At 68.0% G+C, this 185,161-nt stretch carries 181 protein-coding genes, 1 tRNA gene and 5 pseudogenes; 73 read left to right on the top strand and 114 right to left on the bottom strand.

The genetic code is table 11. From position 1 onward, the window contains the following. A partial coding sequence (locus tag FNH24_RS31970; protein ID WP_217428246.1) for a hypothetical protein occupies positions 1-187 on the bottom strand: 187 nt, incomplete at its 3' end. 314 nt (positions 188-501) lie between these two features. Here FNH24_RS31970 and FNH24_RS31470 point away from each other — a divergent pair. Further along, positions 502-1,239, top strand: coding sequence for a hypothetical protein (locus FNH24_RS31470; protein ID WP_161606148.1), 738 nt, complete (start codon positions 502-504; stop codon positions 1,237-1,239). 14 nt (positions 1,240-1,253) lie between these two features. Here FNH24_RS31470 and FNH24_RS15320 read toward each other — a convergent pair whose 3' ends face one another. From FNH24_RS15320 to deoC, 20 genes are all read right to left on the bottom strand, one after another. Beyond that, entirely contained in the window at positions 1,254-2,015 is a 762-nt protein-coding gene (locus FNH24_RS15320) for a hypothetical protein (RefSeq protein WP_152363085.1), read from the bottom strand. Positions 2,016-2,043: 28 nt separating this feature from the next. Continuing rightward, positions 2,044-3,045, bottom strand: a complete 1,002-nt coding sequence (locus tag FNH24_RS15325) for a PASTA domain-containing protein (RefSeq protein WP_152363086.1) — start codon at positions 3,043-3,045, stop codon at positions 2,044-2,046. Positions 3,046-3,077: 32 nt separating this feature from the next. Then, positions 3,078-3,518, bottom strand: a complete 441-nt coding sequence (locus FNH24_RS15330) for a hypothetical protein (protein WP_152363087.1) — start codon at positions 3,516-3,518, stop codon at positions 3,078-3,080. Position 3,519: 1 nt separating this feature from the next. Then, positions 3,520-4,530 carry a Stk1 family PASTA domain-containing Ser/Thr kinase gene (locus FNH24_RS15335; RefSeq protein WP_152363088.1) on the bottom strand — a complete coding sequence of 337 codons (1,011 nt, stop codon included), beginning with the start codon at positions 4,528-4,530 and terminating at the stop codon, positions 3,520-3,522. Then, complete coding sequence (locus FNH24_RS15340) at positions 4,527-5,036, bottom strand: phage tail protein (RefSeq protein ID WP_152363089.1); 510 nt, start codon at positions 5,034-5,036, stop codon at positions 4,527-4,529. The genes FNH24_RS15335 and FNH24_RS15340 overlap by 4 nt, the downstream gene beginning before the upstream one ends. After that, positions 5,017-7,605 carry a baseplate J/gp47 family protein gene (locus tag FNH24_RS15345; RefSeq protein WP_152363090.1) on the bottom strand — a complete coding sequence of 863 codons (2,589 nt, stop codon included), beginning with the start codon at positions 7,603-7,605 and terminating at the stop codon, positions 5,017-5,019. The genes FNH24_RS15340 and FNH24_RS15345 overlap by 20 nt, the downstream gene beginning before the upstream one ends. Further along, on the bottom strand, positions 7,602-8,057 hold the full coding sequence (locus FNH24_RS15350) for a GPW/gp25 family protein (protein WP_152363091.1): 456 nt from the start codon (positions 8,055-8,057) through the stop codon (positions 7,602-7,604). The genes FNH24_RS15345 and FNH24_RS15350 overlap by 4 nt, the downstream gene beginning before the upstream one ends. Continuing rightward, positions 8,054-8,392 carry a hypothetical protein gene (locus FNH24_RS15355; RefSeq protein WP_152363092.1) on the bottom strand — a complete coding sequence of 113 codons (339 nt, stop codon included), beginning with the start codon at positions 8,390-8,392 and terminating at the stop codon, positions 8,054-8,056. Before FNH24_RS15355 ends, FNH24_RS15350 begins: the two co-directional genes overlap by 4 nt. Further along, positions 8,389-9,957: a phage baseplate assembly protein V gene (locus tag FNH24_RS15360; protein WP_152363093.1), complete on the bottom strand. Its 1,569-nt coding sequence runs from the start codon at positions 9,955-9,957 to the stop codon at positions 8,389-8,391. The genes FNH24_RS15355 and FNH24_RS15360 overlap by 4 nt, the downstream gene beginning before the upstream one ends. Next, positions 9,954-10,772 carry a CIS tube protein gene (locus FNH24_RS15365; RefSeq protein WP_217428247.1) on the bottom strand — a complete coding sequence of 273 codons (819 nt, stop codon included), beginning with the start codon at positions 10,770-10,772 and terminating at the stop codon, positions 9,954-9,956. Before FNH24_RS15365 ends, FNH24_RS15360 begins: the two co-directional genes overlap by 4 nt. Next, positions 10,772-11,356 carry a hypothetical protein gene (locus FNH24_RS15370; RefSeq protein WP_152363094.1) on the bottom strand — a complete coding sequence of 195 codons (585 nt, stop codon included), beginning with the start codon at positions 11,354-11,356 and terminating at the stop codon, positions 10,772-10,774. Before FNH24_RS15370 ends, FNH24_RS15365 begins: the two co-directional genes overlap by 1 nt. Before the next feature lie 550 nt (positions 11,357-11,906). Continuing rightward, positions 11,907-12,389: a phage tail protein gene (locus FNH24_RS15375; RefSeq protein WP_152363095.1), complete on the bottom strand. Its 483-nt coding sequence runs from the start codon at positions 12,387-12,389 to the stop codon at positions 11,907-11,909. 1 nt (position 12,390) lies between these two features. Then, positions 12,391-13,650, bottom strand: a complete 1,260-nt coding sequence (locus tag FNH24_RS15380; protein WP_152363096.1) for a phage tail sheath C-terminal domain-containing protein — start codon at positions 13,648-13,650, stop codon at positions 12,391-12,393. A gap of 4 nt (positions 13,651-13,654) precedes the next feature. Next, on the bottom strand, positions 13,655-14,377 hold the full coding sequence (locus tag FNH24_RS15385; RefSeq protein ID WP_152363097.1) for a carboxypeptidase-like regulatory domain-containing protein: 723 nt from the start codon (positions 14,375-14,377) through the stop codon (positions 13,655-13,657). Between the two features lie 16 nt (positions 14,378-14,393). Continuing rightward, complete coding sequence (locus tag FNH24_RS15390) at positions 14,394-14,642, bottom strand: holin (protein ID WP_152363098.1); 249 nt, start codon at positions 14,640-14,642, stop codon at positions 14,394-14,396. 2 nt (positions 14,643-14,644) lie between these two features. After that, positions 14,645-14,980, bottom strand: a complete 336-nt coding sequence (locus FNH24_RS15395) for a hypothetical protein (RefSeq protein WP_152363099.1) — start codon at positions 14,978-14,980, stop codon at positions 14,645-14,647. Positions 14,981-15,083: 103 nt separating this feature from the next. Further along, positions 15,084-17,945 (bottom strand): helix-turn-helix transcriptional regulator, encoded by a 2,862-nt coding sequence (locus tag FNH24_RS15400; RefSeq protein ID WP_152363100.1) that lies wholly within the window; start codon positions 17,943-17,945, stop codon positions 15,084-15,086. Between the two features lie 142 nt (positions 17,946-18,087). Further along, positions 18,088-18,990 carry an aldehyde dehydrogenase family protein gene (locus FNH24_RS15405; RefSeq protein ID WP_152363101.1) on the bottom strand — a complete coding sequence of 301 codons (903 nt, stop codon included), beginning with the start codon at positions 18,988-18,990 and terminating at the stop codon, positions 18,088-18,090. A 2-nt stretch (positions 18,991-18,992) separates the two neighbouring features. Continuing rightward, the gene (locus FNH24_RS15410) at positions 18,993-20,450 is read right to left on the bottom strand and encodes an aldehyde dehydrogenase family protein (protein WP_152363102.1); all 1,458 of its coding nucleotides are present in this window, start codon (positions 20,448-20,450) and stop codon (positions 18,993-18,995) included. A gap of 15 nt (positions 20,451-20,465) precedes the next feature. Then, positions 20,466-21,413, bottom strand: a complete 948-nt coding sequence (deoC, locus tag FNH24_RS15415) for a deoxyribose-phosphate aldolase (protein ID WP_152363103.1) — start codon at positions 21,411-21,413, stop codon at positions 20,466-20,468. A 169-nt stretch (positions 21,414-21,582) separates the two neighbouring features. Here deoC and FNH24_RS15420 point away from each other — a divergent pair, with 169 nt between their 5' ends. From FNH24_RS15420 to FNH24_RS15430, 3 genes are all read left to right on the top strand, one after another. Further along, entirely contained in the window at positions 21,583-22,620 is a 1,038-nt protein-coding gene (locus tag FNH24_RS15420) for a Gfo/Idh/MocA family protein (protein ID WP_152363104.1), read from the top strand. A gap of 62 nt (positions 22,621-22,682) precedes the next feature. Next, on the top strand, positions 22,683-22,880 hold the full coding sequence (locus tag FNH24_RS15425) for a type II toxin-antitoxin system VapB family antitoxin (protein ID WP_152363105.1): 198 nt from the start codon (positions 22,683-22,685) through the stop codon (positions 22,878-22,880). Then, complete coding sequence (locus FNH24_RS15430) at positions 22,877-23,248, top strand: type II toxin-antitoxin system VapC family toxin (RefSeq protein WP_152363106.1); 372 nt, start codon at positions 22,877-22,879, stop codon at positions 23,246-23,248. Before FNH24_RS15425 ends, FNH24_RS15430 begins: the two co-directional genes overlap by 4 nt. A gap of 66 nt (positions 23,249-23,314) precedes the next feature. Here the strand turns inward: FNH24_RS15430 and FNH24_RS15435 are convergent, their stop codons facing one another. After that, positions 23,315-24,814: an alpha/beta hydrolase gene (locus FNH24_RS15435; RefSeq protein WP_217428248.1), complete on the bottom strand. Its 1,500-nt coding sequence runs from the start codon at positions 24,812-24,814 to the stop codon at positions 23,315-23,317. A gap of 169 nt (positions 24,815-24,983) precedes the next feature. Between FNH24_RS15435 and FNH24_RS15440 the strand changes: the two genes are divergently transcribed. From FNH24_RS15440 to metX, 3 genes are all read left to right on the top strand, one after another. Next, positions 24,984-25,481, top strand: coding sequence for a DUF1203 domain-containing protein (locus tag FNH24_RS15440; RefSeq protein ID WP_152363107.1), 498 nt, complete (start codon positions 24,984-24,986; stop codon positions 25,479-25,481). Between the two features lie 64 nt (positions 25,482-25,545). Then, positions 25,546-26,862 carry a bifunctional o-acetylhomoserine/o-acetylserine sulfhydrylase gene (locus FNH24_RS15445; RefSeq protein WP_152363108.1) on the top strand — a complete coding sequence of 439 codons (1,317 nt, stop codon included), beginning with the start codon at positions 25,546-25,548 and terminating at the stop codon, positions 26,860-26,862. Then, positions 26,859-28,088 carry a homoserine O-acetyltransferase MetX gene (gene metX, locus FNH24_RS15450; protein WP_152363109.1) on the top strand — a complete coding sequence of 410 codons (1,230 nt, stop codon included), beginning with the start codon at positions 26,859-26,861 and terminating at the stop codon, positions 28,086-28,088. The genes FNH24_RS15445 and metX overlap by 4 nt, the downstream gene beginning before the upstream one ends. Positions 28,089-28,113: 25 nt before the next feature. On the opposite strand, the gene FNH24_RS15455 is transcribed toward metX, so the two are convergent. After that, on the bottom strand, positions 28,114-29,097 hold the full coding sequence (locus tag FNH24_RS15455; protein ID WP_152363110.1) for an aldo/keto reductase: 984 nt from the start codon (positions 29,095-29,097) through the stop codon (positions 28,114-28,116). A gap of 56 nt (positions 29,098-29,153) precedes the next feature. Further along, positions 29,154-29,624, bottom strand: a complete 471-nt coding sequence (locus FNH24_RS15460) for a MerR family transcriptional regulator (protein ID WP_152363111.1) — start codon at positions 29,622-29,624, stop codon at positions 29,154-29,156. Between the two features lie 73 nt (positions 29,625-29,697). Between FNH24_RS15460 and FNH24_RS15465 the strand changes: the two genes are divergently transcribed. Continuing rightward, the gene (locus FNH24_RS15465; RefSeq protein ID WP_152363112.1) at positions 29,698-29,937 is read left to right on the top strand and encodes an AbrB/MazE/SpoVT family DNA-binding domain-containing protein; all 240 of its coding nucleotides are present in this window, start codon (positions 29,698-29,700) and stop codon (positions 29,935-29,937) included. Beyond that, positions 29,937-30,362, top strand: a complete 426-nt coding sequence (locus tag FNH24_RS15470) for a PIN domain-containing protein (protein ID WP_152363113.1) — start codon at positions 29,937-29,939, stop codon at positions 30,360-30,362. The genes FNH24_RS15465 and FNH24_RS15470 overlap by 1 nt, the downstream gene beginning before the upstream one ends. 6 nt (positions 30,363-30,368) lie before the next feature. Here the strand turns inward: FNH24_RS15470 and FNH24_RS15475 are convergent, their stop codons facing one another. The 5 genes from FNH24_RS15475 to FNH24_RS15495 all read right to left on the bottom strand — a co-directional run bounded on the left by FNH24_RS15475 (position 30,369) and on the right by FNH24_RS15495 (position 37,781). After that, on the bottom strand, positions 30,369-31,544 hold the full coding sequence (locus FNH24_RS15475; RefSeq protein ID WP_152363114.1) for an acyl-CoA dehydrogenase family protein: 1,176 nt from the start codon (positions 31,542-31,544) through the stop codon (positions 30,369-30,371). Then, the gene (locus FNH24_RS15480) at positions 31,541-33,676 is read right to left on the bottom strand and encodes a transketolase C-terminal domain-containing protein (protein ID WP_246186914.1); all 2,136 of its coding nucleotides are present in this window, start codon (positions 33,674-33,676) and stop codon (positions 31,541-31,543) included. The genes FNH24_RS15475 and FNH24_RS15480 overlap by 4 nt, the downstream gene beginning before the upstream one ends. A gap of 182 nt (positions 33,677-33,858) precedes the next feature. Then, on the bottom strand, positions 33,859-35,421 hold the full coding sequence (locus tag FNH24_RS15485) for an aldehyde dehydrogenase family protein (protein WP_217428249.1): 1,563 nt from the start codon (positions 35,419-35,421) through the stop codon (positions 33,859-33,861). Beyond that, positions 35,418-36,848, bottom strand: a complete 1,431-nt coding sequence (lat, locus tag FNH24_RS15490; protein WP_152363116.1) for an L-lysine 6-transaminase — start codon at positions 36,846-36,848, stop codon at positions 35,418-35,420. Before lat ends, FNH24_RS15485 begins: the two co-directional genes overlap by 4 nt. 405 nt (positions 36,849-37,253) lie before the next feature. Next, positions 37,254-37,781, bottom strand: coding sequence for a MarR family winged helix-turn-helix transcriptional regulator (locus FNH24_RS15495; RefSeq protein WP_152363117.1), 528 nt, complete (start codon positions 37,779-37,781; stop codon positions 37,254-37,256). Positions 37,782-37,965: 184 nt separating this feature from the next. Here FNH24_RS15495 and FNH24_RS15500 point away from each other — a divergent pair, with 184 nt between their 5' ends. From FNH24_RS15500 to FNH24_RS15545, 10 genes are all read left to right on the top strand, one after another. Then, positions 37,966-39,210 carry a DegT/DnrJ/EryC1/StrS family aminotransferase gene (locus tag FNH24_RS15500; RefSeq protein WP_152363118.1) on the top strand — a complete coding sequence of 415 codons (1,245 nt, stop codon included), beginning with the start codon at positions 37,966-37,968 and terminating at the stop codon, positions 39,208-39,210. Positions 39,211-39,230: 20 nt separating this feature from the next. Further along, complete coding sequence (locus FNH24_RS15505) at positions 39,231-41,189, top strand: ABC transporter substrate-binding protein (RefSeq protein WP_152363119.1); 1,959 nt, start codon at positions 39,231-39,233, stop codon at positions 41,187-41,189. Between the two features lie 4 nt (positions 41,190-41,193). Beyond that, a complete protein-coding gene (locus tag FNH24_RS15510; protein WP_152363120.1) occupies positions 41,194-42,189 on the top strand; it encodes an ABC transporter permease in 996 nt (331 codons plus the stop codon). Then, positions 42,186-43,349 (top strand): ABC transporter permease, encoded by a 1,164-nt coding sequence (locus tag FNH24_RS15515; protein ID WP_152363121.1) that lies wholly within the window; start codon positions 42,186-42,188, stop codon positions 43,347-43,349. The genes FNH24_RS15510 and FNH24_RS15515 overlap by 4 nt, the downstream gene beginning before the upstream one ends. Further along, complete coding sequence (locus tag FNH24_RS15520) at positions 43,339-44,388, top strand: ABC transporter ATP-binding protein (RefSeq protein WP_152363122.1); 1,050 nt, start codon at positions 43,339-43,341, stop codon at positions 44,386-44,388. The genes FNH24_RS15515 and FNH24_RS15520 overlap by 11 nt, the downstream gene beginning before the upstream one ends. Further along, positions 44,385-45,404 carry an ABC transporter ATP-binding protein gene (locus tag FNH24_RS15525; protein ID WP_246186915.1) on the top strand — a complete coding sequence of 340 codons (1,020 nt, stop codon included), beginning with the start codon at positions 44,385-44,387 and terminating at the stop codon, positions 45,402-45,404. The genes FNH24_RS15520 and FNH24_RS15525 overlap by 4 nt, the downstream gene beginning before the upstream one ends. Before the next feature lie 9 nt (positions 45,405-45,413). Further along, positions 45,414-46,712 (top strand): neutral/alkaline non-lysosomal ceramidase N-terminal domain-containing protein, encoded by a 1,299-nt coding sequence (locus FNH24_RS15530; RefSeq protein ID WP_152363123.1) that lies wholly within the window; start codon positions 45,414-45,416, stop codon positions 46,710-46,712. Then, positions 46,709-47,788, top strand: coding sequence for a glycoside hydrolase family 172 protein (locus FNH24_RS15535; RefSeq protein WP_152363124.1), 1,080 nt, complete (start codon positions 46,709-46,711; stop codon positions 47,786-47,788). The genes FNH24_RS15530 and FNH24_RS15535 overlap by 4 nt, the downstream gene beginning before the upstream one ends. A 1,253-nt stretch (positions 47,789-49,041) precedes the next feature. Beyond that, positions 49,042-50,541, top strand: coding sequence for a DUF222 domain-containing protein (locus FNH24_RS15540; RefSeq protein ID WP_161606149.1), 1,500 nt, complete (start codon positions 49,042-49,044; stop codon positions 50,539-50,541). Between the two features lie 61 nt (positions 50,542-50,602). Continuing rightward, positions 50,603-51,556 carry an alpha/beta hydrolase gene (locus tag FNH24_RS15545; RefSeq protein WP_152363126.1) on the top strand — a complete coding sequence of 318 codons (954 nt, stop codon included), beginning with the start codon at positions 50,603-50,605 and terminating at the stop codon, positions 51,554-51,556. 79 nt (positions 51,557-51,635) lie between these two features. Here FNH24_RS15545 and FNH24_RS15550 read toward each other — a convergent pair whose 3' ends face one another. The 4 genes from FNH24_RS15550 to FNH24_RS15565 all read right to left on the bottom strand — a co-directional run bounded on the left by FNH24_RS15550 (position 51,636) and on the right by FNH24_RS15565 (position 54,559). Then, a complete protein-coding gene (locus FNH24_RS15550) occupies positions 51,636-51,824 on the bottom strand; it encodes a ferredoxin (protein WP_152363127.1) in 189 nt (62 codons plus the stop codon). Positions 51,825-51,831: 7 nt separating this feature from the next. After that, positions 51,832-53,058: a cytochrome P450 gene (locus FNH24_RS15555; protein ID WP_152363128.1), complete on the bottom strand. Its 1,227-nt coding sequence runs from the start codon at positions 53,056-53,058 to the stop codon at positions 51,832-51,834. Positions 53,059-53,174: 116 nt separating this feature from the next. After that, positions 53,175-53,717 carry an anthrone oxygenase family protein gene (locus FNH24_RS15560; protein ID WP_152363129.1) on the bottom strand — a complete coding sequence of 181 codons (543 nt, stop codon included), beginning with the start codon at positions 53,715-53,717 and terminating at the stop codon, positions 53,175-53,177. Then, complete coding sequence (locus FNH24_RS15565; RefSeq protein ID WP_152363130.1) at positions 53,714-54,559, bottom strand: NAD(P)H-binding protein; 846 nt, start codon at positions 54,557-54,559, stop codon at positions 53,714-53,716. The genes FNH24_RS15560 and FNH24_RS15565 overlap by 4 nt, the downstream gene beginning before the upstream one ends. An 85-nt stretch (positions 54,560-54,644) precedes the next feature. Between FNH24_RS15565 and FNH24_RS15570 the strand changes: the two genes are divergently transcribed. Continuing rightward, entirely contained in the window at positions 54,645-55,583 is a 939-nt protein-coding gene (locus FNH24_RS15570; protein WP_152363131.1) for an AraC family transcriptional regulator, read from the top strand. A gap of 76 nt (positions 55,584-55,659) precedes the next feature. On the opposite strand, the gene FNH24_RS15575 is transcribed toward FNH24_RS15570, so the two are convergent. The 4 genes from FNH24_RS15575 to FNH24_RS15590 are packed head-to-tail and all read right to left on the bottom strand — an operon-like array spanning position 55,660 to position 59,407. Beyond that, positions 55,660-57,327, bottom strand: a complete 1,668-nt coding sequence (locus FNH24_RS15575; protein WP_246186916.1) for a phospho-sugar mutase — start codon at positions 57,325-57,327, stop codon at positions 55,660-55,662. Further along, complete coding sequence (locus FNH24_RS15580) at positions 57,324-58,127, bottom strand: purine-nucleoside phosphorylase (RefSeq protein ID WP_152363132.1); 804 nt, start codon at positions 58,125-58,127, stop codon at positions 57,324-57,326. The genes FNH24_RS15575 and FNH24_RS15580 overlap by 4 nt, the downstream gene beginning before the upstream one ends. A 45-nt stretch (positions 58,128-58,172) precedes the next feature. Next, positions 58,173-58,985: a putative protein N(5)-glutamine methyltransferase gene (locus FNH24_RS15585; RefSeq protein ID WP_281351037.1), complete on the bottom strand. Its 813-nt coding sequence runs from the start codon at positions 58,983-58,985 to the stop codon at positions 58,173-58,175. Continuing rightward, entirely contained in the window at positions 58,970-59,407 is a 438-nt protein-coding gene (locus tag FNH24_RS15590; RefSeq protein WP_246186917.1) for a gamma-glutamylcyclotransferase family protein, read from the bottom strand. Before FNH24_RS15590 ends, FNH24_RS15585 begins: the two co-directional genes overlap by 16 nt. Before the next feature lie 65 nt (positions 59,408-59,472). On the opposite strand from FNH24_RS15590, the gene FNH24_RS15595 reads away from it, so the two are divergent. Together FNH24_RS15595 and FNH24_RS15600 are read left to right on the top strand one after the other, a co-directional pair. Further along, on the top strand, positions 59,473-60,879 hold the full coding sequence (locus FNH24_RS15595) for an NAD(P)H-quinone dehydrogenase (RefSeq protein ID WP_217428264.1): 1,407 nt from the start codon (positions 59,473-59,475) through the stop codon (positions 60,877-60,879). A gap of 49 nt (positions 60,880-60,928) precedes the next feature. Next, on the top strand, positions 60,929-61,768 hold the full coding sequence (locus FNH24_RS15600; protein ID WP_246186918.1) for an NAD-dependent protein deacetylase: 840 nt from the start codon (positions 60,929-60,931) through the stop codon (positions 61,766-61,768). On the opposite strand, the gene FNH24_RS15605 is transcribed toward FNH24_RS15600, so the two are convergent. The 8 genes from FNH24_RS15605 to FNH24_RS15640 all read right to left on the bottom strand — a co-directional run bounded on the left by FNH24_RS15605 (position 61,725) and on the right by FNH24_RS15640 (position 69,299). Beyond that, positions 61,725-62,504: a hypothetical protein gene (locus tag FNH24_RS15605; RefSeq protein WP_152363134.1), complete on the bottom strand. Its 780-nt coding sequence runs from the start codon at positions 62,502-62,504 to the stop codon at positions 61,725-61,727. The two genes, FNH24_RS15600 and FNH24_RS15605, sit on opposite strands and share 44 nt — an antisense overlap. Then, on the bottom strand, positions 62,501-63,742 hold the full coding sequence (locus FNH24_RS15610; protein ID WP_152363135.1) for an RNA polymerase sigma factor: 1,242 nt from the start codon (positions 63,740-63,742) through the stop codon (positions 62,501-62,503). The genes FNH24_RS15605 and FNH24_RS15610 overlap by 4 nt, the downstream gene beginning before the upstream one ends. Before the next feature lie 13 nt (positions 63,743-63,755). Continuing rightward, the gene (locus FNH24_RS15615) at positions 63,756-64,166 is read right to left on the bottom strand and encodes a YciI family protein (RefSeq protein WP_152363136.1); all 411 of its coding nucleotides are present in this window, start codon (positions 64,164-64,166) and stop codon (positions 63,756-63,758) included. 164 nt (positions 64,167-64,330) lie between these two features. Next, positions 64,331-65,146: a hypothetical protein gene (locus tag FNH24_RS15620; protein WP_152363137.1), complete on the bottom strand. Its 816-nt coding sequence runs from the start codon at positions 65,144-65,146 to the stop codon at positions 64,331-64,333. 124 nt (positions 65,147-65,270) lie between these two features. Next, on the bottom strand, positions 65,271-67,037 hold the full coding sequence (locus tag FNH24_RS15625; protein WP_217428250.1) for an acetyl/propionyl/methylcrotonyl-CoA carboxylase subunit alpha: 1,767 nt from the start codon (positions 67,035-67,037) through the stop codon (positions 65,271-65,273). A gap of 59 nt (positions 67,038-67,096) precedes the next feature. Then, the gene (locus tag FNH24_RS15630) at positions 67,097-67,966 is read right to left on the bottom strand and encodes a 5-oxoprolinase subunit C family protein (RefSeq protein ID WP_152363138.1); all 870 of its coding nucleotides are present in this window, start codon (positions 67,964-67,966) and stop codon (positions 67,097-67,099) included. Further along, entirely contained in the window at positions 67,963-68,577 is a 615-nt protein-coding gene (locus FNH24_RS15635) for a 5-oxoprolinase subunit B family protein (RefSeq protein ID WP_152363139.1), read from the bottom strand. Before FNH24_RS15635 ends, FNH24_RS15630 begins: the two co-directional genes overlap by 4 nt. Before the next feature lie 2 nt (positions 68,578-68,579). Further along, positions 68,580-69,299 carry a LamB/YcsF family protein gene (locus FNH24_RS15640; protein WP_152363140.1) on the bottom strand — a complete coding sequence of 240 codons (720 nt, stop codon included), beginning with the start codon at positions 69,297-69,299 and terminating at the stop codon, positions 68,580-68,582. Positions 69,300-69,731: 432 nt separating this feature from the next. On the opposite strand from FNH24_RS15640, the gene FNH24_RS15645 reads away from it, so the two are divergent. The 3 genes from FNH24_RS15645 (at position 69,732) to FNH24_RS15655 (ending at position 73,106) form a co-directional block, all read left to right on the top strand. Continuing rightward, a complete protein-coding gene (locus FNH24_RS15645) occupies positions 69,732-70,265 on the top strand; it encodes a DinB family protein (RefSeq protein WP_152363141.1) in 534 nt (177 codons plus the stop codon). Positions 70,266-70,368: 103 nt separating this feature from the next. Further along, positions 70,369-71,574: an acyl-CoA dehydrogenase family protein gene (locus tag FNH24_RS15650; protein ID WP_152363142.1), complete on the top strand. Its 1,206-nt coding sequence runs from the start codon at positions 70,369-70,371 to the stop codon at positions 71,572-71,574. Further along, positions 71,571-73,106 carry an acyl-CoA carboxylase subunit beta gene (locus FNH24_RS15655; RefSeq protein ID WP_152363143.1) on the top strand — a complete coding sequence of 512 codons (1,536 nt, stop codon included), beginning with the start codon at positions 71,571-71,573 and terminating at the stop codon, positions 73,104-73,106. The genes FNH24_RS15650 and FNH24_RS15655 overlap by 4 nt, the downstream gene beginning before the upstream one ends. Positions 73,107-73,173: 67 nt before the next feature. Here FNH24_RS15655 and FNH24_RS15660 read toward each other — a convergent pair whose 3' ends face one another. After that, complete coding sequence (locus FNH24_RS15660) at positions 73,174-75,162, bottom strand: ABC1 kinase family protein (RefSeq protein ID WP_217428251.1); 1,989 nt, start codon at positions 75,160-75,162, stop codon at positions 73,174-73,176. A 42-nt stretch (positions 75,163-75,204) separates the two neighbouring features. Between FNH24_RS15660 and FNH24_RS15665 the strand changes: the two genes are divergently transcribed. Continuing rightward, on the top strand, positions 75,205-75,867 hold the full coding sequence (locus FNH24_RS15665; protein WP_152363144.1) for an O-methyltransferase: 663 nt from the start codon (positions 75,205-75,207) through the stop codon (positions 75,865-75,867). A gap of 104 nt (positions 75,868-75,971) precedes the next feature. On the opposite strand, the gene FNH24_RS15670 is transcribed toward FNH24_RS15665, so the two are convergent. Further along, positions 75,972-77,417, bottom strand: a complete 1,446-nt coding sequence (locus tag FNH24_RS15670) for an FGGY family carbohydrate kinase (protein ID WP_161606150.1) — start codon at positions 77,415-77,417, stop codon at positions 75,972-75,974. A 133-nt stretch (positions 77,418-77,550) separates the two neighbouring features. On the opposite strand from FNH24_RS15670, the gene FNH24_RS15675 reads away from it, so the two are divergent. From FNH24_RS15675 to FNH24_RS15700, 6 genes are read left to right on the top strand one after another with little or no spacing between them, the layout of a single operon-like run. Then, a complete protein-coding gene (locus tag FNH24_RS15675; protein ID WP_152363146.1) occupies positions 77,551-78,444 on the top strand; it encodes a nucleoside hydrolase in 894 nt (297 codons plus the stop codon). 43 nt (positions 78,445-78,487) lie between these two features. Next, entirely contained in the window at positions 78,488-79,777 is a 1,290-nt protein-coding gene (locus tag FNH24_RS15680; protein WP_152363147.1) for an ABC transporter substrate-binding protein, read from the top strand. An 18-nt stretch (positions 79,778-79,795) separates the two neighbouring features. Then, positions 79,796-80,698, top strand: a complete 903-nt coding sequence (locus FNH24_RS15685; protein WP_152363148.1) for a carbohydrate ABC transporter permease — start codon at positions 79,796-79,798, stop codon at positions 80,696-80,698. Continuing rightward, on the top strand, positions 80,695-81,594 hold the full coding sequence (locus FNH24_RS15690) for a carbohydrate ABC transporter permease (protein WP_152363149.1): 900 nt from the start codon (positions 80,695-80,697) through the stop codon (positions 81,592-81,594). The genes FNH24_RS15685 and FNH24_RS15690 overlap by 4 nt, the downstream gene beginning before the upstream one ends. A 30-nt stretch (positions 81,595-81,624) precedes the next feature. Then, complete coding sequence (locus FNH24_RS15695; RefSeq protein WP_152363150.1) at positions 81,625-82,623, top strand: sugar phosphate isomerase/epimerase family protein; 999 nt, start codon at positions 81,625-81,627, stop codon at positions 82,621-82,623. A 6-nt stretch (positions 82,624-82,629) separates the two neighbouring features. Next, complete coding sequence (locus FNH24_RS15700; RefSeq protein WP_152363151.1) at positions 82,630-83,823, top strand: DUF1593 domain-containing protein; 1,194 nt, start codon at positions 82,630-82,632, stop codon at positions 83,821-83,823. A gap of 67 nt (positions 83,824-83,890) precedes the next feature. Here FNH24_RS15700 and FNH24_RS15705 read toward each other — a convergent pair whose 3' ends face one another. Beyond that, positions 83,891-84,508, bottom strand: a complete 618-nt coding sequence (locus tag FNH24_RS15705; RefSeq protein ID WP_152363152.1) for a hypothetical protein — start codon at positions 84,506-84,508, stop codon at positions 83,891-83,893. A 74-nt stretch (positions 84,509-84,582) separates the two neighbouring features. On the opposite strand from FNH24_RS15705, the gene FNH24_RS15710 reads away from it, so the two are divergent. The 3 genes from FNH24_RS15710 to FNH24_RS15720 all read left to right on the top strand — a co-directional run bounded on the left by FNH24_RS15710 (position 84,583) and on the right by FNH24_RS15720 (position 87,417). Next, positions 84,583-85,197: an ArsR/SmtB family transcription factor gene (locus FNH24_RS15710; protein WP_152363153.1), complete on the top strand. Its 615-nt coding sequence runs from the start codon at positions 84,583-84,585 to the stop codon at positions 85,195-85,197. Next, the gene (locus FNH24_RS15715) at positions 85,194-86,048 is read left to right on the top strand and encodes an SRPBCC family protein (RefSeq protein ID WP_152363154.1); all 855 of its coding nucleotides are present in this window, start codon (positions 85,194-85,196) and stop codon (positions 86,046-86,048) included. Before FNH24_RS15710 ends, FNH24_RS15715 begins: the two co-directional genes overlap by 4 nt. A gap of 94 nt (positions 86,049-86,142) precedes the next feature. Next, positions 86,143-87,417, top strand: a complete 1,275-nt coding sequence (locus FNH24_RS15720; protein WP_152363155.1) for an alkaline phosphatase family protein — start codon at positions 86,143-86,145, stop codon at positions 87,415-87,417. Positions 87,418-87,484: 67 nt separating this feature from the next. Here the strand turns inward: FNH24_RS15720 and FNH24_RS15725 are convergent, their stop codons facing one another. From FNH24_RS15725 to FNH24_RS15740, 4 genes are all read right to left on the bottom strand, one after another. Further along, positions 87,485-88,591, bottom strand: a complete 1,107-nt coding sequence (locus FNH24_RS15725; RefSeq protein ID WP_152363156.1) for an aminotransferase class V-fold PLP-dependent enzyme — start codon at positions 88,589-88,591, stop codon at positions 87,485-87,487. After that, positions 88,591-89,325 (bottom strand): PIG-L deacetylase family protein, encoded by a 735-nt coding sequence (locus FNH24_RS15730; RefSeq protein WP_152363157.1) that lies wholly within the window; start codon positions 89,323-89,325, stop codon positions 88,591-88,593. The genes FNH24_RS15725 and FNH24_RS15730 overlap by 1 nt, the downstream gene beginning before the upstream one ends. 46 nt (positions 89,326-89,371) lie before the next feature. After that, positions 89,372-90,685, bottom strand: coding sequence for a Gfo/Idh/MocA family oxidoreductase (locus tag FNH24_RS15735; protein WP_152363158.1), 1,314 nt, complete (start codon positions 90,683-90,685; stop codon positions 89,372-89,374). Between the two features lie 63 nt (positions 90,686-90,748). Next, on the bottom strand, positions 90,749-91,531 hold the full coding sequence (locus FNH24_RS15740; RefSeq protein ID WP_152363159.1) for a phytanoyl-CoA dioxygenase family protein: 783 nt from the start codon (positions 91,529-91,531) through the stop codon (positions 90,749-90,751). 67 nt (positions 91,532-91,598) lie between these two features. Between FNH24_RS15740 and FNH24_RS15745 the strand changes: the two genes are divergently transcribed. Next, a complete protein-coding gene (locus FNH24_RS15745) occupies positions 91,599-92,492 on the top strand; it encodes a helix-turn-helix transcriptional regulator (protein ID WP_152363160.1) in 894 nt (297 codons plus the stop codon). Between the two features lie 393 nt (positions 92,493-92,885). Here the strand turns inward: FNH24_RS15745 and FNH24_RS15750 are convergent, their stop codons facing one another. Then, positions 92,886-94,223 carry a hypothetical protein gene (locus FNH24_RS15750; protein WP_152363161.1) on the bottom strand — a complete coding sequence of 446 codons (1,338 nt, stop codon included), beginning with the start codon at positions 94,221-94,223 and terminating at the stop codon, positions 92,886-92,888. A gap of 81 nt (positions 94,224-94,304) precedes the next feature. Here FNH24_RS15750 and FNH24_RS15755 point away from each other — a divergent pair, with 81 nt between their 5' ends. After that, complete coding sequence (locus FNH24_RS15755) at positions 94,305-95,324, top strand: ABC transporter substrate-binding protein (RefSeq protein WP_152363162.1); 1,020 nt, start codon at positions 94,305-94,307, stop codon at positions 95,322-95,324. A gap of 83 nt (positions 95,325-95,407) precedes the next feature. Here FNH24_RS15755 and FNH24_RS15760 read toward each other — a convergent pair whose 3' ends face one another. From FNH24_RS15760 to FNH24_RS15775, 4 genes are read right to left on the bottom strand one after another with little or no spacing between them, the layout of a single operon-like run. Beyond that, positions 95,408-96,739 carry an ADP-ribosylglycohydrolase family protein gene (locus tag FNH24_RS15760; protein ID WP_217428252.1) on the bottom strand — a complete coding sequence of 444 codons (1,332 nt, stop codon included), beginning with the start codon at positions 96,737-96,739 and terminating at the stop codon, positions 95,408-95,410. Between the two features lie 45 nt (positions 96,740-96,784). Continuing rightward, positions 96,785-97,540, bottom strand: coding sequence for a decaprenylphospho-beta-D-erythro-pentofuranosid-2-ulose 2-reductase (dprE2, locus tag FNH24_RS15765; RefSeq protein WP_152363163.1), 756 nt, complete (start codon positions 97,538-97,540; stop codon positions 96,785-96,787). A 25-nt stretch (positions 97,541-97,565) separates the two neighbouring features. Further along, positions 97,566-98,927, bottom strand: coding sequence for a decaprenylphosphoryl-beta-D-ribose oxidase (gene dprE1 / locus FNH24_RS15770; RefSeq protein WP_152363164.1), 1,362 nt, complete (start codon positions 98,925-98,927; stop codon positions 97,566-97,568). After that, the gene (locus tag FNH24_RS15775) at positions 98,924-99,862 is read right to left on the bottom strand and encodes a decaprenyl-phosphate phosphoribosyltransferase (protein WP_152363165.1); all 939 of its coding nucleotides are present in this window, start codon (positions 99,860-99,862) and stop codon (positions 98,924-98,926) included. Before FNH24_RS15775 ends, dprE1 begins: the two co-directional genes overlap by 4 nt. 373 nt (positions 99,863-100,235) lie before the next feature. Here FNH24_RS15775 and FNH24_RS15780 point away from each other — a divergent pair, with 373 nt between their 5' ends. Continuing rightward, positions 100,236-101,672, top strand: coding sequence for an alkaline phosphatase D family protein (locus FNH24_RS15780; protein ID WP_246186919.1), 1,437 nt, complete (start codon positions 100,236-100,238; stop codon positions 101,670-101,672). 112 nt (positions 101,673-101,784) lie between these two features. Here the strand turns inward: FNH24_RS15780 and FNH24_RS15785 are convergent, their stop codons facing one another. Then, positions 101,785-102,609: an NAD(P)H-binding protein gene (locus FNH24_RS15785; protein ID WP_152363167.1), complete on the bottom strand. Its 825-nt coding sequence runs from the start codon at positions 102,607-102,609 to the stop codon at positions 101,785-101,787. A 313-nt stretch (positions 102,610-102,922) separates the two neighbouring features. On the opposite strand from FNH24_RS15785, the gene FNH24_RS15790 reads away from it, so the two are divergent. From FNH24_RS15790 to FNH24_RS15810, 5 genes are all read left to right on the top strand, one after another. Next, entirely contained in the window at positions 102,923-103,360 is a 438-nt protein-coding gene (locus FNH24_RS15790) for a hypothetical protein (protein WP_152363168.1), read from the top strand. A gap of 101 nt (positions 103,361-103,461) precedes the next feature. After that, positions 103,462-105,942, top strand: coding sequence for a hypothetical protein (locus tag FNH24_RS15795; RefSeq protein ID WP_152363169.1), 2,481 nt, complete (start codon positions 103,462-103,464; stop codon positions 105,940-105,942). A gap of 8 nt (positions 105,943-105,950) precedes the next feature. After that, the gene (locus FNH24_RS15800; protein WP_152363170.1) at positions 105,951-107,918 is read left to right on the top strand and encodes an FG-GAP-like repeat-containing protein; all 1,968 of its coding nucleotides are present in this window, start codon (positions 105,951-105,953) and stop codon (positions 107,916-107,918) included. Positions 107,919-107,956: 38 nt separating this feature from the next. After that, positions 107,957-108,751, top strand: a complete 795-nt coding sequence (locus FNH24_RS31475) for an alpha/beta fold hydrolase (protein WP_161606151.1) — start codon at positions 107,957-107,959, stop codon at positions 108,749-108,751. A gap of 122 nt (positions 108,752-108,873) precedes the next feature. Continuing rightward, positions 108,874-110,010 carry an alpha/beta hydrolase family protein gene (locus FNH24_RS15810; RefSeq protein ID WP_152363172.1) on the top strand — a complete coding sequence of 379 codons (1,137 nt, stop codon included), beginning with the start codon at positions 108,874-108,876 and terminating at the stop codon, positions 110,008-110,010. A gap of 14 nt (positions 110,011-110,024) precedes the next feature. Here FNH24_RS15810 and FNH24_RS15815 read toward each other — a convergent pair whose 3' ends face one another. From FNH24_RS15815 to FNH24_RS15835, 5 genes are all read right to left on the bottom strand, one after another. After that, on the bottom strand, positions 110,025-110,501 hold the full coding sequence (locus FNH24_RS15815) for a methylglyoxal synthase (RefSeq protein ID WP_152363173.1): 477 nt from the start codon (positions 110,499-110,501) through the stop codon (positions 110,025-110,027). A gap of 70 nt (positions 110,502-110,571) precedes the next feature. Further along, on the bottom strand, positions 110,572-111,183 hold the full coding sequence (locus FNH24_RS15820; RefSeq protein WP_217428253.1) for a Maf family protein: 612 nt from the start codon (positions 111,181-111,183) through the stop codon (positions 110,572-110,574). A gap of 92 nt (positions 111,184-111,275) precedes the next feature. Continuing rightward, positions 111,276-112,292 carry a type IV toxin-antitoxin system AbiEi family antitoxin domain-containing protein gene (locus FNH24_RS15825; protein WP_152363175.1) on the bottom strand — a complete coding sequence of 339 codons (1,017 nt, stop codon included), beginning with the start codon at positions 112,290-112,292 and terminating at the stop codon, positions 111,276-111,278. A gap of 60 nt (positions 112,293-112,352) precedes the next feature. Then, entirely contained in the window at positions 112,353-112,583 is a 231-nt protein-coding gene (locus FNH24_RS15830; RefSeq protein WP_425486895.1) for an acyl-CoA carboxylase epsilon subunit, read from the bottom strand. Next, positions 112,580-114,175 carry an acyl-CoA carboxylase subunit beta gene (locus FNH24_RS15835; RefSeq protein ID WP_152363176.1) on the bottom strand — a complete coding sequence of 532 codons (1,596 nt, stop codon included), beginning with the start codon at positions 114,173-114,175 and terminating at the stop codon, positions 112,580-112,582. The genes FNH24_RS15830 and FNH24_RS15835 overlap by 4 nt, the downstream gene beginning before the upstream one ends. A 180-nt stretch (positions 114,176-114,355) precedes the next feature. Here FNH24_RS15835 and FNH24_RS15840 point away from each other — a divergent pair, with 180 nt between their 5' ends. The 8 genes from FNH24_RS15840 (at position 114,356) to FNH24_RS15875 (ending at position 120,297) form a co-directional block, all read left to right on the top strand. After that, positions 114,356-115,165, top strand: coding sequence for a biotin--[acetyl-CoA-carboxylase] ligase (locus FNH24_RS15840; RefSeq protein ID WP_217428254.1), 810 nt, complete (start codon positions 114,356-114,358; stop codon positions 115,163-115,165). A gap of 55 nt (positions 115,166-115,220) precedes the next feature. Then, positions 115,221-115,745 carry a PH domain-containing protein gene (locus tag FNH24_RS15845; protein WP_152363178.1) on the top strand — a complete coding sequence of 175 codons (525 nt, stop codon included), beginning with the start codon at positions 115,221-115,223 and terminating at the stop codon, positions 115,743-115,745. Continuing rightward, on the top strand, positions 115,742-116,515 hold the full coding sequence (locus FNH24_RS15850; protein ID WP_152363179.1) for an enoyl-CoA hydratase/isomerase family protein: 774 nt from the start codon (positions 115,742-115,744) through the stop codon (positions 116,513-116,515). The genes FNH24_RS15845 and FNH24_RS15850 overlap by 4 nt, the downstream gene beginning before the upstream one ends. Continuing rightward, entirely contained in the window at positions 116,512-116,961 is a 450-nt protein-coding gene (locus FNH24_RS15855; protein ID WP_152363180.1) for a GtrA family protein, read from the top strand. Before FNH24_RS15850 ends, FNH24_RS15855 begins: the two co-directional genes overlap by 4 nt. Before the next feature lie 87 nt (positions 116,962-117,048). Continuing rightward, positions 117,049-118,215 carry a 5-(carboxyamino)imidazole ribonucleotide synthase gene (locus FNH24_RS15860; protein ID WP_281351036.1) on the top strand — a complete coding sequence of 389 codons (1,167 nt, stop codon included), beginning with the start codon at positions 117,049-117,051 and terminating at the stop codon, positions 118,213-118,215. Continuing rightward, on the top strand, positions 118,208-118,729 hold the full coding sequence (gene purE, locus FNH24_RS15865; protein ID WP_152363181.1) for a 5-(carboxyamino)imidazole ribonucleotide mutase: 522 nt from the start codon (positions 118,208-118,210) through the stop codon (positions 118,727-118,729). The genes FNH24_RS15860 and purE overlap by 8 nt, the downstream gene beginning before the upstream one ends. Next, positions 118,726-119,502: an SDR family oxidoreductase gene (locus tag FNH24_RS15870; RefSeq protein ID WP_246186920.1), complete on the top strand. Its 777-nt coding sequence runs from the start codon at positions 118,726-118,728 to the stop codon at positions 119,500-119,502. Before purE ends, FNH24_RS15870 begins: the two co-directional genes overlap by 4 nt. A gap of 9 nt (positions 119,503-119,511) precedes the next feature. Continuing rightward, the gene (locus tag FNH24_RS15875; protein WP_152363182.1) at positions 119,512-120,297 is read left to right on the top strand and encodes an EI24 domain-containing protein; all 786 of its coding nucleotides are present in this window, start codon (positions 119,512-119,514) and stop codon (positions 120,295-120,297) included. A gap of 62 nt (positions 120,298-120,359) precedes the next feature. Here the strand turns inward: FNH24_RS15875 and FNH24_RS15880 are convergent, their stop codons facing one another. Together FNH24_RS15880 and FNH24_RS15885 are read right to left on the bottom strand one after the other, a co-directional pair. After that, a complete protein-coding gene (locus FNH24_RS15880; RefSeq protein WP_152363183.1) occupies positions 120,360-120,809 on the bottom strand; it encodes a YdeI/OmpD-associated family protein in 450 nt (149 codons plus the stop codon). A 58-nt stretch (positions 120,810-120,867) separates the two neighbouring features. Further along, a complete protein-coding gene (locus tag FNH24_RS15885) occupies positions 120,868-121,533 on the bottom strand; it encodes a TMEM175 family protein (protein ID WP_152363184.1) in 666 nt (221 codons plus the stop codon). Between the two features lie 314 nt (positions 121,534-121,847). On the opposite strand from FNH24_RS15885, the gene FNH24_RS15890 reads away from it, so the two are divergent. The 7 genes from FNH24_RS15890 (at position 121,848) to FNH24_RS15915 (ending at position 125,732) form a co-directional block, all read left to right on the top strand. Further along, a complete protein-coding gene (locus FNH24_RS15890) occupies positions 121,848-123,086 on the top strand; it encodes a glutamate-5-semialdehyde dehydrogenase (protein WP_152363185.1) in 1,239 nt (412 codons plus the stop codon). A gap of 50 nt (positions 123,087-123,136) precedes the next feature. Then, on the top strand, positions 123,137-123,283 hold the full coding sequence (locus tag FNH24_RS31725) for a hypothetical protein (RefSeq protein WP_170304507.1): 147 nt from the start codon (positions 123,137-123,139) through the stop codon (positions 123,281-123,283). Positions 123,284-123,291: 8 nt separating this feature from the next. After that, entirely contained in the window at positions 123,292-123,966 is a 675-nt protein-coding gene (gene nadD / locus FNH24_RS15895; protein WP_246186921.1) for a nicotinate-nucleotide adenylyltransferase, read from the top strand. After that, positions 123,963-124,331 (top strand): ribosome silencing factor, encoded by a 369-nt coding sequence (gene rsfS, locus FNH24_RS15900; protein WP_152363186.1) that lies wholly within the window; start codon positions 123,963-123,965, stop codon positions 124,329-124,331. The genes nadD and rsfS overlap by 4 nt, the downstream gene beginning before the upstream one ends. Before the next feature lie 24 nt (positions 124,332-124,355). Further along, positions 124,356-125,009 carry a histidine phosphatase family protein gene (locus tag FNH24_RS15905; protein ID WP_152363187.1) on the top strand — a complete coding sequence of 218 codons (654 nt, stop codon included), beginning with the start codon at positions 124,356-124,358 and terminating at the stop codon, positions 125,007-125,009. Positions 125,010-125,091: 82 nt separating this feature from the next. Then, a tRNA-Ala gene (locus FNH24_RS15910) sits at positions 125,092-125,164 on the top strand. A gap of 37 nt (positions 125,165-125,201) precedes the next feature. After that, positions 125,202-125,732, top strand: coding sequence for a hypothetical protein (locus FNH24_RS15915; RefSeq protein ID WP_152363188.1), 531 nt, complete (start codon positions 125,202-125,204; stop codon positions 125,730-125,732). A gap of 192 nt (positions 125,733-125,924) precedes the next feature. Here the strand turns inward: FNH24_RS15915 and FNH24_RS32650 are convergent. From FNH24_RS32650 to FNH24_RS16030, 25 genes and pseudogenes are all read right to left on the bottom strand, one after another. After that, positions 125,925-126,839: pseudogene (locus tag FNH24_RS32650) on the bottom strand (recombinase family protein); the annotation flags it as partial. A 166-nt stretch (positions 126,840-127,005) separates the two neighbouring features. Beyond that, entirely contained in the window at positions 127,006-127,203 is a 198-nt protein-coding gene (locus FNH24_RS15925) for a hypothetical protein (protein ID WP_152363189.1), read from the bottom strand. Then, on the bottom strand, positions 127,203-127,802 hold the full coding sequence (locus FNH24_RS15930) for a hypothetical protein (RefSeq protein ID WP_152363190.1): 600 nt from the start codon (positions 127,800-127,802) through the stop codon (positions 127,203-127,205). Before FNH24_RS15930 ends, FNH24_RS15925 begins: the two co-directional genes overlap by 1 nt. A gap of 13 nt (positions 127,803-127,815) precedes the next feature. Beyond that, positions 127,816-128,286, bottom strand: a complete 471-nt coding sequence (locus tag FNH24_RS15935; protein ID WP_152363191.1) for a single-stranded DNA-binding protein — start codon at positions 128,284-128,286, stop codon at positions 127,816-127,818. A gap of 82 nt (positions 128,287-128,368) precedes the next feature. Further along, positions 128,369-130,153, bottom strand: coding sequence for a type IV secretory system conjugative DNA transfer family protein (locus FNH24_RS15940; RefSeq protein WP_246186923.1), 1,785 nt, complete (start codon positions 130,151-130,153; stop codon positions 128,369-128,371). After that, a complete protein-coding gene (locus tag FNH24_RS15945; protein WP_152363192.1) occupies positions 130,150-130,617 on the bottom strand; it encodes a hypothetical protein in 468 nt (155 codons plus the stop codon). The genes FNH24_RS15940 and FNH24_RS15945 overlap by 4 nt, the downstream gene beginning before the upstream one ends. Positions 130,618-130,809: 192 nt before the next feature. Next, positions 130,810-132,297, bottom strand: a complete 1,488-nt coding sequence (locus tag FNH24_RS15950; protein ID WP_152363193.1) for a TraC family protein — start codon at positions 132,295-132,297, stop codon at positions 130,810-130,812. Beyond that, on the bottom strand, positions 132,294-133,085 hold the full coding sequence (locus tag FNH24_RS15955; RefSeq protein WP_152363194.1) for a hypothetical protein: 792 nt from the start codon (positions 133,083-133,085) through the stop codon (positions 132,294-132,296). Before FNH24_RS15955 ends, FNH24_RS15950 begins: the two co-directional genes overlap by 4 nt. A 51-nt stretch (positions 133,086-133,136) precedes the next feature. Continuing rightward, entirely contained in the window at positions 133,137-134,603 is a 1,467-nt protein-coding gene (locus FNH24_RS15960; protein ID WP_152363252.1) for an SCO6880 family protein, read from the bottom strand. Between the two features lie 4 nt (positions 134,604-134,607). Then, positions 134,608-136,179, bottom strand: coding sequence for a conjugal transfer protein TrbL (locus tag FNH24_RS15965; protein WP_246186929.1), 1,572 nt, complete (start codon positions 136,177-136,179; stop codon positions 134,608-134,610). A 32-nt stretch (positions 136,180-136,211) separates the two neighbouring features. Then, positions 136,212-136,532 carry a DUF6112 family protein gene (locus tag FNH24_RS15970; protein WP_152363195.1) on the bottom strand — a complete coding sequence of 107 codons (321 nt, stop codon included), beginning with the start codon at positions 136,530-136,532 and terminating at the stop codon, positions 136,212-136,214. 86 nt (positions 136,533-136,618) lie between these two features. Further along, a complete protein-coding gene (locus FNH24_RS15975; protein WP_246186924.1) occupies positions 136,619-136,900 on the bottom strand; it encodes a DUF6112 family protein in 282 nt (93 codons plus the stop codon). A 144-nt stretch (positions 136,901-137,044) separates the two neighbouring features. Next, a complete protein-coding gene (locus FNH24_RS15980) occupies positions 137,045-138,121 on the bottom strand; it encodes a M23 family metallopeptidase (RefSeq protein WP_152363196.1) in 1,077 nt (358 codons plus the stop codon). 9 nt (positions 138,122-138,130) lie between these two features. Continuing rightward, the gene (locus FNH24_RS15985; RefSeq protein ID WP_246186925.1) at positions 138,131-138,631 is read right to left on the bottom strand and encodes a cell wall protein; all 501 of its coding nucleotides are present in this window, start codon (positions 138,629-138,631) and stop codon (positions 138,131-138,133) included. A gap of 214 nt (positions 138,632-138,845) precedes the next feature. After that, positions 138,846-139,940, bottom strand: coding sequence for a ParB N-terminal domain-containing protein (locus FNH24_RS15990; protein WP_152363198.1), 1,095 nt, complete (start codon positions 139,938-139,940; stop codon positions 138,846-138,848). After that, a complete protein-coding gene (locus FNH24_RS15995; RefSeq protein WP_246186926.1) occupies positions 139,937-140,677 on the bottom strand; it encodes a hypothetical protein in 741 nt (246 codons plus the stop codon). Before FNH24_RS15995 ends, FNH24_RS15990 begins: the two co-directional genes overlap by 4 nt. A gap of 661 nt (positions 140,678-141,338) precedes the next feature. Next, positions 141,339-142,082, bottom strand: a complete 744-nt coding sequence (locus FNH24_RS16000) for a DUF2637 domain-containing protein (protein ID WP_152363200.1) — start codon at positions 142,080-142,082, stop codon at positions 141,339-141,341. After that, a complete protein-coding gene (locus tag FNH24_RS16005; protein ID WP_152363201.1) occupies positions 142,079-143,002 on the bottom strand; it encodes a bifunctional DNA primase/polymerase in 924 nt (307 codons plus the stop codon). Before FNH24_RS16005 ends, FNH24_RS16000 begins: the two co-directional genes overlap by 4 nt. Positions 143,003-143,599: 597 nt before the next feature. Beyond that, entirely contained in the window at positions 143,600-143,776 is a 177-nt protein-coding gene (locus FNH24_RS31480; RefSeq protein ID WP_161606152.1) for a hypothetical protein, read from the bottom strand. Positions 143,777-143,926: 150 nt separating this feature from the next. Beyond that, complete coding sequence (locus FNH24_RS16010; RefSeq protein WP_152363202.1) at positions 143,927-144,073, bottom strand: Lsr2 dimerization domain-containing protein; 147 nt, start codon at positions 144,071-144,073, stop codon at positions 143,927-143,929. Positions 144,074-144,195: 122 nt separating this feature from the next. Next, positions 144,196-145,260: an ArdC-like ssDNA-binding domain-containing protein gene (locus tag FNH24_RS16015; RefSeq protein ID WP_152363203.1), complete on the bottom strand. Its 1,065-nt coding sequence runs from the start codon at positions 145,258-145,260 to the stop codon at positions 144,196-144,198. A 247-nt stretch (positions 145,261-145,507) separates the two neighbouring features. Next, positions 145,508-146,008: a hypothetical protein gene (locus tag FNH24_RS16020; protein WP_152363204.1), complete on the bottom strand. Its 501-nt coding sequence runs from the start codon at positions 146,006-146,008 to the stop codon at positions 145,508-145,510. 398 nt (positions 146,009-146,406) lie between these two features. Further along, positions 146,407-146,745, bottom strand: a complete 339-nt coding sequence (locus FNH24_RS32655) for a transposase (protein ID WP_217428256.1) — start codon at positions 146,743-146,745, stop codon at positions 146,407-146,409. Next, entirely contained in the window at positions 146,720-147,493 is a 774-nt protein-coding gene (locus FNH24_RS16025) for an IS110 family transposase (RefSeq protein WP_217428257.1), read from the bottom strand. Before FNH24_RS16025 ends, FNH24_RS32655 begins: the two co-directional genes overlap by 26 nt. A gap of 208 nt (positions 147,494-147,701) precedes the next feature. Continuing rightward, the gene (locus FNH24_RS16030) at positions 147,702-147,959 is read right to left on the bottom strand and encodes a hypothetical protein (RefSeq protein WP_152363205.1); all 258 of its coding nucleotides are present in this window, start codon (positions 147,957-147,959) and stop codon (positions 147,702-147,704) included. A 667-nt stretch (positions 147,960-148,626) separates the two neighbouring features. Between FNH24_RS16030 and FNH24_RS16035 the strand changes: the two genes are divergently transcribed. Next, positions 148,627-149,088 carry a hypothetical protein gene (locus FNH24_RS16035; protein WP_152363206.1) on the top strand — a complete coding sequence of 154 codons (462 nt, stop codon included), beginning with the start codon at positions 148,627-148,629 and terminating at the stop codon, positions 149,086-149,088. A gap of 1,069 nt (positions 149,089-150,157) precedes the next feature. On the opposite strand, the gene FNH24_RS16040 is transcribed toward FNH24_RS16035, so the two are convergent. Continuing rightward, positions 150,158-150,982, bottom strand: a complete 825-nt coding sequence (locus FNH24_RS16040) for a class I SAM-dependent methyltransferase (RefSeq protein WP_152363207.1) — start codon at positions 150,980-150,982, stop codon at positions 150,158-150,160. 223 nt (positions 150,983-151,205) lie between these two features. Between FNH24_RS16040 and FNH24_RS16045 the strand changes: the two genes are divergently transcribed. Then, on the top strand, positions 151,206-151,766 hold the full coding sequence (locus FNH24_RS16045) for an NUDIX hydrolase (RefSeq protein ID WP_152363208.1): 561 nt from the start codon (positions 151,206-151,208) through the stop codon (positions 151,764-151,766). A 50-nt stretch (positions 151,767-151,816) separates the two neighbouring features. On the opposite strand, the gene FNH24_RS16050 is transcribed toward FNH24_RS16045, so the two are convergent. From FNH24_RS16050 to FNH24_RS16110, 13 genes are all read right to left on the bottom strand, one after another. Next, complete coding sequence (locus tag FNH24_RS16050) at positions 151,817-152,449, bottom strand: mycothiol-dependent nitroreductase Rv2466c family protein (RefSeq protein WP_152363254.1); 633 nt, start codon at positions 152,447-152,449, stop codon at positions 151,817-151,819. Between the two features lie 40 nt (positions 152,450-152,489). After that, a complete protein-coding gene (locus FNH24_RS16055; RefSeq protein WP_152363209.1) occupies positions 152,490-153,152 on the bottom strand; it encodes a 3'-5' exonuclease in 663 nt (220 codons plus the stop codon). Between the two features lie 76 nt (positions 153,153-153,228). Next, positions 153,229-154,185 (bottom strand): phosphoribosylaminoimidazolesuccinocarboxamide synthase, encoded by a 957-nt coding sequence (locus FNH24_RS16060; protein WP_152363210.1) that lies wholly within the window; start codon positions 154,183-154,185, stop codon positions 153,229-153,231. Then, positions 154,185-154,880 carry an HAD family hydrolase gene (locus FNH24_RS32660; protein WP_152363211.1) on the bottom strand — a complete coding sequence of 232 codons (696 nt, stop codon included), beginning with the start codon at positions 154,878-154,880 and terminating at the stop codon, positions 154,185-154,187. The genes FNH24_RS16060 and FNH24_RS32660 overlap by 1 nt, the downstream gene beginning before the upstream one ends. After that, a complete protein-coding gene (locus FNH24_RS16070) occupies positions 154,877-155,650 on the bottom strand; it encodes a nucleoside/nucleotide kinase family protein (protein WP_152363212.1) in 774 nt (257 codons plus the stop codon). The genes FNH24_RS32660 and FNH24_RS16070 overlap by 4 nt, the downstream gene beginning before the upstream one ends. Beyond that, on the bottom strand, positions 155,647-156,765 hold the full coding sequence (locus FNH24_RS16075) for a DegT/DnrJ/EryC1/StrS family aminotransferase (RefSeq protein WP_217428258.1): 1,119 nt from the start codon (positions 156,763-156,765) through the stop codon (positions 155,647-155,649). Before FNH24_RS16075 ends, FNH24_RS16070 begins: the two co-directional genes overlap by 4 nt. Before the next feature lie 11 nt (positions 156,766-156,776). Beyond that, positions 156,777-157,811: a radical SAM protein gene (locus tag FNH24_RS16080; protein ID WP_152363214.1), complete on the bottom strand. Its 1,035-nt coding sequence runs from the start codon at positions 157,809-157,811 to the stop codon at positions 156,777-156,779. Continuing rightward, entirely contained in the window at positions 157,801-158,514 is a 714-nt protein-coding gene (locus FNH24_RS16085) for a thymidylate kinase (RefSeq protein WP_152363215.1), read from the bottom strand. Before FNH24_RS16085 ends, FNH24_RS16080 begins: the two co-directional genes overlap by 11 nt. 44 nt (positions 158,515-158,558) lie before the next feature. After that, positions 158,559-159,056: a phosphoribosyltransferase gene (locus tag FNH24_RS16090; protein WP_152363216.1), complete on the bottom strand. Its 498-nt coding sequence runs from the start codon at positions 159,054-159,056 to the stop codon at positions 158,559-158,561. Beyond that, positions 159,053-159,616 carry a GTP cyclohydrolase I gene (folE, locus tag FNH24_RS16095; protein ID WP_217428259.1) on the bottom strand — a complete coding sequence of 188 codons (564 nt, stop codon included), beginning with the start codon at positions 159,614-159,616 and terminating at the stop codon, positions 159,053-159,055. Before folE ends, FNH24_RS16090 begins: the two co-directional genes overlap by 4 nt. Positions 159,617-159,685: 69 nt before the next feature. After that, positions 159,686-160,390: a 7-carboxy-7-deazaguanine synthase QueE gene (locus FNH24_RS16100; RefSeq protein WP_152363218.1), complete on the bottom strand. Its 705-nt coding sequence runs from the start codon at positions 160,388-160,390 to the stop codon at positions 159,686-159,688. Then, positions 160,383-160,823 carry a 6-pyruvoyl trahydropterin synthase family protein gene (locus FNH24_RS16105; protein ID WP_217428260.1) on the bottom strand — a complete coding sequence of 147 codons (441 nt, stop codon included), beginning with the start codon at positions 160,821-160,823 and terminating at the stop codon, positions 160,383-160,385. Before FNH24_RS16105 ends, FNH24_RS16100 begins: the two co-directional genes overlap by 8 nt. A gap of 352 nt (positions 160,824-161,175) precedes the next feature. After that, the gene (locus FNH24_RS16110; protein ID WP_152363219.1) at positions 161,176-162,657 is read right to left on the bottom strand and encodes a nucleotidyltransferase family protein; all 1,482 of its coding nucleotides are present in this window, start codon (positions 162,655-162,657) and stop codon (positions 161,176-161,178) included. A 245-nt stretch (positions 162,658-162,902) separates the two neighbouring features. On the opposite strand from FNH24_RS16110, the gene FNH24_RS16115 reads away from it, so the two are divergent. Together FNH24_RS16115 and FNH24_RS16120 are read left to right on the top strand one after the other, a co-directional pair. After that, complete coding sequence (locus tag FNH24_RS16115; RefSeq protein ID WP_161606153.1) at positions 162,903-164,561, top strand: ABC transporter ATP-binding protein; 1,659 nt, start codon at positions 162,903-162,905, stop codon at positions 164,559-164,561. Beyond that, on the top strand, positions 164,558-166,288 hold the full coding sequence (locus FNH24_RS16120; protein WP_152363221.1) for an ATP-binding cassette domain-containing protein: 1,731 nt from the start codon (positions 164,558-164,560) through the stop codon (positions 166,286-166,288). Before FNH24_RS16115 ends, FNH24_RS16120 begins: the two co-directional genes overlap by 4 nt. 1,856 nt (positions 166,289-168,144) lie before the next feature. On the opposite strand, the gene FNH24_RS16125 is transcribed toward FNH24_RS16120, so the two are convergent. Next, complete coding sequence (locus FNH24_RS16125) at positions 168,145-168,720, bottom strand: dihydrofolate reductase family protein (protein WP_152363222.1); 576 nt, start codon at positions 168,718-168,720, stop codon at positions 168,145-168,147. A gap of 487 nt (positions 168,721-169,207) precedes the next feature. On the opposite strand from FNH24_RS16125, the pseudogene FNH24_RS32665 reads away from it, so the two are divergent. Continuing rightward, positions 169,208-169,699, top strand: a pseudogene (locus FNH24_RS32665) (inosine/xanthosine triphosphatase); the annotation flags it as partial. Between the two features lie 134 nt (positions 169,700-169,833). Here FNH24_RS32665 and FNH24_RS32670 read toward each other — a convergent pair. Beyond that, positions 169,834-169,974 (bottom strand): annotated as a pseudogene (locus FNH24_RS32670) (MmyB family transcriptional regulator); the annotation flags it as partial. Here FNH24_RS32670 and FNH24_RS31730 point away from each other — a divergent pair. Next, positions 169,966-170,253: a hypothetical protein gene (locus tag FNH24_RS31730; protein WP_170304506.1), complete on the top strand. Its 288-nt coding sequence runs from the start codon at positions 169,966-169,968 to the stop codon at positions 170,251-170,253. The pseudogene FNH24_RS32670 and the gene FNH24_RS31730 overlap by 9 nt on opposite strands. 252 nt (positions 170,254-170,505) lie before the next feature. Here the strand turns inward: FNH24_RS31730 and FNH24_RS16135 are convergent, their stop codons facing one another. Beyond that, positions 170,506-171,075, bottom strand: coding sequence for a dihydrofolate reductase family protein (locus FNH24_RS16135; RefSeq protein WP_152363224.1), 570 nt, complete (start codon positions 171,073-171,075; stop codon positions 170,506-170,508). Positions 171,076-171,248: 173 nt separating this feature from the next. On the opposite strand from FNH24_RS16135, the gene FNH24_RS16140 reads away from it, so the two are divergent. Then, positions 171,249-171,800, top strand: coding sequence for a GNAT family N-acetyltransferase (locus FNH24_RS16140; protein WP_152363256.1), 552 nt, complete (start codon positions 171,249-171,251; stop codon positions 171,798-171,800). A gap of 149 nt (positions 171,801-171,949) precedes the next feature. After that, entirely contained in the window at positions 171,950-172,498 is a 549-nt protein-coding gene (locus FNH24_RS16145) for a GNAT family N-acetyltransferase (RefSeq protein WP_152363225.1), read from the top strand. A 141-nt stretch (positions 172,499-172,639) separates the two neighbouring features. On the opposite strand, the gene FNH24_RS32675 is transcribed toward FNH24_RS16145, so the two are convergent. Beyond that, positions 172,640-173,149, bottom strand: a complete 510-nt coding sequence (locus tag FNH24_RS32675) for a MerR family transcriptional regulator (RefSeq protein WP_425486896.1) — start codon at positions 173,147-173,149, stop codon at positions 172,640-172,642. Here FNH24_RS32675 and FNH24_RS16155 point away from each other — a divergent pair. The 3 genes from FNH24_RS16155 to FNH24_RS16165 all read left to right on the top strand — a co-directional run bounded on the left by FNH24_RS16155 (position 173,109) and on the right by FNH24_RS16165 (position 174,955). Further along, positions 173,109-173,597: a DUF1772 domain-containing protein gene (locus FNH24_RS16155; RefSeq protein WP_152363226.1), complete on the top strand. Its 489-nt coding sequence runs from the start codon at positions 173,109-173,111 to the stop codon at positions 173,595-173,597. The genes FNH24_RS32675 and FNH24_RS16155 overlap by 41 nt on opposite strands. Positions 173,598-174,061: 464 nt before the next feature. Beyond that, positions 174,062-174,304, top strand: coding sequence for a hypothetical protein (locus FNH24_RS16160; RefSeq protein ID WP_152363227.1), 243 nt, complete (start codon positions 174,062-174,064; stop codon positions 174,302-174,304). 222 nt (positions 174,305-174,526) lie between these two features. Continuing rightward, positions 174,527-174,955: a YybH family protein gene (locus FNH24_RS16165; RefSeq protein WP_152363228.1), complete on the top strand. Its 429-nt coding sequence runs from the start codon at positions 174,527-174,529 to the stop codon at positions 174,953-174,955. 235 nt (positions 174,956-175,190) lie between these two features. On the opposite strand, the gene FNH24_RS16170 is transcribed toward FNH24_RS16165, so the two are convergent. The 5 genes from FNH24_RS16170 to FNH24_RS16190 all read right to left on the bottom strand — a co-directional run bounded on the left by FNH24_RS16170 (position 175,191) and on the right by FNH24_RS16190 (position 182,608). Next, positions 175,191-176,060 (bottom strand): TIGR03619 family F420-dependent LLM class oxidoreductase, encoded by an 870-nt coding sequence (locus FNH24_RS16170; protein ID WP_152363229.1) that lies wholly within the window; start codon positions 176,058-176,060, stop codon positions 175,191-175,193. Between the two features lie 503 nt (positions 176,061-176,563). Beyond that, positions 176,564-177,385 (bottom strand): helix-turn-helix domain-containing protein, encoded by an 822-nt coding sequence (locus FNH24_RS16175; RefSeq protein WP_152363230.1) that lies wholly within the window; start codon positions 177,383-177,385, stop codon positions 176,564-176,566. A gap of 170 nt (positions 177,386-177,555) precedes the next feature. Next, positions 177,556-178,800, bottom strand: a complete 1,245-nt coding sequence (locus FNH24_RS16180; protein WP_152363231.1) for an MFS transporter — start codon at positions 178,798-178,800, stop codon at positions 177,556-177,558. A 192-nt stretch (positions 178,801-178,992) separates the two neighbouring features. After that, the gene (gene leuS, locus FNH24_RS16185; RefSeq protein WP_152363232.1) at positions 178,993-181,488 is read right to left on the bottom strand and encodes a leucine--tRNA ligase; all 2,496 of its coding nucleotides are present in this window, start codon (positions 181,486-181,488) and stop codon (positions 178,993-178,995) included. A 190-nt stretch (positions 181,489-181,678) separates the two neighbouring features. Next, positions 181,679-182,608 (bottom strand): LysR family transcriptional regulator, encoded by a 930-nt coding sequence (locus FNH24_RS16190; RefSeq protein ID WP_152363233.1) that lies wholly within the window; start codon positions 182,606-182,608, stop codon positions 181,679-181,681. Positions 182,609-182,677: 69 nt separating this feature from the next. On the opposite strand from FNH24_RS16190, the gene FNH24_RS16195 reads away from it, so the two are divergent. From FNH24_RS16195 to FNH24_RS16205, 3 genes and pseudogenes are all read left to right on the top strand, one after another. After that, positions 182,678-182,914 carry a hypothetical protein gene (locus FNH24_RS16195; protein ID WP_152363234.1) on the top strand — a complete coding sequence of 79 codons (237 nt, stop codon included), beginning with the start codon at positions 182,678-182,680 and terminating at the stop codon, positions 182,912-182,914. 653 nt (positions 182,915-183,567) lie between these two features. Further along, positions 183,568-183,952 (top strand): annotated as a pseudogene (locus tag FNH24_RS16200) (IS5 family transposase); the annotation flags it as partial. 3 nt (positions 183,953-183,955) lie between these two features. After that, a complete protein-coding gene (locus FNH24_RS16205; RefSeq protein ID WP_161606156.1) occupies positions 183,956-184,630 on the top strand; it encodes an IS5 family transposase in 675 nt (224 codons plus the stop codon). A gap of 18 nt (positions 184,631-184,648) precedes the next feature. Here FNH24_RS16205 and FNH24_RS32680 read toward each other — a convergent pair. After that, positions 184,649-184,756, bottom strand: a pseudogene (locus FNH24_RS32680) (IS982 family transposase); the annotation flags it as partial. Positions 184,757-184,805: 49 nt separating this feature from the next. Between FNH24_RS32680 and FNH24_RS16210 the strand changes: the two are divergent. Then, the coding region (locus tag FNH24_RS16210) for a transposase (RefSeq protein WP_161606157.1) at positions 184,806-185,161 on the top strand (356 nt) is incomplete at its 3' end.

Raw genomic sequence — 185,161 nt, forward strand, 5'->3', positions numbered from 1 at the left:
AATGAACCGATCCCGCGTCCCCACCGGAAACAACTTCACCATCGCCAACAACTCCGCTCTCGACACGAATGTTGTCTCGACCGTATGAATTTGCCCGACGATCGAGGTCGAAAAGGTCACACTCGATGAACCCGAAGCACCCCAGCGGCCCAAACAGCTCCGGGCCGCCCCGAACGCCGAACGGCACCGCCGAATCCTGGCGATCCTGACTCGAAGTCCACGCACACGATCACTCCGACCGGCACCCGGCCGCGATCCGCCACCGACCGCGAACCCCGCCCGTCCTTGCTGCGTCTTTCCCGGCCGCCAGGCCGAAACCCGGGAGAACGGCGCGGACTGGCTTGCCCCTTCGACGGGCTCAGGACGACGCTTCGACAGGCTCAGGGAACGGAACGAGCTCGGCTCAGGGAACGGAACGAGCTCGGCTCGGGAACGGAACGAATCCGTGGCTGGGGACGTCGGGCGCCGCGGGGACGGAGAATGGGGTAGGAGGTGGTGGGCGTGGTGCGGTCGGAGGTCGAGCAGGCTCGCGAGCCGGCGGACGAGACCGGCGAGTGGCTCGAGCTCGGGCGGCGGCCGCCCCGGCTGCGGGACTGGCGGTGGCTGCGGCCCGCGGTGATCACGATGATGGCGGCCGTCATCGTTGCCGTGATCGCGGCCGGCGCGATCGTGGTCCGGCCGATCTGGACCGCCGAGCAGGCGTCGCTGACCCAGGACCAGGTCCGGGCCGCCCTGGAACGGCTGGAGCTGGAGAACCGCCGGCTGCGCTCGATGGTGGCCGCTCCCGAGACGAGCAGTGGTGCCGACGCGTGCGGCGCGCTGCGCGGGTTGGTGGACGTCGACGGACCGGGCGGGCTGCCGGGGGTGGAGGTGACCGGGCGGGTGCCGGGCGACACGGCTCGGGTGACGGTGTCGGCGGTGCTGTTCGCGTCGCCGGCGGCCGCGGCGGAGCTGTTCGCCCAGATCGAGGAGGCCCTGCGCAACCCGCTCTGCCTGGAATCCTGGGAGCTCGGCCGGCTCGCCGTGGACCCGGGACCGCACCCGAACCGCCGGCTCGGCTACCTGATCGGGATGCCGGTCGGCGGGACCGGGGCCGGCGACACCTGGTGGTATCGGGCCCGGGTGCTGCGCTTCGGCAACACGATCAGCTACGTGTCGCTGTTCGGTCCGACCGGGGCGGCCGACGTCACCACCGGGCTGACCGACGCCCTCGATCGCACGTACGCCGAGCTGGCCTGATCATGTCGTCGTGATCAGCCGCGGCGGGCCGCCGAACTCACGGTGGCCCGGATCGCCTTGACCACCGCCGGAATGGAGCCGATCAGCAGGATCAGGCCCCAGATGATCGCGATGATCCCGAACAGGACGGCGGCCAGGTCGTCGACGATGCTGACCAGGATGATCGGCACCAGGCCGTGCAGGAAGGCCAGGATCACGTTGCAGAGCAGTGAGGTGAGGATGATCAGGACCAGCCCCTTGTTCTGCAGGAACCGCTGTTGGGCCAGCACCAGCAGCACCGCGAAGACGATCTTCAGGAACATCAACAGCGACAGCAGCACCGCCGCGTCCCCGCGCGGGAAGAAGCCCCACAGGGCGAGATAGGCGATCGTGCCGAACGGGGTCGCGACCAGCAGCGCCAGCATGATCAGCAGCTCGATCAGCGCGATGATCGCGAAGGTGAACGCGACGATGATCAACACGATCGAGCCGATCAGCGTGACGATGCCCTGCAGCCGGCCGTGCAGCCGGTCCGGCAACAGCAGCCCGGCGCCCATCAGCAACACGGTGTAGAGCATGATCACGTCGACCAGGGCCAGATAGCCGATGCCCCGTCCCGGCGGTTCGTCGATGCTCGACGCGTCCGACGGCGCGGCCGGCAGCCCGTCGATCGCCAGCAACAGGCTCGAGCCCGCCGAGTCCCCGCCGAGGATCAGCGCGGAGCCGAGCTCCACCAGGATGATCAGAGCGGCCGCGACGATGGCCAGGATGAAGAACGGCAGCCGCAAGGTGTCCATCGACCCGGCCTCCTTCCACGGTCCGCGATCACTTGAACTTCTGGACGACGCGATAGGTGAAGTAGTCCGAGGTCGGGCCCGGATCCTTGAAGTCGTCCAGCGCGGTGATCTGCCACCGGACCCAGCCACTGCTGCCCTTGCGGGCCCGGCCGATCGTGCCGGGGGCGGTCGTGCCGGCGACGTTGGCGGTCGAGCCGAGCTCGTAGTGGCACGGCGGATTCTGGACCGGGCTGCAGACCTGGACCTCCCGGCGCACGGTGTAGAACGCGGCGTCCGGCACTGCGGCCCACTGCAGGGTCGGCGCCTTCGGTCCGATCAGCTGGGCCCCGTTCGCCGGCGCGGTCAGTTGCGGTGCGGCGAGCACCACCCCGATCTCGACGTCGACCGCACTGCCCGGTGGCACCGGAGCACCCTCGGGCACCGCCTGCTGGATCACGGTTCGGTCGGCGCCCGGCCGGTGCCGGCGAAGGGCCGTGCCGAGTTGCAGCCCGACTCCGGCCAGCGCTGCCCGCGCCTCCTCCTCGGACAGTCCGGCAAGGCCGGGCACCGCCACCGGTTCCGGCTCGCGCGGGCGCAGGACCAGCCAGCCCACCACGCCGAGCACGATGACGAGCAGCGCGGCCACGGCCAGCAGCCACCACGGTTTCGGCTTGTCGATCTTGACCGCGGTCACCTCGCCGGAGACCCGGCCGCTGAGCCGAGAGCTCTCCTCCGGTGCGGTGTCGGCGGAATAGACCCGGCCCTGGATCCAGAACGGACCGGCCGGTTCCTCGACCGGCACCGAGACCTTGATCAGCAGCGTCGCCGACTGCCCGCCCGGCACCCGCCGCTGCGGTTCGTCGACCGTGAACCACGGCTTCTTCGCGCCGTCGCCGGGCACGATCTCGAACACGGCCCGGTCCTCCACCGGCCCGGAATTGGTGATCGTGAAGGTGAGCTCACCGGTGCTCGGTCCCGGCTGCTCCGCGGTCCCGGACCGGACCAGCTCGACCCGTTCGGCAGCGGCCCTGATCACCCATGCGGTTGTCATCGTCTCTCCTCACCCTCATCCGGCTGCAACACTCACGGGAACCGGACGATGCAGTTGCCGGCGGCCTCGCAATCGAGTTCGATCTCGCCGCCGCGCTCGTCGACGGCGATCGAGATCTCCTGGCCCGGATCCAGCTCGGCCTCGATCGTGAAGTCGTCGACCCGCGGCGCCGGGGCCTCGAGCTCGATCGGTTGATCGGGGCGCAGCCGGAGCAGTCGCAGGCCCTGCGTGCTCGGCGCCACCCACAGCGTGCAGGCGCCGGCGAAGACGAGTTGATCACCCTGGAAGCAGTCGGTGATCAACTCGGAGCGCTCGACCATGGCCGGCGCGGTGACCAGGTCTCGGAAGCGTGCAGCCGCGTCACCGGCCGACCCGGTGCCCGTGCCGGTACGCCCGGGCAGCACGACCGCCACGACGAAGGCGAGGATCAGCAGCACCAGCACGGCGACGGCGACCTTCTGACCGGTGCTCATCTCAGAACTTCAGGATCCAGTATTCGAAGGGACCCGAGCTCGGCCCCGGGTCCTTGAAGTCGTCCAGGGCCGTGATCTGCCACCGCACCAGCCCGGTCGCCTGGGCGATCCCGCGGATCGGCGGTAGTTGCTCGCCGACTGGATCCCACGACGTCGCCGGTCCGACCTGGTTGGCGTTGGTGATCACCTGGAAGAAGCAGGTCGAGTTGATGCCGCCGGTGCAGATCTCCCGCTCTCGACGGATGTTGTAGCCGGCCGCGTCCAGCACCGCCTGCCACTGCAGGACCGGCGCCTTGGCGTCCTTCGGGAATTCCTGGTGGTCCTGCGGGGTCTGCAGCGCCGGCGCGGTCAGCCGGATGGTGATCACCACGTCGACCGGCGAGCCCGACGCGGCTTCCGCTCCTTCGCCGACCGACTGTTCGATCACCGTACGCTCACTGCCGGCCTGATGTCGTCGCTGCACCAGGCCGAGGGTCAGTCCGGAGTCGAGCAGCTTCTGCCGGGCCTGCTCCTCGGTCAGCCCGGTCAGCGCCGGGACGGGGCGATTGCCCGGTCGCAACACCAGCCAGCCCACCACCCCGAGCACGATCACGACCAGCGCGGCCACGGCCAGCAGCCACCACGGTTTCGACTTCTTGATCTTGGTCGGGGCGATCTCGCCGGTGACCCGGCCGCTGACCCGGGAGCTCTCCTCCGGCGCGGTGTCGGCGGAATAGACCCGGCCCTGCACCCAGAACGGTCCGGCGGGTTCGCCGGCAGGGATCGAGACCTTGATCAGAAACGTCACCGACTGACCACCCGGCACCAGTCGCTGCGGCTCGTCCACCGTGAACCACGGTCGCTTCGCGCCGTCGCCGGGGACGATCTCGAACACCACCCGATCTTCGACCGGACCGGGATTGGTGACGGTGAACGTGAGCTCGCCGATGCTCGGGCCCGGCTGCTCGGCGGTCCCGGATGCGGTCAGGCCGAGTCGCTCGGCCCCGGCCGCCACCACCCATTCGGTTGTCATCGTGGCTGCTCCTCACCTGCCAGGCGGATCTCGTACGTCGTCGGTGCCGGCTTCTCGTGCTCGACGATCCGTCGGATCAGCTCAAGATCACCGACGGCGGCCGGTGGCACGGTGATCACGAAGTGGAACCGCGGCTGCTGCGGCTCGTCGATGCCGAACCCGGTGACCCCGGTCGCCACCTCGAGGAACCGGCGCAGCCCCCACCGGGTGCCGCGCCACTGCGCCAACAGCGGACCCTCGGCGACCAGGTTGCGCAGCCGCCCGGGAGCGACGGCGGCGCCGGCGGCCGGCCGAAGATGATCAAGGGCCACCCAGCCGGCCAGGAAGGCGACCAACCGGTCGGTCGTCCGATACGGCGCGAACAGCTCGTCGACGATCTCCAGCAGCGCGTCGTCGGGCTCGAGCATGCCCTCCATCACCTCGAGCAGCGTGGCCAGCACGCTGCCCGGCGTCACCGCCCTTTGGTACGCCGCCGGCAGCAGCCGCTCAATGATCTTTCGTTGCACGGCTCACCTCGATCCGGTGCTCGCCCGACACCAGCAGCCAGGTGTCCGGCACCGTGACCGCGTCCCGGGTCTCCCGGTTGGCCGAGGGCAGCCAGCGATCGGCCTCGACGCTGCGATAGATCCCGCGCGGGCTGCCGACGATCACCGGATCATCCGGACCGGCGGCGGCGATCGTCTCCACCGCCTCGAATCGCGGCCGGTCCCGCAGCGGCAGCCCGCAGTTGACCTCGGGCGCGTCCCAGACCGGCTGGGGCGCGGCGGTGTCCAGCCGGAGCACGCCGCCGCTCTGGGTCGCGGCGAACGCCGACGCACCGACGAAGGCCAGCGACCAGCAGGTGCCGCCGCCCCACCCGCTCGCCAGCTGCTCCCAGCGCACGTTGCTCTCGAACAACCGGGCCCGGAAGCAGCCCGACCCGGGCCGGCTCAGATCGGCCTCGCCGCTGCCGGCCCAGAGCACCGTCGCCGGTCCGTCGAACTGCACGTCGAGGGTGCGTACGTCGACGCCGTCCAACCCGATCTTGCCGAAGCTGCCGGCCCGGCCGCCCTGGGTCGACAGATAGACGCCGAACTGGGCCTGCGCGGCGGCCGCGACGCCGACCACGCCGTGCTCGGAGACGAAGGCCCGGACGCCGTAGAAGCCGCGGTCCGGGTCGGCCGGATCGACGATCACCTGCAACGGCACGGCCCCGCGCATCAGGGCCAGCTCGTACAGTCCGACGTCGGTCGCCAGCAGCAACGCGGCCGCGCCGCCGCGGTCGATCCAGGCCAGGTCGGAGATCCCGGCCTGCAGCTCGGCTACCTTGAGCCAGGTCTCGCCGAGGTCGGTGGAGAGGTGCACGCCGGACGCGGCGCCGTCGGCCCGCCGGGTGATCACGGCGACCCAGCCCGGATGGGCGGTCATGCCGGGGCGGACCGGAGCGGGGGCGGGCTCGACCCGCCGGGTCTCCTCGCCGGGGAACCGGCCGGCCGGCTCCCAGCCGACGCCGCCGTTGGTGGAGCGGAACAGCACCTCGCCACAGGCCGCGAACCAGGTGTTGCCCTGGTTCGGGTCGGCCGCCACCGCCCGTACCCGCTGGTCCGGGGCCTCCTCGACGACGAACCGGACGTCCTCGACATAACGCACGCCCGGCTCTGCCTGCTCGAGCAGGCGATAGACGTTGGACGCCCGCAGCGGCTCGCCGAACGGCCAGCCGGTCGGGTTCAACGGGGTCGGCAGCGGGCTGAGGATCTGCCGAAGTCGATCATGGATCCGGTTCCGGACCGCATCCAGATCCTCCTCGGACCGGACGATCACCCGGGCCTCGATCGACACCGCCTTGTAGCGTGCCCAGGACGCCAGACAACTGGTGCCGAGGGCCCGGCGGTCGTTCAGGTCCCGCTCGGTCCGCGCCCGCGCGTCGGGCACCTGATGATCAACCAGCACCTGCAGCGGCAGCCGCCAACCGGGCCGGGCCTCGGCGCCGACGTGCGGGACCAGCACGACCTCGACCTCACCGGCCTCGGCGAACGACCAGTGGCTGGCCCGGGTGAACGCCTTGGCCCGGGCGATCGAACCCGAGCCCGCGGTCGCGCACAGCTCGAAGTCACGCGCGGTGACCGCGCGGCGCAGCGAATAGAACTCGTGCGGGCCGCGAGCCATCACCGACTCGATCGGCTCCAGCTCCCGGCCGCCGCGGGCGGGTTGCGAGTTGCTCACCCGGACGCCCGGGACGGGGTCGCGCAGGTTGGTCACCCGGCCGGCCGCGACGTTGCCCGCGGCCCCACCTCCGGTGCGATACCAGAGCCGGATCCCTTTGCCGGTGGGCGGAACGGCGGCCAGCGTGATCATCGGCTGGCCGTTCCGCGGCCGCAGGTCGAGGGCCGGGGCGAACGTGATCGCGCCGGTGCTCCGGTCGAGCAGATAGGCCCGCGCGTCCGGTCCGACCTCGGCGAAGCTGGTCACGTGCTGCCAGATCTCGTACGTCTTCCCGCCGAACTCACGAGCCGTGGCGCCCTCGGCCAGGCTGTCCCGGTCGACCTCGACGCCGAGCAGATGATCAACCGGCTCCGCGGTGGTGATCATCGGGACCGTGCCGGCCTGCAGCCGTTGCTCCGGCTGGCCGGTGCCGATCCCGATCAACTCGCCGTCGATCGGCTGGAAGTGGTGCGCGCGGACGATGACCTCGTCAGCCCCGGCCGGCAGCACCGCCGACTCGGCGGTGACGAACACCGCCGGCTCCGGATCGGTGCCGCGGGCGACCGCGACCCGAGTGCCGGCCGGGATCGGCACCGGCTCGATCGAGGCTCCGGGCGTCACCCGGCTGAAGGTCAGGTCGACCCAGGCCGCCGACGGTGGGTGCCGGCTGGCGCCGAGCAGGTTGAGGAAGGCCACGTACGCCTTCTCCGGCAGCCGGTTGATCCGATAGATCATGATCTCGGTCAGGTGCGCGAAGACCTCGACCAGGACCATCCCGGGATCGTGCGGCGACAGATCGGTCCAGGCCGGCGTCGATTGTTGGATCCGCCGGCGGGCCTCGGCGACGAGGTCGAGGAACCGGCGATCATCGAGGTCGGGCACCGGGAGGCTCATCCGATCACCCCGGCAGCGTCCGGCGCCGTCCGGTCGAGGCGCTCGTCGAGGTCCAGCGGGAAGTTGATCTCCGCCGTCGCCAGGCTGGCCCGGACCCGGTAGATCAGCCGGATGTCCAGCCGGCTGGCAAGCTCCGGATTGGCCTCGGCGTCGAGCTCGACGATCTCCACCCGTGGCTCCCAGCGTTCGATCGCCTGCTGGACGTAGTGCATGGCCAGCCCGGCGTTGGTCCGGTCGTTCGGGGCGAACATCAGCCGGTGCAGGTGCGAGCCGTACTGCGGCCGCATCAGCCGCTCGCCCGGGGTGGTGCAGAGCAGCAGCAGGATCGCCTGCCGGATCGACTCGTCGCCGTCGATCATGGACACCCCGCCGGTCGCGGTCAGCGTGAGCCCGGTCGCGTCGCTGTCCCAGCCGACGCCGACGAACCGAAAGGCGCGATTGCGGCTCGTCATCGGTCGACCTCCACGAAGTGCTGGCCCGGATCGCGCACCTGGTAGTGCACGGTTCCCGGGACGGTGCCGTCGGTCAGCCCGTCCAGGTGCGACAGCACCATCCGATGGTTGTCGATCATGACCCAGGTGCTGTAGCCCTGCTTGACCGCGAGGGTCTTGGCGCAGGGCTTCATGGTCGGCCCGAAGTTGGGGCAGGCGATGATCTTGCGGCCCTCCGGATCGTGGTCGACCAAGATCGGTACGGTCTCGATCGTCACCCACCGCTGACTGGGCTCGTTGGTGATCCGGCCGTCGTGGCCGCATCTGATCATCGCCTCCGCGGTCACGGCCTTCATAGCTGACCACCTCCGGAACCGGACGGCTGGTGGGCGTCGGAGACGTCGACGGCCTGCTGGAACTCGACCGCTTTGGCCCGCAACGTGAGGGTCCGGCCGGGAGCTTCGATCACCAGGTCGGCGGCCTCGGCGTGCACCCGGACCAGCTCGGGGCTGAGGTCGACGAAGCTGCCGGTCCGGTCGGCGATCCGGAGCTGTCGGGCGGCGTCGTCGAGGATGATCGACAAGCCTTCGGGCGTCCGCAGCGACCAGCGCCGGACCGCGCCGTCGACGACGCCGGAATCGGGTGGTCGCACCGTCCCGTACAGCCCGCCGAGCACGACGCCGGCCGCCGGCTCGCCGTGCGGCAACGCCACCAGCACGGTGTCGTCGACGCCGGGCAACGCGACGATGCCCTTGTCCGGCCCGGCCGCCGGGCACACCACGCCGAACCAGCCGGCGTCGAGATTTCCGTGCCCGGGCAGGGAGATCCGGACCCGGCCGGTCTCGTCGGGGTCGTCGACGTCGGTCACCAGGCCGAGCGTCAGGGTGCTGCCCACCTCGTCCGGCGGGGGCGGCGGCGGCTGGCTGGAGAACGAGGTGAGATAGCCGGTGGCGTCGACGGTGTGCACGGTCTCGCAGAGGACGTAGTCGCCGCACAGCTGGGCACTGAGCCCGTCGACCTCGATCACCGCGCCTGCCCGCAACCGGGGGTCGCCCTCGGCCACCCCGCTGATGATCAACGCGCCACCGGCCGCGCGGTCGATCATGGACTGCGCCGCCTCGGTCAGGTCGTCCGGGCTGCGCCCCGGTTGATCAACCAGGTAGCGCCGGCCGTCGACCCCGACGTCGCTCAGCCGGGGTTCGTAGCCGGTGAGCCGCCCGATCCGCGCACCGGCGGCCGATTCCTCGAGGCTCGCCGCCTGCTGCGGGTGCCAGCCGAACGCGGTAACCCGATCACAGAGCCGATCGAGGTTGGCCTCGACCCGGGCTTCGAGCAGGGTCTTGCCCAGCGCCAGCGGCACGCTGTCGCCGAACCCGGCCAGGGTGATCAGCCGCAGGTCGGTGCCGTCCAGGGCCAGGTAGCGGCCGCTGCGATGGGCCAGTCCGGCCAGCAGGTCAAGATCATTCTGGCGGTGCTGGACGACCCGGTCCTGCACCGGCCCGGGATCGTCGGCGACCACCGCCAGCCCAAGATCAGCGGTCAACGCCGTCGCCAACTCAGCCACCGTGACCGACTCGAACACCCGGAGCTGCTGGCGCTTGCGGAGCCGGTGCAGCCGGTCGTACGCCCGGATCCGGAGCATCGCCTCGCCGTCCGGGCCGTGCTCGAGCTCCAGGCAGGTCACCTCGCCGTCGAACAGGGCTCCCGGGCCACCGACCAGCCGGACCTCCAACGCCGACCCGATCGGGAACTCGTCGAGCTCGGCCGCCGGCCCGCCGGCGGTGACGAAGCAGAGCTCGCACTGGGTCGGCTGGGACAACCGGTGAGCGACCCGGACCGAGGCCAGCCGGCTGCCCAGCTCGGACCGCACCGGGCCGCCGCCGACCGTCAGGTCGACCCTCGCGATCGCGCCGGTGATCATGGTTGAGTTCCTCCGCCCGGCGCCGGCTGCTGCGACCCGATGATCGGCGGCGCCGGGGTCTCCGTCGCCTGCCCGCCGGCCGGCTGGGCGCCGCCGGTCAGCGGCGGGATCGCCAGCACCGTGCCGGCGGCGACCTCGAGCGGGTTGGCGATGTCGTTGTAGTCGGCCAGCAACCGCCACTGAAACGGACTGCCCAGCCCGTCGCAGGCGAGTTGATCAAGTCGGACGCCCGCGTACCCGCCCTCGCTGCTGCCGTCGCCGATCGCCGGCACCGCGCCGCCGCCGAGCGCCGGGTTGGTCGTCGGCCCGGCCTTGGCCAGCTCGGCCTCGAACGATTCCTGAGCCGCCGCGGCCGACTCCGCCACCCGGGCCAGCTTCATCCGCAGCCAGGATCGCTGCGGAGTGCCGAACGGGTCGAACACGTCGAACCGTTCGGCCACCGCGATGATCACGCCCGGCACGTTCCAGGTCTTGCCCCAGACCAGCCGGACCAGCGGCGGTCGGACCGAGCCGGCCTCCTCGGCCGAGTTCTCGGCCAGCATCCAGAGCCGCCGGGTCAGCGTCCGCACGTCGGTCGGCCGGACCTTGCCCTCCTCGACGAAGTCGACGTCGAAGAGCAGATCGAGCACCAGGGTGGTCCGGCCGCCGCCGGTGAACTGCAGCGGGTCGTCGGCCAGCCCGGTGCCGACCAGCCGACCGCTGGCCGTGCCCCGTGGCCGGACCCCGGCCAGCCGGCTGACCTCGAACGACTCCGGATTCAGCAGACAGTCGATCCGTTCCCCGGTCTCGTCCACCAGGAAGGCCACCTTCTCCATCAGGCACCCCGCTGCTCGGCGTCGAGCCGGCGGATCCGCTCCGCCGAGTGTTGCGGTCGCGGCGCCTGCCAGAGCACCGCGTCGTCCGGCAACTCCGGCCAGGGAGCGGTCGCCGCTCCCAGGTCGGCTGCCGAGGCGTCGGTCGGCTGCCGTACCGCCGACCGGGCGTGGCCGGCGGGCCCGAACTCCGCGGCCGGGCGGGCCGGTGATTCGGTCGACGCGACCGGGCGGCCGGTGATGATCACGGGACGGTCGGCCGGTAGCGGCGGCCAACGATCGTCGTCGGGCCGGGTCTGCTGCGGCGGCGCCGATCCCCACCGTCGGGACGCCGAAGCCCGCTCGGAGCGCCGGCCATGATCATCCGACCGGTCATGATCAGCTGACCTCGGCCGGTCATGATCATCGGGACGGCTCGGTGACTCGAACGGACCCGGATGGAGCCGTGGTCCCGGGTCGAGGACCGAGCTGGTTCGCCGGACCGGGTCGCCGACCGGTCGAGCGGGGCGGGGGAGTGCCGTCGCCGGACGTACCGCAGACAGCGGCGGGCCGACCCGGCGGACGACGCTGCCCAGGACCTCTCGCACCGTCGGCAGGACCGTCGACCCGCGCCGTCGCGGGCCGCCAGCGGACGACGCTGCGTCCGACGGATCCGGCCACCCCATGGGCCGGTCCCGTTTCCCCCCTGGCGGCCGCGACGGCGCCGCCCCCGACACCGGTACGTCCTGATCCTGCTGTTGCCGATCAATCGCTGGGGTGATCGCGGCCCGGCCCGCGTCGGAGCCCGCCACTCCCGGATCGGCCGGCCAGGTTTCGTCCCCCGAGCTTGATGAACGTTCCTGACGCTTTATGAAGGTTGCAACGTTCATGAAGCGACGGTTCCTCACGTTAACGCGAAAAACCGACGGGTCCCCGGCCGTCGGGGGGCGGCCGAGGTCGAGGCCCGGCCACTGGCCGCCGCGGCGGCGGACGAACTCCAGCCAGTGCTCCGGCGGACCCTCGCGGGGTTCGGGCACCGGCTCTTCGGACAGGTTCGCGGCGGCGCGCTGGACCGCGCCGGCGAGCGACCGCAACCGCCGCGCCAGCCAGGTCGTGAGCCGTCGCGCCGTGATCCGTCGGAGGGGCCCGCCGCCGAGTTCAGCCGGCCGGCGTCGCGCTGCCACTCGGCCCCACCCGTTCGATGCCTTCATGGGCCAGCACCAGGCACTCGATGGCGAGCTCGCGGCTCATCGCGTCCAGGTCCGGGCCGAACCAGGCCTCGGGCCACGCGTTGGCCAGGTTCCAGCGGAGCACCTCGGTGGTGCCGCTCGGATCGAGCATCACGATCGACGGGTTGCGCCGGTTGACCCGGCCGATCGACAGCCACTGCCACAGCTCGGTCGAGTCGGTCAGCCCGTACAACAGCTTCACCGGGGGATAGGTCACCCGGCCCGGGATGGCGCGGACGACGGTGTTCGTGCCCGCTTCCCGGTACGAGATCCGCTCGATCTGGACGCCGAGGCCGCGGACCTCGGTGAAGTGACCCTCGGTGACGCCGTTGATCAACAACTTGAAGTTGTACGCCCGGTAGGGATCCACCGAGACGCCCGGCTGGCTGGCGGGAGCTGCGGGCTCGGACATGTCAGCCCTCCATCCTTTCGGTCTGGGTGCCAGCCATCGACTGGCTGATCTTGAACACCACGAACTCGGCCGGCTTGACCGGCGCGACGCCGATCAGCACCACGACCTCGCCGGCATCGCGGACCTCGGGCGGGTTGGTCTCCTCGTCGCACTTGACGAAGAACGCCTGCCGCGCGGTCCGGCCGAACAACGCGCCGTCGCGCCAGACCCGGGTCAGGAAGTTGCTGATCTCGCGGTTGATCGAGCCCCAGAGGAAGGCGTCGTTCGGTTCGAAGACGATCCAGCGGGTGCCCTCGGCGATCGACTCCTTGAGCATGTTCATCAGCCGGCGGACGTTGAGGTAGCGGGATTCGCTGGCCTCGGCGGCCAAGGTGCGCGCGCCCCAGACCCGGATGCCGGTCTCGGGGAAGAAGCGGATGCAGTTCACCCCGGCCGGGTTGAGCACCTCCTGCTCCTGCCGGGTGACCCGGTAGGCAAGATCAACAACGCCGCCGGCGATCGGCTGGTTGGCCGGCGCCTTGTGCACGCCGCGCTCGGTGTCGGTCCTGGCCCAGACGCCGGCCAGGTGCCCGGACGGCGGGGTGTCGACCACCTCGCCACTGAGTGGGTCGTACGCCCGCAGCCAGGGAAAGTAGAGGGCGCCGTAGTCGGACTGCCGCGGCCGGCCGCCGTCCAGCGGAGCCGGTGTCTCGGCCTCGGCCGGCTCGGCCTCCGCACCCGCTTCCCGTTCGGCCGCCGCCCCACCGCCGCGCCGACCGCCACCGCCCGCGGTCGGGGTGGCGACCTTGATCAACGCGTCGACGTCGTGCTGGCCGGCCGGCGGATCGAGGATCGCCATCCGGTCGCCGAGCCGTTCGCAGTGTCCGAGCAGCGCCTCCCAGGACGCCGGGTCGGCCTGGGCCGGCGCCGCGACGATCGAGATGTCGTCGATGGCGTCCAGCAGATCGATGCCGGAGCGACGCCTTCCGCCGCCGGCGATCGGATTGCCGGGGCCGACGTTGACCACGTAGCAGCGGCCGCCGCCGTTGGCGAAGAAGCCGTAGACCGACAGGGCCAGCGGGGTGCTGGCGAGGTCCTCCTGGCCGGCGAAGATGCGCAGGAAGTCGGACCAGTTGTTGACCGCGACGGCCTCGTTGAGCCTGGCTCCGCCGTCGGGCGCGACGCCCAGGAAGGCGGCGGTGCTGGTGCCCACGGCGCCGATCGGGCGGGCGCCGCCCGGCACCTCCTCGACGTAGATTCCGGGAGCTCGGTAGTTCGGCATCTTCTCAGACCTCCTCGAGGTCGAAGCGAATGATGGGGTGGTCGGTGCCCCGGGAGTCGACCTCGGTCTCGTACCGCCGGCCCTTGCCGCTGATCCGGAGCCGGATCCGGTCCTGGGCCGGCACGTTGCTGATGCCGAACTCGCCTCGGCTGTTGGTGTGGGCGTACGCGCCGGTCGTGGTCACCTCGACCCGAAGATCGGCCATCGGCACGTCCTCGGGGCCGATGATCGTGCCGCGCAGGGCCCGGATCGCGGTGTCCTCGATCCGTAGCGGCCGCCGGACCAGCGCCGGCTCCGGCACGATGCGGGCGACCTGCGCGGCGACGTCGAAGATCAGGACCGGCCGTGGCGCGAGGCCGATGGCGGTCCAGAGGTCGGCGGGCAAAGGATCGAGCCGCACCTCGGGCGCGCCCGGCTGAACGGCGGCGATCAACACCCGGTCGAGCAGCCGAGCGGCCGGCTGATCCGGGCCCACGGCGAGCACCAGGTGCCGCACCCGGAACCGGAACGGCGGCCGGACTCCGACCGGTCGGGCCTCGGGTTCCGGCAGCAGTCCGATCGGCCAGGCGAACAGGGCCGGCTCCGGTTGTTCCGGGGTCGGCCCGGTCGGCCTGGTCGGCTGGACCAGCGATCCGGTGACGGTCGAGAGCCAGCCGATCAGCTCGGCGCTCGCGCTTTCGACCGGACCCGGTGCCGCCGCGGGCGCGGTGAGTTGATCAAGGTCCACGACCGGTCCCGTCCGGTCAGCGGGCCGGGGCGCCGGCGCGCGGCTTCAGGTCTTCCGGGCCCCAGGACGGCGCCTGGCGGGTGGCCCCGCCGACGATCGAGGTCAGCACCGAGATGACGGCGGCCATCAGGGCGGCGAGCAGCCCACCGACGAAGTCGACGTCGAGCAGCTTGGCGCCGCCGGCGCCGAGGATGGCGAGCAGGGCCTGGGCGAACGTCTTGATGGCGCGTTCGGCCGTGGCCTTCCAGAATTGGGCGGTGAACATGTCTACGGTCCTTTCGATCCGTCTGGCCGATCGGCATCGACCCTGAATGCCGTCACGATCCGTTCGTACGAGATCGCCGCCCTGGCGAAGACCCGTTGGACGGATTCGATGGCCCCGCATTCGACGACGTAGAAACAGGTCTCGTCGGCCGGAAGAGCAATGCAGAGCCGCACCCACACCCGTTCCTGCTCGGACTGCAACGCCTGCGCGGCATCACTCAGCTGAGCCAGAACGGAGGAGACCACCGAAGGACTCGTCAGGGGGACGTAGCTCTCGACGAGAAACAGCTCGCGCCGCGTCTCGACGGGATCCCCAGACGCCTCCACGATGGCTTCCACGTCCGAACGCTACGTACGCCGGCACCGTGCGGCAGCCGGGAACGACCCTCGAGTTGCCGGCCCCTACCCCCACCGTCGCCCGCGCCCGGCCCTCTGATCTTGATCACTCGTGATCTTGAACAACGCCGGACCGGGCCGGTGTTCCGTTCCGCGTCGCCGCGTGGTGGCGCTGGTCGGGAAACCGGAACGTCGCGAGGCCGTGCCGGGACTGGATGCCGAGCTTGCGATAGACCCGGCTGAGGGTGGCCTCGACGGTCTTCGGGCTGATGAAGATCGACGCAGCGACCTCGCGGTTCGACAGGCCGGCGGCGACCAGTTTCGCGATCCGTTCCTCCGTCGGGGTCAGCTCGCCGACCGAGCCGCGGCGCAGGCCGAGCCGGCCCAACTCGTCGCTGGCCTTGGCGATCCACAGCGGCGCGCCGAGCTCGGCGAAGATCTTGAGGGCGGCCAGCAGCGCCTGCCGCGCGGCCAGCTTCTCCTTCCGGCGGCGCAGCAGCCGACCGTTGATCAACAGCGTCCGGGCCCGGTCGAACGGCAGCGGTACGTCCTCGTGGGCCAGCAACGCCGCGGCCAGGGCCTCGGCCGCTCCGTCGAGATCACCGGTGGCCAGCCGGAGCAGGCCCCGGCACCGGGCGGTGATCGCCACCAGCCAGGGGTACGGGGCGATCTCGGCGCGCTGCTCCAGCCGGGCCAGCAGCCGACCGGCCCGGGCGAGGTCGCCGCGGGCGATCACCACCTCACAGTGATCACCGTGGAACGCGTGCCGGGCCGGCTCGGCGACGCCCATCTGCTCGATCAGCGCGTCGGCCGAGCTGTAGTAGTCGTCGGCGTGTTCAAGATCATCCCGGGAGAACTCGATGAAGCCGAGCAGGCCCAGCTGCATGGCGGAGACCCAGGGGTCCGCCATCGTGCTGGCGAGCTCGAGCGCCTCGGTGGCGGCCTGTTGGGCGGATTCGAGCTCGCCCAGGTGGGCCTCGACCAGGCCCCTGGCGTACAAGGCGAATCCGCGCCACCGCCACTGCCCGGCCTGGTCCAGGATCTCGATCGACTGCAGCGCCTGCTCCTCGGCCCGGGTCCAGTGGCCGAGCCGGCAATCGAGTTCGGCACTGTGCATCAGCGTGGTGGCCACGGCCGCCTCGTCGCCGACCGATCGGAACAGCTCGTCACTGGCCGCGTAGGCCGCCAGCGCCACCGGCGGATCGATCAGCTTGACGATGCCCCGCCAGGCCATCCCGGCCCAGGCCGCGGTCCAGGACCGCCCGTTCGGTGGGATCAGGTCGTGCAGGCTGTCGACCCGGGCCCGGTCGATCCCGAGCCCGTTGTAGAAGCGGTAGTACTCGGCCATCAGATTCACGCAGGCATAGAGTTCCGGATCGTCGGTCGCGTCCGCCTCGCGCAGCAGGGCCCGGGTCGCCTCGATCGTCCGCAACTGCGCCCGGACGTCGTGCGTGGCGTACCAGGCGGTGCAGAGGCCGGCGATGATCCGCATCGTCCGGTCCTCACCGGCATCAGCCGACGCCTCCGTACAGAGGTCCACCGCTTCGCGCGGGTTGCCCTGATAGAAGATCACCTCGGCCAGCTCCACCAGCACTCGGGCCCGGTCCGGTCCGGGCGGCAGGCCGCGGGAGCCGGCCTCGAGCAGCGTCCGGGCTCGGGTCGCGTCCCCGGCGTGGAACAGGCAGCTGCCGGCCGCCGCCAGCCGCCGGAACCGGATCGCGGGCTGCTCGTCCGGCGTCCGCAGCGCGGCCAGTTCCCAGAACTGGGCCGCGGAGCCGGGAGCGCCGCGGCCGTGGGCCGACGTGGCCGCCGCCTCGAGCGCCGCGGCGACGTCGGTCTCTCGGCCCAGGGTCGCCCAGGCCAGGTGCCAGGCACGCTGCTCGACGTCGTCGATCACCGTGGCCAGCCGCTGATGCAGCCGGCGTCGGTGGCTGCTGGACAGGCCGGTCCGGATCGCCGAGGCCAGCAGCGGATGGGTGAACCGGACCCGACCCTCGGTCACCTCGACGATGCCGGCCTCCTCGGCCAGTGCGAAACCTTCGAGTTCCTCCGGCGTGATCAACACGGCCCGGATCACCTCGATCGTCGGCTGCACCATCGTCGCCACGGTGGCCAGCGCCGATCGGGCCGGCGGCGGTAGCGCCTCGATCCGGTGCACCACGAGTTCGCTGAGATTCTCCGGGATCGGCAGTTGATCACCGGGCAGCAGCGGCCGTCCCGACCGGGCCAGGGCGCCGGCGATCTCCAAGGCGTAGAAGGGATTTCCCTCGCAGGCCCGTTCGATGTCGTGCAGGGTGGGCCGGGTCAGGGCCAGTCCGGTCCGGACCCGGACCAGGTTGTGCAGCGCGCCGAGACTCAGGCCGCCGAGGCCGATCCGGACGAACCGGTCCGGCGGCAAGGCCCGGTTGAGACCCCAGGGCACGACGACGCCATGATCATCGCGCAGCGCGGCGAGCACGCCGACCGGCTCGTCGGACAACCGCCGTACCACGTGCTCGACCACCGCCGCGGTCGGTTGGTCGAGCCACTGCGCGTCGTCGATCGCGATCATGATCGGCGTCTCCCGCGCGATCGCCCGGATCAGCTCCAGCACCCCGACCCGGACGGCCCGGTGATCGGGCACCAGCTCGTCGCCGTCGGCCCGGAGCAGCGCCACCTCGAGGGCAGAGCGCTGCGCGGCGGGCAACGCGGCCAGGGCCTGATCGGGCAGTCGATCGAGCAGATCACCCAATCCCATGAAGGAAAACATCGCCTCGGACTGGGTCGGCCGGCAGATCAACAACCGATAGCCCGAGGCTTCCGCGGCGGCGACCGCCTCGCTCCACACCGTGGTCTTGCCGATGCCGGCCGAACCGTGGATGACGCAGGCGATCGGGCCGTCCGGGATGGCGCTGACGGCGGCCGCGGCAGCCGCGAGTTCGCGCTCCCGGCCCACCACCGGCGTTGCCGCCAAACCCCGACGCCCCATGGCCCCCACCACAACCTGCAGCACTCGTCAACGCCACCGGACACCGATGTCCGGTCTGCAAGGGAAACGAGCCGAGCCTGCGCCTCGATTGTCCTCGCGGGCGAGGCGGCTTGTCCAGACTCCTTCCGGCGCGGGCGCCGGATCAGTAGGCGGACCCGGTGGTCAGGGCGACCGCGCCGGTCGGATGCCAGACGGTCTTGGTCTCCAGGAACGCGCGCATCCGGGCCGTTCCCGGCGGCGCGGCGAAATCCGGCGTGCCGGAGGGCACGTAGACCCGCTTCAGCGTCTGGGCCGCGGCCCGCTCCAGCTCGATCCGGAGATCATGATCATCCGGATGGTCGACGATGCCGGTCAGGTCCAGGCCGTTGACGTCGGCGTGGGCAGCCAGGTGCGTCCCCAGCTCGGCCGCCCGACCGGTGAGGATGTTGATCACGCCGCCCGGCAGATCCGAGGTCGCCAGCACCTCGGCGAACGCGATCGCCACGCACGGATCCGGCTCGGCGGCGACCACCACGGCCGTGTTGCCGCCGGCGATCACCGGCGCGACCACCGACACCAGCCCGAGCAGCGGGGCGTCGTGCGGAGCGAAGATCACGACCACCCCGGTCGGCTCCGGCGCCGAGTAGGAGAAGAACGGACCGGAGACCGGATTGGAGCTGCCGAAGGCTGCGGCCAGCTTGTCGGTCCAGCCGGCGTAGTGCACCAACCGGTCGACCGAGGTCTCCACCTCCGCGGCCGTCACCCGGTTGGTGACACCCCGGCTGGTCATGATCAACTTCGCGAACTCGCGGCTGCGGCCCTCCAGCATCTCGGCCGCGCGATAGATCACCTGACCGCGGTTGTACGGAGTCGCCCCGGCCCAGGGTCCGACCGCCTTGCGAGCCGCGACCACCGCGTCCCGGGCGTCCTTGCGGGACGCGAGTGCCGCGTTGGCCATGAACCCTCCATCGGAGTCGGTCGCGGTGTAGGTGCGACCGGACTCCGACCGCGGGAACTTGCCCCCGATGAACAGCTTGTACGTCTTGGGAATCGCCAGGTGGGCCATGATCACTTCCCGCCGGTCAGAGGTTCGTCGTCCGTGCTCAGGTACGCGGCCATGCCCGACGGGCCACCTTCCCGGCCGAAGCCCGACTCCTTGTAGCCGCCGAAGCTCGCCGCCGGGTCGAACCGGTTGAACGTGTTGTCCCAGATCACCCCGGCCTGCAGCGCCGCCGCCATCCCCATCGCCCGGGAACCCTTCTCGGTCCAGATGCCGGCCGAGAGTCCGTACGGGGTGTTGTTGGCCTTGGTGATCGCCTCGTCCGGAGTGCGGAAGGTCACCGTGGTCAGCACCGGGCCGAAGATCTCCTCCCGGCTGATCCGCATCGACTGGGTCGCTTCGGTGAAGATCGTCGGCGTCACGTAGTAACCCTTGGCCGGGATCGGGCAGGAGGAGCGCCAGATGTCGGCCCCCTCGGCGATCCCGGCCTCGGTCAGCTCGTTGATCTTGTTCAGCTGCATGATCGAATTGATCGCGCCGACGTCGGTGTTCTTGTCCAGCGGGTGGCCGACCCGCAGCGTCTCCACCCGGGCCTTCAGCCGCTCGATGAACTCCTCGGCGATCGACTCCTGGACCAGCAGCCGGGAGCCGGCGCAGCACACCTGGCCCTGGTTGAAGAAGATGCCGTTGACGATGCCCTCGATCGCCTGGTCCTGGGCGGCGTCCTCGAAGACGATGTTGGCGCCCTTGCCGCCGAGCTCCAGGGTCAGCTTGCGGCCGGTGCCGGCCAGTTCGGTCGCGATCCGCCGGCCGACCGCGGTCGAGCCGGTGAACGCGACCTTGTCGATCCCCGGGTGGTTGACCAGCGCCGAGCCGATGCCGCCGGCGCCGGTGATGATGTTGACCACGCCGGGCGGCAGGTCGGCGTCGGCGATGATCTCGGCCAGCACCAGGATCGACAGCGGTGTGGTCTCGGCCGGCTTGATCACCACCGTGTTGCCGGCCGCCAGTGCCGGCGCGATCTTCCAGGCCGCCATCAGCAGCGGGAAGTTCCAGGGGATAACCTGACCGGCGACACCCAGTGGACGCGGGTCCGGGCCGAGCCCGAGATGCTGCAGCTTGTCGGCCCAGCCGGCGTGGTAGAAGAAGTGCTGGGCCGCGGTCGGCACGTCGAAGTCGCGCGATTCCTTGATCGGCTTGCCGTTGTCCAGCGACTCGACCACGGCCAGTTCGCGGGCCCGCTCGGCGATGCCACGGGCGATCCGGAACAGATACTTGCCCCGTTCCGCGCCGTCCATCCGGGACCAGACCCGGTCGTAGGCCTTGCGGGCCGCCCTGACCGCGGTGTCAAGATCATCCGTGGTGACGGTCGAGTAGCTGGTCAGCGGCTCGCCCTCGGCCGGGTTGATCGTCTTCACGTCGTCGCCGCCGCCCTCGACGAACGCGCCGTCGATGAACGGCAGATAGCGCTCCTTGATGGCCGCTATGCTCGGCGACTCCGGCGCCGGTGCGTACTCCCAGTCCATGCTGCTCAGACTCCCTCAGTCGACCGTGACGTAGTTCTGGCCCCAGTAATGTCCTTCGAGCTGGGTCCGGCGTTGCATGATCAGATCGTTCAGCAGTGATGAGGCGCCGAACCGGAACCAGTGCGGGCTCAGCCACTCCGGCCCGGCCACTTCCTTCACCGCGACCAGATAACGGATCGCGTCCTTGGCGTTGCGGATCCCACCCGCCGGCTTGACCGCCCGCTGCTCGCCGGTCAGGTCGCGCCAGTCGCGGACCGCCTGCAGCATCACGTGGGTGACCGGCAGCGTCGCGGCGGGGGAGATCTTGCCGGTCGACGTCTTGATGAAGTCGGCCCCGGCCAGCAGCGCCAGCCAGGATGCGCGCCGGACGTTGTCGTACGTCGCCAGCTCGCCGGTTTCCAAGATCACCTTCAGCCGGGCCGAGCCGCAGGCCTCCTTGATCGCCTGGATCTGCTCGAACACGATGCCGTGCCGGCCGGCCAGGAACGCGCCGCGGTCGATCACCATGTCGATCTCGTCGGCGCCCGCGGCGACGGCGATCCGGGTGTCGGTCAGCTTGACCTCGAGGCTGGACCGGCCGGACGGGAACGCGGTCGCGACGCTGGCCACCTTGACCCCGGAGCCGGCCAGCTCGGCCACGGCCGTCTCGACCAGGTCGGGGTAGACGCAGATCGCGGCCGCGTGCGGGGTTTCCGGCCGCTCCGGATCGGGCAGGATCGCCTTGCGGCACAGGTTGCGCACCTTGCCCAAGGTGTCGTTGCCCTCCAGCGTGGTCAGGTCGACCATCGAGATCGCCAGTTCCAGCGCGGCGAGCTTCGACGCCTTCTTGATCGACCGGGTGGCCAGATTGGCCGCCCGCAGCTCCAGCCCCACCGGGTCCACCGCGGGCAGCCCCAGCAGGAACCGCCGCAGCGAGCTCTCGTCGGTCGCCGCGTCGGCGAGGAAATCCCGGGTCGGACTCATGACCCGATCCTATGACGAGAGTTTCTGAGGAGGAGTGACCGGAATCCAGCAACGGTTGGCGAGAGCGGCCGGGTTCGGACCGAATCGGAGAACCGTCGCCGGATTCCGGTCATCACTGCCTCGAGACCCACTGTGGAAAGCGAATTCCAAACCCGGAAGACTGAGCCCCATGACCTCCTCGACCTCCGCGCCCACGCCGATCCGATTCGCCGCGATCGGACTCGATCACGGACACGTCCTCGGCCAGATCGCCGGCCTGATCAAGGCCGGCGCCGAGTTCGTCGGGATGGCCACCGACGACTGGTCCTCGCCGGTGGCCAACCAGGCGCGCGAGCGCTGGCCCGACGTGCCCGGCCGGCCGGCGCGGGAACTGCTCGACGACGAGTCGATCGCGGTGATCACCACCGCGGGCATCCCGGACCAGCGCGGTCCGTTGGCGGTCGAGGCGATGCGGCAGGGCAAGGACGTGGTGGTCGACAAGCCGGGCTGCGTCACCCTCGCCCAGTTGGACGAGATCCGGACCGCGGTGGCCGAGACCGGCCGGTTCTGGTCGGTCGGCTTCTCCGAGCGGTTCGGGGTGCGCGCGGTCACCCGGGCCGGCTCGCTGGTCCGGGCCGGGCGCATCGGTCAGGTCGTGCAGACGATCGGCCTCGGCCCGCATCGGCACGGCAGCAATCGCCCCGACTGGTTCTATTCCGAGCAGCGCTACGGCGGGATCATCGCCGACATCGCCTCGCACCAGATCGATCAGTTCCTCTGGTTCACCGGCTCGACCAGGGCCGAGGTGGTGGCCAGCTCGGTCGCCAACTACGCCAACCCGGAGCAGCCCGGACTGCAGGACTTCGGGGATCTGTTGCTGCGCAGCGACACCGCGCAGGGTTACATCCGCTGCGACTGGTACACCCCGGACGGCCTGCCGACCTGGGGTGACGGCCGGTTGATCATCCTCGGCACCGAGGGCTACCTGGAGTTGCGCAAGTACGTCGACCTCGCCGGCCGTGAGGGCGGCAACCACCTGTTCTGCGTCGACGGGTCCGAGACCAGTTACATCGACTGCTCCGACGTCGAGCTGACCTACTACGACGACCTGCTGCACGACGTCCGGACCCGGGAAGAGACCTCCTGCCCGCAGGAGCACACCTTCGAGACCATGCGACTCGCCCTGGTCGCCCAGGAGCAGGCCGTGCGCCGCGGCGCCGCCCGCTGAGTCATCCGCAGGTGGCATCATGGATAGCATCAAGTGATGCACATCATGATGAGGGGTGACCGATGCGCACGACGGTGACGATCGATGACGACCTGTTGGCCAGGGCGGCCGAACTGACCGGCGTCGAGGAGCGCTCGGCCCTGCTCCGCGAAGGGCTGCGAGCTCTGATCCGGATCGAGAGTGGCCGTCGGCTGGCCGCGCTCGGAGGCTCGGACCCTGATGCCGCCGCCGCACCGAGACGGCGCGGACGCGCCGAATGATCCTGGTCGACACCTCGGTCTGGATCGACCATCTTCATGCGGTCGAATCGGAGTTGGTCGGCCTGCTCGAAACCGACCGGGCCGGCTGCCATCCGTTGGTGATCGAGGAGCTTGCGCTGGGCTCGATCAAGCACCGGGTGACGGTCCTCGACCTGCTGGCCAGCTTGGTGCGCTTTCCAACCCTGACCCACGACGAAGTGCTCGCTCTGGTCGGTGGTCGGCAGCTCTGGGGTCGTGGTCTCAGCGCCGTCGACGCGCACCTGCTCGGATCAGTGGCCCTGGTCGGCGGCGCCCGGCTGTGGACTCGGGACAAGCGGCTCGGCTCGGCCGCCCGCGATCTCGGTGTCGCGCTGTTCAGCGAGAGCTGAGTTGAAGCGACGACAAGCCGGTCAGTTTGGCCGCGACTACCCGGCCAAACTGACCGGCATCTTTCGTCAGGACGCTCGGCAGTACGTGTCGCGCCGGGGCATGGTGCCGTCGACCAGGTAGTCGGTGGTGGCGGCCAGGGCGCACGGGTTGTGGCCGGAGAGGCCGTAGACGCCGTGCCCGCTGCCGTCGACGCTGACCAGGCGGGCCCGGTCGCCGAGCTTGTCCCGCAGCAGCTCCGCGTTGGCGGGCGGGGTGACCGGGTCGCGCAGGTTCTGCAGCAGCAGCACGTTGCGCTCACCGTCGTCGCTGATCTTGACCGGCCCGGCCGCGTCGTGTGACCAGAAGGCGCAGGGGCTGATGTTGGCCGCGGCCGCGCCGAACAGGGGATGGCGCCGGCGATCCTCGGCGACGGCGCGCTGATAGGTCGCGACGTCCTCCGGCCACTCGACGTCGTTGCAGGTGACCGCGAGGAAGACGGTCAGCGCGTTGTCGGTCGGCGACAGGTCGGCCGGCTTGGCCGACGGTGCCGCCTTCCGCTCCGCTTCCGTTCCGTTCAACAGCTCGCCCAGCGCCTGCCACTGCTGTGCCAGCACCGGGTACTGCTGCTGGCCGTACAGCGATCCGAACGTCGCCATCCGGAACAGGGCGCCGCTCATCCCGGCCACCGGCGTCTCGTCCAGTTGTTCGGCGAGCTCGAAGTAGGTCTTGCGGACCTGATCCGGCGTGCGGCCGAGGCCGTAGCTACCGTCCCGCTTCGCCGCCCACTTGGCGAAGTCGGGGAAGGTCTGTTCCATCCCCAGCGCGAACCGGCGCAGGGTGGGGCGGTCCAGGTGGGAGTCGGCGAGATTGCTGTCCAGGACGATCCGGGCGGCGCGCTCGGGGAACAGCGAGACGTACGCGGAGCCGAGGGCGGTGCCGTAGGAGAAGCCGAGGAAGTTGGTCTTCTCCTCGCCGAGCGCGGCCCGGATCTGATCCAGGTCACGGGCCGTGTTGGCCGTGGTCAGGTGCTTCAGGCGGCCGTCGCGGTCGTTCTTCGCGCACCGCTCGGCCACCTCCTTGGCGATCTTCGCCTGCGCGGCCACCGCCGCCTTGTCCGGCGCATACGGCGGGACGTTCATGAAGTAGGCGTCGTCGGGGGTGAAGCCGCAGCTGACCGGTGCGGAGTGCCCGACGCCGCGGGTGTCCATCCCGATCAGGTCGTAGCTGTCCAGCACGCTGGCCGGGATGCCGCGGGAGGCCAGCAGGGTGGACAGGGTCAGCCCGGAGCCGCCCGGGCCGCCGGGGTTGAGCATCAGCACGCCGCGCCGCTTGGCCGGGTTCTCGCTGGCCAGCCGGGAGATCATGATCTCGATCTTGGTGCCGTCCGGATCGCCGTAGTCCAACGGCACCGGCACCTTGGCACAGGTCAGCCGGTACGGGAGGGCGCCGGTCACGACCTCCGCGGGGCAGTCGCCCCATTCGAGCCCGGTGGCGGCTCCGGACCCCTGGTCATCGGCCGCGGCGGGTCCGGCGAGCGCCGATCCCAACAGCCCGATCGTGATCATCGCCACCACTGCGAAGATCATCCCGCGCCGTCCTGCCGCCGGTCGGCGGGTTGGCTGACGTGTTGGCATCGTCACTCCCTCAGTAGCTCGATCGCGTCTGGCCGACCAGCCCACACCGTGCCCTCGGGGCACAGTCAAATCGCCGCCCGATCACACCTCACGTTCTGCCGCGCGCCAACGTCTTCCCGGCATGGACATCTTCGCGAGCGACACCACCGACACCCCGTTGTTCCGGCTGCACCCGATCCCGCCGGAGGTGATCACGTCGGCCCGCACCACCGGCGTCGACGTCGCCGGTCATCCGATCGTCCGGCAGACCGCCGCCGGCCGGGAGCCGCTGCGCTGCTGTCTGCGCAACGCCCAAGCCGGCGAGGAGCTGATCTTGTTCGGCTATCGCCCGGTGCTGCCGGTGAGCCCCTATCTGGAGACCGGAGCCGTGTTCACCCACGCCGAGCCGTGCGCCGGACCGCCGGCCTCGGGGTCGTATCCGAGCGATTGGATCGGCCGTCCCCAGGTGCTGCGCGCGTACGACGAGCGCGGCTGGATCCATCCGGCGTCGACGCACCACGACGGCAGCGATCCGGCCGCCGCGATCGCCGCCGTGCTGGCCCAGCCGGGCGTGGTCCAGCTGCACCTGCGCAACGTCGCCTACGGCTGTTTGAACGCGGTGGCCACCCCGGTCGACTGAGTTCCCGATATTCCAGAGTGTGATACTTGGGTTTATCGGGTTCGCGGGGCCGTACGGTCTCCGCATGAGCGACAACTGGTCCTTCGAAACCCGGCAGATCCACGCCGGACAACAGCCGGATCCGACCACCGGCGCGCGGGCGCTGCCCATCTATCAGACGACGTCCTACGTCTTCAAGGACACCGAACATGCGGCGAACCTGTTCGCGCTGAGCGAGTTCGGCAACATCTACACCCGGATCATGAACCCGACCCAGGACGTGGTCGAGCAGCGGCTGGCCTCGCTCGAGGGCGGCGTCGGCGCGCTGCTCACCGCGTCCGGTCAGTCGGCCGAACTGCTGGCGCTGCTCAACCTGGCCGAGGCCGGTTCGCACCTCGTCGCCTCGCCGAGCCTCTATGGCGGCACCTACAACCTGCTGCACTACACCTTCCCCAAGCTCGGCATCGAGGTCAGCTTCGTCGAGGATCCGGATGATCTTCAGTCCTGGCGCTCCGCGGTCCGCGACAACACCAAGGCCTTCTTCGCCGAGACGATCTCCAACCCCAAGCAGGATCTGCTCGACATCGAGGCGGTGGCCGGCCTGGCCCATGAGATCGGCGTGCCGCTGGTGGTCGACAACACCGTCGCGACGCCGTACCTGATCCGGCCGTTCGAGTGGGGCGCCGACATCGTCGTGCACTCCACCACCAAGTATCTCGGCGGTCACGGCACCCAGATCGGCGGCGTGATCATCGACAGCGGCCGGTTCGACTACGCGGCGGACCCGGCGCGGTTCCCGCAGTTCAACCAGCCGGACCCGAGCTACCACGGCCTGACCTACGCCCGTGATCTTGGGGTCGGCTCCCAGCTCGGCGCCAACCTGGCGTTCATCCTCAAGGCCCGGGTGCAACTGCTGCGTGATCTTGGTCCGGCCGCGTCTCCGTTCAACGCGTTCCTGCTGGCGCAGGGCCTGGAGACGCTCAGCCTGCGGATCGAGCGGCACGTCAGCAATGCCCAGCAGGTGGCCGAGTGGCTGCAGCAGCGCGATGAGGTGGAGAGCGTCGCCTACGCCGGGCTGCCGAGCAGCACGTGGCACGGCTTGGCGCAGAAGTACGCGCCGCGTGGGCCGGGCGCGGTGCTCGCGTTCGAGATCGCCGGCGGGCTGGAGGCGGGCAAGCGATTCGTCAACGCGCTCGAGCTGCACAGCCACGTGGCCAACATCGGCGACGTCCGATCGCTGGTGATCCATCCGGCCTCGACGACGCACAGCCAGCTGACGCCGGAGGAGCAGGCGACCACGGGGGTCACGCCGGGTCTGGTCCGGCTGGCCGTCGGGCTGGAGCATCTCGACGACATCCTGGCCGACCTGGAGACCGGCTTCCGCGCCGCGAAGGGCGCGTGACCGCCGCCGATCCGGCGTCTCCCGCGAGCCCCGGATCTCGGGGACCTGCGGGGTGGGCGACGCCGGGTCGGCGCCGGCCGGGATGGTGGCGGGCGGGGGACCCGGTCGGTCGGCGCCGGTTCACCGGGATCGGTGATCTCGGACTGGAGTCGGGCGCGGTGCTGCCCGACGTGATCATCGGGTACGAGAGCTTCGGCACCCTGACGCCGGCCCGGGACAACGCGGTGTTGATCTTGCACGCGCTGACCGGGGACAGTCACGTCTCGGGGCCGGCCGGGCCGGGTCATCGGACCGCGGGCTGGTGGGACGGCCTGGTCGGGCCGGGACGGCCGATCGACACCGACCGCTGGTGTGTGCTGGTGCCGAATCTGTTGGGCGGCTGCCAGGGCAGCACCGGACCGTCGTCGCCCGATCCGGACGGCCGGGCCTGGGGCAGCCGGTTTCCGCGGCTGACCGTCCGTGATCAGGTCGCGGCGGAGCTGGCCTGGGCCGCGGCGATCGGGATCGACCGGTGGGCCCTGGTGATCGGCGGATCCGCGGGCGGGATGCGGGCCCTGGAGTGGGCGGTGACCCGGTCAGCGGCCGTCGAGCGCCTCTTCGTGCTGGCCAGCACGGCCGTGACCAGCGCCGACCAACTCGCCTGGTCGACCCCGCAGCTGAACGCGATCCGTAGCGATCCGGCCTTCCACGGCGGGGATTACTACGATCGGGGCGACGGGCGCGGACCGTCGGCGGGGCTCGCCGTGGCGCGTCAGATCGCCCACGCCACCTATCGGTCGGCCGACGAGTTGGAGCAGCGGTTCGGCCGGCGATCACAGCCGGGGGAAGACCCGACGCAAGGCGGGCGCTACGCCGTCCAGAGCTACCTTGATCATCACGGCCGGAAGCTGGTCGATCGCTTCGACCCGAACTCGTACCTGATCTTGACCGAGGCCATGAACAGCCACGATCTTGGCCGCGGTCGCGGCGGAGTGGAGGCCGCCCTGGCCATGATCACCGCCCGGACCGAAGTCGCCGGCATCGACTCCGATCGCCTCTACCCACTGGACCAGAGCGAACGGCTCGGCGCCGGCATCCCCACCGCCTCCGGCTCCACGGTGATCACCTCACTCCACGGCCACGACGGCTTCCTGCTCGAAACCGAAGCCGTCGGCGCCCTCGTCACCCCGCTCCTACCAGCGAAGCCCTCGGCTCCCCGAACCACCGAGGCGCGTTCCGTTCGCTGAGCCTGTCGAAGCCTGGACCGGGGCCTCAGGCGCTCTGGCCGGCGACCCACGCCATGTCGGCGTAACGCTCTCCGGACGGCCGCAGCGCGTCCAGGCTCTCCAGCGCGGCCTCGGGCAGGGTGATCGACACCGCGCCGAGATTGTCCTCGAGATTGCCGCGGCGCCGGGTGCCGGGGATCGGGATCACGTCGTCGCCCTGCGCCAGCAACCAGGCCAGCGCGATCCGGCCCGGGCTGGTGTTGAGGTCGTCGGCGAGGTCGCGGACCCGCTGCACCAGCTCCAGGTTGCGGTCGAGATTCTCGGCCTGCCAGCGCGGCAGGGTGCGCCGGAAATCGTTGTCGGCCAGATCGCTGATCGCCGCGACCGAACCGGTGAGCATGCCCCGGCCGAGCGGGCTGTACGGGACCAGCGCGACTCCGAGCTCGCGCGCGGTGGCCAGAATCTCGGTCTCGAGGTCGCGCGAGAACAGGCTCCATTCGCTCTGCAGGGCAGCGATCGGGTGCACCGCCGCGGCCCGCCGCAGCACCTCCGGGTTGGCCTCGGAAAGCCCGAGCGCGCGGACCTTGCCGGCCGCGACGAACTCGGCCATCGCCCCGACCGACTCCTCGATCGGCACGGCCGGATCCACGCGGTGCAGGTAGTAGAGGTCGATCACTTCGACACCGAGTCGCTGCAACGAGCCGTCGACCGCCTGCCGCGCCCGCCCGGCCGAACCATCCAGGCCGGCCGGCAGCTGGGTCACCGGGTCGGGCGTGATGCCGAACTTGGTGGCGATCACAACTTCGTCCCGGCGCTGCCGCAGCACCTCGCCGACCAGGCTCTCATTGTGCCCGGCGCCGTACATCTCGGCGGTGTCGAGGAAGTTCACGCCGGCGTCGATCGCGGCGTTGAGCGTGGCCAGCGACTCGGCCCGGTCGGCCGGGCCGTACGCGTTGCTCATGCCCATGCAGCCGAGGCCGAGGGCGGAGACGGACAGGTCACCGATCGTGCGATGCGGAAAAGTGGACATGAGTGAATCTCCTTGCGTGGTTCGGATCCTGCGAAGATCGGGTGGCTGGCGAGCGATCAGCCGCACTGGCCGCCGTAGGTGGTGATCTTGTAGTCGATCACGGCCTCCGCGAACTGCAGGTCGGCGATCTGCCGCCGGATCCGCTCGCGGTGGTGCTCCAACAGGCCCAGCCGTTCGGGCACCGTGTCGCCGCCTGCGGTGACCAGGTCGACGTAGCGCTTGATGTCGCGGATCGGCATGTCGGACAGTCGCAGCCGGGTGATGAAGATGATCCGGCCGACCGCGTCGCGGTCATAGCTGCGGTAGCCGTGCACGTCCCGTGCCACCTCGACCAGGCCGATCCGCTCGTAGTACCGCAGCGTGTGGGCCGAGATGCCGACCAGCTCGGCGACCTCGGCCACCGTCATCACCGACGCCACGTCGTCCACACTGGCCAGACGACTCGTCAGCGTCTCGGTCAGCGCGGGTAGATCCTCCGGCGCGGTGGTCTCGATGAGCTGCCGGACATCCGTCGCCGTGATCGTCATGCTTCCGAACGTACGCCTTCGAGTGCGCTCAAACGCAAACCGGTTCCGAGTCCTTCTGCTGTATGATTGAGCTATGTCATCATATGAGCTACGGGTTTCCTCCAACGGCCAGGTCTCCATCCCGGCCGAGGTGCGGCGCCGCTGGCAGGCGTCCCGCGTGCTCGTCATTGACAAGGGTGATCGGATCATCGTCAGGCCGATTCCACCGGATCCGATCGGCGCGGTGCTCGGCAAGTACGCGGGTGGTCCGTCCTCTGACGAACTTCGCCGCGTCGCGCGCGAGGAAGAGTCGGAGCAGGAGGGCACCCGCTGATGGCGGTGATCCTCGATGCCTACGCGGCGATCGCGGTCCTCAAGGGTGAACCGGCGGCCGTGGAGGTGCGGCCGCTGCTCGAGCAGGGCGAAACCGTCATGCACCCGCTGAACGTGGGTGAGCTCCTGGACCGGATGGTGCGGCTGGTCGGGGCCGATTCCGACGAGGTCGAGGCCGATCTGGCGCTGCTCGGTATCGAGCAGGTCGCCGTGGACCCGGCGATCTTGGTCGACGCCGGCCGTTGGCGCGCTCGGCACTATCACCGCACGGATCGGCCGGTCAGCCTGGCCGACTGCGTGGTCGGGCTGACCGCCTTCAGCCTCGACCTCGAGCTGGCCACCTCGGACCGCCCGTGTGCCGAGATGGTGCGCGAGGAGGGTGGAAAGGTGCTCGCGCTCCCGGACAGCCGGGGGCTCCGGCCGTGATCATGATCAACTGAAGGCGCCGTGCCCGGTCAGCGCCTGACCGATGACCAACTGATGCACCTCGGAGGTGCCTTCGTAGGTGAGCACGGACTCCAGGTTGTTGGCGTGCCGCATGATCGGATACTCACCGGTGATGCCGGCGGCGCCGAGGATGGTGCGGCTCTCCCGGGCGATGGTCAGCGCCTCGCGGACGTTGTTCAGCTTGCCCAGGCTGACCTGCCGCGGGTCGAGTCGATGATCATCCTTGAGCCGGCCGAGATGCAGTGCGAGCAGGAAGCCCTTCTGCAGCTCCAGGGCCATGTCGGCCAGCTTGGCCTGGGTCAGCTGGAACGCGCTCAACGACCTGCCGAACACCTCCCGGGTGCCGGCGTACGTGATCGCCGTCTCCAGGCAGTCGCGGGCGGCACCCAACGCGCCGAAGACGATGCCGAACCGGGCCTCGTTCAGGCAGGACAGCGGACCGCGCAACCCGGTCACCTCGGGCAGTACCGCGTCGCCGGGCAGCCGGACGTCCTCCAAGATCAATTCCGAGGTGACCGAGGCGCGCAGCGACAGCTTGTTGCCGATCTTGGGGGCGGAGAAGCCGGGGGTGTCGGTCGGCACCACGAAGCCGCGGATGTCCTTCGGGTCGTCGGTGGTCTGGGCCCAGACGATCGCGACGTCGGCGATCGTGCCGTTGGTGATCCACATCTTGGTGCCGTTGATCACCCAGTCGTGGCCGTCGCGGCGAGCCCGGGTGCGCATCCCGGCCGGGTTGGAGCCGAAGTCGGGCTCGGTCAGCCCGAAGCAGCCGACCAGTTCGCCGGCGGCCATGCCGGGCAGCCAGGTCTGCTTCTGCTCCTCGCTGCCGAACTTCCAGAGCGCGAACATGGCCAGCGATCCCTGCACCGAGACCATGCTGCGGACACCGGAGTCGCCGGCCTCCAACTCCAGGCAGGCCAGGCCGTACGAGACCGCGTTGGCCCCCGCGCAGCCGTACCCGGTCAGGTGCATGCCGAGCAGGCCGAGGGCGCCGGCCTCCTTGATCAAACCCAGATCGGGTTCACCGGCCTCGTACCAGGCGGCGATGTTGGGCCGGACCCGCTCGTCGACGAACTCGCGGACGCCCGCCTGGATGTCGCGTTCCTCGTCGCTGAGCAGGTGATCAACGCCCAGCAGTTCCAGTGGGCCAAGAGTATTCATGCGGTTCGGTCCTTCCCGGCCAGGGTGGTGGCCGCCTTGATGATCTCGCGCTCGTCGAGCAGGACGTGCTGGGCCGCGGCGCCCAGCGGGACGAAGCTGTCGGCGCTGGCGACCCGGGCCATCGGGCCGGTGAAGCCGCCCTCGACCAGGGCCGTGATCACGCCCTCGCCGACGCCGCCGGCGTGCCGGGTCTCGTCGACCACCAGGGCGCGGCCGGTCCGCAGCGCCGCGGCGAGGAGATCCTCGGTGGGCAACGGGGCCAGCCAACGCAGATCCAGTACGGCAGCGTCGACGCCCTGATCGGCCAGGGCCGCCGCGGCCCGCAGGCTCATCGGCACGCCGTTGCCGAAGGTGATCATGGTCAGGTCCGCGCCGGACCGGACCGCACGCGCCCGGCCGATCGGGGCCGGTTCGCCATGATCGACGCCGAGCCAGCCGCCGTCGCCGGGCTCGTGCAGATCCCTCGTGTGGTAGAGCGCGATCGGCTCCAGGAAGACCGCGACCGTGCCGTCGGTCGCGGCCGCGGCGACACAGCTGCGCAGCATCGCCGGGGCGTCGTCGGCCCGACTCGGGCAGGCGACGACGATGCCGGGGATGTCGCGCAACACCGCGACCGCGTCGTCGTTGTGGAAGTGGCCGCCGAAGCCCTTCTGGTACGCCAGCCCGGCGATCCGGACCACCATCGGATTGCGGAACCGGCCGCGGGAGAAGAACGACAGGGTCGCCGCCTCGCCGCGGAGTTGATCTTCGGCGTTGTGCAGGTAGGCCAGATACTGGATCTCCGGGATCGGCACCAGCCCGGCCAGGCCGGCGCCCAGCCCCAGGCCGAGGATCGACTGCTCGTCCAGGATCGTGTCGAACACCCGGGCCGCGCCGAAGCGCCGCGCCAGCCCGCGAGTCACCCCGTAGACACCGCCCTTGACCCCGACGTCCTCGCCGAACGTGATCACCCGGCGGTCGGCGTCCATGATCGTCGCCAGGGTCGCGTTGATCGACTCGGCCAGCGTCCGGGCCGGGCCTGGTCCGGGATCGTTCCCTGAGCCTGTCGAAGGGCCAGGCCCGGGCCGGGTCCGCGTCCACTGCGCGGCGAGCTCGGCGGCGAGTCCCGGGTGCCGCGGCGCCAGTGGCTCCATGACCTCGGTGGCCGAAGCGAGTTGCCGACCGCCGGCGAGCCGGGTCGCCTCGGCCCGGATCTCCTCGCCGATTCGGTCGTAGCGCTCCAGCACCGCGGCTGGGCTCGCTCCGGCGGTGATCAACTCCCCCGCGGTGCCGAGCAGGGGATCGCGGTCGTAGCTGGCCTCGATCTCGCTCGGCTTGCGATAGCCGATCTCCGCGTCGCTGCCGGCATGGGCCAGATAGCGCACGGTGCGCAGGTGCAGGAACACCGGCCGCCGGTGATCACGGACGCGGGCTACAGCCTCGGTGATCACCGGCCAGGCGGCCGCCGGATCGGCGCCGTCGGCGGCCAGGTAGTCGAGTCCTGGGCGGCTGCCGTACGCGTGCTCGATCCAGCCCGCCGGGGTGCGGACCGAGATGCCGAGCCCGTTGTCCTCGCAGACGAACAGGATCGGCACCGGCAGCCCGCGATAGGCCGTGTTGACCGCGGTGTTGATCGCGCCGGTCGCCGTCGAATGGTTGGCCGAGGCGTCACCGAACGAGCAGACCACGATCGCGTCGTCGCCCCACTCATGATCGATTCCGAGCCGCGATGCGCGCTGCAGGGCGATCGCCAGCCCGACCGACCGCGGCAGGTGCGAGGCGATCGTCGACGTCTGCGGGATGATCCCCAACTCGGGATGGCCGAACACCTTGTGCCGACCGCCGGCGATCGGCTCGTCGGCCAGACACATCAACCCCTGCAGGACATCCCGGACCGGCGTCGCCCCCGGCAACTGCCCGGCCCGGGCGCAGTAGAACCCACCGGACCGGTAGTGCAGCAGTGCCGGATCCCCGACCGTCGTGGCCAACCCGAGCATCGCGTTGCTCTCGTGCCCAGCCGACCCGATCGTGTAATACGCCGATCCGCGGGCTTGCAACTCCCGCGCCACAAGATCAAGTTGCCGACTGCTCGCCTGCGCCTCGAACAGTTGCCACCAAGGATCGATCTCGAGATCGGGTTGATGGGGACGCAAGGAGTTACGCTCCCTGAGCCTGTCGAAGGGCAGGCCAGATCGCGCGCAATCAGTGATCCCAGGGACCACCGGGCTCGGCCCTTCGACAAGCTCAGGGAACGAAAGCCTTTCGTCCCCATCGCCCAAGGCCAGCAAACGTTGCCGGAAGGCCCGGTCGAGCTCCTCGCCCGGCGTCGCCATGATCAGGAACCCAGGCGGAAGTCACGATCGGGGGTCAGCTCGACCGTGTCCATCTGCGCCTTCTGCAGTCGACCGGAGTAGTCCCAGTTGACCGACTGCCAGCGGGTGAACTGATCGAGCACCCAGACCCCGGACTGGCGGGAGCCGTTGCCGGACTTCCCGTTGCCGCCGAAGGGCAGATGCGCCTCGGCGCCGGAGGTGGAGTTGTTGATCGACACCATCCCGGCGCCGACCCCGTTCCGGAAGCGGAAGGCCTCCTGCGGATCGGTGGTGTAGATCGCGGAGGAGAGCCCGTAGCCGGGCTTGTTGGCCAGCTCGATCGCCTGATCGAGATCGGTGTAGGTGATCACGCCGATGATCGGCCCGAAGGTCTCTTCCAGGAAGAGTTGATCATCGGCCTGGACTCCGTCCACGACCACCGGATGGTAGAAGAGTCCGGCCGTCGCGTCGCCGAGGAACCCGTCCCGCGCGTTGTCCGCGGTGATCCGGCCGGTCGGCCCGGCGACGGTGTGGTGCGGCTGGATCCAGTCCAGATACTCCTCGTACCGGTCGGCGAACTTCTGGTCCAGCATCGGGCCCATCAGCACGTCGTCGGCCGGGTCGCCGATCTTGGCGGCGGCGACCGCCTTGGTGAGCCGGGCCAGGAACTCGTCGTGCACGGACTCGTGCACGATCACCGTGCCGAGCGAGGTGCAGCGCTGCCCGGCGGTGCCGAAGCCGGAGAACAGCGCCCCTTCGACGGCAAGATCAAGATCGGCGTTCGGGGTGATCACCAGCGGGTTCTTGCCGCCGAGCTCGAGGCAGGCGTTCTGCAGGTGCCGGCCGGCCAGGGCGCCGACCTCGCGGCCGACCGCGGACGAGCCGGTGAAGCCGATCTTGTCGATCAGACCCTGCTCCAGCGACCGTTGCAGCCCGGCGAAGGTCTGCTCCCCGTCGCTGAAGACGAGGTTGAACACCCCGTCGGGCAGGCCGCCGCCACGGACGAAGATCTCGTGGAACGCGGCGGAGACGACGGGGGAGTAGTCGGCGGGCTTCCAGACGATCGTGTTGCCGGCCAGCAGCGCGGGCACGATGTACCAGGACGGCACGGCGACCGGGAAGTTGCCGGCGGTGATCACCGCGACGGCACCGACCGGCACCCGGTGGGTGAACAACTGCTTGTCCGGCATCTCGCTCGGCACCGTCTGCCCGTACAGCCGGCGACCCTCACCGAGGAAGAAGTCGCAGGTGTCGACGATCTCCTGCACCTCGCCCAGCGCTTCGGCGTACGGCTTGCCGATCTCGGCGGTGACCAGCCGGGCCAGCGCCTCCTTGTTGTCCTCGACCAGCCGGCCGATGTGCGCGATCGCCCGGCCGCGGATCGGGGCCGGGATCTTGGCCCAGTCCCGTTGCGCGGTCTTGGCGGCCTCGGCGGCGGCGACGAACGTGTCCGCGTCGCCGAACGCAACCTCGCCGACGACCTCGGACAGCCTGGCCGGGTTGGTGCTGCGGACCACGGAGTGGCCGTCGACCGGCTTGCCGGCCACGACGGAGCTGATCACGGTCGATTCGAGTTGGGCGGTCACCGGCCCTCCTTCACGGTTGATTCGGTCTGGGCGGTTGATCCGGCGTGCGTCGGGTCCAGCGCCGCGGCAAGGCGCCGGCCGACCTGGCCGATCGCGTCCAGCCGGCCGACGGCCCGGCCGATCGCGGCCACGGCGAGGTCGATCTCCTCGGACTCGATCGACAGGGCCGGCCGGAACCGGATCGATCGTTCTCCGCAGGGCAGGGCCAGCACGTGTTCAGTGTCCCTCAGGTCTGCCAGCACCGCATCCCGCGCGGTGCCGTCGGCCAGATCGGCGGCGATCATCAGGCCGCGGCCGCGGACGTTGGTCAGCGTGCCGGGCAGTTCGTCGGCGATCCGGCGCAGGCCGGCGACGAACCGCTCGCCCTTGGGCCCGGCGGCCTCGATCAGCCCCTCGGCCTCGATGATCTCCAGCAGCCGCTGCGACCGGACCATGTCGACCAGGCCGCCGCCCCAGGTGGAGTTGATCCGACCCGAGACCTTGAACACATTCTGGTCGATCTCATCCACCCGGCGGCCGGCCATGATGCCGCCGACCTGGACCTTCTTGCCGAAGGCGACCACGTCGGGCTTCAGCCCGAGCTGCTGGTACGCCCACGCCGTGCCGGTGGTGCCGGCCCCGGTCTGCACCTCGTCCACGATGAACAGCGCGTCATGATCATGAGCGAGCTGCTGCATCGCCTGCAGGAACTCGGCTCGCAGATGGTTGTCGCCGCCCTCGCCCTGGATCGGCTCGGCGATGAACGCCGCGATGTCGTGCGGGTGTGCCGCGAACGCCGCCCGGGCCTGCTCCAGCGCCCGCTCCTCGGCCTGGATCACCTCGGCGAGATGATCATCCAGCGGGTGCGTGATCGCCGGCACGTCGATCCGCGGCCAGTCGAACTTGGGGAAGCGGGCGATCTTGCCCGGCTCGGTGTTGGTGAGCGACATGGTGTAGCCGCTGCGACCGTGGAACGCCTTGGCCAGGTGCATGATCTTGGTGCCGAGGCCCGGGTCCCGCCCGGCGGCCTCGTTCTGCCGGCTCTTCCAGTCGAACGCCACCTTGAGGGCGTTCTCCACCGCCAGCGCGCCGCCCTCGATGAAGAACAGGTGCGGCAGTTCGGGATCGCCGAGCACCCGGGCGAACGTCTCGACGAATTCGGCGTAGGCGCTGGAATACATGTCCGGGTTCGCCGGCTTGTTGGCCGCGATCGCCGACAGCTCGGTCAGGAACGCCGGATCGTCGACGATGCCGGCCGGGTTGAGCCCGAGCGGCGCCGAGGCGAAGAAGGTGTAGAGGTCCAGGTAGCGCACCCCGGTCCGGGCGTCGGTCAGGCGACTGCCCCGACTGCGCTCCAGATCGAGGACGAGTTTGAACCCGTCGGTCAGTACGTGCCGGGAGAGCACCTCGTGCACCTCCGCAGCGGAAACGTGGGCATGTTCGGCCATGTCGCCTCCTCACAGAATGATTTTCGGTAAGACCCACTCTAGAGGAGAAGTCTTGCGGAATCGAACCCGTGAGACCGGAACTGTAGCTGTTCGTTCCCGTGCGCCGAGCTCCTTCCGTTCCGGGCGCCTAGCTCGTTCCGTTCCCTGAGCCTGTCGAAGCGTCGTCCTGAGCCCGTCGAAGGGGGCAGGCCAGTCCGCGCCTTTCTCCCCGGGTTTCGGCCTTGCGGCCGGGAAAGACGCAGCAAGGACGGGCGGGGTTCGCGGTCGGTGGCGGATCGCGGCCGGTTGTGGGTCGGGGTAAGGGGGTGCTTCTCGCCGCCGTGATCAGCTATGCGCTCGGTGAGGTGGGCAGGGGTTTCATGATCAGCGCTCGGCATGAACTCTCCGACCAGAAAAGAAGACGATTCAGTCGTCCTCCACCGCCAAAAGACGTGACCCCTCAGACTCCACAGCCAGCACAAGTTTGCGCAGCAGGCCGGAGAGCTGAGTTCGTTCGGTACGAGTCAGGGCGGAGAGGAGTTCCTTCTCGGCGTCGCTGTTCACCCCGATGGACGCTTCCAGCGCCTCATGGGCCTGGTCGGTCAACTCGACCAGCAGGCGCCGCCGATCACCGGGGTCGTGCAGGCGGATCACGAAGCCGGCTTGCTCGAGGCGGTCCAGGCGGCTGGTCAGGGTCGCGGGGTGGATGTCGGTGCGCTCGGCGATCAAGGTCGGGGTGCCGCGGTACGGCGAGCCCAGTGATCGCAGATGCCAGAGGATGTCGAACTCGAACGGCTTCAGGCCCTGGGCGGCGACGGCGCGGGCGCGGAGCCGGTGCATCCGCTGGACCAGCACCTGCATCCGGACGACGGCACCCTCGACGACCGGATCGAGCCCGGGCACCTCGCGCTTCCACAGCGCGATGTGGCGATCGATCGAGTCCTTCTCCGTCATGGGCGAGATCCTATGAGGTCATCGTGCTCCGGGTCTCGACAGAGAATACTATGATCTCGTAATATATTGATTCGTCGTATTCCTCGAGCTTCATCCCCACCCACGTCGCGGCAACGAAGGCCCGCGCCGGGTTCGAAGATCACCTCAGCCGCCTCGATCCGAGGTCGGTCCCGAAAGGAATGGCATGCAAGATCGACTAGCTCTGCTCGGCGGCACGCCGGTCCGCACGAACCCGTTCCCCTCCTGGCCGCCGGTGACGGACTCGGCCGTGGCCGCGGTGACCGCGGCGGTCACCGCGGGGGTCTGGGGCGAGGTCGGCGGGCCGTACAAGACCCGGTTCGAGCGCGAGTTCGCGGCGTACCACGACGCCACGCACGGCATCGCGGTCTGCAACGGCACGGTGTCGCTCGACATCGCGCTCCGGGCGCTCGGAGTCGGCCACGGTGACGAGGTGATCGTTCCCGGCTACACCTTCCTGGCGACCGCGACCGCGGTGCTGGCGGTGAACGCGCTGCCGGTGTTCGCCGACATCGAGGAGGGCACCGGCTGCATCGACCCGGACGCGATCGAGGCGTTGATCTCGCCGCGGACCAAGGTGATCATCCCGGTCCATCTGGCCGGTCATCCGGCTGATCTCGATCGGATCTGCGCGATCGCCGAGAAGCACGGGCTGCCCGTGCTGGAGGACGCCGCGCACGCGCACGGCGCACAGTGGAAGGGCCGCGGCGTCGGCTCGTTCGGTGCCTTCGGCAGCTGGTCGTTCCAGGCGTCGAAGAACATGACGTCCGGCGAGGGTGGGATCTTGATCACGAACGACGACGCACTGGCCGACGCCGCCTGGAGCCTGCACCACTGCGGCCGGTCCCGGACCGGTGCCTGGTACGAGCACAGTCGCTACGGCGGCAACTTCCGGCTGACCGAGTTCCAGTCCGCCCTGCTTCTTGATCAACTCGGGCGCCTGGCCGACGATGTCGCGCGGCGGGAGCGCAGTGCCGCGATGATCACCGAGGCGCTGACCGGGATCGACGGGATCACCGCGCTGGAACGCGATCCGCGGTGCACCGCACACGGCTACCACCTGTACCAGTTCCGCTATCAGCCCGAAGCCTTCGGCGGCCTGCCGCGGGAGCGATTCGTCGAGGCCCTCGCCGCCGAGGGCATCCCGTGCAGCTCCGGCTACGGGCTGCCGCTGGACCGGCAGGGCGTCTTCGCCGACCGGGCCTTCGACGTCGCCGCCACCGGCTGGTCCGCGGACAATCCGCGGACTCGCTACGGACGCACCGACCTGCCGGTCACCGAGCGCCTCTGCCGGGAGGGCGTGTGGATCCCGCAGACCACGCTGCTCGGCGACGAAGCCGACATCGCCGACGTCGTCGAGGCCATCGGCAAGGTCGCCCGATCGGTCGCCGGCCTCGGCGTCCCCGCATGATCATTCCCTAGGAGAGCACGATGACGTACGATCCCACCCGCCGCGACCTGCTCCGCCTCGGTGGCGGCGCCCTGGTCTCGGCCCCGCTGCTGGCCGGCTGCTCCCTGCTGTCCACCGATCCGGCCAACAAGCCCGCCCCGTCGGCCGCCGGTGATCAGAACGGGGCCAAGGAGGCGCCGGCGCTGGCCGAGCAGGTCAAGGCCGGCAAGCTGCCGCCGCTGGCCGAGCGGCTGCCGAAGAATCCCATGATCGCCCAGCCGGTCCAGGAGGTCGGTGCGTACGGCGGCACGCTCCGGTTCGGCGCCGCCGGCGAGGATCCCAGCGCGATCACTCATCCGGCCCGATCCGGCCTCGTCGAGTGGAACCTCGACTGCACCGCCCCGCAGGAAGGGCTGGCCGAGAAGTGGGAGATCGTCGACGACGGCCGGACCTATGTCTTCCAGCTCCGGGAGGGCCTGAAGTGGTCCGACGGTGAGCCGTTCGGCCCGGACGATCTGATCTTCCTCTACGACCATGTGTACGGGAACAAGACGTTGACCCCGGCGCCGACCAGCTGGCTCGCCGCCGACGGCAAGCAGGCCGAGTTCGCCAAGATCGATGATCACCGGTTCTCGATCAGCTACGACAAGCCGAACTCGTTGCTGCTGAAGTACCTGTGTTTCGCGGCGATCGCCATCGACCTGATCAAGCCGGCGCACTACCTGAAACAGTTCCATCCCGACTTCGTCGAGCTGGCGAAGCTGAAGAAGCTGGCCAAGGACGAGGGTTATCCCAGCTGGAACGACCTGTTCGTGGCGAAGGACAGCCTGTGGAAGAACCCGGAGCGGCCGGTGCTGGGCGCCTGGAAGCTGACCAAGCCGACCGACACCAAGAACGCCAACGCCACCGCGGAACGGAATCCGTACTTCTGGAAGGTCGATCCCGACGGTCGCCAGCTGCCCTACATCGACAAGCTCAGCTGGACCTTCACCGAGCCCGAGAACCTGATCTTGCAGACCGCCAACGGCCAGTACGACCTCAACATGGGCGTCGGCATCGCCGCCACGCCGATCCTGGCCGAGAAGGCGGAGGAGAAGGGCTTCGAGGTCCGGCGCTGGCAGTCCGACGGCTGGTTCGTCGTGGTCAACCTCAATCAGAGCCACACCGACCCGGTGATCCGCAGCCTGTTCGCCAACCTCGACGTCCGGGCCGCGCTGTCGCACGCGATCAACCGGGATGAGATCAACGAGGCGTTGCTGGCCGGCCAGGGCACCACCGACCAACCCTGTGGCCAGAAGGAGGACGAGTACTTCGAGGAGGGGATGGGCAAGCGGTTCGTCGAATACGACGTCGCCCAAGCCAATTCCCTGCTGGACAAGGCCGGTCTGACTGCCCGGGACGGCGACGGGATGCGGCTCCGGCCGGACGGCAAGAAGCTCCGGCTGACCCTGACCTGCTTCGAGTTCCTCGGCGGCGTCAACGCGATCGACGTCTTCGAGTTCGTCCGCCGTTACTGGCGCGAGGTCGGGATCGCGATGGAGATCAAGGTGATCTCCCCGGAGCTCTGGTACGCCTCGGTCGGGCACGGCGAGATGGACATCATGGGCTACGTCCACGTCGGCTACCGCTGGGACATCGATCCGCTCTGGTACGTGCCGGCGCTCGGCCTGTCCTACTGGGCGCCACGGTTCGGCAACTGGTACGCCAACCCGAACGACGAGTACGCCGAGGAGCCGACCGGCGACCTGCGGCAATTGCAGATCTTGTACGACCAGCTGATCGCCGAGGTCGACGACGCCAAGCGGATCGAGCACGGCCGGCAGATCCTCCGGCTGCATGATCAGAACCTGTGGGTGATCGGCACCGTGCGGCCACCGTTCGAGCCGGTGGTGGTGAGCAAGGAGCTGATCAACGTGCCGCAGCTGGCGGTCACCTCGCACCGGTCGGGTGACGTCGCGACCACCTGCCAGCTGTTCTTCCGCAACCCCGAGAACCATTGAGCCGATGGGCTGGTTCCTGCTGCGCCGGCTCGGCTCGATGGTGCTGACCCTGTTCCTGATCTCGATCGTCGCGTTCTTGATCATCCAGCTGCCACCCGGCGACTACCTGAGCACGGTCGTCGGCAACCTGCAGCGGAACGGGCAGACCGTCGACCCGGCCGAGTTGGTCGCGCTGCGCCAGCGCTACGCCCTGGACCAGCCCGCCCTGGTGCAGTACTGGACCTGGGTCAGCAACATCGTGCTGCACGGCGACTTCGGCCAGTCGTTCCAGCACAACCGGGCCGTCGCCACCCTGCTCGCCGAACGGTTGCCGCTGACCGTCTTCCTCGGCGTGATCACCTTCCTGATCGGCTGGCTGGTCGCGCTGCCGGCCGGCATCTACTCGGCGGTCCGGAAGTACTCGGTCGGTGACTACATCCTCACCACGGTGGCCTTCCTGGGCATCGCGATCCCCGGGTTCGTGATCGCGCTGGCGTTTGCGTTCATCCAGTTCCGCTACTTCGGGACTTCGGTCGGCGGGCTGTTCTCGCCGCAGTTCGTCGACGCCGACTGGAACCTGGGCAAGCTGCTCGACCTGATCAACCACCTCTGGTTGCCGGTGCTGGTGCTCGGCCTGGCCGGCGTCGGCGGCACCATCCGGGTGTTCCGGGCCAACCTGCTGGACGAGCTGCACAAGCCGTACGTGGTCACGGCGCGGAGCAAGGGCCTCTCGGAGCGCCGGGTGATCGCCCGCTATCCGGTCCGGATCGCCCTCAACCCGTTCATCTCGACCATCGGCTGGGTGCTGCCCGGCCTGATCGGCGGCGAGGTGATCATCGCCAAGGTGCTCGGGCTGCAGACCACCGGACCACTGCTGCTGCAGGCCCTGACCTCGCAGGACATGTATCTGGCCGGGTCGATCATCTTCATCCTGTCGGCCCTGACCGTGGTCGGCACCCTGCTGTCCGACCTCGCGCTGGCCGCGATCGACCCGCGGATCCGGGAAGGAATCACCACATGACGTCCGTTCGTTCCCTGAGCCTGGTCGAAGGGGGCAAGCCGGTTGACCCGGCTGAGCCGACGACACCGGACCGGTCCGAGGCGGAGGTCTATCTGGCGCCGCAGTGGAAGCTGGTCTGGTGGCGGTTCCGCCGGCACAAGCTGGCGTTGATCAGTCTGGTGATCGTGATCTTGGCCTATCTCGGTGCGGCGACCTGCGAGTTCTGGGCGCCGACCGGGCAGGACTCGTATCGGGCTTCGCTGTCGTACGCGCCGCCGCAACCGGTCCAGTTCGGTTGGGACGGCGGACCGCAGCTGTACGTGCACGGCTACCGGTCCCAGGTCGACCCGCTGACCCTGGCCCGCACCTTCACGCCCGACGAGTCGATCAAGATCGGACTGCAGTTCTTCGCCCGGGGCGAACCGTACCGGCTGTTCGGGCTGATCCCGAGCGACCGGCACTTCTTCGGGCCGGTGGACGCCACCCAGCCGTTCTATCTGATCGGCGCCGACGAGCAGGGCCGCGACGTGCTGTCCCGGATCATCTACGGGTCGCGGATCTCGCTGTCGATCGGCCTGTTCGGCATCCTGATCGGGCTGGTGCTCGGCGTGCTGCTCGGCGGCCTGTCCGGCTACCTCGGCGGCACCACCGATTCGATCATCCAGCGCGGGATCGAGTTCATCATGTCGATCCCGACGCTGCCGCTGTGGTTGGGGCTGGCCGCCGCCGTGCCGGCCGACTGGGGACCGCTGGAGACCTACTTCGCGATCTCGTTGATCTTGTCCCTAATCGGCTGGACGGGGCTGGCCCGGGTGGTCCGGGGCAAGTTCCTCGAGCTGCGCACCGAGGACTATGTGCTGGCGGCCGAGTTCGACGGGGTGGGCCGGTTGCGGACCATCGTCCGGCACCTGCTGCCGGGGATGACCAGCTACATCATCGCCTCGCTCACCCTGTCGATCCCCGGGATGATCTTGGCCGAGACGGCACTCAGCTTCCTCGGTCTCGGCCTGCGGGCGCCGGTGGTCAGCTGGGGCGTGCTGTTGCAGGAGGCGCAGAACATCCGGGTGCTGGCCTCCGCGCCGTGGCTGCTGTTGCCCGGCCTTGCGGTGGTGATCGCCGTGATGGCGCTGAACTTCGTTGGAGACGGATTGCGTGATGCGGCGGACCCCTATGAGAACTGAACCGAACCTGCTCGAGGTGCGCGGCCTGGCCACCCACTTCCGGCTGCAGGAAGGGCTGGTCCGGGCGGTCGAAGCGGTCGACCTCGACGTCCGGGCCGGCGAGACCCTGGCCATCGTCGGCGAGTCCGGCTGCGGCAAGTCGATCACTGCCCGGTCGATCCTGCAGCTGGTCGATCCGCCCGGCAAGGTGGTCGCCGGCAAGATCAACTACCGCCGGGCCGACGGCACGGTGATCGACCTCGCCGGGCTGGATCCGAAGGGCAAGGCGATCCGGGAGCTGCGCGGCCGGGAGATCGCAATGGTCTTCCAGGAGCCGATGTCGTCGCTGTCGCCGGTGCACACGATCGGCTCACAGATCATGGAATCCATCCTGGAGCACGAGCCGGTGTCCAAGGCCGAGGCCCGGGACCGGGCGATCGAGTCGCTGCGCGAGGTCGGGATCCCGCGACCGGAGCAGCGGGTCGACGCCTACACGTTCCAGCTGTCCGGCGGGATGCGGCAGCGGGCCATGATCGCGATGGCCCTGGCCTGCCGGCCGCGGCTGCTGATCGCCGACGAGCCGACCACGGCGCTGGACGTGACCATCCAGGCTCAGATCCTCGACCTGTTCCGGGAGTTGCAGGAGCGGCACCGGATGGCGGTGATCTTCATCACCCATGATCTTGGTGTGGTGGCCGAGGTCGCCGACCGGGTGGCGGTGATGTATCTCGGGCTGGTGGTCGAGCACTGCGACGTCGACGACCTGTTCTACGCGCCGCGGCATCCGTACACCGCCGGGCTGCTCCGGTCGATGCCGATGGTCGGGCCACGGTCGAAGCAGCGGCTGGCGACCATCCCCGGCTCAGTGCCGCATCCGTACGCGCGGCCCCACGGCTGCCCGTACCACCCCCGCTGCGACCGGCTCCTCGACGGCCGGTGCGACAACGAGTTCCCGATCATGATCGACACGGCCACCCCTGACGGCGACGGCGGACGCTCGGTGCGGTGCCTGCTCTATTCCTCGGCGGAGTCCGTGACCGAAGGGGTGGGGGAGAAGTGACGCCGCTGCTCGACATCCGTGATCTTTCGATGACGTTCCGGATCGGCCGCGGCCTGCTGCCCGGCCGGCGCAGCGTGGTGCAGGCCTTGCAGGGCGTCGATCTGGACATCCGGCGGGGCGAGACGCTCGGTCTGGTGGGGGAGTCCGGCTGCGGCAAGACGACCCTCGGCCGGTGCGTGCTGCGCGGCTACCGGCCCGATCGCGGCGTGATCAACTACGCCAACGCCGACGGTACGGTGACCGATCTGGCCCGGCTCAGCCGGCGCGAGCTGAAGCCGTACCGGACCCAGGTGCGGACGGTCTTCCAGGACCCGAACAGTTCGCTGAATCCACGGTTGACGGTGCGGCAGATCGTGGCCGAGCCGCTGGTCGCGGCGCGGCTGGTCAAGCCCGACGAGATCGGCGACCGGGTGGCGGAGATGCTGCGCCGGGTCGGGCTGCGGCCGGAATACATGCGGCGCTATCCGCACGCGTTCTCCGGCGGCCAACGGCAGCGGATCGGGATCGCCCGGGCCTTGATCACCGAGCCGCGGCTGGTGGTGGCCGACGAGGCCGTGTCGGCGCTCGACGTGTCGGTGCGCAGTCAGATCCTCAACCTGCTGGAGGATCTGCAGGAGCAGTTCGATCTCACCTATCTGTTCATCTCCCATGATCTTTCGGTGATCCAGCATCTGTGCGACCGGGTGGCGGTGATGTATGTCGGCAAGGTGGTCGAGCAGGCCTCGACCGACGAGCTCTACGCCCGGCCCCGGCATCCGTACACCGAGAGCCTGTTGCGCGCGCTGCCGCGGCCCGATCCCCGGCTGCGCCGCGCGGCCCAGCGGGTGCCGCTGCGCGGCGAACTGCCCGACCCGGCCAACCCGCCGGCCGGCTGCGCGTTCCACCCACGGTGCCCGTACGCGAGCGATCGGTGCGACACCGAGGTGCCGGAGTTGGCCTCGGTTGAAAATGGCGACGACTCGAATCGCCAGGCGCGTTGTCACTATGCGACGACGCTCGTACTTACGGGAGTGTGATCACGTCCTATGACCACCCTGGGCACCGCCGTCGCCGACATCACCCCGCGTCATCCGGTCGATCTGTCCGGATTCGCCGGCCGCGAAGGTCCGTTGACCGGGGTCCGCGCGCCGCTGGAGGTGCAGGTCTTCGTCTTCGGTGATCCGGAGATCACCGCCGTCCTGGCCTGCGCCGATCTGCTCTGGTGGGGACCGGGCATCGCCGACGCGCTGCGGGCCAGGATCGCCGCGAAGCATGGGATCCCGGCCGAGGCCGTACTGCTGCACGCCTCGCACACCCACAGCGGGCCGCAGCCCGGGATGACGTTCTCGACCCTGGTCGGTCGCGGCGACCCGGACTATCTCGACCTGCTGCAGACCAGCACCCTGGCCGCGGTGGCCGAGGCCGCCGCGAACCTGGAACCCGTCGCCGTCTCCCGGGGTCGCGGCCGCTGCGAGATCGGGATGAACCGACGGCTGGCCCACCCGTCCGGTGCCGTCGGCGGCGCCGATCCGGCCGGGCCGACCGATCCCGAGGTCACGGTGATCAGCTTCGACCGGCCGGACGGCTCGGTGAAGGCGCTGCTGGCGCACTACGCCTGCCACCCGGTGATCACCGCTGACCTGCTCACCGGTCCCGACTTCCCGGGCGTGGCCCGGGCCCGGATCGTCGAGCGGCTCGAGAACCCTTCGACGGGCTCCGGGAACGAGGCGGTGATCGGATTCCTGCAAGGCTGTTGCGGCGACATCGACCCGGCCGTGCTGGACGGGGACCGGTTCGTCCGAGGTGGCGACGCCGAGCTGGAGCGGATCGGGGGCGCGCTGGCCGACGCGGTCGGTGAGGTGTTGGCGGCCGGGTTGGAGCCGACCGGTGGTTCGGTGCTGCGGACCCGGACCGCGGAGGCTCGGCTGCCGCTGCACGCGCCGTCGCTGGCCATGCTGGCGGCGCGCCGGGACGAGGACGGGATCTGGGGCGACTGGAGCCGGCACCTGCTGGCGCACCGGGAGTTGATCACCGACGAGATCCCGCTGCGAATGATCATGCTCGAACTGGCCGACGACCTCGCCCTGCTCGGCTTCGACGCCGAGGTGACGGTCGAGTACGGGCTGTGGCTGAAGGAGTGGTCTAACGGGAGGGTCTTGCCGATCCCGTACACCAACGGCATGATCGGATACGTGGTCACCGCCGAGCAGGTCCGGCAGGGTGGCTACGAGCCCGACGACTCCTATCCGTACGTCTATCGGTCCGGGCGGTTCACCACTGGCGCCGAAGAGATCATCCGATCCACGGTCGCCCACCTTCTCACAGACGGGACACCGACTCAGTGACTTCCTTCGACGGCCTCGGACTGCATCTGGGCAATCTGCATCTGCTGTCCGACGCCGAATCCCGCTCGCTCTCCGCCGAGAACCCGACCGGCGACCGCGGCGCCGGCGCACTGGCGACCGAGGGGATGGGCGCGCAGAACGCCCGTGATCTTGGGGTCGGCTGGAAGGTCGCGCCGGCGGTCAAGATCGCGCCGAACTCGGTCTTCGAGCTCGGTGACATCGCCGGCCCGGGCTCGATCCAGCAGATCTGGATGACCACCACCGCCGAGAACCGGTCGTTGATCTTGCGGATCTACTGGGACGGTCAGGACCATCCGTCGGTCGAGACTCCGCTGAACGACTTCTTCGCCTCCGGTTGGGGCCAGTTCGCCCAGATCTCCTCGCTGGCCGTCTGCGTCAACCCGAAGAACGGGTTCAACAGCTACTGGCAGATGCCGTTCCGGCAGCACTGCCGGATCACCGTGGAGAATCTGGCCGACACCGAGTGCGTGCTGTTCTACCAGGTCAACTACCAGTTGACCGAGGTGCCGGAGGATGCCGCCTATTTCCACGCCCAGTTCCGGCGGACCAATCCGCTGCCGTACGCGGAGGAGTACACGATCGTCGACGGCGTGTCCGGCCGCGGCCACTACGTCGGCACCGCGGTGGCCTGGGGCGCGAACAGCAACGGCTGGTGGGGCGAGGGCGAGCTGAAGTGGTTCCTCGATGCCGAGGAGGCACCGACGATCTGCGGCACCGGCACCGAGGACTACTTCTGCGGTGCCTGGGGATTCCAGGACCAGGGCCGCTACCACACCTTCACCACCGCGTACGCCGGGATGCCGGTGATCATCTCGCCGGACGGCGTGGATCCCAATCGGACCCAGACCCGGTTCGGTCTGTATCGCTGGCACATCACCGATCCGATCCGGTTCCGCAGTGATCTTCGGGTCACCATGCAGGCCCTCGGCTGGCGCAGCGGCGGCCGTTATCTGCCGTTGCGCGACGACATCGCCACCGTCGCCTACTGGTACCAAACCCTGCCGACCGCACCCTTCCCGGAGTTCCCGGATCGCGACGCGCTGGAGATCATCTGACCCGGCGGTCTTGTCCAGGGCCGGGTTCGGACGTTCGTTCCCTGAGCTCGTCGAAGCGCCGTCCTGAGCCTGTCGAAGGGGGCCGACCAGATCCCTCCGGCATTGAGAACCCTTGATCGATCCGGCCTGCCCCCTTCGACATGCTCAGGACGGCGCTTCGACAGGCTCAGGGAGCGGATGATCTTTCGCTGACCTCCGTTTCCTCGTGCTGTAGGGCTTATCGATCGGGAGGTTTGGGTGTTCGTTCCCTGAGCTTGTCGAAGCGCCGTCCTGAGCATGTCGAAGGGGGCAGGCCGGCTGGTGCGCCTCCGATTTCGGCCTGATGGTCGGAAAAGAACGCGCTAAGGAGCGGACGGGTTGGCGCGGTCGGTGAGGATGGCGGCCGGGCACGGTTGGGCGTGGGTCGATGGAGGCGGCTGGGTTGGGTGGTCTGGTCGGGGCGGCGGTCTTGGTGGGGGGTGTCCGGAATCGACCCGACGTGACGGGATCCGGAGGTTGTCGGCGGGTTTCGGGTGACGTTGGGTCGATTTCGGACATCGGATTACCGGTCAGGCGGGGGATCTCGCAGAGTTGATTGGTGGGTCCGGCCTCTGGGAGCGAACAGCCTGGCGCCCGATCCAAGATCAGGTGGATCCAGGCTGAGCTTGTCGAAGGGCCGGCCAGTTCCGTCCGGCGCTGAGAAACCTTGATCGATCCGGCTTGCCCCCTTCGACAGGCTCAGGGAGCGGATGATCTTCCCGCCACCGATCCTTGCGCAGTTGATCACCATGGCAGCGAGGGGAATCTCTGTTCTCGGTCTCGGGTGTTCTTACCTGAGCTCGTCGATGGGGACGTTGGCTGGCTCAGGGAGCGGATGATCTTTCGCTGACCTCCGCTCCCTCCGGCTGTGGGGATCATCGATCGGGAGGTTGGGTGTTCGTTCCCTGAGCCTGTCGAAGGGCAAGCCGGCGATCTCCTCTCTGTTCGGCCTGATGGTCGGAAAGAACGCGTCAAGGAGCGGGCGGGTTGGCGCGGTCGGTGAGGATGGCGGCCGGGCTCGGTTGGGCGCAGGTCGATGGTGGCGGTTGGGGTGGTCTGGTCGGGTCGATTTCGGGCGTCGGATCACCGGCCGGTTCCGTCCGGCGCTGTGGACTGTTGATGGATGTGGCTGGCCCCCTTCGACAGGCTCAGGACGGCGCTTCGACCGGCTCGGGGAGCGGATGTTTTTCCTTGTTTTGCTGCGTTTGTGGGCGGTGGCGGCTATAATAGAACACATGTTCGAGTCGTTGGAGTTGCGGGTTGCCGGGTACGGCACCGACGACATCCTCAAAGCTGCCAAGGCCGCGGTGCGGGCCCGGCTGGAAGCGGAGAACGAACTGATCGCCTGGACCGCGGCCTGGGCGGACGCGAACTCCGCGGACTCGATCCATCCCGACGAACTGCGATTGTTGGGCGGGCCGAAGGGGGTCCGGCCGGGCGGGGACGGGACGCCGGAGGTCAACGATCTGGCCCTGGTCGAACTGGCGGTCGCGATCAAGAAGGGTGAGTTCGCCGGGACCCGGTTCGTCGGTGAAGTGCTCGATGTGCGGCACCGACTGCCTCTGTTGTGGGAGAAGGTGATGGGGTGTGAGGTGGAGGGCTGGCAGACCCGCTCGATCGCCCGGATGACCCATCACCTCACCGTCGCCCAGGCCGGTCAGGTTGATGCGGACCTGGCCGGGTTCGCCGGGTTGGTCGGGTTCTCGAAGCTGCGGGATCGGGCGGAGGCGGCGATCGCGCGGGTCGATGCCGAACGGGTTGAGCGGGTCGCGGCGGAACGGAAGTCCGAGCTCGGGGTGTGGTTGTCGCAGACCTCCGATGAAGGGTTGAAGTCGCTGTTTGCCCGTCTCGAACCGGCCGCGGCGATCCGGTTGTATGCCCGGATCCAGGAGCTTGCCGACGCGCTTCCCGCCGATGGCCGCACGCCGGACGAACGCCGCGCTGAAGCGCTCGGGTTGTTGGGTAATGAGTTGGAGGCGACCCGGATCCTGGCCGCGGCGCGGCAGCCTGATCTGTTCGCCGAGGAGTTCGCCGCCGCGGTCCAACCGGTCGCGGGCGAGGACCCCGACGAGCCGGTCGAGGAGTCCGAGCTACACCAGTCGCTGCGGGATCAGCCGGCCATGATCACCGATGCAGACCTGCTCGTGTTCAAGGCGGCGGTCGAGAAGCTGGTCGCCGGGCTGGATCCTTCGCTGCTGTTGCCGACCTCGACCCTGGTCGTGCACATCGCGGCGGAATCGTTGGAGACCGGGTCCGGGATCTGCCGGGTGCCCGGGATCGGGCCGACCACGATGGGTGTGGTGAAGGACTGGCTCGGTCATGACCGGGTGAACGTCGTTCCGGTGGTCGATCTGAACGATCCGCCGGCCCCGGTCGATGCCTACGAGATCCCCGACCGGCACAGACGCTACCTCCGGTTCGCCCGGCCCGGGAGCAGTTTCCCGTGGTCGACCGCGACCGGGAACCTGGAGCTTGATCACACCGTGCCCTATCGGTCGATGGGCGAGGGTGGGCCGCCGGGTCAGACCGGCATCGACGCTCTGGCCCCGCTGGCGAGACGGGAGCATCGGGCGGTGACCCATGGTGGGTGGCGGCGGCGACAACCCGAGCCGGGCACGATGATCTTTCGATCACCGCACGGCGACACCCAGCTCACCAACTACTCCGGCACCTTCGACCTCGGTCGCGGGACCTTCGCCCGCGCCATCTGGGCCGCCGCCGCCCCCACCCACTGAACCGGCTCTCCGGGTCGGTGTCGGACAATCCTTGTGTCGTCACTGGGACCGAGGAGGATCGATGCCGCTGGAACCGGCTGTCGTCGCGGTGCGCGCGCAGGTCCCGCCGGAGCTGCCGACCGATGACCTGGTCGAGCACCGGCGGCGGGCGGACGAGTACCAAGATCGGATCTGGCCCCTGGCTGGGCTGGCCGGCCCGGACCTGCCGACTCGGGATCACCTGATCAAGACCCCGGGACGTCCGGACACGATCTTGCGCCTGCTCTACCCGGCCGGCGTCGAGCCGGGCCGGGAGAAGCATCCGATCTGCCTGTCTCTGTTCGGCGGTGGCTGGCAGCAGGGCGGCCTGCACCACCCGTCGTTCGCTCACCCCGCGGCCCGCCGGGCCGCTGGGGCCGGGGTGATCATGGCCTGTCTGTCCTACGCGCTCGCCCCCGAACATCCCTACCCGGCGGCGCTCGACCAGTGCGTCGCGGCCCTGGACTGGATCGTCGAACACGCCGCAGAAGTCGGCGCCGACCCGGACCGGATCGCGCTGGACGGCACCTCGTCCGGCGGCAATCTCGCCGCCGCGCTGGCGCTGCGCAACCGGGACGGCGCTGGCCATCCGGTCCGGCTGCAGGTCCTGGAGGTGGCGGCGCTGGATCTCACCGGCGGCCATCTCGACTGGGCCGACGTTGATCAGGAGACTCGGGACGGCTGGGGATCGAGGCTGACCTCGGTGTTTCGGACCTATGTCCCGTCCGGTGAGCTGACCGACCCGTATGTGTCTCCGTTGCTGGCCGAGGAGCTGTCCGGGCTGCCGCCGGCCTACGTGATCACGGCTGAGCTGGATCCGCTCCGCGGCGACGGCGAGGCCTACGCCGCCGCACTCGGCCGGGCCGGCGTGCCGGTCGCCGCCCTGCGGGTGATCGGCGCCGACCACGGCAGCCACGTCTTCGAGCGGATCTCCCTCGCCGCCCGCGCCACCCAGTCCATGATCAGCTCCGCCCTGCGCACCCTCCACGACGACTGAGTTGTCAGAACTGAGTTGTGCCAGGGCACAACTCAGTTCTGACAAGTCGGCGGGAGAGTGGGGGTGCGGGGGTGCGGGGTCAGGCGAGGCGGAGGGCGCCGGAGGGGCAGAGGAGGACGGCTTCCCGGACCTCCGTGTCGCAGTCCTCGGCCTCGTCGGCGAGCAGCACGACGCGGCCGTCCTCCTCGTCCTGGTCGAAATACTCCGGCGCGGTCAGCGCGCACATGCCCGAGCCGACGCAGACGTGTTGATCAGCAACGATGCGCATCGTGAGCTCAGCTCCTCCAGGTGACGGGCAGTTCGGTGACGCCGTAGAAGTTCTGATCGGTGCGCAGCGGCACCTGGCTCGCCGGGACGGCCAGCCGCAGGTCGGGGAAGCGGCGGATCAGCCGCTCGAAGGCGATCCGCATCTCGATCCGCGCCAGCTGCTGGCCGAGGCACTGGTGCACGCCGTGGCCGAAGGTCAGGTGCCCGCGGGTCTCGTTGGTGACGTCGAAGATGTCCGGGTCGGCGAAGTGTTCCTCGTCCCGGTTGGCGGTCTGTACCGAGACGGTGAGGTATTCGCCGGCCTTGATCAACTCGCCATCCAGCTCGATGTCCTCCCGCGCCTGGCGGATGATCCCGGTGTGGATGACGCCGACGTAGCGCAGCAGCTCCTCCACCCCGCCGGCCATCAGCTCCGGCCGGCCCCGCAGCAGCTCCCACTGGTCGCGGTTCTCCAACAGGGCCATCGCGCCCAGGCCGATCATCTTGGCGGTGGTTTCGTGCCCGGCGATCAACAGCAGCGCGCCGAGACCGATCATCTCCTCGGCGGAAAGATCATCATCGGCGGCCAGGTCGGACAGCAGATCATCGGTCGGCTCGGCCTTCTTGGCGGCGACGAGCTCGCCGAGATAGCCGAAGATGCGCTGCTGCGCGAGCCCCTTCTCCTCCATCGTCGCGGTCATCGTCAACAGGGTCGAGGAATCGGCCAGGAAATGATCACGATCGGCGTACGGGACGCCGAGCAGTTCGCAGATGACCAGCGACGGCACCGGCAGCGCGAACTCGGCAGCCAGATCGACGGGAGCACCCGCGGATTCGAGCAGGTCGAGCCGGGCGTCGACGATGTCGGCGATCAGCGGCTCCATCCGCTTCATCCGGCGGACGGTGAAGACGCCGGTGAGCTTGCGCCGCAGCCGGGTGTGCTCCGCGCCGTCCATCTCGATGAACATCCCCGGCGTCACCGGCAGGTCGCCCTCGAAGCCGGCGAACTCCTCCAGCCCGGGCATCGGCACTGGGACCTTGACCGGAGCGGTGAACCGGGATTTGAAGCGCGGGTCGGCCAGCACCAGGCGGCCGAGCCGATGGCTGGTGACGAGCCACCCGAGCGCACCGTCCGGGTAGTACCGCAGCCGCCGCAACGGTGCTTCGCGATGCAGCGCCATCACGGCGGCGGGCGGGTCGAACGGACGTTCGCGGTCGAGCGGGATGCCGTACGGAACGGTGTCGGCGGTCGTCATCGGGATCTCCTCGGTGGCCGGCGGCGCGAGCGGGCTCGCACTCGTATACGTAGAAATCTAGTATACGTATATGGGTGCGTGCAAACATATCCACCGATCGGATTCCCTGCGGTTGATCACCGAGGTGGCACGGTCCCCGGATATTGGTACGGATTCGCCGGCAGCGGGCCGACCGGTCGCGGCCTGGTGCTGCTGGCCAGCGCCACGCCGAGGGTGATCACCGACAGGGTGCAGGCGATCGCTCGCAGGTTGTTCGCCGTGGACCAGGCGCCGGCGAAGCTGGTCCACTCGGCCAGGCCCTCGGGTGAGTAGGGATCGAGGGTGGCGAGTTGATCATTGAGCGGCACATTGATGCTCATGGTGATCATGCCGGCGACGAAGTAGAGCAGGGATCCGGCCAACAGCCACCACCGACCCGGGTGGCGCTGGACGAAGCCGAGCAGGATCAGCGGCAGGCAAGCCAGGCCGGTGACGGTGAAGATCATCAGGAACAGCGGGTTGTAGATCGCGACGTTCATCAGGTTCATCGCCGCGGCGCCCTGGCCGGCGGGCAGCTGTTCCAGGCTGGGCATCACCGAGTTGCCGTAGCCGAAGAAGAGCCCGGCCATCAGCGCGATCCCGGTCAGGGTGATCAGGGTGAGGATCTTGGTGGCGGTCATGCCGACCACACCCCGGCGCGGGCGGTGCGGCGAGCCCAGTCGGTGAAGTCGCGCGGGGCTCGTCCGAGCACCTGTTGGACGCCGTCGGAGACGTACTCCGAGCGGTGCAGCCGGATCACCGCGAGCAGGTCGCGCAGGGCCTCGGCCTCCTCTCGGGAGGCACCCAGCCGGATCAGCTCGGCGACATGATCTTCGGGTTCGAGGGCCGTGTAGCGGACCGGTCGCCCGGTCGCGGCGGCCAGTTCGGCCACCACCTCGGTCAGGGTCAGCGGGCGCGGACCGGACAGTGAATAGATCTGGCCGGTGTGCCGGGGGTCCAGCAGTGCGTTGATCATCACCTCGGCGACATCCTCGGTGTCGATCCACGGCTCGGCGCCGTCGCCGGTCGACCAGCGGAGCTCGCCGGCCACGATCTGATCATGCAGCAGCAGGTCCTCGCTGAAGTTCTGCATGAACCAGGACGGCCGGACGATGGTCCAGTCGACGCCGCTGTCCTGGACCGCCTGCTCCAGCGCGAGCTGGCCGTAGTAGACCTCGAACTCGCGGCCCGGGCCGCCGACTCCGCGGCCGGAGAGCAGGACGACCCGGCGCAGCCCGCCGGCCGCGGCCTGCTTGATGAACTGGCCGGCCCGCTCCAGTCCCGCCGGGTCGTACGGCGGAGCCAGGTATGCCGTGTCGAGGCCGGTGGCGGCGGCCCAGGTGTTGTCGTCGTACCAATCGAATCGTTGCTCGCTCGACCGCGAGGCCAGCCGGACCGGCACGCCGTGGTCCCGCAGCCGGTCGGCGACGTGCCGTCCGGTCTTGCCCAGACCGCCGAGAAGGAGGATCGGTGTCGTTGTCATGGCTCAAGCTCACCGCGAAATGGTGAGACAAACCATGGTTGTCTGAGGCATTTCCATGTCTGAGAGTCTCAGCTATGCTCGCGTCATGGATGTGCTCGATGATCTGCTGGCCGGCACCAAGGCCCGCGGCGGGGTGTTCAATCTGACGATCATGGACCCGCCGTGGGCCCTGGACATCGTCGATCGGGCGCCGCTCTCGCTCTCGACGCTGGTTCGCGGCTCGGCCTGGATCGTTCGCGCCGGCGAGCCGCCGGTCCGGATGGAGCAGGGCGACGTCGCCATCGTGCTCGGCCCGGATCCCTACGTCGTCGGCGACGATCCCCAGACCGCGCCGCAGTTGCGGATCCATCCGGGCGGGGTCTGCGAGCCGCTGCCCGGTGCGCCGGTCGACTACAGCGCCCGGCTCGGGGTGCGGACCTACGGCGGCCGGCCCGACGGCGAGGCGATGGCGGTCAGCGGCACCTACCAACTCGAGGGCGACGTCAGCCAGCGGCTGATCTCCGCGCTGCCGCCGGTGCTGGTGGTGCCGGCCGCCGAGGTCTCCGGTCATGTGATGGACCTGGTGCTGGGCGAGATCCAACGCGACGAACCGGGCCAGCAGAGCGTGCTCGACCGCTGGCTCGACCTGGCGTTGATCACCACGCTGCGGGCCTGGTTCGCCCGGCCGGAATCGGAGGCGCCGGGGTGGTATCGGGCGCAGGCCGATCCCGTCGTCGGGCACGCCCTCCGGCTGCTGCACGATGAGCCCGCGCATCCGTGGAATCTGGTCGAATTGGCCGCCCGCACCGACGTCTCCCGGGCCAGCCTGTCCCGCCGGTTCACCGCCCTGGTCGGCGAGGCGCCGATGGCGTACCTGACCGGTTGGCGGATCACCCTCGCGGCCGACCTGCTGCGGATGACCGACCACACCGTCGAGGCGATCGCCCGCCGCGTCGGCTACGCCAACGCCTTCGCCCTCTCGGTCGCCTTCAAACGCCTCCGCGGCCTCAGCCCAACCGCCCACCGCCGCTCCACCGCCGCCTGAAACCCCGACTTGTCAGAACTAGGGCACGCCCTGGCGTCCCCTAGTTCTGACAAGTCGGGGTAGTTGGGCGGGGAGGTCAGAGGTTGAGGGTGGTGGTGAGGTCGAGGCCGACCTGGTCCAGGGTTCGGTCGGCGCGGGATCTGGCGGCGGCCAGGTCCTGGCTCTCGGCGGGTGGGATCCGGACCTCGAGGTAGCACTTGAGTTTCGGTTCGGTGCCGGACGGGCGGACCACGACCTTGATCGAGTCGCCGCACAGCCGGACCCCGTCGGTGGCCGGCAGCTTCTCGGTCGGTTCGGCCAGATCGAGGAAGGTGACCGGTTCGCCGGCCAGCCGACTCGGCCGGGCCGCGCGCAGCCGGGCCATCGCGTCGGTGATCAAGGACAGGTCGGAGACCCGGAAGGTCAGCGGGCGGGTCTGGTGCACGCCGTAGTGCCGGGCGATCTCGTCCAGCCGGTCGGCCATCGTCAGCCCCTCGGCCTTCAGCCCGGCCGCGATCGTCAAGATCTTGATCAAGGCCGAGATGCCGTCCTTGTCAGGCACGGCGTCGGGATCGCAGCAGTAGCCGATCGCCTCCTCGTAGCCGAAGGCCAGGCTCGTCACCCGGCCGATCCACTTGAACCCGGTCAGGGTGGCGACGAACGGCTGGCCATACGCGGCGGCCATCGCCGACAACAGCGAACTGGAGACGATCGAGCAGGCGTACGTGCCGCGCACGCCGCGGCGCAAGGCGTCGTCGCCGAGGATCGCGCCGAGCTCGTCGCCGGAGAGGGTACGCCAGCCGTCGTCATCGGGGATCGCGACGGCGCAACGGTCGGCGTCCGGGTCGTTGGCGATGATCAACTCCGCGCCGGTCTCGGTCGCATTCGCCACCGCCCGGTCGAGCGCCCCGGGCTCCTCCGGATTGGGGAACGAGACGGTCGGGAAGGCGGGATCCGGCCGCTCCTGCTCGGCGACCACCACCGCGGGCGGGAATCCCGTCCGTTGCCAGGCCTGCTGGACGATCGCGCCTCCGACGCCGTGCATTGGGGTGTAGACCCAGGACAGCTCGCGCGGCGCCGCCGGGTCGACCAACGTGCCCAACCGATCAAGGTAGGCGGTGATCAACTCCTCGCCGAGCACCGTGAAATCGGTCGACCGGGCAAGATCACCGACCGGGTGCCGGCTCATCCAGCCGATCCGTTCCGCGATCTCGGTGTCGGCCGGCGGGATGATCTGCGAACCGTCGCCCAGATAGACCTTGTAACCGTTGTCGTTCGGCGGGTTGTGCGAGGCGGTCACCACGACGCCGGCGACGCAGTCGAAATGCCGGATCCCGAACGCCACCACGGGAGTCGGAGTCGGCTCCCGGGTGATCACCACCTCGAAGCCGGCCGCCGCGATGATCTCCGCCGAGTCGCGCGCGAACACGTCGGAGTTGTAGCGGGCGTCGTAGCCGATGATCACCCGGCCACCGGCCCGGCCCTCGTCGGTCAGGTAGGCCGCCAGCCCGGCCGCCGCGTGGCCGACCACCACCCGGTTCATCCGGTTCGGGCCGGGACCGAGCGCACCGCGCAGCCCGGCGGTGCCGAACTCCAGCCGCCCGGCGAAGGCGTCGACCAGCTCCGCCAGCGCCGCGGCGTCGCCCGCCTCCGCCTTGATGATCAAGTCGTCCAGGGCCAGCGCGGTCACCGGATCCGGATCCTGCGCGCGCCACGCGTCCAGCTGCTGCCGCAGCTCGGGATCGATCACCGGCGGCGCGGTCACAGCACGGCCGCCAGTCCGCCGAGCAGCGAGCGCAATCGCGGTTCCGCCGCGCGACCGGCCGCGATCACCTCGGCATGGTCCAGCGGGGTGGGGGAGATCCCGGCCGCGAGGTTGGTGACCAGGGAGATGCCGAGCACCTCGAGCCCGGCCTCCCGCGCCGCGATGGTCTCCAGGGTCGTCGACATGCCGACGAGATCGCCGCCGAGGATCCCGGCCATCCTGACCTCGGCCGGCGTCTCGTACTGCGGCCCGCGGAACTGGACGTAGACACCCTCGGCCAGGGTCGGGTCGACCCGCCGGGCGAGCTCCCGCAGCCGCTTCGAATAGGCCTCGGTCAGGTCGATGAACGTCGCACCCGCCAGTGGGGTGGCGCCGGTCAGGTTCAGATGATCGCGGATCAGCACCGGCGTGCCCGGCCCCCAGTCGGGGTTCAGCCCGCCGCAGCCGTTGGTCAGCACCAGGGTCGTCGCGCCGGCCGCCGCCGCGGTCCGGACCCCGTGCACGACCGCTGCCGTACCGCGTCCCTCGTAGTAGTGGGTGCGGCCGGTGAACACGGCCGCCGTCTTGCCGCCCGGCGTGCGGAACAGCCGCAGCGCCCCACCGTGCCCGGCGACCACGGGCGCGCTGAAGCCGGGCAGGTCGGCCAGCGGCAGCTCGCCGAGCGGCTCGCCGATCTCGTCCGCCGCGGCCGACCAGCCCGACCCGAGCACCAGCGCGAGGTCGATCTTGTCGATGGTCAGGTCGCGGCGGAGCGCCTCAGCGGCGTGGACGGCCAGCTCCCGGGGATCCTCGATGGTCACCTGCGCACTATAAGGGCGTCGGCCGTGCCGGTGGCCCGGTTGCGTCTACCGTGTGTCCCGCTGAACATCGGGGTGGATGCCGATCACGGCGGTGCCGTCGATCTCGTCGTCGGTGCTGATCATGGTCCGGAATCCGTTCCGGGCCAGGATTTCCGCGGTGTACGGCGCCTGGCGTCGACCGGTCTCGATCAAGATCCGGCCGCCCGGACGCAGCCAGCCCGGAGCGGCCGCGGCGGCCCGGCGTTGCAGGTCGAGCCCGTCCGGCCCGCCGTCCAGGGCGATCCGGGCCTCGTGCTCCCGGGCCTCCCGGGGCATCAGCGCGATCTGCTCCGTCGGCACGTACGGCAGGTTGGCCACGATCACGTCGACCCGGCCGCGCAGCCGGTCCGGCAGCGGATCGAAAAGATCACCGGCGAGCACGGTCTGCCGCGGACCGGTGAGATTGCGCCGGGCACACCGGACGGCGGCCGGGTCGAGCTCGGTGGCGTACAGCTCAAGATCATCGACGGTGGCGGCGAGCGCCGCGCCGATCGCTCCGCTGCCGCAGCAGAGATCGATCGCGACCGCCCCGGGCCCGAGGCCGACCGCGGCCTGCTCGACCAGCAGCCCACTCCGGGTCCGCGGTACGAACACGGTCGGCTCGACCGCGATCCGCAAGCCGCGGAACTCGGCCCAGCCGAGCACGTACTCCAACGGATCGCCGGAGACCCGCCGGGTGATCATCCGCTCCAGGCCGGCGGCATCGGTCGCCTCGGCCAGCAGCAGCTCGGCCTCCTCCTCGGCGAAGACACACCCGGCAGCCCGCAGCCGGTCGATGATCTTGCTGGTCCGATTCAGCAGACTCAGCCGCTGCTGCAGGGGCGCAGCCGGAGCGAGGCCACATAGTCCTCCGGCGCTCCGGCCGACTCGGCGGAGTCGGCGATCAGGCCGACGGTCCGGGCGCTCGGCAGCCCGCCCTCGAAATCGTTCAGCACATAGACCCAGGCGCGCTCGAGGTTGTCGCGGATCGTCACGCTCAGCTTCACCTTGCGGTAGAGGCCGGAGTCGGCGCTCTCCCACGTGTCCAGCGAGTCCTCGTCCGCCGGCGTCAGGTCGTAGAGGGCGACGAAGACCTGCGAGTCCGCGTCCTCGGCCAGCGTCGGCAGCGGGCCGTCCCAACCGTCACCGCCGAACGCGATCCGCCAGCCGGACAGCCAGCCGGTGCCGCGCCGAGGCGAGTGAGGGCAGCGAACGGCCATGTGGCTCGGATCGAGATTGCTTGCGTAGGCCGCATACAGCACTCCCAGAGGGTATCGGTTTGACCTCCCCGACCGTCGGAACCTCGCGTGAAAGGATGTCGGACGTGGTGACGCGAGTGGTGATCGTCGGCGGCGGACCGGGCGGGTACGAGGCGGCGCTGGTCGCCGCCCAACTGGGCGGCGAGGTGACCCTGATCGACTCCGACGGGATCGGCGGCTCGGCGGTGCTGACCGACTGCGTGCCGTCCAAGACCCTGATCGCCACGGCCGAGGTGATGACCGAGGTGAGCGAGTCGGCGGAGCTGGGCATCCGGTTCGCCGACGGCGATTCGCCGGCCAACGGGCTGAGCGTCGACCTGAGGGCCGTGAATCGGCGGGTGCTCGAGCTGGCGGCGGCGCAGTCCGACGACGTCGCGGAACGGCTGGTCCGGGAGAAGGTGACGCTGGTCGCCGGCCGCGGCCGGCTGGACGGCTCGGAGCGGGTGATCGCGACCACCGCCGACGGCGAGCAGACCTTCCCGGCGGACGTGATCTTGATCGCCACCGGCGCCCATCCGCGGGTGCTGCCGGACGCGCAACCGGACGGCGAGCGGATCCTGACCTGGACCCAGGTGTACGGGCTGACCGAGCTGCCGGAGCGACTGATCGTGGTCGGGTCCGGCGTCACCGGGGCCGAGTTCGCCGGCGCCTACAGCGGGCTGGGCGCCGAGGTGGTGCTGGTCTCCTCCCGTGATCGGGTGCTGCCGCACGAGGACGCGGACGCGGCTCAGGTGCTGGAGGACGTGTTCACCCGGCGCGGGATGGAGGTGCTGTCCCGGTCCCGGGCCGAGTCGGTGACCCGCGACGGTGATCAGGTCGTGGTCACCCTCACCGATGGCCGTACGGTCACCGGATCGCACTGCCTGCTGGCCGTCGGCTCGATCGCCAACACGGATGATCTTGGTCTGGCCGAGGCCGGGATCGAGGTCAACGAAGCCGGCTTCGTCGCCGTCGACCGCGTCTCCCGGACCTCGGCCCGCGGGGTGTACGCGGCCGGTGACTGCACCGGCGTGCTGATGCTGGCCTCGGTCGCCGCCATGCAGGGCCGGATCGCGATGTGGCACGCGCTCGGTGACCGGGTCAGCCCGCTCGACCTGAGCGTGGTCTCCTCCAACGTGTTCACCGCGCCGGAGATCGCCACCGTCGGGATGAACCAGCAGCAGGCCGACACCGCCGTGCCGAAGGTGGCGACCGTGATGCTGCCGCTGGAGGGCAACGCCCGGGCCAAGATGCAGGGCATCCGGGACGGCTTCGTCAAGGTGTTCTGCCTGCCCGTGACCGGGATCGTGGTCGGCGGCGTGGTGGTCTCGCCCCGGGCCAGCGAGCTGATCTATCCGCTGGCGATCGCGGTCGCGGAGCGGCTCACCGTCGACCAGGTGGCCGAGTCCTTCACCGTCTATCCGTCCCTCTCCGGATCGATCGCCGAAGCTGCCCGCCGGCTGCACCTGCACGGCCGGGAGATCACCCACGCCTGAGCGACCGAGCCGGCCCGGCTCGGTTTGATCAATCGCCTACGGTGGCTGGGTGAGCCTGATCGATCGTGTCGCCGACCAGCTGCGGGATCGGCGCTGGGTGGTGTTGACCGGTGCCGGGGTCTCGACCGACAGCGGCATCCCCGACTATCGCGGCCCTGACGCGCGGCCGGCAGCACCGATGATGTACGGCGAGTTCGCCGGGTCGCTCGAGGCCCGCCGGCGTTACTGGGCCCGGTCCTTCCAGGGCTGGCGGCAGATCGGCGTGGCTCGGCCCAACGCGGGTCACCGGGCGCTGGTCCGGCTCGAGGCCGCGGGGCTGGCCGGGGTCGTCACCCAGAACGTCGACGGCCTGCACGAGGACGCCGGCAGCAGCCGCGTGATCGATCTGCACGGCCGGATCGACCAGGTGATCTGTCTCGACTGCGGTCTCCGGGTCTCCCGGGCGACGGTTCAAGATCAACTGGAGCAGCTGAACCCGGGGATCGGTCCGGCCGAACAGCTGGACCACGCCGAGCTGCGCCCCGACGGCGACGCCGTGGTGGCCGAGTGGGACGACTTCGTGCTGGTCGACTGCGAGCGCTGCGGCGGCCGGCTCAAGCCGGATGTGGTGTTCTTCGGCGAGAGTGTGCCGCGGGACCGGGTGGCGGCGGCCTACTCGCTGGTCGACGAGGGCGAGGTGTTGCTGGTCGCCGGCTCGTCCCTGACCGTGATGTCCGGCCTGCGCTTCGTCCGGCATGCCTGGAAGGCCGGCCGGCCGGTGATCATCGTCAACCGCGGCGAGACCCGCGGCGACGAGTTCGCCATGATCAAGATCGAGGACGGCACCTCGGAGGTGCTCGGCCGGCTCAGCGAGGAGCTGACGACCGCCGGGACGACCGAATCGCGCTGATCCGCCGGCGCACCGACGCGGCCAGCTCGCCATGATCAGCTCGGAGCGCGGCCAGCACCCGGCCCAGCGCCTCGGCCGCGTCCAGCAGCCGGTCCGGATCAAGATCAGCCGGATGGGTCGCCTCGAGCCCGGGCGGCGCGGGCCGGCCGGCGTTCTCCAGGCTGACCGCGCCGAAGCCCGGGAACGCGACCCCGGCGTCGGCCGCCGCGAGCTGCCAGACCAGGTCCCGGCCCTCGGTGAGCGATCGCAGCGCTCGCCAGCGATGATCACGAACGGCATGCCGGGCGGCGTCGCCGACCGCGATCCAGGCCAGGAACACCCACTCGGCCTGGGTGGCGGAATCCGGTGTCCACCGGTCCGCGGGCAGCGCCTCGGCCAGCCGGCCCGATCGGTCCAGCAGCACCCGCGACTCGGGCGGCCGGCCGGCCCGGAAGTCGGCCGGGGCGACGACCAGCGACAGCTGCCGGCCGTCCCGATAGGCCACGATGCAGTGCGATCCGGTCTGCCAGGACTGGATCAGCGTCCCGGCCACCGGAGCGAACTCGCTCGCGGCAGCGATCGCCTCCGCCGGTCGCTGCTCGAGCTCACCGATCACCCCGAGGCCGGCATCGAGATCGGACCAGGCGTCGCCGGCCCCGCGACCGAGCGAGCCGCCGAGCTCGACCCAGTCGATCCACGACTGTTGCTCGGCCCAGGTGGTCAGCGCCACGACCAGTTCGTTCGGTTCCGCCGTCATCGAGGCCCCTCCAGCCGGCCGGCCCGGTCGCGCAGATAGCGCTGCTGCGCCAGGTTGATGGCCCGGTCCGCGGCCAGCAGGTAGGTGGTCCGGGCTTGGGTCCGGTCGCCGGACAGCTCGAGCAGATGGGCCCGTACCGCCGGCAGCCGATGATCATCGCCGAGCCGGCCGGACCCTTCCAGCGCGGTGATCAACTCCAGCCCCGCCTGCGGGCCGTCGGCCATCGCCACCGCTACCGCGTGGTTCAGCTCGACCACCGGATTGTCCGACAGCCCGAGCAGCAGCCGGTAGAGCGCGACGATCTGCGGCCAGTCGGTCGCCGTCGCCGACGGCGCCTCGTCGTGGATCGCCGCAATCGCCGCCTGCAGCTGGAACGGGCCCGGTTCGCCGCGGCGGAGCACGGTGCTGATCAAGGAAACCCCCTCCTCGATCTGCTCGGCGTTCCAGCGGGAACGATCTTGGTCGGCCATCGAGATCAACTCGCCGTCCGGGCCGGTGCGCGCATCCCGCCGGGCGTCCGTCAACAGCATCAGGGCCAGCAGCCCGGCGACCTCGGGATCGTCGGTGCCGCGCCGCATCAACCGGCACAGCCGGATCGCCTCGGTCGCCAGCTCCGGCCGGTGCAGCGACGGTCCGGCGGTGCTGGCGTACCCCTCGTTGAAGATCAGATAGAGCACATGCCGCACCGCCCCGGCCCGCTCCGTCCGCTGCTCCGGCGGCGGCAGCGCGAACGGGACGCCGCTGCCGGTGATCGTCTGCTTGGCCCGGCTGATCCGCCGCGTCATCGTCGTCTCCGGCACCAGGAAGGCCCTGGCGATCTCGGCCGTGGTCAGGCCGCCGACGGCGCGCAGCGTCAGCGCGATCTGCGACGTCTCCGACAGCGAGGGGTGGCAGCAGAGGAACAGCAAGATCACCGAATCGTCGCCGTCGGTGCCGGACCGGTCCGCACCGGGAGCGACCTGATCGGCCGGGATCTCCCACTGGGCCAGGGTTTCCTCCCGCCGTCGCCGCGCCTGCTCGCTGCGCAGCAGATCGATCAGTTTGCGCGAGGCGACCCGGATCAGCCAGGCCCGCGGTTGCTCCGGCCGGCCGTCGACCGGCCACTGGGTCGCGGCGGCCAGCAGCGCCTCGGACACCGCGTCCTCGCAACTGTCGAAGTTGCCGTAACGGCGGACGAGCGCGCCGAGGACCTGCGGCGTGAGCTCGCGCAGCAGGTCCTCGGTGGCCCGGTTGATCATGAAGGCTCGATGATCAGAGGTCGGGCGTCGGTGGGGCGTCGTCGATCGGGCGGATGTCGACGTACACCTCGGCGGCGGCGCCGGGCGGATGGGGCGTGTTGGCCAGCTGCGCCGCGATCTCGGTCGCCCGGTCGAAGCTGACACAGTCGACGATCGTGTAGCCGGCCAGCACCTCCTGGGTCTCGGCGTAGGGACCGTCGGTGATCACCGGCCCGCCGTCACGCATGCTGATCCGGCGGGCGTGGACGGGGGCGCTGAGCCCGTTGGCGTCGACGAACTCGCCGGATTCGACCAGCGCGTTGTTCCAGGCACCCATGAATTCGTGCAGGGCGGACACGTCCTCGGCCGTCCACGCGGCCTCGCCCTTGCCGGTCAACACGTCGTAGTCGCGCTGCGATCCGTACAGCATGATCAGATACTTCACGGCTCTCTCCTTGTCCTCACGGCGCCGTCCTCCGGCGCCTGTCACCGAGACGTCGGAGCCGTGCCGCCGGACCGGACATGATGGCCAGAAGATAGCAAGCCGGACCTGGAAGATGCCCGTCTCCGGGGGGATCGGGAGACGGGCACCACTTCAGTGGGCGTCGGTCAGTCGCCGAAGCCGTCGAACATCCCGCCGATGCCTTCGCCGATCTCGCCGATGCCGTCGCCGATGCCTTCGAACATGCCGCCGATGCCCTCGCCGATCCCGCCGATGCCTTCACCGATGCCGCCGAAGACGTTGCCCATGCCGCCGAACAGGAAGCTGCCGATCAGCACGCCGGACAGCAGGTCGGAGCCGCGCCAGTTGCTGTAGTAGCCCTGCGCCCACGGTGCGTACGCCTGGCCGCCTTCCCAGTACGGCACCCGCTGGGCACCGACCTGGACGGTCCGGATGTAGGGATCGGCACCGGCCAGCACCCGCTCGGCGTCTGCCGGGCAGGCCGGGATCGCCCGCGGCGCGCCACCCGGCGGCGCCCACTCGACGTCCTGGCTGGACGGGCCGTGGGCCGGGTTGAAGAAGCAGGGCGGACGCTTGGCCGGCAGCGGCTCCCCGGCGACGCGGGCCTTGACGCAGGCGATCGCGTACCGCCCGTCCTCGAGGATCTCGGTGACGTGCCGGATCTCGTCCGGCTGCTTCACCGCGTCCAGCGACATCTTCGCGTCGTCGTAGGCGTCCAGGGCCCGCTGATAGTCCTGTTGCATGGCCTCGTCCAGCGGATGGCCGGCGACATCGGTGTCCAGTCGCTGCAGCTCTTCGCCGAACTTGGTCACGTCCTCCTCAGCGGCGCGCTTGGAGGTCGACAGCTGACTCTCCAGCTCGGCCTGCTGGGCCTGCTCGCGCTGCCGTGCGTGACGACGGCTGACCAGCATGGCGCCGCCGCCGACGACACCCAGCACAATCAAGAGAACAAGCCACTCCATGCCCTTCAGTCTGCCGCGTTATCCGCGGCAGCGACTCGCCGGGGACCTAAAAAGCCATAAGAACGTACCGGCCGTGACGCCGGCCACAGCTTCATGAACCGGAGGCGGCTGGGGCAGGTGGGGCTCAGGGGTCGACGATCTCGCAGAGCACCTGGCCGCTGGTCACGGTCGCGCCGGCGGCGGCAGTGAGGCCGGTGACGGTCCCGGATCGGTGCGCGGTGAGCGGCTGTTCCATCTTCATCGCCTCCAGGACGACGATCAGGTCACCGGCTTCGACCGTTGCGCCGTCCTCGACCGCGACCTTCACGATCGTGCCCTGCATCGGTGAGGTGAGCGCGTTGCCGGACGGGGTCTTGGCGGCCGTGCCGCCGCGGCGGGCCGGTCGCCGGGCGTTGGGCCGGGCCGACGGCGCACCGGTCGTGGTCAGGCCGGCCGGCAGCACGACCTCCAGCCGTTTGCCGTTCACCTCCACGATCACTGCGGTCCGCTCGGCCGGCTCCGCTGCCGGGTCGGTCGTGGCGCTGTCGTACGGGGAAAGGTCGCCGGCGAACTCGGTCTCGATCCAGCGCGTGTGCACGCCGAACGTGCCGTCGGCGGCGGTGAAGGCGGGATCGTCGAGGACCGCGCGATGGAACGGCAGCACCGTCGGCATGCCGGTGAGCTCCAGCTCGGCCAGGGCCCGCCGGGAGCGAGCCAGCGCCTGCTCCCGGTCGGCGCCGGTGACGATGATCTTGGCCACCAGCGAGTCGAAGCTGCCCGGCACGGTCATCCCGGTGAGATAGCCCTCGTCCACCCGGACACCGGGCCCGGCCGGCGGTCGCCAGGTGGTCAGGGTGCCGGGGGCGGGTAGGAAGTTGCGGCCGGGATCCTCGGCGTTGACCCGGAATTCGATCGCGTGCCCGCGGATCACCGGGTCGTCGTAGCCCAGCGCCTCGCCGTCGGCGATCCGGAACATCTCCCGGACCAGATCCAGCCCGGTCACCTGCTCCGACACCGGATGCTCGACCTGGAGCCGGGTGTTCACCTCGAGGAAGGAGATCGTGCCGTCGGTGCCGACCAGGAATTCGCAGGTGCCGGCGCCGACGTAACCGGCCTCGCGCAGGATCGCCTTCGAGGCCGTGTAGAGGATGTCTTGTTGATCTTCGGAGAGGTACGGCGCCGGTGCCTCCTCGACCAGCTTCTGGTGCCGCCGCTGCAACGAGCAGTCCCGGGTGGAGATCACCACGACGGTGCCGTGCCGGTCGGCCAGACACTGGGTCTCGACGTGCCGCGGCCGATCAAGGTAGCGCTCGACGAAGCACTCGCCGCGACCGAACGCCGCAACGGCCTCCCGGGTGGCGGACTCGAACGCCTCGGCCACCTCGCTCAGCTCCCGGGCCACCTTGAGCCCGCGGCCGCCGCCGCCGAACGCGGCCTTGATCGCGATCGGCAGCCCGTGCTCGGCCGCGAACGCCTCCGCTTCGGCCGCGTCGGCGACCGGGTCGGCCGTGCCCGGGACCAGCGGAGCACCGACCCGCTGGGCGATGTGCCGGGCCCGCACCTTGTCGCCGAGGGCCTCGATCGCCGCCGGCGGCGGCCCGATCCAGGTCAGCCCGGCGTCGGTGACGGCGCGGGCAAAATCGGCGTTCTCGGCCAGGAAGCCGTAACCGGGGTGGACGGCATCGGCACCGCTGCGAGCGGCGACGTCGAGCAGCTTGGCGATGTCCAGGTAGGTCTCGGCCGGGGTCCCGCCGCGCAGGGCGTACGCCTCGTCGGCGAGCCGGGCCGGCAGCCCGTCGGCATCGGCGTCGGCGTAGACCGCGACGCTGCCCAGCCCCGCATCCGCCGCCGCCCGGATCACCCGGACCGCGATCTCTCCCCGATTGGCGACAAGCACCTTGCTGATAGCCACGCGACCTCCCAGGTATGCCTTTCGCGGATCCTAGTGGTGCCCACCCCTCCGCCGACTTGTCAGAACTGAGTTGTGCCCGGGGGCTTCTCAGTTCTGACAAGTCGGAGGGGGTCGCCGGGACGGAGCTGGGCGGTGGCGTCGAGGTCGGCGCCGCGGACGACGGCGATCACCGGGTAGCCGCCGGTGACCGGGTGGTCCGGGCCGAAGATCAACGGGTGGCCGTCGGCCGGCACCTGGATGGCGCCGCGGATCAGGCCCTCGGACGGCAGTTCGTCGGTACGGGAGCGCGGCAGGGCCGGGCCGTCGAGCCGGACGCCGACCCGGTCGACCGCGGTGCCGACCCGCCACTCGGTCGTGATCAGCAACTCCCACGCCGCGGCGGTGAACCAGTCCCGGCGCGGGCCGGGATCGATCCGCAGCGTGCCCGACCGCGGTCTCGGCGAGGCGAGATCCACTCCCGGCCAGGGACCGGCCGGAGCGCCCACCGGGAGCCGTTGATCGGCCTTGAGCGGCGCCGGTCCGAGGCCGGCCAGGGTGTCGTGGCTGCGGCTGCCCAACACGGGCTCGACGGCGAACCCGCCGCGCACCGCCAGATAGCTGCACAGTCCGGTTTCGGGGGCGGGCAGCTCGAGCCGGGCGCCGCGGGGCAGCCGGATCGGCGCGTGGCTGCTCTGCTCGAGGCCGTCGATGATCACCCGGCGGGCCGCCCCGGTGATCGCGACCCAGTGCGGCGCCGCGGCCTCGACGATCAGTCCGCCGAGCACGGTCTCGATCACCGCCGCCTCGACCGGGTTGCCGATCAGCCGGTTGGCCAGCCGGGACGCCGCCCGATCGGCCGCGCCGGAGCGAGACACGCCCAACGCCGCCTGGCCGGGCCGGCCGAGATCCTGCAGCAGGGCCCGCGGTCCGGGGGCGACGACGATGATCATCGGATCGCCTCGAACCGGACCCGGGAGCCGGGCTGCAGCAGCGCCGGCGGGTCGAGTCCCTGGTCCCAGATCGCGGTCTCGGTCCGGCCGATCAGCTGCCAGCCGCCCGGCGACCGGCGCGGATAGATGCCGCAGTAGGCGTCGGCCAGCGCGACCGACCCGGCCGGGACCCGGGTCCGCGGCTGCGGCCGGCGCGGCACCTTCAGTCGATCATGTTCGCCGACCAGATAGCCGAAGCCGGGAGCGAAGCCGCAGAAGGCCACCGTCCAGAGCTGGTCGGTGTGGGTCATGATCACCTCAGCCGGATCGAGGCCGGTCAGCTCGGCCACCCGATCAAGATCATCACCGTCGTAGTGCACCGGGATGGTGATCACCGGGCCGGAGTCGAGGGCCTGGGGTCGGTCCAGCGGTCCGTCGGCGAGGAAGTCGAGCAAGCCGCTGCTCGGAGGGCCGGTCAGCGTGATCAACACCGTCCGGGCGCCGGGGACCAGTTCGCCGATCTCCGGATCGGTCCGGTTGCTGAGCGTGGTCTGCAAGGCTCGGGCTTCGGTGCCGTCGGTGCACTCGACCATGATCGCGTCGAGACCGTACTCGAGGATGGGTCGGCTCATGATCAACTGAACGGTACGAGTCGGACGCCGGCCGCGGTCAGCGCGGCGCGGACGGCCGTGGCCATGCCGACGGCGTCGGGACTGTCGCCGTGGGTGCAGAACGAGTCCGCTATCGACCGGCGGGCGGCGTCGACGGCACGCTCGGCGGCCAGCGCCGGGTCGGTGATCAACGCGCCGGGGGAGCGGCGATCGATCAGCCGGCCGGCCTCGGTGTAGCCACGATCGATGAAGTATTCGGTGACCGTGCGGAGACCGCGGGCGGCGGCGATCTCCAGCAGGGCGGAGCCCGGGAATCCCAACACCGCAAGGGAATCGTCGAAAGCCACGATGGCGTCGACGACCGCCGTCGCCTGCTCCGGGCCGTCGGTCACCGCGTGATACAGGGCACCGTGCGGCTTGAGGTAGGTCACCCGGCCGCCGACCGAACGAGCCAGGCCGTCCAGCGCACCGAGCTGGTACAGCACGTCGGCGGTCAGGTCCTCGGGCGCCACGTCGATGAAGCGCCGGCCGAATCCGGCCAGGTCGCGATAGCCCACTTGGGCACCGATCCGGACGTCCCGCCGGACCGCCGCGCGACAGCTCCGGTGCAGCGTGGTCGGGTCGCCGGCATGGAAGCCGCAGGCGAGATTGGCGCTGGTGATGATCGACAGCATGGCCTCGTCGTCGCCGAGTTGCCAGCGACCGAAGGACTCGCCGAGATCGGAGTTCAGATCGACCTGCATGCGTCCAGGGTGGCAGATCATCGGCCGCAGAAAGAGTGGCGGGCCCCTCGCAGTATGAGTGCGAGGGGCCCGCCGGGCCAGAGTGGTGTGACGTCTCCGGCCGACCGACCAGCCGCGCAGCCCGACTCCCCGTCACCGGGAGCCGCAGCGGGACTGACTTCGAGTGGCCCACTGTTCGGCCGGCAATTCCGATCGATCACGTTCTCACGCTCAGGTGCGAACGTAGCAACGTTTCTACACCTCGCGGCCAACGGCTCGCAACCCTTTGGACGTCCAGAAGTTGCCTGATCGATCTTTCCACGCGGCCATCCACACCGGCGGCGGAGTTATGCACCGAAAAGATCAACTTCTACACAGGGTCGGTGGATAAACGACACGGCGATGTCCTTTCCGGACACGGAAAAGGACACAGGCGCCCATTAGGCTCGACCCATGGAACCGCAGCCGGACACGAAGGACTGGACCTGGACGCTTCGGCGCCGGTGCCCCGATTGCGGCTTGTTCGCGGGCGAGGTGCCGATCGAGAAGATCGCCGACCGGGCCGAGGCGGCCGCGGCGGAGTGGGTGCAGATCCTCACCGCGAGCGCCGGGGTCGGGCTGCGTCCGAAGCCGGACGTGTGGTCCCCGTTGGAGTACGGCGTGCACGTCCGCGACGTCTACCAGTTGTTCGATGCCCGGCTGACCCTGATGTTGGTCGAGGACCATCCGACATTCGAGAACTGGGACCAGAACGAGAGCGCGATCGCCGGCGAGTACGCGGTCCAGGACCCTGATCGGGTCGCCGCCGAGCTCGCCACGGCCGCCGAATCCTTTGTCATCCGGGTCCGCGGACTCGCCGAGGATCAGCACGAGCGCGCCGGCCGGCGCTCCGACGGCGCCGACTTCACGGTGATCACGTTCTGCCAATATTTCCTGCACGATGTGGTCCATCACCTCTGGGACGTGACCGGGCAGGTCGAGGACTAGCCCGCGGTCCGCAATCGGCCGTCGGGAAGGGTTTCGAGAGGTAGGCTCGGCCCACGATCGACGTTGGCGCGACGGGCGCAGGCAAGGATGTGGAGCATGCGGCATGACTGCGGTTGATCATTCGACGGGCTATCAGCCGAGCCCCGATCACCGGGACTTCCGGGCGGCCGTCGCCGACTTCGCCCGGAGCCGCCTGGCCCCGCACGTGGAGCAGTGGAACGCCGAACACCGGTTGCCGCTGGAGGCGGTCCGGGCGATGGCCGAGTTCGGTCTGTTCGGGCTCGCCGGATCCGAGGAGTACGGCGGCGCCGGCGACTTCAGCAGCCTGTGCATCGCGATCGAGGAGATCGGGTACGTCGACCAGTCGCTCGGCATCACCCTGTCGGCCGCGGTCGGGCTGGGCAGCAACCCGATTGCCACCTTCGGCTCCGTCGCGCAGCGCGATCGCCACCTGCCCGACCTGATCGCGGGCCGTGCCCTGGCCTCGTTCGGGTTGACCGAACCGGAGGCGGGCACCGATGCCGGTGCGACCCGGACCCGGGCCGAACGGGTCGACGACGGCTGGGTGATCAACGGGGCCAAGCAGTTCATCACCAACTCGGGCACGGAGCTCACCTCGGTGATCACGATCACCGCGCGGACCGGGACGGCCACCGACGGCACGCCCGAGATCACCGCGTTCCTGGTCCCGGTCGGCACGCCGGGGCTGACCGTCGAGCCGGCCTACGACAAGCTCGGCTGGTACGCCTCGGACACCCACCCGTTGAACCTGGACGGCGTCCGGGTCGGCGATGATCAGGTGCTCGGCGAGGTCGGGCAGGGATACAAGCAGTTCCTGGCGATCTTGGACGACGGCCGGGTGGCGATCGCCGCGCTGGCCCTGGGCTGCATCCGGGCCTGTCGTGATCTTGCCGTCGACTACGCCAAGACCCGGCAGACGTTCGGCCGACCGATCGGCGCCCGGCAGGGGATCGCCTTCCAGATCGCCGATCTGGACGTGATGGCGCACGCGGCCGAGCTGCTGATCTATTCCGCCGCGGCGCTGCGGGATCGGATGGGTCATGATCAACACAACGCCCGGGATCGGCAGGAGTTCAAGCGGGCGGCCTCGATCGCCAAGCTCTACGCGACCGAGTCCGCCGTGACCGCGACCCGGATCGCCGGCCAGGTGTTCGGCGGCTACGGCTTCATGAACGAATACCCGGTGGCGCGGTTCTACCGCGATGCCAAGATCCTGGAGATCGGCGAAGGGACCTCGGAGGTGCAACGGTTGTTGATCGCACGCGGCCTCGGATTGCCGGTCGAATGACGTCCGAGGCCGAGCATCGGCAGCAGCTCGAGGCGGCCGTCGAGGCGACCCTGCGGCCCGCCGCCAAGGCCGCCGAGAAGCTCGCCGGGCAAGGGAAACTGTTCGTCCGGGACCGGATCGGGTTGCTGTTCGACGAGGGCACGTTCATCGAGGACGGCCAGCTGGCCAACGCCGCGGCCGTCGGGCTGCCGGCCGACGGGGTGGTCACCGGGCGTGGCCTGGTCGCCGGCCGGCCGGCGCTGGTGGTGGCCAACGACCCGAGTGTCAAGGCCGGCTCCTGGGGTGCCCGTACGGTGGAGAAGATCATCCGGGTGACCGAGGAGGCGCTGCGGACCGAGCAGCCGGTGTTCTGGTTCATCGACTCCGCCGGCGCCCGGATCACCGACCAGGTCGACCTGTTCCCCGGTCGCCGCGGGGCGGGCCGGATCTTCCACAACCAGGTGGCGCTGTCCGGCAAGGTGCCGCAGATCTGTTGCCTGTTCGGCCCGAGCGCGGCCGGCGGCGCGTACATCCCGTCCTTCTGTGACGTCGTGATCATGGTGGAACGGAATGCGTCGATGTATCTCGGCTCGCCCCGGATGGCCGAGATGGTGGTCGGCGAGAAGGTCAGCCTGGCCGAGATGGGCGGCGCCCGGATGCACGCCGAGGTGTCCGGCTGCGGTGATCAACTGGCCGAGGACGACGCCGACGCGATCGAGCAGGCGAAGGCGTATTTCTCTTATCTGCCGTCGAACTGGCGTCTCGACCCGCCGGCCTACGACCGGGCCGAGCCGGGCCGGGAGTTCGCCGACGACCTGGTCCCGGCCGACGAGCAGACCGGCTACGACATCGGGGACGTGATCGACGCGATCGTCGACGCCGACTCTTTCTTCGAATGCAAGCCGTTGTTCGCGGCGGAGCTGGTCACCGGCTTCGCCCTGCTGGAGGGCCGCCCGATCGGCATCGTGGCCAACCAGCCGGCGGTGAAGGGCGGCGTGCTGTTCGTCGACTCGGCCGACAAGGCGGCCCGCTTCATCTGGCTCTGCGACGCGTTCAACCTGCCCCTGCTCTACCTGGCCGACGTGCCCGGCTTCATGATCGGCAGCGCTGTCGAGCGGCAGGGCATCATCCGGCACGGCGCGAAGATGATCACCGCCGTGGCCGAGGCGACCGTGCCGACCGTGTCGCTGATCGTCCGCAAGGCCTACGGCGCCGGGCTGTACGCGATGTCCGGCCCCGGCTTCGGCCCCGACGCCTGCCTGGCCCTGCCGACCGCCAAGATCGCCGTGATGGGCCCGGAGGCTGCGATCAACGCCGTCTACGCCAACAAGATCGCCGCGATCGAGGACGCGGCCGAACGCGAGGCCTACGTGGCGAAACTGCGTACCGAATACGAGCTCGACATCGACATCCTCCGCCTGGCCAGCGAACTGGTGATCGACCAGATCGTCCAACCCGCCGACGTCCGCCGCGAACTCATCGCCCGCTACGCCGCCGCCGCCACCAAGGACCGCCACTTCTCCACCCGCCGCCACGGCGTCCCCCCGGTCTAACCCCCCAACTTGTCAGACTCTCACCACGCTATGACGTGGTGAGAGTCTGACAAGTCGGGGGTTGGGCTCATTCGCGGCGGAAGATGAGGACCAGGGAGCGGAGGGCGAGGACGAAGCCGACGAAGAGGAGGCAGGCGCCGATCAGGGGGAAGACCTGGATCGAGGTGCCGGTCAGGGTCGGGCCGCCCGTGGCGGTGATCATGATGATCGCGGCGAGGGTGGCGGCCGAGGCGAGCACGGCGACGATCACCTGGTGCGCGACGCCGAGGATGAAGGCCCGGTCGCTCTGATCACTGAGCAGCCGCAGGTTGATGCTCAGCCGGCCCCGTTCCAGGTCCTCGGAGATCTTGTTCACCCGGCGCGGCAACCGCCGGATCAGCGGCAGCAGGTGCAGCAGTTCCGAATCCAGTTGTTCCCGCAGCGCGTTCGGATTGGCCGCGGCGGCGAAGATCTCGCCGCCGTGGGTCCGCGCGACCTGGACCAGATCGAGCTTCGGATCGATCAGCCGGCAGGTGCCCTCCAACGCGGCCAGGGCCCGGAACGCGGCGGCGACCTGACCGGGAATGGCGAAGCCGTACCGTCGGACCAGCCCGAAGATGTGGCCGAACATGCCGCCGGTGGTCGAGGTGCCGGAGCGGTAGCGGACGATCAGCTGGCCGACCTCGCGTTCCATCGCCTTCTCGTTCAGCGGCTCCTCGGGCCGCTCGAGGATCTCCACCAGGGCGTCGGTGGCGGCGATGCTGTTGTTGCGGTCGACGGCGAGCAGCAGCAGCCCGAGGGCGTCCCGGGAATGATCATCGAGCCGGCCGACCGAGCCGAAGTCGAGCAGGCCGAGCCGGCCGTCGGGCTCGATCACCACGTTGCCCGGATGAAGATCGGCGTGGAACACCCCGCTCAGCATGATCTGGTCCAGCACGGCCCCGAGCAGGCGCTGGGCGGCCTCGGTCCGAGTCTCTGCTGGCAGTGCGGCCAGGGTCTCCGTGGAGCTGCCGATCGGAGTGCCGACCAGCCGCTCCTGTACCAAGATCGTCTCGCCGGAGAATTCGGGATAGACCCGCGGAATGATGATCTCCGAGTCGGCCCGGGTGGCGGCCGCGACCGCGATCATGTTGTCGGCCTCGACCCGGTAGTCCAGCTCCTCCCGCAGTGAGGCGGCGAATCCCTCCGCCAGTCGTCGTACGCCCAGCTCCCGGGCCCAGGCGGTCGAGCGCTCCAGTCGGTCGGCCAGCCGGCCGACGATGTCGAGATCCGCGGTCACCTGCGCCCGCGCGCCGGGCCGCTGCACCTTGACCACGACCGATTCTCCGCTGAGCAGCACGGCGGTGTGCACCTGCGCCACCGAAGCCGCGGCCAACGGGTCGGGGTCGATCTCGCTGAACACCTCCTCGACCGGGCAGCCGATCCCGGCCTCGATCACCGGCTTGATCGACTGCCAGGGCACGGCCGAGGTCGAGCTCTGCAGCTGCGACAGCTCCCGGACGAACACGTCCGGCACGAGATCGGGCCGGGCCGACAGCATCTGGCCGATCTTGATGAAGGTCACCCCGGCGTCGTTCAGGGCCCGCCGCAGCGACCGGGCGACCGATGCGGTCCGGGTCTCCGCCGCCAGGCCGGTGACCCGGTCCTTCGCCCGCGGCCTGAGGAAGCCGCCCAGCCCGTGCCGGACCGCGATGGCGACCACCTGGACGTAACGCCGGAAGCGTCGGAATCGCTCCCGGGTGCTGCGCAGCACCCGCCACGGGGTCGGGATGGTGCCGGTCGGGATGATCAACTCAGCCACGACCAGCACCGCGATGGCCAGGAAGAAGCCCCAGGCCAACACCAGGATGAAGATCAACAACAGGCCGACCGGGATCCGGTTGTCCTCGATCGGCTCGACCAGCCCTGACTGGAAGGCGATCCAGGGCAGGGTGGTGCCGAGCGAGGCGATCATGATCAGCCCGACCAGGATGGAGCGCGGCCAGCCGATCGGCACGCCGAGCACCCGGCGGGCGATGTAGGCGACCAGGAACGCCATCGCGATCAGGGTCGCCATTCCCAGCAGCTGGATCACCATGTCGGCGATTGTTCCAGTTCGGCCGGGTGAAAGACTGCAGGCATGACGAATGCCGAATGGGCCGAGGTCGACCGCTATCTCGTCGACACACTGGTCGGTGATCAGGACTCCGACGTCTTCCGGGCGAACGCCGAGGCCGGGCTGCCGGCCATCGACGTGTCGCCGGTGCAGGGCAAGTTGTTGCACCTGATCGCGTTGTCGACCGGCGCCCGCCGGGTGCTGGAGATCGGCACACTCGGCGGGTTCAGCACCCTCTGGCTGGCCCGCGCGGTCGGCGCCGAGGGCCGCGTGATCACGCTGGAGTACGAGCCCAAGCACGCCGAGGTGGCCGCCGCCAACCTGCAGCGCAAGGGCGTTGCGGACCGGGTCGAGATCCGGGTCGGCGCGGCGCTGGACAGCCTGCCGGTCCTGGCCGAGGAGCAGCCGGAGCCGTTCGACCTCGTCTTCATCGACGCCGACAAGCCCAACAACTCCAACTACCTGGACTGGGCGCTACGGCTGACCCGGCCCGGTTCGGTGATCATCGTCGACAACGTCGTCCGGCACGGCGGGATCGCCGATCCGGAGACGACCGACGCCGCGTCCCGGGCCAGCCGCGAGGTGCTGGAGAAGATCGCCGCCGAGCCGCGGCTGGAGGCCACCGCGATCCAGCTCGTCGGCAGCAAGGGCTGGGACGGCTTCGCGTACGCCGTAGTCACCGCCTGATCCGTCGGTCACCCTCGGCCTTCAGGGGGTCGTGCGGGTGGCAACCCCGACTTGTCAGAACTAGGGGACGCCAGGGCGTGCCCTAGTTCTGACAAGTCGGGGTTCTAGGGGCGGGGGAGGGCTCGGCGCCAGTGGGCGCGGCGGGTTTTCCGTTCGTCGGCGGTGATCGACGGTACGAACTCGCGGGCGGCCGGGTCCGCGGTCGGCCATTGGGCTTCGGCGCCGAGGCCGGCCCAGGCCATGCGGGCTGCGCCGACGGCGGAGAGTTCGGCGACGCCCGCGACCCGGACGCCGATCCCGAGCAGGTCGGCCTGGGTCTGCATCACCAGGGCGGACGCGGTCACCCCGCCGTCCACCCGGAGTTCCTTGATCGCCGTGCCCTCCTCGATGATCACCTCGACGACGTCGGCCACCTGGTGGGCCACCGCGTCCACGCCGGCCCGGGCCAGCTGCTCCCGCGTCGTCGCCGCGGTCAGGCCGGTGAACGTCGGCTCGGCGTCGCGCTGCCAGTGCGGTGCCCCGAGCCCACCGAACGCCGGCACGAAGCTCACCCCGGCGCTGTCCGGCACGCTCGCCGCGAGGGTGAGCAGGTCGGCCACCGACGGCAGGCCGAGCAGCCGGGTCAGCCAGGCGAGCGAGGCGCCGGAGAAGACGATGTTGCCCTCCCTCGCGTACGTCGGCCGGTCGGTCAACCAGGCCAGCGTCGTCGGCACCGGCGACGGGTCCGGACTGAACCGGGGCACCGGCATCATCACCGAGCTGCCGGTGCCGTAGGTCGCCTTCGCGGTCCCGGCCGTGGTGCCGCCCTGGCCGTAGAGGGCGGCGTGGGAGTCGGCCAGCACGGCGGCGATCGGCGGCCGACCGTCGATCCCGGGCAGGTCGATGCCGGTCGGAATCGTCGCGTCGGAGGTGATCACCGTCGGCAGCCGCTCGGCCGGGATCCCGAACAGGTCGAGCAGCTCGGCCGACCAGCCCAGCGCGGCCACGTCGTACAGCAGGGTCCGGGAAGCGTTGCCGGCCTCGCCGAGATGATCATGGCCGCCGGTCAGCCGCCAGATCAGCCAGGAGTCGACGGTGCCGACGGCGATCGCCCTCACGGGATCCGTGGCGGAGCGGAGTAAAGCGGCGAGCTTGGGCGCGGAGAACATCGGGTCGATCCGCAGCCCGGTCCGCTGTCGGACCAGCACGTCGGCGCCCGGCGAGGCGATCAGCCGGGCACAGTCGTCGGCGGTCCGGGTGTCCTGCCAACTGATCACCGGCCCGAGCGGTCGGCCGGTGTCTCGATCCCAGACGACGACGGACTCGCGCTGGTTGGAGATCGCCAACGCCCGGACCGGTCCGGACTGCTCGGCCCGGCAGACCTCGATCGCGACCAGCACCGACTGCCAGAGCTCGTCCGCGTCCTGCTCGACCAGACCGGGGGCCGGGTTGCGGATCGGGACCGCGGCCGATCCCCGGCCGACCACGGCACCGGCCGCGGTGACGGCGACGGCCTTGGAATTCGTCGTGCCCTGGTCGATCGCCATGATCACCGGCTCGGCTGTGGCCACCGTCGACCTCCCTGGTCCGGCTCGATCGGGTCCATCACCTTGACGCCCCGGCATCAGCCGGGAGACTATCAATGGGCAAGCATACAATACTGAATGGATATTCACGCACCACTATCCACGGACAGGAGCAGCGATGCCGGAGCGCCGCCGTCGAGTGATCATCAACACCGATGCCAAGAACGAGGCGGATGATCAGTTCGCCATCGTGCACGGACTGCTGTCGCCGACATTCGACATCCGCGGCCTGATCCCGGCCCACTTCGGCACCCGGCGGTCGGACCGCAGCATGGCGGATTCCCGGGAGGAGATCGACCTGCTGCTCGACCTGCTCGGGATGACCGGTTCGATCCCGGTCGCGAACGGGGCCGCGGCCGCCATCCCGGACGAGGCCACCCCGGCCGACTCTCCCGGCGCCCGGTTGATCATCGAGGAGTCGAAGCTGGCTGGGGCCGGAGATCCCTTGTATGTCTCGTTTCTCGGCCCGCTGACCGACATGGCCTCGGCGATCCTGCTCGATCCGGTCATCGTCGACCGCGAGGTCGTCGTGATCTGGATCGGCGGGATCGATCATTCCGGCCTCGACGCCGGATCCCGGGTCGAGTTCAACCTGTCCAACGACATCGCGGCGGCCAACGTCGTCTTCGACTCCGGCATCACGGTCTGGCAGGTCCCGAACAACGTCTACCGGATGGTCTCGGTCTCCTACGCCGAGTTGGACGACAAGATCGGCGAGGCCGGCCCGCTCGGTGAGTATCTGATCCGGCAACTGAAGGAGTGGAACGCCGCGACCCACCCCGAGCCGATCGAGTCCCGGTCGCTCGGTGACTCGCCGGCGATCTCGCTGATGCTCTATCCCAACAGCGGAAACTTCCGGGTCCGGCCCGCGCCGCGGTTCGGCGCGGAGGGACACCACGTGCCCGGCTCCGGTCACCCGATCCGGGTCTGTGAATCGGTCGACACCCGCTTCCTGCTGGAGGACATGTTCGCCAAGATCAACCGCTTCGCCCGGAAGGCCGCGAACGGCTGATCACCTGATCACCCTTCGATGACATCGACAAAGGAGACGTGTCATGAACCCAGGATTCGATCGACGGGCCTTTCTCGGCCTGTCCGGCGCCGCGGCGGCTCTGCTCGCCGGCGGTTGCACCGGCTCGGTCGGGGGTGGCGCCGGCCAGCCGGCCCCCACCTCCAACGAGTTGCGACTGTTCACGTACGAGGCCGACACCACGATCGACAGCTTCAAGGAGCAGGTGGCGGCTTTCGACGCCGAGGCCAAGCTGACCACCACCGTCGACAGCCTGCCCGGCTCCGGTGCCGCGCTCTACCCGGACAAGCTCCGGACCGAGTTGCTCGGCGGCAAGGGCCCGGATGTGTGGCGGATCTGGGGCGGCCAGATCGGCTCGCCGTTCGCGACGGCCAAGCAGGCCGCCGATCTGAGCCCGTACTACGACCAGTACGGCTGGGCCGACCGGATCGACCCGAACGCGATCAACGGGATGACGTTCGACGGGCTGAAGGCCGGCGTTCCGTTCAATGCCGCCGCGGTGGGGCTCTGGTACAACAAGGAGATCTTCGCGAAGGCCAAGATCGACGCGGATCCGCAGTCGTACGCGGAGCTGGAGGAGCTGAACGAGAAGCTGGTCGCCGCGGGGGTCACGCCGGCCGGCCTCGGCGGCAAGTACGGCTGGCACATCATGCGGCTGTTCGAGTATCTGCTGGAGCACACCGCCGGACCCGAGCTCCATGATCAACTCCTGACCGGCGACGCGTCCTGGGACACGCCCGAAGTGGTGCAGGCGTTCACCCTGTTCAAGAAATGGCAGGACTCGGGTTGGGTCCCGGAGGGTGCACTGGGTCTCGATCCGGCCGACATCGAGCCCACCTTCATCCAGGGCAAGACCGCCTACACGATCACCGGGATCTGGATGGAGGCCGGCAACATCGCCGCCTCGGGCAAGAAGTCGTCGGAGTTCGGCACCTTCCTGCTGCCCACCGATCACGACGTGCTGCGCTTCTCCGGCTTCGTCGAGGGTTACATGATCAACGCCCGGTCCGGCAACGCGGCCAACGCCGCCAAGCTGCTCGACTTCATCGTCCGGCCGGAGACCCAGCAGGCGCTCAAGATCGGTTCCTCGACGGTGAAGGGGGCCGAGCCCGATCCCGCGGACGCCCCGCTGGCCTCGCAGTGGGCGGAGATCCGGCGGACGCATCCGTTCTACACGATCCAGGACCAGGCGTTTCCGAAGAAGCAGGCCGATCAGTATTTCGCCGTGCAGAGCGACATCCTGCAGGGGGCGATCACGCCGGCCGCGGCGGCGAAACGGATGCAGGAGATCGTGTCGGCCTGGGCCAAGGAGTGATCGGCCATCGTGGCGATCATGACCAGGCCCGCGAAGCCGGCTCCGCGGCGCGCTAGTCGTGGCGGACTCACGCCGTGGCTGTTCGCGCTGCCGGCGCTCGCGGTCTATGTGATCTTCCTGGTCTATCCGGCGCTGTCCTCGCTCTGGTTCAGCTTCACCGACTGGGACGGCCTGAGCCCCGGCTACACGATCACCGGGCTGGAGAACTACCTGGCTCTGGCCCGGGATCCCGTGGTCGCGACCGCCGTGCGCAATAACGTCCTCTGGACGGTGGTGACGCTCTGCGTCCCGGTGCTGCTCGGTCTCGGGCTGGCCCTGGCCCTGAACGGCAAGGCGCGGGCGAAGCCGGTGCTCCGGTTGATCTTCTACACCCCGGCCGTATTGCCGTTGGTCTCGATCGCCTCGATCTGGGGCTGGCTCTACGATCCGCAGGACGGGGCGATCAACGAGGCGCTGCGGTTGATCGGTCTCGGCTTCCTGGCGCAACCCTGGCTCGGCCAGGATTCCACCGCCCTCGGGGCGGTGATGGTGCCGGCCATCTGGCTTCGGGCCGGGTTTCCGATGCTGCTCTATCTCGCTGCTCGGAAAGGGATTCCGGAGGAGTTGTACGAGGCCGCGACGGTCGACGGCGCCGGACCATGGCAACAGTTCTGGCATGTCACCATGCCCGGCCTGCGGTCGGCCCATGCGATCGTGATCGCCCTGTCACTGATCGATTCGTTCAAGGTCTTCGACCTGATCTACGCGATGACCTACGGCGGTCCGGGCACCGCGACCCAGGTGATGGGCACCTGGATGTATGCGAACGTCTTCCAGTACTACCAGGCCGGCTACGGCACCGCGATCGCGGTCGTGGTCACCCTCGCCGCGGTCGCCGTCGGCATCCCGTACGTGCTGTCGCAGACCCGGGAGGCACGATGACGACCATCGCCCCACCCGGCCCGGCGCCGGCCGAGGAACTGGACCGGTCCAGCAGGGCCGGGCGGCGTTCCGGCCGCGGTGGTGCGGGGCTCGTGATCACCGCCCTGCTGGTGGTCGCCGCGCTGATCTGGATCTCGCCGCTGGTGTTGCTGGTGACGACGGCGATCCGGCCGCTGTCGGACTTCCTCTCCGCCGGCCCGCTGTCCTGGCCCGGCCAGGTCACGACGGCCAATTTCGTCGACGCCTGGGGGATCGGCAACTTCTCCGCGACCTACCGCAACAGTCTGATCCTGACCATGATCAAGGTCCCACTGGGCGTGCTGATCTCGGCCATGCTGGCGTACGCGCTGGCGAAACTGCGGCTGCGGTTCCGGCGGGCGATCATGTTCACCGTGTTCCTCGGGCTGACCATCCCGATCTACATCGCGATCGTGCCGATCTTCATCATGCTCCGATCGGCCGGGCTGACCGACAATCTGCTCGGCCTGGTCGGGCCCTACCTGGCCTTCGGGATCCCGTTCGAGGTGCTGATCCTGCAGTCGTTCTTCCGGCAGGTCCCGCACGAGATCGTCGAGGCGGCCAAGATCGACGGTGCGGGCGAGGCCCGGATCTTCTTCACGATCATGCTGCCCTTGTCCGCCCCGGCTCTGGTCACCGTGGCGATCCTCGACGCGGTGGCGACCTGGAACGAGCTGTTGATGGCGCTGATCGTGCTCAACTCCGATCAGTCGAAGACCATTCCGGTCGGGCTGTTGAACTTCCAGGGCCAGTTCGCCAACAACAACACCGGCCAGGCGGCCGGGATCCTGATCGCGGTGGTGCCGATCCTGGTGGTCTACACCCTGCTGCAGCGCTACATCGTCAGCGGCCTGACCGCCGGCGCGACCAAGGGATGACCGGATGAAGATGATCAAGGAGTGGAATCGATGAGTGAGCTGCCGATCTTCGGTGCGGGCATCTGGCACTTCGCGACCTACAAGGATCGCTACGCCACCGACGGCTACGGCCCCGAGGTCGGGCTGCTGGAGCAGATCGACCGGGCCGGCGCGGTCGGCGAGCTGGCGGTGGTCGACCTGAACTATCCCTTCGTCGGATTCGACGGGACGCTGGACGACATCCGGGCGGCGCTGCAACGCAACGGGCTGCGGGCGATCGCGATCACGCCGGAGATCTACACCCGGGACTTCGTCAAGGGCTCGCTCACCCATCCCGACCCGGCGGTCCGGGCCCAGGCCATGCGGCTGCTGCACGAGGCGACCGCGGTGGCGCAGGAACTCGGCTGCGACTACGTCAAGCTGTGGCCCGGCCAGGACGGCTGGGACTATCCGTTCCAGGTCAACTACCACGATGCCTGGCAGCTCGCCCTGGACGGGTTGACCGAGCTCGTCTCGGCCCACCCGGAGATCAAGTTCGTGATCGAATACAAGCCGCGCGAGCCGCGGGTCAAGATCATCTTCCCGAACGTGGCCCGGACCCTGCTCGGGATCGAGAAGATCGGCCTGCCCAACCTCGGCATCCTGCTCGACTTCGGCCATTCCCTGTACGGGCAGGAGACTCCGGCCGACGCCGCCCAGCTGGCGATCGACTACGGCCGGCTGTTCGCGATCGACGTCAACGACAACCTGCGCGGCTGGGACGACGACATGGTGGTCGGCTCGGTGCATCTGATCGAGACCTTCGAGTTCTTCCACACCCTGCGCCGCAACAACTGGCAGGGCGTCTGGCAGCTTGATCAGTTTCCGTTCCGCGAGGACAGCGTGCAGGCGGCCAAACAGGCGATCACCTTCCTCAAGGGCGTGCACCGGGCGCTGGACGTGCTGGACGAGGAGGCGCTGGCCGAGGCGCAGAGCCGGCACGACGCCCTGGCGGCGCAACGGATCGTGCAGCGGGCCCTGCTGCCAAGCCTGCTCGACGATCACTCCTGAGTCGCCATGATCAGGCCGCGGGTGCTGGTGTCGACCGACGTCGGCGGCACCGACCCGGACGATTTCCAGTCGCTGGTGCACCTGTTGGTGTACGCCGACCGGTTCGACCTCGAGGGCCTGGTGTCCTCGCCGTACGGGGCCGGCCGGAGTTCGGACATCGTGACCGTCCTGGACTGTTACCGGGCCGATTTCCCGGCGCTGCGTACGCATTCCGATCACTACCCGGAGCCCGAGGCCCTGTGCGCGATTGTCCGGCAGGGGGCGCTGGAGACCGCTGATCACCGCGGCTTCGCTGACCACCCGACCGAGGGCTCGGAGTTGATCGTCAGCTGTGCCCGCCGGCCCGATCCGCGGCCGCTGGACGTCCTGATCTGGGGCGGCATCGACGACCTGGCCCAGGCGCTGCACGACGCTCCCGACATCGAGCCGCGGCTCCGGGTGCACTTCATCGGCGGCCCCAACAAGCTGTGGGGCATCGACGCGTACGACTACGTCGCGACCCACCACCCCGGTCTGATGATCATCGAATCCAACTCGACCTACCGCGGCTTCTTCTGCGACGACGAGCTCGACAACCGCGCCTTCGTCGCCGAGCACGTCGCCGGACACGGGGCGCTCGGTGACTTCTTCGCCCGGCAGTTGCCGGGACTGAAGATGGGCGACAGCCCGACCGTCACCTGGTTGCTGCACGGGCCGCAGGATCCCGCGCAGCCCAGCTGGGGCGGTCGCTTCATCCCGGTCTGGGGCGGCCGGAAGACGATCTTCGACCGGCTCACCACGGCCGCGGACCTGGTCGAGGCGTACGGCACCGTCGAGTTCGTGCTGCCCCAGCCCGCTGGCTACGGCAGCCGGGACACGACCCAGATGATCTTGGACAACCGGCTGCACGGCCCGTTCGCGGTGGCCGTCGAGCTCGGTGATTCGCTGCGGTTCCGCTACGCGCCGCGGGACGCGAAACTCATCCCGTACCGGATCGAGAGCAGCCATCCGGACCTGACCGGGCTGCAGGGCGCGTTCACCGCGGCACCGCCGCCGGAGCGGCGGTGGCGCGTGCCGGACCCGGACCGGCCGAACTGGTGGTGCGATGATCAAACCCCGGCCGCGGCCATCCACCCCTGGCCCGGCGCCGGCACCATCGCCACCTGGCGCCGCGAGTTCCTCACCGACTTCGCCCTCCGCCTGGACCGCTGTCGCCGCTGAACCCACTTTCCGCCGACTTGTCAGAACTGAGATGCCCTCCAGTGGGACCCTCCGGCGCAACTGGTCATCACGTTTCGTTCTGACGAGTCGCCAACGGATCGGCATCTCCGTGCTCGTATCTCACCGGGATCCCGAGGCTTCTTTTTCCTGGAGGCGACACTTCCGCGGGTCGGCCTTCCAGGCTTGATCCCCGGTCGACCGTAGCGACGATCCCATCGCCATCATCTTCCGCTGTCAGAACCGTCTTTTGGGTTCGGTGAAGCTCATGCATCGCGGCGAGCAGGTCTTCCCGAGAGAAGCGGCTCGGGATGATCTTGATGTCGATCCCCGTCTCGGCTGTGATTGCTGCGAAGGCCGCGTCGGTGGCCGGGTCCAGGACCCCGCCTACCCAGCGAACCCACACGACCATCTCCGTCGTGTCGAGACCAACCTCTGTCAGATGCGCTTTCGCGTGCTCGCTGGTGTCTGTGTAGGCATAAACCGCTTCACCGGTCGGCCGCAGCTTCAGCTGAGCAGCCTCTCGATCGGTCGGATGACCACCAGGATCAGACATGGCAGTACCTCCCGTAACACTCAGCGCGAGAACGATTCCCAGCGCAATGACCATTGCAGCAAACAACTTCAAACGACGCCTCGCACCTCCAGCAATCCCCGCTGTCAGCACCCCAGAATCCCGAATCTGCATACCCGCCGCCCCTCAGACCACAACACTGTGCCGACGGGATTGACAGGGAAAGTTGTCAATGGTGGGGTGAAGGAGTGGACGACATCGAGGTGATCACGGATCCGGCGGCTGCGGTGGTGGCGTTGGATCCGGGGCGGGCGCGGTTGCTGGGTGAACTGCGGGAGCCGGCTTCGGCGGCGGAGCTGTCGGTCCGGGTCGGGATCTCGCGGCAGAAGATCAACTACCATCTGCGCCAGCTCGAGGCTCACGGGCTGGTCGAGGTGGCCGAGAACCGCACCTGGGGTGGACTGACCGAGCGTCGACTGGTCGCGACGGCCGCCGGCTACGTGGTGTCGCCGACGGCCCTGGGCGGGGCGGCCGGTGGAGGCCCGTACGGGATCCGGGATCGGCTGTCGGTGTCGTACCTGATCGCTCTGGCTGCCCGGCTGATCCGCGAGCTGGCCGAGCTGACCCGCACCGCGGCCCGCCGGCGCAGCCGGCTGCCCGTGTACGGACTGGACACCGCGATCCGGTTCGCCAGGCCGGCCGATCGCGCCGCCTTCGCCGAGGAGCTGACGACCACCGTCACCCGGCTGGCGGCGAAGTACCACGACGAGCAGGCCGCCGGCGGCCGCTGGCAACGGATGATCATCGCCGTCCATCCGATGCCCGCCGGTGCCGAGACCGAGCCGAAAGGGGATCCGGCATGACCGACGAGTCCGCGACGAGTGATCAAAGTTCCGGGCGCTACGGCGAAACCATGATCGAGGTGCCGGGCACCCCGGAGGAGGTCTGGCAGGCGATCGCGACCGGAGCGGGACAGTCCGGCTGGACGTTCGCCGCCGAGATCGAGCCGGCCGAGGGCGGCGAAATGATCATCCATCGCGAGCCGTTCGCGCCGACCGTGGCCGTGGTGGTCGCCTCCTGGGATCCGCCGCGTTCGTTCGGCTACGCCGCGGCGATGCCCGGGGCGCCCTCGCCGTTGGCGACCGAGATCCTGGTCGAGGCGCGGTCCGGTGGGAGCTGCGTGGTCCGGGTGGTCTGCGGCTTCGCCGACGCCGGTGAGGAATGGGAGGACCTGGTCGACAGCGCGGTCGAGGGCTGGCGGATGACGCTGCTGGTGCTGCGGGCCTACCTGCGCCGCTTCACCGGCCGGCCGGTCCGGGCGCTGGATCTGATCACCCTGATCGATCCGGCGCCGGCCGACCGCGTCGCTCCGGCCGATCGGTTGTTCACCCGGCTGGGCCTGCCGGGCGCGGATCGGGTGGCCGGCCGTTCCTTCCGGACGGCGGCGGAGGCACCGGAGCTGACCGGGGTCGTCGAGTATGCCGGCGACGGCTATCTGCTGCTCCGGGCCGAGGCTCCGCACCCGGCGCTGATCGCGATCTCCTGCTTCTCGATGGGCGTCGACCGGCCGCTGTCGATCAACCTGATGGGCCGGATCTACGGCGACCTCGATGACTCCCGACTCGACCGGCTGCGAGCGCGTTGGCAGACCTGGCTGGAGCGGCAGGCCGATCACCTGGCCGCGGATCATGATCATCCGTCGGCGGTGCGATGAGAGAGCCCGGATGATCGGCGGAGTTTCACCGTTGGTCGTCCAGCGGTCGCGTCGAGGTCTGTCTCTCGTGGCGCAACGGCACTAGAGTGCCGGAATGCCGACTGCCCTGACCCGGCGGTCTGTGCTCGGGGGAGCCGTCGCCGCATCCCTGGCACTGACCGCGACCCCCGCCCAGGCCGCCGAACGAGACTTGTTGATCTTCATCGGACTCGACGGATTCGACATCGACTATCTGGACGGCCGGGTGCCGTTGCCGGCGCTGCGATCCTTGATCCGGCGCGGTTCGCTGGCCACCAGCACCGGCGTGATGGCCACCATCACCAACCAGTCCTGGACCGCGATCTCCTGCGGCGCCTATCCCGACCGGACCCGGAACGCCGCCTACTTCTACGACGAGGCGGCCGGGGTCGCCCGTGGCCAGAGTCGCGACAGTGCGGTCGAGGGGTTGGGCCAGGCGTGGCGCCGGCAGGGCGTCCTGATGGGCTCGGCCCAGTGGTTCATCCTGCAGGACAAGGGCGTTGCGTACGGCGATCTTGAGGGCCTGTACACCCAGCCGGGCGGTCGGATCGACGCGCGGGTGGATGACGCGATCGCCATGTTGAGCGGTGAGCCGGTGAACAGTGGCGGCACCCAGGTGACGCTGCCTCGGCGACCGGACTTCCTGGCGATCTACTCCAGCGATGTCGACGGTGACGGGCACAGCTGGGGCCCCAACGATCCGCGGATGCTCGCCACCCTGCGTGAGACCGATGCCGCGATCGGCCGGCTGATCAACGCGGTCCGTGATCTTCGCCTGTTCGCCCGCACCACCTGGGTGGTGACCGCCGATCATGGGATGACCACCTGGAACAAGCCGCTCGGCCCGCAGGTGATCGCGGCCCTGACCGGCGCCGGCTTCCGGCCCGAAGTGCTCGGCTCCGGCGGCTCGCCCACCTCGCCGGACACCGACGTGGTGCTGGTCTCCGGCGGCAGCATCGGCTCGGTCCACCTGTTCGGCGAGCTGGGCGCCGACGCGGCCGCCGTGCGCCGGGCCGAGGAAGCCCTGGGCGCGGTGACCGGGATCGCCGCGATCCTGACCAAGGCTGATCAGGCGAAGCTCCGGATGGCGCCGCAGTACGGGCAGCTGGTGCTGGAGTTCGAGGAGCCGTACGCGCTGGCCATGACTCCGCCGGCCGAGGGATCCGACGGCCGGCACGGCAGCCGGTCCGAGCTGGCCATCCCGTTGATCTTGTCCGGCAAGGCGATCAAGCCCGGTGCCGAGCCGCGCGCACCACGCCACATCGACCTCGCCGCCACCATGTCGGCCATCCTCGGCATCGACCCGCCCGCCGCCTCCGAAGGTCGCGTCCTCACCGAATCCCTCCGCTAGGGCTTGTTCGTTCCCTGAGCCTGTCGAAGGGCAGCCTCGATGACTCCGGGCTTGCCCTTCGACAGGCTCAGGGAACGAACAGCTCCTGCAGGGCGGTGATCAGGATCGGGACCTCGTCGGGCTTGAGGCACTGGGGGTTGACGGCGAGGCGGCCGTTCTCGATGCCGACGGCGACGGGTTGATCACGGTCGAGTAGGGCGGTCTGGAGGTCGGCGGCGGGGCGGGTGGCGTGGGTCAGGTAGGCGCGGGGGATCACGGTGGGCTGGATGCCGGGCTCGGTGGGGAAGCCGCGCTCCACGGTGAGCTCCGGGATGCCGGCGAAGCGCTCCAGGACCGTGTCGACGACGGCGTTCCACTGCTCGAAGATCAGGTCGTAGTCGCGGCCGACCCAGAGCTCGACCGCCTTCACCAGGCCGGCGATGGTCTCCTTGTCCGTCTTCATGCCGCGGCCGATGCCGTGCTGCGGAAAGGAATTCGCGTGGCAGTGGCCGACGTACGGCTCGCGGCCGACGATCAGACCGGAGGACTGCGGTCCGCCGATCTCCTTGCCGCCGCTGAACACGACCAGGTCGGCCCCGAGGTCCAGATAGTGACGCACGTTGTCGGCCGGCGGGAGCTCGGCGGCCGCGTCGACCAGCACCGGGACGCCGCGATCATGAGCGAGGGTGATCAGCTCGCCGAGCGGCAGCGAGCCGCGCATGGTCGACGCCTCCTCGACGAAGAACAGGCCGGCGGTCCGGTCGGTGATCGCCGCAGCGACCTGCTCCGGGGTCGCCGCCGAGGTGACACCGACCTCGACGAACCGGGCTCCGGCCAGCAGCACCGCCTGGTCGTAGAGGATCCGGTGGCTCTTCAGCACGACGACCTGATCACGCAGCCCGGTCGTGTCGGGCAGGGCGCGGATCGCGTCGATCCGGTCGCCGGCCATCAGGGCGGCGGTGGCGATCGTCAGCCCGGCCGCGGCGCCCGAGGTGATGCAGGCCGCCTCGACGCCGAGCAGGCCGGCGATCCGCTCGCCGGCCCGCCGCTGCAACAGGACCAGATCGACGAACGCGGTCGACGCCTCCGTCATCGCCTGCAGCACCGCGGGGTCCATCACGCTGCCGCCGAGCACGGTCAGCGTGCCGCGCGCATTGATCACCGGCCGGAGGCCGAGGTCGGCGTAGAGACTCATCAGACACCCTTCTTCTCGGACTCGCGGGGCCCGAGGTAGCGGAACTGCTCCAGATGCCGACCATGATCATCAAGCTCCAGGAACGAGGACTCGATGAACTCCTCCAGGGTCACCGGCCGATCCGGATGATCGGCGAGGTGCTCCCGCCACATTCGGTCCATCGGGGTCCGGTGCAGTCGCAGCGCGGCCCGCTTGTCGGCCAGGACCGGGGTCACATCCACCGGGTGATCGAGCAGTTGCGGGTCGCGTGCGGCGTAGTACTTGTGCCCGACCGCCCTCGGTTCCAGCCCGAGATCGATCAGCTCGGGCAGGTCATGGCCGCGGCCGGCCATCCAGCAGGCCGCCTCGACCGCCAGCCCGGTCAGCGTGTGATCCGGGTTCTCCTCGACCCTGGCCCACGGATCGAAGCTGATCACGGTGTCGATCCGGAGGAACCGGAACAGGGTGATCAGCCGGTGCCGGAGCTCGATCAGCTGACCGTGCTGCAGATAGTGGTTCTGGTAGCCGAGGCCGTACACCTTGGTCAGGCCGAGTGCCGCGGCGACCTGCTCGGTCTCCAGCTCGATCCGGCGCATCGTCTCACCGGGCGACAGGTCGTACGAATCCTTGTCGTCGTTGGTGATCTTGATGAAGTAGCCGGTGTCGCCGGCCAGCACCAGCTGCCGGACCAGACCACCGGCGAAGATCGTCAGGTCGTCGGAGTGGGGGAAGACGACGGCGAAGTTCTGGGGCATCGATGATCCCTCTGAGTCGGGAGTTGGTGAGGCCGAGCGGCAGCGCTCAGGTCGAGGCGGTGTCGAATTCGGCCAGGTCGACCCAGCGTCGCTCGGCCAGGGCCCGTTCGGCGGCGAAGACGATCAGATGGCCGTCGATCGAGTTGCCGATCCGGGTGCTGGACACGCTGACCGGCTCGCCGCGGACGGCCCGAACGAAGTCGGCAACCAGCTTCATGTCCCCGCCGCCGTGGGCCAGCCCGGCCACGTCGGTCTTGATCATCCGCTCATCGTACTGGTGATCACCGGAGCTGTTGATCGTGCGCAGCCGGAGCTCGCCGGTCTCCAGCGAGCCGGACAGCTCGCCCAACGTTCCGACGATATCGATCGTGCGGTTGCCGAGGGCGGAGTTGCCGACCAGGGTGAAGACGCCGAGCGCCCCGTTGTTGAACTCGACCGAGACGGTCTGCCGGTCCAGCACGTCGTTGTCGCTGTGCCAGACACAGCGGCCGTACGGATTGTCGGTGCCCAGGGAGATCAACTTCTGCTCGGGGGTCGGCTCGGGCCCGAGCGATTCCAGGCCCTCCCAGGCGTACGTGCCCCAAACGCCGAGCTCGAGATACTGCCGCCGCGCCGAATAGGCACAGGTCGCCTCGATCCGGCAGTCGGTGACGCACCGGGTGCCGGCGCCTTCGGGCGCTCGCTCGGCGGTGAACAGCCGTCGCGAGCCGGCGCTGGCCACCCGGGCCGGCCGGTCGTCGCAGAGCCAGGCCATCAGGTCGACGTCGTGGCAGCTCTTGGACAGCAGGATGCCCGAGCCGGAACGGGTCGAGTTGGCCCAGCGGCCGCGGACGTACGCGGCGGCCAGGTGATCGAAGCTGACGTACTCCGACAGCTCGATGCTGATGATCTCGCCCAGCTCGCCGGACAGCAGCCGCTCCTTCACCTCGACGTAGAACGGCGAGTAGCGGAGCACGTGACAGATCATCAGCAACTGCCCGGTCCGGCGGCTGGTCTCGGCCAGCGACAGCACCGCCGCCGACGTGCCGGCGATCGGCTTCTCCAGCAGCACCGGATAGCCGGCCCTGAGCAGCCATTCGGCGGTGGGCACATGATCGGCGTCCATGGTCGCGTCGATGGCGACGTCGGCGATCATCCCGGCCGGCGGCAGGTCGGTCAGCGATGCGTAGCGCCGTTCCGGCGGCAGGGAGTGATCGCGGCCCAACCGGTCGCGGCGGACCGGGTCGGGGTCGACGACCGCGGTGATGATCAACTCCGCGGGAGCTTGGAGGGCATAGCTCGCGTACAGCACGCCGCGATGTCCGGCGCCGACGACGACGGCGCGGATCGGATCGGGATCGGTCGGGCCCGAATGGGTCATGGGTCAAGCCACCTTGGGGGTCAGGAGCCTTGGCTGTCGGTGATCTTCGGTGTTCGAGCTGGGTCAGTCATTCTCCTCGGCGGCCCCGGCGTTGCGGACCAGCCGGACGTTGTCGGTCTGTCCGTGATCCATGCCCTGCTCGCGCTCCAGGGCGATCATCGCGGCGGGCCGGAAGTTGAGGATGTAGGCCCGTCGGTGGCTGTCGACGGTGGTGTTGCCGCGCGAGTAGTGCAGCGTCCGGCCGGCGTGGGCGGCCGCGGCACCCGGCACCAGCGGCACCGCCGTCGCGCCGGGCTCGTCCTCGGACCCTTCGCACTCGATCGCGCCGCCGCCCTTGCCGGCCGGCCAGTGGCTCCGGACCGGTCCGCGGTGCGACCCGGCGACGTACCACATGCAGCCGCTGTCGATGGTCGCCGTGTCCAGCGACACCCAGATCGACGCGGCACGATCGTCCGGCAGGTCGATCCAATAACCGGCGTCCTGGTGCCAGGGGGTCGGAGTGGCCGAGCCGGGTGCCTTGTTGATCAACATGTCGAAGTCGAGCTCGGCATCGTCGCCGATCAACCTCCGGGCGATCCGCAGCGCCCGATCATGCAGCGGCAGCTGAAGGATCTCGGGATGGAGCGCGGACGGCCACATGATCTGGGTGATGTTCTCCGCCGCGGTCTGCTGATCACTGCCGGCACCGAGGTCGGAACGCTTGTCACCGGCCTCGATCTCGCCGGACAGGAACCGGTCGTAGATGGCCCGATACCGGGCGACCTCGTCACTGCTCAGCAGGCTGTCGATGACGACGTAGCCGTCGCGTTCGAACCCGTCGAGCAGGGCATCGGTTGTCGTCTCCATGAGAACGGATCGTAGGATTCGTTGATCAGCCAGGGCGTCCACCTTCTTCCACCGGAGGTTTCCCGCAGTGGGCATCGGAGCCGAGCACAGCCCGGTCATCGATCGGGACACCCCCGATCTTCGCTGCACGGCGGAGCGAACCATCGTCGACCTGCAGGGTGACGGGCCGCTGGTCAGCCTCGGCCGCTACCGCTATCTCAGCGCCCGCGACCCGATGCCGCCGCAGCGGCACGCCACCCTGCTGGTGCTCGCGCTGCCGGTGCGCAGCGACGTCGAGTTCAACCTGGACGCCCGGGTGGTGAACGTCGTCCCGGGGCAGGTGATCACCATCGCGCCGGGCACCGCCTACGTCACCGCCGGGAACGCCCAGCCGCGCGGCGAGCTGTTCTGGCTGGTCGCGCGGGTCGGCGCCGGGCGGGGGTCGCTGGACGAGGCCGTACGCCAACTGGCCGACGGCAGCCGGCTGACCTGGCCGGCGCCGGAACCGGCGGCTGATCAGCTCGGCCGGGCCCTGGCCGACCCGGATGATCATCGGTGGACGGTGACCGCCGCCCGACGTTCCTGGTGCGCCACCGTCGTCTTCGACCTGCTGCGGGCGCGGGACGAGGAGGACGCCGGCCCGACCCGGACCGTCCCGCCGGGCGTGCGGCGGGCGCTGGCGTACGTCACCCGAGAGCTGGACCGGCCGCTCACCGTCCATGATCTGATCGCCTCCTCCGGCATGTCGCCGACCCAGTTCTACGACGCCTTCGGCGCGGCGACCGGGACGAGCCCGAAGGACTACATCCTGCGCGCCAAGATCGCCCGCGCCCGGGCCCTGCTGGCCGACCCGGACCGCAAGATCACCGACATCTGCTACCGGCTCGGATTCTCTTTCAGCCAACACTTCGCCGAGGTCTTCCGCCGCTACGAGGGAATGTCCCCGTCCGAGTTCCGCCGGGTGATCTTGTTCGTTCCCTGAGCGTGTCGACGCTTGTTCGTTCCCTGAGCCCGTCGGCGCTTGTTCGTTCCCTGAGCCTGTCGGCGCTTGTTCGTTCCCTGAGCCTGTCGAAGGGCAGGCCCGACGTGCCCTCCGGGTTTCGGCCTGACGGCCGGAAAGACGCGCCAAGGACGTGCGGGTCACGGCGGTCTGTTGACTTTGCGGCCGACCGCAGCGGAACCGGCGCCCGGCCGGAGCTCCCAGGAAACCCCCTAACCCGCCCGTCCTTGGCGGCGTCTTTTCGCTCTCCGCGTGCACCTGGCTGGTTGTCGCGATAGCTCTTCGTGCGGGAGGTTTCCACGTGGCAATGGCGGGTTTGGCTCCGCACGAAGAGCTATCGCGACACCACGACCGGGCTCAGGGATCGAACAAGGGTCAGGCGATGCGGAGGAGGGTCAGGCCGGGTTTTCCGTTGAACCCATCGACCAAGATCAGGTCGTTGCCGATCAGCTGGGCCGAGTCCGGCAGCGGATCCGAGCGGATCTGGCCGGTGCGATCCAACGCGAGTTGACCCTGCGGCGTCTCGGCCCAGGCATAGTCCCCGCGGGCGGACAGGAGGGCGCCGGGCTCGACGGTGTCCGGCGGCGACGCCCGCAGCGGGGCGAGGTCGCCGGCGGACTGGGTCAGCAACACCTCGTCGTCGTACCACCAGGCGACGGGCCCCGTGGCCGATCTCGACAGCACCAGGGATCCCAGGGGCGACCGGGGCAGGTCGAGCACGGTCCGGCCGTCGGCCAATTCGATCACCGGCGGCGGCTCCGGCTCGTCGCCGCGGGTCCGGGTGATCGTCGCCAGACCGTCCCCGATCGCCGACCAGGCGGCGTCCCGATCGGGGAGTCGTACGATCTCCGAACCGCTGCGGGCGTCCAGGACGACCGGGGTGCCGGTGCCGATCTCCGTCGGCGAGGCCAGAGCGAGCACGCGATCACCCTCGACGGCCGACGGCAGCAGCTGCTCGGTCCGCCAGAGTTCTTGCCCAGTGACGGGATCGACGGCGATCGTCGCCAGCCCAGGATCGCGCCCCGGGGCAGCGGTGGAGGTCATCGCGATGATCACGGAGACACTGACGCCGATGACCCGCTGCTTCAGTCGCAACGCCTCCGGGTCGGCGTCCTCCCGATCCCGGTCCCGCGACGGAATGATCTCGCTGGTCCAGCGCACCGACCGGTCGGTCAACGAGACCGCCACCAGCCCGTGCCCGGCGGTCCGGGTGACCCGCGAGCTCTGACAGCGCTCCGGGTCGTCCGCACAGGGCTTCAGGTGATAGGCCAAGATCAACACCCCGCCGCGACCGTCGTCCGCGGCCCAGGCGCCGTCCGCCCAGCCCTTCCCCGACCCGGGGCCGACCGGCCCGAGACCGGTCGACAGTTCCGCGGGCAGGGAGGTGTCGTCCCAGAGCACCGCGCCGGTCGCCGCGTCGATGATCATGATCGTGCCCCGGTCGTCGGCGTCGGAACCGCGCAGCACCAGTCGGGGTCCGATCTTGCTGACCTCGGCGACGGATTTCAGCTCCGCGCGATCACGGTGCCAGACCTCGGACAGCCGCAGTCGCGGGGCCGCCGGACCGGCATAGTCGGCCGTTCCGGTCGGGCTCGGCGTCTGCCAGGCCGGCGGAGGTCCCGGCCGGGTGCACCCGATCATCCCCAGCAGCAGCACGCCGGTGAGCATGATCAACATTCGAGTCTCGGCCCGGAGTCGCTGGAGGTGAGACATCCCCGGAGGCTATCGGGGTCGGCGACGCGGCCGCCGTACGCTAGGTTAGTTAGGTATGCCTAACCAAAGGGGGAGAAGTTGATGCGTCGTTCTGCCGTTGTCTTTGCCGCGATCTTCGGACTGCTGGTCGCGCTGGCCGGCTGTGGCTCGGGGGGTCCGGCCGACCAACCCGAGCCGGGATCCGGCGCCGGGCAGCAGGGTTTTCCGCTGACCGTTCGGCACGCCCTCGGGGAGACGACGCTCGACCGGGCGCCGGAGCGGGTGCTGACCTGGGGTTGGGGCAGCACCGACGCCGCGCTCGCCCTCGGTGTCGTGCCGGTGGCGGTCCCGGCCGCCGTGTATGGCGGCAACGCGGACCAGGTGCTGCCGTGGAACGCGGACCAGCTCGCCGAGCTGGGCGCCGAGACGCCGACCCTGTTGTCCAATCCGGACGGCGGCACGACGATCCCGTTCGAGGAGATCGCGGCCGCGACCCCGGACGTGATTCTGGCCGTGTATTCCGGGATCACCGCGGAGGACTACGAGAAGCTGTCCGCGATCGCGCCGACGATCGCCTATCCCGATCAGCCGTGGTCGACGCCGTGGCGGGACGTGGTGACCACCGTCGGCCAGGTGCTCGGCCGGTCGCAGCAGGCCACGGACGTGCTGGCCGAGATCTCGACCGTGATCAAGGACGCCGGGCAACGACACCCGGAGCTGGCCGGGAAGAGCGTGATCACGCTGATGGACGACGGTCGGCAACTCTATGTGTACAAGGAAACCGACCCGCGGGTCGAGTTCCTGACCGAGCTGGGCCTGACCGTGCCGCCGGTGGTCACCGAGCTGCCGGGCGAGGGCGAGGGCTTCTACGGCAGCGTCAGCTACGAGAAGGCGGACACGCTGGTCAGCGACGTGCTGATGATCTACGCCGAGACCGACGCCTCGCTGCAAGCCACCCTGGCCCGCCCGTCGATCAAGAACCTGCCGCAGATCGAACGCGACGGCTACGCCCCGATCGTCGGCCGCCCCCTGGTCGCCGCCGGCTCCCCACCCACCGCGCTCTCCCTGACCTGGTCCCTCGACGCCTACCTGAAGTCCCTCGCCTCCGCGCTGAATCCCTGACCGACGACAAACGCGGCAGTTCCAGTCATCCGCGGCAGTTGCAACTGCCGCGGATGACTGGAACTGCCGCGTTTGCGGCTGGGTCAGCGCGGGTCAGCGGGGCGGGTGGTGCGGAGGGTTTCGGTCAGGGTCACCGTGCGGGTGGCGAGGGTGGAGATGACCGAGTTGTCGAAGCCGAAGAGGGCGGAGCGGGTGCGGTCCTGGAGCGGTTCGATGAAGTGGGCCGGGAGCTTGTCCGCGCCGAGGACGACGCCCGCGACCGAGCCGGCGGTGGCGCCGTTGGAGTCGGTGTCCCAGCCGCCCTGGACGGTCAGCCCGACCGTCGCCGAATAGTCGTCCTCGCCCCAAAGCAGGCCGGCGGCGATGATCGCGGCGTTGTTGATCGTGTGCACCCAGCCGTAGTGGCCCCAGCGCTGCTGGATCCGCGTGATCGCGTCGTCCCAGGTCAACTGCTCGTCCCGCATGCTCTGCACCGCGGTCAGCGCCTCGTACAACCGGGACCGCGGCGGCACCGACCGCAGCGACCGGTCGAACGCGTCCCGCACGGTCGGCGCGGTGAAGGCGGCGGCGACGACGGCGGCCGACCAGAGCTCGCCGTAGACGCCGTTGGCCACGTGTGACAGCGACGCGTCCTGGAACGCCAGCGTCAGCGCGCGGCGCGGATCGCCGGGGTTGGTCCAGCCGAAGATGTCGCCGCGGATCAACGCCCCGATCCATTCCCGGTACGGGTTCCGGCTGATCGCCACCTTGTCGATCGCGGTCGGCACCAGCAGATTCCGGTACGCGGCGCGCTCCGCCGTGTAGGTCTGCGCGTACGGAAGCAGGTGCAGCCAGCCATCGGCGACCTTGCGCGGGCTCAGCTGCCAGCCGTGCTGCTCGAGCAGGTGCAGTCCGAGGATCGGGTAGTCGATGTCGTCGTCCCGGGCGGACCCGTTGACCCGGCCGCGGGTGGTCTCGGTCCAGTTGCCCAGCAGCTTGAAGCCCTCCGGCATCGGGTCGAGCACCGGCACGTAGTCCCGCAGCGGCCACGCCTCGGCCCGGATCAGATAGTCCTTCAGCCGGTCGGTGGTCCAGTGATCACCGTTCTCCACCGGCTTGCCGAGGTTGCAGCCGGCGATCCGGCCCAGCCAGCCGCCCTTGACCCTGTCGGCCAGCACGTCCGGACCCGGCAACGGATCGGCGGGATCCTCGGGCAGCGTGGCGAGGATCGGCTCCAGGCCCTCCGGTTCCGCGTACGGCCAGTCCCGGCGCCGGTCGGACATCAGGATCTCGAAATACAGCCGGTCCAGCGCGTCGGAGTCGTCCCGGGCCGTGGCGGCGAACCGCTCGGCCAGCTCGTCGACCTGATGCCCGGACTCCCGAGCCTGATCCAACTCGTCGTGGACCAGGTCGTACGAACTCAACGGATCGTGCATGACGCGACCTCCTCGGTTGGACCCCCGTACAGCCTTGTCCTAACCCTAAATGGGCAGCTTCCGGAAGATGGGACGCGGCACGTGGCGCAGGATCGACATCACGATCCGCCACGGCCCCGGCACCCAGATCAGCTCCTTGCCCTGCCGGATCCCGTCGGTCGCGGCCTCGGCGACCTCCTCCGGGGTGGAGGACAGCGGGGTCGGCGACAGGCCGTCGGTCATCTTCGACTTCACGAAGCCCGGCCGGACCACCAGCACCCGGACCCCGGTCCCGGCCAGCGCCTCGCCCAGCCCGAGATAGAAGCCGTCCAGCCCGGCCTTGGTCGAGCCGTAGACGAAGTTGGAGCGGCGGACCCGTTCGCCGGCGACGCTGGACAGCGCGATGATCCGGCCGTGGCCCTGGCTGCGCATCCGGTTGGCCAGCAGCACGCCGAGATGCACCGGGGCGGCGAAGTTGATCTCCGCCAGCTCCAACGCGTGATCGGCATCGGTCCAGGCCCGCTCGGCCTCGCCCAGCACGCCGAAGGCGACCACCACGCAATCAAGATCACCACCGGCGAAGGCCGCGTCGATGGTGGCCGCGTGGCTGGCCGGATCCCGGGCCTCGAGGTCGACCTCGGTCGCCTCGCAGCCGAGCCCGGTCAGTTCCTTGGCCGCATCGGCCCGCCGGTCTCCGGCCCGGGCGGCCAGCACCACGCGGAGCGGCCGCGAGCCCGCGTACCGGCGAGCGATGGCCAGCGCGATGTCGGACGTACCGCCGAGCAGCAGCAGCGACTGCGGGACGCCGAGGGAGTCGATCATGAAGCTCTCTTTCCGTGGCAGGGATTCAGACAAGTTCGAGGCGGCGGGCCAGATCGGAGACGAAGACGCCGTCCGGGTCGACCCGGCGGCGGACGGCCAGGAAGTCGTCCAGCCGCGGATACATCATCCGCAGCGAGGCGGCGTCGATCCGGGAGTCCTTGGCCAGATAGACCCGGCCGCCGACGCCCAGCACCAGCTCGTCCAGCCGGCGGCAGAGCCGGTCCAAACCGTCGGTGATCGGGAAGTCCACGGCCAGGGTCCAGCCCGGGGTCGGGAACGACAGCGGCGCCCGGTTGCCCTCACCGAAGCGCTTCAGCACGTTGATGCAGGAGATCTGTCCGGAGTTGGCGATCTCGCGGACGCACTCGGCGAAGGTCTCACCGGCCGAGAACGGCACCGCGAACTGGTACTGCAGGAAGCCGGCCGGGCCGTAGACCCGGTTCCACTCACCGAACATGTCGAGGGGGTGGAAGAAGGTGGTGATGTCCTGGATCTGGCTGACCTTGTGCCGCGGTGCCTTGAAATACCAGGCCAGGCTGAACGCCTTGCCGGTGGCGCGATTGACCAGGCCGCCGGGGAAGACGTCGGGGAAGGTGCCGAAGCTCGGCGCGGCGAACTTCATCGGATCCCGGCGCAGCTTGGCCGGCAGCTCGCTCAGCTTGGCCTTCTCGCCCCGGGTCAGCACCGCCCGGCCCAGGCCCGGGCCGCGAGTGACGGAGTCGAACCAGGCCACCGAATAGGTGTAGTCGTCGTCGCCGGAACTCATCCGGACCATCAGGTCGTCCAGGTCGCGGGTGCGGTCGGTGTCGACGGTGAAGTAGGCCGACTCGACCCGCTGCAGCCGGAGCTTGGCCCCGGTGATCACGCCGGTCAGGCCCATCCCGCCGATCGTCGCCCAGAACAGGTCGGGATCCGGGCCGTCGGCGGTCAGCCGGTGTTCGGTGCCGTCGGCGGTGATCAACTCCAGCCACTCCAGATGATCACCGAAGCTGCCCTGGCTGTGGTGGTTCTTGCCGTGCACGTCGGCGGCGATCGCCCCGCCGATGGTGACCTGCCGGGTGCCCGGCAACACCGGCACCCACAGCCCGCAGGGGAGCAGGGCCCGCATCAGGGAGTCCAGGCTGACCCCGGCCTGGACGATCACGGTCGGTGGCTCGCCTTCGGCGTCGATCATGAGGATCCGGTTCAGCCCGGTCAGGTCCAGGGCGGTGCCGCCGGCGTTCTGCGCCGCGTCGCCGTAGGAGCGGCCGAGGCCGCGCGCGATGACGCCGCGGTCGCCGGCTTTTCCTATCCAGGCGGCGATGTCGGCGCTCGACTCCGGCCGGTGCAGCCGCGCGGCCGACGATCCGGCGCGACCCCAGCCGTGCAGTTCGGAGTGCTCGGTCATGCCAGCCCCGGAATCTTCGAGCCGAACACGGCGATCGCGATCAAGATCAACCACAACACTCCCAAGGCTTGCAGGATTCGATCACCCAGCACGATGTCCTCGGGCTCGCCGGCCGTGCCGGCATCGATCTCCAGCGCGTACTGCAGCAGGGCCAGGGTGAACGGGGCGATGGACAGTGCCGTCCAGGGTACGCCGAGCCAGGCATCGCCACGATTCTCGAACGCCCACAGGCTGTACGAGACCAGCACCGTGCCCGCGGCCAGCATCCAGACGAACCGTAGATAGGACTGTGAGTAGCGCTCGAGCGACTTCCGGGTGCCGGCCTCGACGCCGAGCGACTTGAGCTCGGAGTAGCGCTTGCCGGCGACCATGAACAGCGAGCCGAACGAGGCCACCAGCAGGAACCACTGGCTCAGCGGGATCGCGGTCGCGACACCGCCGGCGACCGCGCGGAGCAGGAAGCCGCTGGACACCACGGCGAGATCGATCACGGGATAGTGCTTGAGCAGCGTCGAGTAGACGATCTGGATGATCGCGTACGCGGCCAGGGTGACTCCGAGCGCGATCGCGGTGAGGAAGCCGATGCCCAGGCCGAGCACCGCGCAGACCACGGCCAGGATCAGCGCCGAGCGGGTGCTCAGCTCGCCGGCGGCGATCGGCCGGAAGCGCTTCTTCGGGTGGAGTCGGTCCTCCTCGATGTCGCGCACATCGTTGATCAGATAGATCGCCGCACTGACCAGGCAGAACGCGACGAATGCCAACGCCGCGTTGATGATCACGCCGGTTTCGAACAGCCGGCCCGCGGCCAACGGCGCGGACAGGACCAGCACGTTCTTGATCCATTGCCGGGGCCGCATGGCGCGGATCGGCGCGGGCAGTCGCGGTCGACGGAGCGCGACGGCCGAACGATCGGCGATTTCTGGTTGCTCGGACATCGCTGCCGAGAGTATCCGTCCGGGCCTGCTGGGGCGATTCGGTGTCGCCGATCTGACGCTCGTTGCACGGAAACCGCTTGTTCCGGGGCGAAACGCGGAACGGTTGTCAGATTGGCGACACTTGGCGTTCATGAACCGGCGCGACGCTGACCCCATGAACGCTCGGGAGCAAAGTCAGTCAGGTCCGAACGCGGAGCGTGCGGGGGATCCGAAGGGGGTTGTCCCCCTTGGTAGTACCGGAATTCTGTCCCGCCGACTGCTGCTCGGCGGAGGTACAGCCGCAGCGCTGGGGCTGGCGACCCAGCCGGCGGCGGCCACGCCCAGCCGATCGGGCCCGATCGCGGCGCCGGCCCAGGTGCGGCGGGGTCGGCCGGTGCTCACCCACGGGGTGCAGTCCGGCGATGTCCGTACCCGCAACGCGGTGCTCTGGTCCCGCGCCGACCGGCCGTCGCGGCTGGTCGCGCAGCTGTCCGGCAGTCCCGACTTCCGGAAGTCGGTGACCATCCCCGGCCCGGTGGTCACGCCGCGCACTGACCTGACCGGGGAGCTCGCGCTGGCCGGGCTGCGCCCCGGCACCGACTACCACTTCCGGATCCGGGCGGTCGATCTGGCCGACCCGCGCCGCAGCAGCGAGCCGCTGACCGGCCGCTTCCGTACCGCTTCGACGCGGCCGGAGGACCTCAGCTTCCTCTGGTCCGGCGACATCGCCGGCCAGGGTTGGGGGGCCAATCCGGACTTCGGCGGCTTCCGGATCGCCGACGCGATGCGGGCCCGGCGGCCCGACTTCTTCCTCTGCAGCGGCGACAACGTGTACGCCGACGGCCCGGTCACCGAGACCGTCGCGCTGCCGGACGGCTCGACCTGGAAGAACCTGGTGATCGAGGAGAAGACCAAGGTCGCCGAGACCCTGGACGAATACCGCGGCCAGTACAAGTACAACCTGCTGGCCGACAACTGGCGCGCGTTCCTGGCCGAGACGCCGCAGGTGACCCAGTGGGACGACCACGAGGTGACCAACAACTGGTATCCAGGCGAGATCCTCGACGACGACCGCTACACCGTGACCGACGTCGACACCCTGGCCCGCCGGGCGCGGCAGGCCTTCCACGACTACGTGCCGGTGGCGCGGATCTCGCCCGACCCGGACGGCCGGCTCTATCGGGTGATCAACTACGGTCCGCTGCTCGACGTGTTCGTGCTGGACATGCGGACCCACAAGGATCCGAACACGCCGGGGACCGAGGCCGTGCCGGACGGCGGCCTGCTCGGCGAGCGCCAGACCAAGTGGCTGATCCGCGAGCTCAGGCGATCCAAGGCGACCTGGAAGATCATCGCCAACGACCTGCCGGTCGGCCTGATCGTGCCCGACGGCAGCACCGACCAGGAGGGCGTCGGCCAGGGTGATCCGGGCGCGCCGCGCGGCCGCGAGCTGGATCTGGCGCCGGTGCTGTCGGCGCTGAAGCGGGAGGGCATCCGTAACCACGTCTGGCTGACCGCCGATGTGCACTACACGGCGGCCCATCACTACTCGCCCGACCGGGCCGCCTTCCAGGACTTCGACCCGTTCTGGGAGTTCGTCTCCGGCCCGCTCAACGCCGGCGCCTTCGGCCCCAACACCCTGGACGGGACCTTCGGCCCCAAGGCCGAATTCATCGCCGCCCCGCCGGCCCCGAACACCTCCCCGGCCCAGGGCTCCCAGTTCTTCGGCGAGGTCGGCATCGACGGCCGGACCCGCGAACTGACCGTGACCCTGCGCGACATCGACGGCAAGGCCCTCTTCACCAAGACCCTTACCCCGCACCGCCGCTGAAACCCCTTCGTTCCCTGAGCCTGTCGAAGGGCAAGCCAGGTGCTCCTCCGAGTCCCGCTGTGAGAACAGACCCGGCCTACCCTTCGACAGGCTCAGGGAACGAACGAGCGGGTCAGCGGGCGAAGGCCGCAGCGTTCTCCTCGACCCAGTGCCGGAACGTACGGGCCGGGCGGCCGGTGACCTCGGCCACGGTCGGCCGGACGGTGGTCTCGTCGAGGGTGCCGTCGACGAAGAAGGAGAAGAACGCGTCGACGTAGCGCTCCGGCATCGCGGCCAGCATCCGCGCCCGGGCCTCCTCGTCGGGCTCGGCCTGGAAGGTCAGCCGCCGATCCAGGACCTCGCCCAGCACGGCCAGTCGGTCGGCCGGGAGCAGGGCCTCGGGCCCGGTCAGCGGATAGGCCTGCCCCTCGTGACCGTCGCTGAGCAGCGCCTCGGCCGCCACGGCGGCGATGTCGGCCGGGTCGATCGTCGCGATCGCCACCTCGGCGAACGGTGCCCGTACGACATCGCCGTCGGTCAACTGCGGCAGCCACTCGAAGGTGTTGGTCATGAAGCTGACCGGCCGCAGGAAGGTCCAGGGCAGCCCGGATTCGCGGACCGAGGCCTCGGATCTGATCATGTATTCCGCGACCGCGTTGGAGGTGTCCCCGCCGGCCACCGAGCCGCCGGAGAGCAGCACGATCCGGCCGACGCCGGCCCGCGCGGCCTCGGCCGCGATGCCGTCGTCGTAGCCGGGCATCAGGAACAGTCCGTCCGCCCCGGCCAGCGCATCTCCCAGGCTCGTCGGGTCGTTGAGATCGCCAGTCACCGCGGAGACGCCCTGGGGCAGCGGCCTGGCCGGATCGCGGACGAGGGCCCGGACTCCGACGCCGCGGGCCGCGAGCTCGCGGACCAGGGCACCGCCGACATTCCCGGTCGCTCCGGTGACGAGGATCATCGGGGCACCACCGATCGGCGGGAGATCTCGACATCGATGGGGAGCAATTGGAGCTTCACCCGACCGAGATTGCCACAGCTCCCGATCCCCGCACCGACCGCTGGCGGAAACCCGTCACCCCGTCCCTGAGCAGGTCCTCCGTTCCCTGAGCCTGTCGAAGCATGTCCTGAGCCTGTCGAAGGGGGCAAGCCAGTCCCGATCGTTCCCTGAGCCTGTCGAAGGGCAAGCCAGTCCGGATCGTTCCCTGAGCCTGTCGAAGGGCAGGCACCATCTCCCGGAACGCGACCCGATGCCACCCGGCTACGGTAGGCGCGTGCAACTCCGTCCGACCGCTGCTGCCGTCGCCGTCGTCCTGGTGATCATGCTCAGCGGCTGCGGTAGTGTGCCGGACGGGCCGCGTACCACGCCGACGCTCTCCGGCGGCCCCGCGAGCCCGACGGCGAGCCCGTCGATCCCGCTGGACGGCGTCAGCCTGAAGGCATTGGGCTTCGAGCACGGGCCGGTCGACCGGCTGTCGTTGCCGCGCGGACTGTCCCTGACCACCTCGGCCGACCAGCCGAGCGCGGTCACCCTGGTGATCAGCCGGCCGGCCGCCGCGGAGTTGGCCGACTATCTGCGGCGGACCCTGCCGCCGGCCGGGTTCAAGATCGACTCCGATCTCGGCGAGACGTTCACCTTCACCGGCTTCGGCTGGACGGGCAGCTTCACCGGATCCGGGTCCTCCTCGGCTCTGGTACTGCGCCCACTTTGATCTTCAACCCTTGACAGCGCGTGATCGGCGCGGATTAAATTACCCAATATTAGCGAAATATTTCTGATATTTCGAAACATCCGCAATGGGGGCGGGAATCCATGTCTGATCATTCGATCTCTCGACGGGGCATTCTGCAGGCGGCCGGCGGCGGAGCCGCGCTCGGCGCCGTCGCCGTTTTCGGTCCGACCACGACGACGCCGGCAGCCGCGGAGCCGGGCCGGCCGGAGGTTTCCACCATGATCGAACCCGACGCCGAAGCAGCGCGCACCTGGTGGCCGCCGCAGCGGCAGGTCTGGACGCCGGTCGGCTGGAAGGGGCACCTGTTTCGCTTCGACACCTTCTACAACGGGGCGATCATCAGCCATCCGGCCGTCGCGCTGCCGCCGAGCAGCGCGCCGACGCTCAAGCCCTACCTGAAGCCGTACGTGGGCAAGGATTTCCAGGTCACGCCGGTGATGCCGCAGGGCTCTGGGTTTCCGGCTCTGAGTCAGACCCCCTACTACCTGTACAAGAGCGACTACGGGGTCGGGCTGCAGGGCTGGCGGACCGACACCGAGACCCCGGTGTTGTGGACCGAGCATCGCCGCCAGGCCGGCCTGGTGCTGCGCCAGGAGACGTTCGGCCACCTCAAGGGCGGTGGCGAGGTCGACACGGCCGACGAGCCGATCTATGCCTGGACCCGGTTCGTTGTCGATCATGTGGATGAACACGACGCCCCGGACGAGTTCACGTTCGTGCTGCGGTTGAGCAAGGTGCTCTACAAGCATTACGTCGGTCCACCGGAGCAGCAGGAGGCCTTTCTCACGATCCAGGTGTCACCGGACGCCGCCCCGCTGGACGGACCGTTGAAGATCGACCGGATCTGGAACCCGGACGGCAAACCGCTGACCGTGCCGATCTACGACCATGAAGATCAGGTACGGATGATCATCGGAACTCCGGCCGGCGGGACGATCAGCCTGGTCCCGGCCGAGGGCCATGATCACGTCTACGACCTCAAGCTCGGGCTGCCGGTCAAGAAGGGCACCGCGATCGACGTCCTGCTGCCCGCCGTCCCGCAGGCCAAGGACGAGGCGCTGCGGGAGTGGGGGATCGGCCGGGCGGCCGCGCTGGCCGAGTCCGACGCGTTCTGGGCCGACGAGCCGCAGACCTCGACCGAATTGATCACTCCGGAAGCCCACGTCAACGACTACTTCCGGCGCAGCGTCCAGCTGGCCGAGGTGATCGCGGAGAAGAGCCCGGACAGCGGCAAATACAGCTTCCTCACCGGCTCCTTCGGCTACGACCTGCTGTGGAGCACGCCGACGTCGATGATCGGCCACATGTTCCTCGACCTGCTCGGCCGGCACGAGGTGGTGGCGCGACACATCGATCTCTACCTCGACGTGCAGGGCAAGCGGAAACCGCCGGGGGCGGCCTACCAGACGCTGCCGAGCGACGGCTTCTTCGCCACCCCGCTCAGCCTGCAGTCCTTCGACTGGCTCGGTGATCATGGTGCGATCCTCGAGGTCGCCGCCCGGCACGCCCTGCTCAGCTGGGACGCCGCGTACACCAAGCGCTGGCTGCCGGCGATCATCAAGGCCTGCGAGTTCATCAAGAGCGCGGTCGAGTTCAAGGATCACGACGGCGTCCAGGGCCTGATGCCGGCGGCGGCGTCCAATGACACCGGGGTGGAGCAGCAGTCGATCTGGATCCAGGTCTGGAACTACAAGGGGCTGGCCAGCTCGGTCGAGCTGTTGCGCCGGGAGAAGCATCCGCGGGCCGAGGAGTTCGGCAAGGTCGCCGACGCCTTCCGGACCGCCTTCGTCACCGCGCTCCGGGCCATCGCGGCCGACGCTCCGCGGTGGACCGATCCGGACGGCAAGACCCATCCGATCATTCCCAGCAAGTTCCACGGGCCGACCAGTCCGTGGCCGTATCTCGAGGCGTTCGACACCGGGGCGCTGACCGCAGTCTGGGCCGGGCTGCTGCCCGCAACCGATGAACTGATGCGTTCCTACGTCGAGTTCTACCGGGTCGGGCCGAACACGAAGTTCTTCGATCCTTGGCACCACACCGCGCTGGATCGGGTCGTCCTTGATCACGAACAGAGCAGCGGTGAGCCCTGCTACAGCTGGAATCTCTTCCACACCTGGCAACTCGGCGACCGGGCCCGCTTCCTGGAGGGCCTGTACGGGCTGATGATGGGCGCCTGCTCGGACAACACGTTCATCTCCGGTGAACACCGCAACGCCATGTACGGCACCCTGTTCGTGCAGCCGCTGGTCACCTGGGCGGCGCGGACCGCGCTGGTCGACGACGGCCTGGATCCGGACGAGCTGCACCTGCTCCGGCTGTGCCCGCTGGCCTGGCTGGTGGACGGGTCGCCGACCAAGCTGCTCCGGGCGCCGACCCGCTACGGCACGGTCAGCCTGGAGCTCAGCCGCGACGACGGCAACCGCACCCTGAACGTCAAGTTCGGCAGCGATTGGAAGCGTAAGCCGCAGCGGATCGTGCTCCATCCGCCGCCGATCCCGGACCTGCTCACGGTCACCGTGAACGGCCGCCGGTACGGTGCTCGCAAGCCGATCGAGCTGTGAGGCCGGGCATGATCACCACACCCCGCGACCGCTCCCCGAACCTGTCGAAGCGCCGTCCTGAGCCTGTCGAAGGGGGCAATCCTCGTGATCGTTCCCTGAGCCTGTCGAAGGGCAATCCTCGTGATCGTTCCCTGAGCCTGTCGAAGCGCCGTCCTGAGCCTGTCGAAGGGGGCAAGCCCCATGATCGATCGAAGCTGCTCAGGTCGATCCTGGCGGTGGCGCTCGGCGTAGGCCTGATCGGGATCGGCGCCGCCGGCACGGCGGTCGCTGACGGTCCGCCCGATACGGCACGCACCGCCAAGTTGATCATGGCCCGTTCGGGTGAGGGGCGAGAAGCCGGCCGGCTGAGCCCCAATGCCGACCGGAAGACGACGAAGGCGGCGCCGGCTCAGCCGGGTGACGTGACCGGCGACGGACTGGCCGATGCGGTCGTCCGCGACCCCGGCGCGGACAGCGGGACCTTGCGCCTGTTCACCCACGACGGCTCGACCGCCGACAATCCTTGGCCCGAGTCGGAATCCCTCGGCGGCGACTGGGACTTCGCCGACCCGCTGCTGATCGGCGACGTCACCGGCGATGATCATCCCGACCTGATCACCCGGGACGCCGCCGGCGCCCTGGCGATCCACCCGTGGACCGCCGTCGCCGCCGGGGACAACCCGTGGCCGGACGCGATCGCGGCCGGCACCGGCTGGGGGCGATACGACACCCTGTTGCTCGGCGACCTGACCGGGGACGGTCGCCCGGATCTGATCGCCCGTGAGCCCGGCGCCGCCTCGGGCACACTGTGGATCATCCCGCACGACGGCGGCCCCGGGAATCCGTACGACTCGACGCCGTATTGGGCCGGCACCGGCTGGAATCTGGCCGACGCGATGCTGCTCGGCGACGCGACCGGCGACGGCTTCCCCGACGTCGTGGTCCGCGACGGGGGCGGGTCGCTCTGGATCTATCCGCACAACGGTGCGACCAGCCAGAATCCCTTCACCAGTAGGACTCCGGCCGGCACGGGCTGGACCGTCGGGCAGCCGCTGGTGCTGGCCGACGCCACCGGCGACAGCCGCCCCGACCTGATCGCCCGGAGTGGCGACACGATGATCATTCACCCGCACAGCGGCGCCACCTCGGGCCAGGTGTGGTCGGGGACGCCGATCCCGGCCGGCACCGGCTGGGACTTCGCCAACGCGGTGATCGCCGGCGACCTGACCGGCGACGGTCGGCCCGAGCTGCTGGCTCGCGTACACCACGGCGATCTCTGGATCTATCCGAATGACGGCGAGACTCCATGGGCGGACCGGTTCTCGGCCGGCGACCGCTGGACCTTCGAAGATCAACTGCTGCTCGCCGATGTTACCGGCGACGGTCGGGTGGACGTGGTCGCCCGCGATCCCAAGGCCGTGAACGGGACCCTCTGGATCTATCCCGGTGACGGCTCGGCCGACTCCGACCCGTGGACGGCGATCCGAGCGTTCGCCGGCACAGGATGGAATCTGGCGACCGGGATGGCCCTCGGTGATCTCACCGGTGACGGCCGGCCCGACCTGTTGATCAAGGACCGCGGCGGCGAACTCTGGGTCTATCCGCACAACGGCGGCACGGGCGCGGCGAATCCCTGGACCGTCCAGCGTCGCTGGGTCGGCTCCGGCTGGGGGACCGCCCGCGAGCTCCGGCTGGCCGACGTCGACGGCGACGGCCGGGCCGATCTGGTCGACCTGGAGAACGACGGCAGCCTGTGGGTCTATCCGACCGGCTCGTCCGGGTCGGGATCCCCGGCTCCGATCAAGATCACCGGCAACTTCGCCGACGTGGCCGAGCTGGCCGTCGGCGCCGTGGACGGCAGCGATCGGCCGAGTCTGGTCACGATCACCGGGTCCGGCGACGTGACCGTCTACGCGCATGCCACCGGCGCGGAGCTGTGGTCGTCCGGGCGGGCGGCTACGTCGGGCTGGGACTTCGCCTCCGCCCTGCTGCTCTGACCGTCGCCCCCGGCTTCGATCTCCGCCATACTTTCCTGGTGGACGCGGTCGAGCAGGGAGCTTTCGCCGGTGGACAGCCCTATCTGGCGGTGGGCGGCGGCCGGCCGCTCGTCTACCTGGTCGGACTCAGCGCCAACCACGAGCTGCCCACCGGTGGCCTGGAGCGGCGGATCACCCTGGCGACGATCCGGCCGTTCGCGCAAGCCGGTTACCGGGTCTACCTGACCAACCGGCCACCGGACCTGGAGCCCGGCACCAGCTGGGCCGATCTGGCCGACGATCTTGCCGTCTCGCTGACCGAGCGCTTCGGCGAGCCGGTCGACCTGATCGGTCACTCCAGCGGTGGCTCCCAGCTGCTCCAGTTGCTGGCCGATCATCCGGCCGTGGCCCGGAAGGCGGTGGTCGCCAGCGCCGCGTACCGGCTCGGACCGATCGCCAAGGAAGCCCAACTGCAACTGCTCGCCAACGTCGAACAACACGGCCGCTTCCAGGCCGACCTGCTGGTCGCCGGCTTCGTCCAGAACCCCACCGCGCAACGCCTGCTGAACCTCCCGATGGGCCTGGCCGCACCGCTGATCAAGATCAAGAGCCGCTCCGATCTCGCGATCGCCCTGCGGGCCGAGGACGCCTTCGACGTGTACGAGAAGCTGCCGGCGATCTCCACCGAAACGCTCGTCGTCTACGGCGGCAAGGACTACTTCTGGACCCAGGAGATGTTCGCCGAGACCGCCGCCCGAATGCCCAACGCCACCGCCCTCTGCTACCCAAAAGCCGGCCACGCCCTAACCACCAGCCCGTCCTTCTTCCGCGACACCCTGACCTTCCTCGCCTAAACCCCGGCCGACCCGTCACTTGTGCACGCGTTTCTGCGGCGTGTCGGTGCACAAGTGACGTCTCGATGACGGATGTGACCAGAGGTCGGTCCAACGCCGGACCCGACTGTTAGCGTCGCGACGTGGATGCCACGCCGTGGTCGCGCCGGAATGCGTACCGACGAACTCCGCCGATGTGGTGGTTGGTGACGGACCGGAACGGCGAGGTGGTTGAGCCGTTGCGCGGCCATCGGGTTCGGCAAGTGTTCGACGTGCCCGGGTGGGGCTGCCTGGTCGTGGTGTTTCGTGGCCTTCGCGTCGGCGTCCTCGCGGTGACCGACGCCGGCGACATCTTCCCGATCACCCCCGCGGACGACGAGGCGTCGTGGCGAGTCGATCATGGTGACCTGCCGGGCGAGCTGAGGCTGATCCGCACCGGTCTCGACGGATCGCTGACCACGGCCGGCTGGGAGCCGGGAACAACCCTGCGTTGGGATCCGCCGGCTGAGTCCGCGGGTGGAACGGACCGTCCGTCGCCGATCACGCTGATCTCCTGGGACACGCCGGGTGGCAGGTTGGAGGGTCTGCTCGCCACCCCCGACGGTCCGGGCCCGTTCCCGTTGGTCGTCTACCTTCATGGCAGTCCGTGGTTCGGTCTGGAGGTGGGTGCTCAGGGGGACTCGGCGTTCTGGACCTCCCGTGGCGCGGCGTTCCTGCAGGCCGGCTATGCCGGCAGCGGCATCCTGGGCGAGGAGCTGATGTGGGAACCGCTGCGCTCGGTGGGCATGCCCGAACGTGATCTTGACGCCGACGGCGTCCTCGAGGGCGTCGCGCAGCTCGTTCGGACGGGATTGGCCGATGCCGACCGGTTGTACGTCTACGGGTTCAGCGCCGGTGGCTATCTGGTGAACCGGATGATCACCCGTCCTCACCCGTTCGCCGCTGCCGCCTGCTGGGATGGCGCCGCCGATGTCCGCCGGTTCACCGGGGAGACCCACGAGATCCAGATCTTCTTCCGCGGTTGCACCCCGGAAGAATGCCCCGACCGGTGGGACGGAGCCTCACCGGCGAGCCGACCGGAAGCCGTCACGATCCCGCTCACCATCATCAGCGCGGGACGCTCCAACCTGCGCGAGGATTCAGCCGCCTGGCACGCCGCGCTGAGCCGAGCCGGCGCCGACAGCACGCTCTTCGTCTATCCCGATGAAGATCACCTGTTCGGGCCGGACGCCCACCGATCGGCGCTGGGCCGGTTGGCTGAGGCCTGGCGGCTTCCCTGACCACGGTACGACCATCAGCGGGACCGGGCGAGGTCTCCGGAACCCGCCAGTGAATGGTTCGGGCGCACCGCTCGGTAGCCGTTACGCAGCAGCGGTGAGGAGATGACCAGGTCGGCGCTGGCGACGTTGCAGGCGATCACGATGTTCCAGAGCGTCGCGATCCGCAGCAACGCCTTGACGTCGGTGTCGTGCGGCTGCGCCTCCAGCGGATCCCAGAAGAAGATCAACACGTCGAGGTCACCTTCGGCGATCTTGGCGCCGATCTGTTGATCACCGCCCACAGGCCCGCTGAGGAACCGGCGCACCGGCAGCCCGACCTCGAACTCGATCAACGTCCCGGTCGTGCCGGTGGCGAACAGATCATGCTCGCGCAGCGTCTCCCGGTTGTAGGTCGCCCACTGCAGCAGGTCCACCTTCTTATTGTCGTGCGCCACCAGCGCGATGCTCCGACGGGGCGAACCAGGACCGCTCTCGTGCCCGATGATCTCCATCGCACCATGCTGCGGCCGGCCCGTCTCGGATCCGTTGAGACGACGTGACCGACAGGTAACACCCGTCAGGTCACCAGAGCTCGGGCCAGCTAACGCCGAGTTCGCCCAACAGCTCCCGCAGCAGCGGCAGGCTGATCCCGACCACCGTGTGGAAGTCGCCGTCGATCCCGGACACGAACGGCCCGCCCAGCCCGTCGACGGTGAACGCCCCGGCCACCTGCAGCGGCTCGCCGGTGGCCACGTACGCCTCGATCTCGGCGTCGGACAGGTCGGCGAACCGGACCGTGGTGCTCGCGGTGCGGTTCCGCTCCCGTACCCCGGACTCGTCGATGATCATCACCTGATGTCCGGTGTGCAGCACGCCGTCCCGGCCCCGCATCCGCCGCCACCGCGCTACTGCCTCGGCGTGATCGGCCGGCTTCCCGTACGGCTTCCCGTCCAGCTCCAGCAGGGAATCGCCGCCGATGACGATCGTCGGCTCGGCCGCGGGGGAGATCCGCTCGACCACGGCGGACGCCTTCAACCGGGCCAACTCCGCGACCAACTCCGGCACCCGCTCGGCACTGATCACCGACTCGTCGACCCCGGAAACGATCACCTCGGGATCGATCCCCGCGCTCCGCAACGTCGCCAACCGCGCCGGCGACTGCGACGCCAACACCACCCGCCAAGGCTTACTCACGCCCGCCACCCTACCGACGCCCGATCCAGGCCTCTCGAGCACAAGCGCGGCAGTTGCAGCTATCCGCGGCAGTTGCAACTGCCGCGGATAGCTCAAACTGCCGCGTTTGTGCTGAGGGAGGCGCGACGGAACGCGCGGCGGATGCGGGTGGACAGGGGTTGGGGCTGGGCGAGGTCGGCGTAGATCCAGCGGACTACCTGCCAGCCGAGGTCGCGGAGGCGGTCTTCCCGGAGCTTCTCGGCGACGACCACGTCGGCGGCGGTTTGGCCGGGTTTGAGCAGCCGGCCGTACTTGACCAGGCCGTCGAACTCGCCAAGGGTGCGGTGTTCGCGCCACACGTAGTCGCACCGTGCCACCAACTCGCCTGCGTCGAACACCTCGTACTGAAGGTCGGGCTCCGGCACCCCGGCATCGGCCAGGACCGCTCGACTCTCTGATTCGCCGGCGCTTTCACTCCGCCCGTCGGCGAACCAGGCAACCCGTCGTGCCATCGCGATGCCACGGAAGCCCGCCAGTGTGTCGACCGTTTGCAGCAGTAGGTCCGGACTCATCCCGGCCGCGAGGGCCGCGTCGGCCACGGCGACGCCGCGCCGGAAGCCGAGGGTACGGGCGACATCGACGGTGGTTCTGGCCAAGGAGGTCACCGGCAGTCCATCGATCATGGTGCGATCCGCTGCGGAGAGCGGTGCAACGTGGACATGCACGGGACCACGGATGTTGCCGCCGGACGTCCCGCCGGGTCGGGTCAGGTGCACCCGATGGGGCCGTACGCGGTAGTACGGCAGGCCGTGCACCGCGGCAGCGGACAGGTGGCTGATCACGACATCGGTGTCCGCCTGACTGATCGTGGCCTCGATCAGCCGGAGATCCGACTCCCTCCCCGCGACCTCGTCGGTCGCATAGGCACCTCGACGCAACCGGAACAGTTCGCCCCGGCGAACCCGTCCGGCGATCGCCGAGCTCTCGTACCCCTCCCGCAGCAACTGCCGGGTCAGTTTCACATCCCCCATCCCGCCACCCCAGCACCCACCTGCGCCATCCGCCACCCGAACCCACCAAACCTGTGGATAACCGACGAGGCCACCCGCAGACGCGGCAGTTGCAGCCATTCGCGGCAGTTGCAACGGCCGCGTTTGCGCCGAACTGCCGCGTTCGTGAGGTGCGGCCGGTCAGGTGGGGCGGAGGGAGGTGCGCCAGGGGGTGGCGGAAGGGCGGGGCTGGGTGGGGAGGGTGCGCCAGTAGGCGGACCAGCCGGTGGGGCGGCGCTCGGTGGGAGCAGGGGTCGGGCGGGTGAGGGTGGCCAGGGCGGCGACTACGGCGGCGAGCTCCTCGTCGGTCGGGTTGCCCCTGATCACCATCGGCTCAGTCACCATCGGCTCGGTCACCATCGGCTCGGTCACAGGGGGATGTTCCCATGTTTCTTGGGCGGCAGGGCTTCCCGCTTGGTCCGCAGCAGCCGCAGCGATCGGGTGATCTCGGCCCGGGTCCGGTGCGGGCTGATCACGGCATCGACGTAGCCGCGCTCGGCGGCGAGGTAGGGAGTGGCCAGCTCCTCGTCATAGTCGATCACCAACCCGGCCCGCAACTCGTCCGGATCGTCGGCGGCGTCAAGTTCCTCGCGATACAGCTGGTTGACCGCCGCCTGCGCCCCCGTCACGGCGATCCGCGCGGTCGGCCAGGCCAGGTTGAGGTCGGCGCCGAGGTGCTTGGAGCCCATCGCCAGATAGGCGCCGCCGTACGCCTTCCGGGTGATCACGGTGATCAACGGCACGGTCGCCTCGGCGTAGGCGTAGATCAACTTCGCGCCGCGCCGGCTGAGCCCGTTGCGTTCCTGGTCGGTCTCGGGCAGGAAGCCGGGCACGTCGACGAAGGTGATCACCGGGAGGTTGAACGCGTCGCAGGTGCGGACGAGACGCGCCGCCTTCTCGCACGCGTCGAGGTCGAGGCAGCCGTCGAGGTGCAGCGGCTGGTTGGCCACCACCCCGACGCTGCGCCCCTCGATCCGGCCGAAGCCGACCACCACGTTGGGCGCGAACAGCTTGTGCACATCGAGGAACTCGCCGTCGTCCAGCACGCGATCGATCACCTCGCGCAGGTCGTACGGCAGGTTCGGCGCATCCGGGATCAGCCGATCGAGCTCGCGGTCCGCCTGGGTGACCTCCAAGCTGGCGGCCGGGTCGAAGACGGGCGGATCCTCGAGGTTGTTCTGCGGCAGGTACGACAGCACGGTGCGCACGAGGCCGAGCGCATCCTCCTCGTCGTCGGCCAGGAAGTGAGCGCTGCCGGTGCGGGTGCTGTGCGTCCGCGCCCCACCGAGGTCCGCCGCCGTGAGGTCGTCGCCGGTGACGGCTTCGATCACCTCCGGCCCGGTGACGAACATCGTTGCGGCCTGATCGACCATGATCACGAAGTCGGCCAGGGCCGACGCGAACGCCTGCTCACCGGCGGCCGCGCCCATGATCACCGCAACCTGCGGCACCACGCCGGAGGCCAGGGCGTGGCGGCGGAAGATCTCGCCGTAGCGGGCGAGCGAGACCACGCCTTCCTCCACCCGGGAGCCGGTGCTGTCGATCAGCCCGATCAGTGGACAGCCGGTGCGCAGAGAGTGGTCCATGATCTTGACGATCTTGTCGCCGTGCAGCTCGCCCAGGTTGCCGCCGAGGACGGTCACGTCCTGGCTGAACACGCAGACCGACCGGCCGTCGATCGTGCCGAAGCCGGTCACCACCCCGTCGCCGTACGGCCGCCGTCCCTCCAACCCGGACCCAGCGCTGCGGTGGCGGGCGAGCGCGTCCAGCTCGATGAAGCTGCCTTGGTCGAGCAGCAGGTCGATCCGTTCCCGCGCCGTCAGCCGTCCCCGCGCGTGCAGCTCGGCGACGGCCGCGGACCCGGACTGGATCGCCGCGTCGATCCGGCGCAGCAGGTCGTCGAGCCTTCCCCGGGTGGTGCGCAGGTCGGGGGCGCCCTGGTCAACCGGCTGATCCAGGTCCATAGCGGCACCCTAATGCGGTGCCCCGGACCAGGGTGCTGCCTGCCGCCGGTGGTGGACCGGATCCTGCCCCTGGATCGGGGAATTCTCCGCCGGGTAGTCGCGGGCGGATCTTCCCCGTTGCTGCCGGCCGGACTCGCGGTCGCGGCTGAGGCGACGAGTGTCGGCGTAGGCTGACCGATCGTGTCGTACGACGAGCCGCTGGATCCCGACGCCATCCGGGCCGAGGTGATCACCTCCGACTCGCTCTGGCGCCGGGTCGACGTGGTGGCCGAGACCGGCTCCACCAACGCCGATCTGGCCGCCCGCGCCCGGGCCGGCGAGCCGTCCGGAACGGTGCTGATCGCCGACCACCAGACGGCGGCGCGCGGCCGTCTCGGCCGGTCCTGGAGCGCGCCGGCGGGCACGTCGATCGGCCTGTCGATGCTGGTCCGGCCCGAGGCCGTGCCACCGGAGCGGTGGACCTGGTTGCCGCTGGTGGCCGGCATCGCGGTCAGCGAATCGCTGCAACGGGCGGCGAAGCTCCCCGCCGAACTGAAATGGCCGAACGACGTGCTGGTCCGGGACCGGAAGATCAGCGGCATTCTGGCCGAGCGGATCGAGCCGGCCGGCGCCGATTCCGGGGCGGGCTGTGTGATCGGGATCGGGATCAACGTCGGCCTGTCGGCCGAGGACCTGCCGGTGCCGACCGCGACCTCGATCCGGCTGCAGCCCGACGCCGCCCCGGTCGGCCGGGACCGGATGATCATCACCGTGCTCAACGCCTTCGCGCTGCTCTACCGGCAGTGGTCGGAGGCGACCGACGACACCGCCCTGGCCGCGGCCTATCTGGCCCGCTGCGGCACCATCGGCCGTCGGGTCCGGGTGCTGCTGGCGGGGAAGCCGGACGTGGTCGGCGACGCCGAGGCGATCGACACGGCCGGCCGGCTGGTGGTCGGGACGCCCGCCGGGCGGGTCACCTTCGGCGCCGGCGACATCGTCCACCTGCGCTGACGTACCCCTTCTCGGCAGGCGCGCCGATTGGCGTGGGTGTGTCACGATGGGCCGCATGGGATTACCGGCCAAACTGCTGGGCGCCGACGAGCACGTCGTGCTGCACATGCGGACCCATGGGAAGGCGCTGATTCTGCCGGCGCTCGCACTTGTCCTCTGCGGGGCACTGATCGGGGTCGGGCTTGCCCTGATCCCGATGGATCTGCGCCCGGTGGGGCAGTACTTCATCGTCGCGCTCGGCGTGATCCTGATCATCTGGTGGTCGGTCGCGCCGTTCCTGCGCTGGCTGACCCGGACCTACACGATCACCAACCGGCGGCTGATCACCCGCTGGGGGATCCTGAACAAGGTCGGCAAGGATCTGCCGCTGATCCGGATCAACGATGTGTCGTACGAGCGCAGCCTGCTCGACCGGATGCTCGGCTGCGGCACCCTCAACATCCAGACCGCCGCGGACGCCGGGCCGATCGTGCTCGACGATGTGCCGGATGTCGAGCGGGTGCATGTGGTGATGACCGAGCTGCTGTTCGGCACCGGCGGCCACGACACCGAGCCGCCGGACCGAAGCTCCGACACGTGACGGTCGAAACCCTGCGGCTCGGCGAGCACACCGCCGAATTGATCTTGAACCGGCCGGAGGCGCTGAACGCGATCTCGACCGCGTTCGCCGAGGCGATCACCGCTGCCTGTGCCACCCTGGCCGAGGACCGATCCGTCGACGTCGTGGTGATCACCAGCGGGTCGGCCAAGGCGTTCAGCGTCGGCGCCGATCTGAAGGAACGGGCCGGATTCAGCGATGATCAACTCGAGGCGCAGCGGCCGGTGATGCGCGCCGCCTTCGCCGCCGTACGTGAGTTGCCGATGCCGACCATCGCCGCCGTCGAAGGGTACGCACTCGGCGGCGGCTGCGAGCTCGCCCTGGCCGCGGACCTGATCGTGGCCGGCGCGGACGCGACCTTCGGGCTGCCCGAGACGTCGGTCGGCCTGGTGCCCGGCGGCGGTGGCACCCAGGCCCTGCCGCGGCGGGTCGGTCGGGCCCGTGCCGCGGAGTTGATCTTCACCGGCCGCCGGATCGACGCCGAGGAGGCGGGCCGGATCGGCCTGGCCGACCGCGTCGTCCCGGCCAGCAGCGCGCGGCAGCAGGCGATCGACCTGGCGGTGATCATCGGGGCCAATGCGCCGGCCGCGGTCCGGCAGGCCAAGCGGGCCCTGCGCGACGGCGCCGACCGGCCGCTGGCCGAGGCGCTGGAGATCGAGGACGAGGCGTGGCGGGCGGCGGCGTTTTCGCCCGACCGGCGCGAAGGAATCGCCGCCTTCGTGGAGAAGCGGCGACCGGAGTGGAGCAGATGACCGAGACGATCGAGGCTTCCGTGGATGAGCAACCCGAGCGGATGCCGCTGGGCCAGCAGCTGTTCCGGTTCGTGGCCACCGGGGGCCTGTCGGCGATCGTCGACTTCGGCTCCTGGACGCTGCTGACGATGCTCGGCCTGAACACCTCGATCGCCAAGGCGATCGGCTTCGTCCTGGGCACCACCACGGCCTATCTGATCAACCGCCGCTGGACCTTCAAGGCCACCCACTCGGCCCGTCGCTTCATCGCGGTCTTCGTGCTCTATCTGGTCACCTTCTTCCTCAACACCGGCCTGACCCTGCTGGTCTTCTGGCTGCTGCAGGAACACGGCCCGGCCAACCTGCCCCAGCTCGGCGCCCAGGTGATCGCGTTCGTGATCGGCCAGGGCGCCGCCACCACGGTCAACTTCATCGTCCAGCGGTTCCTGATCTTCCGCTTCCGCTGAGGTTCCGTTGCCTGATTCAGCACCCTGGCCTGCCCCTTCGACAGGCTCAGGGAACGAACAAGCCGGCGTCCCCAGTAGGCTGACGCCGTGCCGGATGCTGCTCCCACCACTCGCCCGTTCGTCGTCGGGATCATCGGCGGCGGCCAACTCGCCCGGATGATGTACGCGGCGTCGATCGGCCTCGGCGTCAAGGTCCGGCTGCTGGCCGAGGGACCGGACGTGTCGGCGGCCCAGGTGGTGGGTGACGTGACTGTGGGTGACTACACCGATCCCGAGACCGTACGCACCTTTGCCGCCGGCTGCGACGTGATCACCTTCGATCATGAGCACGTGCCGACCGGGCTGCTGCGCGATCTCGAGTCCGCGGGGATCCAGGTCCGCCCCGGACCGGCCGCGCTGATCCACGCGCAGGACAAGGCGATCATGCGGGAACGGCTGACCGCGACCGGGATCCCGTGCCCGGCCAACCGCGTGGTCGCCGACGCGGAGGCGCTGCGCGCGTTCGGCGACGAGCAGGGCTGGCCGGTGATCGCCAAGACCGCGACCGGCGGCTACGACGGCAAGGGCGTCTGGAAGATCGATTCGGCCGAGTCCGCCGAACTCCCGTTCAGCGGACTGCCGGACGGCATCCAGATCCTGGCCGAGGAGTTCGTACCGTTCTCCCGCGAGCTGAGTGCCCTGGTGGTGCGCTCGCCGTCCGGCCAGGCGGTCGCGTACCCGATCTCGGAATCCGTGCAGCGGGACGGGATCTGCGTCGAGACCGTCACTCCGGCACCCGGGCTGACCGAGGAGCAGGCGGTCGAGTGCCAGCGGCTGGCGCTGACCGTCGCCGCCGAGCTCGAGGTGGTCGGCCTGCTCGCGGTCGAGCTGATGCAGCGCGACGACGGCTCCGTGGTGGTCAACGAGCTGGCGATGAGGCCGCACAACACCGGCCACTGGACGATCGACGGCTCGCACACCTCGCAGTTCGAGAACCACCTGCGCGCCGTGCTCGACCTGCCCCTCGGCGATCCCACGACCCGGGCGCCCTGGACGGTGATGACCAACGTGCTCGGCGGCGCCGTCGATGATCTTCCTTCCGCGTTGCTGCACTGCTTCGCCCGCGATCGGCGGATCCGGGTCGAGCTGTACGGCAAGGAGGTCAAGGCCGGGCGCAAGGTCGGCCACGTGACCGCCTACGGTGATGATCTTGCCGACGTCCGACACCGGGCCCGGCACTCCGCCGGCTATCTGATGGGAGATCCGGATGCCTGACCAGCCCCGGGTAGGAATTCTGATGGGCTCGGACTCGGACTGGCCGGTGATGCGGGCCGCCGCCGAGGCCGTGGCCGAATTCGACGTGGCGTACGAGGCCGACGTCGTGTCGGCGCACCGGATGGCCGAGGCGATGGTGGACTACGGCCGGACAGCGCACACCCGAGGCATCGAGGTGATCATCTCCGGAGCCGGCGGCGCCGCCCACCTGCCGGGCATGCTGGCAGCGCTGACCCCGCTGCCGGTGATCGGCGTCCCGGTGCCGCTGAAATACCTGGACGGGATGGATTCGCTGCTGTCGATCGTGCAGATGCCGGCCGGGGTCCCGGTCGCCACGGTGGCGATCGGCAACGCCCGCAACGCCGGCCTGCTGGCGATCCGGATCCTGGCCGCCGGCGACCCGGCGCTGACCGAGAAGATGATCACCTTCCAAGATCAACTCCGGGCCGCGGCCGAGGCCAAGGGGGAGAAGGTCCGGTCTGACGTCGTCGCCCGTCCGGGCGCCGCTTCGTGACCAGCGCCCGGTCCCCTGAGCCTGTCGAAGGGCAAGCCCGAACCGGCCATGTGTTGATCACCGGCGGCAGCCGCGGCATCGGCGCCGCCACCGCCCGACGGTTGGCCCGGGACGGTCGCAACGTGGTGATCACGTACGCGCACCGGGCCGAGGACGCCGAGCAGGTGGTGGCCGACTGTCGGGCCGCCGGTGTGGACGCCTGGGCCTATCAGGCGGAGCTGTCCGAGCCGGGGGCCGTGGACGGGCTGTTCACCCGCTTCGACGAGGAGATCGGCCGGCTCGACGCCCTGGTGAACAATGCCGGCGTGGTGTCGCCGCAGGGCCCGGTGACCAGCTACGACAGCGATCGGGTCCGCCGGGTGATGGAGATCAACGTCGTCGCCGCGTTCGCGCTGGCGACCGAGGCGGCCCGCCGGTTGGCTGTTGATCATGGCGGGTCCGGCGGAGTGATCGTCAACGTGTCGTCCCGGGCGGCGATCCGCGGCGGTGCCTTCGAATACGTCGATTACGCCGCCAGCAAGGCGGCGCTGGACGCCCTCACCGTCGGGCTCGGCCTGGAGCTGGCCCAGCAGGGTGTGCGCGTCGTCGGCGTACGCCCCGGTGTGATCGACACCGAGATCCACGCGCCCGGGCGGCTGGAACGGGTGGCGCCGGAGGTCCCGCTGGGCCGCTCCGGCACCGCGGACGAGGTCGCCGCCGCGATTGCCTGGCTGATCAGCGACGAGGCCTCCTATGTGACCGGTTCGACGCTCGACGTCGGCGGCGGAAGGTAGACAGCGACCATGATCAGTGAGTTCTTCGCCGGCGTCGGGCTGCTCGGCCGCGGCGCCCGGGTGATCCTGCGCCGGCCCCGGCTGTTCCTGCTCGGCGCGCTACCGGCGGTGCTGACCACGATCCTGTTCCTGGCGTTGTTGATCACTCTGCTGGTCCGGATCGACGAGATCGTCGGCTGGCTGACGCCGTTCGCCGACGGTTGGGCGGCCGGTTGGGCGACGACGATCCGGATCCTGATCGGTGTCGCCATCGTCGCCGGATCGATCCTGCTGATGGTGATCAGTTTCAGCGTGCTGACGCTGGCGATCGGGGCGCCGCTCTACGACAAGATCTCCGAGGCGGTGGACGAGGCCGAGGGTGCACCGCCGCCGCAGCCCGAGCAGACCCTCGGGTCCGAGGTCGCCCGCGCCGTCCGGCAGGCCATCGGCGTGATCCTGCTGTCCCTCGGCTTCGCGCTGCTGATGATCCCGGTCGGCACCATCCCGGTGATCGGTCAGGTCGCCGGCGCCATCCTGTCGGCGATCTTCGGCGGCTGGATCCTTGCCCTGGAACTGATCGGCTCCGCCTGCGAACGCCGCGGCATCTTCACCCTGGGGGAGCGGCGAGCCCTGCTGCGGACCCAGCGGGCCAAGGTCCTCGGCCTCGGCATCCCCACCTTCCTCCTGCTCGCCGTCCCGGTCCTGGCGATCATCGTCTTCCCCATCGCCACCGCCGCCGGCACCCTCCTCGCCCGCGACCTCACTGCCGACTCCCGACCCACCCCGCCCGATCCGACAACAAACGCGGCAGTTTGAGCGATCCGCGGCAGTTGCAACGGCCGCGGATGAGTGGAACTGCCGCGTCTGTCTCAGACGGATCAGCGGGCGCGGCCCTCGCGGAGCATGGCGACCGAACTGGCGACCCGCTTGTCTCGGGTCTCGGGCTTCTTGGCGCCGGTGATCTGCAGGGTGTGCCAGCTCTGCTTGCTGTACGACAGCGACTCGAAGAACTCCTTGGCCGCCGGCTCCGCGGCCAGCGCCTCGGCGAAATCGTCGGGCACCTCGATCACCCGCTCGGCGGTGTCCAACTCCACCTCGACGTCAAGCACGTCACCGGCCGCGACCCCGGCCTCGCCGCGCCGGTCGGCGCTGACCCCGAGCATGTAGCGGCCGCCCATCTTGGCGATCGAGGTGCGGAATTCGTACCCCTTGATCTTGACCACGACCTTCGGGTGGCCGCCGCCGCCCAGACCCTCGACGATGCTGTCGGGCACCTCGAAGCCGGCGGTGTTCTTGCCGGAGGACTCGAGCTCGGCGCGGAACTTCATGATGATCTCCGTTCGTCAGGGCGGTTGCACCAGGAAAGACTGCCGATCCCGGCCGAACTCATCGGGCCTCCGGCGACTTTGTCCGGCCGGCCCGCTGGTCGCGGATCCGGAAGACCTGCCCGGCGATCATCGGCGTCAGCGCCCAGACGAAGAACGCCAACGAGCCGATCACCGCATAGACCGGGATGGAGATCAGGAACGCTGCGGCCATCGGCAGCACCCCGCGCAGTGACCCGTAGAGCCGCGCCGGGTCGAAGCCCACGCGCATCAGGTCACCCTTGATCAGATAGCGGACGATCAGCGCGAAGACCAGGAACTGCAGCCCCTGGGTGCCGGCATAGATGCTGAACCGCAGCAGGTTGCCGTCGCCCAGGCTGATGATCTTGGTCGTGAACGGGGTCAGCACGATCAGCAGCAGCCAGACCAGATTGAGCTGCACCAGTCGGCGGGAGACCGAACGCAGATAGCGGAAGACCCGGAAGTGGGTGGACCAGTGGATCGCGATCACCACGAAGCTGATCAGGAACGCCAGATACTCGTCGCTGTGCTCGGAGAAGAAGGTGAGCATCTCGCCGACCTGTTCACCTTTGTCGCCGGTCAGCTCTTCGGGGATCGGCAGCTCCAGCGCGAGCAGCGTCATCGCGATCGCCATCACCGCATCGCTGAAGAAGGTCAACCGCTCCGCGGCGGCCGACCCGCTCTCTTTCTCCATCTCCTCGGACACGGCCGCAGCTTAGCGACGCTATGAACGTTCGGCGGCATCCTCGGCCGGAACCTCCCCTGGTGCGTTTCTCTACCTGTGTCGACTTTCGCGGCCTGGCGGGGCCGGTGGGGGTGCGTTTCTCTACCTGTGTCGACTTTCGTGCCATGGTCGGGCCGGTTGGGCGTGCGTTTCTCCACCGGGGTCGACTTTCGCGCGCCGATCGCGGCCGTTGGCGGCTCGATTCGCTCGCCCGGGCTTCGGATCGCCCTTGGGCCGGGGTGCGCGGATCGTCGGTGGTGTCCGCCGGCAGCTCGGCACGGACTAGATTTGGCCCGGTGACGGTAGCGAAGCAGGCCGAGGGCGCCCGGGTCGCGGCCCGCGTGCTGGCCTCGGCGACGAGAGCGGTGAAGGACGCCGGCCTGCAGGCGATGGCCGATGCCCTGGTCAAGGCCGAGACGGCGGTGTTGGAGGCGAACGCGATCGACGTCGCCCGGGCCGAGGAATCCGGTACGAGCGCCGCGCTGATCGACCGGCTGCGGCTGACCTCGGACCGGATCGCCGGCATGGCCGACGGCCTGCGCGCGCTGGCCGACCTGCCCGACCCGGTCGGCGACGTGGTCCGCGGCTGGACCAACCCGAACGGCGTGCAGGTGCGGCAGGTGCGGGTGCCGTTCGGCGTGGTCGGCATCATCTACGAGGCGCGGCCCAACGTGACCGCCGACGCGGCCGGGATCTGCCTCAAGTCGGGCAACGCGGTGCTGCTCCGCGGCTCGTCCAGTGCTGCCGACTCCAACGCGGCGATCGTCATCGCCCTGCGCGACGGCCTGGAAGCGGCCGACCTGCCCGCCGACGCCGTCCAGCTGATCCCCGGCCCGCGCGAGGTGACCGGCGAGCTGATGGCCGCCCGCGGCCTGGTCGACGTGCTGATCCCGCGCGGCGGCGCGGGCCTGATCGAGACCGTGGTGACCCAGAGCCAGGTGCCGGTGATCGAGACCGGTGTCGGCAACTGCCACCTCTATGTCGACGCCGCCGCCGACCATGATCAGGCGCTGCAGATCCTGATCAACGCCAAGGTCCAGCGGCCCAGCGTCTGCAACTCCATCGAGACGCTGCTGGTGCACGCCGACACCGCGGAATCCTTTGTGCCCAAGGCGTTGCGGGCACTGGCCGAGGCCGGCGTGACCGTCCACGGGGATGATCGGATCGCGCGCTTCGGGGACGTACGGCCGGTGACCGAGGCCGACTTCGCCGAGGAATTCCTGTCGCTGGATCTCGCCGCCGCCGTGGTCGACTCGCTCGACGACGCGCTGGCCCACATCCGCCGCTACTCGTCGGGCCACAGTGAAACCATCGTCACCGACTCGCAGTCGGCCGCGAACCGCTTCGTGGCCGAGGTCGACGCGGCGGCCGTGCTGGTCAACGCGTCCAGCCGGTTTGTCGACGGGGGAGAGTTCGGCTTCGGCGCCGAGATCGGCATCTCCACCCAGAAGCTGCACGCCCGCGGCCCGATGGGCCTGCCCGAGATGACCTCGACCAAGTATGTGGTCACCGGCGAGGGTCAGATCCGCGGCTGAGCCTGGTCACCGCGCGCGAAGGATACGGCCGCACCGGTAGAGTTCGCCCCATGCTGTTTGGGTTGACGGTCCTGGAGACCGAGGTGCACAACACACTGCCGATCCCCGCCTGGGGCTTCGGCGTGATCGCGTTCGCCATTCTGATCGTCCTGCTGCTGATCACGCTCTCGATCGGCAAGGGCCGGAAGCACAGCTGAACCCAACCGTGGCGGAAAACCATCGTTCGGCCACCGGGCTCGCGCGCGACCCCGGCCAGCCGAACGGGCGCCGCTACCGGCTGGGGGTGATGGGCGGCACGTTCGACCCGATCCACCACGGCCACCTGGTGGCGGCCAGTGAGGTGGCCAGCCGGTTCGGCCTGGACGAGGTCGTGTTCGTGCCGACCGGGCAGCCGTGGCAGAAGGCCGACCGGGACGTGTCCGGCGTCGAGGATCGCTATCTGATGACGGTGATCGCGACCGCGTCGAATCCGCGGTTCACTGTCAGCCGGGTGGACGTGGACCGGCCCGGGATGACGTACACGGTGGACACGCTGAAGGACCTGCGCTCCGAACGCGGCGACGATGTTGATCTCTACTTCATCACCGGCGCCGACGCGATGGCGCAGATCCTGACCTGGCGTGGGGTGGACGAGCTGTTCGAGTTGGCCCACTTCGTAGCCTGTACGAGGCCGGGGGTCGAGCTGGACGTCACCATGGACGGCCTGCCGAAGGATCGGATCACCATGGTCACGATCCCGGCGCTGGCGATCTCGTCCACCGCCTGCCGGGCGCGGGTCGGTGACGGCGAGCCGATCTGGTATCTGGTGCCGGACGGCATCGTGCAATACATCCAGAAACGCGGCCTCTACCGAGAGCCCGCGCAGGAGAGGCGATCATGACTGCAACCGACCGGGCCATCGAGCTGACCCGCACCGCGGCCCAGGCCGCGGTCGACAAGCTTGGCACCGACCTGATCGCCTACGACGTGTCCGAACAGTTGGCGATCACCGACGCGTTCCTGGTCGTCACGGCCAGCAACGAGCGGCAGGTCGGCGCCGTCGTCGACGGCATCGAGGAGGCCCTGCGCGGCCTCGACGCCAAGCCGGTGCGGCGCGAAGGTGATCGGCAGCAGCGCTGGGTGCTGCTGGACTATCTCGATCTTGTCGTGCACGTGCAGCACTCCGAGGAACGCCAGTTCTATGCCCTGGAACGGCTCTGGCGGGATTGCCCGGAGATTAACCTGGAGATCGACGACCGACGCTGAACCAGCGTCCGAGGGGGAATATCGATGACGGCGAGCCGGATGATCATCTGGCGGCATGGCCGTACCGAATGGAACGCGACCGGCGTGATGCAAGGCCAGGTGGACATCCCGCTGGATGACCTCGGCCTGCTGCAGGCACCGGCCGCGGCCAAACTGCTGGCCGGCTACCGACCTTCAGCCTTGTACGCCAGCGATCTGGCCCGGACCCGGCAGACCGCCGAGGCCCTGGTCGAGGTGACCGGGTTGGAGATCACCTTCGATGCTCGGCTGCGCGAGATCCACGTCGGCAGCTGGGGCGGCCTGTCCCATGATCAAGTCGCCGAGTTCGATCCCGAGGCCGTGGCCAAGATCAAGGCCGGCGAAGACGTACGGCGCTCCGAGACGGGGGAGGACCACCGCGAGGTCGCCGAGCGCGTCGTCGAGGCCTACACCGAGATTTCTGAGTCGGAGCCGGACGGTGCCGTCGTCGTCCTGGCCATGCACGGCCTGGCCGCCCGCCTGGGCATCGCATCGTTCCTAGGGGTGCCCGAACAGCACTGGAACATCTTCACCGGCATGGACAACTGCGCCTGGGCCATCCTCGACCGGAAGGCCCTCGGCTGGCGCCTGACCGGCTACAACCTGACCGGCCTGACCGACATCCCGGACCCCGTCGCCCCGCTCGATCCCAAGTCATGATCTGATTTCGCCTCCGCGGGGTCGGCACGCTAGTATTTCCGAGTTCTCACGGCCAGCGGGTCGGCCGCGGGAGCACCCGCAAGGGGCTATGGCGCAGTTGGTAGCGCGTCTCCATGGCATGGAGAAGGTCAGGGGTTCGAATCCCCTTAGCTCCACGTAAGTGTCGAAGTTCGAACCCTGCCCCGGATCAATGTGGGGCAGGGTTCGATCGTCTTCCGGGTCCGCACTGGTGGCCTTGAGGATGGTCGCGGCCGCTCCCGCCGGGATGATGGTGGCTCGGGTGTCGTCGTCGATGATGATCTTGGTGAAGAGCGCGCGGTTGAGCGTGCGCCTTTCGGCGGGTTTGCTTCTGAGGTAGAGACCTGCCAGGTCGTGCAGGAGGTCGAGGATGTCGTCGAGTCCGGTGCGGGCGCGGTCGTAGGTGCTGTCCAGGTTATCCAGTCTGGTGTTGAGGTTGGTCAGGCTGCCGCGGATACGATCTTGCTCGGTCTTGAGCAGGTCGATGGGAATCGCGTCGGCGTAGTGGGCCTGGAGGAGCTTGACCTGTTCGGCTTCGAGTTTGTTCTTCTGCGTGGACAGGGTGGCGCGCTCGTCGTTCGACGAAACTTCCAGATGGCGGAACACGGCGTACAGGACCTCGCGGACCTGGCCGACCTGGGCGCTGGTGAGGCTGATGGCGGTGTAGGCGTGCTCGATGCATTCTTCGACGCGGTCGACCAGTAGGGCGGCTCGTTGGCAGGCGTTGCGTTTGAGGCGTCGGCCGGCGCAGGTGAAGTATTCGTAGCTGGTGCCGTGTCGGTTGCGGGGGCGTTCGTACATGAGTTTTGCGCCGCAGGAGCAGAAGAGCGTGCCTTTGAGATAGTGGTCGTACTTCTGCGGCCGGTCTCCGGTGGCCTTGTTGGCAGCGAGCACGGTTTGGACTCGGTCGAAGGTTTCGGGGTCGGTGAGCGGCTCGTGGGTGCCCGGGTAGGTGACGCCGCGAAAGGTGACGATGCCCTGGTAGTAGGGGTTGGTGAGGATCTTGTGCAGCAGCTTCGGGGTCATCGGCTTGGCCGGTTGGGACGGTGTCGGCCTGGTGGTGAGCCCGCGGGTGGTCAGCTCCCGGGCGAGCTTCGATAAGGACCAGTCGCCATCGGCGTAGGCGGCGAACGCGTAGCGGATCAGGTCGGCCCGCTCGGGATCGAGCTGGATGGTGCGGACTTCGTGTCCGCTGGCATCGGTTGTTCGGATGTTGAGGTAGCCGGCGGGCGCCTTGGTGGGGGTGCCGCCGATGGTGGCCTTTTGGACCATGCCCTTGGTGACTTCTTGGCCGAGGTTGAGGGAGTAGAACTCGGCGATGGAGGCCATGATTCCGTGCATGAGCATGCCGGATGGTGTTTCGTCGATGTTCTCGGTGACAGAGACGAGGGTGACTCCGGCGTCGCGGAGGGTGGCGTGGATCATCGCGTCGTCGAGCCGGTTCCGGGCAAGTCGGTCGACCTTGTTGATGATGCAGTAGCGGACCGGGTTGTTGGCGATGTAGTCGAGCATTCGCTGCAGTGCCCGGCGTTGTGCGGTTTTCGCCGACTCACCGGGTTCGATGAACTCTTCAACGATCACCGCTCCGAGTTGGCGGGCCTTGCGTGCGGCAGCATCCCGCTGTGCGGGTATTGAGAGCCCTTCGTCGAGCCCGTTGCGGGTGGCCTGGTCTTTCGTTGAGACCCGGAGGTAGGAGATCGCCGGCAGTAGTCCGTCCCGATCGGCTGTGGTGGGCGGCTGGCTCAGCTTGACGCCGGCGAGTGCCCGGAGGGCGTTGATGTCGATCCCGGCCGGGAGTTCGGTGATGCTCATGATCGTGACCGCCTTGTGTAATGCGCCCAACTCGGAGTCGGACGGTCGAGGGCGACTGAGGCGGTCACGTGTGAGTTGAGGGACACCACCGCTTCGAGCGAATCAGCTCTGGCGGAGGTTTTGGCTTGGTGCCAGCGGCGCCGGGAATGTGGCTGTGATTCGTATGTTACCGATTCGGTGTGAGTAGCCGTTGGAGGTTGCCGGCTGCAAGGGTTCCGCGGCCGCTGTCTGGGGCTCGCAAAGCATGGCGAATGAGGACTTCGGCAATTTTCTCGGCATCGACCTGCTCGCGGCGGTAGATCCGTGCGCTGATCTGCCGGTCGGCGGTGATGTGCTCGGTCGTCCGCCGGTAGTGGCGCACCATCACGGGTCCTGCCGCGATGCAGGTTCGGCGAGCGTTGGGCGGGCCCGCGGGTTGGCAAGGGAGGAGTAGAAGGCCTCCTCGGCTCGGCGCCGCGCTTCGACCTCATCGAGGAGGAAACGGACGAAGTCTTCGTCCCGGTCGGTGATGGTCATGTCCTCGATCGCTCTGCCGATTTCTTCGCCCGGCCATGCGGTCTGGCGGGTGGGTCGGTCTCGGTCGAGCCTTGTTCCGGAGGTAGCGACCCAGTCGCGTAGCCGTTGCCGGGTGTCGGCGAAGTCGCGGTGCCAGCCGAGCGGGGCGGAGGCGTGTTGTTCGGGGTCGTATGCGGCGAGCCAGTGAAGGTGCAGGGCGCTGAGTTCCCAGACGAGTTCGGGATGTCGGTGCCACAGGGGAGGGACGACGCTGGCTGGCAGCCCATACGTGTGGCGGAGCCAGTTGATCCATTGATTGAGCGCGAGCCATTCAGCCTCAAGATCATCGGCGCTGAGCAGGTTCCAGTTGATCGGGTGCGGTGGTTCCGGAAGATCAACATTCGCAGACTGCCAGTGTTGGTCCGGCGGATCTGTCGGCTCGGGTTCGTTCGGGTACATGGTGCTCATCGGTGGTGCCCGCTCAGACACTCAGCGCTGAAGGGCCCGGTTGATCGGATCTGGTCGGTGATTCGAAGGTGTTGGCCTCCCGGTCTGCTGCTGTACGGGCGGCGGCGTCGTGCTCCGTCACCTGTCGCGGTGTGCGGTCGACGTCGTAGCGAGTGCGGGCGGTGTCGTGGCCGATCTTACGGGCGACGAATTCCTCGCCGGCGATTTGCTGGCCGTCGCGTTCGTAGTCGTAGGTGTTGATCTTGCCTTCGGCCACGAAACTGTCGCCTTTGGTGAATCGGTCGTAGGCGCGTTCGGCGCTGGCGTTGTACATGACGAGGTTGCTGAAGGTCGGCTCGAGCTTGGTGAACGAGTCGTCGGCTTCCCGGCGGTAGTGCTCCTGGCCGAATCGGGCGTAGAACCGGGCGACGCCGCTGGCTGTGTAGGTGAGTCGCGGTTCGGTCGCGATGAATCCCGAGATGGACTGTTGGGTGTGGATCGGCATCGGTCGTTCCTGACTGATCGGGTGCGGCCACCGGCTGGCCGTCGTTGTCAATCAGGTGCGCTCGGCATCCCCGACACTCCGTTCAGGATCCTGATTGGTGGCGGTGTAGGAGCTGCTCGAGGTGCGCGCGGTCGCGTCTCAGCTGGTCGGCGTCGCGGCGGTCTGGCCAGGCGCGCAGGTCGGTGATGATCGGTCGGGTCGAGCGGAGCAGGGTGATGCCGATGCCGAAGGGGAGGGTCCTGATGCGGTTCGGGGGCATGATCGGGACTCGGCGTACCGATCGCTGGTTGGAGCGGGATCCGTGATCACCCAGGGTCACGGAGTCGGTGTATTCGTCGCGTTCGCCGATCACGGTGGACAGGTCCTGGAGGTCCTTGGAGTTGGATGCTCCACCGAGGATGATCTTGACGATGCTGGCGTCCCAGATCGCGTTAGCGGCATTGTCGTTCCATTTGTCGCGGGCTTGGGCGAGTGATTGCAGGACGGGCAGGCAGGTGATTCCGGTGCCGCCGCCTTCGGCCATCAGGGTCGGTAGTGACGGGAGTGGTGCGAGGTTGCCGATTTCATCGAGTGCGAGCAGTAGTGGTGGATCGAGCCGGGCGCCGGGTGAGCGGGCTGCGATCCGGCGGGCTGTCTCGACCAGGTCTTCGACGAAGGCTGAGACCAGGGCTGAGCTCGCGCCGGCTCCGGCGCCGGTGGCCAGCAGGTACAGCGTTCCGTTCTCGGCGAGGAAATGTTCGGGGTCGAAGTCCTCGCCCGATTTGGGGCTGACGGCGTCGAGCACGCGTGGGTCGGCCAGTGCGCCGAGGGCGAGACTCACGCCCTGCCAGATCGAGTCACGCGTTCTTGGATCGGAGTCGATCATGGACTCCAGCGAATCTGCCCAGCCGGTCGCGGCGTTGGGGCTGTTGGTGAGGATGGCGACGGCGTCGCTGGCGGCGGTGGGATCGAGGGTCCACCGGTACAGGTCGCTCGGGGGCCGGTCGTCGAGGGCGGCGGCGTGGAGGAGCGCCTGGAGCGCGGTCCGGGTCTTCCCTTCCCAGAACCCGCCGGCGTCAACTCCGCCGGCGGACAGCCCGGTGGCGGAGGCAAGTCCCGTGGCGCGGATCATGGCGGTGAGCGGGTCGGAGCAGCCGCGGATGGGTGACCAGCGCAGACCGGCCGGGACGCCTTCGGCGAGGTGCTGCGGATCGAACACCGCTACCGGTCCGCGTCGTTGCCGGGCGCGGAGAGTGGCTGTGAGGTTGTCGGGGCGGGTGCTGGTGGTGACGACGGCGCCGGGTGCGTCCAGGATCGCCGGGATGACGATGTGCAGGCCTTTGCCGGAGCGTGGCGGACCGATCAGCAGGATCGAATCCTCGACGCTGGCCCAGACCTGTTGCCCGCGGGACGTGCCGAGCTGGTAGCCGACGTCGCGGGGATGTGGTCTGATCAGCGATGGGCGCAAGTGGCGGGCCCGTTTGAGCAGGGCAGCGCCGGAGGAGGACGTGACTACCTCGTGCTTGGTGGCAGCACCAAGTGTCTTGCGTGGGTCGGTCTCGACTGCGTACACATGGCGGAGGATCCGCGTCCAGATCCAGCTCGCTATGGAGGCGACGCCGACCAGCATCGTGGCGGTGACGATCCAATAGGCGACGGGGTTCAAGTCTTGGGCGCCGAGCGCCGCTCCGGGGTTTCCCAGGTCGAACAGCACGCCGACGCCTGCGGCGATTGAACCCTTGGGTTGGGGACTGCCGGTGAGGTGGGCCGCGACCGATCCGGAACCGCGGAGGATGAGCGCAACGGTGAAGAGTCCGATGAGGGCTGCCATGGCGGCGTTGGTGAGTTCGTCGCCCCACGAGCCGGTCTGTCTCCGCTGCCAGTTCACGACCGTCTCCGCACCGCGGCGTTGCCCGAGATCCACCCGTACAGCACCACCTCATGGCCTCCGTGCAGGACGGCAGGTTCGAGGCGGAGCTGTGCGGTGCCGTCCGGCCCGGCCGCTGTCACCGCCACGACGACAGCCACCGCGATTTCCTCGCCGCCGACGAACCCGTCGACGCTGAACTCGATCAGGTCGGCAGCGTCCGCGGACTTCCCACCCTCAGTGATCGCTGCATCGCGATTCACGGGGTCTGGCGATACTGGGCCGGGCGCCGGTGGTTCGCTGGTGCCGTGGCCCGCGGGAATGATCTCGGTGAAGGTGCTGCCATCGGTTTCGTGTACCTCGAACCGGACCGGGATCCGCCGATGCCGCGTGACCGCATCGAGGACGGCCCCGATGGTGGCGCGCGTCCAGGGATTCGTTTCGTCCGGTGGTGGGAATGGTTCGCCGTTGACCGTCACGGTCATGGTCCCCGGCCCGGAGACCGTGGCGACGACCTGGGTGAGTGAGTCTGGGACGGCTGCGGCAACTTGCCTGGCCGCGCGGGAGCGGCGGGACGGCGTTTTCTCGGTTCTTCCATGACGACTCATGGAGGGCAGGTACGCCTGGGTCGCACGGGGCGGAACTGGGCAGATGATCATGGACGGTGCTACTACTACTCATGGGTTTGCACCGCCTGTGGTCATGCGTCCGGTTGTGTCGAACAGGTCGTGCTCGGCCGGATGGAGTTGATGTTGGACGACGAAACTGCGGTCCTTGATTCGCCAGAGTCCTTGGCCGGTGCCGAGTCCGGGAAGGAGTTCTTGCTCGGTGCCTGTGAGCCCGAGTGCTGCTGAGGTGGTTCCGAGTTGATCTTGTTCTTGGCGGTAGATCACTCTGGTTTCGGCGTTGGCGAGCAGGCTGTTGGCGAGCGCGCGCATGGCGGAGCCTTGATCACCGACGTTGTCGAGGTCGGTCAGTTTGTGGAAGACGAGCATGTTTGCGATTCCGTAGTGCCGGGCGAGGCGCCAGTGGGCGTCCATCCTGCGTAGGAGGGCGGGTTGGGACATCAGTCGCCAAGCTTCGTCGTAGATGACCCAGCGTTGCCCGCCGGCGGGGTCGAGCAGGGCGGCTTCCATCCATGCTGATGCGCAGGTCATCAGCACGGAGATCAGCGTGCTGTTCTCGGTGACGCGGGACAGGTCGAGAGTGATCATCGGCAACGTCGGGTCGAAGATCACGGTGGAGGGGCCGTCGAAGAGTCCACTGAGATCGCCGGCGACCAGGCGCCGCAGGGCGTGGCCGACGAGCCTGCCGTCCTCGGCCAGTTGACCGTCGGGATCCTTGTCTGGATGGAGGATGCGGTCGACGACCATCGGCATGATCGGTACGTCGGCATCCTGGACGGTGGCGGTCAGGGCAATGTCGATGGCGGTGTGTTCCACCGGTGAGAGTCCTCGGGTGAGGACGGTTTCGGCGAGAGCGCCGATGAGGTCGCGGCGTCGGGATGCGACCGTGATCGCCCAGTCATGATCGGACAGTCCGCTGGGTCGGTATCCCTCGTCGAGGGGGTTGAGCCGGGCACCGAGGCCGTGCCCGAGCACGATGGCGCGCCCGCCGACTGCCTGGGCGACAGCGGTGTGCTCACCTTTCGGGTCGCCGGGCACGTATACCCGGCGGCGGAAGGGCAGTGATCGTGTGTAGAGGGATTTGGCGAGGGATGACTTACCGCTGCCGACGATGCCGGCCAAGATCAGATTCGGCGCGGTGATCACCCCTTGCCGATAGAGTTCCCACGGGTCGTACACGAACGACCCACCGGAGTAGAGATCCTGGCCGACGAACACCCCGGCCGAACCTAGACCCGCTTCGGCCAGGAACGGATAGGCGGCGGCGAGCGTCGCGCTCGTGTCCTGATGCCGTTGCAGGCGGAAACCGCCGGGTGTGCGCAGCGCGGCGCGGCCGGGTTCGCCTGCTGACGGTAAGTACGTGGTCGCTCGGCGCTCGGCCTGTTCGGCCTCCGCTCTCGCGAGCGCTTCGGCTTTCCGCTCCTGGCGCCAGGCTGCGTGGAGCTGATCGGCGGCCCGCCGGCGATTCTTGCGGCGGGTTCGTCGCTCGGCCGCCGGGGCGAACAGAACCGTGGTGTGGAGTTGTTCGTCCTTGATCATCGGGAGACTCCTCGCGGCGGGTTGCCGCCGGCTTGATCAACTCGAGTCACCCAAGGCCAGTCCTGCGTACCGACACCGGGTATGCGTAGGAGAAGCGCGGAGTCGCAGTTCCGGGGCGGATCTCGCCTCGGCGGGGCAAGTGTTCCGACCGCGCTGTCGGGTTCCACGGCGTGGCGTCGGTAGAGCGCGACATGACCAGACGCGGGGTTGTAGGTCAGGGCGTACTCGCCGTCGATGGCCTGCCGATCGGTGCCGTGGTTCGGGGGTTCGTCGTAGACGTGCCCGTTCTCCATGGCCGCATTCGTGGTTTCGTCCCCGTGATCCCACTGGGACAGCCGTTGGATGGCTGCTTCGTCGCCGTCACGTTCGATCACCTCGAGGATCTGGTCGGCCTCTTCGCCTTGTAGGAAGACCGCGGAGACCCACCGCTGTATTGGTTGTGGGTCGAGCCAGGCGACGCGGCCAGCATGTTGTGCTGCCCGGTCGAGGACCTGTCCGGCCTGCTCGATCAGACCGCCGGCGTCGTGTAGGAAGTCTGCGGCAGCCAGAGCATCGACCGCGCCTGCATCACGTTCTCCCGTGTCGTTGGCGGCACGGTCTCGATGGGCCAGGTGGGTGTCGGCGACTTGGTCGAGCACCTGCCGCAACGACTGCACCGCGCCAAGTAGGTCGCCGATGACGGTGTAGGCGTCGGCCGGGTCGTCGAAGGTTCGAGTTGCGTGGGCGAGCCCGCGCAGAGCTTCGCTGCCTTCACGTGCGTCCTCAACGGGGTCCTGAAAGGTCGGCATGGCAGCCTCCTCGATCGGCGGGTTCGCTGTCAGGCAGGTGCGCTCGTGAGGTCAGACCTTGCGGCACAGGGGGAGTGCGGCGGCGGTGAACGCTTGGGCCTGCTGGCCGACGAGTCGCCGGGTTTCGCAGGAGGCTTGGATGGCTGCTTGTTCGATGGCCGCAACGGCGGCGTCGAGCTCGTCGAGGGACGGTGCGGAGATCGAGATGAGGCCGGTGTAGCGCAGCACGCCGTGTCCGGCGGTCAGGTCGGCCTCCTGTGCCAGCACGTCGTGGTATTCCGCGGTCTGCCCGGCGTCCTCGACCTGTCCGATCTTGGTCCGCTGGGCGGCGTCGGAGATGTGCTCGACCTTCTTCTTACGGATGTCGCGCACGGCTAGATCGGTACGCAGCGGCGTACAGATCAACGAGAACGAGCGCTGGATCCCGGTCGAAAGCAGCACGGGGGACAGGAACCCCGGATAGACCATCGACCTCGGCCACTCAGAGATCCACAACACCGCGTGGTGTGCGGAATCGGAGCGGAGATGATCCCAGGTCTCGGTGACCGCGACCGGCCCGGCTGTGGCGAGGTCCTGCCCGAGCTCGCCGTGCCGTTCCAGGGTGGCGGCGACGGCCGGGTCGTAGGCGCTGCGCAAGACGACGGCCAGTCGGCCAGGCGTGTACCAGTCCGATGGTGCCAGGTCGGCTGACCGCAGCGCTGCGACCAGGGAGGTCATCTCCTGTCGTAGAACCGCGGCGGCGCCGCGCAGGCCGCCTCCGGCGGTTCGGATCTGGCGGGCACAGGCCTGGAGGTCCAGGCTCAAACTGAGGGTCGTCGAGTGGCGCTCCCCGGCGGGGCCGGCTCGTTCGATGAGCTCGGCGTAGGTTTGTGCGGCCCAGGATCCGTCATCGACACCGTGCCGGGCCCACCATTCTGCGAGGCCGGTGCCGGAGTCAGGCAGTGTCCGTTCCAGCACCTGCAATGCTGCGATCCGGCCGGATCGGCAGACCATTGCCAGGACCCGGCCCCAGGACCTGACCCGTCGTTCCTGCTCACCCGGATCCAGGAGCACAAACGCCGGGTGCCGCACCTCGATCACCACGGTGAGCGTGGCCTGGTGGGGGTCATGGACCATCACTGCTCCAGTCATCGGATCAGTGAATTCCCGCAGCCGGGACATGTCGCCGGGCAGTGCGAGCGTTCCCGCCGGGCGCGGACGGACGATCCTGCGCCGATACAGCAACTGGTCGATCGTGGCGCGCCAGGACCATCGCGTTGCCACCGGGATCCAGTGCACCGCGGGGCGCCCGGCGATCGGCACCCACGCGATCGCCGCGCAGAGAGCCGAGATTGGCACGGTGTAGGCGATCAGGGTCCCGCCACCCGCATACAACGCCACGACCAGCACCAGACCTCCGATGCCGAGCACGACAAGCTGTGCGAGCGACAACCCCAACAGGACGCCCCGGCGGGCAAGTCGGGAGAACTTGGCTGGAGCCAGTTCACCTGCCGAACGCCTGCCATTCGTCGATGCCACGGGGTCATTCCTCACTGGTCGCAGGTGGATTTCCCGGTGTGGGCTTCGGGGTGGCGTCGCCGTGGCTGGCTTGGCGGGAGCCAGGCCGCGCGGGGTCATCGGCTCGGGAGGCGATGACGGTGCTTGTCTGCGCTGTCCCTGGCCGGGCTTGGCCTGCGCCGGCGTCCGACCCCTCCGACGCGGGGTGCTGCGCTGGCGTCCGGGCGCCAGCGGAGCCCCCTCGACCGGAGTCTGATTGGAATGCCCGACCAGGTGTGGATTGGCTCCTTGGGCTGGTTGCATCGGCTGCGGAGTCGGCGTGCCCGGCCGCTGATCCACCGAGTGCGTTCCCGGCCTTGGGGCCGGCGGTGGCTGCCTCCTTGGCAACCTTGGCACCGACCACAGCAGCCGCGGCAGGCCCAGCGGCTGCAGCACCAGCTCCCGCACTTGCACCAGCCCCGGCGCTGGCACCCGCACCCGCGCCGGATCCCGCACTGGTGGATGCTCCGGTGCCGCCCGCGGCCTGTGACATTCCTCCAGTGGAGCCCGAACCAGATGAGCCGGACGGTCCGGGACTCGTCGACGCGCCCTGGCCGGGTCCACCGCCCGGACGTTCTCCGTTTGCACCGCCGTCGAGCACCTTCTGGGGGCTCGGAGCTTGCGGGTTTGTGGGGGTCGGGACGGGTCGGTTGAGGGCGGACTTCGCTTCCTGTTCGGAGCTCATCGCGTGGTACATGTCGAATCCGATGAAGGAGATGAACTTGTAGGTGAGGTAGGGCGCGAAGCCGGCGAGCAGCATCAGCACGATGCCGGCCAACGGGTCGCTGATGGATGCCAGGTCTGCCTCGATCGGCGGCGCTACCTGGGTCACGGCGACGAGGAACATGACGACAACGACGAGCTTGCTGAAGATGAGGGCGATGACGAACATCGCCCACTTGGTGATCCATCCCTTGGTCGCGTCCCAAACTGCTCCAGAGAAGGCCAGCGGCGCGAACACGATGGCCACCAGCAACAGAGCCTTGCGGATCAGCAGCGAGAGCCACACGATCGCGGCACCGCCGATGGCCAGGCCGGCGAGGAAGATCGTGACGATCGGCCCGACCGTTGGAGAGGCGACATTGAGTCCGGCCAGGCCGGTGACCAGGAGGGTGATCTTGTCACCCATCGTTTCCGTGGTCTCGCCGGCAGCCTGAACGATCCCGACACAGAGTTGATCAACGATCTCCAGCAGCAGGGCAGTGAGTGTGATCACGACGAAGCTGCCGAGGACCGACTTCGCCAACCCGAGAGCGGCGCGGGACAGTGCGGTCGGGTCGCGCTTGATCAGCCCGGTCAGGAGCTGCAGGCAGAAGAAGATCAACATCACGAACACCGCGATGCCGAAGAGCAGGTTGTAAACCGAGACGTAACCGGCGCTGGTGAGGTCGACCAGGGTGGTCGTATCGAAGACGGACCAGACGGCCTCGAACATCCAGGCCGCTGCCTCGCCCATCGCTGACGCGAGCCATTCGAACAAGGCTGACGTCAGGTTGGAAGCAGTCACTTCGCCCGTGTCACAGACGATGGAGATCCCGGGGACCTCGCAGACACCCATCAACAAGCCTACTTTCTCGGTCGGATGGAGAGTTAGACGGTTTGACCGACGCCCCAGAAGAAGTTGATCAACGCGACCGAAGCTCCGCAGATCACCGCGGCGCCGCAGGAGACCAAGACCCCTGTCTTGCCTCTCCCTGCCAGGTTGGGGTTGCTGCTGTTGGCACCGAACCCCCACACGATCGCGGAAATGATCATGGCCAGGACGCTGAGGATCAACCCGACCGTCATCACAGCGCCGACGATCGTTCGAAGCTGGGCGATACCGGGTAGACCGTTGTCGTTCGGGGTGATGTTGACGTCGAACGGCACCAGAAGTGGAACGACGGCGATGGGTATAACCAGATTGAACACGTGTAGCTCCTAGCAGCATCTCCCGCAGCCGGGAGTGTTTGGGTGGGTCACCAGTCAGGTGCGCACGGCGTCCCCGCTCCGGATGATCAGAATTGTGAGCCGAGGTCGATCAGGAAATTCATCCATGCCACGCCTCCGCCCGCCAGCACTGCGGCGATGACGGCGACCAGCAACCCCATGCGGCCCTTGGCGGCGGCAGCCTGGTTGCCGTGCCCCGAGGCGAGAGCCCAGATGATTGCGGAGATGACGACCATCAGGACAGCCGCAATGAGCACGACCGTGAGCAATGCACCAACGACGACTTCAAGATCACCGATTCCAGCGAGCCCGTCGAAATCTGGGAAGACCTCCATCAGCGACCCGCCCACGCGGTCCGGGACGATGGCCAGTCGGAAAGGTCGCAATGAACGATTGGGTTCATGTGCCGCAGGTGCGCGCGTCGAATCGACGTCAGTGCCGAAGCCTGGGTCCCGTCATCAAAGCGTCGGATGCAAGCGCGAGCACGGAGGCAGTCATGGAGCCACGGTCACGTGCAGATGATCGTAGTGGCCGCCCGTGACGTCCTTGGGGTCGTGCATCCCGCCTCCGTTATAGACGCGCCAGCCTTCGGTTTGCCGGGCGACGGACCAGATCCTGCCCTGCCAGATCAGGTACTCCACGCCAAGCGCCTCGGCGTGGTCCTTCATCCAGTTGGTGATCATCCAGCCGTCCTCGAGCTGGTCCGGGGTCGGGTTCAACCCGATCGGATTGCCGAAGGTGATGTCACACGCGCGGCCGAGTGGATGCTCGGACTTGCTCCCTGGGCGCGGCGAGTAGCAGGACCACGATGTGTCTGGGAACGCGTGGATCGCCTGCTGATAGAGGTGCAGCATCGGCTCTGTGATGCGGCCATCGCTGGTCGGGTCATCCACCATCTGCCTCCGGTCGCCGGTCATCTGCTCCGGCGGACCGGACGATCGGTTGCCAGTGCAGCCCGGTGACATGTTGGACTCTGGCTGTTGCAGGTCGGTCGCCTCGTGGTCGTTCAGCCACGGCACCGGATCGATCGGCTGTCCGTTTGCGCCGCCGGGCCGGACTTCGAAATGGAGATGGGGTCCGGTCGATCGTCCGGCGTTCCCGACTTCGCCGATGGGCTGCCCAGCCGTGACGGTGTCGCCGATACGGACGTGGATGCCGGCCTCCCACATGTGCGCGTATGCCGTTGCAACCGCCCGATCACCAACTCGATGCTCGATGACAATCAGCCCGCCATAGACATCGGAGAGTCCTGCCACCGCAACAATGCCGTCAGCCGCGGCACGGATCGACGTGCCGGCCGGCGCGCCCAGGTCGAGCCCAGTATGAAACGACTCGTCGGCCGTGACGGGATGTATCCGACGCCCGAACCCGTCGGTCATCACCCAGACCCCCTTAGGGAGCGGAAAGACGACCCGGGACGACGGCGTTTCCCGCCCGATCACGTCGCCGCCGCTGGGGGATCCACAGTTCGCGGATAGATCAGAGCTGATCAACGCCGCGAGGCTGATCAAGATCGTGGCTGGACCGACCATGATCAGGATGAGAGCTGCTGCAGCGAGTCTGATCGCCATCGCGGCCGCCTAGCGGAGGGCAAGGTCGAGTTGGGACAGTCGGAGCAGATGACACTTCTCATAGGTCGGTCCGCAGACGACGAACACGGTGAAGGCCACGGCTCGACTGCTGGTGACGGCCTCGGTGCCCCATACGCCGTCTCTGCGTCGGTGACCCTCGATTGTGATCGCGGTCGTGCCATCCTGGATTTGGCCCGGCGGCGCCGCATCTGCCACGACCGTCCAGGCTTCCGGGACGTAGCTGCGCTGGACGCTCAACCGCTGACGGGTGGCGTACTTGCGGAGCTCGATCCAGGCCTGCCGTGACGGAAGGTAGTTGGCGATGTCAGAGGCGAGGCCGGCCCGCTCCGTTCCAGTCGGGTCCCCGACTCTCAAGATCATCGCGGTGTGGTCGACCGGCATGAGGCCTGAGGCCGTGTCCCACGCGAACAGTGCCTCGGCGACGGATCGTGCGAACAACGTCGGATCCTTCGTCGCCGGAATCTCGATAGCCTGGGTCGGCGTTGCCACGGGCTCGCTCCAGGTGGTGGGTACCGCCGGCCGGCCGCTGGGCGCAGTACCTCTAGCCGTGTGTGGGGCGGTGCTGATTCCGTAGACGCCCAGGGCGACCACGATGAGCAGGAACAGTCCGGCTGCAGTGAGGGGTAGAACAACGCGGGGCCGGAGTGCACGAGCCAGTCGATCCATGTCGGTTAGGTACGTCCCGGTGCCATGGTGGCTGTAGCTACAGCGCTCGCAGGTGTCCTCGGGATGTTGGTACCGCGGCTTGCTGCTCGCGGATTGATCGGAGGTGTTCGGCGAACGTGTTGGTTCCCTCGACGGTGGCCAGGAACGTGTTGAGTTCCTCGTCGGTGAGCGCCGCGGCGAGCTCGGCGGCGTCGTAGTGAGTCCACCACTCTGTGAGCTCGGTCCAGGTCACCAAGAAGGCGCGTACTGGGTACTGGGCAGGCACCTCCACGCGCGCCGGAGGAGTCGAGGGTGCGCGCCTCGTGTGCCGCTTTCCGGTTGATGCCTTGACCCGGGCGACGGCTTCGGCAGCCAGCCGGTGCAGATCGTTGGTCCGGTCTGACCGACCCCGGATCCCGTCCACTTCCTTCTGCGCACGTTCCCGGTCCACCTCCGTGGTCGCCGGGTGGGTGATGATCTCTTCAAGCTCTGCCAGAACCAGCTCGGCACGAGTGCGTTGGTGCGCTGCCGTGATCGATCCGCCGGAATCGATGGTCTGCAACTCTTCTCGAGCTCGCTCCTTGACGCTGTCCGGTTGTGACTCATCGTCGGCAAGCTGTTCGAGTTCGCTGATGCGTTCCATGGTCGTGTAGGAGTTGCGGCCGGTCACCATCTGAGCCGCCTGACGCCGCACCGCACCGCCGGCGGTCGGTGACGGTGATGCCACCGTGGCAGCACCGTCAGTTCCTGGCTGGTGGTCGGAGCTGAAACGGGTGGCGGCCTGCCGACGACCGGCGTCTTCGGCCAGCAGCTGCTTGAGTTCGCGATACAGGGCGGCTGCCTCACGCTGAGTGAGGGGCTTGTGGAGGTTGTTGTCGTCCTGCTCGGCCATGAGCTGCCCCAGGCGGTCGGAAAGACCAGCGCGGACCCAGACGTTGACGGTGTGCCAGCCGAGTTGCCGGATGGCCGCGATCCGGCGCGCGCCGCAGACGAGGAGCCCGTCGGGAGTCACCGTCGGTGGCTGCAGGAGCCCGTCCCGCTCGATCGAGGCGGCCAGCGCGTCGAGGTCGCCCAGGTCGATGCGGTGCCGTTTCCCGACAACAATCGACTCGAGCGCTCGTTCCAGCTCGATGTGTCCGTCCCGACCGGTCATCTGGCTTTGCTTCCGTGGCGGGGGACTGACAGCGACACGGCCAGCACGAGGTCGTCATCACGCAAGAGGACTGGGACAGACTCACCGATGAGCAGCCGCAGCAGGACGCCGCGGCCCGTGCTGGTAGCGGCGTAGGCCGGATTCGGGTTGCCCAGCAACGCCTTCAGCAGCGCCGACCAGGATGGGCCCGGAAGGTCGAGCAGGGCGCGGGCGTGCATGTCCCGGCGCAGGCTCTCATAGGCGGTCTGCCGGGTGCCGGCTCGGGTGAGCGCTGCGCACACATGTTCCACGGAGGCCCGAGCGCTCTCGGTCGGCCATCCCAGGAGGGTGAGCAGGTTGATCGCATCCTCGACCACCAAGGTCGCTGTCGCCGACACTCTCGAGTGGTCCTCGACTTCACCGATTCCTGCGTCGTGCTCGTTGAACACCCGGAACGCGGGATGGAAGTCGATCAAGGGACTCTGGCGGTCGCCGAAGCGCTCGGCATCGTGGCCCGCCGACACGTGCGGGCGCCGGGCCTGGTGGGTCGAGCACAGCAGTCCCTGGGCACGTTCCTCAGCGATGCAGGTGATTCGTACTGCGTGTGTGATCACCGCCCAAGGATCATTCGCGTACCGGACGGCCTTCGTGCGCATGACGTCGAAGGCGGCGCTGGCGGCTTCCCACGGATCCAGCCCATGCTTGCGCGCCAACGATGAGTACTTCTCCGCAGCGAACTCCATCAGGTCGGTGGCCATCGGATCGAGCTCCCAAGCCCTGGCCCCGGCGTCGTGAAGACGCTGTAACAGCGACCTCAGACCCTCGCGAGTGGTGAAGTCCTCGACATTCTCTCCGCGATCCACAGTTCTGTTGGGCCTCGTGCCAGTTGGTTTCATCTTCGGGCACCTCCTGTCAGACAGGTGCTCCGGCAGGTCCCAGAGAGTCGTCGTAGCGGCGCCCACAACCTCGCCCTGCCTTAGTGCAGACCGACGGCAGCCCGACTGGCTGCTGCCTGAGTGCGATCGCGATGGCCGAATGCTGACAGCGGCGGCAGCTTCCCCAGTCGTCCTCCGATGGCCTGAACGCCAGCGGCGGGGCTGGATCGCAGGCGCCGTACGAACTCGATGTTGAAGTCGAGACCACGCCCGGCCAGGTCGCCTGCCGTTCGGTTGATCAAGTCAGTCGCTCGAACCCACTGGATGCTCCGCCCGGCGGTGTGCGCGGGCAACCGATTCGGATCGTGTCGACGTGCGGGTTCCGTGAGGTGCTTGATCGAATCCGGGTTCTCCGCGACTCTGCGTCTCAAGTAGTCGACGTCAATTGGTGCCAGGTCGGCAGGTGAACTGGCCGTGGCCCATGGCGGATCTACCTGCGCCGGTAGGGGATTGATCCGTCCTGTTTGATCTTGGTCCGAATTGATCATGTCCGTGCCTTCGAATCCTTGGCTTCCGATGGATCGGTGTTCTGTGCTTGGCGTTGATCGAGATGGGCAAACCAACGGCCAATGGTCGAGGGGTGGACTGAAAGCTCGCGGGCGATGGCCTTGTTGCGCCACCCCTGGTGTCGCAAGGCCAATGCCCGGGCCCGTCGGTCGCCAGAGTCGATGCTCCTTGAGACTTTGGGCCTTGCGATCCGACCCGATCCATCGGTTGCGCGATCAGCATCGGCATCAGTGGGCGCCGATGTGCGGCCGCCGAGGTCGGATGTCCCATCCAACAGGCTGATGTCAGCAAGCCTGGACGGGCGAGACCAAGGACGGTCCTCTCTCTGGGTGAGGATCACGGTCAGGTGGGTGATCGCCAAGAGCACGACCGGTGGAACCGAGGCGACCGAGGCGGCGAGTACAGGCGGCACACTGACATCCGCAGCTACGACCGCATGGAGCGCGTTCGCCGTGACGGAGACTGATGCGCCACCGATCAGCAGGGCCCACGGATACCAGGCGGCCCGATCTCCGGCCAAAGCCACAACTGCAACCGTCGCGGTCACGATGATCCCGTCCACGATCAAGGGCCAGGCCCAGGCCTGTCCGGCATCGATTCCGGACCGAGTCGCCAAATCAGCCAGCGAGGTGAAGCTCAGCCAGAACGCCCCTGCGGCAATGAATACGGTTCCGGCGACGGCGGTGGTGACGGCCCAGCTCCGGCCTGGCGGTCTGATCATGGCAACCCTTGGCGTGCCGACACCGAGCGGTGGTGCGAGCGGTGGCCGAACCGGTTGGATTGTTGTTCAGGCGGGTCGCGATGTGTGACGTCGCGATGGACTGACCGGTAGGCCGATCGCACCGTGGTCGTGATCTCCCGCTCACCCAGTCCCGCCAGACCAGCTGCTGCCGAAAGGACATCCAGAGCATCCGTCGGCGGCACTCCGCTCTCCGCCAGCCGACACGCGGCCCAGAACAGCCCTCGATTCCGCTCTCCCTCGTGACGACTGGATACCCAAGCCGCCAACCTCGAGGCTTCAGCGTCCCGCAGCGAATCAGACGACCGGGGATGCGGTGTAGGCCGAGGGTCGAGAACCTCCCGGAGTCTTTCCGAATCCAGTGCCGCGGCCGGCCCGGTATTGACGGTCTCGACTCGGTACGGGAGCGCCGCCCCCGAGATCACCTGCCGTGACGGCGGAACGATGATGTAGCCGCCGCTGCCGCGGAAGTCAATGCCGGCGCGGGCGGCCTGCCACGATCTCTGCGCCGTGTCCGGAGTGGACGGGTAGTAGGCATGCATCCCACCCGACGGAGTCCGCACAAGCAGTTCCCAGCCACCGACCAGGCCCGCCCGGCGGGCACGGTCGAACGATGAGAACCCGTCAACTTGTCCATGCACATCGACATCGATCACGACGACACCAGAGACTGCACCGGTGGGTATGCCGATGTTCGCTTGCGGCATCTGTCTCCACCATGCATCGACCCGAGCGATCTCGCTGGTCGCATCGTGGAACCCGTGCTCGGTCGCCGGCCGCTTCCCATGCGACTCGCACGGGAAAACCGCGACTCCGGCCCGAGCGAGCTCTCGAGCTGCCGCTGCCGGCGGCAACGACTCGGCCGTCTGAACCAAGACTGACGAAACCGCTCCACGCTCCATCCCAATCCCCAACCCCTCAACGTGATCTCGGCTCCCGCAGAGGGCCACGCCATGTGGTCCTGGGCAATCAGGTGCGCGAGGAACGCCGGAGAAGCCGACGTGACAAGGGGTGTGCGCCGCAGCTGGCAAGACCTTGGGAACTGCGAGCCTCCGAGCTCGAGGAGCGCTCTTGGCCGTGGCGCCTCGACATCCCTGACGCGCTTCGAGAGATCCTCGTACAGATGCCTGTGCCCAGTCAGAGTGGTCTTGCTCTGGATGCAAGCAGGTGATGTTGGCATTCGCGTACCCCCTGGAAGAGACAGAACTCGTGTGTGTCTTCGAATGTGATCCGGGCCTATGACAAGAGCTTGCGCTTAATCCGCGCAGGAGGGGTCACGATGCAACGCAATCTGTGGAAAACTCCCAGACTTCACGCCAACTTGACCGCCACGGGCAACACTGTGCGGTCCTGGGACAACACTCATGCGTCTTGCACAACACAGCAGGGATCGAATCATTCATTCAATGAGTCAAGCATGTGTGTCACAAGCCTTGAATGGTCTCGAAACCCGTCCGAAAGGCGGCAATGCGGCGACACCGTTCGCCCGATGCGATCAATCACGCAGTCGCGTCCGAGATGACCTGGACGGCATCCAATGAGATCATCTGATCTTGATCAGGTGGCGTGACCTCTTCGTCAACAGTAGTCGTGCCCAGCGACTCTTGTATGCCGATGGGAGGCTCGTGATCATGGTAGCTCCGCAACGCTGCGGTGAACTTGTTGATCTTGGTCATTCAGCGTTCCCAGGGTGGCGACCATCAGTGGCGGGCTGCCCGCTCTCGGATGGCGCGTGGTTGGGTAGGATCGGTCCGGGCGTTCCCAGCGCCTAGCTTGGGTCGGCGCCGCCCGACGCGTCGAGCGACACCGACATACGGTGCGATAGCCTATTCGAGTGACTTCCAGCTTTTGTTGGCCAAGTCGATCTCATACTCGACGCCATCGAGAGTGAAAGTGAAGGTCCCACCTTGTCCATCCTTGATCGACTTCCCGTCGAAATCGTCCTCGAACAGTGTGACGATCTTCTGTGCCATTCCTATGCCTCTCAGTGGAATAGATCTAGGCGCAGGGGTACTGTCACATGAGGTATCGGCGCGACTTTCTGGAATTGGGTCTGTCTAACGGACAGTGCAGCCGCGCCGATGAATTGGTCTCTTCACATTCGTCTCGGATGAACCAGTGGGGCCGGGACTCCGTTCAACGCTGGGGGAACCTTCTTGACCACGGCATCCTTGGTGGCGGGAGTGTCGAGACCTGGCGGAACCCCATTACTGACCTGGATCGTAGAGAGCGAGTCGAGGATTCGCACCGCGGTCGCGCGGACCCGCTCGCCGGTCGCTTGGATCACCTCGCCCGGGGACTTGCCTTCGACCTCGGTCGCCCAACTGGTCACGTACGGGATCGTGTAGGCCGCGGTGTCGAGTCCATGAGCAGCCCCGATCATGAGTGCAACCGATTCAGCTTCGACCTCAGCGATTCCACGATGCGTAACCGCATCGGGGTGTTGGGGTCCGTGCAGCATCACGTGAGCCAACTCGTGCGCGAGGGTCTTGGTCTGTGCGGCAGGATCCATGTTCTCGCGCACAGTCACTGTGTGAAGCGCGTAATTCGTGATTCCGTTCGCGCCGCCGATCATGTCCTGACTTGGCACCCGAAGCAGGGTGAATCCTTGGCGATGAACCAGATCCGACAGTCCCTGCCACAGCCCCGGTGGGGCCTCACCCGCGAGGACTTGCGGCGAGGGATGCTCCGGGACTGGTTCGCCGGAGGTCTGGGACACGTCCCAGACGTAGGCCGGCTTGATCCCGATCATCCGACGGCGCAGAACCTCTCCGGGTCGCGGCGCTTCGTTGCGGCCGAGGCGGCGCCACGATGCAGGATTGCCGGGAGTAGAACTGGCGAATCGCGCAGTAACGGGAGCCTGGATCACGTATCCCGATTGCCCTCTGCCCACCTGCCGGCCAAGCACTTGCCATTGCTTGAAACCGGCGACATACGTTGGGGCCGGGTCCGGCACGCGTCCCTGCTCGTACGCCGCAAGGTGCTGAGACCAGATCAACAGAGTGTTGTTGAACGAGCGGGCGCGGAACCTGGCTGAGAACTCGAGCGCCCGACGCCACTCCTGTCCGGTGACCAACGACTCGACCGCCGCCGTCAGCCTCTGATGCAACGCATCCAGCTTCGCTTCCCGTTCACCGCGTACTGTGCCTTCCCTAACCATCCTTCGTCCTCCATCACAATTGGCCGATCGCTTCGCGATCACCAGGTGCGCCCTCCGCCTCCACCGCAACGCACTCGCGGCGACCGCATGGCGGCGCCTGGAGCATCAGATCGGCGGCGAAGTGTCTGGGATCCCCGATTTTCATCTATCTGCGCGGAGGGAGATGGAGTTGATCTTGATCAAGAGATCGTCACTGAACGCCCACCAACTGCCCCCCGTTCCCTTCCGTGCATGCGAGACCTCCACTTCACAAGGTGCGGTCCGTCCTAGTGGGAGATCGTGAGAGGTTCGTTGGCCTACGTGCCTGTAGAGATTCCATCCCGAACTGGTGATTGGGCGGCAAGATCGCGTCTGCGCGCTCCACTCCGGGATCGCCATCTTGGATGTCCAGCAGTGCCATTCCGTCGGCTTCCCGGTAGGCGGCCTCAGCCAGCCACTCCGGGAACAGGAACCTGTTCTCAGTCATCAACTCAGGATGGCGAAGACCGTGCTCGTAGGCCTCGCCAGCGGCCGAGAGGAACGAGATCAACGAGCGCATCGCTTCCAAGACATCGACCTCTGCGCCGACAGCCGATAGCAAGTCCTGAGCCCGGAAGGGCTCGACACCTACTGCATCGAGATCCGCCACGCGGTAGTCGTAACGTCGTCGAACCGCGCCCTGGACGACCTCGTCGCCCTCGTACCAGATCGAGATCAGCAGCGATCCGATCTTCAACGTTGCGCCGCCCTGAGGAGTTTGATCATTCACCTCCACAAGGTGCGCAAGCTGATGGAGTGCACCTGCTCTGTAACCCGCGAAGTTGGGAACTCACGTCATCGTGATCTTGTGCGATCTCTGCCACCTACTGTGTGACTCCTTGCATTCCCGCCTCGGAGGTGGGTCCTTGATGATCAATTTCCCTGCACTGCTGCTTCGTGTACAAGCCACGCGCACCGCTCTGCCGTTCGGGTGCCTCACCGGTGCCGCCAGTAGAATTACCCTGAGCCAGTTGTGTACGCCGGAGATGGCGCAGCCGTCGTACACTCGCGGGCTTGCCCGCTGAAGTGGCCGGGCTCACCCCTTTGCGTACCTGGGCGGGCGGTCGAACTCCACGAAGCTCCTGTGTCAGGCAGTTAATACCCGTGGTTGGGTGTTCGTGTTGTTGATCATGGACTTCTGGTCGGTTCGGAGTGCTGCGAAGACGGCATCGGAGAGGCGCCGGCGGAGCAGCCGAAGACTGGCAACTCGGCCCTTTCCTCGCTCGAACTGCCTGTTGAGGTCTGCCTTGCCGGGGCATTGCCGCGGGCTTGGGTGACAGCGATCTTATGAAGCGCGCAGTTCGTGGTCCGGTTGCCGCCGCGATTCAATCGGACCTTGCCTCTGCTCGAACCCGACAACACCGGCACCGGCGCGTGCCGGTGAAACGGGCGTAGGTGTCCATGTTGCGGAAGCGATGAACACCGGCCGTCTCGCCGACGGTCACCGCAGCGGCCAACACACCGCATCCGGGACCTCCAGCAGCGAGGGCGCCAGCGTCCGGACCAGTCCGCGGAGTGCCTTCCCAAGTCCGTTGATCTGGCCGGTGAGCTCGGCACAGCGCTCCAACAGGCCGCGAGCGAGGCGAGCCACCACGCCGTCGAAGCGATCGAGTTCGGCTCGGAGCCCACGGACCAGGCGGAGGCGGCGCAGGCCGCGGTTCGGAATCTGCAGGTCCGAGTCCAGTTCGTGCAGATGCCAGCGCACCTGAACTGCGATCTTGGCGCGCTGAACCACCAGATCACGACGGTGATCGGACAGCAACTTCACCCCCCGCGAGGGTCCGTCCAGCTCGGCGATCGGCAGGTTTGGGTGCCGCACCGCAGCAAGGGCCACCGCTTCGGCATCGATCGGATCCGACTTCCCCAACTCCCGGCTCGCCTGCCGGGAGCCGGCCATCAGCCGGGTCAGCACGCGAACCACCCGGTGCCCGGCCGTCAACAGATCTGACTCCAGCCGCCGAGTCAGATGCCGGCAGTCTTCCAGTGCAAACCGGAGGTAACCCTCGTTGACATCGGAGAACTGGGCCGCCCATTCGACCAGAGCGAGGTGACGGTCGTCATTGGCGCGCACCGTCTTGGCGCCCAACCTTCGTCCGACCTCGTCGAGCGCGATCACGGTGTGAGTCTGCTTGTGGGAATCGGCGCCGATCATGACCATGACCTCCAAGCCTGCTCGAACGCGAATCAGGTGTCCTAGCGCCCGCAAGGCGGGCACGCCTCAATCCAGCGCGGACGATGCCGCGAGCAGGCACCTATCAAGCCATGCACCGCGGACGCCAAGACACCCGACCGGCGCCGCACATCGAGGTCAGCCACCAAGCGCAATGAGGGCCGGTCGGGGCCGTGAAGAAAGGAGCGAACCTCGGCCGGGCAGTCACCCCTCTGGCATTGATGCCAAGAAAGCCGACGCCGACTTCGCAATCTCATTTCGCTCGGAGTAGATCGGCGTTCTCCTTCTTCGACGCCTCGATCTCAACGATGTCCTCAGTTCGTATTACCGGCCGCTCACCATGATCAACTTCTGACTGACGGACCCATTTCGGCAGGGTCTCGGTCGGCCCGATTCCGAGCTGACCCGCGATCGTGCGGATCGCTTCGAACTCGGTCGGATACTCGCCGCGCACCATCGTCTCAGGGCCCAGCCGGACAGCACGCTCCCGCAACTTCGATGGACGTGCCATGAAAACTCCATTCTTCCACCAACTAATTGAAGGCTCCAGGCACTCCGGTGCGGTTTCAATCGCGGCCGTACCGATTCGGTCGCGATGAGGGGCGTGGTCAGCACTATTCCCAACGGCAGATTGCCCTGCATCAGGGTGGCGTAGGACGGCGAGGTCCGGCCGTGCAGTTCAGCGGGATTCGGCGCATCCGCAATGACTGCGTCCGGACTGTCATAGGGGCGGTTAGATTGATCGTCACTGAAAGGATACTGGTGAAATAGGTGTGCGGAGGATCATCGCGCAGGTGCGTACTATTGATCGTTGCTGCGAACGCGATCCGTCCCACGCAGAGCTCTCTGTCCACGTCTACGGCACCGACGTTCCACGCCTCGGGGCAGCGCGCGCCGCTTCTACTGACACGTAAGGGCCCGTGCCATCGGTGTACGGGGACATCGGGTCGGCAACTACCGGGCCGTCCAGCTGGAGTTCGGATCCCCTCCGCAGGCGAGATAGACTTGGTCGGTGGGAGGTTCTGCGGGCCAAGATCCCTATCCGTGCCACGATCGGTGACGGGGGCCGTGCCGATATCATCCGCGAATTGATCAACGGTTGGGGACGACCATCACGATTCACTGGCACAGCCAACCCGCTGAGGTCCCAAAGACCATTGTCGAGAGGTTCCGCGAAGATGATCATTGACCCAGTGTTGAACCGGATCGGCGAGGCCGCCGCACTGAACCACCACCAGGATCAACGCGAGACGGCCCGCAACCTCCTCACCCAGATCTGGGAGGACATAGGCGGAGAGGCAGGGGACCCGCTGCACGTCTGCGTCCTTGCCCACTCCATGGCCGATGCCCAGGACAACCCCAATCAGGAACTGACCTGGGACCTCCGTGCTCTAGCCGCCGCCGGCCGGATCAAGCAGGATCGCGCCGAGGAAGCCGGCGTGACCCTCCCGGTCGCCGGCCTGTATCCGTCTCTCCACCTCAACCTCGCCGACTGCTACCGCAAGGTCGGCGACCTGGATCGCGCCCGTGTTCATCTCCGGCTGGCGCACCAGACGATCGACCTGCTCGGCGACGACGACTACGGTCGGTTGATCAGAGACGGTCTGGACGGACTGACCGAACAGATGGGCCAGAACTGATCGTCCTGGTGACTGGCTGGATTGTCCCCGCCCCGAGGTCTGTCGGAGGGAAGAAGCGATGAGGCTCGTACCCGTGACCGAGCTCAGCGCACAGGTCTGCGACGCCGAGGACGAAGACATCGCACTGATGCGGTACGTCAGGCTTTCGGCGAGGGGCTTCCTTCAGGCAGCAGGCGTCGTGGTGCGCTGATCGGAGTCCGGGTCCACCGGACAAACCGGGGCGGTTCCGTTGTGTTCTCCATGATCATTTTGGCCGGGGTGCACGCGGGAGGCTCAGACAGCGCCAACTGTCACGGTGACTGCTCCCGCTCCCACGGTCACCGTCACACGGCTTGCCGGTGATCGCCTCGACCCGAGACCTGATACATGCTGCACGAGCTGGCCGAGGAACCCCAGCCGCGACGGATTGAGTGCCACGCCGTTGTCGGACAGTAGCCGTTGGGAACACCGTGCACGGCGACCACCGTGTCGAAGGCGGCGACCGCAGCCTCGGCGATCTCACTCGAAGCGACCTGGGAGGCAACCGCGTAACGGGAGGTGACTATCAATGAGCTGGAAGGTTAGACACGTCCGCCTGCCGGTCAGCACGTACTCGTTGCCGGATAGACGAACCTGCCCAACGCCGAGCGTGGCTTCTTCCTCGGTTCCAGTCGGGCGACCCCTGCCTCGCGGAAGACCTGGGCCGGCGTCGCCGTCGACGGCACCGGGTCCAGCCCAGTACGTGCATCTTGTCGTGCACACTGATCGGCCTGTGGTCTAGCCCAGCAGCCTCCAGTGCCGCACGGACCCCAAGGACGTGTTCCTTGACATCGTCGGGGATCTTGGTCGGGCTCGTGTTGGGCCGCCGAGACCTCGGCTCCAACGCAGCCGCTGGCCCGTCCTCGGCTGTCCGCCGCCGGATCTCGTAGAACGTCTTTCTAGAAATGCCGTGCTCGGCACCGAACGTTGTGACCGCGCCGCGGGACGCACCGGACGGCCACTGCGCACAACCGTCACCGATGTCCTGCAACATGGCAGGACGTATGCTCGCACCCAGTAGCGCCGACAAATCTTGACGCCGGTCCTGATGTCACACTTGGGCGACTATGACGAGCCAGCGCGTCATTGTTATCTCCTCAGGGCTGACTTGAGAGTAGGCTTCCTCCAGGATGTGCATCTTCTGCGCGTAGGTGAAACCGTTGTCGGGGCGGGCGAAGAGCGGGATGGATAACCAAGCCCTCCGCTCGGCCATGGTCGTGCGCTGAGCGGTGATGCAGGTGCTTTCCAGCCTTATCCCTGCGTCGGCCAGATGGCGAGAAATCGCTTCTTTCGGCAGTTTCGGTTGCTCGTTGTTCACTGCTGGTGGGATGAACCCGTAGTCCTTGATTGCGATGCGGCGGATCAACGAGTCCAGCGAGCGTCGAGAGTCTTCATTCTGATCGTCGGGATGAGTGAGACCGGCAAAGCTGGCGCCAACGTTGAACGCGAATCGGCCGCCGGGCCGCAGTACGCGGCAAACCGCCTTGAACACGGCGGGGACGTCGCACTTCCATATTGCCGAGTTACATACGACGGCGTCGACATTGCCGGCAGGTGCGTGTTCAGCCAGGTCTTCCGCGGATGCCGTGACCCAGGACAAGCGTTCGTCGTTCAGCGCGCGTTGCCCGGCGTGTTGCATGGCGGCGGAGCTGTCAAGGGAGATGACCCTTGCTTGCGTCGAGACGCGGTTGAGGATGGCTTCGGCGGTAGTTCCGGTGCCGCCGCACATGTCGACAACCAGGCGGCTGTCGCTGACTTGAGCTCGGTCGACGAGGTCTCGACTGCTGGCGCTGTACATGGGCCACGAGCGCGCGAAGGCTGCATAGGCTTCGGCGTTGGCGTCCTCATCCCAGCCAGTAATAGCGTCTGTGCTCACAATTCCACCACTATTCGCGGAATATACTGCGGACTGGTCCGGGCCGCTGGTGCTCCTCCTGTCGGCGCGGAGTTCGGCGCGTTGAGCCCACGGGAGCGGAGCGGCATCCGTAGGCTACGAAGCCTGCAGTTATCGCGCCTGTTGGAGTTAGTCATGCATTTCATTGTTGCCTCCGAAACTTGGTCACGAGAGACTCGGCTTGCGCCGGGCGTAGGGGTACGCCGTGGCGATCAGTGATACCGAGATCCGGGCCGCGGTGGAGGGCTACCTCGCCCGCAACCCGGAGGAAGTGGATTCGCTTAAGGAAGCTGTAAGCCAGCTCTCGCTGGGAACTGGGCTCGCGTCGCGGATCACCTTTCCTATGCACACGACCGTTGGTGCGCTGTTGGTCCGCGATGGCGAGGTGCTGTTGGTCCGCCACCGTGCATACGGGATCCTGTTGCAGCCCGGCGGTCACCTGGAGCCCGGCGACGACACTCTTCTTGGCGCGGCGTTGCGTGAACTGGTCGAAGAGACCGGTATCGATACTGCCAAAGTCACTGTCGCCCTGCACCGACCTGTCTATGTCGAGTACGGGCCGGTACCCGCAAACTCGGTCAAGAACGAACCCGCCCACTTTCACTTGGACGTGGGCTTCGCGTTCACCGCACCTGCCCACCTTGAGGTAGGAAAATTGCAAGAGGAAGAGGTCACTGGGGCCGGCTGGTACCCGCTTGCCATTGCCGAGCGCCTCGTGGGGAATCGTATCTCCCGTGCTATTTGCGGGCCAGCCGGGATCAATTGACACCCAGTTACGTCCCGGATCCAACGACTCGGGACTGGTAGGGAGTGCTGTCACTGAAAAGAGGCCTTACGGTCTCGGGACCGTTTGAGCTCGAAGAAACCGTCGGTTTGGGCGATAAGGACGAGGCCATCCCAGAGCCGTCCCGCAGCCTCGCCTCGCGGGCACGGGGTCACCACCGGCCCGAACAGGGTCGTCTCCGCGATGCGCAGGATCGGTGTGCCTACGTCAAGGCCCACTGCGTCGAAGGCCTCGCGATGTGAGGCGATGACCAGCGCATCGAACTCAGTAGTGGTGGCTACGTTCGCGAGTGACGGGGTGAGTCCGACCTCAGCAAGAGCATCGGTGATGATAGTCGGATCTTCCCTACGACGCTGGTTGTGCAGCCGAATACCGATCGCCGTGTAGAGGGGGCCCAGAACACCAGGTCCGTGCCGGTCAGCGGCTGCTGCGCAGACCCGCACGTTACCCCACGCACGCTCCATTAATTGCCGGTATTCGGGGCTGAGGCCCTCGCCGTTGCGCTGGACGAGGTTGAGGTAGGCCAGCGACATGATCCTCCAGTCTGCTTTCACCGCCCGGACCTGTTCCACCTCCAGGAGCCAGCGAGAAGTGATCCATGCCCAAGGACACAGTGGATCGAACCAGAACGGCACCTCGAGTGTGCTGGCGGCACTATCGGTCATCACGACGGGAGTCCCTTCTCCTGTGTCTGTGGCGGCCAGGTCATTGGTCAAACAGTTGCTGCTGAATCGGCCGGTTGGCTTTGGCGGTGCGACCGGCGATCTTGACCAATTCGGCCAGGTTGCCGAGGGTGCCGTCGCGGTCAGCGACGTCGATGAGGCGGATGAAGACCTCGGTGGTGACCTCGACATCGGCAAAGGCTCGGTGACGCTCGGCCGGCTGGGGGATGGAAAAGTAGTGGAGCAGGGTGTCGAGCTTGTAGTTGCCCAGGCCAGGGACGAGGTGCTTGGCCAGGGGGATGGTGTCGATTAGGTCGATGCGTGCCAGGCGTGGGCATTGTTGGCGCTGGTGATGAATGATGTCGGACTCGGTGGCGGCGTGCTGGGCCACCAGCAGGTATCGGCGTTGGTCGGCGAACCGCTGGTCCAGGCCTCCCAGTGCGAGGGAGGGGGTGGGCGCGTTCGTAAACTGCTCGGGAGCCAGTCGGCTCTGGGCGGTGTTGGCATGGGTCACGGGCGCGAAATCGGGGGGTCGGATGAGGGTCGTGTAACGGCCGCTCTCAGTCCACCCGGTAGGGGTATGGCGCAGCGCTAGAACGGCTACCTCGATGGGTTGGGCCGGATGGCCGGCCGGCGTTGTGGTTTCGAAGTCGATGACCACGAAAGTGGTGTCGCGGAGGTTTGGGTCTTCGATCAACGAGCCCATGCGTCCTCCACTGTTGGTATCGCCGTCGGTTCTGCGGCCCGCCTCACGCGGGGTTGGTCGGGTGTGAAACGGGTGATTAACATCCGATGAGGCGGGTGACCGCCTGGGTCGCGTCGGTCAGGTTGGGGCCATCCCCATCATCCTGGTCGGTCCAGGTCCGACTCAACGCCCGGTACATGTTCGACATCACCGGAAGGAACTCCGAGGGCAGGGGCGCCGGTCGAGGCCATCGATCGCGCGGCACGCCGCGGGCGATCAGGTCGGTGACCGGCACGGCCAGGTTGTTGTCGACGTACCAGTTGCGCAGGACTTGCTTGCCGCAGTGCACTCCCCGGAACATTAGGCGGCTTTCGTCTGGGGTACCGGGGCTGTCGGCCACCATCAGGCTTCCTTTGCCGGTAATGAGGAATTCTGCCTTGCCATCGCAGTGGTCCAGGCCGCGCTCGCGGGCGTGCGCGGTGAGCACCTCGTTGACTGCGGCCGCAGTCGAGCCCAAGGTCTGGAACTGCTCGTCGTTCAGCCCGGTCAGGTGCTGAGCGCGTGCGGGGGTGAGGAACTGGTTTGTGTCGTCAAACATCGACGCATACTCGATGATCGGGCGAGGAAGTGCCTCACCGACCCCGGGAACGGTGTCCAGGCCCAAGTCGGCGGGGGTGATCGCCCCGTCGGCGAGGCGGCGGTGCACGGAACTGCCCTGGGGAAGCCGGTTGCGGAAGATGACCTGAACGGGCAGGAGCCGCAGTCCAGCGGGCGGAGAGCTGCCAGGAGCCGGGACGTGGCCGAGGTCGAACTCGATCCGGTTAGGGGGCCGGAAACGGCGAAAGTGTGTGAGGATCCCCGCTTTGGTTAGAAGTTCGAAGGTGCGGGCGGCCATCTGCGCACTGGCCTCGCCTTTGCCGGGGATCGCGTCGGGCATGCGGCCGTAATGAAACACCGTGTAGTGGTCGGTGTAGTCGAAGGCACCTACGCCTGGCCCGTTGGATGTGGGCTCGTCGAGGATGTGCAGGTCTTTTGTTGAGTGCAGGACGGGCATCAGACTCCTTCTTGTGGTCGGCGGAGTGGCGGGCGCATACCGCCCGTCGGCGTTGCGGCATGCGGGGCAGGTGCCACGTGACCGCCCGTGACGGTGAGCACTCTCATGCCGGCGGCCCGGGCAGAAGCGAGCCCGGCAGGAGCGTCGTCGATGGCCAGACACTCACACGGAGGGAGGCCGAGCCGGTCGGCGGCCACCAGGTATAGGTCCGGTGCTGGCTTACCGCGCGGGGCGTCCTCGCGGGTCACGACGGCCGTGAAGGCGCCATCCAGACCTAAAGCGGTAAGGCCGGGGGCGACCAACGCCCGGCTCGCGGTTGAGGCCACCGCGCAGCGTAAACCCAAGCGGCGTGCGGTGCGCAGGACCTCAATCACGCATGCAACGGGCTCCAGAGTGTGCAGCCGGGCGAGCAGATGCGTGCGACTGGCGCGGATGACCTCCTCGGCAGGAAGGTGCAGGTGTGCCGCCCCGGGAAGAGCGGCCAGCAGGTCGTGAATGGACAACCCCACGTGGCTGCGGTACCAAGCCCCATCCAAGTACACGCCGTGCGGGCGCAGCGCGGCAGCCAGAGCCTGCTCGTGACCTTGCGTAGTGTCGGCGATAGTGCCATCGAAGTCGAAAATCAGGCCCCGGACGTCCTTCGGGAGCCTCGATGCGCATCCGGCGGACGCACAAGGGAGGATTCTGGGGGTCATAGCGCAGAAATCGGAGCGACGGACTGGGTGCAGCACAGGCACGGCGCCTGCACACCGAGGAGAGGTTCACGAAGACAAGACAGATTCGCTCTGGCGGTGCGGATCCAGGTGGCTATTAGGTCGGCGGCCTCGAGCTCGTCGACGAGTCGGCGATCGACGACCCGGTACCGGCCCGGGTCGGTTGCGGCGAGCCGCTCGAACAAAGTGCACGCCCGGCCCATGAACGCAACCTGCTCGGGGGTGAAGACGCGCTGGTCGCGGTGCTGGGCGCGCACCACGGCCTGGTCGGCGTCGTCGGTTACTAGGATCGTCAGGTCGGGGAGCGGCCGATAGCCGGCCGCCAGTGCAAGTAAGTTCTGAGCGGTGACCAGAGCCGCGTCAGAGTCGTCAGGGTGTAGGAGCAAGCTTTGGCACACCGCGGTGGTGTCGACGCTGCGGCCCTCCACGACGGCGCGTCCGCTTGTGAGATAGTCCAAGACGGTGTCGAGGTCATGGCGTTTGATGGCCAGGAGCAGCAGGGTTTCTGCCATGGGGGTGCCTGAGCGCAGGAACGGGTCGCCGGCGCTGGCCTCGCGTAAGGCGTGCAGCAAGTCCTCACCGAGCCCTTGTCGCCCGTGGCGGCGTTCGGAGAACTCGTCAAGCATCAGGGGTCGGTCCGGGACGGGAATTCGGTCGATCGCGCGGTTCGTGAGGTAGGTCTTGCCCACGCCGTTGAGGCCCTCTGCAGAGATCAATGGTCCGCGTGTGCAGGGCGAGTGCACGGTGGTCATCGGGGATTCCTCTCATCCGCAGCGGCCCAGACGTCGGCTTGGTGGGCGATGACATCGGCGTAGCGATCCAAGGTTGCCGTGGTGTCGTGTTCAGTGAGGATCACAGCGAGCGTATGGTCCAGGATCTGGGCGGCGCCGCGACACGGTTCGCGGCCCGGGTATGTGAACCCGGGCCTGGTGTCGCAGGGCACTAGGTTGAACGTGCCAGTGGAACTAGGCACCCCGAGCCGCGCGAGGTGCTGGGCGAAGGCGCGGGGGCGGGGCAGGTCCAAGTGCAGCAGTGGGGCATAGCCGTTCCAGTCTTCGCCCAGCGCCGGGGACAGCGGGCGCAGTCCGGGCACACCGGTGAGAGCGTCAGTCACGTGGCCGGCCTGGGCGCGCCGCAACTCCACTAGTGAGTGCAGGTGGTCCAGATTGGTGTGGGCGATAGCGGCGAGGGGAGTGGCCAGTCGCGCGTTGGTGGCGACGCCTGCTCGGAGGATCTCGCCACGTGGGGGTGGTTGACCGTGGTTACGCCAAGCTCGGACGCGGGCGGCGATCTCGGGTTCGTCGGTGACCACGAATCCGCCCTCAGCTGAGGCGAGAATCTTTCCGTCCTTCATGCTGAAGCAGCCCGCAGACCCCACCGTTCCGGCACGCTGCCTGTTCCGGGCGGTGCCGATGGCCTGAGCGGCGTCCTCCACCACGGTGAGACCATGCTCTGTGGCGAAGGTCTCCAAGGCGGCGGGGTCGCCCATCCGCCCCCACAGGTGCACCGCAACTATGGCGCGAGTTCTGACGGTGCACTTGGCCTCGGCATCGGCGTAGTTCACCTCCAAAGTGACGGGGTCGGAGTCAACGAAGACAGGCCGGGCACCGAGCGCAATCACAGGGGCCACGGTCATGACTACAGTCAGCGCGGGTACCAGGACCTCGTCACCCGGCCCGATGCCGCATGCGGCCAAAGCGCCTTGCAGAGCCATGGTGCCGGAGGCCATGGCGACCACCTCGGATATGCCCAATCGATCGCCGAGCGCCTGCTCCAAGTCCAGGGTGGCGGTCCCGCCACTGGGGTCCGGCAATGAATTCAAGACGGCAGTAAGGCGGGTGTGCAGCGCCTGGGTGCGGTCGGGCACCGGTGGGAGTGTCATCTTGGCCTCCGTGCGTCCAGCATCTGCGGCAGGTCCATCAGAGGCCACATATTCACGCAGTCCCGGCTGAAGTGTGGGCATGTGGTGCTCACGGGTCGGTTCGCGAAGAGTGTCGCTGCGTCGGCGCCGCGGATGGTGCGGCGGTGCTCTGGAGGGGTGGCAGCGATGCGCCGGTCAGAGGGGCAGTCCCATAAGGTGCCGTCGGGCTGAATGAAGAACAGACGCGCACCTCCGAAGCAGTCGGGGACGTGACCACTGTCGTGAGTACTGATCGCGTCCACGAACCGTCGCAAGTAAGAGAAATCCGGCAGCGCCAGGCTGGGCGAGCTCGCGTAGAGGGCATCGAGCTCTTCGGCGACTGCCTCCGCGTCCTGGGGCCGGTGGGCAAGGTCTTCAAACAGGGCATGGCCGGGCGCAAGGGAGATGGGCTGGGGGACGTAGTAGTCCACGCCAATCTCGGCTGCCAAGCGTGCCACGTCACCGATTTCCTGGGGGCGGGGATGCATCACAACTGTGTAGATGCCCACCCGCGGCGCCCGATCAGTCCCACGGGCGGCCAACAGCGCTCTTATCCCCTCCAAGACCTGGGTGTAGCCGAACTTCCCCGATCTGGATGGCCGGAGCTGGTCGTTGACTTGGGCATCGGCGCTGTCAAGTGACACAGATACCCCCTCCACCCCAAGATCGACCAGTCTCTGAACGACGTGGGGGCGGGTGAGGGGGATGCCATTGGTGGCGATCACAACCTCACAACCCGCCTGTTTGACAAGGGCGATCACCTCCAATGCGCCGGGCCAGTCCAAGGGCTCGCCCCCAGCGATGACCACTCGTTCCACTGGTGAGCCGGCCAGGCTGCGGGCGAAGTCGTTTATTGCCTGCGCGGGCAGGTCGGTGCGTGACAGGTGAGAGAGGACACCTAGCTGGTTCGGCGGCGCTACCTTGTGTTCGTCAATGGTTCCGAAGTAGCAGTGAGGACAAGCGAACGCGCACGGCGAGCGCAGCCCCCACAGCAACGTGACGTCACGCGACATTGGCCACCTCACGTCGCTCCACCAACTGGCGGACGGTCCGTTCGACAGCGGCCGCCACCTCCTGGGGGGTGAGGCCAGTGGTATCGATGGCCGTATATCGGTCGGGTTCGTCGGCGGCCAGCACCTCGTACAGCTCGGCGGCTCGGTGGATCACCTGAAGGTCCTCAGGTGTAAGTGTGCGGCCGATGCGGGCGGAGAATCGGGCTGTGCATTCGGCCGCGTCGCCGGTCAACCATATGGTGGCGTCGGGCAGGCGGCACCATCTACGAGCGGTGTCCAGTACGGAGCGGGCTAACCGGCCGGCGTCGGTGGTGCCGTGGTGGATCGACAAGATGGCCGCCTGGCACACTGCGACCGAGTCCAGGCCGCGGTCCTCTAGGGCGACGTCGACGTCGGTCAGATTGGCTGAGGAGAGCCGTTCGGCTTCGCGGACTTTCAGGGCGAGCAAGGCCAGGGTCTCGGCGGCGGGATGGCCAGTGCGCAGGTAAACGTCGCCCCCGGCTGCCAGGGCTGCGATGACGCGTCCGGGCATAGTGTCGTGGGCCTGGTCGGTGAGCTCATCCAGCAGCAGGCACCGCGAGCCCAGCGCGGCGGCGGCGGCTCGGGCCGCAGTGGACTTGCCGACGCCATTCATTCCTTCGATGCTCACCCACAGTGGGCCCGTTGTCCCCGGGCAGTTACGCGGCGGGGTGGTGGGGGTCATGGTTCCTCCTGAGAGTTGAGGACGGCAAGTGGAAGTCAGGGCCATCAAGGTCCTTCTTCCCAGGGAAAGACCACCCATCCACGGGTGACCTCGCCGATGTAGGTTGCGGCCTCCTCCACGGGGGCCGGCCGGGTCCAGTTGTCGGCGTTGACCACGCACAGCGCGGTCCGCGCCCGCGTCGCTCCGGCGCGCACGACCAGGTCGACTACGGCCGCCAGGGTATGGCCGGTCCCGGCGACGTCGTCCACGATCACTACGTCGTGTCCGGCCAAATCACCCAACGACTCGGCGTTAACTACGACCGGGGTGGGGGTCTTGGCAGCATGACGACCATCGTTGGCGGTGTGGGTGACCTCTATCGTGCGCAGGTCCCGCAGGCCCAGTCGGTGTGCGAGCAGGACGGCGGGGACCGCACCGCCGCGCAGTACGGCAACAAGGGTCTGCGGAGTATCGCGGCCTATGGATTGGGCAAGGTGGTCGACCATCTCTTCGAGGCGTTGCCAGGTCAGCGGCACCACACCTGGGCTCGGCTGGGCGTTCATGCGCTCTTCCAAGGTTCAGTGGCCAGGGCCAGAAAGCGCTGGGCCTGCGCGGTGTCACCGTCCAGGTGGCCGCGACACTCCACGGTTGTTGTGCGAGCCTGCTCCATGCGCACGCCCCGCATGCTCATGCACAGGTGTGTCCCACGCACAGCTACGGCCACGTTCGAGCTGCCTACCGCGGTGGCGACCTCGTCGGCGACCTGACGGGTGAACCGCTCTTGCACCTGCAGGCGCCCCGCACACTTGCGGGCAATCCGCCCGAACTTGGATAGGCCCAGAACCTCGGCGCCGGGCACGTATCCGACATTGATGTCCAGGTGCATGGGAAGCAGGTGGTGCTCGCACAGCGACCACACGCTGATCCCCGATACCACCACCAACTGGCCATCGAGGTGCCCTTCCGGGAAGGAGGTCGAGACGGTGGCATCCTCGCTAGAGAACAACTCGCAATACCAGGCGGCTACGCGGTTGGGGGTCTCGACCAGACCCTCCCGGCCGGGATCCTCACCCAGCGCCAGGAGTAGTTCGCGGACCAACGCGGCGACACGGTCCTCGTCCACAAGGCGTCGCCGTTGAGGGAGAGAATTGAGGGCGTGGGTCATTGGGCCTTCGCTTCCTAGAGGTGGGGGTCAACGGGCGCGTTCTTGGCCGAACGCCAGCACGTGCAAGCGCGGGGTTAGGTTCCAGCGGCGCTGGGCCACTGCTTCGGCGATCGCCCGGGTGGTGACGACCAGTGCCTCGGGCGTTGTGCCCTCGGGCATAACCCAAATCGGCGCCAGTCCGTACCGGCCGGCCAGGACCTCGATCTCGTTCAGATCCTGCGTGGTGCGGGCGACGAACTTGAACACTGCCCGGCCGCTATCCGTGAACGCCTCAAGGGCCGCGGGTACGATGCGCTGGCTCTCAGTGAGGCCGGAGTTGGCAAGCTTCGGACTGACATTGAACCGCACGCCCTCGATCAACAGTTCCGGGTCGGGCGTGCGGGTGCCGTTCGTCTCGATCTCTATCCGTTTGCCGCCGGCTATCAGACTCTGCACCAGTGGGGCCAGGAATCGCTGTTGGATAAGTGGCTCACCCCCGGTGATGACTACTAGTTCCACGGGCGAACTATTCGCCCACCCGGCCAGCTCGGCAACGCTACGCCGGGTCGCCTCGACGTGAGGGTCGAACCGGGTCCAGTCCCAGGTGTAGGGGGTGTCGCACCAAGAGCAAGATAGATTGCACCGCGACAGACGGATGAACATGGCCGGAGCGCCGCAGCTAGGGCCTTCTCCCTGGAAGGTGGGCGGGTCTAGGCCGAAGGTCTCGGCGATGAGCAACTGCGGCTCACCCATGGCTGCCTGGCTTATGGATTTCCACGTCAAAGCGCGCCCAGCTGTGCGCGGTTTCTCGTACCTGGACGGCGATCAGGTGCCCGGGTATCAGCGGTTCGACGTGCTGGAGGAACCATCCGGCCAAGAACTGGGCCAGGTTCTCGGACGTAGGTTCAACAGGTAGAACCTCGTGGAGATTGCGGTGGTCAAGCTCGGAGTTCAGAAATTCCTTGAACGGGGCGAGGTCGCCGAAGTCGGTCACAAAACCAGGGTCGGCAAGTGCCGAGGCGGTAAGGATAACTTCAACTTGGTAGCCATGGCCGTGCTGGCGTGAGCACTTATGGTCTGGCGGCAAGCTCGGTAGCCGGTGTCCAGCCTCGAAGTTGAAGGTCTTACCAATCGTGAACGTGCCAGCAAGATCAGATACATCATCCACGGGCCACCAGAGCTCCAATCAGAACAGGGTACGTGCATGCAGCCGAGTCCCCATCGCACTACTGAGAGTCGCCCGCGAGTTATCTCATAATACTGTGAAGCAACCGCATTTGTGTGCGTTGAGGAAAAATTGTCCACGATCCCAGCACCATGATCAGAGTCGAGTCGTTTGGGCGCGGCAGCAGAAACTACTCTTATGAAATTTGCCTAGTCAGGATGCTCGTTCACAGGAGACTCCTACGCGGAGGTGGTGAAATGGCGCGTTTGTTGGGTCCTGGGCGTCATCACCGATCATGTTCTGAGCCGCAGGACGGTCTTGACCTGCGGATCCTCGAGCTAGGCGGTTGTAAGTGCGACCGTGGCTCTGCAAATTACCGCGAATGCTCAACCTGAGTGGCTGGGATGCTGATCAAGACTCCGGCAGTTGAACTGTTGCGTTCAAAGAATTCCGACCAACTTGCTCCTGGGTGCTGCTCGAACCGAGAGCACGCGACAATAAAATGAATGCGCTCCTGGTCTCTTACAAAAGAATGACGACGAAAGAGTTCCTTTGGGATCTGCACCTCAACGTTGCTGGAGTCCTGCCAGCGAACGTGGCATTCATCCGCTAGGCCCATCCCGAGCTCGAACCCGAGTGCGTGGTTCAGGCCGGTTTGGACGCGCGCCGTATCAAAGATGACGCGCAGTTCACTTAGGTAGTGACTCGGAGGCCCGTTGAAGTGGCACGAAACTGTGACTACATCTTGGGCATTGTGCATGCGTAAGCGGTACCGAGCATGGCCGGATCCCATTGCTTGGTTCGCAGTAGTCGAAGAAACTTGGCTCCAAGAGCACTCAACGTCTGCGAAATTAGCAACGGCGATAGCGTCGAGTTTGACGCGATCTAGTCCGCAGTTCTCTCCGAGGATATCGCGGACTTCGAACGGCACCAGTGCGTTCCATGCGATGTCCCTGTGGAAAGGAAAGTTCTTTCCAGCTTGGCTCGCATTGGCAGCCTCTGCGAGAACGGGGCGATATCGGTGCGTCTGTGTGGCATATTGAAGCCAAGCGGCGCAGTCTTCGGCTTGGTGTCGGTTGACAAGGTCAAGGAACTTGGTGCGATCAAATTCGGGATGCTCAAGGTGTTCATAGAACTCGCCCAGTTCCACTGCGCGGGTCTTGGGATAGGTACCACAGAGCGGCTGCTCAACATAGTCGTGAAACATGTGGGCAAGTGATATGAAGGCCGCCATGGTGGCGTTCGGTACACGCCAGCGCCCGTCCTGTACCTCAATCGACTGACTGAGGATCTCATCGTATGTGAGATCATTGGACGCAATCATCATGCGCCCCTGGTGACGAACGTACCGCCAAACAGGAAAAGATCGATGGATGTCGAGTCTGTAGAAAAGCTCGTTGTGCCCGACGTTGTAGCATTCATGGGGAAGCACGTTATAAGAAATCTCAAAATCTTGCTGTTTGAGCAGCCGAAAGAACTCGCCCTCATCCTTCACTAAAGCGTCGATGTCGGACGTCCATCTTACGTGCGCAGAGTCCCCATCAATCCACCACCGGTTGAATCCTTTTAGGATAACTACCGGCGCGTTGGCGGTGCTTGTTAAGTCCCAATTGGCTAGGCGATCGAGGTCCTGAAGGTACGCGGCATGGCGCTTTTCGTTTTCTTTGACTTGCAGCTCCCAATCCGGCAGCGCATCCGAACTGAGCTGTTGTAGCGCACTTGGATTTCCACGCACATAGCGTAATGCCTTGGCAGCTACTCTGTGGTCCTTCAGTAGTGTCAAGTCCGCGGAGGTAACCGGCGGTGGAGCTCCAGAAGGAGCATCTATGACCCAACTAGCGAACTTGCTGCTCATCAGCAACTCCCCGCAGTCGTCGTTGATCTGATGGTGCAGAGCTTACAACGTTTTTCCTATCTGTGGTGCTCGTCGCGGGAATGGGGAGAGGTTTGCGCCGCTGACTGTTCCGCCGAGGGCGTTCATCGTTGTAGGTTCGCGTCATGATCCCTGGAGGTGTCGAGGCTGGCCAGTCGATGCCTGCGCGAGGGGCCGGGGTTTGGTCATTTGTCTGGTGGTACCTGTCCGGGGAACGCCGAAGGCTGGTGTTGCTGGCAGCGGTGCTGCTGGCAGGGACGGTGTGCGCCCTAGTCGGCCCCTTCATCGTGCGGCGATTCATCGACGACGTGACTGGCGGCCGTGGCGACCCCGGGACGATCGGGTCGTTGGTGATCGCCTTTGCGGTGGTCGGGGTGGCGCGGCACGCACTGACGGCAGCGGAGACCGGGGTTGCATCCTCGGTCGCATGGAGGGGAACCAATCGGTTGCGCGCAGACGTGGTCGATCACGCGCTGAAACTCCCCATGCGGTTCCATCACCAGACAACGCCAGGTGCGATGGTCGAGCGAGTCGAGGGGGACATCTCGCTGCTAGGGAATTTGTTCTCCCGGTTCGTCGTCACGATCGTCGCGGAGGCGCTGATCGTCATCGGCGTCGTCGTGGCCATGTGGTGGCTGGACTGGCGTATCGGTGTCATCTTCCTGATCAGCATGGTGGTGGGCGGGGTCGTCATCCCGCGAGTGGCGACAGTGGGAGAGGAGGCGTACAGGCGCAGCCGGGCAGCGGTCAGTACGTACATGGGCGGGTTGGAGGAGCGGCTGACGGCAGTCGAAGATCTTCAAGCCCTGGGTGCATCGGGCTACGCGCTGGGCGGCTTGCGAAGGTTGCACCGTTTCGTCCTACGTGAGGAACTCCGCGCAGCACTAATCGGCAGCAGTTTGGTGTGGGCGTTGGCATCAGTGTTCACCGCCGTCATCACACTTCTGGCACTCACCGTAGGAGGCCTGCGGTTCGGCGCCGGAGCCATGACACTGGGCACGGTCTACCTAATTTTCGCCTTCACTCAGCAGCTCCAAGAGCCGTTGATCCGGCTGTCTAACCAGCTGCAGGACCTCCAACGGGCGATGGCGGGACTCTCGCGCACCCGCGACCTGTTGAATGAGGAACCTGAGCCCGACGACGGCACTGCCGTGCTCCCATCCGCCGATCTTGGCATCTCTGCCCATTCAGTGAGTTTCGCCTACCACCCTGGCACCACGGTGCTGCGCGAACTGAGCTTCGAGATCCCTGCCGGGGGGAGCGTGGGGATCGTCGGACGCACAGGCGGCGGCAAATCGACGCTGGCCAAGCTCGTCGCTGGGCTCGAGCGACCCGACACCGGCCAGCTGAAACTGGGGGACACGGACATCACTACGGTTGCTCGCCGGTCGTTACGGGCGCGGGTGGCGCTTGTGACTCAAGACGTCTTTCTGCTCGATGCATCGATCCGCGACAACATCGCGCTGTTCGACCCGTCCTTCAGTGAAGTCGCGATCTGGGAAGCGCTCGACCGGTTGGGGTTGCGTGACTGGGTCGCCCGATTCCCGGCAGGGATCGACTCCGTGGTCAGCCAGCGGACGGTGTCAGCAGGGCAGGCACAGCTCCTGGCCTTGGCCCGAGTGTCCTTGAGTGATCCGGCTGTACTCGTCCTCGACGAGGCATCGGCCCGTCTCGACCCGGACACCGAATCCCATCTCAATGCAGCGCTGCGACCAGTCATCACCGGCCGGACATCAGTCGTCATCGCGCATCGACTCACCACGCTCGATCAGGTCGATCTGATCATGGTCATCGACGACGGACAGGTCGTCGAGTTCGGGCCGCGTGAGTCGCTGCGCACGGCAGTGGGCGGTCGCTACGCCGCACTGCTGGAGCACGCCCGATGACCATCACTCTCCCGATCCCATCCCGAGGCAGGTTTCTAGCCAGAGTTGTTCGCCCTCACTGGCTCCTTTTGCTCGGCGACGTCGCCGTCGGCGTCGCGTTCTTCCTATGTGCGCTGGTGCCGGGCTTGGCTCTCCGTGATTACCTTAATGCTCTGCCCGCACAAGGTTCGGCGGTCATGGTGCCGGTCTTGCCTTTGGTGGTCTTCCTCGTGTTCAAGGTGTTGAATGCGGCCGGCGCTGCTGGATGGATGGCCATCGACACGGTGTTCCGCTTCCGCATCTACGACACCGTGCGCATGCGCCTGGCCGACCAGGCCTTCCGCCGACCTGGCGCACTCCCTCCGCCGGTACCCACCGGTGACCTGCTCTCGCGCTACCGCGACGACGCTGTTGAGGTCGCTGAGATCGTGGGCAAACGCGGACTACAGTTGGTAACGTCCTCGCTCGCGCTCAGCGTGACCTCGCTGGTGGTGCTGTTCACTATCAACATCGAGGTCACCGCGCTGGCCGTGCTCCCCACCCTGTTGATCGCCGTTATTGCCTTCCTCGCCAGCAAGAAAATCAAGTCCTTGCAGGCTCAAGCACGCACAAGCGCCGGCGACGTATCAGGGTTTCTGCGCGATGTCTTTGCTGGTGCCGAGACCATCAAGGTCGCCAACGCCGCTGGCCGGATCGTCGATCGCACTCGCGCGTTGAACTGCAGCCGGCGCCACGCCGAAGTCCTCAACGCCACCATCGGGGAAGTGCTGGCCGCCAGTCAGAACATCGTGATCGTGCTCGGCACCGCCCTTGTGATGCTCGTCGCAGCCGACCAGATGCGGGTCGGGACTTTCCTGGTCGGCGACTTCGCCTACTTCGTCTACGCACTCGGCACCATGGGCACCCTCGTCGACGCTCTGGGCCGATTCATCAGTAGATACCAACGTTTCTCGATCACCTGTCAGCGGCTCGAAGCCATCCTCCCTGGGGCTGGCCTACTCAGCCTCACCGAGCAACCCACGGTCTGCGCAACACTCTCTGGCAGCCACGAAGCCATCGAGTCTGCGCGCCTCGACGTCCACCAGCTCAGTTACGTCCACCCCGACGGCAGTACCGGTATCAACGATGTCAGCTTCACCGTCGCCCCAGGACAACTCGTCGTCATCTCAGGGCCAGTCGGCTCGGGCAAGACCACACTCGTCCGAACGCTCCTCGGGCTGCTGCCCAGAACCGGTGGCACCATCGCCATCGGCGGGAAGGACCTGCCAGCCGAGACGTCTCTCGTCCCACCGCGGGCCACCTACACCCCACAGAATCCCGGAGCCCTCAGTGGGTCACTGCGCGAAAACGTCCTGCTCGGGGCACCGGACGATCGTCTCTACGACGCCCTCCAACGATCCGCGCTGGCCCGTGACATTCCGAACCTCCTCGACGGTGTCAACACCGCCATTGGCCCCCGAGGGCACAAGCTCTCCGGTGGGCAACGGCACCGACTAGCTGCCGCACGTATGTTTGCTCACCCAGCCGCTGTGCTCGTCATTGATGACCTGTCCGCCGCCCTCGATGCACACACCGAACACGAGCTCGTTGGGTCGCTGATCGCCGACCGGGCATCAATCCTGATCGTCGTCTCCAACCGGCCGACTCTTCACCAGCACGCAAACATCCGCATACACATGGATCAAGGCACAGCAATCATCACAGACTTGGCCAAACGAGGGCAGGCAGAACCCGGCGAGCTGCGATGAAGTCGCTTCTGGCTGAATCACAGTTGGTGCCGGTCCTTTGCGAGAGGATTGGTGTCATGCCGAAGCAGTATCCGAAAGGGACCGGAATCGTGCGGTCCGCATGCTTCAAGGTCATTTGAATGAGTACGACACGCCGTATCTGGCGTGCAAGGTGATTGCGCCGAAGGTCGGAGTCCGTCTGGAATCAGTTTGTCTCCTGATCACTTGCGTCGGACGCAAATCGCCCTTCCTCCTCGAACTGACCAAGGACGGCGCGGTCGCCGTCCGGTCTGCGGCAGATGAGGGACATCACACGACCGTCTGCCCCGATGTATCAATGACGGATCATGATCAAACGAAACGGAAGCACGGACCGTTCCTCGCCTGTGCTGGCTACCCCCAGTGCACCCAGAAACCTGAAGATCGACAACGCCTCGTCGACCATGAAGCCAACCAACCGACGACAGGTTCGCCGTGTTCGCCGGAACGGAGGATAATAGGCCTGAACTGGACCTCCCAGGACGCCTGATACGCCAACGACAGCAGCACCGCCGTGCCTGACGGATCCCGGCACTCCCCGATCGCCGGGTGTTGGTCCACTTGGCGATCGAACACGACCAGCGTTCAGTTGTCGGGGCAACAGGTCATTTTCAGTGTCAGCGGGGTCCGGAACAGTGTTGTGGTGTTCCCGACGAACGGAGTGTGAGCATGGCAAGCAGCCGCAGGTACTACAGCGTGGGCATGCGGGCCGCCCTTGCCGTGCGCGGTGCCGATCGTGACGAAGGTCAGTCAGAAGTACCGATTCAACCTTGAGCACGCGCACATTCGGGCATCGGCGGTCACCGGCCCGGGCCGACGGCGGAGCGGGCAAGGAAAACGCGACGAGTTCGGCAACCTGATTCCTGCTGTGCACTCGGTAGGCGTGTTCTGAAGCGCTGGAGCGAGGAAGTCAGCCACGTGCATGATCGCGGTGGCGGCGTCGGTGATGTCGCCGGCTGCTGCGGTCTGGCCGGCGAGGCGCCGGTATTCGCGTTGCCAGTCGTCGGGAATCGTGAATGTTTCGAGCCGTGGCATCGCGGATGCGGTTCGTTGGCGTCGATCGCGAGTTGGGATCCCCGCAGGTTGACGGTCTGTGTGCGAGTGATGACGACCAGGTCGAGGAGGTCCTTGACGCGGCCGTGCGCCGTCCGCCCGGGATAGTTGTCGTACATGGTGGCACTGACCTTCTCGGCGTTTGGTCGGCGATTGGGAAGATCCGGTACGGGTGGGGTGTCGATCGGTCGTGCCAGGACGAGTCGGTTAGCCGGCTCGATCGTCTCGACGGGTGGAGAACCTACCACGATGTCGATCGGATCTCGCTGATTCGCCTGCCGTGTCGGCGTCCGTGCAGGCGAACGTGCCCGTCGGGTCTATACGTCTGGTTGGTTGTCGCCGCTCGGGACGGCCGGGTCGAGCCCGGTGGCGACTGTTCGAGTGAGGTTGAATCGAATCGAAGATGATCATCAAGGTCGCGACCGGCCGTGCGTTGGAGCATCTCGACGGCCTCGTCGAGGTCGGTCGATCGGCTGGCGGAGAGGTCGATGCCCTGCGTGGCCATACGACTTCATCAACGCGATCAGCCAGAACAAGGGGGCGGAGTTCCGCCCCGTGCGAGCTGCCGTCTCAGCCCTGGAGTGTCGTTACTTTCGAGGGAGGTTTCGCCGAGGGTAAGGGGCGTGCCAGCATTTTACCAACGGCAGGGTGTCCTGGATGAGCATGCGCTAGACCGCGCGGGTCCGACTATCCAACTCAGGATGGATTCGGTGCATCCGCACCGTCTGGGCCCAGACAGCTCCGGCCACCTCGGGGAGCGGGCCCTGCCACCCTCTCCCTTGCATTCAACGTCGGACGCGGTAGCGGATGTGGGTTGCGTCTGGGGTGTCGATGACGCGGACGATCTCCAGCTCGACTTCCGAAGGTAGGACGTCGAAGAGTCGCCGTCCTCTGCCCAACAGCACCGGGATCTGATGGATCTGCAGCTCGTCCAGGACGCCGGCCTCGAGCGCGCTGCGGGCGACGTAGCCGCCGATCACGTACACGTTTCGGCCTCCGGCGGCTTCGTGGGCCTGTTTCATCGCACTTTCGATCCCATCGTTGACATAGGTCACCTTCGGGTATCCCCAACGAGCAGGCGGGGGTGGTGGACGATGGCTGGGAACGAAGATCGGGGAGCTGCCGGGATGTTCACCACCCCAGTGATCCATCAGCTCGGCAGTACGCCGGCCCGCGACGGTCGCCCCGCACGCGCTCAACTCGTCGCCCAACTCTTGGACCTGCGCTGACAGTGAGCTGGACTCAGCGCTGGAACCGTGCCAGTCGTGCAGCCGGGTTCCATCGTTGCCGCCGAGCACATCGTTTTCGTCGGAGATGTAGCCGTCGAGGGACATCGACATGAACAGAATGGATTTGGACATCGGACATCCTTGTCGGTCTTAGGTTCGGGTGGACAGAAAGTTCGCGTGCGCGGTCGATGCGTGGTGTGCCACGAACTCATCGCCCGCGCGTGGAACCTTCTTCCGGATGCACCAGGTCGCCGGTCTTGGTTGGTGCGGTCCGGTGCGTCAACGAAGGCTTCAGTGTTGATCATCGCCCGTCTGTGGATGTCACGGACTGCGGATCACGTCAGCTCGTGATCTCTGCCCGTCTCGCTCATCGATGATTGTTCTGGCAGCCCACGCTGGCTGCTTTAGCCTTCACCTTCCGGGCCGAGACGTCCAATCGAAACAATGAATAGAACCCATCGACCGAGTCGATCAGTGGGCTACATTTCATGGTGGCCGGGTAAAGGCGTTCGCTACGGATGTGCGGAATCTGCTGCGGGTACGGTGCCGAGGGCCTCTTATGGAATTGGCCAGGCGACACCTGAGTGATTTCAGAGGTCGGACTGATAGCGTCCATTGCATGCTTGTGGCCGTCGGATCACGGAATCCCGTGAAGATCGAGTCGGTCAGACTGGCGTTCGAAGCAGTGTGGCCGGACGAAACCTGGATGATCGAGGGATGTTCCGTGACGTCACAGGTGTCGGACCAACCCATGACTGCTGACGAAGCCAGACGCGGTGCCAGGTCCCGGGCGATCAAGGCGCTCGCGGTGCCTGGAGCGAATTTCGGTGTCGGATTGGAGGGCGGGCTCGAACAGATCGATGGCGTCTGGTTCAACAGCGGTTGGGTTGACATCGTCGGTAAGAAGGGCGGACTTCACGGGATCGGCGCTACCCTCAAGCTGATCGTGCCGCCCCCCGTGATGGACATCGTCCACTCTGGTCAGGAGCTAGGCCAAGCCTGCGATGTCGTTTTCCAGCAAACGAATTCGAAGCAGGACAATGGGCACTTCGGCCTCATGACCAACAACGTCATCGACCGGACGGGGGCATTCCGCGACGCGGTGGTCGCGGCACTCGCTCGTTCCTCCATCCCGAACTCATGGCGGACTCCGGAAAGAATGTGCGGGGTGGTTGAAGCGCCGAACTGTCCTCCGCGACTGAGCACGGCATGGTCCTGCCAGCACTCGGCGAACTCCGGACTGGTCGCACTGTGGTCGTTGATCATCTTCTGCAGACGTTGGTCACCGTCGTACTCGGCGCTGATCGCCCTGAGTCTGGCCACCACCGCACGAGTGTCCTGCTCCCAGTCCGCCAGTCGCTCCAGAGCTTCGGGCGCTTGGAGCATCCAGCGCAGCACTACACCGTCGATCCGGCCGACGTACCCGAGCACCTCGCCCAGCGGTCCCGGGCGGCCGACGCCATCCGCGCCGGTCACCCCGGTCTGATCAAGACCCGGCTGACCCGATTGGACGACGGCACGTTGACCGACACCTGGCACTGGGACACGGCCGAGCAGATGCGCGCTGCGTTCGCCGACGCACTGAGGATCCCCACGATAGGACCGGCGATGGCTCTGATTCGGGACAACTCCGCCTTGAACGGCGAGGTGATCGACGAGCGCTAGCGGCGCGAGTTGCGAACCTAACGATCTTGCATCCAACGGGGCAGTCACCAGACCCCGGTGGCGCCCTCGTCGGTCACCCGCGAGGTTGACCCCTCGTGTGCGTCAGTATTCATTCAACCTCGGGGGAACCGCACGGATGATCAACTTCGGCCGACCTTGTCACTCTTGCCTCTGTACGAGTCACCGTAGTGTGCGCGACTCCCGCTGGGGAAGGGGACAGTCGATTGCGAAGGGTCGACCTCGGCGCGTCTCTCAGCGTCGGACACGGTAGCGGATATGAGTGGCCTCCGGGGTATCGATCACCCGGAGGATGTCGAGCTCCACTTCCTTTGGCAACTCGTCGAACAAGCGACGGCCGCGACCTAGCAGCACCGGGATCTGGTGGATCTGCAACTCGTCCAGCACGCCGGCAGCGAGCGCCGTCTGTGCCGTGTAGCCGCCGTGGACCTGCACATCCTTGCCGTCGGCAAGCTCCTTCGCCAGGGCCATCGCGCTCTCGATCCCGTCGGTCACATAGGTGACCAAGGGATAGCCGCGGGCGGCCGGACCGGGCGGCCGGTGGCTGGGCACAACGATCGGACGTCCCTGGCTGGAACCGCCCCAATGGTCGATGAGTTCGACGGTCCGCCGGCCGGCCAGCACCGCACCACACCCGGAGAGCTCATCGACAAGTTCCTTCGCTGGCCCCGTCAACTTCGCGAACTCTCCGCCGGGTGCGAACCAGTCGTGCAACCGCTGGCCGTCGAGACCGCCGAGCATGTCCGTGGGATCCGCGACATATCCGTCCAGGGACATGGACATGAACAAGACAGATTTGCTCATTTCGAGCTGGTCCTTTCGGTCGAAGTGGTCACCATGATCAAAGCGTGAACTGCGCGAGAGCCTTCGTCTAATGTCAAATCTCATGCTCGGTTATAGATGTCGTCGATAGATGGCGGGCGTCATTCGGCCACGCGTCGTGCTCTACTTCGAGTGAGGAGGTGACAGACTTGATCATGATCGACACGCAACGGATGACACTGCGTGGTTGGCGCCTTGACGACCTGGACCCACTCTCCGCGATCGACGGCGATCCCGAGGTCATGCGGTTCATCGGCGACGGGTCGGTACGGACCCGGGATCAGACCGCCGCTGCGATCTCCTCGATGACTCGGGCGTGGAGTGACCACGGATTCGGCATCTTTGCGGTCGAGCTTCGTGCAACCCGAGAGCTGGCCGGATGGGTCGGATTGGCCATTCCTTCTTTCCTGCCCGAGGTCCTGCCGGCCGTCGAGATCGGCTGGCGACTGGCGCGACGATTCTGGGGACGGGGCCTGGCCACCGAGGCCGCGCAAGAGGCATTGAGCTTCGGGTTCGAGGGTGTCGGTTTGGACGAGATCATCAGCATCTGCCATATCCACAACGACGCATCGGTCCGCATCATGACGAAGCTCGGAATGCGACCGGACCGAGTGACCACCACGCCGTCCGGCCAGCCGGTACGGGTCCTGGCAATCAACCGCAGCCACTGGAGCGATATAGGTGACGTGCAAGATGGCCAGCTGTGATCCTCTCCGGCCAGATTGATCTTGCGAATCGTGATCGATGCTGCGTTCGTCGGGCACTGATGTCGGCTGTGGGAACCTGCCCGGCGGGTCGGCTACGAGGTGCTGATCATTCATCAGGTGACGTCGGAGCGTCGGTCGTAGGCTGTGGCATGACTTCGGCGCTGCTCCTCGGGCGGTACGACATCCGCCTGCCTCGGCTGTCAGACGCGGAGGCTCTCGCGGCAGCCTACGATCAGAACCGCGATCACCTCGCGCCGTTCGAGCCGCGCCGATCCACGTCGTTTTACACGATCGAGGGCCAGCGGGAGTCCCTCGGTACCGCACTCGAGACGGCGCAACGGGACCAGGCAGCCAGCTGGCTGATCTTCGACGAGGAACGCATAGTCGGCCAGATGAACCTCAACTCCATCGTGCTCGGAGCCGCGCACTGCGCCCACGCGGGCTACTGGATCGATGGTGATTACACCGGACAAGGACTGGCATCGGCGGCGCTTGAGTTCGCCTGCGCGACCGCCGTCGACCTTGGGCTCCACCGGATCGAGGCCGCGACACTCGTCGACAACGTCGCGTCCAAGGCCGTGCTGCGTCGCTGCGGGTTCACGCCGATCGGCCGGGCACCGGCGTACCTGCACATCGATGGCGCGTGGCGCGACCACGATCTGTTTCAGCGCGTACTGCACGACAATCCGCCCGGCTGACATCCGCAGGTCGACACTGCGCGCGAGCCTGGCGGCACCGGTGTTCGGCCTCATCGTCAGCGTCCGACGCAGCGAACGCCGCTGGACTGCTGCGATGCGGAACGGAGGCCGTAGTGCGTTGCAGAATCGCGTTGAGATCGACTATGGATCCCCATGGTCGCGGGCGAGATCGTCGATGGTCCGGCCTGCGAGCAGCTGATCGAGAGTGGCAACCAGATCCGGGCATTCGGTTACGGGATGCTCATTCGGGCAGCTCACAGCGAGACGGAGGAAGACCTGCGCGCCACGCGCACGGGCGACCAGGGTCTCCAACCTGTCAATCTCATCCTCGGCTTGAACCCGCCACTCGGCGCCGGACTCATCCAGCATCACCGCTGCGGTGTCCAACGGCAGGCCGAGCTGGTGGACCAGCTGAATGAACGCGAGCCGGCGCAACTCACCTGTGCCGTACATCCGCCGGCCTGCCCGCCGTGCGGCTGGGGTCACCAGGCCGCGAGCCTCGTAATAGCGCAGCGCTGAAGGGCTCAGTCCAACGGAACGCGCAGCTTCACCAATAGATCGCACGCGACTATTTGACCTACAACCGGCTGCAAGTGCCAGTGTTGCGGCCATGGAATCGGCCATCCACGTTCTCGGTGCGTTGCTCGTCATCCTCACATTGGTGCCCGCCCTCGCCCACGCGTTGGAGTTGCCCGGCAAACGACGGTTGGAGCCTGGCGAGTACGTCAGGCTCCAGCGGATCTACTATCCGGGCTTCACGGCAATTGGCGTGGCGGAACCGTTAGCGATCGTCGCGCTGCTCGTGTCGATCTTGATGATGACACCGACCGGGACGGACGGAGGTCTCCGTTTGTTTGCGATGCTTGCGGTCGGAGCGGCACATGCGATCTATTGGGTCCGCGTACATCCGATCAATCGGGTCTGGCTGCAGGCCGAGCAGCTCACGGCAGCTGGATCGACGTTCTTCGCTGCGGGCCCCGGTATTGACGCCAGCGGCGTGACCTTTGTACGCGCCCGGCGGCAGTGGGAGCGCGGCCATGTGGCGCGTGCCGTCCTCGTCGGCGCCGCGATGGTCGCGACGCTCGTCGCGCTGGCCTGACGTGGGCCCCGTGATCGTCGACGAGACGTGACGGGTCTTGTGATCATGGACCGTTGGGGCATGTGGTCTGCCAGCCGCATCGGTGGCGACGAGGGACTTGTCATGCGAGGACGGCGGTCCGCGTCGTACGCGGATCTCGCGTTTGCAAACGTCATCGCGCGTTCAGCCTCTTCGGTCACGGCCGCCTTCGGTGGTCGTGGCTTGCCAGCGGTCCGTTGGCAGCGGGGCAGGGCTGGCGCTGCCCGGTGGAGGCGATCGTCGATGTCTGACGTATCGATGATATCTATGACAGTACGTGACATTTGCCAATAGACGCATCGGCTGCGGCGCTCCAGGCTATGACCAGGACTACGGCGGCGGCGCCAAATGCACAGCTGGCTAACTTGATCAACGGCGTCCGCGCCACCGTCGACGAGCGAGAAACCGGGTCGCTACCACACCGGTCAACTTCGAAAGGGGAAACTGTGCGCAAGGTGGAGCAGAAGCGGCTCGACCTCTACATCCGAGCAATCGGTCAGCTCGATGCGGAGAGGAAGGCAGGTGAGATCGACCAGGTCCGGTGGGAAGTGCTTCGGGCAAAGTTGCTCTCCGAGGCCATCGCGCCGAAGCGCCCAGCCGATCTGAACCTCTTGATCTTACTCGGATGCATGTGGGGACTCGTCGCGATCGGGTACGTCATCATTCAACTCCTGTTGGCCATCTCATGATGGTTCGGATCAATGAAGAGACCAAGGCTGGCTCGGACGTTCGCCCTCGTTCTGGTTGTCGGGCCCGCAATCCAGCCCACATCGTGTACGGGACCGCCAACGTAGGCGCTCCGATGCCGACCCACCGGGGTCGCTCAAGCCCTGCGGACTAGACCATCCCTGTCACATTGGGTGGCCGCGCACCGTCGAGCAATTTGAGCTCCAACGATCAGGAGGACACCAATGACTTCGATCGAGTCGAAAATAAAAGCGTTGCTCGACCGACGTGGACTGGCGGCGTGGGAGAAGGATCTGGACGGCCTGATGTCGGTCTTCGCGCCGGAAGTCGTCTACTTCGATCTCGTGCCGCCGCTGCGTTATACGGGTGCGGAGGCCCTCCGCGAGCGGTTCCGGGATTGGTTCGGACGCTGGCGCGGGCCGATCGGTCAGCAGATCAGCGAGCTTGAGGTGCTGGCGAATGATCACGTCGCTGCTGCGCACATGTTGGTGCGGGCCAGCGGAACGCTGCTCGACGGCCGCGAAGTCGACTACTGGGTGCGCGTGAGCGACACGTGTCGCCGCTCCTCTGACGGCTGGCTGATCACGCACGAACACGTGTCTATGCCGGTCGATCTGACCACCCGCAGCGTTGTGATGGATCTGCGCCCCTGATCGCAGGTAGTTTCGGTAACCCCTCGACGAGTTGGGCCTGGTCGAATCCGAGATGGACCGAAAACAGCCAGGGTTGATCGCTGTCCTCTTAACTTCCGTGCTCCTCTGCGCGGGCGATCGGTGGGACGCGGTCAGGGTGTTGACGGTGATCGGGGCGCCAGTGATGGCGGTTCGGGTGCCGCCGGCTACTTCTTCGACGAAGGTATAGGGCTGGCACCCCGAAGGATGCGGCGCCCTAGTGGTCGATGAGCTCGGAAGAGATCCGCTCGATGTTACGGAGGATCTCGTCGCGGGGTACTGGTCTGTGTCTGCCGGTAGGTGTGGCGTCGGGTTTGGGCAGGACGACGAGTCGATCCACCCCAAGTTCTGTGTAATGTTCGACGGCGGCCCGGTCCAGCGGCCCGGTTGGAGTCACAGTGATCTCGAGTTGCCCCAAATCCTCCGGACGTTCGTACTTGTCCGCGGCGCGGCGCAACCCAGCGAGGCAACCGGCCAGATCATCTGGGTCGAACCCGTACCAGCCATTGGCCATTGTCACTGCACGGGCGAATGCCTTCGGGCCCTCACCTCCGATGATCATGGGCGGACCACCGGCTGCCAGCGGCCGCGGGTGTGCGTCGATTCCGGTGAACGAGCAGAACTGGCCCTCGTGATGAGGGCGCGGCATGGTCCATAGTGCCCGGAGCGCCCGCAGGTAATCATCCATCCGGGCTTGGCGCTCGGTCTGGGGCACTCCGACAGCCTGGAACTCTGCATCGATGTAGCCGATTCCGAAGCCTGCGAGAAGCCGACCGCCGGAGACGACGTCCAGGCTCGCCAGTTCCTTCGCGAGCACTACGGGGTTTCGCAACGGCAGCACGATGATGCCACTACCGATCCGTAGCGTCGTCGTGTGCGCGGCGATCAGAGTCAGCGCGACGATCGTATCCAGCAGTGGCAGGTCGGGAGGAAACGGACTACCGGGCGGACGTGGGTCGGGAAGTACCAGGTGCTCGCCCGACCATGCCGACTCGAAGCCAGCCGCTTCGGCGGCACGTGCGACCTCGACCGCGACCGCGGGGTCGGCGCAGGTACCGTAGTTGATCGCGAACAATCCGAACTTCACGAGGCAAACGATAGCCAACGGTTGCGACAGTGACGATGCGGACTGAGGTCAGAACGGCCGGGCACGCAGAAAATCACAGTGGCCCTCCGCCTTTTGGGGGTGCACCTGTATGTGACTTATGGTGTGCCGAGTAGGGCAGCGCGAATGACATTCTGCAATTCGAAGACCGTCACAGGAAACGATCGGCCGGTCCTAATGATATTCCCGACATCTAGGCGACGAGGGGCTTCATCGAGCTCGATTGCGGGATTCGCCGAGGAGACCATGGATCGTTTGCGAGGATCCGGAATGTACGAGGCAATGTGATGTTCACCGGGGAGGTTCTTGCAGCGTTCCGGAAGGCCGTCTGGATCGCCTCAGCCGATGGGCGTGGCCTAGGCCTCGGTCTGTCTCGATCGGGTCTCCTGGACCGACGACAAGCAGACCTGCGCGCCTTCGCCATCTGCGACCTGTGAGAAGAAGATGGGTCGAGCTGTACGTCGTCGCCTGCCAGGTCGACCGGCTCACGTACTGTCTTCTCCTCGCCCGGACGCCGCGAGCAGTCGTCGCACCGTAGCCGGTGTCCGGCCGGTGTGCTGGCGGACAGTGCGGCTCAGGTGGGCCTGATCCGCGAATCCCAGGTCAGCGGCGAGGTCAGCCAGACTCGACGTTCCCTGCTCCAGCCGATCCAAGGCCCAGGCAACCCGAACCCTGTTTCGGTAGCAGGTCAGGGTCACACCCAACTCCGTCGAGAATGCCCGGCTCAGGCGGTAAGGCGACACAGCCAACAGCCGGGCCAACGGCAGCAGGCCGCTGGCATCGGGATGGCGGTCGATGATGGCCGCCCGAGCACGATCGACCAGTTTCTGTCGTCCCGACCCGCCCCCGCCCGGGACTCTCGCCACCTGACCGACTGCGTGGCGTATCAGCCGTAGCAGTTCCTCGGCCACACCGAACTCGGTATCGCCACCGCGGGCGCCCGCCAACACTCTCCGGTGTACGAGGTCCAGCCGTGCGTCCACGTAGATCGTGGACCGATCGAACCGTTTCGGGTCACCCGTGAGGCTCTGCCACAGCTCGGGTCTCACCGTGATCACCGTGCAGATGTCACCCCCGGCCGGATGCGCGTATTGCTCTTCCGTGGCGGAGGCCGACAGATAGGCCATGGTCGTGTCGATCACCGCTTCTCTTCCCGCGGACCGGCGACGGAACATGCCCCGCCGCACGAGGACCAGTTCATGATCGTGCTCGACCTCTGGGGCAGACCACCGAGAATGGTCATCGGTGCAGGTGACGGCGTCAATACCGAACCCGGGGCCGGTCGCGAGTTGGACGACGGTCTGCATGGGTTCAGTTTATGAATCCGGGTGAGATCCGGCGCAAACGAAGGTTCAAGACCGGCGCGGCGTCGGTCGACAGGCTAGATCATCCGCGCCGGGTCCAGAAACACAGTGCCATCGATCATTGCTGCCCTCTGAAACCAAGGACAACCGCCAACGGTCTACACCAAGGAACGCTAGCTGTTGTCGAGCTTCGTACCGGTCGCTCCTTTACGGAGGCGGGAGAGCAGGAGCAGAACGCCGGGCAGGCCGGCGAGCGAGGTCATCACGACCGCGGCCGTACCGATTCGGTCGGTCGCGATGAAGGGCGTGGCCAGCACTGTTCCCAACGGCAGGGTGCCCTGCATCAGCGTACGTAGGACGGCGAAGGTCCGACCGTGCAGTTCAGAAGGGATTCGGCGCATCCGCAATGACTGCGCCCAGACTGTCATAGGGGCGCTCAGCAGGCCGATCAGCAGGAAGCCCACGCCCAGAGCGATCAGGTCTGGAGTGAGAAGCAGGCTCAGGTAACCGACCGCCGCAAAAGCCTGGACGGAGCCGATCGCGCGGATCGGCGACGATGGAGCCCGGACAGCTCCCGCCAACACGGCGCCGATAATCTCACCCGTCGCCAGCAGCGCCAGCAGCAGCCCCAGCGAGGCTGCTCCACCAGTCAGTGTGGTTTTGGCCAGCCACGGCGCTAGGACCAACAGCATGCCCTCGGCGACGTTGAACGCCATGAATGCGATGGTGGTCGCGATGATCACGGGGTCTCGCAGCACCCTACGGATCGAAGCCCGTTCGGCTACGGGCTCGGCACCGGAGTTGTGGGTGATCAGAGTCGGCTGTTCGCGCGTATTGAGGGGCTGGCGGATCCGGATCAGAGCCAGCGCGAAGATCAGGAACGAGAGGCTGTCGATGGCCAACACGGCAGGAGCGCCGATCACGCCTACCATCAGGCCAGCGGCGGCCGGACCGACGATCCCGGCGACGCTGAAGCTAAGCGACTCCAAGGCGTTGGCGGAGTCGAGTTCGGATTCGGGGACGAGCGAGGGAATTGCCGCGGGGAATCCGGCCAGCGGAATCATCTTGAGCAGGCCGTACGTCGCCGCCGCGACGAACGGCAGGAAGGCCGGCATCACGTCCAGCGCCGCCGTGGCCGGAATGCTGGCCATCACAGCAGCGCGGATGACGCTGTCGATAATCAGGATCGTGCGTTTGTCGAAGTGGTCGAGAATAGGCCCGGCCAGCACACCACCGAGTACGGCCGGCGCGGTATAGAGCACGGCCAGCAGAGCGAGTCCGAATGCTGGGTCCGGCCCCGACAGGACCAGCCAGGTCAGGGCGACGAAGGTCATTCCGTCACCAATTGAGGAGACCGTGGCACCGAACCAGAACCAGCGGAAGTCGGCGATAGTCAGAATTCTGCGATAGCGACGCATTAGTACGAGTGTCTTTCGGGCCTGGAGCAGGAAGTCACCCAGACTGCCGAGCCGCGTTCGCCCAGTCTTGAACTTTCTTGCGCAGGCTGTGTTCCTTGGCTTCTAGAATGAGCGCAGGTAGACCGCGGTTCGGCCGGCGATCGGTCCAGGGTTCGGACTCGACGCCTGTCCGCCATCGAGATCGGCTGGCGATTACCTCGCTGGGACCACGTTCACCAATCGTGGGGCCCGGACGATCACCCTCAGCACATCAGTCCCGTTAAGGGCGCTGAGAACCTTCGCCGATTGCACGGCCAGCTCGCGAAGATCATCTTCGGCGATGTCTGCTGGTACCTCGAGGCGGTCGCGTACCTTGCCCGCGACCTGCACGACGCAGGTGACCAAATCCTGCGTGACCAGCGATTGGTCGGCCTCCGGCCACATGCAGTTGGCGACGGTGGCCGGCTCGCCGATCCGCTCCCACACCTCCTCGGCGGTGAAAGGCGCGAAGCAGGACAGCATCCGAGCGAGAGCCCCCACACCCTCCCGTACGGCCGGGTCCGCGGCGCCGGGGCCTCTGTCGATCGCCTTGCGGAGCAGGGAGGTCAACTCCATCAGTCGGGCGATGGCCACGTTGAGCCGGGTGATCTCCATCTGGCGGGTCGTTTCGTCGATCAGTCGGTGAATGGCCTGGCGGGTGGGTCGATCGCCAGCCGCCGGGTCGGCTCCCAGGCTGCCCGGGTCAAGATCGCCAGCGAGCCGCCACACCCGAGCCAGCCACTTGACCGACCCCGTCGGGGACACGTCCGCCCAGTCGATGTCTTCCTCGGGTGGGCCAGCGAACACCATCGTCACGCGGACGGCGTCCGGACCGAACTGACCCAGTTGCTCCTGCAGGTTGACCAGGTTGCCCAGAGTCTTGCTCATCGACCGGCCGTTCATGATGACCTGACCCTGGTTGGTCAGCCGGGTGAACGGCTCGACGAACGGCACCAGACCCAGATCGTGGCACACCTTGGTGATGAACCTGGCGTAGAGCAGGTGACCGGTGGCGTGCTCCTTGCCGCCGACGTAGTGGTCCACCGGCAACCAGCGTCGTACGCCCTCGGGGTCAAATGGGCCGTCGGTGTAGTTCGGGTTCGGATAGCGCAGGTAGTACCAGGACGAGTCGACGAAGGTATCCATCGTGTCGGTGTCACGCTGCGCAGCACCACCGCAGGTCGGACACGCCACGTTGACCCAATCGGTGGCACTGGCAAGCGGTGGGATCCCACCTTCGGGGCGCAACTTGTAACCTATTTCGGGCAGGCGCACGGGCAACTCGTCGTCCGGCACCGGCACCTCGCCGCACACCGGGCAGTGCACGATGGGGATCGGCGTACCCCAGTACCGCTGGCGGGACAGCAGCCAGTCCCGTAGCCGGTAGGCCAGCGCGGCCTCACCGGTGCCATCCCGTGCGAGCTTCTCGGTGATGGCCACGATCGCCTCGTCCTTGCGCAGACCATCGAACTCATCGGAGTTGACCAGCACACCATCACCCGAGATCGCGATGCCGGTCTCCGCCGGGTCCGGTTCTCCGGTGTCCATCACGACCCGCACCGGCAGGTCCATGGCCCGCGCGAAGTCCAAGTCCCGCTGGTCGTGCGCAGGTACTGCCATGATCGCGCCGGTGCCGTATCCGGACAGCACGTAGTCCGCCGCGTAGATCGGCATCTTCTCGCCAGTCATCGGGTTGATCGCGTGGCGGCCCAGCGGAACCCCAGTCCTGGGCCGGTCAGCCGCGAGTCGCTCGATGTCGGTCGCGGTCCGCACCGTGTCGCGGTAGACCTCGAAGCCCGCACGCTGATCCGGCGCACACAGGTCCTCTGCCAGGGCCGCGTCTGCGGCCACCACCATGAACGTCGCGCCGAACAGGGTATCCGGTCGTGTGCTGAACACCCGAACAGATTCGTCGCGGCCCGCGATCCGGAAGTCAATGTGGGCACCATCGGATCGGCCGATCCAATTTCGTTGCATGGTCAACACGTCGTCGGGCCAGCGACCCTTCAGCTGGGCCATGTCGTCGAGGAGTCGCTGCGCGTACGCCGTGGTTCGGAAGAACCACTGGGTCAGCTCACGCCGCACGACAGCGGCGCCGCAACGCTCGCACCGCCCCTGCAATACCTGCTCGTTGGCCAGCACCGTGGCGTCCTGCGGGCACCAATTGACCGGCGCGGCCCTACGGACCGCCAGGCCTCGCTCGAACATGCGCAGGAACAGCCACTGGTTCCATCGGTAGAACTCCGGATCCGAGGTGTGCAGCCGAGTTCGCCAGTCAAACGACATCCCCAATCGCCTGAATGACTCGGCCTGCACCTCGATGTTGGCGTAGGTCCAGTCCCGCGGATCCAGATCCCGTTTGAACGCCGCGTTCTCGGCAGGTAGCCCGAATGAGTCCCACCCGATCGGAGTCAACACGTTGTGCCCGCGCATTCGGCCGAATCGCGCGATCGCGTCGCTGATCGAGTACACCTCGCCGTGCCCCATGTGCAGGTCACCGGACGGATAGGGATACATGCTGACCACGTACGAGCCGGGTCGGTCGTCGCCCTCGTCCGTCGTGAGCCCCTTCGCTTCGAAAGCCCGCCTCTGCTGCCACACCCGCATCCACTTCTCGACGATCGCTTGCGGGTCGTACGCATCTTGACCGGACTTCTCTTGCACGTGCATCCCCCTATCTCATCCCAATGCAGATCACCTGACCAGCGGTGGCGCAGGAAGGATGTTCCGTGTTGGTCATAGCTGTGCGGACGGCCAATCACTGTCTGCTAATGCATGCAAGCTGCCGCATTCGATGTTGTACCAGTTCGGGCGCTGACGTCCAATGGAAACAGTGAATAGATATCATCGGCCGAGTTGATCATTTGGGCGTCGCAGAAGGGATCGCAGGTTGGCCCTGACCTTGGTGGGTGGCAGCTGATCGGCCCGGTGGGACGGCTTCGGCGAGCGCGGCCAGAAGGGCAGCGGTGGCCGGTGGGTCGGGCGGATCGCCGTACGTGGCGGCGTAGATCCGTTGTCCGGCGCCGGGGATCTCGGTTGCTTCGATGCCCTCGATGCGATGGGCGCGCAGCGCCAGCCCGGGGCTTGTGGTCACACCGAGGCCGGCGGCGACGAGGGCCTGCATGACGACCACGTTGTCGGAGTTGTAGCCGATGGCGGGCTCGAAGCCGGCGTCGGCGCACAAGGCGACCAAGTGTGCACGGCACCGGTCGCAGCCGGCAATCCAGGTGGCGTCGCGCAGCGCGGCGAGGGTTTGGTGCGGCTGCGTGGACAGCACGTACAGCGGGTCGTCCAGCAGATGGTGGAGTCGGATGTCTCCGGGCTCGGGATCGGTGTCGCCGTATCGGAAGATGATCGCCACGTCGATCTTGCCGGCCCGGAGCAGTTCGATCGCTTCCGGCGGTTGGGTGTTGGTCAGGCTGAGCTGCAGACCTGGGTGCCGAGCGGCCAGGATCGCCGTCGCGCGAGGGATCAGGGATCCGATCACCGAGGCGAAGCCGGCGACGCGAACCCGGCTACTGGTTAGGCCGACGTGGGCTGCCAGTTCGCTGCCCGCGGCGTCGATCCTGCCGATGATCTCGGCCGCCCGGGTCGCGAGGAGCTCTCCGGCCGGGGTGAGCCGGATCCGCCGACCCGCGCGTTGGAGCAGCTGTGCGCCGGTCTCGGCCTCGAGCCGCGCGAGATGATGGCTCACCGTCGGCTGCGAGTAGTGCAACTCCCTGGCCGCCTCGGTGAAGGAGCCGAGCCGAGCGACAGCGTCAAGGACTCGGAGTCGGGTGACGTCCAACATGTATCGACGATATCTATGTCCCGGTATGACAATTGACACTGGATGGATGAGCCAGGCAGGTGCACGCTAATGATCATGGTTAGGGCCGCGATCCGTTCAGCTCACAATCTGGCGTGTCTGGTCGATGACGTTCAGGCCGTCACTGCTGTACGCGCTGACCGGGCCACCACCGCTGATCCTGTCACCGAAGAGCTGCGGACGCACCGTCCCTCTCCCGGCATCCTCACCGCCGAACAGCGGTGCGGGATCGGTGGCCCGCCGACCGTGACCCGCGACTTCCTCGCCGCCGGGCTGATTACGTCATGACGATTCCGGTAGTGCCGATCTTCCTCGGCCGGGGCAAACGTCTGTGGGACGGCCTCAGTGGCGCCGACAAGCTCTGTAGCATCGAATCTCCCACCTCGCCGACTGGCGTCATGCCCGGCCCGGCGCCGTAACGTCCACGCTCAGCATCCACTCAACCGAGTGCGGCGCCGATTCCGCAAGTGCCGAAGGGAACCATGACCAAGGTCGAGCAGCAATTTGATCACTACATTCGAGCGATCACGAGACTGGACGCCCAAGAAGCGCCGGCGAGATCGATTCAGTCCGATGGGAGGTACTTCGGGCAAGGTTGATTGCCGAGGCCACACGGCCCAAACGACCAACCGATCTGAACTTCCTGATCACCCTCGGGTGCGTCGCGGCCATCGCCCTGATCGGCTACGGAATCATCCAGGTCCTCCTCGCCGTCCTGTAACGTGGCAGGACCCCGATTCGAAGACCATGATCATGACCAACGCCGGGCTCCAATTCCGGATCGTTCGGGTGCAAGATCCTGCTCCAACCCGAAGGCCGTGGTCACCGGGAGCCACAGCGGAGTCCGCCCCGATCCCTGCCCCCGGGTCGGCGAGGCCCGGAGGGGTCTACTAGGGCGTGTCCCGTAACTGATTTTGCGTGGGTTCGGGTGTGATGGATGGGTGCATGATCGTCATGACTTGACCGATGACCTGTGGGCGCTGCTGGAGCCGTATGTTCCGAGGTCCGGCCCGGCCGGTGGTCGACCTTGGGGTGATCATCGCCGGGTGATTGATGGGATCTTGTGGCGCACCCGGACGGGGGCTCCGTGGCGGGATCTCCCGTCCGGTTACGGGCCGTGGAAAACGGTCTATAACCGGCACCGACGGTGGTCGGCTGATGGCACCTGGGACGAGTTGTTGGCAGAGCTGGAACGGGGTGCCGATGCTGGCGTGGACGAGTGGACGGTGGGTGTCGACTCGACGGTGATCCGCGCTCATCAAGACGCTGCTGGGGCACGGCATGCTGCACCGGGTGACGTGTCGCCCGAGCGGCTCGCGGTGGCCTTGGATGACTTTGTTTCACACCGAGCCGCGCGCCACACAGGGGGCAGGATCGAATTACAAGAATCAGGCCGATCTGGCCGAACGGCCTGATTCTGCCGGTGCCCTGGACCGGCCGGAGTCCCCGCCAGGCAAGAAGAGTCTCGCTCGGAAGCCGACTGATCGGGAGGCTCTTGGGCATTCCCGGGGCGGGTTATCGACCAAGATCCATCTTGTCGCCGACCATCGCTGCCGACCACTGGCGATCATGACCACGGTCGGCCAGCGCCACGACGCGGTCGGCTTCGAGCCGGTGCTTTCCAAGATCACTGTTGCCCGTCCGCAGGGTGGCCGGCCAAGAACCCGTCCGGATCGGGTACTGGCCGACAAGGCCTACTCCTCCCGGGCGATCCGCCAGCACCTGGCCGATCGAGGAATCAAGGCCGCGATCCCGATCAAGGAAGACCAAAAGCTGGCTCGGTTGCGGAAGGGAAGCGCCGGTGGCCGGCCACCCAGCTTCGACCCGGCCCGCTACCGGGACCGCAACACTGTGGAACGAGCCGTCAACAAGCTCCGCGCGACCCGAGCCGTCGCGACCCGATACGACAAACGCGACTACGTGTACCGAGGCACAATCACCGTATCCACAATCCGGATCTGGCTCCGCGACCCCACCATCAACGGGTTACGGGACACGCCCTAGACGAGTAAGTCCAAGGGTTTAGTGGTCGCAGGCGGTGAGTGCGCGGTGGGTCGGGGTGCTGTGGTGGTCGTTGTGCCAGATGGTGGCTGTAAGAGCGAGGACGCGTTGCGCGATTCGGGTGCAGACTGAATCGCCCCGGGGTGTCTGGAGGCTTCATTTGCTGGAGGATGGAGTTATGGCACGTCCGTCGAAGTATCCCCCTGAGGTGCGGGTGCGTGCGGTCCGGCTGGTCGCTGAGGCGATGGAGCGCGGCGACTACCGAACCGAGTTCGAGGCGATCCGCAGGATCGCTGGTCAGCTCGGGATCGGGTCGGCTGAGACCCTGCGGAGATGGGTCCGTCAGACAGAAGTTGATCATGGCGCTCGGCCCGGTAAGACCAGTGAGGATATCGCTGAGATCAAGGCGTTGAAGAAGGAGAACGCCGACCTGCGCCGAGCCAACGAGATCCTCAAGAGCGCGTCGGCTTTTCTTCGCGTCAATGCCAAAGTGATGTCTGCCCGGCCGGGGTTCGCGCGTTTCTTCGCTGCCTT

Origin of the sequence: Microlunatus speluncae, from assembly GCF_009299835.1 — a bacterium.
Classification (GTDB): Bacteria; Actinomycetota; Actinomycetes; order Propionibacteriales; family Propionibacteriaceae; genus Microlunatus; species Microlunatus speluncae.

Bases quoted from the DNA above. Each gene is read 5' to 3' on its own strand.
- FNH24_RS15320 (WP_152363085.1), bottom strand. From the start codon at position 2,015: ATGGACACCTTGCGGCTGCCGTTCTTCATCCTGGCCATCGTCGCGGCC.
- FNH24_RS15325 (WP_152363086.1), bottom strand. From the start codon at position 3,045: ATGACAACCGCATGGGTGATCAGGGCCGCTGCCGAACGGGTCGAGCTG.
- FNH24_RS15330 (WP_152363087.1), bottom strand. From the start codon at position 3,518: ATGAGCACCGGTCAGAAGGTCGCCGTCGCCGTGCTGGTGCTGCTGATC.
- FNH24_RS15335 (WP_152363088.1), bottom strand. From the start codon at position 4,530: ATGACAACCGAATGGGTGGTGGCGGCCGGGGCCGAGCGACTCGGCCTG.
- FNH24_RS15345 (WP_152363090.1), bottom strand. From the start codon at position 7,605: ATGAGCCTCCCGGTGCCCGACCTCGATGATCGCCGGTTCCTCGACCTC.
- FNH24_RS15350 (WP_152363091.1), bottom strand. From the start codon at position 8,057: ATGACGAGCCGCAATCGCGCCTTTCGGTTCGTCGGCGTCGGCTGGGAC.
- FNH24_RS15355 (WP_152363092.1), bottom strand. From the start codon at position 8,392: ATGAAGGCCGTGACCGCGGAGGCGATGATCAGATGCGGCCACGACGGC.
- FNH24_RS15360 (WP_152363093.1), bottom strand. From the start codon at position 9,957: ATGATCACCGGCGCGATCGCGAGGGTCGACCTGACGGTCGGCGGCGGC.
- FNH24_RS15365 (WP_217428247.1), bottom strand. From the start codon at position 10,772: ATGGAGAAGGTGGCCTTCCTGGTGGACGAGACCGGGGAACGGATCGAC.
- FNH24_RS15375 (WP_152363095.1), bottom strand. From the start codon at position 12,389: ATGTCCGAGCCCGCAGCTCCCGCCAGCCAGCCGGGCGTCTCGGTGGAT.
- FNH24_RS15380 (WP_152363096.1), bottom strand. From the start codon at position 13,650: ATGCCGAACTACCGAGCTCCCGGAATCTACGTCGAGGAGGTGCCGGGC.
- FNH24_RS15390 (WP_152363098.1), bottom strand. From the start codon at position 14,642: ATGTTCACCGCCCAATTCTGGAAGGCCACGGCCGAACGCGCCATCAAG.
- FNH24_RS15400 (WP_152363100.1), bottom strand. From the start codon at position 17,945: ATGGGGCGTCGGGGTTTGGCGGCAACGCCGGTGGTGGGCCGGGAGCGC.
- FNH24_RS15405 (WP_152363101.1), bottom strand. From the start codon at position 18,990: ATGGCCCACCTGGCGATTCCCAAGACGTACAAGCTGTTCATCGGGGGC.
- FNH24_RS15410 (WP_152363102.1), bottom strand. From the start codon at position 20,450: ATGGACTGGGAGTACGCACCGGCGCCGGAGTCGCCGAGCATAGCGGCC.
- deoC (WP_152363103.1), bottom strand. From the start codon at position 21,413: ATGAGTCCGACCCGGGATTTCCTCGCCGACGCGGCGACCGACGAGAGC.
- FNH24_RS15420 (WP_152363104.1), top strand. From the start codon at position 21,583: ATGACCTCCTCGACCTCCGCGCCCACGCCGATCCGATTCGCCGCGATC.
- FNH24_RS15425 (WP_152363105.1), top strand. From the start codon at position 22,683: ATGCGCACGACGGTGACGATCGATGACGACCTGTTGGCCAGGGCGGCC.
- FNH24_RS15430 (WP_152363106.1), top strand. From the start codon at position 22,877: ATGATCCTGGTCGACACCTCGGTCTGGATCGACCATCTTCATGCGGTC.
- FNH24_RS15435 (WP_217428248.1), bottom strand. From the start codon at position 24,814: ATGATCTTCGCAGTGGTGGCGATGATCACGATCGGGCTGTTGGGATCG.
- FNH24_RS15440 (WP_152363107.1), top strand. From the start codon at position 24,984: ATGGACATCTTCGCGAGCGACACCACCGACACCCCGTTGTTCCGGCTG.
- FNH24_RS15445 (WP_152363108.1), top strand. From the start codon at position 25,546: ATGAGCGACAACTGGTCCTTCGAAACCCGGCAGATCCACGCCGGACAA.
- FNH24_RS15455 (WP_152363110.1), bottom strand. From the start codon at position 29,097: ATGTCCACTTTTCCGCATCGCACGATCGGTGACCTGTCCGTCTCCGCC.
- FNH24_RS15460 (WP_152363111.1), bottom strand. From the start codon at position 29,624: ATGACGATCACGGCGACGGATGTCCGGCAGCTCATCGAGACCACCGCG.
- FNH24_RS15465 (WP_152363112.1), top strand. From the start codon at position 29,698: ATGTCATCATATGAGCTACGGGTTTCCTCCAACGGCCAGGTCTCCATC.
- FNH24_RS15470 (WP_152363113.1), top strand. From the start codon at position 29,937: ATGGCGGTGATCCTCGATGCCTACGCGGCGATCGCGGTCCTCAAGGGT.
- FNH24_RS15475 (WP_152363114.1), bottom strand. From the start codon at position 31,544: ATGAATACTCTTGGCCCACTGGAACTGCTGGGCGTTGATCACCTGCTC.
- lat (WP_152363116.1), bottom strand. From the start codon at position 36,848: ATGGCCGAACATGCCCACGTTTCCGCTGCGGAGGTGCACGAGGTGCTC.
- FNH24_RS15495 (WP_152363117.1), bottom strand. From the start codon at position 37,781: ATGACGGAGAAGGACTCGATCGATCGCCACATCGCGCTGTGGAAGCGC.
- FNH24_RS15500 (WP_152363118.1), top strand. From the start codon at position 37,966: ATGCAAGATCGACTAGCTCTGCTCGGCGGCACGCCGGTCCGCACGAAC.
- FNH24_RS15505 (WP_152363119.1), top strand. From the start codon at position 39,231: ATGACGTACGATCCCACCCGCCGCGACCTGCTCCGCCTCGGTGGCGGC.
- FNH24_RS15510 (WP_152363120.1), top strand. From the start codon at position 41,194: ATGGGCTGGTTCCTGCTGCGCCGGCTCGGCTCGATGGTGCTGACCCTG.
- FNH24_RS15515 (WP_152363121.1), top strand. From the start codon at position 42,186: ATGACGTCCGTTCGTTCCCTGAGCCTGGTCGAAGGGGGCAAGCCGGTT.
- FNH24_RS15520 (WP_152363122.1), top strand. From the start codon at position 43,339: ATGAGAACTGAACCGAACCTGCTCGAGGTGCGCGGCCTGGCCACCCAC.
- FNH24_RS15530 (WP_152363123.1), top strand. From the start codon at position 45,414: ATGACCACCCTGGGCACCGCCGTCGCCGACATCACCCCGCGTCATCCG.
- FNH24_RS15540 (WP_161606149.1), top strand. From the start codon at position 49,042: ATGTTCGAGTCGTTGGAGTTGCGGGTTGCCGGGTACGGCACCGACGAC.
- FNH24_RS15545 (WP_152363126.1), top strand. From the start codon at position 50,603: ATGCCGCTGGAACCGGCTGTCGTCGCGGTGCGCGCGCAGGTCCCGCCG.
- FNH24_RS15550 (WP_152363127.1), bottom strand. From the start codon at position 51,824: ATGCGCATCGTTGCTGATCAACACGTCTGCGTCGGCTCGGGCATGTGC.
- FNH24_RS15555 (WP_152363128.1), bottom strand. From the start codon at position 53,058: ATGACGACCGCCGACACCGTTCCGTACGGCATCCCGCTCGACCGCGAA.
- FNH24_RS15560 (WP_152363129.1), bottom strand. From the start codon at position 53,717: ATGACCGCCACCAAGATCCTCACCCTGATCACCCTGACCGGGATCGCG.
- FNH24_RS15565 (WP_152363130.1), bottom strand. From the start codon at position 54,559: ATGACAACGACACCGATCCTCCTTCTCGGCGGTCTGGGCAAGACCGGA.
- FNH24_RS15570 (WP_152363131.1), top strand. From the start codon at position 54,645: ATGGATGTGCTCGATGATCTGCTGGCCGGCACCAAGGCCCGCGGCGGG.
- FNH24_RS15605 (WP_152363134.1), bottom strand. From the start codon at position 62,504: ATGACGGCGGAACCGAACGAACTGGTCGTGGCGCTGACCACCTGGGCC.
- FNH24_RS15610 (WP_152363135.1), bottom strand. From the start codon at position 63,742: ATGATCAACCGGGCCACCGAGGACCTGCTGCGCGAGCTCACGCCGCAG.
- FNH24_RS15620 (WP_152363137.1), bottom strand. From the start codon at position 65,146: ATGGAGTGGCTTGTTCTCTTGATTGTGCTGGGTGTCGTCGGCGGCGGC.
- FNH24_RS15630 (WP_152363138.1), bottom strand. From the start codon at position 67,966: ATGATCATCGTCGTCGCCCCCGGACCGCGGGCCCTGCTGCAGGATCTC.
- FNH24_RS15635 (WP_152363139.1), bottom strand. From the start codon at position 68,577: ATGAGCCGACCCATCCTCGAGTACGGTCTCGACGCGATCATGGTCGAG.
- FNH24_RS15640 (WP_152363140.1), bottom strand. From the start codon at position 69,299: ATGCAGGTCGATCTGAACTCCGATCTCGGCGAGTCCTTCGGTCGCTGG.
- FNH24_RS15645 (WP_152363141.1), top strand. From the start codon at position 69,732: ATGGAACCGCAGCCGGACACGAAGGACTGGACCTGGACGCTTCGGCGC.
- FNH24_RS15650 (WP_152363142.1), top strand. From the start codon at position 70,369: ATGACTGCGGTTGATCATTCGACGGGCTATCAGCCGAGCCCCGATCAC.
- FNH24_RS15655 (WP_152363143.1), top strand. From the start codon at position 71,571: ATGACGTCCGAGGCCGAGCATCGGCAGCAGCTCGAGGCGGCCGTCGAG.
- FNH24_RS15660 (WP_217428251.1), bottom strand. From the start codon at position 75,162: ATGGTGATCCAGCTGCTGGGAATGGCGACCCTGATCGCGATGGCGTTC.
- FNH24_RS15665 (WP_152363144.1), top strand. From the start codon at position 75,205: ATGACGAATGCCGAATGGGCCGAGGTCGACCGCTATCTCGTCGACACA.
- FNH24_RS15675 (WP_152363146.1), top strand. From the start codon at position 77,551: ATGCCGGAGCGCCGCCGTCGAGTGATCATCAACACCGATGCCAAGAAC.
- FNH24_RS15680 (WP_152363147.1), top strand. From the start codon at position 78,488: ATGAACCCAGGATTCGATCGACGGGCCTTTCTCGGCCTGTCCGGCGCC.
- FNH24_RS15685 (WP_152363148.1), top strand. From the start codon at position 79,796: ATGACCAGGCCCGCGAAGCCGGCTCCGCGGCGCGCTAGTCGTGGCGGA.
- FNH24_RS15690 (WP_152363149.1), top strand. From the start codon at position 80,695: ATGACGACCATCGCCCCACCCGGCCCGGCGCCGGCCGAGGAACTGGAC.
- FNH24_RS15695 (WP_152363150.1), top strand. From the start codon at position 81,625: ATGAGTGAGCTGCCGATCTTCGGTGCGGGCATCTGGCACTTCGCGACC.
- FNH24_RS15700 (WP_152363151.1), top strand. From the start codon at position 82,630: ATGATCAGGCCGCGGGTGCTGGTGTCGACCGACGTCGGCGGCACCGAC.
- FNH24_RS15705 (WP_152363152.1), bottom strand. From the start codon at position 84,508: ATGCAGATTCGGGATTCTGGGGTGCTGACAGCGGGGATTGCTGGAGGT.
- FNH24_RS15715 (WP_152363154.1), top strand. From the start codon at position 85,194: ATGACCGACGAGTCCGCGACGAGTGATCAAAGTTCCGGGCGCTACGGC.
- FNH24_RS15720 (WP_152363155.1), top strand. From the start codon at position 86,143: ATGCCGACTGCCCTGACCCGGCGGTCTGTGCTCGGGGGAGCCGTCGCC.
- FNH24_RS15725 (WP_152363156.1), bottom strand. From the start codon at position 88,591: ATGAGTCTCTACGCCGACCTCGGCCTCCGGCCGGTGATCAATGCGCGC.
- FNH24_RS15730 (WP_152363157.1), bottom strand. From the start codon at position 89,325: ATGCCCCAGAACTTCGCCGTCGTCTTCCCCCACTCCGACGACCTGACG.
- FNH24_RS15735 (WP_152363158.1), bottom strand. From the start codon at position 90,685: ATGACCCATTCGGGCCCGACCGATCCCGATCCGATCCGCGCCGTCGTC.
- FNH24_RS15740 (WP_152363159.1), bottom strand. From the start codon at position 91,531: ATGGAGACGACAACCGATGCCCTGCTCGACGGGTTCGAACGCGACGGC.
- FNH24_RS15750 (WP_152363161.1), bottom strand. From the start codon at position 94,223: ATGTCTCACCTCCAGCGACTCCGGGCCGAGACTCGAATGTTGATCATG.
- FNH24_RS15755 (WP_152363162.1), top strand. From the start codon at position 94,305: ATGCGTCGTTCTGCCGTTGTCTTTGCCGCGATCTTCGGACTGCTGGTC.
- FNH24_RS15760 (WP_217428252.1), bottom strand. From the start codon at position 96,739: ATGCACGATCCGTTGAGTTCGTACGACCTGGTCCACGACGAGTTGGAT.
- dprE2 (WP_152363163.1), bottom strand. From the start codon at position 97,540: ATGATCGACTCCCTCGGCGTCCCGCAGTCGCTGCTGCTGCTCGGCGGT.
- dprE1 (WP_152363164.1), bottom strand. From the start codon at position 98,927: ATGACCGAGCACTCCGAACTGCACGGCTGGGGTCGCGCCGGATCGTCG.
- FNH24_RS15775 (WP_152363165.1), bottom strand. From the start codon at position 99,862: ATGTCCGAGCAACCAGAAATCGCCGATCGTTCGGCCGTCGCGCTCCGT.
- FNH24_RS15785 (WP_152363167.1), bottom strand. From the start codon at position 102,609: ATGATCCTCGTCACCGGAGCGACCGGGAATGTCGGCGGTGCCCTGGTC.
- FNH24_RS15795 (WP_152363169.1), top strand. From the start codon at position 103,462: ATGTCTGATCATTCGATCTCTCGACGGGGCATTCTGCAGGCGGCCGGC.
- FNH24_RS15800 (WP_152363170.1), top strand. From the start codon at position 105,951: ATGATCACCACACCCCGCGACCGCTCCCCGAACCTGTCGAAGCGCCGT.
- FNH24_RS15815 (WP_152363173.1), bottom strand. From the start codon at position 110,501: ATGGAGATCATCGGGCACGAGAGCGGTCCTGGTTCGCCCCGTCGGAGC.
- FNH24_RS15825 (WP_152363175.1), bottom strand. From the start codon at position 112,292: ATGGCTGCAACTGCCGCGTCTGCGGGTGGCCTCGTCGGTTATCCACAG.
- FNH24_RS15835 (WP_152363176.1), bottom strand. From the start codon at position 114,175: ATGGACCTGGATCAGCCGGTTGACCAGGGCGCCCCCGACCTGCGCACC.
- FNH24_RS15845 (WP_152363178.1), top strand. From the start codon at position 115,221: ATGGGATTACCGGCCAAACTGCTGGGCGCCGACGAGCACGTCGTGCTG.
- FNH24_RS15855 (WP_152363180.1), top strand. From the start codon at position 116,512: ATGACCGAGACGATCGAGGCTTCCGTGGATGAGCAACCCGAGCGGATG.
- purE (WP_152363181.1), top strand. From the start codon at position 118,208: ATGCCTGACCAGCCCCGGGTAGGAATTCTGATGGGCTCGGACTCGGAC.
- FNH24_RS15875 (WP_152363182.1), top strand. From the start codon at position 119,512: ATGATCAGTGAGTTCTTCGCCGGCGTCGGGCTGCTCGGCCGCGGCGCC.
- FNH24_RS15880 (WP_152363183.1), bottom strand. From the start codon at position 120,809: ATGAAGTTCCGCGCCGAGCTCGAGTCCTCCGGCAAGAACACCGCCGGC.
- FNH24_RS31725 (WP_170304507.1), top strand. From the start codon at position 123,137: ATGCTGTTTGGGTTGACGGTCCTGGAGACCGAGGTGCACAACACACTG.
- rsfS (WP_152363186.1), top strand. From the start codon at position 123,963: ATGACTGCAACCGACCGGGCCATCGAGCTGACCCGCACCGCGGCCCAG.
- FNH24_RS15905 (WP_152363187.1), top strand. From the start codon at position 124,356: ATGACGGCGAGCCGGATGATCATCTGGCGGCATGGCCGTACCGAATGG.
- FNH24_RS15925 (WP_152363189.1), bottom strand. From the start codon at position 127,203: ATGGTGCGCCACTACCGGCGGACGACCGAGCACATCACCGCCGACCGG.
- FNH24_RS15930 (WP_152363190.1), bottom strand. From the start codon at position 127,802: ATGAGCACCATGTACCCGAACGAACCCGAGCCGACAGATCCGCCGGAC.
- FNH24_RS15935 (WP_152363191.1), bottom strand. From the start codon at position 128,286: ATGCCGATCCACACCCAACAGTCCATCTCGGGATTCATCGCGACCGAA.
- FNH24_RS15945 (WP_152363192.1), bottom strand. From the start codon at position 130,617: ATGACCGTGACGGTCAACGGCGAACCATTCCCACCACCGGACGAAACG.
- FNH24_RS15950 (WP_152363193.1), bottom strand. From the start codon at position 132,297: ATGATCAAGGACGAACAACTCCACACCACGGTTCTGTTCGCCCCGGCG.
- FNH24_RS15955 (WP_152363194.1), bottom strand. From the start codon at position 133,085: ATGCCGACCTTTCAGGACCCCGTTGAGGACGCACGTGAAGGCAGCGAA.
- FNH24_RS15965 (WP_246186929.1), bottom strand. From the start codon at position 136,179: ATGGGTGTCTGCGAGGTCCCCGGGATCTCCATCGTCTGTGACACGGGC.
- FNH24_RS15980 (WP_152363196.1), bottom strand. From the start codon at position 138,121: ATGGCGATCAGACTCGCTGCAGCAGCTCTCATCCTGATCATGGTCGGT.
- FNH24_RS15990 (WP_152363198.1), bottom strand. From the start codon at position 139,940: ATGACCGGTCGGGACGGACACATCGAGCTGGAACGAGCGCTCGAGTCG.
- FNH24_RS15995 (WP_246186926.1), bottom strand. From the start codon at position 140,677: ATGGCCACCGACCTGATGGAGTTCGCTGCGGAGAAGTACTCATCGTTG.
- FNH24_RS16000 (WP_152363200.1), bottom strand. From the start codon at position 142,082: ATGATCAGACCGCCAGGCCGGAGCTGGGCCGTCACCACCGCCGTCGCC.
- FNH24_RS16005 (WP_152363201.1), bottom strand. From the start codon at position 143,002: ATGGAGCGTGGAGCGGTTTCGTCAGTCTTGGTTCAGACGGCCGAGTCG.
- FNH24_RS31480 (WP_161606152.1), bottom strand. From the start codon at position 143,776: ATGACCAAGATCAACAAGTTCACCGCAGCGTTGCGGAGCTACCATGAT.
- FNH24_RS16010 (WP_152363202.1), bottom strand. From the start codon at position 144,073: ATGGCACAGAAGATCGTCACACTGTTCGAGGACGATTTCGACGGGAAG.
- FNH24_RS16015 (WP_152363203.1), bottom strand. From the start codon at position 145,260: ATGGTTAGGGAAGGCACAGTACGCGGTGAACGGGAAGCGAAGCTGGAT.
- FNH24_RS32655 (WP_217428256.1), bottom strand. From the start codon at position 146,745: ATGCGGTGTGTTGGCCGCTGCGGTGACCGTCGGCGAGACGGCCGGTGT.
- FNH24_RS16030 (WP_152363205.1), bottom strand. From the start codon at position 147,959: ATGGCACGTCCATCGAAGTTGCGGGAGCGTGCTGTCCGGCTGGGCCCT.
- FNH24_RS16035 (WP_152363206.1), top strand. From the start codon at position 148,627: ATGATCATTGACCCAGTGTTGAACCGGATCGGCGAGGCCGCCGCACTG.
- FNH24_RS16050 (WP_152363254.1), bottom strand. From the start codon at position 152,449: ATGACCGATAGTGCCGCCAGCACACTCGAGGTGCCGTTCTGGTTCGAT.
- FNH24_RS16055 (WP_152363209.1), bottom strand. From the start codon at position 153,152: ATGGGCTCGTTGATCGAAGACCCAAACCTCCGCGACACCACTTTCGTG.
- FNH24_RS16060 (WP_152363210.1), bottom strand. From the start codon at position 154,185: ATGCCCGTCCTGCACTCAACAAAAGACCTGCACATCCTCGACGAGCCC.
- FNH24_RS32660 (WP_152363211.1), bottom strand. From the start codon at position 154,880: ATGACCCCCAGAATCCTCCCTTGTGCGTCCGCCGGATGCGCATCGAGG.
- FNH24_RS16070 (WP_152363212.1), bottom strand. From the start codon at position 155,650: ATGACCACCGTGCACTCGCCCTGCACACGCGGACCATTGATCTCTGCA.
- FNH24_RS16080 (WP_152363214.1), bottom strand. From the start codon at position 157,811: ATGTCGCGTGACGTCACGTTGCTGTGGGGGCTGCGCTCGCCGTGCGCG.
- FNH24_RS16085 (WP_152363215.1), bottom strand. From the start codon at position 158,514: ATGACCCCCACCACCCCGCCGCGTAACTGCCCGGGGACAACGGGCCCA.
- FNH24_RS16090 (WP_152363216.1), bottom strand. From the start codon at position 159,056: ATGAACGCCCAGCCGAGCCCAGGTGTGGTGCCGCTGACCTGGCAACGC.
- FNH24_RS16100 (WP_152363218.1), bottom strand. From the start codon at position 160,390: ATGGGTGAGCCGCAGTTGCTCATCGCCGAGACCTTCGGCCTAGACCCG.
- FNH24_RS16110 (WP_152363219.1), bottom strand. From the start codon at position 162,657: ATGAGCAGCAAGTTCGCTAGTTGGGTCATAGATGCTCCTTCTGGAGCT.
- FNH24_RS16120 (WP_152363221.1), top strand. From the start codon at position 164,558: ATGACCATCACTCTCCCGATCCCATCCCGAGGCAGGTTTCTAGCCAGA.
- FNH24_RS16125 (WP_152363222.1), bottom strand. From the start codon at position 168,720: ATGTCCAAATCCATTCTGTTCATGTCGATGTCCCTCGACGGCTACATC.
- FNH24_RS16135 (WP_152363224.1), bottom strand. From the start codon at position 171,075: ATGAGCAAATCTGTCTTGTTCATGTCCATGTCCCTGGACGGATATGTC.
- FNH24_RS16140 (WP_152363256.1), top strand. From the start codon at position 171,249: ATGATCGACACGCAACGGATGACACTGCGTGGTTGGCGCCTTGACGAC.
- FNH24_RS16145 (WP_152363225.1), top strand. From the start codon at position 171,950: ATGACTTCGGCGCTGCTCCTCGGGCGGTACGACATCCGCCTGCCTCGG.
- FNH24_RS16155 (WP_152363226.1), top strand. From the start codon at position 173,109: ATGGAATCGGCCATCCACGTTCTCGGTGCGTTGCTCGTCATCCTCACA.
- FNH24_RS32675 (WP_425486896.1), bottom strand. From the start codon at position 173,149: ATGACGAGCAACGCACCGAGAACGTGGATGGCCGATTCCATGGCCGCA.
- FNH24_RS16165 (WP_152363228.1), top strand. From the start codon at position 174,527: ATGACTTCGATCGAGTCGAAAATAAAAGCGTTGCTCGACCGACGTGGA.
- FNH24_RS16175 (WP_152363230.1), bottom strand. From the start codon at position 177,385: ATGCAGACCGTCGTCCAACTCGCGACCGGCCCCGGGTTCGGTATTGAC.
- FNH24_RS16180 (WP_152363231.1), bottom strand. From the start codon at position 178,800: ATGCGTCGCTATCGCAGAATTCTGACTATCGCCGACTTCCGCTGGTTC.
- leuS (WP_152363232.1), bottom strand. From the start codon at position 181,488: ATGCACGTGCAAGAGAAGTCCGGTCAAGATGCGTACGACCCGCAAGCG.
- FNH24_RS16190 (WP_152363233.1), bottom strand. From the start codon at position 182,608: ATGTTGGACGTCACCCGACTCCGAGTCCTTGACGCTGTCGCTCGGCTC.
- FNH24_RS16195 (WP_152363234.1), top strand. From the start codon at position 182,678: ATGATCATGGTTAGGGCCGCGATCCGTTCAGCTCACAATCTGGCGTGT.
- FNH24_RS16205 (WP_161606156.1), top strand. From the start codon at position 183,956: ATGACTTTGTTTCACACCGAGCCGCGCGCCACACAGGGGGCAGGATCG.